The following is a 230,686-nucleotide window of genomic DNA, read 5'->3' on the forward strand; positions in this document are numbered from 1 at the left end:
CGTCGTCTCGATCGTCCTCGTCGCCCTCACCACCACCCTGCTCTGGCGCGTGTACCGCGGGCCCCGTGGGCACCACGCCGCCACTCCGCGTGGTTATGCACGACTCGTCCACGTGACGGCCGCCGTGGTCGGCGTCACCGTGATCGTCGGCGTCCTGACGACCGGCTCCGGCCCGCACGCCGGCGATGCGGCGACCCCCCGCAACGGCCTCGACCCGGCGATCATGGACCACGTCCACAGCTGGCCGGCCTACGCGACCCTCGCTCTCACCCTGGCGGTCCTCGTCCGGACCCTCCAGGCGGGCCTCCCCCGTCGGTTCCCCGTGGCCCTGCTGGGCGTCGAACTCGTCCAGATCGCCGTCGGCATCACCCAGGCGCGCACCGGACTGCCGCCCCTACTCGTGGGGAGCCACATGGTCCTGGCCGCGCTGCTGGTGGCCGCGACGACGGCCGTGGTGCTGTCGCTGCGCAACGACCAGGCTCCCGACGAGGTCGAGCCGATCGTCGAGGCGGCTGCCGTCCGCGTCTGACCGGGGCGACCGGGGGTCTAGCCCCGGCGCATCACGGTGTCGACGTCGTCCTGCTCGACGACGACGAAGCCCGTCCGCTCGTAGAGCGACACGGCTCGGCTTCCCGTGAGCACGTCGAGGGTGACCGACCCCGTGGTGACCGAGTCGATCGCCTGCGCGAGGAGGGTCGTCCCGATCCCATGACCCCGCGCCTCCTCGACCAGGTAGAAGTGACGGAGCCAGGTCGTGTCGCCGTCCGGGTGAAGGGCGATGCAGCCGAGGAGGCGCTGGTCGCCTTCGACGACTCGTGTCTCGTCGGCCACGTACTCGCGGACGAATCGAGCCCGGTGGCGGGCCGGGTTCCAGATGCCGAGCCTCGCGAACTCGGGTCGCAGCACCACGAGCTTGAGAGCGGTCAGCTGTTCGAGGTCGTCCGGGCGCGCCGGACGGACGGTCCAGTCGGACGGCCTCACGGGATCAGAACGGCAGCAGGGGGTCGACCCCGACGGCGACGAACAGGAGCGTGAGGTACGTGATGGAGCTGTGGAAGACGCGCATCGGACGGACCTCGGCGACGTGCTGGATGGCCCGGCTGTAGAGCCGGTGCGACTCCCAGACGAACCAGGCCCCGCTCGCGAGTGCCACGACGGTGTAGAGCACGCCCATGCCTGCGACGGGGACGAGGATCAGCGAGCAGACCACGGTGGCCCAGGCGTAGAGGATCACCTGCAGGCCGACGATCGACCGGCCGCGCACCACGGCGAGCATGGGGACGTCGGCCGCGGCGTAGTCGTCGCGGTACTTCATCGACAGCGGCCAGTAGTGCGGCGGCGTCCAGAGGAAGATGACCATGAAGAGGATGACGGCCGACCAGGACAGGTCGTTCGTGACGGCGGCCCAGCCGATGAGCACCGGCATGCACCCGGCGATGCCGCCCCACACGATGTTCTGCGGCGTGCGGCGCTTCAGCCAGAGCGTGTACACGACGACGTAGAAGAGGATCGCCCCGAGCGACAGCGCCGCCGAGAGCAGGTTGACCGTCAGGCCGAGCCAGACGATCGACGCGACGCCGACCACGTACGAGAAGATCAACGCCTCGCGGTCGCTGACCTCGCCGGTCACGAGCGGTCGGCCCTGCGTCCGCTTCATGATGCGGTCGATGTCGCGATCGATGTAGCAGTTGAAGGCCGAGGCCGAACCGGCGCTGAGCGCACCACCGATCAGCGTCGCGGCGACGAGCCACAGGTTGGGGATGCCGCCCTGGGCCAGGAACATCGTCGGCGCCGTGGTGACGAGCAGGAGCTCCATCACGCGGGGCTTCGTGAGGGCGACGTACGCCCGAGCCTTGCGACGGAAGCCCCGGGGTGACGTGTCGGGGCGGATGTCAACGGCTGCGGTCATGAGTCCTCTAACGAGACGAACGGTTTGCCCAAGGAGTCTAGGCGATGAACGTCGACGCTGACGGCGAACCCTCGGCCGATGCGGACGGGAGAAGGGGGTTCGTCCCTATACTTACAGGTGCTTGCCAGTCGTACGCCCTCTCGGTCCCGAATCACCGGACGAACCGTCCCGATCTCCGCCCCGGCGTGTGTGCGACCCAGCCGACGACGTCTCGGCAGGCGCACGTCAGCGCGGGAGCGAATCGACCCCGCGCAGTTCGCATCAAGAAGGGTCAACTTCCAGTGGCAGATCTGCAATGGGAATCCATTGACAACAAAGCAGTAGACACGGTCCGCGTCCTCGCGGCCGACGCGGTCGAGAAGGTCGGCAACGGTCACCCCGGCACCGCGATGAGCCTGGCGCCCGCCGCGTACCTGCTCTTCCAGAAGGTCATGCGTCGTGACCCGAGCGACAGCACCTGGATCGGTCGCGACCGGTTCATCCTGTCCGTCGGCCACAGCTCGCTGACGCAGTACATTCAGTTCTACCTGGGCGGCTACGGTCTCGAGCTCGACGACCTCGAGGCCCTGCGCACCTGGGGCTCGAAGACCCCCGGCCACCCCGAGTACGGCCACACGGACGGCATCGAGATCACCACCGGTCCGCTGGGCCAGGGCTTCGCCAGCTCGGTGGGCTTCGCCTACGCCGCCCGTTTCGAGCGCGGCCTGTTCGACCCCGACGCCGCCCCCGGCACGAGCCCCTTCGACCACTTCGTGTACGTCATCGCCGGTGACGGCGACATGCAAGAGGGCGTCACGAGCGAGGCCGCGTCGCTGGCCGGGCACCAGAAGCTCGGCAACCTCGTCGCCATCTACGACTCGAACCAGATCTCGATCGAGGACGACACCAACATCGCCTTCACCGAGGACGTCCACAAGCGCTTCGAGTCCTACGACTGGGACGTCCAGGTCGTCGACTGGAAGAAGACCGGCGAGTACGTCGAGGACGTCGCCGAGCTGCACGACGCCATCGAGAAGGCCAAGGCCGTCACCGACAAGCCCTCCCTGATCATCCTCAAGACGATCATCGGCTGGCCCTCGCCCAAGAAGCAGAACTCCGGCAAGATCCACGGTTCGGCCCTCGGCGCCGACGAGGTCGCCGGCCTCAAGTCGGTCCTCGGGTTCGACCCCGAGAAGTCTTTCGACGTCGACCCCGCCGTCCTCGAGCACACCCGCAAGGCCGTCGAGCGCGGTCAGGCCCAGCACGCCGAGTGGGACGAGAAGCTCGCCGCCTGGGCGTCGGCCAACCCCGACAAAAAGGTCATGCTCGACCGCATCCTCGCGAACGAGCTGCCCGAGGGCGTCGAAGAAGCGCTCCCCGTCTTCGAGGCCGGCAAGGACGTCTCCACCCGCGCCGCCTCCGGCAAGGTCATCAACGCCCTCGCCGGCGTGGTCCCCGAGCTCTGGGGCGGGTCGGCCGACCTGGCCGAGTCGAACCTGACGACGATCACGGGCTCGAAGTCGTTCGTCCCCACCGAGTGGTCGACCGACGAATGGAGCGGAGACCCCTACGGTCGCGTTCTGCACTTCGGCATCCGCGAGCACGCGATGGGCGCCATCCTCAACGGCATCACGCTGCACGGCAACACGCGCCCGTTCGGTGGCACGTTCCTGATCTTCAGCGACTACATGCGCCCGGCGGTCCGCCTCGCGGCACTGATGAAGTCCCCTGCGATCTACGTCTGGACCCACGACTCCGTGGCCCTGGGTGAGGACGGTCCGACGCACCAGCCGATCGAGCAGCTCGCGTCGCTCCGCGCGATCCCCGACCTCGACGTCGTGCGTCCCGCCGACGCCAACGAGACGGCCTGGGCCTGGGCGACGATCCTCGAGCGCCACCACGGCCCCGCCGGCATCGCGCTCAGCCGTCAGAACCTGCCCGTCTTCGAGCGCGGCACCGGTGACGCCGAGGGTGACACCTTCGCGTCGGCGAAGAACGTGGCGAAGGGCGCCTACGTCCTGGCCGAGGCACCGGGCGGAACGCCCGACGTGATCTTCGTCGCCACGGGTTCCGAGGTGCAGATCGCCGTCGAGGCCCGTGAGGTCCTGCGCGGCGAGGGCATCAACGCCCGCGTCGTCTCGGCACCGAGCATCGAGTGGTTCGACGAGCAGAGCGACGAGTACAAGGAGGCGGTCCTCCCGGCCGCCGTCAAGGCCCGCGTCTCGATCGAGGCCGGTGTGGCCATGCCGTGGCGCGGCATCGTCGGTGACGCCGGTCGCAGCGTGTCGATCGAGCACTTCGGTGCTTCGGCCGACTACAAGACGCTGTTCAAGCAGTTCGGCATGACGACCGAAGCCGCCGTCGCCGCCGCCAAGGACTCGATCGCCGCTCTCTGAGCGACGACGAAGGAAAGAGAAGAACACCATGACCGATTCCAACACCGCACAGCTGTCCGCCGCAGGCGTCAGCATCTGGCTCGACGACCTCTCGCGTGAGCGCATCAACGCGGGCGGCCTCCAGAAGCTGATCGCCGAGCGCAACGTCGTCGGCGTCACCACCAACCCCACGATCTTTGCGTCGGCTCTCGCCAAGGGCGAGGCCTACGACGACCAGGTCGCCCTGCTCGCGAAGACCGGTGTCAGCGTCACGGACGCCGTCTTCGAGATCACGACCGACGACGTCACCCGCGCCTGCGACATCTTCCGCGAGCTCTACGACACGACGGACGGCTTCGACGGCCGCGTGTCGATCGAGGTCGAGCCCGGTCTCGCGCACGACGCGCAGGGCACCATCGACCAGGCGGTCAAGCTCGCCGCCAAGGTCGGTCGCCCGAACGCCCTGATCAAGATCCCCGCGACCGTCGAGGGCCTCGAGGCCATCACCGCCGTCATCGCCCAGGGCATCAGCGTCAACGTGACCCTGATCTTCAGCCTCGAGCGCTACCGCGCCGTCATCAACGCGTACCTCACGGGTCTCGAGCAGGCCAAGGCCGCCGGCATCGACATCACCGAGATCCACTCCGTCGCCTCGTTCTTCGTGTCGCGCGTCGACACCGAGATCGACAAGCGTCTCGACGCGGTCGGGACCGACGAGGCCAAGGCCCTGAAGGGCAAGGCCGGCGTGGCCAACGCCCAGCTCGCCTACGAGGTCTACCAGCAGGCCTTCGACACCGAGCGGGCCAAGGGCCTCCTCGCCGCCGGTGCCAACAAGCAGCGTCCCCTCTGGGCTTCCACCGGTGTCAAGGACCCCGCCGTCCTCGACACCACGTACGTGGTCGAGCTCGTCGCCCAGGACGTCGTCAACACGATGCCCGAGAAGACGCTCGAGGCGACCTTCGACCACGGTGACGTCCGTGGCGACACGATCAGCGCCTCCTACGCCTCGGCCAACGAGACCATGGACGCGATCGCGGCGCAGGGCGTCTCGTACGACGACGTGACCGAGGCCCTCGAGAAAGAGGGCGTCGAGAAGTTCGTCGTCTCGTGGAACGAACTGCTCGACACGGTCACCGCTGCCCTCGAGGCCGCCAAGCCCGCCGGGGAGTCCAAGTGACCATCACCATCGCTGCCAGCGGCGACGCCGCACAGGCGGTCGAGACGGTCGTCCCGCAGCTCGTGAGCGACCTCGTCGCCTCGGGCATCACGGCTCAGAACCCCACCCTGTGGGGCCCTGACGCCGAGGACGAGTCCGCCAAGCGTCTCGGCTGGACCGAGGCCGTCGTGGTCTCGACTCCGCTGCTCGACGAGATCGACTCGCTCCGGGACGAGCTCGCCGCCAAGGGCGTCGACCACGTCGTGCTCGCGGGCATGGGTGGATCGTCGCTCGCGCCCGAGGTCATCACCCGCACCTACGGCGTCGAGCTCACCGTGCTCGACGCCACGGAGCCCGGTCAGGTCCTCACGGCCCTCGCCGACCGTCTCGAGCGCACCGTGCTCGTGGTCTCGTCGAAGTCGGGTTCCACCGTCGAGACCGCCAGCCAGCGCAAGACCTTCGAGAAGGCGTTCACCGACGCCGGCATCGACCCCGTCGAGCGCATCGTCGTGGTCACCGATCCCGGATCGCCCCTCGACGGGCAGGCCCGTGAGGCCGGTTACCGCGTCTTCAACGCCGACCCCAACATCGGCGGGCGCTACTCGGCCCTGTCGGCGTTCGGCCTCGTGCCGTCCGGCCTGGCCGGCGCCGACATCCGCGAGCTGCTCGCCGAGGCCGACGCCGTCACGGTCGAGCTGGCCCAGGACCGCGCCGACAACCCGGGTCTCGTGTTGGGTGCCGTCTTGGCAGGCACCTCGCCCCTGCGCGACAAGATCGCCATCGTCGCCGACGGCACCCACATCGTGGGGTTCCCGGACTGGGCCGAACAGCTCATCGCCGAGTCGACCGGCAAGCAGGGTCGCGGCCTGCTCCCCGTCGTCATCGGCACCTCCGCCCCCGAGATCACGGCGGGGCTGCACGACGTGCAGGTCGTCCGTCTCGTGGCGAACGCCGACGAGACCCGTGAGGTCGCGCCCGGCGAGGTCGAGATCTCGGGTTCGCTCGGTGGCCAGATCATGGTCTGGGAGTACGCCGTCGCCGTGGCCGGGCGTCTGCTCGACATCAACCCGTTCGACCAGCCCGACGTCGAGTCGGCCAAGGTCGCGACGCGGGCGTTGCTCGACGACCGTCCCGAGCCCACTCCCCCGGCCTTCACGGCCGAGGGTGTCGAGGTCCGCGAGGTCGGGGGAATCGAGCTGGGCGACTCTCTCGAGTCCGCCGTGGCCGCGCTCCTCTCGCACCTGAGCGATGACGGCTACGTCTCGATCCAGGCCTACGTCGACCGCGTGGCGAACCCGCAGCTCGAAGAGGTCCGCGACCTCCTCGCGATGCGCACGCAGCGTCCCGTCACCTTCGGATGGGGTCCGCGCTTCTTGCACTCGACGGGTCAATACCACAAGGGTGGGCCGGCCAACGGGGTGTTCCTGCAGATCACGCAGGTCCCCGCGACCGACCTCGAGATCCCGGACAGCCCGTTCACGTTCGGGCAGCTCGTGCAGGCCCAGGCCGCCGGTGACGCCAAGGTCCTGGCCGAGCACGGTCGTCCCGTGCTCACGCTGACGGTGACCGACGTGGCGGCCGCGCTGCCGGTCATCACCGCCGCACTCCGCTGAGCCGAAAGGGCCGGCGTCCCCAGGGGCGCCGGCCCTTTCGCCTTGCCACCGGTGTTCCCGGCCGTCTCCGCCCGTCCCGACCGGAACACCTTCGAACCACAGAACGGAACATCATGTCACCGGTGCCGATCACGCCGGAGTCCAACCCGCTCCGGTTGCCCTCCGACCGACGTCTCAACCGCATCGCGGGGCCCAGCGGTCTCATCATCTTCGGTGTGACGGGTGATCTCTCCCGCAAGAAGCTCATGCCCGCCGTGTACGACCTGGCCAACCGTGGCCTGCTGCCCCCCGGCTTCGCGCTCGTCGGCTTCGCCCGTCGTGAATTCGAGGGCCAGGACTTCGAACAGGTCGTGTACCAGGCCGTCAAGGAGCACGCTCGCACGCCTTTCGACGAAGACGTCTGGCGTCAACTCAAAGAAGGCTTCCGTTTCGTCCAGGGGGTCTTCGACGACGCCGACGCGTTCGCTCGGCTCAAGGACACCATCGAAGAGCTCGATCGTGAGCGCGGGACGATGGGCAACCACGCCTTCTACCTCTCGATCCCGCCCAAGGCGTTCCCCATGGTCACCGAGCAGTTGCGCAACTCGGGCCTCGCCGAGGAGAAGGACGGTGCGTGGAGACGCGTCGTCATCGAGAAGCCCTTCGGCAGCGACCTCACGACGGCCCGCGAGCTCAACGCCGTCGTCGAGACCGTCTTCGAGCCCGACAGCGTGTTCCGAATCGACCACTACCTCGGCAAAGAGACGGTGCAGAACCTCCTCACGCTGCGGTTCGCCAACCAGATGTACGAACCTCTCTGGAACTCCAACTACGTCGACCACGTGCAGATCACCATGGCCGAGGACATCGGCGTCGGCGGCCGCGCCGGTTACTACGACGGCATCGGCGCCGCTCGTGACGTCATCCAGAACCACCTCCTCCAGCTCCTCGCCCTGACGGCGATGGAAGAACCGGTCACCTTCGCCGCCCGTGACCTCCGGGCCGAGAAGGAGAAGATCCTCTCGGCCGTCCGCCTCCCCGCCGACCTCGCCGCGGGAACCGCGCGGGGTCAGTACGCCGGGGGGTGGCAGGGCGGAGAGAAGGTGCTCGGATTCCTGGACGAAGAAGGCATGAATCCCGAGAGCACGACCGAGACGTTCGCCGCCATCAAGCTCGAGATCGCGACCCGGCGGTGGGCGGGAGTCCCCTTCTACCTCCGGGCCGGAAAGCGTCTCGGCCGTCGCGTGACCGAGATCGCCGTCGTCTTCAAGCAGGTGCCCGAGAACATCTTCGGCACGCAGACGTCGCTGGGGCAGAACGCCCTCGTGATCCGGGTCCAGCCCGACGAGGGAGTGACCCTGCGCTTCGGGTCCAAGGTGCCCGGGATCGGCACGCAGGTCCGTGACGTCACGATGGACTTCGGATACGGGCACGCCTTCACCGAGGCGAGCCCGGAGGCCTACGAGCGTCTCATCCTCGACGTCCTCCTGGGCGACCCGCCCCTGTTCCCCCGGCACGAGGAGGTCGAGCTCTCCTGGAAGATCCTCGACCCGATCGAGGAGTTCTGGGCGACTCAGGGTCAGCCCGAACAGTACCGACCCGGCACGTGGGGACCCGCCTCTGCCGACGAACTCATGGCCCGTGACGGCCGTACCTGGAGGCGTCCGTGATCGTCGACCTGCCCGACAGCACCATCAGCCGCGTCCAGAAGACGCTGGTCAAGATCCGGGAAGAAGGAGGCGCGGTCGCGCTGGGCCGAGTCCTCACCCTGATCATCTCCACCCGTCTCGGTGACGAGGAGGAAGCCATCGAGGCCGCGAACGACGCCTCGCGAGAGCACCCCATGAGGGTCATCGTCGTCTCCACGTCGACCGACCTCGATCTCGACGAGGTCGACGGGCGACTGGACGCGCAGATCCGGGTCGGCGGCGACGCCGGTGCCAGCGAGGTCATCCTGCTCCGGGCCTACGGAGAGACCGCGAGCGACGAGGAGGGGCTCGTGACCGGGCTCCTGCTGCCCGACGCTCCCGTCGTCGCCTGGTGGCCGAAGACCGCTCCCGCCGTCGTCTCCGAGTCTCCCCTCGGGCGCATCGCGCAACGGCGGATCACGGATGCGGCGAGCCAGTCCAACCCACGCCAGTCGATCATCGACCTCGCCCGGAGCTACGCTCCCGGCGACACCGACTTCGCCTGGACCCGGCTCACCCTCTGGCGGGCGCAACTGGCTGCCGTGCTCGACCAACCGCCTTACGAATCGGTCACCGAGGTCGGTGTCTCCGGCGCACCCGATTCTCCGTCGACTTTGCTCTTGGCCGCCTGGTTGCGTCTGCAACTCCAGGTACCCGTCGACGGTGAGCTGACCACCCGGGCGACGGGATCGAGCGGCATCCACGGTGTCCAACTGGTCCGCGCCTCCGGGGCCATCGTCCTCGAACGCTCCCTGGACGACGTGGCGACGCTCACCCAACCGGGTCAACCCACGCACGACCTCGCGCTGCCACGCCGCTCGCTGCGCGACTGCCTGGCCGAGGAACTCCGTAGACTCGACCCCGACGACCTGTTCGGGAACGTCGTGAGACACGGGGTCGGCCAACTGAGCGAACCCGTCCAGAGCAACTAGAGCAGATAGAGAACCGTGACGAACGAACGCCGGGTGCTGGTCCACCCCGACAAAGAATCGCTGGGTGCCTCCGTGGCCGCCCGCTTCATCACCAAGATCATCGACGTGCTCGAAGAGCAGAACTACGCGTCGGTCGTCGTCAGCGGCGGCTCGGTGAGCACGCTCGTGCTGGCGGCCATCAACGCGTCGCCGGCCCGTGACAGCGTCGACTGGTCGAAGGTCTCGATCTGGTGGGCCGACGAGCGTTGGGTCCCCGCAGGGGACGCAGACCGAAACGACACCCAGGCCGGCATCGACCTGCTCGACCACATCGGGTTGCTGCCCGAGAACGTCCACCGTTTCGGTGCGGTCGGCGACTTCGACGACGTCGAGGCGGCAGCCGACGCTTACCGGAACGAGTTGCTGCAGCACGCACAGGCCGACGACGCGGCCCCCCGCTTCGACATCACGCTCCTCGGCGTCGGTCCCGACGGTCACGTCGCCTCGTTGTTCCCCGACAAGGCACAGATCCGTCAGCTCAAGCCGACCGTGCTCACGATCGACGACTCCCCCAAGCCTCCGCCCGTACGCCTCACGTTGAGCCTGCCGGTCATCAACAACTCCCAGCGCGTCTGGATGATCCTCGCCGGAGCCGAGAAGGCTTCGTCGTTGGGGCTCGCCCTGGCGGGTGCCGGCGCGGACCAGGTGCCGGTGGCTGGAGTCAAGGGACGCAAGCGGACGGTCTTCTTCGTCGACCAGGACGCGGCGGCTGAGGTCCCCGAGAACCTGATCGCCTCCATTTACTGAGTCCGGCCGCGGGCGCACCGACGCCGGCATGACGAAGGGCCCCGCAGCTCACGGCTGCGGGGCCCTTCGTCATGTCCGGTGTCGAGAAACCGGGAGGCGCGATCGGCTGGGTCAGGCCTTGCCGCGTCGGACTCGCAGCTGCTGCAGAGCCTCTTCGAGCAACTGCTCGGCTTCTTCTTCGGTCCGTCGCTCTTTGACGTACGCGAGGTGCGTCTTGTACGGCTCGAGCTTCGCGACCGTCGGCGGGTTCGCCTTGTCGCGCCCTGCCGGCAATCCACTCGAGGGTGAGTCGACGGTCTCGGGGATCTCTTCGTCGGGCACGTTGGCCGCGAAGTGACGCACGACCTCGTTGCCGAGGGCATCCCAGTACGAGATGGTGATCCGCTCGGCGTGGAAGCCGCGATCTTGCTCACCCATGGGACCTGCGCCGACGCGCGAGCCGCGGATTGCGCTACCGCCCGAGGCCATCAGCTGACCGCCGCGAACTTGGTGATGAGGCCAAGGACCACGATGCAGGTGATCCAGACGAGACCCAAGAAGACCGTGATGCGGTTGAGGTTGCGCTCGGCGACGCCGGACGCCCCGAGGTTGCTCGTGACACCACCGCCGAACATGTCGGACAGACCGCCACCACGGCCGCGGTGGAGCAGGATGAGGAGGGTCAACAGGAGGCTCGTGATGCCGAGCAACACCTGCAGGATGACCTGGAGAATTTCCACGTAGGACCTTTCGATGCGGTGAGACCGCTGAACAGTATAACCGCGAGAGGCCGTCGCCCCGGCAGGCCGAGTCGGAGGGGCGCCGACGAGCGACGCACCCGGCCCGTCAGACGCCGACGTGCGCCTGGAAACGGACGATGTTGGCGAACTCGGACACGTCGAGGCTCGCCCCACCGACGAGGGCTCCGTCGACGTTGGGCTCTCGCATGAACGATGCGATGTTCGTGGACTTGACCGAGCCGCCGTAGAGGACGCGGGTGGTGGCCGCGGCGTCCGGCCCGACGATCTCGACCAGGGCCCCCCGCAGGGCCGCGCAGACCTGCTCGGCCTGCTCGGCCGTGGCGGCCTGTCCGGAGCCGATGGCCCAGACGGGCTCGTAGGCGACGACGATCTCGGCAGAGGCCGGCACCTGGGCGAGCGCCGCACGGAGCTGGGCGACCGGCACCGCGCTGGGGCCGTGCTGCTCGAGATCGTCGGCCGTCTCACCGACGCAGACGACGGGGACGAGGCCCGAGCGGTGCGCGGCGGCGACCTTCGTCGCCACGACCTCGTCGTCCTCGGCATGGAGCGTCCGACGCTCAGAGTGCCCGACCAGGACGTAGCGCACGTCCAATTTGGCGAGGAACTGCCCCGAGATCTCGCCCGTGTAGGCGCCCGAGTCGTGAGCGGACAGGTCTTGGGCTCCGAGAGCCAACTCGAGCTTGTCGGCGTCGAGCAGGGTCTGCACGCTTCGGAGGTCGGTGAACGGCGGGAACACCGCGGTCTCGACCGCGTCGAAGTCGTGCTTGGCGTCCTTGAGGGACCATGCGAGCTTCTGGACGAACGCGATCGCCTGCAGGTGATCGAGGTTCATCTTCCAGTTGCCGGCGATGAGGGGCGTGCGTGTGGTCACCATCCGAGGACCTCCAGTCCGGGGAGTCGTTTGCCCTCGAGGAACTCGAGGCTGGCTCCACCACCGGTGGAGATGTGGCCGAACTGGTCGTCGGAGAACCCCAGGGCACGGACGGCCGCTGCCGAGTCGCCGCCGCCCACGACGCCGAGACCGGAGACGCGGGTCAACGCGTCCGCGACCTTCTGGGTGCCGTGTGCGAACGCAGGAAATTCGAAGACTCCCATCGGACCGTTCCAGAAGACCGTGGACGACGTCTGGACGGTCTCCGCGAAGCGCGCGGCCGTCTCGGGGCCGATGTCCAGGCCCAGGGCCTCGGAGCCCAGAGCAGAGGATTCGATTCCGTCCGAGGCGACCACCGTGTGCTCGGCGTCGGCGCTGAAGGACGAGGCGACCACCACGTCGACGGGGAGCACGAGGTTGACGCCGCGGCGCGCGGCCTCGTCGACGTACCCGCGGACCCGGTCGAGCTGGTCCTTCTCGAGCAGGCTCTTGCCGACGGGGAGTCCCTGGGCGGCTAGGAACGTGAAGAGCATCCCTCCACCGATGAGCAGGTTGTCGACCCGGGGAAGGAGGTGCTCGATGACGCCGAGCTTGTCGGAGACCTTCGAGCCGCCGAGGACGACGCTGTAGGGACGCGTGGGGTTCTCGGTCAGCTTGTCGAGGACCTCGAGTTCGCGCGAGATGAGCGTCCCGGCCGCACTCGGGAGGAGCGCGGGCAACTCGTACACACTCGCCTGCTTGCGGTGCACCACCCCGAAGCCGTCAGAGACGAACACGTCACCGAGCTCGGCCAGGCGTGCGGCGAACTCCTGACGCTCGGACTCGTCCTTCGACGTCTCGGCGGCGTTGAAGCGGAGGTTCTCGAGGACGACGATCTGGCCGTCGGTGAGGTCGGCCACCGCTGCGGCGGTCTCGTCACCCACGGTGTGTGCGGCGAAGCCGACGCTCTTCCCGAGGAGTTCGCTCAGGCGTTGGGCGACCGGTCGGAGGCTGTACTCGGGCTTCGCCTCGCCGTCAGGACGGCCGAGGTGCGAGATGACGACGACCCTGGCCCCCTGGTTGATCAGCAGGTCGAGGGTCTCGAGGGAGGCACGGATGCGGCCGTCGTCGGTGATCTCGCCGTCCTTCAGAGGGACGTTGAGGTCGCATCTGACGATGACGCGTCTGCCCGACAGGGGACCGAGGGAATCGAGGGTACGCAGGCTCATGGGTTCGTTTCGGGTTCGGAGGACGGTGCCCCGGCCCGCGAGGGCCGGGGCACCGAGGTCGGACTAGAGGCGGTCGGCCACGTACTTCGTCAGGTCGACGAGACGGTTCGAGTAGCCCCACTCGTTGTCGTACCACGAGGTGATCTTGACGAGGTTGCCGATGACCTTGGTCAGGCCCGAGTCGTAGATCGACGAGTGCGGGTCGGTCGTGATGTCGGTCGACACCAGAGGGTCTTCGGAGTAGGCCAGGATGCCCTTGAGCTCACCCTCGGCGGCGGCCTTGTAGGCGGCGTTGATCTGCTCGACCGTCACCGGCGTGCTGGTCTCGAGGGTCACGTCGGTGATCGAGCCCGTGGGCACGGGCACGCGCAGGGCGTAACCGTCGAGCTTGCCGGCGAGCTCGGGGATCACGAGGCCGATGGCCTTGGCGGCACCGGTCGACGTCGGGACGATGTTGAGCGCGGCGGCACGGGCACGGCGGGGGTCCTTGTGCGGACCGTCCTGCAGGTTCTGGTCGGCCGTGTACGCGTGGACCGTCGTCATGAGACCGCGCTCGACGCCGAAGTTGTCCAGGAACACCTTCATCAGGGGGGCCAGGCTGTTCGTCGTGCAGGACGCGTTCGAGATGATGTGGTGGTTGGCGGGGTCGTAGATGCCCTCGTTCACACCCAGCACGATGGTGGCGTCGTCACCCGTGGCCGGAGCCGAGATGAGGACCTTCTTCGCGCCGGCGGTGATGTGCTTGCGTGCGTCCTCGGCCTTCGTGAAGAAACCGGTCGACTCGACGACGATGTCGACGCCCAGCTCGCCCCAGGGCAGGTTGGCGGGGTCGCGCTCGGCGAGGACCTTGATCGGCTTGCCGTCGACGACGATCGAGTCGCCGTCCAGCTCGACGGTCGCGTCGAGACGTCCCGTGATCGAGTCGAACTTGAGGAGGTGCGCGAGGGCGGCGTTGTCGGTCAGGTCGTTGACGGCGACGATCTCGATGTCGGTTCCCTTGGCGAGCGCCGCGCGGAAGTAGTTACGGCCGATGCGACCGAAGCCGTTGATGCCGATCTTGACGGTCAATGAAACTCCTGATGATCAGGCGTCGTGGGGACGCGTGGAGGGTGTGGGCGACCAGGCCCGTGGCGACGCCCGAACTCTCGATGACCTCGGGTCGGACACCGCTTACGACAGTAGCAGCAGCCCTCCGGAATTCGTCCTCCGGTGACGTCGTGAAGACCCTCCGCCGCCCCTCAGTCGAGGTCGAGGTCGTGCGGCAGGTTGGCGTCCGTACCCGGCAACCCCAGGTCGCCGGCCTTCTTGTCGGCCATGGCGAGCAGGCGACGGATCCGACCCGCGACGGCGTCCTTGGTCATCGGGGGGTCGGCGTGGTGGCCGAGTTCGTCCAAGCTGGCGTCGCGATGGGCCAGTCGCAGCTCGCCCGCGTACTTGAGGTGCTCGGGGATGTCGTCGCCGAGCAGTTCCATCGCCCGGTCGACGCGGGCGCACGCGGCCACGGCGGCCTGGGCCGACCGTCGCAGGTTGGCGTCGTCGAAGTTGACGAGTCGGTTCGCCGTCGCGCGCACCTCGCGGCGCTGGCGCATCTCTTCCCAGTCGGTGACGCTCTTCTCGGCGCCCATCACCTTGAGCATGGTGCCGATGGCCTCGCCGTCGCGGATGATGACCCGGTGCACGCCGCGGACCTCTCGGGCCTTCGCCGCGACGCCCAGTCGGCCAGCGGCCCCGACGAGCGCCATGGCGGTCTCGTTGCCGGGGCACACGACCTCGAGCGAGGCGGACCGACCGGGATCGGTCAACGAGCCCTGCGCGAGGAACGCCCCTCGCCAGATGGCGGCGAGATCGTCGCGCGAGCCGGTCGTGAGCCGGTTCGGCAGGCCACGGACGGGTCGTCGGCGGGCGTCCATGAGCCCGGTCTGACGGGCCAGCGTCTCACCGGCCTCGTGGACCCGGACGAGGAACCCGGGGGTGCGGCGCGAGCCGGAAGGAGCCGTCATCGCGACGTCGCTCCTGGCTCCGTACAGCTCGGCCAGGTCCTTCCGGACCCGTCGGGCGATGAGCGCGGAATCGAGTTCCGCCTCGACGGCGATCCGACCGGAGATGAGGTGCAGTCCCCCGGCGAAACGGAGGACGGTGGCGAGCTCAGCGGCCCGGATCGTCGTCCTGCTCACCTCGACGCGGGCGAGTTCTTCTTTGACGTCGGCAGTCTGGGCCACTCCGGTTGTTCCTTTTCGTCAGGTCGAGGTGTCGTCGGTACACGGGCGTGCTGACGGACCCCGGTGGGTCATTCTCGGCCGAGGTCGCGGTGTTTCACGCTGACGGCCACGCCGGGGAGTCCACGCAGACGCGCCGCCAATTCACCCACGAGGGTGACCGATCGATGTTTGCCCCCGGTGCAGCCAATGGCGATCGTAGCGTGTCTCTTGTTCTCACGCTGATAGCCCGACAGGACGGGGACGAGCGAGGCGGCGAAGGCGTCGACGAACTCCCGGGCCCCGTCCTGCTGCATGACGTACGTCGTGACCGGCTCGTCGAGCCCGGACTGCTGCCGGAGCGAGGGCACCCAGAACGGGTTGGGGAGGAACCTCGCGTCGCCCACCATGTCGGCGTCGGTGGGCAGGCCGTACTTGAACCCGAAACTGAGGACGGTCACCTGGACCCCGGCGCGGTCGGACTCGGCGAACTTCTCGGAGATCGTCGTGGCCAGTTGGTGGATGTTGAGTTCTGACGTGTCGATGATCACGTCGCTGGTCTCGCGGAGCTCTTCCATGCGCGCACGTTCGGCGAGGATGCCGTCGAGCAACGTGCCGTCACCCTGCAACGGGTGCGGCCGCCGGACCTGCTCGAAACGTCGGACCAGCGCCGCGTCGGTCGCGTCGAGGAACAGCACCCGCACCTTGCTGGGCATGCTCGCCCGCAAGGTGCGCACGGCCTCTTGGGCCTCACTGAAGAGGCGTCCCCCGCGGACGTCGACCACGGCAGCGATCTTGGGGAGCGAGTCCCCCGCACGTTCGGCCAGGTCGAGCAGCGGTCGCAACATCTGCGCCGGCAGGTTGTCGACCACGTACCAGTCGAGGTCCTCGAGGGCGTTGCCGACGGTCGACCGTCCGGCGCCGGACATCCCCGTCACGATCAGGACCTCTTGCTGTTCGCTGACGTCGCTCATGTCGGTGGTGTCCTCCGGGTCGGCGTGCGGTGCATCGAGTCTAGGCGGGGCTCGTGGGGGGCACGACGTCGTCGGCCGCCACGTCGTCGGCCGCCACGTCCTCGGCTCCGCGAAGCCGCTCGACGACTGCGGCGGCGAGCGTCGGGCCGATGCCGCGGATGGCCGAGATGTCCGCTGCCTCGGCATCCTTCAACCGCTTGACCGAGCCGAAGTGCTTCAGGAGCACGGCCACCCGGGAGGGCCCCAACCCCGGGATCTCCGCGAGCTGCGTCGAGATGTCGCGCTTGCGACGCTGTCGCTGGTGTGTGATCGCGAACCGGTGCGCTTCGTCGCGGATGCGTTGGATGAGGAACAGCGCGTCGCTGTTGCGAGGGAGGATGACCGGGAAGTCGTCGTCGGGCAACCAGATCTCCTCGAGCCGTTTCGCGATCCCGCAGAGCGCGATGTCCGTGACGCCGGCGTCGTCGAGTGCTCGTCGGGCCGCCGCCACCTGGGGTTGTCCGCCGTCGACGATGAGGAGGTTGGGGCGGTAGGCGAACCGTTTGCGTTGCTCACCCACCTCCTCGACGGGAGCGAGTTCGTCGTCGAGGCGAGAGAGACGGCGGCTGAGCGTCTGGTAGATCGACTCGGTGTCGTCGGTCGACCGGGGGATGTTGAAACGCCGGTACTGGTCCTTCCGCGGCAGGCCGTCTTCGAAGACCACCATCGAGGCGACGATGTTCGTGCCCGAGAGGTGGGACACGTCGTAGCACTCCATGCGCAAGGGCGCGTCGCTCATGCCGAGGGCCTCCTGGATGTCGGCCAGGGCGGTCGACCGGGTGGCGAAGTCGGCGCTGCGACGGGTCTTGTAGAGCATGAGCGACTGCTGCGCGTTGAGGGTCGCCGTCTGCATCAGGTTGGCCTTCTCGCCGCGCTGTGCCGTGTGGATCTGGACCCGTCCCCGACCGCGGAGGGTGCTGAGCACGCTCTCGAGGGCATCGTTGTCGTCCGGCGTCTCGGTCACGACGATCTCGCGGGGAAGCTCGGCGCCGGCGGTGTAGATGCCCTGCAGGACCTGCTCGACGAGGTCGCCGGTCGAGATGTCGATCTCTTTGTCGACGACCCAGCCGCGGGAGCCACGGATGCGCCCGCCCCTCACCGTGAAGAGCTGGACGGCGGCCGCCAGCTCGTCCTCGGCGAGGGCGTAGAGGTCGAGATCGACGCTGTCGCGGAGGACGACCGCCGACTTGTCGAGCACGGCCTCGAGGGCCTGCACCTGGTCGCGGTACGTGGCCGCGTCCTCGAAGCGCTGCTCGACGGCGGCCGTCTTCATGGAGCGCTGCAGGTCGGCGATCACCCTCTTGTCGTAGCTGCCCATGAACTTGACGAACTCGTCGACGATCGCCCGGTGTTCGTCGATCGACACCTTGTGCGAACACGGCCCCCCACAACGACCGATCTGCCCCGGGAAGCAGGGCTTGCCCGTCTGCATGGCCTTCTTGTAGCTGCTGTCGGAACAGGTCCTGATCGGGAAGACCTTGATCATCAGGTCGATGGTGTCGTGGACGGCCCAGATCTTCGGGTACGGCCCGAAGTACTTGGCCCCCTTGATGCGCGGGTTGCGCGTGACCATCACCCGAGGTGCCTCGTCGGCCAATGTGACGGCCATGAACGGATAGGTCTTGTCGTCGCGGAACTTGACGTTGAAGGGCGGGTCGAACTCTTTGATCCACGTGTACTCGAGCTGTAGGGCCTCGATGTCGCTGCCCACCACGGTCCATTCGACGGATCGAGCGGTGAGGACCATTCGTCGGGTGCGTTCGTGGAGCGACGGAAGCGGTGCGAAGTAGTTGCTCAGCCGGGCCCGGAGGTTCTTGGCCTTGCCGACGTAGAGCACCCTCCCCCGCTCGTCACGCCAGCGGTAGACGCCGGGGTCGGTGGGGATCTCGCCCGCTTTCGGACGCCAGGAGACGGTGTTGCTCATCGTGCTTCGACGGCCTCCCGGCGTCGCGTCGACGTGGCCTTCTTCTTCTGCACCCGAGGCACGGTGTGACCCGACTCGAGGATCTCCTTCAGGAAGACGCCCGTGTGGCTCTCGGGCACGGTCGCGAGGTGCTCGGGGGTTCCGGTGGCGATGACGGTGCCGCCACCCGCGCCTCCTTCAGGGCCCATGTCGATCAGCCAGTCGGCGGACTTGATGACGTCGAGGTTGTGCTCGATCGTGATGACGGTGTTGCCCTTCTCGACCAGACCGTTCAGCACGAGGAGGAGCTTGCGGACGTCCTCGAAGTGCAGGCCGGTCGTCGGTTCGTCGAGCACGTAGACGCTGCGCCCGTTGGAGCGCTTCTGCAGCTCGGTCGCGAGCTTCACGCGCTGGGCTTCGCCCCCGCTCAGCGTGGTGGCGCTCTGGCCGAGTCGCACGTAGCCCAGGCCGACGTCGACCAGCGTCGACATGAACCGGGAGATCGCCGAGATGGGGGCGAAGAACTCGGCGGCCTCGCTGATCGGCATCTCGAGGACCTCGGAGATGTTCTTGCCCTTATACCGCACCGCCAGGGTGTCGCGGTTGTACCGCGCACCACCGCACACCTCGCAGGCGACGTAGACGTCGGGAAGGAAGTTCATCTCGATCTTGATCGTGCCGTCACCTGCGCAGTTCTCGCAGCGGCCGCCCTTGACGTTGAAGCTGAACCGGCCCGGCAGGTAGCCGCGGGCCTTCGCGTCGGTCGTCTCGGCGAAGAGGGTACGGATGCGATCGAAGACACCCGTGTAGGTCGCCGGGTTCGAGCGCGGGGTGCGACCGATCGGCGCCTGGTCGACGTGGACGACCTTGTCGAGGGCGTCGAGGCCCGTGACCCTCGTGTGCTTGCCGGGGATCTGACGGGCTCCGTTGAGCTGGTTGGCCAGGACCTTGTACAGGATGTCGTTGACGAGCGAGGATTTGCCCGAGCCGCTGACGCCCGTCACCGCGACGAAGGTGCCCAACGGGAAGTCGACGGTGACGTCGCGCAGGTTGTTGGCCTTGGCGCCCACGACCGAGATCATGCGCTTCTTGTCGACGGGGCGCCGGCTGGTCGGGGTCTCGATGGAGCGCCGCCCGGCGAGGTAGTCGCCGGTGTACGAGTCGGTGTTCGCGACGAGGTCCTCGTAACTGCCCGAGTGCACGACCGTGCCGCCGTTGACGCCGGCACCCGGGCCGATGTCGACGACCCAGTCGGCCGTCTTGATGGTGTCTTCATCGTGTTCGACGACGATCAACGTGTTGCCGAGGTTCTTGAGTTTGACCAGCGTGTCGATGAGTCGGCGGTTGTCACGCTGGTGGAGGCCGATGCTCGGCTCGTCGAGGACGTAGAGGACTCCGGTGAGACCCGACCCGATCTGGGTCGCGAGGCGGATGCGCTGGGCTTCTCCACCGGAGAGGGACCCGGCGGCGCGGGCCAGGGAGAGGTACGTGAGACCCACTTCGAGCAGGAACTCGAGTCGGACCCGGATCTCACGCAGCACCTGGGCCGCGATGCGCGCCTCACGGGTCGTGAGGGTGAGGCTGTTCATGAACCCGAACGCGTCGGCGAGGCTGAGTTCGGACACGCTCGCGATGTCGTGCCCGTCGACCAGGACGGCGAGGACCTCGGGCTTGAGCCGCTTGCCCTTGCAGACGACGCATGGGATCTCGCGGAGGTAGGACGCGTAGCGCTGGCGCTGCGTGTCGGTCTCGGCCTCGGCGTACTTGCGCTCGATGTAGGGCATGACGCCCTCGAAGCCCGTCGAGTAGGTCATCTCTCGGCCGAAGCGGTTGCGCCACTTCACGGTGACCTCGAAGTCGTTGCCCTGCAGGACGGCCTGTCGGACCTTCTCGGGCAGCTCGTGCCAGGGCGTCTTGAGGCTGAAGCCCAGATCGCCGGCCAGGCCCTCGAGGAGCTTCTGGAAGTAGTTGTAGAGCCCCTTGCCGGATTGGGTCCAGGGGAGGATGACGCCGTCGGCGAGGCTGAGCTCGGGGTCGCCGAGCAGCAGGTCGGAGTCCACCGACATCTTCGTGCCGAGACCGGAGCACTCGGGGCAGGCGCCGAAGGGGGCGTTGAACGAGAACGTGCGGGGTTCGATCTCGGTGAGCTGGACCGGGTGGTTGTTCGGGCACGAGAGCTTCTCGGAGAACGTCCGGTACTTGCCGGCCGCGCCCTCGTCGGTGTCGACGAAGTCGATCGTGACCAGGCCGTCCGTCAGGCGCAGGGCGGTCTCGAGCGAGTCGGTCAGACGGGTCAGCGCCTGGTCGGAGGCGACGAGGCGATCGACCACGACCGAGATGTCGTGCTTGATCTGCTTCTTCAGCTTGGGCGGCGAACTGAGCTGGATCTGCTCGCCGTCGACGATGGCCCGGGAGTACCCCGTGGACGCGAGCTCGGCGAACAGGTCGACGAACTCGCCCTTCTTCTGCGAGACCACGGGGCTCAGCACCTGGTACCGGACGCCCGACTCGAGGGTCATGAGCTGGTCGGCGATCTGCTGCACGCTCTGCTTGCTGATCTTCTCGCCGCAGACGGCGCAGTGCGGAACGCCGATGCGTGCCCAGAGGAGGCGCATGTAGTCGTAGATCTCGGTGATCGTGCCGACCGTGGACCGCGGGTTGCGGTTCGTGGACTTCTGGTCGATGGAGACGGCCGGGCTCAGGCCCTCGATGAAATCGACGTCGGGACGGTCGACCTGACCCAGGAACTGCCGCGCGTAGGCCGACAGGGACTCGACGTACCGACGTTGCCCCTCGGCGAAGATCGTGTCGAACGCCAGGGACGATTTGCCCGAGCCGGACAACCCGGTGAAGACGACCAACGAGTCACGTGGGATCTCGAGGTCGACGTTGTTCAGGTTGTGCACTCGGGCACCCCGGACGCTCAGCGTGGAGGAACCTTCTACAGGTGAGATGGACACTCTTACCATTCTGTCGATGTGGACGACACTCGTCGTCGTGGCGGGCGGGCCCGCGGGAGGTGCAGCCGGCGGCGCGGGGTCAGGGGGCCGGGGACGAGACGGTCGGTTGGACGCCCGTCAGGCCGGCGGACACCTGCCACAGACGCGATGCCACCGACTCGTCACGGCTGTGACGTTTCGCGGGCACGCGGGCCGGAGCGCCGGTCAACTGGAACCATCCGGCCGGACCCCAGTATTCCCCGCCGTGGACGTCTTCGCCCACGAGGGCGTGGACGAGAGGCTCTGCTCCGACCTCCTTGCCCTGGGAGAAGACGTGCATCATCGAGGTGAGGACGGCGGGAGGGCGGCGGGGCTCGACGACGGGCGGGCGCGGGTCGCTGAGCGAGTCCCACGAGAACCCGGGGTGGGCGACGACGCTGGAGACCGAGGATCCGGCGGCCCGGAGGCGACGGTCGAGGTCGAAGCCGAAGGTCATGACCGCGAGCTTGGAGCGTGCGTAGGCGACCGCGCCGGAGTAGCTCGAGACCATCATGGGATCGTCCAGGTCGAGTCGCACCCACCGATGGCTGATGCTTCCGAGGTGCACGACTCGAGCCCGCCCTGCCGACTCGAGGGCCGGCATGAGGTGCGAGACCAGGGCGAAGTGGCCGAGATGATTGGTGCCGAACTGGAGCTCGAACCCGTCGGTCGTCGTCTGACGCCGACGGGAGCCGACGACGCCGGCGTTGGCCAGGAGGCCGTCGACCGGTCCGCCGGCGGCGATGGCGGATGCACCCGTGCGGACCGACGCGAGGTCGGCCAGGTCGAGGGCGACCGTGTCGACGTCCGCCCCGGGCACGCGGCTGCGGAGGAGATCGGCGGCCCGCACGGCCCTCTCGGCGTCGCGGGCCGCGAGGACGACCTGGTGACCCGCCGCGACGAGCCGCTCGGCGGAGTAGTAGCCGAGCCCCGCGGTCGCACCCGTGACGACGACGCGTCGACGATCACCGGGCATGACCGGCCGCCTCCATCTGTCGCAGGTCTTTCTTCAGGTCGGCGACCTCGTCGCGGAGCCGACCGGCCAACTCGAACTTGAGCTCGGCCGAGGCCTGCAGCATCTGCTCGTTGAGGTCGGCGATGATCGCTTCGAGTCCGTTCGCGGCGCTGGCGGCCTTGCCCTCGCGGCGGAGGTTCGGCGTGGGGGCGCGCTTGCCACCCTGGCGATCCGCGAGGAGACGTGCGGTGTCGGCACCTTCCCGGGCCAGGACCTCGGTGATGTCGGCGATCTTCTTGCGGAGCGGTTGGGGGTCGATCCCTCGCTCGAGGTTGTAGGCGACCTGCTTCTCTCGACGACGATCGGTCTCTTCGAGAGCCTGCTTCATCGAGTCGGTCATCACGTCGGCGTACATGTGGACCTGACCCGAGACGTTTCGTGCCGCACGGCCGATTGTCTGGATGAGCGACGTGGACGAACGGAGGAAGCCCTCTTTGTCGGCGTCGAGGATCGCGACGAGCGACACCTCGGGGAGGTCGAGGCCCTCACGGAGCAGGTTGATGCCGACGAGCACGTCGTAGACACCCTGCCGCAGTTCGGTGAGCAGTTCGACCCGCCGGAGCGTGTCGACGTCGGAGTGCAGGTAGCGGACTCGCACTCCGGCCTCGGTGAGGAAGTCGGTGAGTTCTTCGGCCATCTTCTTGGTCAGGGTGGTGACCAGGACGCGTTCGTCGATCTCGACCCGTGTGCGGATCTCTTCGAGCAGGTCGTCGATCTGGCCCGCGGACGGCTTGACCACGATCTCGGGATCGATGAGGCCGGTGGGTCGGATGATCTGCTCGACCACGCTGTCGGTGATGCCCAACTCGTACTTGCCGGGCGTCGCCGAGAGGTAGACCTTCTGGCCGACCCGGTCGAGGAACTCCTCGAACTTGAGGGGTCTGTTGTCGAGGGCGCTGGGAAGCCGGAAGCCGTGGTCGACGAGGGTGCGCTTGCGCGAGGCGTCGCCTTCGTACATGGCGCCGATCTGGGGCACGGTGACGTGCGACTCGTCGATCACCACGAGCAGGTCGTCCGGGAAGTAGTCGAGCAGGCAGTGGGGTGCCTCGCCGGGCGACCGACCGTCGATGTGCGCGGAGTAGTTCTCGATGCCGTTGCAGAAGCCGATCTGTTCCATCATCTCGAGGTCGAAGGTCGTGCGCATGCGCAGGCGCTGGGACTCGAGGAGCTTTCCCTGCTTGTCGAGCTCGTCGAGGCGGGTGGCGAGTTCGTCCTTGATGGTGCCGATGGCGCGGTGCATGACGTCCGTGCCCGCGACGTAATGCGAACCGGGGAAGACCGAGACGGCGTCCATCGTCTTGACGACGTCGCCCGTGAGCGGGTGGAGGGCGTACAGCGCCTCCACCTCGTCGCCGAACATCTCGATGCGGATGGCCAGTTCTTCGTACATCGGGATGATCTCGATCGTGTCTCCCCTCACGCGGAAGTTGCCGCGGGAGAAGTCGATGTCGTTGCGCTGGTACTGCATCGAGACGAACCGTCGGATGAGCGTCTCACGATCGATCCGCATGCCGACCTGGAGGGCGATCATGGCCTCCATGTAGCCCTCGGGGGTACCGAGACCGTAGATGCAGGAGACCGTCGAGACGACGATGACGTCGCGTCGGCTCAGCAGCGAGTTCGTCGTCGAGTGCCGCAACCGCTCGACCTCGGCGTTCACCGAGCTGTCCTTCTCGATGAAGGTGTCGGTCTGCGGGACGTAGGCCTCGGGCTGGTAGTAGTCGTAGTACGAGACGAAGTACTCGACGGCGTTGTTCGGGAAGAGCGATCGGAACTCGTTCGCCAACTGGGCCGCGAGCGTCTTGTTGTGGGCGAGCACGAGCGTGGGCCGTTGCACCTGCTCGACGAGCCAGGCGGTGGTCGCCGACTTGCCCGTTCCGGTGGCGCCGAGCAGGACGACGTCGGTCTCGCCGGCGTTGATGCGCCCCGCCAGTTCGGCGATGGCGGCCGGCTGGTCGCCACTGGGTTCGAATTCGCTGATGACTTCGAACGGGCGCACACTGCGGGTCGGTTCCATGGATTCCAGCTTAGGAGGGACCACCGACACTCGTGTCGTGGGAGGCCGCCTGCTTCGCCGCTGACAGCGAACGCAGACGGTCGTAGAGGTCGTCCGCCTGTTCCAGCGTGCTCTCGAGCGAACCGGAGGAGTCGACGACGAGGTCCGCCACGGCGAGCCGCGTCCGGTCGTCCGCCTGCGCGTCCACGCGACGCCGCGCCTCCTCGTCGTCCATCCCGCGGAGCTCGACGAGTCGCCTCAGGCGGACCTCGCGCGGGGCGTGCACGACGACGACCACGTCGAAGCCGTCGGTCCCCCGCGACTCGACGAGCAACGGCACGTCGTAGACGACGACGCGACCCGCGTCGTCCGCGACGGCGTCGGACATGCGCCGGACCGAGAGCTCGTGCACGGCCGGGTGGGTGATCCCCTCGAGGTCGCGGCGTGCAGCGGCATCGGCGAAGACGATCGCCCCCAGGGCGGCTCGGTCGAGGGAACCGTCGGGCTGCAGGACGTCGGACCCGAAGCGCGCGACGACCGCCTCGAGTCCGGCGGATCCGGGCTCGACCACCTCGCGGGCGAGGGCGTCGGCGTCGATGTGCGCCGCGCCCCGTTCTGCGAGTCGACGGGCCACGACCGACTTGCCGGCAGCGATGCCACCGGTCAATCCACAGACGAACACGACGTCGAGACTACGCCGGAAACGCCGGAAGGCGGCTCCCCCGAGGGGGAACCGCCTTCTGGTCGAGACCGGAGGGACTCAGTTGTTGTTCGACAGCTTCTCGCGCAGAGCGGCGAGCGACTCGTCGTCGGCGAGGGTGCCGGCGCCCGAAGCGGACTCGGCCGAGAACGACGAACCCGTGGGAGCGTCGAACGTCGTCTCTTCGACGAGCGAGGCAGCGACCTGCTTCTTGTGGGCTTCCCAGCGCGCCTGGGCGGCAGCGTAGTCCTGCTCCCACTTCTCGCGCTGCGAGTCGAAGCCCTCGCGCCACTCGTTCGTCTCGGGGTCGAAGCCCTCGGGGTACTTGTAGTTGCCCTGGTCGTCGTACTCGGTGAGCATGCCGTAGAGCGCCGGGTCGAACTCGGTGCCCTCGGGGTCGACGCCCTCGTTGGCCTGCTTGAGGCTCAGCGAGATGCGACGGCGGTCGAGGTCGATGTCGATGACCTTGACGAACACCTCGTCGCCGACGGCGACGACCTGCTCGGCCAGCTCGACGTGCTTCGCCGACAGCTCGGAGATGTGCACGAGACCCTCGATGCCGTCGGCCACGCGGACGAACGCACCGAAGGGGACGAGCTTGGTGACCTTGCCCGGAGCGACCTGACCGATCGCGTGCGTGCGGGCGAACACCTGCCACGGGTCTTCCTGGGTGGCCTTGAGCGAGAGCGACACGCGCTCACGGTCGAGGTCGACCTCGAGGATCTCGACGGTGACCTCCTGGCCCACCTCGACGACCTCGCTGGCGTGCTCGATGTGCTTCCAGCTGAGCTCCGAGACGTGCACGAGGCCGTCCACGCCGCCCAGGTCGACGAACGCACCGAAGTTGACGATCGACGAGACGACGCCCTTGCGGACCTGGCCCTTGTGGAGGTTGTTGAGGAAGGTCGTGCGGCTCTCGGACTGCGTCTGCTCGAGCAGGGCGCGGCGCGACAGGACCACGTTGTTGCGGTTCTTGTCGAGCTCGAGGATCTTGGCCTCGATCTCCTGGCCCAGGTAGGGCGTGAGGTCGCGGACGCGGCGCAGCTCGATGAGCGATGCGGGGAGGAAGCCACGGAGGCCGATGTCGACGATGAGGCCACCCTTGACGACCTCGATGACCGTACCGGTGACGACGCCGTCGGCGTCCTTGATCTTCTCCACGTCGCCCCAGGCACGCTCGTACTGAGCGCGCTTCTTGGACAGGATCAGACGGCCTTCTTTGTCTTCCTTCTGGAGGACGAGGGCCTCGACCGTGTCGCCGACCTCGACGACCTCGGTGGGGTCGACGTCGTGCTTGATCGAGAGTTCGCGCGAGGGGATGACGCCCTCGGTCTTGTAGCCGACGTCGAGGAGGACCTCGTCGCGGTCGATCTTCACGACGGTGCCCTCGATGAGGTCGCCGTCGTTGAAGAACTTCAGGGTCTTCTCGACCGCGGCCAGGAAGTCATCAGCGGATCCGATGTCGTTGATGGCGACCTGCTTGGGTGCCTTGGTCGTTACGGTTGTCATGTAGTTAGTGCTCCAGTACGGGCATGAATCGGGCCGTGCTCGTCCCTCGAACGGTGTCCGGGAGGGTGTGTCGAACGCGGCGTGCGGAAATGTCGACGCAGATAGCGCTCGGTCATCTTAGCGCGGCGCCGCAGGTGTGGGCAACGGCGTGTCGTGGGTCGGGGTGACTCACGCGAGCAGTGCCCGCCGGAGCGTGTCGAGCCCGACCCCGCCCAGCTGAAGGGCGTCGCGGTGGAAGGCCTTGACGTCGAAGGTGGCGCCGTCTCGACGGGCGCGTTCGGCGCGGAGGTCTTCCCAGATGCGCTGACCGACCTTGTACGACGGCGCCTGCCCCGGCCAGCCGAGGTACCGGTCGACCTCGAAGCGCACGAACTCGGTGTCCATGTTGACGTTGTCCGACATGAAGGCGAAGGCGTTCGTCGCGTCCCACCGCCCGCCACCGCCGGGGAACGGCTTGCCGAGGTGGACCCCGATGTCGAGCACCACACGCGCGGCACGCATGCGCTGACCGTCGAGCATGCCCAGCCGGTCGCCCGGGTCGCCGAGCCAACCGAGCTCGTCCATCAGCCGTTCCGCGTACAGGGCCCAACCTTCGGCATGCCCCGAGGTGCCGGCCAGCTGGCGACGCCACGTGTTGAGCGTGGCCCGGTTGTGGACGGCCTGACCGAGTTGGAGGTGGTGACCGGGGACCCCCTCGTGGAAGACCGTCGTCGTCTCACGCCACGTCCCGAAACGGGTGACCCCCTCGGGCACGGACCACCACATGCGGCCGGGACGCGAGAAGTCGTCGCTGGGGCTCGTGTAGTAGATGCCACCGTCCTTGGTCGGTGCGATGCGGCACTCGAGCCGGCGGACCGGCTCGGGGATGTCGAACTGGTCCCGACCCAGCTCGGCGACCGCGCGGTCGCTGAGCTCCTGCATCCAGGCGCGGAGGGCGTCGGTGCCGTCGAGCTGGCGTGCGGGGTCGGCATCGAGCAGCTCGATGGCCCGGGAGACCGACGCCCCGGGTTCGATCCGCCGGGCGACCTCTTCTTGTTCGGCCGTCATCCGGGCGAGCTCGTCGATCCCCCACTCGTAGGTCTCGTCGAGGTCGACCGTCGCTCCGAGGAACCGTCGCGAGTGCAGGGCGTAGGCGTCGCGCCCGACGGCGTCGTCGGCGGTCGCCGCGGGGAGCAACTCGTCGAGCAGGAAGCGTCGGAGGTCGACGTAGGCCTCCGCCGCCGACGAGGCGCCCGAGGTGAGGTCCCGGCCGAGCGCCGTTCCGGGTTCGGCGCCGTCACCGAGCCGGGCGCCCCGCACGAACTCGGCGAAGAAGCCGTCGTCGGCACCGATGCGGGCACACTGCTCGGCCACCTTCTCGACCTGGCGCCGGGCGGGGGTGACTCCCCCGGCGATGCCCGCGCGCAACGTCTCGACGTACTGGTCGACGGCGGTCCGTACCCGGCCGAGGCGGGTCGCGACGTCGACCCAGTCGCCCTCGGAGGCGGTGGGCATGAGGTCGAACACGTCGCGGATGCCCTGGGCCGGTGACGCGATCACGCTGAGGTCGCGCAACTCGAGCCTCTGTTCGGCGTAGAGCAGCTCGAGCTCGAGCTCGCTCGTCAGGTCGTCCCGGGTGACCCGGTCGACGTCGTCGACGGGGGTGGTGGCCCGCAGCTCGGCCAGCGTGGCCCGGACGGCCTCGACGCGTCGGGCATGACCGTCGGGCGAGTAGTCGCCGTACTCGCCCGTCCGGCCCTCACGGCCGATCCAGGTCGCGGTCGTGGGGTCGAGCTCGCAGAGGGTGTCCACCCAGCGTTCGGCGACCCCGTCGACGGGGGTGGGCGTGCGAGGGGTCGGCGTCGTCGCGGCATCGGTCATGCCGACGAGCCTAGTGACGCAGGAGGCGCGGTGCAGGGGGCCCCGCACCGCGCCTCCTCGGCTCCCACGACGAACGGGACGCCCGCCGACTCTCGTCGGCGGGCGTCCCGTTCTGGTGTCGGTGCCTACTCTTTGTCGAGGTCGGTCGCCAGGAGCGCGACGAGTTCGTCGAGGGCGGCCTCGGCGTTGTCGCCCTCGGTCGCGACGACGACCTCTTCACCGTGGCCGATGCCCAGCGAGAGCACGCCGAGGATGCTGGCGGCGTTGACGCTCTTGCCGGCCGCGGAGGTCAGCGTGACCTTGGCGCCGGTCTTGCCGGCGGCCTGGCTGAACAACGAGGCGGGGCGGGCGTGCAGCCCGACGCTCGAGGCGATGGTGACGGAACGTTCTGGCATGTCTTCTCCTCTGGAGGGGGTGGGGATCAGTCGTCGTCGTCGGTCGACGCGAGCAACTCGTAGACCTCGGCGGTCGTGGTCGACCCGCGCAGGGCGGCGGCCTTGTCGGGGTCCATCAGGATGCTGGCGAGCTGGCTGAGGATGGCGATGTGGCCGTTGCCCTTGGCGGCGATGCCGACCGTGACCGAGACCTCGTTGCCGTCCCAGTCGACCGGGGTCGGGAACCGCAGCACGACGAGGGCGTCCTCTTTGACCGAGTCCTTGCCGGCGAGGGTGCCGTGCGGGATCGCCACACCCTCGCCGACGTAGGTGGACACCGAGTTCTCGCGCTCGAACATGGCATCGACGTACGACTCGTCGATCGCACCCGCGTCGATCAGGGCCCGACCCGTCTTGCGGATGGCCTCGTCACGCGAGGCGGCGACCTCGTCGAGTCGGATGGACGACTCCGCGAGGAGCGCCGAGAGCTCGGGTGCCTGCTGGTCGGTCATCGTCAGACCTCGACCGTCGAGCCGTCCTGGATCGCCTTGACGACCTTGGCGACGTTGGGGTCTCCCATGAACAGCTGGAACGGCACGACGGGCACGTTCGGCACGACGCCGCGGGCGCGCTCGGCCAGGTTGTTCTGGGTGACGACGACGTCGGCGTCCGACGGGATCGACGCGACGGGCGAGTGCTCGACGGTGACACCGCTCTTCTTCAGCTGCTTCTTGAGCGTGGACGCCAGCATGACGCTGCTGCCCATGCCCGCGTCGCACGCGACGATGAGTTTCTTGATGCTGGAACCGTCGAGGGTTGCCATGACCTTCTCCTTGTGTGGTGGTGGTGCTGACTGGTGGTGCGGGCGGGCTAGGCGGTGGGTGCCGCGGTGCCCTTGCTGGTGGCCTTGTTGGCCGCGGTGGCGGCCTGGGCGTCGGCGAGAGCCTGCTCCTGTGCGGCGGAGTCCTCGGCACGGGCCTCGCGGTTCTCCTTGCGACCGAAGCCCATGAGGAGGGACGAGACGACGAACGAGACGGCCGCCGAGAGCAGGATACCCAGGTAGATCGGGAGAAGGTCCCCGCGGGCGGCGACGAGCGTGTAGGCGATGATGCTGCCGGGCGAGGCAGGGCCGACGAGCCCGACGTTGAACAGGGCGAAGGTCGCGATGCCGGTCGCTCCACCGAGGACGGCGGCGACGAGCAGGATCGGCTTCATCAGCACGTACGGGAAGTAGATCTCGTGGATGCCACCGAAGAAGTGCACGATGATCGCGGCCGGGGCCGAGGGGCGGATGGCGCGCGGACCGAAGAAGAGGTACGCGAGGAGGATGCCGAGACCCGGGCCGGGGTTCGACTCGAGCATGAAGAGGATCGACTTGCCGGCCTCCTGCACCTGCGTGCCACCGAGGGGGGTGAGGATGCCCTGGTTGATGGCGTTGTTGAGGAACAGGACCTTGGCCGGCTCGATGATGATCGACGCCAGGGGCAGCAGGCCACGGTCGACGAGGAAGCCGACGGCGCCGCCGAAGACGTTCGTGATCGCGGTGGTGACCGGGGCCAGGCCGAAGAAGGCGAGCACGCCCATGGCGCCACCGATGATGCCGAGCGAGAAGTTGTTGACGAGCATCTCGAAGCCGGACTTGATGCGGCCGTCGACGAGCTTGTCGAACTGCTTGAGGACCCAGGCGGCGAGCGGGCCGACGATCATCGCGCCGAGGAACTGCGGCACGTCGGTCGCGACGATGACGCCCATGACGGCGACGGCGCCGATGACGGCACCGCGCTGACCGTGGACCATGCGACCACCCGTGTAGGCGATCAGGATCGGCAGCAGGTACTTGATGATGGGACCGACGAGGCCGGGCCACGGGGTGCCGTCGGACATCTCGCCGAAGCCGCCGAGCTGGGGCACCGGCGTCCAACCGGTCTGGATGAACAGGGCCGTGATGAGGCCCCAGGCGATGAAGGCGCCGATGTTCGGCATGATCATGCCGGCCAGGAAGCCACCGAAGCGCTGGACGCGCGCTCGGGCTCCCGTACCGGTGACGGTGGGGGTGAATTCGGACATGGTGACGACTTCTCCTTGTTTCTCTCAGCGACGAGAGGGGTGTGGGGTGATGGAGGTGGTGCGAGGTGCTGTGGTGCGTCGGGAGGGAACGAGGGGGGCCGGTCGGGGTCGCGTCATGCGATCACGACCCGGGGGCCGGCCTGTTCGACGTCGTCGGCCAGCTCGGCGTCCACGCCGGAGTCGGTGATGACGGTGTCGACGTCGGTGAGCGGTGCGACCTTGGCGAAGTCCTCGCGACCGAACTTGGTGTGGTCGGCGAGGACGACGGTGCGTCGTGACGCGGCGATGAGCGCGCGCTTGACCCGCGCCTCCGCCAGGTCGGGGGTGCTGATGCCGCGCTCCACCGAGACGCCGTTCGTCCCGATGAAGGCGACGTCGGCGAAGACGTCGGCGATCTGGGCCCGCGTCCAGTCCCCCACCGCGGAGTACGTGCGGGTGCGGATGAGGCCGCCGAGCAGGTGGAGGGTGACGTTCGGTCGGCTGATCAGGATGGTGGCGACGGCGAGCGAGTGGGTGACCACGGTCAGCTCGCGGTCGAGGGGCAGGAGTTCGGCCAGACGGATGGTCGAGGTGCCGGCGTCGACGATGATCGAGCCGCCGTCGGGCAACTCGTCGAGGGCGGCCCGGGCGATGCGCTCCTTCTCGGACGCGGCCGTTCCCTCCCGGTCGACCACGGGAGGCTCGATGCCGAGGCGCTCGACGGCGATGGCGCCTCCGTGGACGCGGCGGAGGACGCCCCGGCGCTCAAGGGCGGTCAGGTCGCGGCGCACGGTCTCGGGCGCGACCGAGAGCTCTCGTGCGAGACCGGCCACCTCGACTCGGCCCCGGGACAGGGCCGTGTCGAGGATCTGCTGGTGACGCTCCGGTGCGTACATGGGAGACCTCGTCGTCGGACTGCACGGCCGCCTCGGGGGCTGACCGGTGGTGCGGAAGTGCGGAAAGAGTTCAACTGTTGTTGATCTGCGCTTATATAAGTCCGTTTGTGTGGCCCGGTCAAGTCTGTACCGCGTGTCGTGTCCGTTTGTGCCCGAGTGGGGGGACGATTGGCTGCCCGATGGGCAACCGATGCCCGATGAACGGGCAGCACATGCCCGAGCAGGGCCGCTCGGGCCGGGTCGTAGGACCCCGGGGACAGGAGGCGCGCGCAGAAGGGCAGGACGGACCGTCTCGGCGACGTACGACGTACGACGTGCGACGTACGACGTACGACGTGCGACGTGCATCGTGCATCGTGCCGAGACGGACCTCGGTGATCGTGGCCGTTCGGCGCCGCGGTGCCCGGGGCTCAGTGGGCCGCTGCGTCCCAGCTCTCGCCGAGGCCGACGCTGACGTCGAGCGGCACGCGCAGGTCGGCCGCCCCGCTCATGCGCCGACGCACGATCTCGCGCACGTCGTCGACCTCGCCCGGTGCGACCTCGACGATGAGTTCGTCGTGCACCTGCAGCAGCAGGCGCGACCCCATCTCTCGCTCGTCGAGTTCGGATCGGACACCGAGCATCGCGATCTTCATGATGTCGGCAGCCGAGCCCTGGATCGGCGCGTTCAGGGCAGCCCGCTCGGCGTTCTCGCGCAGGACGCGGTTCGGGGACTTGAGGTCGGCGAAGGGGCGGCGCCGACCGTAGATGGTCTCGGTGTAGCCGTCTTCGCGCGCCTGCTCGACGACGTTGCGGAGGTACTCGCGTACGGCACCGAACCGGGCGAAGTAGTCGGTCATGAGCTGGCGTGCCTCGGCGGTCTCGATGCGCAGCTGCTTCGACAGGCCGAAGGCGCTGAGCCCGTAGGCGAGGCCGTAGGACATGGCCTTGACCTTCGTGCGCATGGCCGGGCTGACGTCGGCGGGTTCGACCCCGAAGATGCGGGCACCGACGAACCGGTGCAGGTCTTCGCCCTCGTTGAACGCCTGGATCAGCCCCTCGTCGCCCGAGAGGTGCGCCATGATGCGCATCTCGATCTGCGAGTAGTCGGCCGTGAGGAGCGTCTCGTAATCGGGCCCGTGCACGAACGCGGCGCGGATCTCGCGACCGACGGCGGCCTTGACCGGGATGTTCTGGAGGTTGGGGTCGACGGACGAGATGCGCCCGGTCGTCGTGCCCGTCTGGTCGTACGTCGTGTGGATGCGCGCGTCGTCGGCGATCGACTTCTCGAGGGTCTCGATGATCTGGCGCAGCTTCGTCGCGTCGCGGTGCTTCAGGAGGAGGTCGAGGAAGGGGTGCGGGTGCTTCTCCTGCAGATCGGCCAGGGAGGCGGCGTCGGTCGAGAAGCCCGTCTTGGTCGCTCGGGTCTTGGGCATCTCGAGTTGCTCGAACAGCACCTCTTGCAGCTGCTTGGGTGAGCCGAGGTTGACCTCGCGTCCGATCTCGGCGAACGCCGCCGTGGCCAGCTCGCCGGCCTGTTCACCCAGACGGAGCGAGAGCGCCTTGAGCGTGTCGCGGTCGGCGGCGACACCGGTGAGTTCCATGTCTCCGAGCACCGGCACCAGCGGCAGCTCGATTTCGGTGAGCACCCGACGGGAGCCCTCGTCGAGGGCGGCAAGCAACGACTCGGACAATCGGAGGACGTACCAGGCCTCGGAGGCCACGTTGACGTCGTCGTCCGCCGACACGAGCTGGTTGGGGTCGCCGACGGGCAGCGTTTCTCCGAGTTGCTCGTAGACGAGGTCGGACAGGGCGAACGACGTGCGGCCCGGGCGCAGCAGCCAGGCGGCGATCCGCGGGTCGCCGGCGATGCCCGTCAGCGTGAGGCCGGCCCGCGACAGCGCCTTGTAGGCGCGCTTCGCGTCGTGGACCACCTTGGGCGTGGCGTCGTCGAGCCAGGCCTCGAGGGCCACGTAGTCGCCGCGACCCGCGGCCCAGGGCACGTACGCCGACTCGTCGAGGGACGAGATGCCGAGCCCGACGATGCCGTCCGCGCCGTACTCGACCGTGAGGCCGACGGGCTTCTCGGGGTCGGACGCGTGCTTCTTCAGCCAGAAGGCAAGTTCTTCGTCGATGATGGTCCGGACGACCGGCAGGCCTTCGGGGGCCGCCGTCACCGCTGGCTCACTCGCGTTCGCGGCGGAGGGTTCGGTCGATCCCGACAGGGCCAGGACGCGTTCGAGCAGGGTGCGGAACTGCAGTTTGTCGAAGAGCTCTCGGACGGCGGCCTCGTCGATCGCCCGGCGCTCGAGGTCACCCGGCCCCACCGGGAGCTCCACGTCGGTGACCAGGCGGTTGAGCCGGCGGTTGCGGATCGCGTTCTCTTTCTGCTCGCGGAGCTTCTGCCCGACGACGCCCTTGATCTCGTCCGCACGAGCGATGATCTCGTCGAGACCCCCGTAGAGGTTGATCCACTTGACGGCGGTCTTCTCCCCCACCTTGTCGATGCCGATGAGGTTGTCGCTCGTCTCGCCGACGAGGGCGGCGACCTCGGGGTACTGGTGGGGTTCGATGCCGTATCGCTCGAAGACCTTGTCGCGGTCGTACCGGGTGAGTTCGCTCACGCCGCGGGCCGAGGGATAGAGGAGGGTGACGTCGTCGTTGACCATCTGGATGGCGTCGCGATCGCCGGAGACCACCAGGACCCGGTACCCGTCGTCACGACCGCGGCTCGCCAGGGTCGCGAGGATGTCGTCCGCCTCGAAGTCCTCTTTGGTGATCGTGGTGATGCCCATGGCGTGCAACGCCTCTTGGAGAAGCGGTATCTGGCCCACGAACTCGGGCGGGGTCTCGGACCGCGTGCCCTTGTACTCGGGGTACTCGCGGGTGCGGAAGGAGAAGCGAGAGATGTCGAAGGCCACGGCCAGGTGCGTCGGTTTCTCGGCCTTGAGCAGGCTGAGCAGCATCGAGATGAAGCCGTGGATGGCGTTGGTGTGCTGACCTTCGCGGTTCACGAAACTGTCGACCGGGAGGGCGTAGAAGGCCCGGAACGCCAGGGAATGGCCGTCGATGACCAGGAGGGTAGGCTTCGTGTCGTCCGTCACCACGTCAGCCTAGCGGGCACCCCCGACACCGTCGCCGGGCGCCCCGGTCCGATCCACCGGAGAACCATGAGCACTCCGTCCGCCGTCCCGAACGACGCCGAGAGGACCGTCTCGTCGGACGCGTCCCTGAGCGACGCCGCCGCCGAGTTGTTCCGCCGACGGGGTGTCGGTGCCCTGGCCGAGAAGATGGGCATCGTGATCGACGAGATGAGCGCCGAGCGTGCCGTGGGTCGGATGCCCGTCGACGGAAACACCCAGCCCGTCGGCATCCTGCACGGCGGCGCACACGTCGTCCTGGCCGAGACCCTCGGGTCGGTGGCGGCCAACGTGCACGCGGGAGCCGGACGCGTCGCGATGGGCATCGAATTGAACGCGAGCCACAGCCGGTCGGCGGCGACCGGATGGGTGACGGGCACCTGCACGGCCCTTCATCTCGGTTCCACCCTCACGACGCATCAGGTCGTCATGACCGACGATCGCGGTCGTCTGTTGTCGACGGTCCGCATCACGAACTTCCTCACGGACGCCCGCGACCGGTAGGCCGACGAGAAAAGGCCCACCCCGATCGTCGGGGTGGGCCCTTTCTCGTCGCGGACGACTACTTCTTGGCGCTCAACTGTTCGATGATCGCCTGGGCCACGTCGTGCATCGTCAGGCGGCGGTCCATGGACGCCTTCTGGATCCAGCGGAAGGCCTCGGGTTCGGTGAGCCCCATCTTCTCGTTGAGGAGCCCCTTCGCCCGGTCGACGAGCTTGCGGGTCTCGAAGCGCTCGACCAGGTCGGCGACCTCGGCCTCGAGGGTGATGATCTGTGCGTACCGCGAGAGGGCGATCTCGATCGCGGGCAGCAGGTCGTTGGGGGTGAAGGGTTTCACGACGTAGGCGAGGGCGCCTGCCTCGCTCGCCCGCTCGACAAGCTCTTTCTGGCTGAACGCGGTCAGGAGGACGACCGGCGCGATGTGCGCCTTCGAGAGCCGCTCGGCGGCGGAGATGCCGTCCAGTTGGGGCATCTTGACGTCCATGATGACGAGGTCGGGGCGCAACTCGGTGGCGAGGGCGACGGCGGTCTCGCCGTCCCCGGCCTCTCCCACCACCTCGAAACCGTTGTCGCGGAGGATCTCGACGATGTCGAGGCGGATGAGGGACTCATCTTCGGCCACGACGACGCGACGGGGTGCTGCTGGGGTTGCTTCCTGGTCACTCACGACGTGAAGCCTACGGTATTGTCGACCTGGTTGTTGTGCGCCGGATTGGCGGAATGGCAGACGCGGAGCACTCAAAATGCTCTGTCCGTGAGGGCGTGTGGGTTCGAGTCCCACATCCGGCACCAGCCCCGGCGCGAAGCCGACCGACGAGATGTGGCTCTCCTTGCCTCGTCCGGTCATCGGGCCGACACACCGACACGAGTTCTGCTCAGAGGGTGTGTTCGTGGGCATCCGTGCACTACGCTGATGGAACTGGTTGTTGTGTTACGCATTTGTATCTCGCGACGTGCCGAAGGCCTCCTCTCACCGAGAGGGGTTCCGACGGTGGCGTCGTTCTCAGAGGGAGCGGACAAAAAGGCACCGCGACGAGCGATCTCGAAATCGAGATCGACAACTCTGATTGAAGGAACAAGAAAAATGGCAACAGGCACCGTTAAGTGGTTCAACTCCGAAAAGGGCTTCGGCTTCATCACCCCCGACGACGGAACCACTGACGTCTTCGCGCACTTCTCCGCGATCGCCGGCGACGGCTACCGCAACCTGGAAGAGAACCAGAAGGTCGAGTTCGACACGGCTCAGGGCAACAAGGGCCTCCAGGCCGAGAACATCCGCGTCATCTGACTCGGTGGCGTCCTCGTGACGCCGTCAGTCGGCGGGCTCGCCCGCCACTGAAACGAAAGCCCCGATCCGCTCCGGCGGGTCGGGGCTTTCTCCGTTCCCGTCTCGGGTGGGAGGGTCGGCCATCTCACGGCAGGGGAAAGCCGAGGAGGCGCGCCACCGGCTCGTAATCCCGGCTCGCGGTCCGGTAGGCGCTCTCCCATTCGGCGATCCGTGCTCCGGCCTCCCTCGGGTCGGTGAACCGGTCGTCCTCGCCGCCACCGGCGACGAGGGCTTCCCGCGCCTCGCGGTATCGGCTGGTCAAGGTCGCCCAGAGGACCAGTTCGTCCCCGGTGGAGTCCTCGGGCGCCGCCCGGGCGACGTCCCACGGCACCTCGACGGCAGGCAGAGGTCCTTCCGGTGGACTCGGCGCCGCGGTCCCACGAGCTTGGTCACCCGGCCCCTCCTGGAAGATCGTCCGGGTGCCGATCGCCAGCACGGCCCCGACCGCAGCGCCGAGGACGAAGATCAGCGAGAGGGCCCAGAGGCCGTCGACCCGCCACACCGTCGCCGCCACTCCCCCGAGGAACGAGCCGCCCACGAGGGCACCGAGAGCTGCCCACCGGCCCACCCCCGCGCCTCCTCGGCTGGTCTCTCGGATCTCGGGGCCGAGGCTGCGACGAGTCTCGACCACACCGTGACCGCTCCAGGACGGCACCACGTACAAGCGGGCCTCGAACTCGAAGCACGAGGGATGACGGGCGTCCACGGACATGCCGTGAGCGTACGCCCCGCCGACACGACGAAGCCGGGACGATCCGAGGGGATCGACCCGGCTTCGCCAGGGGTGTCGCGGTGCGTCAGGGCTGCGAAGCGTAGGCCGGAGCGGCCTCCCCGTGGGCGTCACCCACGCGGTGCACCCGGAGATCGTTCGTCGAGCCCGCGATCCCGGGAGGGGACCCGGCGATCACGATGACCTTGTCGCCCGACTCGGCGAGGTCGTTGCCGAGCAGGATGTCGTCCACCTGCGCGAACATGGCGTCGGTGTGCGTGACGGTCTCGACCAGGTAGGACTGGACGCCCCAGCTGATCGCCATGCGGCGACGGATCGCCTCGTTGGGCGTGAAGGCCAGGATGGGGATCGAGTGACGCAGGCGCGACATGCGACGCACCGAGTCACCCGATTCGGTGAAGACGCAGAGGAACTTCGCCTGGACGAAGTCGGCGACGTCGGCCGCTGCCAGGGTGATGGCGCCGCCCTGCGTGCGCGGACGCGTGCCGAGCGGAGGGATGCGCTCGAGCCCGTGCTCTTCGGTGGAGGCCACGATGCGCGCCATGGTCTGCACCGTGATGACCGGGTACTCGCCGACGCTCGTCTCGCCCGAGAGCATGACCGCGTCGGTGCCGTCGAGGACGGCGTTGGCGACGTCCGAGGTCTCGGCGCGGGTCGGGATCGGGCTCGAGATCATGGACTCGAGCATCTGGGTGGCGACGATGACCGGCTTCGCCATGCGACGCGAGAGCTCGACCGCGTGCTTCTGCACGATGGGCACGGCCTCGAGGGGCAACTCGACGCCCAGGTCGCCACGGGCGACCATGATGCCGTCGAACGCGTCGATGATGGCCTCGAGGTTGTCGACGGCCTGGGGCTTCTCGATCTTCGCGTAGACGGGGACCTTGCGGCCCTCTTCGGCCATGATCTCGTGCACGCGCACGACGTCGTCCGCGTCGCGCACGAACGACAGGGCGATCAGGTCGGCGCCGAGTCGGAGACCCCAGCGGAGGTCGGCCTCGTCCTTGTCGGAGAGGGCGGGCACGTTGACCGCCACGCCGGGGAGGTTGATGCCCTTGTTGTTCGACACCGTGCCGGCGACGACGACCTCGGTCGTGACGACGGTGCCGTCGGTCTCGAGGACGCGGAGCTTGACGCGGCCGTCGTCGATCAGGAGCGGGTCTCCCGCCGTGACGTCGTCGGGGAGGCCCTTGAACGTCGTGCCGCAGATCTCCTTGGAACCCAGGATGTCGTCCGTGGTGATCTTGAACACGTCGCCGACCTCGAGGTCGTGCGGACCGTCGGCGAACTTGCCGAGGCGGATCTTGGGGCCCTGCAGGTCGACGAGGACCGCGACGGCGCGGCCCGAGTCGGCCGACGCCTGGCGGACGTTCGCGTAGACGCCTTCGTGGACGTCGTAGCTGCCGTGGCTGAGGTTCATGCGGGCGACGTCGACGCCGGCGTCGATGATCGCCCGGATGTCGTCGTAGCTCGACGTCGCCGGCCCGAGGGTGGCGACGATCTTTGCGCGTCTCATGTGTTCCGTTCGTGTGGGGGGAAAGGGGGTGGGACGACTACAGCCCGACTCCCACCCTATTCCCGTCGGATGGCCGGATCAGACCGAGATGGACCGATCGGTGGGCTTCACCGGGAAGGGCAGCACGGTCTGGCCCTCGAGGTAGGCGTCTACGGCGGAGGCCGTGGCGCGGCCCTCGGCGATCGCCCAGACGATGAGCGACTGCCCGCGCCCGGCGTCACCGGTCACGAAGACGCCTGGTTCGCCCGTCTCGTAGGTGGCACCGCGCTCGAGGGAGCCGCCACCGTCGAAGGTGAGCCGCAGCTGCTCCTCGATGGTGTCGCGCTCGGGTCCGGTGAAGCCGAGCGCGAGCAGGACGAGGTCGGCGGGGACCTCGCGCTCGGTGCCCGCCTTGGGGACCCGTCGACCGTCGACGTACTCGGTCTCGGCGACGCGGATGGCCCGCACCTCGCCGACCTCGTTCGTCAGGAACTCGACCGTCGACGCGAGGTAGACCCGCTCGCCGCCTTCTTCGTGGGCACTCGACACCTCGAACAGCGTGGGGAACATCGGCCACGGCTGTGCCTCGGGGCGTTCTTCCGGGGGCTGCTGGCCGATCGCGAGGTTGGTCACCGAGAGGGCACCCTGCCGGTGGGCGGTACCGATGCAGTCCGCACCGGTGTCGCCGCCGCCCAGCACGACGACGTGCTTGCCCTCGGCCGTGATCTGGTCGGCCACCGTGTCGCCCGCTCCGGCCCTGTTCTGCTGCACGAGGTAGTCCATGGCGAAGTGGATGCCGGACAGGTCGCGTCCCGGGATCGGCAGATCACGGGGAACCGTCGCGCCCGTCGCGACGACCACGGCGTCGTAGCGGGCCCGGAGGTCGTCCCACGAGATGTCCCGACCGATCTCGACCCGGGCGCGGAAACGCGTGCCCTCGGCCTGCATCTGGGCGATGCGCTGCTCGATCTGCTTCTTCTCCATCTTGAAGTCGGGGATGCCGTAACGCAGCAGGCCACCGATGCGGTCCTCGCGCTCGTAGACGGCGACCGTGTGGCCGGCACGCGTGAGCTGCTGGGCGGCGGCCAGCCCGGCGGGGCCGGAACCGACGACGGCGACCGTCTTGCCCGTCAGGCGCTCGGGCGGGTGCGGGGTGACCCATCCGGCGGCGAACGCCTGGTCGATGATCGAGACCTCGACCTGCTTGATCGTCACCGGGGGCTGGTTGATGCCCAGGACGCAGGAGGACTCGCACGGCGCGGGGCAGAGACGACCGGTGAACTCCGGGAAGTTGTTGGTCGCGTGCAGGCGCTCGACGGCCTGACGGCCCTCTCCACGCCACATGAGGTCGTTCCACTCGGGGATCAGGTTGCCGAGCGGGCAGCCCTGGTGGCAGAACGGGACGCCGCAGTCCATGCAACGGCCCGCCTGACGTCGGAGCTCGCCGCTCTCCTGCTGCTCGTAGACCTCTTTCCAGTCCATGAGCCGGACCGACACGGGTCGGCGCTTGGGCAGCTCGCGGGTCTGCGTCTTCAGGAAGCCTTTGGGGTCAGCCACCGGTCACCTCCAGGATTCTCTTCCATGCTTCGTCGCCATCGGGGTCGAGACCCTCGTCGACGGCCGTCTGCCGGGTGGCGAGGACGGCGGCGTAGTCGCGGGGCAGCACCTTCACGAACTCGGCCACCGTGGCGTCGAGGTCGTCGAGCATGTGCTCCGCCACGGGTGACCCGGTCTCGGCGAGGTGCCGGCGCAACAGGTCGGTCAGGATCTCGACGTCGGCGCTGCCGAGGGGGTGGAGTTCGAGTTCACCCGAAGCAAGCGCCTCGGCGTTGACCCGTTCGGGCTTGAGCCGGTGCACGTAGGCCGTCCCTCCGGACATGCCTGCTCCGAGGTTGCGGCCCGTGTCGCCGAGGATGACGGCGAGACCGCCCGTCATGTACTCGAGCGCGTGGTCGCCCACGCCCTCCGCGACCGCGCTGGCCCCCGAGTTGCGGACCAGGAAGCGCTCCCCCACGATGCCCCGCAGGAACATGCTGCCCTGGGTCGCGCCGTAGCCGATGACGTTGCCGGCGACGACGTTCTCCTCGGCGGCGAAGGCGCTGCCGCGGGGCGGACGCACCACGACGTTGCCGCCGGAGAGGCCCTTGCCCACGTAGTCGTTGCTGTCGCCCTCGAGGCGCAGGGTGATGCCGGCGGGCAGGAACGCACCGAGCGACTGACCGGCCGAACCACTGAGGTTGATCTCGATGCTGCCGTCGGGCAGGCCGTGCTCACCGTGTCGCAGGGTGACCTCGTGCCCGAGCATGGTGCCGACCGCCCGCTCGGTGTTGCGGATCGGGAGGGTGATCTCGACGTGCCCACCGTTCTCCAGCACGTCGGCACTGCGCTCGATCAGCTGCACGTCGAAGTGCTCGTCGAGACCGTGGTCCTGCGAGGTGCGGTTGCGTCGGGGCTCGTCGTCGGAGAACGTCGGACCGACCAGCACCGGGGCGAGGTCGAGACCCGAGGCCTTCCAGTGGTCGACGGCGCGGTCGACGTCGAGGACGTCCGTCCGGCCGATGGCCTCGTCGAGACTGCGGAAGCCCAGCGCGGCGAGGTACTCGCGCACCTCCTGCGCCAGGAACTCGAAGAAGTTGACGACGAACTCCGGCTTGCCGGAGAAGCGGGCACGGAGCTCGGGATTCTGGGTCGCCACACCGACCGGGCAGGTGTCGAGGTGGCAGACCCTCATCATGATGCAGCCCTCGACGATCAACGGCGCCGTGGCGAAGCCGAACTCCTCGCCCCCGAGCAGGGCGGCGATGAGGACGTCGCGGCCGGTCTTCATCTGACCGTCGACCTGGACGACGACACGCTCGCGCATCCCGTTCAGCATGAGGGTCTGCTGGGTCTCGGCGAGGCCGATCTCCCAGGGCGTGCCCGCGTGCTTGAGCGAGTTCAGTGGGCTCGCACCGGTGCCCCCGTCGTGGCCGGACACGAGCACGACGTCGGCCAGGGCCTTCGTGACCCCTGCCGCGACCGCGCCGATGCCGGACTGGCTCACGAGCTTGACGTGGACGCGGGCCTTGGGGTTGGCGCGCTTGACGTCGAAGATCAGCTGCTTGAGGTCCTCGATCGAGTAGATGTCGTGGTGCGGCGGCGGCGAGATGAGACCGACGCCGGCCGTCGCGTGACGCGTTCGTGCCACCCAGGGGTAGACCTTCGTCGGCGGGAGCTGACCGCCCTCGCCCGGCTTGGCGCCCTGGGCCATCTTGAGCTGGATGTCGGTGGCGTGCGTCAGGTACATGCTGGTAACCCCGAAGCGCCCGGAGGCCACCTGTTTCACGGCGCTGCGGCGCTCGGGGTCGAGGAGGCGGTCGACGTCCTCTCCGCCCTCGCCGGTGTTGGATTTGCCGCCGAGGCGGTTCATCGCGATGGCGAGGGTCTCGTGCGCCTCCTGCGAGATCGAGCCGTAGCTCATCGCCCCCGTCGAGAACCGCTTCACGATCGACTCGATGGGCTCGACCTCGTCGAGCGGGACGGCCGGGCGGACGCCGTGCTTGAGCCGGAACAGCCCGCGCAGCGTCATCAGCTGCTCGGCCTGGTCGTCGACGAGTTTGGTGTACTCGCGGAAGATGTCGTAGCGGCGGGTGCGCGTGGCGTGCTGCAGCCGGAACACGGTGTCGGGGTTGAAGAGGTGCCGGGGACCCTCGCGGCGCCACTGGTACTCGCCGCCGGTGGCCAGCCGCTCGTGCGCGATGACGGAGCCGTCGCTGGGGTAGGCGCTCGTGTGTCGCTGCTTGTTCTCGGCCGCGATGACGTCGATCCCCACGCCTCCGAGCATCGACGAGGTACCGGTGAAGTACGTGTCGACGAACTCCTGGCTGAGGCCCACGGCCTCGAACGCCTGCGCCGCGGCGTAGCTCGACACCGTCGAGATGCCCATCTTCGACATGATCTTGAGAACGCCCTTGCCGAGAGCCTTGATCAGGTTGTGCACGGCGTCCTCGGGGCTCAGCCCGGTGATCATCCCGGCCCTCACGAGGTTCTCGCAGGTCTCCATCGCGAGGTACGGGTTGACCGCGGAGGCGCCGTAGCCGATCAGCGTGGCCACGTGGTGCACCTCGCGCACGTCACCGGCCTCGACGATCAGGCCGACCTTCATGCGGTTCTCGGTGCGGATCAGGTGGTGGTGCACCGCAGCGATCATGAGCAGCGACGGCACCGGGGCGAAGTCGGCGTTCGAGTCGCGGTCGGAGAGGACGATGAACTCGGCACCGGCCTCGATCGCGTCGTCCACCTCGTTGCACATGGCGGCGATGCGCTTCTCGAGTGCCCGCGGGCCCTTGTCGGCGCGGTACAACCCGCGGATGGTCGACGTCTTGCGGGACCCGGGGCTCGGGTCGATGTGCTGGATCTTGGCGAGCTCGTCGTTGTCGATGACCGGGAAGTCCAGGATCACCTGGCGGGCGTGCTCGGGGGTCGCGGCGAGCAGGTTGCGCTCGGGACCGAGACCCAGCTTGAGCGACGTGACCACCGACTCGCGGATGGAGTCGAGTGGCGGGTTCGTCACCTGGGCGAACTGCTGCGTGAAGTAGTCGAACAGGAGGCGCGGGCGCTCGGACAGGACGGCGATCGGCGTGTCGCTTCCCATGGCGCCCAGGGGCTCAGCGCCGGTCTTCGCCATCGGCGTCAACAGGATGCGGACCTCTTCTTCGGTGTACCCGAAGGTGCGCTGACGGCGGGTGACCGACGCCGGGGTGTGCACGATGTGCTCGCGCTCGGGCAGCTCCGAGAGGTGGATGCGCCCCTCGGCGAGCCACTCGCCGTAGGGCGCGGCCGTGGCGAGGTCGCGTTTGATCTCGTCGTCCTCGATGATGCGGCCGGCCTCGGTGTCGACCAGGAACATCTTGCCGGGGCGGAGCCGTCCCTTGCGGACCACCTTGGCGGGGTCGACGTCGATGACGCCGATCTCGCTCGCGAGGACCACGAGGCCGTCGTCGGTGACGAGGTAGCGGCCCGGTCGCAGGCCGTTGCGGTCGAGGGTGGCGCCGACGTGCGTGCCGTCGGTGAACGTGATGGCCGCGGGGCCGTCCCACGCCTCCATGAGCATCGAGTGGTACTCGTAGAAGTCGCGCAGGGTGGGGTCGATGTCGACCTGGTTCTCCCACGCCTCGGGGACCATCATCATGACCGCGTGCGGCAGGGACCGGCCGGTCAGGCTGAGCAACTCGACGACCTCGTCGAACGACGCCGAGTCGCTCGCCCCGGGGCTGACGATGGGGAGGATGGGCTTCAGGTCGCCGATGAGCTCGTTCTCGAGCTGGGACTGCCGGGCGCGCATCCAGTTGCGGTTGCCCCGGACGGTGTTGATCTCGCCGTTGTGGGCGATCATGCGGAACGGCTGTGCCAGCGGCCACGACGGGAACGTGTTCGTGGAGTAGCGCGAGTGCACGATCGCGAGTTTCGAGGCGAAGCGCTCGTCGCTCAGGTCGGGGTAGAACGGCTCGAGCTGAAGTGTGGTGACCATGCCTTTGTAGACCATGGTCCGGCTGCCCAGAGAGGTGAAGTAGGCCGAGAGCTTGCGCTCGGCACGCTTGCGCAGCCGGAACGCCTGGCGGTCGAGCGCGACACCGGCGAGCGGGACGCCGTCGGCGTCGTGGTGCCTGCTGGCGACGAAGAGCTGCTCGAAGGCGGGCATCGCGTTGCGCGCCAACGTGCCGAGTTCTTCGGGGCGCACGGGGACCTCGCGCCAGCCGAGGACGTCGAGGTGCTCGAGGTCGGCGATGCGCTCGATGCCCGTCTTCAGCTCGGAGCGCTCCTGCTCGTCGAGGGGCAGGTAGGCGATGCCCACCGCGTACTGACCGGCCGGCGGCAGGTCGAAGTCGACCTCGTTGCGCAGGAACTCGTCGGGCACCTGGCAGAGGATGCCCGCACCGTCCCCGGTGCCGGCGTCGGAACCCACGGCACCTCGGTGCTCGAGGTTCCGGAGGGCCCGCAGGGCGGTGTCGACGATGTCGTGACCGGGGGTTCCACGGAGGGTCGCCACCATGGCGAGGCCACACGCGTCCTTCTCGTTGCGCGGGTCGTAGAGGCCGCTGGCCTCGGGGACCGTGCTGAACTGCTGGTGTGCTGGCGTGAGAGCCATGGAATCCGTCCTCACGAAGAGATCCGACAGGGGGCGGGACGACGTCGGCCCGAGGTGCCTGACGGGGCCGGCTTCTGTGGTCGGCCCCGACTCGGCGGGAGAGGTCGGCTCGTGGCGACCGTGGGCGTGCACGCCGGCGGGAGGGGCCGACTGCGCTCGATCTTACGAGGCGCGGGTGCGTGCACGGGACCGTGTCGCGGGCGGATCGTTCGCACCGGGATGAGGTGGAGAGGATCGGGCGCCACGACGGTGGGGCGCCGGGCCCGCGGTCGTCGTGGAGTGGACGACCTAGGGACGCGGTGAGCGATCGGTGTTGTCGTCCGATGCGCCGACGGTGACCAACTCGGGTTCGTCGTTCTCCGTGTACGTGCCGTCGGAGTCTACAGCAGCCGCCCGCTCGCTCGGCGCACGGCCGGGCACGTAGGGGCCGGGGACCGTGCCGGTGTGGCGGCGGGAGGCGAGGACGAAGAGGACGATCCCGAGGACGATGGCGAAGAAGCTCATCCAGACGTTGGTGCGGATGCCGAAGAAGAGCAGGCTGGGATCGGTGCGGATCGACTCGAACCAGGCCCGTCCGATGCCGTACCAGACCAGGTAGAAGGCCAACGACCGACCCCACTGCATGGGGGCCTTCTTCTCGAGGAGCACGAGGATCGCGACGCCGGCGAGCATCCAGACGATCTCGTAGAGGAAGGTGGGGTGGAAGAGCGTGCCCTCGGGCAGGCCGGTGGGGTAGGCGGCGTTCGTGGACTCGATCTCGAGGCCCCAGGGCAGGTCGGTCGGCATGCCGAAGAGCTCGTGGTTGAACCAGTTGCCGAGACGTCCGAAGGCCTGCGCGACGAGCAGACCGGGGGCGAGGGCGTCGGCGAAGACCGTGAACCGGAGACCGGTGAAGCGGCAACCGAGCCAGACGCCGACGGCACCCAACAGCAGGGCGCCGTAGATGGCGAGGCCGCCCTCCCACACGAAGAGGACGTGGATGTACTGGTCGGGCGAGGAGAAGTAGTCCGCCGGGTGGGTGATGACGTGGAACAGGCGTCCCCCCGCGATGCCGAACACCACGGCCCAGATGGCCACGTCGATGACGATGCCCTTCTCCGCCCCCTGCCGGTTCAGACGGTGGTTCGTGATGACCACCGCTGCGACGATGCCGACGAGGATGCAGATCGCGTAGGCGTGGATCCGCAGCGAGCCGGGCAACGACGCCCCGAAGGTCGAGTTCAACCAGGCGGTGACGTCGAAGTACTGCCAGGCGGCCGACGGGCTCGGGATGCTCAGGGGAACGAACACGGGCGTGGTGCCTTTCGGAGGGGGTGCGGAGCGTCGGTCACCCGACGGGTGACGACTCTAGCGCGAGGGCGTCGGACCCGAGGGGGTCAGGAGGCGGAGGGGGCCGCGCCGGACGACAGGTCGGCGGAGACCTCGGCGAGGCGTTCGACCCCGCCGTCGGCGAGGGCACGGACGAAGGCCGAACCGATGATGGCACCGTCGGCGTAGTCGAGCACCTCGCGGACCTGCTGGGCCGTCGAGATGCCGAGACCGACGCAGGCGTTCTCGACGCCCACCTCGCGGAGTCGGGCGACGAGGGTGCTCGCCGCCGCGTCGACGTCGGTTCGGGCTCCTGTGATGCCCATCGTCGAGACGGTGTAGACGAAGCCGCGACTACTGGCCACGGCCTGCCGGAGGCGCGAGTCGCTGGACGACGGAGCGGCCAGGAACACCCGGTCGAGGTCGGCGGCCTCGGCCGCGGACATCCACGCGTCGGCCTCGTCGGGGATGAGGTCGGGGGTGATGAGCCCGGCACCGCCCGCGGCCGCGAGGTCGTCGGCGAACCGCTGGACGCCGTACTGCTCGACCGGGTTCCAATAGGTCATCGGGATGACGGGAGCGTCGACCCGGGAGGTGATCTCACGGATTGCCGTGAAGACGTCGCGCACGCGGAACCCCTCGGCGAGGGACCGCTGTGTGGCTGCCTGGATGACCGGGCCGTCCATCACGGGGTCGGAGTACGGGATGCCGAGTTCGATGACGTCGATGCCGTTCTCGGCCATCGCCACCGCGGCCTCGATGCTGGTGTCGAGATCGGGGAACCCGACCGGCAGGTATCCGACGACGGCACCGCTCCCGGCGTCTCGCCGGGCCCGGATCGCGTCGCCGACCTTGCTCGTCCCGGCGGAGACTGCGGCGGTCACAGCTGCTGTGCCTTCTCGTCGAGGACGCCGAAGTACCGGCTCGCGGTCGAGACGTCCTTGTCGCCACGGCCGCTGAGCGAGACCAGGATCGTCCAGTCGGGGTGCTCCAGACCGAGCTTGATCGTGCCCGCCAGGGCGTGTGCCGACTCGATCGCGGGCATGATGCCCTCGGTCTGCGAGAGCAGTCGGAAGGCCTGCATCGCCTCGTCGTCGGTGATCGGCTGGTACTCGGCCCGGCCCGACTCGGACAACCAGGCGTGCTCCGGGCCGACGCTCGGGTAGTCGAGGCCCGCGGAGATGGAGTGGCTCTCGAGCGTCTGACCGTCTTCGTCCTGCATGAGGTACGACTTGGTGCCCTGGAGGTTGCCGATGCGGCCGAGGGTGATCGACGCCGCGTGACGGCCCGTCTCGACGCCGTCCCCGCCGGCCTCGAAGCCGAACAACCGCACCGAGGGGTCGTCGAGGAACGCGTGGAAGATGCCCATGGCGTTTGAGCCGCCGCCGACGCAGGCCGTCACGGCGTCGGGCAGTGCTCCGGTCAGGTCGAGGACCTGCTGGCGGGCCTCTTCGCCGATGATCTTGTGGAAGTCGCGCACCATGGCCGGGAACGGGTGCGGACCGGCGACCGTGCCCAGCACGTAGTGCGTGGTGTCGACGCTGGAGACCCAGTCGCGCATGGCGTCGTTGATGGCGTCCTTGAGGGTGCGGGAGCCCGTCGTGACCGAGACGACCTCGGCTCCGAGCAGGCGCATCCGCGCGACGTTGAGCGCCTGGCGCTCGGTGTCGACCTGCCCCATGTACACGACGCACTCCATGCCGAAGAGGGCGGCGGCGGTGGCCGTCGCGACGCCGTGCTGACCGGCTCCGGTCTCGGCGATCAGACGGGTCTTGCCGAGCTTCCGGGCCAGCAACGCCTGTCCGAGCACGTTGTTGATCTTGTGGGACCCCGTGTGGTTGAGGTCTTCACGCTTGAGGATGATGCGGGCACCACCGGCGTGCTGGGCGAACCGCGGCACCTCGGTGATGATCGACGGCCGGCCCGTGTAGGTGGCGTGGAGAGCCGTCAGCTCGGCGGCGAACTCGGGGTCGACGGCCGCGGCCTTGTAGGCCGCGTCGAGCTCGTCGAGGGCGGCCACCAGGGACTCGGGGACGAAGCGACCCCCGAACGAACCGAAATACGGACCTGTCTCGTCGCGCAGTGCCATGGTCAGACCTCCAGGAAGCGGGTGATGGCGTCGGCGGGGTCGCCGTGGGTCACGAGGGCTTCGCCCACGAGCACGACGTCGGCACCGGAGCGACGGTAGTGGGCGACGTCGTCGGGCGACGAGACCGCCGACTCGGCGACGCGGGTGACGCCCGTCGGGATCGAGTGCGACAGGCGACCGAAGAGGTCCCTGTCGAGTTCGAAGGTCGTGAGGTCGCGGGCGTTGACGCCGAGGACGGTGGCACCGGCGTCGAGGCCGCGCGACACCTCGTCGGCGGAGTGCGCCTCGATGAGGGCGGTCATGCCCAGTTGCCTCACGAGGTCGTGCAATTCGAGGAGGCGAGGCTGTTCGAGCCCGGCGACGATCAGCAGCACGAGATCGGCACCGGCCGCCCGGGCCTCGAACACCTGGTACGGGTCGGCGATGAAGTCCTTGCGGAGGACGGGCACGTCGACTGCGGTGCGGACGGCCTCGAGGTCGGCGAGGGAGCCCTTGAACTTCCGGCCCTCGGTGAGGACGCTGATCGCGCTCGCTCCCCCGGCCGCGTAGGAGCGGGCCAGAGACGCCGGGTCGGCGATGGTCGAGAGGTGGCCCCGTGACGGGCTGGCGCGCTTCACCTCGGCGATGACCTTGACACGGTCGCCGGGGGCGAGGGCGGTGCGGGCGTCGAGTGCGGGCTCACGAGAGAGCGCCGCTGCCTCGACGGCGGCGAACGGGAGGGACTCGCGGCGTGCTGCGGCGTCGGCCACGGCACCCGCGTAGAGGTCGTCGAGCACCTAGTTGTGGGCCTTCGGCACGTAGCGGTGACCACCGACGCCGTAACCGGCCTTCTTGAGCACGAGACCGACGATCAGTCCGACGACGACCAGGCCGGCCGACGCCCAGACGATCCACGGGACGTCGAGGAAGAAGGCCAGCGTGCCGATGGCGAAGCCGACCAGCATGATGACGACGGCGGTCCAGGCGGCGGGCGAGTTGCCGTGCCCGAGGTCGTCGGCCGTCTCGGTGTCGCGGCCCTTCGAGCCGGAGTCGACCTTCGCGGGGGCGTTCGCGAGGGGCGCGTCGCCACCGGACGGGGTGCTCGTCGTGTTCGTGCTCACAGTGCTCCTTGGATCAGGTCGGTACGAGGGCTGAGTCTACCGGGTACGACCCGGCTCGGTGGGGCCCGACCCGCCCCCGTCGAGGTGCGCCGGGTCGTCGGTGGGATCGTCGCCGCCCGACAGCGCGTCCCAGGCGGCCGCCGGATCGGCCGAGGGATCCGCGGCGACCAGTCGCGTGGCGGAGTACTTGCGGGTGGCCTGGGGCCAGGCGCCCGCGAGGAGCACGGTGGCGACTCCGAGGAGCGCGGCGAGGACGCCGGCCACGAGCCCGAGCCAGGGCCAGGCCGTGGGCTCGACCGAGGAGACGATGGCCCGGATCGAGTCGGTGCCGTCGACGCCCGTGGCGGTCGTCACGGCGCTCCCCGAGGCGCGCACGGGGTCGGCCAGGGCGGTCGACGTCGTGACGACCACGCTGACGCCCAGTGCCACCTGGAGAACCCCCAGGACGACGCGGAAGACGCGGCCGGCGATCGTGAGCGCCCCGAAGAGCGCCAGGCTGGCCAGCGACAGGGCGGACAACGGCGCACCGGCGACGTCGCCGGCGACGTCGAGCGGGAGGTCTCCGCCCTGGGGGGAGGCGACGACGACGTGGAACCAGTCCTGCGTCCAGGACAGCAGGGCGAGTCCCGCGAGCAGGATGCCCCCGAGGATCGTCGTGAGCTTCAGGCGACGAGCGGGCATCAGCGGAGCCGTGCCATGGCGTTCGCGACCGCGACGGCACGCAAGGGGGCCGCGGCCTTGTTGCGCGCCTCCTGGTTCTCGGCGACCGGGTCGCTGTCGGCGACGAGACCGGCACCCGCCTGCACGCGGGCCACGCCGTCCTGCAACAGGACGGTGCGGATCGCGATCGCGACGTCGGCCGAGCCGGCGAAGTCGAAGTAGCCGACCACTCCTCCGTAGACCCCCCGCTGGGCGGGCTCGAGTTCGTCGATGATCTCGAGGGCCCGGGGCTTGGGAGCACCCGACAACGTGCCGGCCGGGAAGGTGGCACGGAACGCGTCGATGGCGTCCTTGCCGGGAGCGAGGTCGCCCTCGACGCTCGAGACGAGGTGCATGATGTGGCTGAACCGTTCGACCTGCATGAACTCGGTGACCTCGACGGTTCCCGGCGTGCACACCTTGAGCAGGTCGTTGCGGGCGAGGTCGACGAGCATGAGGTGCTCGGCGCGTTCTTTCTCGTCCGAGGCGAGTTCGTCGGCGAAGCGCTGGTCCTCGTCGGGCGAGGCTCCACGCGGCTTCGATCCGGCGATGGGATGCGTGTAGGCCCGCCGCCCGTCGACCTTGACCAGCGCCTCGGGCGACGAGCCCACGATGGTGTACGGCCGACCCTGCACGTCGTCGAGGGTCACCAGGTACATGTACGGGCTCGGGTTGAGCGTCCGCAGCACCCGGTAGACGTCGAGCGGCTCGGCCGTGACCTCGTGGTCGAAGCGCTGGGAGACGACGACCTGGAAGACGTCGCCGTCATGGATGAACTGCTTCGACCGCCGGATCGCCTGCGCGTACTCGTCGTCGGTCGAACGCCGGGTCGGCGTGGCCTCGATCGTCAGGTCGACGTCGGACAAGAACGCCTCGCTCGGGGCCGCGAGTCGGGATTGGAGGTCGTCGAGTCGGGACTGCGCGTCGGCCCACAGGACGTCGGGCTCGTGGGTTCCGTCGTTCAACGCGGTGGCGACGAGCAGGACGGCACCCGTGCGGTGGTCGAGGGCCACGAGCTCGGACACGAAGCTGAGCGCCTGGGAGGGCACCGTGAACTCGGCCGGCGGCGCGTCGGGAAGGTGTTCGAGCTCGCGCACGGCCTCCCAGCCGATGAACCCGACGAGGCCGCCGGTGAGGGGCGGCATGCCGTCGATGCGCGGGGTCGCCCACCGATGGTGCAGGGCGGAGAGCACCTCGAGGGGACGGCCGACGGCATCGCCCAGCGCCCGGTCGCGGTCGATGCCGTAGTCGATCCAGCGGGCCTCGCCGTCGTCGGTCGTGAGCACGCCGAACGACGAGACGCCGACGAAGGACCACCGGGACCAGATCCCTCCCTGGGCCGCCGACTCGAGGAGGAAGCTGCCGGGCCTGCCGTCGGCGAGCTTGCGGTACACCCCCACGGGCGTCTCGCCGTCGGCGAACAGGTCGCGGACGACCGGGACGACCCGATGCCCGGCCAGCCGCTCGTCGAACTGGGCCCGGGTCGTCGAGGTGCGGATCGGGGCGTCAGCCACGGAGGCCTCCGGTGGGGTCGGTGTCGCCGGACGGCAGGGACGAGGAGGCGGTGGCCGGCTCGAGCGGGTCGACCTCGAAACAGGAGTGCGAGCCCGTGTGGCAGGCGGCGCCGATCTGTTCGACCGTGACGAGCAGCACGTCGTCGTCGCAGTCGAGGGCGGCGGCGCGGACGAACTGCGCGTGGCCCGATGTGTCGCCCTTCCGCCAGTACTCCTCTCGAGAGCGGGACCAGAAGGTGACGCGCCCCTCGGTGAGGGTGCGGCGGAGCGCCTCGGCGTCCATCCACCCCATCATGAGCACGTCTTTCGTACCCTCTTGTTGGATGATGGCGGGCAGCAGGCCCGACGCGTCGAACCGGGCACGGGCGACGACGGGCTCGACCGTCTCACGCGTCAGCTGGTCGGTCATGGTGTGCTCCTCGATGCGATGCGATGCGATGCGATGCGATGCGATGTCGGCTGGTCGGCTGCGGCCCGGTGCGGTGACGGTCCGCCTCAGCGGACGACGGCCCCCGACCGGGCCAGCTGGTCCTTGACCTGGCCGATGGTGAGTTCGCCGTTGTGGAAGACCGACGCCGCGAGCACGGCGTCGGCACCCGCCTCGATGGCCGGGGCGAAGTGCTCGAGCCGACCCGCCCCTCCGGACGCGACGACCGGCACCCGGCTGAGCTCGCGCATGGCGCGGACGAGTTCGAGGTCGAAGCCCTGTTTGGTGCCGTCGGCGTCGATCGAGTTGACGAGCAACTCGCCCGCCCCGCGTTCGATGGCCTCACGCGCCCAGGCGAGCGCGTCGAGGGTCGTCTCGGTGCGACCGCCGTGGGTCGTGACGACGAAGCCGGAGGGGGTGCCGCTCGAACGCTTGACGTCGAGCGAGAGGACGACCGCCTGGGCTCCGAACCGGTCGGCGATCTCGCCGATCAGGTCGGGCCGCGCGATGGCGGCGCTGTTCACGCCGATCTTGTCGGCCCCCGCCGCCTGCAGCCGGGCGACGTCGTCGGTGGTGCGCACGCCGCCCCCGACCGTCAGCGGGATGAAGACCTGCTCGGCCGTGGCCCGGACGACGTCGTAGGTGGTCGACCGTTCGTCGACCGTGGCGGTGACGTCGAGGAAGGTGATCTCGTCGGCACCCTGCTCGTAGTACGTGCGGGCCAGCTCGACCGGGTCGCCCGCGTCGCGCAGGTCGAGGAAGTTGACGCCCTTCACCACTCGACCGGCGGCCACGTCGAGGCACGGGATGACCCGGACGGCGAGGGAAGCGTCGGCGGCGACCGCGCCGGGGACGACCGCGTCGTCGGCGGTCACGGCTACAGCCTCGCGGCGTGGATCGGGCTGACCAGGATCGCCCGGGCGCCGAGGTCGTAGAGGGCGTCCATGACCTGGTTGGTGTCGGACCGTGGGACCATCACGCGGACGGCTGCCCAGTCGCGGTCGTGCAGCGGGGAGACGGTGGGCGACTCCATGCCGCCGGCGACGGCGGTCGCGGCGTCCAGCTTGTCGACCGGGACGTCGTAGTCCATGAGGACGTACTGCCGGGCCACGAGGACGCCCTGCAGGCGACGGTGGAGGACCGCCAGACCGTCCACCTCGGCGTCGGACGAGATGAGGACGGCCGTCGACTCGAGGATGACCGGCCCGAAGATCTCGAGCCCGGCCGCACGCAGGGTCGCACCGGTCGACACGACGTCGGCCACGGCGTCGGCGACGCCCAGCTGCACGGCGCTCTCGACCGCTCCGTCGAGCGGCACGAGGGTCGCGGTCACGCCGTGGCTCTCGAGGAACGAGCCGACGAGACCGGCGTAGCTCGTGGCGACCCGGGTGCCCTGCAGCTGACGGAGGTCGGCGAAACGGCCGGGAGGGCCCGCGAAACGGAAGGTCGAGCCGCCGAAGTCGAGGGGTGCGACCTCGTGTGCCGGCGAGTGCGAGTCGAGCAGCAGGTCGCGGCCCGTGATGCCCACGTCGAGGGCGCCCGACCCCACGTAGGTCGCGATGTCGCGCGGGCGGAGGTAGAAGAACTCGACGCCGTTGCGCGGGTCCTCGACGTGGAGGGTCTTGGGGTCTCGGCGACCGGTGTAGCCGGCCTCGGCGAGCATGGCGGAGGCGGTCTCGCTGAGCGATCCCTTGTTGGGCACTGCGACGCGGAGCATGGGGTTCTCTGTCTGCTGGGGTGCCGCGCGAGCGGCGTGACGAACGGGGGTGACGGAGGCCGACTCAGAGATGTCGGTAGACGTCGGCCGGGGTGATGCCCTTGGCGATCATCATGACCTGCAGGTGGTAGAGCAGCTGGGAGATCTCTTCGGCGGTCGCGACGTCGCCCTCGTACTCGGCGGCCATCCAGACCTCGGCGGCCTCTTCGACGATCTTCTTGCCGATCTGGTGCACTCCGGCGTCGAGTTCGGCCACGGTGCCCGACCCCTCGGGCCGGTCGCGGGCCTTGTCGCTGAGCTCGAGGTACAGGTCGTCGAAGGATTTCACGACGTCAAGGCTACCGTCGCGGCGGCCGCCCGGAGTGCAGCGATGTTGTCGACGGGCGACCCGCCGTAGACGGCGGACCCGGCGACCACCGTGTCGGCACCGTTCTCGACGGCCGTGACGATGGTCTCGGTCGTGATGCCGCCGTCGACCTCGAGCCACACGTCGAGCCCGGAGGCGCGCACGGCCTCACGGGCACGGGCCAGCTTGGCCATCGTCTCGGGCATGAAGGACTGCCCGCCGAAGCCCGGCTCGACGGTCATGACGAGGATCATGTCGTACGCGTCGAGTGTCTGGAGGTAGGGCTCGAGGTCGGTGCCCGGCTTCACGGCGACGGAGGCGCGGGAGCCGTTGCTGCGGATGGCCTGCGCCGTCGAGACGGGATCGGACGCCGCCTCGGCGGAGAAGGTCACGGAGAAGGCGCCCGTCTCGGCGTAGCGGGGTGCCCAGCGGTCGGCGTCGTCGATCATCAGGTGCAGGTCGAGCGGTACGGGGCTGACCTCGCCGAGACGCTGCACGACGGGGAGGCCGAGGGTGAGGTTGGGCACGAAGTGGCCGTCCATCACGTCGACGTGAACGAGGTCGGCGGTCGAGATGCGCTCGAGGTCGCGCTCGAGGTTCGCGAAGTCGGCCGAGAGGATGCTGGGGCTGATGCGGATCGACACGGGACGAGCCTACCGTCCGACACGTTTCTCGATCAGGGCGACGAACATGGCGTCGGTTCCGTGACGGTGCGGCCAGAGCTGGACGAACGGTGCCGACGCCAGGTCGACGGCGCGGCCGGCGATGCGCTCGACGCCGGCCGTCGCGTCGAGCAGGACGAGATCGTCGTCGCGGCCTCGGAGGCCGGCCTCGACGACTCCGCGCGTCTCGGCCGTGTGCGGGGAGCAGGTCACGTAGGCCAGGACTCCCCCGGGAGCCAGCGCGTCCAGGGCGCTGGCGAACAGGCGCGACTGGAGGGCCGTGAGCTGACCGACGTCGGCCGGCTGCTTGCGCCACCGGGCCTCGGGTCGTCGCCGCAGGGCCCCGAGACCGGTGCAGGGGGCGTCGAGCAGGATGCGGTCGAAACCTCCGGGCCGTTCCGCCCCGAAGCGGGTGGCGTCACCTTCGAGCACCTCGACGTCGCCCGGGACGGCCTCGAGCGCCTGTCGGACGAGCCCGGCCCGTGCCGGGACGAGCTCGTTGGCGACGAGGTGGGCACCCGCCCGAGCGGCCTCGGCACCGAGCAGGGCGGCCTTGCCGCCGGGCCCGGCGCACATGTCGAGCCACCGTTCTCCGGGTGTGGCGGGGCGGTGTCGACTGAGGAGGAGTGCGGCGAGCTGCGACCCTTCGTCCTGCACGCGGGCACGCCCCTCGCGGACGGCCGTCTGCTGGGCCGGATCGCCCCCACCACTCGTCGCCGCCAGTGGCGACAGGCGCCCGCTCGGGGCGCCGAGCTCGGACACCTCGGCGAGCCCCGGCAGGGCGACGAGGCTGACCTTCGGGGCGTCGTTGTCGGCCGACAGCAGATCGACGAGCTCGCTCTCCCGCCCCTCGGCGGCCAGCGAACGACGGAACGCCCGCACCACCCAGGCGGGGTGCGACCACTCCGCGGCCAGACGGTCGTCGTCCCCGGTCGCGCCGGCCAGGACCCGCTCGCGCCACTCGTCGGGCGTCGACCGCGAGATGGTGCGCAGGACGCCGTTGACGAATCCGGTCCCCGATCGACTGCCCACCTGACGCGCGAGCTCGACGCTCTCGTCGACGGCCGCGTGGACGGCCACGCGCGTCGAGAGGAGCTGGTGCGTGCCGAGGCGGAGGACGTCCAGCAGTGCCGGGTCGATCGCGTCGGTGCCCCGACGGGCGGCCAGCGCGATGACGCGGTCGTAGTAGCCCCGGAGGCGCAGGGTGCCGTAGGTCAGTTCGGTCGCGAGCCCCGCGTCCTGGGCTCCAAGACGGGCCCGGACGATGCGCTGCGGCAGCAGGAGGTTGGCGTAGGCGTCGTCCTGCTCGACGGCCCGGAGGACGTCGAGGGCGACCTGGCGGGCGGGTTGGACTCGGCTCATGAGGTGCTCTTCGGGTCGGTGTCGGTGGTGATGTCGGTGTCGGCCGGGACGGGCGGGGTGGGCGGGGTCACGCGACGGTCGACCCCGCGGGGCAGCCCCCGCCACCAGTCGGCCGCCGACATCTCTTTCTTGCCCGCCGGCTGCACCCGGACCAGCTCGACGGGCGAGGAGGCGGTGCCCAGCAGCACACGGCGGCCCCGGGACTCGAGGCGACCGGCCTCGAGAGGTGCCTCGTCGGTCGACGTCGTCCGCGCCTCCGTGATCTTGAGGCCCGAGCCGTCGAGGTCGACGCGGGCGCCGGGCTCCGGCGTGACGCCTCGGAAACGGGCGATCACCTCGGTCGCCGGTCGCGAGGCGTCGAGGACGCCGTCGGCGAGGGTCAGCTTGGGGGCGAGCGTGACCGCGCCGGTCTGGGGCGTCGCCGTGGCCGTGCCGTCGGCGAGGCGGTCGACGACGCCGACCAGCAGGTCGGCACCGGAACGCGCGAGCTCGGCGAGGAGCTGGCCTGCGGTCTCGGTGCCGTCGAGGAGGCGCTCGAGGGTGCCGTAGACGTCCCCCGCGTCGAGCTCGGGGACGAGCTGGAACACCGCGGCGCCCGACACGGCGTCGCCCGCCATGAGCGACCGCTGGACGGGGGCGGCGCCGCGCCAGGCGGGAAGGAGGGAGAAGTGCAGGTTGACCCAGCCGAGCCGGGGGGCGCCGAGGAGGGGCTCGCGGAGCAGGGCTCCGTAGGCCACGACGACGCCGAGGTCGGGATCGAGTCCCGTGAGCTCGGCCGTGACCTCCGGCGTGATGCGGCGGGCCTTGACGACGCGGAGACCGAGGCGGTCGGCCTCGACGGCGACGGGGGTGGGGGTCAGGACGCGTCTGCGTCCCTGCGGGGTGTCGTCGCGGGTCAGCACGGCGACGATCTCGTGAGGACCGTCGGCGAGGGCGGTGAGCGAGGGCACGGCAGCGGCGGGGCTGCCGGCGAAGACGAGGCGCATGGGGTTCCTGGCGGGTCAGTCGGCGAACGGCTCGACGTCGTCGAACCGCACTCTGAGTGTAGGGACGGCCCGCGCACGCTTCTGACCGAGCGCCTTGCGTCGGTCCGTGGCCGCCCGGATGACCTGGGAGCGGAGGGCCAGCGCCACGTCGTGACCGCGCGAGTAGTCGAAGCGGACGATGGCGCGGACGCCGGCGGACTCGACGTCCACCGGGCCGAGGGTCTCGGCACGGACCTCGTCGGGAAGGTCCTCGAGCGCACGCGCGACGGTGTCGACCGTGCCGGTCACGGTCGCCACTCGGACGGCCGGGGGGAAGCGCAGGACGCGACGGTCGGCGAGCTCTGAGGAGACGAAGCGGGCGAGCTCCCACGTCGCGAGGGCGGAGGCGATGGCGCCACCCACCCCGACCAGCACGACCGGGGCGCGACGTGCGGCCAGGGCCGTGGCGTTGGCCCACCAGCGGAGGCAGTCCTCCGCGACGCGGAGGCTCTCTCGGGCGAGCATGCGCTCACCGTCGAGCAGCAGCACGGCTCGGTAACCGCCGGGGGCGATCGGCTCGGCCCCGCGGGTCGCGACGACGATCGCCGGGTCGGCGTCGACGTGGGTCAGGGCCCTCGCGCCGTCCGAGACGATGACGCGCACCCCGGGGAACGCCTTGCCGAGTTCGTCGGCCGTCCGCGACGCGCCGGTGCCGACGGCCCGCATGCGCGTTCCCTCGCAGGTGCGGCAGTGCCACGAGACGGCCAGGGCGCCACACCAGGCGCAGGCCGGGGTCACCCCTCGCTCGCGTTGCTGGAGGGGGCCGTTGCAGCGCAGGCAGCGTGCCGTGTCGCCACAGTCGACGCAGGCCAGGCGTGGCGAGTAGCCGGGCGAGGCCACCTGGATCAGGACCGGTCCGTGCTCGACCGCGGCCCGCGCCTCGGCGTAGGCCGAGGAGGGGATGCGGGCCTGCGCGGCGAATCCGTCCGTGGCGGCCTGACGGACGGTCGGCACGACCCGGGGCTGGTAGCGCGGATCGGGACGCACCTCGGCCAGGAAGCCGATCTCGACCAGGCGCTGGACGTCGGTGCTGCGGGAGTGGCCGAGGAACACCAGGGCGCTGTCCTGTTGGGCCTGCCGGAGCAGCGCGGTGTCGCGCGCGTGCACGTACGGGGCGAGCGGCTCGCCGAAGGACGGGTCACCGTCGTCGAACACCACGACGACCCCGAGCCTGGCCGAGGGGGCGAGCAGGACGGACCGGTTGCCGACGACGACCACGGGTTCGTCGCCTCGGGCACGGAGGAGCGCTCGGTAACGGTCGGCGTTCGACTGGCGGGAGTCGAGCCGGACGACGCGGTCGGGCGGGAGGACGGCGGCGAGGGCCTGGAGGACGTGCTCTTCGTCGCGGTAGTCGGGGACGGCGACCACGGCGTTGTCGCCCGCGCCGACGGCGACCGCGGCGAGCTGGGCGGCCGTGAGGGCCCAATGACCCACCCATGCCCCGTCGGGCAGTTCGACCAGCAGCGGAACGGCGTCGACCGCCGCGCGACCGCGGGCCGCAACGAGCCCGGCGAGGTCGGTCGACCGATAGCCCACGACGACCGGGACGGGTTCGGGGTCGGCGTCGTGGTCGGGAGCCGAGGCTGCCACGGGAGCCACGGTCGGGGCGGTGGGGCCGGAGGCCGGTGAGGACGAGTTGTCGGCGGCGGCCAGGTGGGCCTTCTCGACCCGGACCTGACGCGGTGGGATCGCGAGCCGCACGACGTCGCTGGCCGATCCGCCGGCCCGGTCGGCCACGGCGCGCGCGAGGCGCCACACCTCGGGTGCCAGGACCGACACGGTCGACACGATGTCCTCGATCTCGGACAGGTCGCCGCCGTGCTCGGACGACGACGCGACCTCGACGACGAAGCCGTCGGCGATGCGCCCGGCGGAGCGGAGCGGAACCTTGACGCGGATGCCCGGGGCGATCTGGTCGCGCAGCCGCTCGGGCACGGCGTAGTCGAACAACCGGTCGAGTTGCGGCAGCGGCGATTCGACCATCACCCGGACGACGCGCGGCACGCTGTCGACGGGGACGTCGGCGACCGCCGGCACGGTCAGAGCCCGGCGGCGGCCCGGAGGGCGTCGACGCGGTCGAGCGCCTCCCAGGTGAAGTCGGGCAGGTCGCGACCGAAGTGGCCGTAGGTCGACGTCGCCGCGTAGATCGGCCTGAGCAGGTCGAGGTCGCGGATGATCGCCGCCGGGCGGAGGTCGAACACGCTCTCGATGGCCGCCGTGATGACGTCGTCGCCGACGTGCCCGGTGCCGAAGGTCTCGACGTAGAGGCCGACGGGTGCGGCCCGCCCGATCGCGTAGGCCACCTGGAGTTCGAGCCGGTCGGCGAGGCCCGCGGCGACGGCGTTCTTGGCCACCCACCGCATGGCGTACGCGGCGGACCGGTCGACCTTCGAGGGGTCCTTGCCCGAGAACGCGCCCCCACCGTGACGGCTCGCCCCGCCGTAGGTGTCGACGATGATCTTGCGGCCGGTGAGTCCGGCGTCGCCCTGCGGGCCGCCGATCTCGAACCTGCCGGTCGGGTTGATGATGAACCGGGTGTCCGTGGACGAGAGCCCTGCCTCGTCGAGGACGGGGCGGATGACGTGCTCGATGACGTCGGACTCGAGCTGGGCGCTCGAGACCGCAGGCGAGTGCTGGGTCGACAGGACGACGGTGTCGACGGTCGTGGGCACGACCCCGTCGTAGCCGACCGTCACCTGCGTCTTGCCGTCGGGCCGGAGGTAGTCGAGGGTGCCCGACTTGCGCACGGCCGCCAGTCGCTCGGCGAGCCGGTGGGCCAGCCACACGGGGAGCGGCATGAACTGGGGGGTCTCGTTGGTGGCGTAGCCGAACATGATGCCCTGGTCGCCGGCACCCTGGCGGTTGAGCAGGTCGTCGTCGCCGCCACGCGCCTCGAGGGCGGTGTCGACGCCCTGGGCGATGTCGGGCGACTGGGACCCGATCGACACCTCGACGCCGCAGGTACGGCCGTCGAAGCTCACGGCCGACGAGTCGTAGCCGATGCCCACGATGAGGTCGCGCACGATCGTGGGGATGTCGACGTAGCCCTTGGTGGTGACCTCGCCGGCCACGTGCACGAGTCCCGTGGTGACCATGGTCTCGACCGCGACCCGGCTGGCGGGGTCGACAGCCAGCAGCGCGTCGAGGATGCCGTCCGAGATCTGGTCGCAGATCTTGTCGGGGTGGCCCTCGGTGACCGACTCGGAGGTGAAGAGTCGAAGGGAGGTCGATGCCGTCGTGGCAGGGGCGGTCGTCGTGTCGGTCGGGGTCACGGTGTTCCTCTGGGTGTCGTTCTGGGTGGGGACGCGATGAGGCCCCGCGGGATGGACTCCCGGGGGCCTCGTCAGATGATAGGACCGACCACCGTCAGAGGGGCTGGTCGTGTCGCCCCGCTACTCGGAGGGGACGGCGAGCGGCTTCACCTCGAGCTTGTCCTCGTTGATCTCGTGCATCGCGACCGACAGGGGCTTGTCGTCGATGGAGCTGTCGACCAGGGGGCCGACGTTGTCGAACAGGCTGCCCTCGTGGAGGTCGGCGTAGTAGTCGTTGATCTGACGCGCGCGCTTGGAGGCGAAGATGACGAGTGCGTACTTCGACTCGACCTTCGACAGCAGCTCGTCGATGGGGGGATCGATGATGCCCTGGTTCTTGTCGGCCATTGGTTGCTCCTCGTGTCGATGGGGGACGGTGCCGGCTCCGCTCGGGACGAGCGTGGGCACCAAGATGGGGGCGCGGGTCACGCGCGGGTGCGGCCCGGTTCGGGCGCAGTCATCAATTCTACGACCTCTCGGGCCGCTTCGGCCACGTCGTGGTTCACGACACGCGCGTCGAACTCGTCCTGGGCGGCCAGTTCGACCTTCGCGGTCTCGAGTCGGCGTTGCTGTTCGGCGGCGTCCTCGGTACCCCGACCGATGAGTCGACGGACGAGTTCGTCCCAGGTCGGGGGCAGCAGGAACACGAGCACGGCCTCGGGCATCGCGGCCCGGACGAGTCGAGCCCCCTGCAGGTCGATCTCGAGCAGTACGCTGCGCCCCTCGTTCAACGCGGCGTCCAACGGAGGGCGGGGCGTGCCGTAGCGGTACGAGTTGTGCACCGTGGCGTACTCGAGCAGTTCGCGGTCGCGGATCATGCGGTCGAACTCCGCGTCGTCCACGAAGTAGTAGTGGACCCCGTCGACCTCGCCGGGTCGCGGGGCACGGGTCGTCGCCGACACGCTGAGGTGCACGTCGGGGTAGTTCTCGCGGATGTAGGTCGAGACCGTGCCCTTGCCCACGGCCGTGGGGCCCGCCAGGACGACCAGCCGGGACCGGAGGCGCCCCTTCGACTCGCGGACGGCCAGCCAGTCGCCGAGGATGCGGCGTTGCCTGACCCCGAGGCCACCGACCCGCTTCGACTCGGCGATGCCGAGCTCGGTCATGATGCGGGCGACGCGGGTCGGACCGATGCCCGGGATGCTGGTGAGGAGTTCGCGGACCCTGAGCGACCCCTCGGGGCTCGTGGGTTCTCCGGCCCAGGCGGACTCGGCGACGTCGAGGGCGCTGCGGGTCCGGGAGGCGACGGCGTTCTTGACGGCGGCGCGACCGCGACGCGCGGCCACGGCGGCTCGGGCCGCCGCGGCGCGGTCGACGGGAGGCGGGGTCAGACGAGGCACGAACGCACCTCGTCGGCATCACGACGGACCGCGTCGGCGAACCCTTCCGGACCCGCCGAGAGCAGGGCTCGGGAGGCGGAGACCAGCACGGCACCGGCCGCGGGGCCGAAGAGCCGCGGCAGGTCGGCATAGGTCGCGCCCTGGTGGCCGAACCCCGGGGCGAGCACCGGCGTCGTCGTCAGTCGGGCGGCGTCGATGCCGTAGTCGTCGAGGTCGACGGTCGCGCCGAGCACGAGGCCGACGCTGCCGAACGGAGCGTCGCCCGCCGTCTGGTTGTCATGGAGCACGTCGTCGACGATACCGCTCGCGACGGTGCCCTCCGCGCCGTGGTCGTCCGTCCGGACGGCCGTCTGGGTGGCGAGGGCCTCGACGTTGGACGTCGCGGCCAGCACGAAGACGCCGGCGCCGACGGCCCGTGCCCGGGTGACCAGTCCGGTCATGGAGTCGAAGCCGAGATAGGGCGAGACCGTCAGCGCGTCGACCCGCAGCGGTGACGACGCGTCGAACCAGGCCTCACCGTAGGCGTCCATCGTCGAGCCGATGTCGCCCCGCTTCGCGTCGCCGATCTGCACCAGGCCCCGCTCGCGACCGGCCTCGAGGACGTCTTCGAGGGCTGCGAACCCCGCGGAGCCCCACCGTTCGAAGAACGCGACCTGCGGTTTCACGATCGTCGCCGAGCCGACCAGGCCGTCGAGGACGCGCAGGCCGAACTCACGGACACCCGAGGCGTCGGACGGCAGGCCCCACTGGTCGAGGAGGTAGGGATGGGGATCGATGCCGACGCAGAGCGGACCGGTCGCGGCGAAGGCCGCCGCGAGCCGGTCGCCGAACGACGAGCTCACCGTCGGGCCGCCCGGGCGAGGCCGTAGTCCTGCAGGCTCGTCACCTCGAGGTCGCTCTGGACGGCCTCGATCGAGGCGACGGCCGCACCGAGCTGGGCGATGGTCGTGAAGAGCGCCTTGTCGGCTGCGACCGTCGCCGCACGGATCTCGTAGCCGTCGGCCCGGGCGCTCGAGCCGCTCGGGGTGTTGATCACGATGTCGACCTCGTCGGCGTTGATCAGGTCGACGACCGAGTGGCCCCCGGCGCTGAACTTGTCGACGGTGTCGGCGTGGATGCCGTTGCGGACGAGGACGGTGGCCGTCCCCTCGGTCGCCAGGATGCGGAAGCCGAGCTGCTGGAGGCGCAGCACCGGCAACACGATGGCCCGCTTGTCGCGATCGGCGACGCTGACGAAGACGGTGCCCGAGGTGGGGAGGCCGCCGTACGCCGCCGTCTGGCTCTTCGCGAACGCCCGGGGGAAGTCGCGGTCGATGCCCATGACCTCGCCCGTGGAGCGCATCTCGGGGCTGAGGACGCTGTCGACGACCTGGCCCTCCTTCGTGCGGAACCGCTTGAAGGGGAGCACGGCTTCCTTCACCGAGATCGGCGAGTCGAGGGGGACGTCCGAGCCGTCCTGCTCGGGCAGCAGGCCGGTCTCCACGAGGTCGCGCACGCTGTGGCCGACCATGATGAGCGAGGCCGCCTTGGCCAACGGGATGCCGAGGGCCTTCGAGACGAAGGGCACCGTGCGGCTCGCCCGGGGGTTGGCCTCGATGACGTAGAGCACGCCGGCCGCGATCGCGAACTGCACGTTGAGCAGGCCGGACACGCCGATGCCCTTCGCGATGGCGAGGGTCGCGTCGCGGACGCGGTCGATCTCGCCCTTCCCGAGCGTGACGGGCGGAAGGGTGCAGCTCGAGTCGCCGGAGTGGATGCCGGCCTCCTCGATGTGCTCCATGATGCCGCCGACGTAGAGCTCGGTGCCGTCGTAGAGCGCGTCGACGTCGATCTCGACGGCGTCGTCCAGGAACCGGTCGACCAGGAGGGGTGCCTCCGGTCCGATGATGGCCTGGTCGGCGACCCGTTCGAAGTAGTCGGCGAGCGAGGGGCTGTCGTAGACGATCTCCATGCCGCGGCCACCGAGCACGTACGACGGACGCACCAGCACCGGGTAGCCGATCTCTTCGGCGACGGCGACGGCGCTGTCGTAGTCGGTCGCCGTGCCGTTGCGGGGCGCGAGCAGGCCGGCGGCGTCGAGGATGCCCTGGAAGAGGCCTCGCTCTTCTGCCGAGTCGATCGCGTCGGGCGTCGTGCCGAGGATGGGCACGCCCGCGGCCTCGAGGCCCTTCGACAGGCCGAGGGCCGTCTGGCCGCCGAGCTGCACGACGACGCCGACGAGCTCGCCGCTGGCGCTCTCGGCGTGGACCACCTCGAGGACGTCCTCGAGGGTGAGCGGCTCGAAGTACAACCGGTCGCTCGTGTCGTAGTCGGTCGAGACCGTCTCGGGGTTGCAGTTGATCATGATCGTCTCGAACCCGGCGTCGCTCAGGGCGAAGCTCGCGTGGACGCACGAGTAGTCGAACTCGACGCCCTGCCCGATGCGGTTCGGCCCGGAGCCGAGGATGATCACCTTGCGACGATCGCTGGCCACCACCTCGGTCTCGGCGTCGTAGCTCGAGTAGTGGTACGGCGTCAGCGCGGGGAACTCCCCCGCGCAGGTGTCGACGGTCTTGAAGACGGGACGCACGTCGAGGGCGTGCCGGTGATCGCGGACCTGCTGCTCGGAGAGACCGCGCAACTGGCCGATCTGGTCGTCGCTGAAGCCGTGGTCCTTCGCGAGCACGAGCACGTCCGCGTCGAGTTCGGCCGCCGCGGCGACCTGCTCGGCGACCTCGTTGATCAACACGACCTGGTCGATGAACCAGGGGTCGATCTTCGTGGCGTCGAAGACCTGCTCGGCGGTGGCGCCGGCCCGCAGGGCCTGCTGGACGGTGACGATGCGGCCGTCCGTGGGCGTCGACGACAACGCGAGCAGCGCCTCCTCGTCTCCGGGCTCGCCCTGCCAGTGGAAGCTCGAGCCACGCTTCTCGAGCGACCGGAGCGACTTCTGCAGCGCCTGCGTGAAGTTGCGGCCGAGGGCCATGGCCTCGCCCACGCTCTTCATCGTCGTGGTCAGCGTCGTGTCGGCCGCCGGGAACTTCTCGAAGGCGAACCTCGGCACCTTGACGACCACGTAGTCGAGCGTCGGCTCGAAGGAGGCGGGGGTCACCTTCGTGATGTCGTTCGGGATCTCGTCGAGACGGTACCCGAGGGCGAGCTTCGCCGCGATCTTGGCGATCGGGAATCCGGTCGCCTTCGACGCCAGGGCGCTCGAGCGCGACACGCGGGGGTTCATCTCGATGACGATGACGCGGCCGTCCGCGGGGTCCACCGCGAACTGGATGTTGCAGCCGCCCGTGTCGACGCCCACGCGACGGATGATGTCGATGCTGATGTCGCGCAGGTTCTGGTACTCGCGGTCGGTGAGGGTGAGCGCCGGGGCGACGGTGATCGAGTCGCCGGTGTGGACGCCGACGGGGTCGACGTTCTCGATCGAGCAGACCACGACCGTGTTGTCGGCCGTGTCCCGCATCATCTCGAGCTCGTACTCCTTCCAGCCGAGGATGCTCTCCTCGAGGAGCACCTCGGTGGTCGGGCTCTGGTGCAGGCCGTCCGTGACCATGCGGACGAGCTCGTCACGGGTGTAGGCGAAGCCCGACCCGAGCCCGCCCATGGTGAACGAGGGCCGGATGACCAGCGGGTACCCGAGGTCTTCGGCGTACTCGACGGCCTGGTCGACCGTCGTGGCGATGTACGACTTGGCGACGTCGGCACCGGACTCCAGCACGAGCTTCTTGAAGAGCTGGCGGTCCTCGCCCTTCTGGATGGCCTCGACCTTGGCGCCGATCAACTCGACGCCGTGCTTGGCGAGGATGCCTTCTTCGTCGAGGGCGATGGCGGCGTTCAGGGCCGTCTGCCCGCCGAGGGTGGGCAGGATCGCGTCGGGGCGCTCCTTCACGATGATCGCCTCGAGCACCTCGGACGTGATGGGCTCGATGTACGTCGCGTCGGCGAAGTCGGGGTCGGTCATGATCGTGGCCGGGTTCGGGTTGACGAGGATGACCCGCACCCCTTCTTCACGCAGCACGCGGCACGCCTGGGTGCCCGAGTAGTCGAACTCGGCCGCCTGGCCGATGACGATCGGCCCGGAGCCGATCACGAGGACGGAGTTGATGTCGTCACGCTTGGGCATCAGTTGCTGCTTTCGATGTCGGAGCCGAAGTCGACGGCCTGGCCGTTCGTGCGGGCGACGACCGCCTCGCGGAAGCGGTCGAAGAGGTGGTTGCTGTCGTGGGGGCCCGCGGCGGCCTCGGGGTGGTACTGCACCGAGAACGCGGGGATGTCGAGGGCACGGAGGCCCTCGACGACCTGGTCGTTCAGGCTGTAGTGGCTGACCTCCACCCGGCCGAAGCCGGCCGGGGAGTCGAGGACGCCGTCGATGGGTGCGTCGACCGCGAAGCCGTGGTTCTGGCTGGTGATCTCGACCTTGTTCGTCGTCTTGTCGAGCACGGGTTGGTTGATGCCGCGGTGGCCGAAGGGCAGCTTGTACGTGCCGAATCCCAGGGCCCGGCCGAACAGCTGGTTGCCGAAGCAGATGCCGAAGTAGGGCAGCCCGTCCCGCAGGGCACCCTGCAGCAGTTCGACCTGGGAGTCGCTCGCCGCCGGGTCGCCCGGGCCGTTCGAGTAGAAGAGGGCGTCGGGGGCGAGGGCACGGAGCTCGTCCAGGGTCGTGGACTGCGGCAGCACGTGCACCTCGAAGCCGCGCTGCGCCAGGTAGCGGAGCGTCGAGGTCTTCACGCCCAGGTCGAGCACCGCGACGGAGCCGATGCGGTCGCCCTCGGCGTGCAGGACGTACGGCTCGACCGTCGACACCTGGCTCGAGAGGTTGAGGCCGCGCATGTCCGCCCCGGCGGTGACGAGGGACAGCTGCTCGTCGGGGTCGAGCTCCGCGTCGGGACCGCTGAAGACCCCGCCCTTCATCGAGCCGACCTCGCGCAGACGGCGCGTGACGGCGCGGGTGTCGATGCCGCGGATGCCGACGATGCCGTCGGCGACGAGCTGGTCGTCGAGGCTGCCCTGCGCCCGGTGGTTCGAGACCACCCGGCTCGCGTCCCGCACGACGTACCCGGCGACCCAGATGCGGCGTGACTCGGGGTCGGTGTCGTTCACGCCCGTGTTGCCGATGTGCGGTGCCGTCATGACGACGATCTGCCCGGCGTACGACGGGTCGGTGAGGGTCTCCTGGTAGCCGGTCATGCCGGTCGCGAAGACGACCTCGCCGAGGGTGCGTCCGACGGCGCCGTAGGCACGGCCCGTGTAGCGGGTGCCGTCGGCGAGGACCAGCACGGCCCTCTCGGTGGTGGAGGCGTCAGTCAATGGTCTTCTCCTTGGTGGTGCCGGCCCCGGGGGCCGTGGGGACGAGGGGGCGGATCGCGGCGACGACGGGTGCCGGGTCGTCGGTGATGCGCAGGTAGGTGTCGAGGTCGACGTCGCCGAGGCGCCAGCCGACGAGGACGAGGCCGTCCCGCTCGACGACGCGGTCGATGGTCCAGGTCGCACGGTCGACACCCCGCAACGAGGAGGCACGGATCAGCACGGCCGGTTCGCCCGCTATCTCGAGGCGCACGCCCTCGGCGTGGACGGACACGATCGCCCGACCGCGGAACCCGAGGCCGTGGACGACGACGCGGTCGAGCGGGTCACCGCCCCGTGACGTGGCGACGTAGAGGGCGTCGACGGCGAGGACGGGGGCCGAGAGGTCGTCGGGCGCCCGGTCGGGCGCGGGGATGTCGGACTGACGCCGCCCCCTGGCGCGCCAGGAGCGGGCCATCAGACCGATCAGCAGTCCGACGCCGACGAGGATGAGCGCGGCGATGATCCACTGGCTCATCGGGCGGGCGTCCCCTCGGAGGCGGCGAGGGCGGCGGCGCTGTCGACGAGTCGAGCCGCGTGGGCGACGACCTCGCTCTCGACGACGTTCCCGTCGACCACCGTCGCGTAGCCCTGGTGGAAGGTCGCCCGCACCTGTCCGGGCAGGACGCGACCGAGGTAGGGCGAGTTGCGGCTCTTGCCCGCGAGGTGCTCGGTCGAGAACGTGCGGGTCACCCCACGATCGTAGAGCGTGAGCTCGGCGGGCTCGCCCACGGCGAGGGGACGACCGTGGCCCGCGACCTGCCCGATCTCGGCCGGGGCGATCGACATGACGCGGGCGACGTCGGCCCAGCCGACGAGCCCGGTGTCGACCATCGTGTGGTGGACGACCGACAGGGCCGACTCGAGGCCGACCATGCCGTTCGCGGCGGCGTCCCACTCGCAGCACTTGGCCTCGGACGTGTGCGGGGCGTGGTCGGTGGCCACGATGTCGATCGTGCCGTCGGCCAGGGCGGCACGCAACGCCTCGACGTCTTCCGAGCGACGCAGCGGCGGATTGACCTTGAACCGTGAGTCGTAACCCGACACGAGGTCCTCCGTCAGCAGGAGGTGGTGCGGCGTCACCTCGGCCGTGACCTCGATGCCGCGTGACTTGGCCCAGCGGATGACCTCGACGCTGCCCGCCGTCGACACGTGGCAGACGTGCAGTCGGGCGCCGACGTGGTCGGCGAGCAGGACGTCGCGGGCGATGATCGCCTCTTCGGCGACCGCGGGCCAGCCACCCAGGCCCAGTTCGGCCGACAGCGCGCCCTCGTTCATCTGGGCGCCCTCCGTGAGCCTCGGCTCCTGGGCGTGCTGGGCGAGGACTCCCCCGAACCCCTTGATGTACTCGAGGGCCCGACGCATCAGCAACGGGTCGGCGACGCAGGAACCGTCGTCGGAGAAGACCCGGACGGCGGCCCGCGAGCGGGCCATGGCACCGATCTCGGAGAGGTGGGTCCCCTTCAGCCCCTGGCTCACGGCACCGATCGGGCGGACGGTCACGAAGCCGGCCCGCTCCCCCAGCGCCTGCACCTGTTCGACGACCCCCGCGGTGTCGGCCACGGGTGACGAGTTCGCCATGGCGTTGACCGCGGTGTACCCGCCGGCGGCCGCTGCGCGCGATCCGGTCAGGACGGTCTCGCTGCCCTCGCCCCCCGGCTCGCGCAGGTGGGTGTGGAGGTCGACGAGGCCGGGGAGCAGGAGCAGGCCGTCGGCGTCGGTGACCGTCGCACCGGCGGCGGTCAGGCCGGTGCCGAGTTCGGCGACGACGCCGTCACGGACGACGACGTCGGTGCGGGTGCCGTCGACGGTCTCGGCGCCCCGGATGAGGTGGGTGGTGGTCACGATGCGTCCTCCCGGTCGCCGGCGAGGGTGAGGTAGAGCACGGCCATGCGGACGGCCACGCCGTTCGTGACCTGCTCACGGACGGTGGACCGCGGCGAGTCGGCGGCCTCGTCGCTGATCTCGAGGCCGCGGTTCATCGGGCCGGGGTGCATGACGAGCGTGGACTCGGGCAGAGCCCGGAACCGCATCGCACCCAGCCCCCAGGACCGGGCGTACTCGCGGGGATTGGGGAAGAACGCGTCGTTCATGCGCTCCTGTTGGATGCGCAGCATCATGACGACGTCCGGTCGCACCTCGGCCAGGGCCTCGTCGAGGTCGTAGCGGACGGAGACGCCGAAGCGGCTGACGTCCACCGGGATCAGCGTGGGAGGCGCGACCACCGTGACGTGCGCCCCGAGCGTCCGCAACAACCACGCGTTGGAACGGGCCACCCGCGAGTGCAGGATGTCACCGACGATCATCACCTCGACGCCGTCGAGGTCGCGCCCCCGGCTCGCCGCGCCGTGGACGCGCCGGCGGATCGTGAACGCGTCGAGCAGGGCCTGCGTGGGGTGTTCGTGGGTGCCGTCGCCGGCGTTGACGATGCCGGCGTCCACCCAGCCGCTGTCGGCCAGCACACGAGGTGCGCCGCTCGACGGGTGGCGGATCACGATGCCGTCGGCCCCCATGGCGGCGAGGGTCTGGGCCGTGTCCTTCAGGGACTCGCCCTTGGAGACGCTCGACCCCTTGGCGGCGAAGTTGATGACGTCCGCACTGAGCCGCTTGGCCGCGGCCTCGAACGAGATGCGCGTGCGGGTGCTGTCCTCGTAGAACAGGTTGACGACCGTGATGCCGCGGAGCGTCGGCAGCTTGCGCACCTCGCGGGTGGCGACGTCCGCCATGTCCTCCGCGACGTCGAGGACGTGGATCGACTCGTCGCGCGAGAGGTCGGCGGTGCTGAGCAGGTGCCTCATCGGTTCGCCCCCGGGGTGGTGACGGGCGCGGAGGCGGCCCCCGCGCCTCCTGCGGTCGTGGCGTCGTCGATGGCGACGAGTTCGTCGTCGTCGACGCCGTGCAGCCGCACGAAGATGCGCTCGACGGTCGAGGTCGGCAGGTTCTTGCCCACGAAGTCGGCACGGATGGGCAGTTCTCGGTGGCCTCGATCGACGAGGACCGCGAGGCGGACGGCCCGGGGTCGGCCGATCGAGCTCAGGGCGTCCAACGCGGCACGGATGGTACGGCCCGAGTAGAGGACGTCGTCGACGAGGACGACGGTCTTCCCGTCGATGCCGCCGGAGGGCACCGAGGTGGGTCGGGGCGACCGGGTGGGCTGGCGCCGGAGGTCGTCCCGGTACATCGTCACGTCGACCGACCCCACGGGAACGGTGCTGCCCGAGATGGACGAGAGGATCGCGGCGAGCCGGTCGGCGAGCACGACCCCCCGCGTCGGGATGCCCAGGACGACCAGGTCGTCGGGACCTTTGTTCGACTCGAGGATCTCGTGCGAGATGCGCGTGAGGGCACGCGCGATGTCAGCCTGACTCAGCACGGTACGGGTGCTCAATCGGACCTCCTTCCCCGCCTCTCGGGACGGAATTTAAAGGATGTCGGTATGGGTCGCTCAACCCTAGCGGTTCGTCGGACGCCCGACGAGCCGGCCGGCGACGACGGCGGCCGGTCGGCGGTCAGTCCGCGGTCGCGATCCGACCGAGCAGTCCGTTGACGAACGAGGCGGAGTCGTCGGTGCTGAGGGTCTGGGCGAGTTCGACGGCCTCGCTGATCGCCACGGCGTCGGGGATCTCGTCGTTGTGACGCAGCTCCCAGATGCCGATCCGGATGATGCCGCGGTCGAGGGTGGGCATGCGCGCGAGGGTCCAGCCCTGGGAGTACGTCTCGATCAGTTCGTCGATCTCGTCGCGGTGGTCGATGACGCCCTGCACGATGTCGCGCGCATAGCCCCAGCTCGAACCCCGCTCGGGCTGGTCGAGGGCCCGCTGGGTCTCGGCGACGAGCGCGTCGGGCATGCTGATCTGTCGGATGTCGGCGACGTACAGGACGTCGAGGGCGCGCTTGCGCGCCTTGGTGCGTGCGCTCACCGACTAGTCGTTGACGCGGCCGAGGTAGCCGCCGTCGCGGGTGTCGACCTTGACCTTGGTGCCGGTCTCGAGGAACAGCGGCACCTGGATCTCGTAGCCGGTCTCGACGGTGGCGGGCTTCGTCCCGCCGGTCGAGCGGTCGCCCTGGAGGCCGGGCTCGGTGTACGTGACCTCGAGGATGACCGAGGCGGGCAACTCGATGTACAGCGGGTCGCCGTCGTGCAGGGCCATCTGCACGTTCTGGTTCTCGAGCATGAAGTTCTTCGCGTCGCCGACGATCGTGGCGGGCACGTTGATCTGGTCGTAGTCGCTCGTGTCCATGAACACGTAGCCGTCGGCCTCGGCGTAGAGGTACGTGTACTCGCGACGGTCCACGTTGGCGAAATCGATCTTGGTGCCGGCGTTGAACGTCTTGTCGACGACCTTGCCCGACATCACGTTCTTCATCTTGGTACGGACGAACGCGCCACCCTTGCCCGGCTTGACGTGCTGGAACTCGATGACGTTCCAGAGTTGACCGTCGAGGTTGAGGACGGCACCGTTCTTGATGTCGTTGGTAGTCGCCATGCGCGGATGATCCGTTCGGGGTGGTGGGAGGTCGGCCGGAATCGGCCATCGTCGAGTGTAGCGGACGCCCCGAAGGGCCGAAGGGCTACGAACCGATCTCTTGGTACGCCGCGAAGAGCAGGCTCTGGTCGGGCCCCTGCAGCACGGTGGGCCGACCGATCTCGTCCAGGACGATGAAGCGCAACAGGCCCGCGCGCGCCTTCTTGTCCCGTTGCATGGTGGCGAGCAGGGTGTTCCAGCGCCCGAGCGGATACGACACGGGAAGGGTCAGCGACTCGAGGATGCGGCGATGACGGTCGACCGCCTCGTCGGACAGTCGGCCGGTCAGGCGGGCGAGCTCTGCGGCGAACACCATGCCCACCGACACCGCGGCCCCGTGGCGCCACTGGTAACGCTCGGCGTGCTCGACGGCGTGGCCGAGGGTGTGGCCGTAGTTCAGGATCTCGCGCAGGCCCTGCTCGGTGAGGTCTTCGCCCACGACGCGGGCCTTCAACCCGATCGCCAGTTCGACCACCCGCCGGAACTCCGGCGTGGTTGGGTCGGTCGCCCGGTCGACGTCCGCCTCGACGATGTCGAGGATCTCGGGTTCGGCGATGAACCCGACCTTCACGACCTCGGCGAAGCCGGCGAGGATCTCGTTCTTCGAGAGCGTGTCGAGGTGGTCGAGGTCGGCCAGCACCGCCACCGGCGGGTGGAAGACACCGACGAGGTTCTTGCCCTCGGCCGTGTTCACTCCGGTCTTGCCGCCGACGCTCGCGTCGACGAGCCCCAGCACGCTGGTCGGCATCTGGACCAGCGGGACGCCTCGGAGCCAGGTGCCTGCGACGAAGCCGGCCAGGTCGGTGATCGCCCCGCCGCCGAGACCGATGACGGCGTCGGTGCGGGTGAAGTCGGCCTGGCCCAGCACCTGCCAGCAGAAGGCGGCGACCTCGACGCGCTTGGCGTCCTCGGCGTCGGGCACCTCGGCGATGAGGGCCTCGTAGCCGGCCGCCACGAGCGCGTCGCGGACCTCTATGGCCTTGCGGCCCAAGGTGGGGGCGTGCACGATCAGCACCTTCTTGGTCTGCGGGTGCAGGACCGCAGGCAGGTGGCCGGTGAGGCCCCGACCGATCAGGACGTCGTACGGGGCGTCTCCCCCGACGTGGATGGTGGTGGTGTCGGTCGCGTCGGTCATGCGGTGCCTCTCTCGGAGTCGAGCCAGGTCTCGATGTCGTCGACGACGGTCGAGACGGGTCGGTGGGACGTGTCGAACACGGCGGACGCCAGTGCCCGGTAGACCGGATCGCGCTCGGCGGCGATGGCTCGCCAGGCCTCGATCCCGCCCCTCTGCAGCAGCGGCCGGGTGCTCCCGGCCAGCCTCGACTCGACGGCCTCCGCCGTCACGGTCAGCAGGACGACGGGCAACCCGGACAAGGAGGCGCGCGTGCGTTCGTCGAGGACGGCTCCCCCGCCCAGCGACACCACCCCGTCGCCGGTCAGGGCTTCGACCACGGCCTCGTGTTCGAGTGCCCGGAAGTGGGCCTCGCCGTGACGGTCGAACAGGTCGGCGATGGGCCCGTGCCGCCGGACGACGAGACGGTCGCTGTCGACGAACGGGACGCCGAGACGACGGGAGAGCTTCTTGCCGATGCTCGTCTTGCCCGCCCCCATGGGCCCGATCAGGACGACCGGCCGCGCGACCGTCACTCGGTGGCGGACGCCGGCTGAGTCCGCAGGTTCTCGGGGATGGCGTCGAGGTAGCCCCGCAGGTTGCGCGCCGTCTCGCCCAGCGAGTCGCCGCCGAACTTCTCCAGGATCGAGTTCGCGAGGACGAGGGCGACCATCGATTCGGCGACGACGCCGGCGGCCGGGACCGCGCAGACGTCCGATCGCTGGTGGTGCGCCTTGCTCTCTTCGCCGCTCGTGACGTCGACGGTGGCCAGCGCCCGGGGCACGGTCGCGATGGGCTTCATGCCGGCACGCACGCGGAGGACCGTGCCGGTGCTCATGCCCCCCTCGGTGCCGCCGGCTCGGTCGGTGTCACGCGAGATGACCCCTCCCGTGCGGTGGAGCTCGTCGTGGGCGACGGAACCGCGCCTCCGGGTGGTCTCGAAGCCGTCGCCGACCTCGACTCCCTTGATCGCCTGGATGCCCATCAACGCGGCGGCCAGCTGCGAGTCGAGACGACGGTCCCACTGGACGTGCGAACCGAGCCCGGGCGGCACCCCGTAGGCGAGCACCTCGACGACGCCGCCCAGGGTGTCGCCGTCTTTCTTGGCGGCCTCGACCTCGTCGACCATGAGGGCGCTGGTCGCCTGGTCGAAGCAGCGCAACGGGTCGTCGTCGAGACGGTCCACGTCCGTCGGGACGGGCGCCGGGCTGCCGTCGGGCACGCGCACGGGCCCGATCGACAGGGTGTGGCTGACGAGCTCGATGCCGAGCTCGGCGAGGAACGACCGGGCGACGGCTCCGAGCGCGACGCGCGCTGCCGTCTCGCGTGCGCTCGCCCGCTCGAGGATGGGACGGGCCTCGTCGAAGTCGTACTTCTGCATGCCGACGAGGTCGGCGTGGCCGGGACGGGGTCGGGTGAGGGGCGCGCTCCGCCCCCGGGAGGCCTCACTCACCTCGACGGGCTCGGGGTTCATCACCTCGACCCACTTCGGCCATTCGGTGTTGCCGATCCGCAGGGCCACGGGGCTGCCCATCGTCAGACCGTGACGGACGCCGCCCGAGATGTTGAGTTCGTCCTGCTCGAACTTCATGCGGGAACCGCGGCCGTAGCCAAGTTTGCGTCGGGCGAGGTCGGCACGGATCGCGTCGAGCGACACCGGCACGCCGGCCGGCAGCCCTTCGAGGACGGCGACGAGCTCGGGCCCGTGAGATTCTCCAGCGGTCAACCAACGAAGCATGGTGTCGATCTTCCCACAGAGAGAGGGGCCGACCGACCGTGTGACGGCCGATCGGCCCCTCGGGACCGGTGGGTCTGCCCAGGGGTCGACCTTGGGTCGGTCACTGGTACTCGGGGTGCTCCCGCATCCAGGCCTGCCACTGCTTGACCGCGGCCTGGTGCTCCGCGAACGTGGTCGAGAACGCCGTCTCGCCCGAGTCGAGATCGACCGTGACGAAGTAGAGCCAGGTCCCGTCGGCCGGCTTGAGGGCGGCGTTCAGGGCGAGATCACCGGGGTTCGAGATCGGCCCGACCGGCAGACCCTCGTGGACGTAGGTGTTGTAGGCGTTGTTCGCGTCACCGCGCTCTTCGTCGGTCGTCGTGACCCGGTGGGTGTTGCCGGTGCCGTAGGCCACCGTCGCGTCGGACTGGAGGAGCATGCCCTGGTCGAGACGGTTCTGGAAGACCCGCGCGACCTTCGGGTAGTCGTCGGCCAGACCGGCCTCTTTCTGGACGAGCGACGCGAAGACGATGGTCTTCTGGTAGTCGGCGGGCTGTGCGCCGGCGGACTGCAGGTGCTGGGTCATGGTCGTCACCATGTCCTGCAGGTAGTCGTGGGCGGTCTTGCCCGGGTCGAGTTCGTAGGTCGCCGGGAAGAGCCATCCCTCGAGGCTCGTGGCCTCGGCGGGCAGCCCGAACGTCGTGTAGTCCGCAGCGGCGGCCTGGACGTCGGCGATGGGGATCGACGTCGCGGTGGCCAGGAGTTCGTAGACGTCCGCCGCCACGGTCCCCTCGGGGATGACGACCTTGTTGGTGATGCGGTTGGCGCTGTCCTGCAGTGCATCGAGGGCCGACTGGGCGCTCATCTGCTGCTGCAGGGTGTAGGTGCCCGGTTGGAAGGTCATCGACGGGTTGGACAGGAGGAGCGAGTAGGCCGACTCGTAGCTCTGCGTGACGCCCGCGTCCGCGAGGTTCTGCGCGATGTCGGAGCCGACCTGACCCGAGACGATGGCGAACTCGACGGGCGTGCCGTTGCCGCTGCCGGCGTAGTCGGCCGGTTCGTCGTTACCCGTGAACTTGGCGATCAGGGGCTGCACCTGCCCCCAGGCGGCGGCGACGCCGGCGGTTCCGCCGGCCAGGACGAGCACGAGGATGGACGCGAGGACGATCGGGCCCTTCTTGGAACGCCGTTCGCGCGGTTCGCGCGTCGTGCGTCCGCGGGGGCGGTCCCCCCCACCGTCGGAGGGGGGAACGACGGCGGGTTCGGCCTGTCGCTCGCGCTCACGCTGTTCGCGGCGGGACATGGCGGGGGCGTCGACGTGGGTGCTGCGGCGGAGGGGTGCACCGTCGGCGTCGCCCGGTCGACCATCACCCGGATCACCCCGTCGTCGTCCGGAGGTGTCGGCAGGGCGGTCGTTCTGGGGTTGGGACGCGAAGATGTCGTCCCAGTCGGGTTCGTCGGCCACGAATCACTGTCTCTCGTCGGTGGCGGGTGCGGCACCGTCGCCGCTCGCCTCTCGGGTCACGTCGACCATCCGCCCGGGCGGTCGACCGCTCGAGCGCTCGAGGTCGAGCGCGTGCTGGACGATGATAACAGCGGCCACTTGGTCGATGACGGACCGCTGGCTCTTGCCCTTCCGGCCCGAGGCCCGGAGGGCGCCCTGGGCGCTCACGGTCGACAGGCGCTCGTCGACGAGGCGCACGGGCACGGCCACGGCCTGGGCGACGGCCGCGGCGAAGTCCCGGGCGTCCTGGGTGGAGGCCGTGTCGCGACCCGAGAGGGCGATGGGCAGCCCGACGATCACCTCGAGCGCGTCGAGTCCGACGACCAGGTCGCGGACGGCACCGATGTCGGCCACGCCGTCGGTCGAACGCGCCAGCGTCTCGACCGGGGTGGCGAGCAGACCGTCGGGATCGGTGCGGGCGACACCGACCCGGGCCTTGCCCACGTCGATGCCGATCCGGACTCCGCGCCGCACGAGCGTCCTCAGGACCCGAGCTCGGCGACGATGCCGGCCAGCGCGGTGGGGATGGCCGAGACGTCGGATCCGCCGCCCTGGGCGAGGTCGTCCTTGCCGCCGCCCCCGCCACCGAGAGCTGCGGCGGCGCCCTTGGCGAGACGGCCGGCCTTGACGCCGGCCTGGCGCGCGCCGTCCGTGGTGGCCACGATCACGGCGGGCTTGCCCGCGACGTCGGCTGCCAGGGCGACGACGGAGGCGCTGGACGCGCCCAGGCGTTCGCGGACCGACAGGGCGAGCGACCGCAGGTCGTCGGTCGAAGCGAGCGACCCGACCGATTCGGCGACGACCGTGAGGTCGCCGATCCGACTCGCCGTCTCGGCCAGCGCCGGGACGCGGGTGGCGAGGCGGGCGGACTCGAACTCGGCGATCTTCTTCTCTGCCGTCCGGAGGCTCGTGACCAGGTCGCCGATGCGGTCGGCCAGCTGATCACGGGGAGTCTTGAGCGACGAGGTCAGTTGGGACACGAGAGCCCGCTCGGCGGCGAAGTCACGGAATGCGTCCATGCCGACGAGGGACTCGACGCGGCGGTTGGTCGACCCCACCGAGCTCTCGCTGACGAGGTTGATGAGGCCGACCTGCGAGCTGGTCGAGACATGGGTGCCCGCGCAGAGCTCGCGCGACCAGGGACCACCGATGTCGACCATGCGGACCGTCTCGCCGTACTTCTCACCGAACAGCGCCATGGCGCCCAGCGCGCGGGCGTCGTCGAGGGGCATCTCGCGGGTGACGACCTGCAGGTCGTCGCGGATGGCGTTGTTCGCGATCTCCTCGATCTCGGAGCGTGTCTGCGGGCTCAGCGCCTGGTTCCAGTTGAAGTCGAGCCGCATGTATCCGGCCTTGTTGTACGACCCCGCCTGGTGCGCCTCCGGGCCGAGCACCTCCCGGAGGGCGGCGTGGATCAGGTGCGTCGCCGAATGCGCCTGCGTCGCGCCGCGGCGGTAGGCCGGGTCGACCACGCTGGTCGCCGTGTCGCCGACCCCCACCTCGCCGGACGTCACCTGGACCCGGTGGCTGATCAGCCCCTTGACGGGCTTCTGCACGTCGAGGACCTCGAGGTCGAAGCCCACGCCGACGATGCGGCCCGAGTCGGCTTCCTGACCGCCGGACTCGGCGTACAGGGAGGTCTCGGCGAGGATCACCTCGGCGATGTCACCCGCCACGGCCCGGTCGACGTCGGCCCCGTCGACGATCAGGCCCAGCACGCGCGTCTGGGTGTCGAGCTCGTCGTAGCCGGTGAAGACCGTCTCGCCCTGGGCCCGGAACGCGCTGTAGACGCTCAGGTCGGCCAGGGCCACCTTCCGGGACTTGGCATCGGCCTTCGCCCGGGCACGCTGCTCGGACATTAGTCGGTCGAATGCCTCGCGATCGACCGTCAGACCGCTCTCTTCCGCGATCTCGAGCGTCAGGTCGATGGGGAACCCGAAGGTGTCGTGCAGGAGGAACGCCGTGTCGCCCTGCAGCTGCGGGGTCGTGCCCGCCGAGGCACGCTGCTTCGTGTCGTCGACGGCGATGTCGAGGATGTTCGTCCCGGCGGCCAGGGTGCGGAGGAAGGTCTCCTCCTCGGCGTAGGCCAGGCGCGAGATGCGCTCGAAGTCGGTCTCGACCTCGGGGTAGGCGGCCTTCATCGCGTCGCGGGACTCGGGGAAGAGCGAGGGGAACGTGGGGCCGTCGACGCCGAGCAAGCGCATCGACCGGACCGTGCGGCGCAGGAGGCGGCGGAGGATGTAGCCCCGGCCCTCGTTGGACGGGCGGACCCCGTCGGACATCAACATGAGCGAGCTGCGGACGTGGTCGGCGATGACCCGCATCCGCACGTCGTCGTCGTGGACGGCTCCGTAGCGCCGTCCCGACAGCTCGGCGGCCTTGTCGAGGACGGGGCGCACCTGGTCGATCTCGTACATGTTGTCGACGCCCTGCTTGAGGAACGCCACGCGCTCGAGACCCATGCCGGTGTCGATGTTCTTGTTCGGCAGCTCGCGGACGATGTCGAAGTCGACCTTCGAGCGCACGTTCTCGATCTGGTACTGCATGAACACGAGGTTCCAGATCTCGACGTAACGGTCGTCGTCCGTCGCCGGGCCGCCGTCGGCACCGTAGGCGGGACCACGGTCGAAGAAGATCTCCGAGCACGGACCTGCGGGCCCCGGCTGGCCGGTGTGCCAGTAGTTGGAGTCCTTGCCGAGTCGCTGGATGCGCTCGTCGGGCAGACCGGCGACCTTCTTCCAGAGGGCGATGGCCTCGTCGTCCTCCTCGTACACCGTCACCCAGAGGTCGTCGGGCGAGAACGCGAGTCCTCCGTCGGCCTCGCTCGAGGTCAGGAGCTCCCAGGCGTAACCGATCGCCTCTTCCTTGAAGTAGTCGCCGAACGAGAAGTTGCCGTTCATCTGGAAGAACGTGCCGTGCCGCGGCGTCTTGCCGACCTCTTCGATGTCGTTGGTGCGGATGCACTTCTGGACGCTGGTGGCACGCGGGTACGGCGTCGGGACGAGCCCCGTGAGGTACGGGATGAACGGGACCATGCCCGCGACGGTGAAGAGCAGGCTGGGATCGTCGCTGACCAGGGACGCGGACGGGACGACGGTGTGGCCCCGATCGCCGAAGTAGTCGAGCCAACGGCGGCGGATTTCGGCGGTCTGCATGGTTCTCCCGAGGGTGGGTTGGTCGTGTGTCAGGACGAGGAGGCGCGGCGGCGCACTCAGGACTCGTCGCGGTCGGAACGCAGTTCGGCTTCGCGGGCCTTGTAACCGTCGACCACGGCGGCACGGAACGACTTCACGTTGCCGTCGAGGTCGCCGAAGAACTGCTGACCCCGAGATGTCTTGTTGAACTGGTGGGCGACGGCGAAGCCGCCGACGACACCGACGGCGAGCAGGAACAGGCTCTTCACGGGGACTCCTCTTGGGGCTGGTGCCGCGACGTGCGAGCGCGACGACTCGACAGCTTACCCGGCCCCGGGAACGCGAAAGGAGCGGGCCACGACCGTGGCCCGCTCCTGACAGGGTGACGAGTTCTAGCGCGCGGCGTAGTACTCGACGACGAGCTGGACCTCGCAGGTCACCGGGACCTCGACGCGCTTCGGGCGACGCACGAGGCGGGCCTGCAGCTTGTCGATCTCGACCTCGAGGTAACCGGGCACCTTGGGCAGCAGGTCGACGTGACCGCCGGCCGCGGCGACCTGGAAGGGCTCGGTCTTCTCGCTGCGCTCCTTGACGTGGATCATCTGACCCGGCTTGACGCGGAACGAGGGGCGGTCGACGAGCTTGCCGTCCACCAGGATGTGGCGGTGGACGACCATCTGACGGGCCTGGGCCGTCGTGCGGGCGAAGCCGGCACGGAGGACGAGGGCGTCGAGACGGGTCTCGAGGAGCTCGACCAGGTTCTCACCAGTCAGGCCCGAAGCCTTGCGGGCCTCGTTGAAGACGATCTTGAGCTGGGCCTCGCGGATGCCGTACTGGGCGCGCAGGCGCTGCTTCTCACGCAGACGGACGGCGTAGTCGCTGTCGGTCTTGCGCTTGGTGCGGCCGTGCTCGCCGGGAGCGTAGGGGCGCTTCTCGAGGTAACGAGCAGCCTTCGGGGTCAGGGCGATGCCGAGGGCACGCGAGAGACGGGTCTTGCTGCGGGTACGTGACTTGGTGGACACTTGTTCCTTTTTCTTGTCGGTGGTTCGTCAGGGACCGCCCCAGCGCGCGAGCGCCGGGCGGCGTAACAAGAGGGGTGAGTGCCGCGGTGGCGACCGGCTACAGGTCGTCGCACCTTGATCGGGTCATCGTCAGCAGCCGCGCGTCGACGCCCGAGAACAGGCAACCCCCCGAGCATACAGGAGCCCGGGCGCCGACGCGAGCAGCCGGTCGGTCGTGCCGTCAGTGCCCCCGGGTGATCCGGCGCAGCTTCTCGAGACGGGCCGCCACGTCGCGTTCGTTGCCGTTGGCGGTGGGATCGTAGTACTCGTGGCCGACGAGTTCGTCGGGGAGGTACTGCTGCTCGACCACCCCGAACTCGGAGTCGTGGGCGTAGCGATAGCCCTTCCCGTGCCCGAGGCGTCGTGCCCCGGGGTAATGGGCGTCGCGCAGGTGCTTGGGCACGCGGCCCGCCTTGCCGGCCCGGACGTCCGCGATCGCGGCGTCGAGGGCGGAGTAGGACCGGTTCGACTTGGGTGCGGTCGCCAGGTAGACGACGGCCTCGGCCATCGGGATGCGTCCCTCGGGCATGCCGATCATCTGCACGGCGGTCGCGGCCGAGACCGCGACGGTGAGTGCGTTCGGATCGGCCATGCCGATGTCCTCACCGGCCGACACGATGATCCGACGGCAGATGAAGCGGGGGTCCTCACCCGCCTCGATCATGCGGGCGAGGTAATGGAGCGACGCATCGACGTCGGACCCCCGGATGGACTTGATGAAGGCGCTGATGACGTCGTAGTGCTCGTCGCCGTTGCGGTCGTACCGCAGCAACGCCCGGTCGACCGACTGGGCGACGATCTCGGACGTGATCGTCGGACGGTCGTCGTCGGGATCGTTCTCGTCGTACTCGGCGTCGGGGTCGAAGTCGGCGTCGGACGCGTCGTCGGCCGAGGCCGTCGGCACCGCGTCGGCCTCGAGCTTCGTGGCCCACGCCGACTGGGCGGACGCCTCGAGGGCCGTGAGCGCACGTCGGGCGTCACCGGAGGCCAGTCGGACGATGGTGGCCAGGGCTTCGTCGTCGAGGCGCACGGATCCGTCGAGACCGCGGGGGTCGCCGACCGCTCGCTGGACCAACTGGGCCAGGTCGTCGTCGCTCAGCTGTTCGAGCGTCAGCAGGAGCGAACGGGACAGCAGAGGCGTGATGACCGAGAAGGACGGGTTCTCGGTGGTGGCGGCGATGAGGATGACCCAGCCGTTCTCGACGCCGGGCAGCAGGGCGTCCTGCTGCGCCTTGGTGAAGCGATGGATCTCGTCGAGGAAGAGCACGGTCGTCGTGCCGTAGAGGTCACGGTTCGACAGGGCCTTCTCCATCACCTGTCGGACGTCCTTGACTCCCGCGGTCACGGCTGATAGCTCGATGAACTGTCGGCCGGAGCTGCGGGCGATGGCCTGGGCGAGGGTGGTCTTCCCCGTACCCGGCGGACCCCAGAGGATGACGGAGACGGCCCCCTGGTCGGCACCCGTGTCGGACGCCAGGGTGACCAGAGGCGAGCCGGGCCGCAAGAGGTGCCGTTGACCGGCGACCTCGTCGAGGGTGGTGGGACGCATGCGGACCGCGAGAGGGGTCGAGCTCTGCGGGAGCGGGCTCATGGTGACCCATGCTAGACCGGCCCTCCGATACAGTGCAGGCTGGACATCACCGAGCTGGAGGACCCGTGGCACCGAGCAAGAACCCGGACCGTGAGAGCCGGGACCGGCTCCGCAGGTACACCGCTCGTCAACAGGTGCACGCGACGCAGGTCGCCCGGCGCCGTCGGGACAACGTCCTCGCCGTGACCGCCGTCGTGGTCGTGGTCGGACTCGCGGCCGTGTCCCAGGTGTTCTGGTCGACCAGCGGTCCCGGTGCCCCCGCGGCGGCTCCGTCTGACGCGCCCAGCGCCTCCTCGACGCCCGCCGCCGGCGAGAACGTCGGGGACGTGCCCAGCGAGGCGATCGCCGACGGCCGCTCCTGGACGGGCGGCCTCACGCTCAACGACGGCGTCGAGCTCGGGATCGAACTGGACGGGGCGAAGGCCCCGCAGGCGTCGAGCGTCGTCATCGACCTCATCCAGAAGGGTTTCTACGAGGGGACGACCTGCCACCGCATGAGCGACGCCGCGACGGCGAAGTTCATCCAGTGCGGGTCCGCCAACGGCGACGGGACGGGCGACGCCGGGTTCACCTTCGGCCCACTGGAGAACGTCCCGTCGGACGGCGTGTACCCGACGGGGACGATCGCCATGGCTCGGAGCACCGACCCGTACTCGCAGTCGACGCAGTTCTTCATCACCTACGGCGACACCACCCTCGACGGCTCGACCGGTGGTTACACCGTGGTCGGACGCGTCACGAGCGGACTCGACCAGCTCGAGGCGCAGATCACGGACGCGGGCCTGACTCCCGGTACGAGCGAGACCGACGGCGCTCCCGTGGTGCCGACGACGATCACGGGCGCGACCATCGAGTAGTCCGCCGCGGTCCGCTGTGCAATAGGCTGAGCACCCATCGTGGTGGCCTGTCCTGGTCCCGCGACGAGCACGTTCAGCAAGGGATAAAAGTGGCTACTGACGATCAGGCACCCTGGGGCCGCGTCGCCGACGACGGCACGGTCTACGTCCGCGAGGGCGACGGCGAACGCGCCGTGGGGCAGTACCCCGACGCGACGCCCGCCGAGGCTCTCGCGTACTACGAACGCAAGTTCATCGAACTCGCCGGGCAGGTGACGTTGCTCGAGCAGCGCATCAAGCGCGGCGCATCGGCGGGCGACGTCGTCAAGACGGTCACCCACCTGCGCGAGCAGCTCGTCGAACCGAGCGCGGTCGGGGATCTCGAGGCCCTGCGCCTTCGGGTGTCGGCACTCGACTCCACGGTCGACGAGCTGACGCAACAGCAGAGCGCCGAGGCACAGAAGGCTCTCACCGAAGCGGTCGCCTACCGCACCGCTCTCGTCACGGAGGCCGAGGCCCTGGCGGCCCAGGACCCCGCCCGCGTCCAGTGGAAGCAGGTCACGGCCACCCTCGACGACATCTTCGCCCGGTGGCAGAAGCATCAACAGGACGGTCCTCGCATCCCGAAGGGCGAGGGCAACGACCTCTGGAAACGATTCCGTGCTGCGCGCACCACCATCGACCAGCACCGCAAGGCCTTCTACGCCGAACTCGACGCGACCCACCGTGACGCTCGTCAGCGCAAGCAAGCCCTCGTCGAAGCGGCCGAGGCCCTGGCGCCGAAGGGTGTCGACGGCATCTCGGCCTACCGGGGGCTGCTCGACGACTGGAAGCGCGCCGGCCGTGCCGGGAAGAAGTACGACGACGCCCTCTGGGCGAAGTTCAAGCGTGCAGGCGACGTCCTCTACGCAGCCAAGTCCGAGGTCGTCGCGCAGGACACCGCCGAGTACGAGGGCAACCTCGAACAGAAACTCGAGCTGCTCACCGAGGCCGAGAAGATCCTGACGGTCACGGACCGGGTCCCGGCGCGCGAGGCCCTCACCTCGATCCAGCTGCGATGGGACGAGATCGGTCGCGTTCCTCGCGAGCAGGTCCGGGTGGTCGAGGATCGCCTCCGCAAGGTCGAGTCCTACGTGCGTCAGCTCGACGAGCAGTTCTGGGAGAAGAACAACCCCGAACGCCAGGCACGATCCCAGGGGCTCGCGAGCCAACTGCACGACGCCATCAGCAAGCTCGAGGACGAAGTCGCGACGGCCGAGGCCAGCGGCGACGCTCGTCGTGTCAGAGAGGCTCGTGAAGCTCTGGACGCCCGGAAGGTCTGGCTCGACGCCCTGGGCTGACCGTCAGGGGCCGACCGCCCACCGACGTCGCGAACCGTCCGATTCTCCACAGGGAGGGCCGGGCGGTTCGTCGTCGTCGGCAGGGTCGGCCAGGCTGGGCGCATGCCTGCTCGTCTCCCCCTGGTCCTGACCGACGACGACCTGCCCGAGCCTGAACTGCGTGCGGCTGCACTGGACGGGCAGGTCTACGCAGTCGGTGGCTCGTGGCGCAGCGTGGCCGAGATCGACGACGCCGGGGGCCGGGCGATCGCGATCGGGATCGCCCTCGGCGCCGGAGTCGTCGCGGCCGAACGGAGTGCCGCCTGGGTCTGGGGTGCCCGAGGCCCGGCACCACTCCCCCACTCCGGGCTGGTGGTGTCGCCGGCGCGGGTGAAACATCGTGGTCGGGGTTCGATCGTCCGACAGGTCGTCATCGACGAGGGCGAGATCGTCACCGTCCATGGTGTGGCCGTCACCACACCGGCCCGGACCGTCGTCGACCTCGCTCGCTGTGAGGGCTGGGCGTCTGAGGACGAGACGGCCGCCCGGGACGTCGCCTCCCAGCAGGCCGTGACCTACGCCGACGCGATCGCCGTCCTCGATCGACGTGGACGGCTCCCCTATCGAACGCGAACCCTGGAGCGACTCGGTCGAGTCTGTCCAGTCGTCACCGACGCGGCCCGCGCCGACGACGAGGTGCGACGAGACGCAGGCCCACCCGGTCCGTCGGAGGAGGCAGCGTCTCAGCCGGCGCTGACCCGGTAGACGTCGTACACGGCGTCGATGCGTCGGACCGCGTTCAGGACGCGATCGAGGTGGGTGGTGTCACCCATCTCGAACACGAAGCGGCTGAGGGCCAGGCGTTCGTCAGAGGTCGAGACGCTCGCCGACAGGATGTTGACGTGGTGCTCGCTCAGGACCCGGGTGACGTCCGACAGCAATCCGCTGCGATCGAGGGCCTCGATCTGGATCTGCACCATGAACACGCTCTTGGACGACGGAGCCCACTCGACCTCGATCATCCGCTCGGGCTCTTTCAACAGACCCTGGACGTTGTGGCAGTTCGCCTGGTGGACGCTGACGCCCTGGCCGCGGGTCACGAATCCGACGATCTGGTCGCCCGGCACGGGCGTGCAGCACTTGGCGAGTTTCACCAGGATGTCCGGGGCCCCTCGGACCAGCACGCCCGAGTCGCTGTTGCGCAACGGCCGTGCTCGACCTTGGCTGGGGAACTCGAACTCGCCTTCGTCGACCTCGGTCTGCGTGTGGACCGCGGCGAGGATCTTCTCGATGACGGACTGGGTCGAGATGTGGCCCTCGCCGACGGCCGCGTAGAGACTCGACACGTCGTCGTACCGCATCGTGGCGGCGACTTCGGCGATGCTGTCCTGTGTCATCAGCTTTTGGAGCGGCAGGTTCTGCTTCCGCATGGCACGGGCGATGGCGTCCTTGCCCTGCTCCATGGCCTCGTCGCGGCGTTCTTTCGTGAACCACTGCCTGATCTTGTTCCGGGCGCGGGGGCTCTTGACGAAGGCGAGCCAGTCCTGGCTCGGCCCCGAGTCGGGATTCTTCGAGGTGAAGACCTCGACGACGTCGCCACTCGACAGGACGCTCTCGAGGGGCACGAGGCGACCGTTGACCTTGGCGCCCATCGTGCGGTGTCCGACCTCGGTGTGCACGGCGTAGGCGAAGTCGACCGGGGTCGCTCCCGACGGCAGGCCGATGACCTTGCCCTGGGGCGTGAAGACGTAGACCTCCTTCGCGCCGATCTCGAAACGGAGGCTGTCCAGGAACTCACTGGGGTCCGCCGTCTCGGCCTGCCAGTCCGAGATGTGGGCGAGCCAGGCCATGTCCGTCTCGGTCTTCGCTCCGCCCTGGTCGTCGCGCCCGCCGTTCATGCGCTGCTTGTACTTCCAGTGGGCGGCCACGCCGAACTCGGCCCGCTGGTGCATCTCGTGCGTGCGGATCTGGATCTCGACGGGTCGCCCCTTGGGACCGATGACGGTCGTGTGCAGCGACTGGTAGAGGTTGAACTTCGGCGTGGCGATGTAGTCCTTGAAGCGGCCGGGGATCGGGTTCCAGCGGGCGTGGATCGATCCCAACACGGCGTAGCAGTCGCGGAGCGAGTTGACGAGGATGCGGATGCCGACGAGGTCGTAGATCTCGTCGAACTCCCGACCCCGGACGATCATCTTCTGGTAAATCGAGTAGTACTGCTTGGGTCGACCCATGACGTCGCCGCGGATCTTCGTCGACTTCAGATCGGACTTGACGGCGTTGATGACGTTCTGCACGAACTGCTCGCGTTGCGGCGTGCGCTGTTTGACCAGGTTGTCGATCTCGACGTAGAGCTTGGGGTGGAGCACCGCGAACGAGAGATCCTCGAGCTCCCATTTGATGGTCTGGATGCCGAGCCGGTGCGCCAGGGGGGCGTAGATCTCGAGGGTCTCGGTGGCCTTGCGGGTCGCTGACGCCGACTCGACGAAACCCCAGGTCCGGGCGTTGTGCAGCCGGTCGGCGAGCTTGATGACGAGGACCCGGATGTCTTTCGACATGGCCACGACCATCTTCCGGACGGTCTCGGCCTGAGCGCTGTCGCCGTACTTCAGCTTGTCGAGTTTGGTGACCCCGTCGACGAGCATCGCGATCTCGTCCCCGAAGTCGCGCTGGAGCATCGCCAGCGTGTAGTCGGTGTCCTCGACGGTGTCGTGCAGCAGTGCAGCCGCGACGGTCTTGGCGCCGATGCCCAGGTCGGCGAGGATCTGCGCCACCGCGACGGGATGGGTGATGTACGGTTCGCCGCTCTTGCGCAGTTGCCCCGTGTGCGCCTTCTCGGCCACCGAGTAGGCCCGCTCGATGATGACGATGTCGGCCTTGGGATGGTGCATGCGCACGGTCTTGATCAAGCGGTCGACGGCGCCCGCCGGTTGGCTGCGCGAGAAGAGTCGAGGCAGGAGCGTCCGCAACGAGGCCGTGTTCTGACCGCCGGGCGTCTCGGGCGGTGCGGAGTTGTTCCGTGTGGTGATCTCGGTCACGGCTGCACCTCGTTCTCTCGGGTCGGAGCGCCACCGCCGGCCGTCGTGGTCGGACGTGGACTCCGTGGGGTCAAGGGTACCCGTCGGCCGTCAGTCGACCGACGCCCCGGGGTGGCCGCCGTCTGCCACGACCGTGCCCCCCGCGTCCCGCCAGGCGAGCATCCCACCGACGACGTTGCGGGCGTCCACGCCGACGCCTCGGAGGGCGTCCGTTGCGCGAGCCGACCGCATGCCGGAGTGGCAGACGACGAGGACGGGGCGGTCGGTGGGGACCTCCCCGACCCGTTTGTTCAGCTCGGACAGTGGGATGGACGTCGCGCCGGGCGCATGACCTTCATCCCATTCGTGCGGTTCTCGGACGTCGAGCACGTAGGTGCCGTCGGACAGGGCGTCGATGGCGGCGTCGGCCCCGATCTCGGGTCGACGGTGGTCGCCGATCATGCGCCCACCGTCTCGTCGACGGTGAGGGGCTCGGTCTTCTGTGCCTCGAGCTTGCGGGCATCGCGTTTCGCGATGTCCGGCTCACGGAGGCGGAGCGTGGCGTAGAGCGGTGAGGCGATGAAGATCGTCGAGTAGGTACCGACCAGGATGCCGATGAAGAGCGCCAGGGAGATGTCGCGGAGGGTGCCCGCCCCCAGGACGAATGCCCCGATGAAGAGGATCGCCGCGACGGGGAGGAGCGCCACGACGGACGTGTTGATCGACCGGACCAACGTCTGGTTGACGGCCAGGTTCACGGACTGTCCGAACGTGCGTCGTGAGCCCTCGCCGTCGTCGGCGGTGTTCTCGCGGATCTTGTCGAACACCACCACGGTGTCGTAGAGCGAGTAGCCGAGGATCGTCAGGAAGCCGATGACCGCCGCCGGGGTGACCTCGAAGCCGACGATGCCGTAGATGCCCGCGGTCAGCACGAGGTCGTGCAGCAGGGCTGCCATGGCGGCCAACGACATCTTCCAGGTTCGGAAGTACAGCGTCATGCCGATCGCGGCGAGGATCAGGAAGATCACGAGACCCTTGATGGCCTGGCTCGTGATGTCGGCACCCCATGAGGCACCGATGAAGGACGAGGTCACTCGATCATCGGGGACGTCGTACGCGGTGGCCAACGCCGCCGCCACGTCGTTCGTCTGAGCGGCTTCCAGCTGCGAGGTCTGCACGCGGATCGTGTCGGTGCCGACCTGGGTGACCCGCGGGTTCGAACCGGGTACGACCTCGTCGACGGTCGTCGTGGCGACGTCCTGGTCGAGTTCGGCCGGCTGGGCGACCTGGAACTCCGACCCGCCCGTGAACTCGATGCCGAAGTGGAAGCCGCCGCGGAGGAACGGGACGGTGACCGAGATGAGGATGACCAGGGCGGCGATCCAGTACCAGCGGCGGCGGTGACCCACGATGTCGTACGACCGGGCACCCGTGTAAAGGTCGTTGCCGAATTTCGAGAAACTGGCCATCAGGAGTCCTTCTTCCCTTCACCGGCGGTCGACGAGTCGACGCGCTCGGTGTTCTTCTCGGCGGCTTTGCGCTCGGCGATGGTCTGACGCTTGACGGCCTCGCGACCGCCCGCTTGCTTGCGGCCGACGACGGCCGGGGTTCGGAACTGCGCCCGCCCCCGGTAGACGGCGCCGAGGGCGCGTGGGTTGAGCCCGCTGAACGAGTGGCCTTCGCCGAAGAACCGCGTCCGGGCGATGAGCTGGAGCATGGGGTGGGTGAACAGCGAGACCACGATCAGGTCGATCACCGTGGTGATGCCCAAGGTGAGCGCGAAGCCCTTGACGTTGCCGACCGCGAGGATGAAGAGCGTGATGGCCGCCAGGAAGTTCACCGTGTCGGACGCGATGATCGTGCGGATGGCGCGCTTCCAGCCCGATTCGACGGCGCTCTCGAGGATGCGACCGTCGCGTAGTTCGTCCCGGATGCGTTCGAAGTAGACGATGAATGAGTCGGCCGTGATGCCGATGGCCACGATCAGACCGGTCACCCCCGCCAGCGAGAGGCGGTAGCCCTCTCGCCAGGACAGGATGGCGATCACGAGGTAGGTGAGCACGGCGGCGATGACCAGCGACAGGACGGTCACGAAGGCGAGGGCCCGGTACTGGATCAGCGAGTAGATGACCACCAGGATCAGGCCGATGAGGCCGGCGATCAGACCGCTGATCAGCTGGGTCTGTCCTAGGGTCGCGGTGATCGTCTCGTTGCTCTGGACCGAGAAGCTGAGCGGGAGGGCACCGAACTTCAGCTGGTCGGCGAGGGTCTTCGAGGAGTCCTGCGTGAACTGGCCCGTGATCTGGGCCCGGCCGTCGGTGATGGCGGCGTTCGCGGACGGCGCCGTGATGACCTGGTTGTCGAGGGTCACGGCGAACTGGTTCTGCGGCGCCTGCAACGAGACGAGGCGCGAGGTGACCTGGGAGAACCGGTCGGTGCCCTGGCCGTTGAACTCGAGGTTCACGGCCCAGGTGTTCGTCGAGTTGCCCTGCGAGTCGGCGGCGAGGCCGTTCGTGGCGTCGCTGATGTCGGAACCCTGCACCTCGACCGGGCCGAGGATGTACTTGGCCGTGCCGTCGGTGGAGCAGGTGACCAGTGGCTCGTCGTCACGGGCCGTGGCCAGGTCGTTCTCGGCCGCGCAGTCGTAGTTCTGGTAGAGGTCGGCGAGCTGGGGGGTGATCCAGGCCAGGTCGGACGCGTTCGTCGGGGACGCGGTCGGCGTGCTCTCGAGCTCGGGGTTGGGGGTGTAGGGCGTGGCGCTCGGGCTGGCCGTGGCGCCGTCGCCTTCTCCGCCGACCGCGGCGTTCGAGACCGCCTCGGTGTAGAGCACGGGGCGGAAGGTCAGCTTGGCCGACGCCTCGATGCGTTCGAGGGTCGCGTTGTCGGGTCGTCCCGGGATGGACACGACGATGTTCTGCGTGCCCTGCTTGGTGATCTCGGATTCCGAGACGCCGGCCGAGTCGATGCGCTGCCGGATGATCGTGACCGCCTGGTCCAGCTGCTCCGACGACACCGTCTCGCCACTCTGGAGCTGGGCCGCCAGGGTGATCTGCGTACCGCCCTGCAGGTCGAGGGCCAGTTCGGGCACCCAACTCGCTCCGTTCCACCACCCGTCACGACCGGAATCGTTCAGGAACGTGGCCGTGCCGTTCAGGGCCGTGAGGCCGGCGATGATGACCAACAACCAGGTCAGGGATCGTATTGCTTTCTTCACCGGCGTCGAGCGTGCCACGGAGGAACTCTGCTTTCTCATGGGAGCGCGCGCTCACGTGGAGCGCGCGCCGTGGATCGGACCCGGCCGCGCCAGGCGGCCGAGGCGGTCGTCGGGTCAGGCCTTGGTGTCGGAGTCCTTGGCGACCGTCGAGTCGACCGGGGCGGACGTGGCGCGTTCACCGAACTCGGGAGCGTCGTCGATGACGCGGTCGTGCTCGGTGGAGCCGTCGGCCAGCGAGTCGGCGTCGTCGGTGACGGGCTCGTCGATGACCGGTTCGACGACGCGACCCAGGGTCTGACGGTGGACCTTGAGGACGGTGCCGGGCGAGACCTCGACCTCGGCGACGTTGTTCTCGTCGTCGATGGAGACGACGGTGCCGTAGACGCCGAACGAGAGCATGACCTCGACGCCGGGGACGAGCTTGTTCTGCAGTTCTGCCTGCTGACGGTCGCGCTTTTTCTTGTTGCGGAACATGAAGACGACGAGGACCACCAGGAGGAGGACCATGATGAGGGTTGCGGGATCCATGCGGAACTCCCTTTCGCTGTTGGGGGTGTGGGCCGAGCGGGACTCGCTTCAGCGAGCGAAGGCCTCGGACCTGCAGGAATTATAGGTCATCGCCGAAGAGCGCCCCTGAGGCGTGCGCCAGACCGAAGTGCCGCCAGGCCTCGGGAGTGGCGATGCGTCCCCGCGGCGTGCGGGTGAGCAGGCCTACCCGGACGAGGAACGGCTCGACGACCGACTCGATCGTGTCGGCCTCTTCTCCCACCGAGACCGCAAGGGTGTTGAGGCCGACGGGTCCGCCGCCGAACCGGGTCAGCACCGTGCGGACGACCTCACGGTCGAGCCGGTCGAGCCCCAGCGAATCGACGTCGTAGAGATCGAGCGCTTCGCGCACGGTCGTCAGGTCGGCATCCCGCCCGTGGACGAGCGCGTAGTCGCGGACGCGTCGGAGCAGGCGGTTCGCGATGCGAGGCGTGCCCCGGCACCGTCCGGCGATCTCGGCCAGGGCGGCACCGTCGATGACGATGCCGAGGAGGGACGCCGCCCGGCGGAGGACCTCGGTCAGCTCGGCCTCGTCGTAGAACTCGAGGTGCGCCGTGAAGCCGAACCGGTCGCGCAGGGGGTTGGGCAGCAGTCCGCTGCGGGTGGTCGCACCGACGAGCGTGAAGGGCGACAACTCGAGGGGGATGCTCGTCGCTCCTGCCCCCTTGCCCACCATGATGTCGATCCGGTAGTCCTCCATCGCGAGGTACAGCATCTCTTCGGCCGGCCGCGCCATGCGATGGATCTCGTCGATGAAGAGCACCTCCCCCGGCACGAGCGCAGAGAGGACCGCGGCCAGGTCGCCCGCGTGCTGGATCGCGGGACCCGACGACATCCGCAACGGCCGAGCCCCTTCGTGGGCCACGATCATGGCCAGGGTCGTCTTGCCGAGCCCGGGCGGTCCGGCGAGCAGGATGTGGTCGGGGGTGCGGCCCTGCATCGTCGCGGCCTTGAGCAGCAGCTCGAGCTGGCCCCGCACCTTGGACTGCCCGACGAACTCGCCGAGCGAGGTGGGCCGCAGCGCCCCTTCGAAGGCCAGCTCGGCCTCGGACTCGAGCGTGGGACGGGTCAGGTCGTCGTCGCTCACGCTCGGGCCCCGGCGGACTTCTGCGGACCGAGGTGACCGAGTGCGGCACGCAGCAACTGTGGCACGGCCACCGCGACGGCGTCGCCACGGTCCGCCACGACGGCGTCGATGGCGGCCTGCGCCTCACGGTCGGACCACCCGAGCCCGACCAACGCGACGAGCACGTCGGCAGCCGTCGTCGACGCCGCCGTGACGGTCGGCGCGGTCGGTGCCACGTCGAGCTTGCCGGTCAGCGAGAGGACGATGAGCTTGGCCGTCTTCGGCCCGATGCCCGAGACGCGTCGGAACGCGGCGTCGTCGTCGTCGGCGACGGCGGTGGCGACCTGATGGGGCGTGAGCGTCGACAAGACGCCCTGGGCCGACTTCGGACCGACGCCGGTGACGCTGCGGAGCAGGTCGAAGACCTCGAGTTCTTCGCGGTCGGCGAAGCCGAAGAGCGAGAGGTCGTCTTCTCGGACGATCAACGCCGTGTGGACGAGCGCCTGCTCGCCGACGCGGACCGTCAGTGCGAGCTGTGGGGTGACCGAGACACGGAGGCCCACCCCGCCGACCTCGACCACGACCGATGTGCCGGACGCGGACAGGACGGTACCGCGGACACTCGAGATCATGCCCCCAGCCTAGGAGTGCGCACCGACTTCTCGGCGTCGCGCCACGCTCGCTGGGCCGGCGTGAGGGAACCCGAGGAGGCGCGGGCAGCGACGGGCGCACCCCGCCAGGCATGGCAGATGGCCAGCGCCAGGGCGTCGGCGGCGTCCGCCGGCCGGGGCGCCTCGGCGAGCCCGAGCAACCGGGCGACCATCGTGCCGACCTGCTTCTTGTCGGCCGACCCGTACCCGGTCACGGCAGCCTTCACCTCGGACGGCGTGTGCAGCGTGACGGGGATCTCGCGTTCGGCTGCGGCACGCAGGGCGAGGCCGCTGACCTGTGCCACCCCCATGACGCTGCGGACGTTCTGTTGGGCGAAGACCCGCTCGATCGCCATGGCATCCGGCCGGTGCTCGTCGATGAGCGCCTCGAGACCGCGACCCAGGTTGAGGAGACGCAACTCGAGGGCGAGGTCGGGGGCGGTGCGGATGACCTGCACGTCGACCAAGGTCGCACGCCGCTGGGCGTCGACCTCGACCACCCCGACCCCGCATCGGGTGAGCCCGGGGTCGATGCCGAGCACCCGGAGCGTCACCGCGGCGGCCTATTCTTCGTCGTCGAGCGCGGCCTGCACGTCGGCGGGGACGTCGTGGTTCGCGTAGACGTTCTGCACGTCGTCGTCGTCGTCGAGGGCGTCGATGAGTCGGAAGACCTTGCGTGCCGTCTCGAGATCGACCTCGATCTTGAGCCCGGGCACGAACTCGATGTCGGCCGAGTCGTAGTCGATGCCGGCGTCCTGGAGCGCCGAGCGGGCCGGGACCAGGTCGGAGGCCTCGGTGACGATCTCGAAGCCCTCACCACGATCGGTGACCTCTTCGGCTCCGGCGTCGAGGACCGCGGCGAGGACGTCGTCTTCAGTGAGGTCGTCCGTCTTCATGACGGCGATGACGCCCTTGCGGCTGAAGTTGTAGGCCACGCTGCCGGGGTCGGCCATGGTGCCGCCGTTGCGCGACATCACCGTACGGACGTTGGCGGCCGCACGGTTCTTGTTGTCGGTGAGGCACTCGATCAACAACGCGACGCCGTTGGGGCCGTACCCCTCGTACATGATCGTCTGGTAGTCGACGCTCTCGCCGCTGAGACCGGCACCGCGCTTGACGGCCCGGTCGATGTTGTCGTTCGGGACCGAGGTCTTCTTGGCCTTCTGGACGGCGTCGACCAGCGTGGGGTTGCCGGACATGTCGGCCCCGCCCTGCTTGGCCGCGACCTCGATGTTCTTGATGAGCTTGGCGAACGACTTGGCACGTCGACTGTCGATGACGGCCTTCTTGTGCTTGGTCGTTGCCCACTTGGAATGCCCGGACACGGTGCTCCTTCAGACTGCTGACGTGGATCGCGACGAGTCTACCGCGACGCCCGCGCGCGGGCCTTGTCGAGGAACCGCGAGTGGAACCGCAGGTCGTCGGTGACCTCCGGGTGGAACGAGGTGCCCATCAGAGGACCTTGCTCGACGGCGACGACCCGGCCGTCCTCGAGGACGCCGATCGCCGTCGCGGCCGGCCCGACCGCGTCGACCACCGGGGCGCGGATGAAGACCGCGTGCACGGGTGGACCGTGGAGCACGGGGACGTGGACATCGGTCTCGAACGAGTCGGTCTGGGAGCCGAAAGCGTTGCGCCGGACCGAGACGTCGAGGCCCCCGATGCTCTGCTGGCCGGGGATGCCGTCGACGATGCGGTCCGCGAGCATGATGAGGCCGGCGCAGGTGCCGTAGACGGGCAACCCCGACCCGATCGCCCGTCGAAGCGGCCCGTCCAGGTCGAACGTCCGGGACAGCTTGTCCATGACGCTGGACTCGCCACCCGGGATCACCAGACCGTCGATCTCGTCGAGCTCGGTGGCTCGGCGTACGGGGACGGCCTCGGCCCCCAACGAGGTCAGGACGGCCAGGTGTTCACGGAAATCGCCTTGCAGGGCCAGGACGCCGACCCGGGGCGTTCGTTCGGGCATCACCGACGATCGACCCCCGAGGTCACCAGCCGCGCTCGGCGAGGCGGTGCGGTGCGGGGAGGTCGGGCACGTTGATGCCGACCATCGCCTCGCCGAGACCGCGCGACGCGTCGGCCACGACCTGGGGGTCGTCGAAGAAAGTGGTGGCCTTGACGATCGCCTTGGCACGGTCGGCCGGGTTGCCCGACTTGAAGATGCCCGAACCGACGAAGACGCCGTCGGCACCGAGCTGCATCATGAGCGCCGCGTCGGCGGGTGTCGCGACGCCGCCCGCGGTGAAGAGGACGACGGGGAGCTTGCCGGTCTCGGCGATCTCTTTCACGAGCTCGAAGGGAGCCTGCAGCTCTTTCGCGGCGACGTAGAGCTCGTCGGACTTGAGCCCACGGAGCTGGGCGATCTCTTTCGAGATCGTGCGGATGTGCTTGGTGGCCTCGGACACGTCACCGGTGCCGGCCTCGCCCTTGGAGCGGATCATGGCCGCGCCCTCGGTGATGCGACGCAGCGCCTCGCCCAGGTTGGTGGCCCCGCAGACGAAGGGGACGGTGAAGTTCCACTTGTCGATGTGGTTGACGTAGTCGGCCGGGCTCAGCACCTCGGACTCGTCGATGTAGTCCACGCCGAGGGTCTGGAGGATCTGGGCCTCGACGAAGTGGCCGATGCGGGCCTTCGCCATGACGGGGATCGAGACCGCCGCCACGATCTCGTCGATCATGTCGGGGTCGCTCATGCGGGCGACACCGCCCTGGGACCGGATGTCGGCGGGAACGCGCTCGAGGGCCATGACGGCCACGGCCCCGGCGTCTTCGGCGATCTTCGCCTGCTCGACGTTGACGACGTCCATGATGACGCCGCCCTTGAGCATCTCGGCGAGACCGCGCTTGACGCGGCTCGAACCGGTGGTGGAGGACTGGTGGGAGGCAGGGGTCGTGTCGCTCATGATGGCCCCTATCTTAGGCCCGATCAGACCGCCGACGCCGCCGTCGGCGTCGTGCCGTCGCCGTCCCGCGGCCAGGCCTCGGAGACCACGACGCGGACGTCGCCGAGCAGCTGCGTGACGGCCTTCGTCTGAGCGATGATCGGGAAGAAGTTCGAGTCGCCGCCGTAGCGCGGCACCACGTGTTGGTGCAGGTGGGCCGCGATGCCGGCTCCGCCGACCTGCCCCTGGTTCATGCCGATGTTGAAGCCCTGCGCGTGGGACACCTGTGTGAGGACCCGCATGGCGGTCTGGGTCAGGGACGCGATCTCGGCCACCTCGTCGGAGGTGGCGAGGTCGTACGTGGAGACGTGCCGGTACGGGCAGACCAGCAGGTGCCCAGGGTTGTAGGGGTAGAGGTTGAGCAACACGTAGGCGTGTTCGCCCCGAGCCACGATGAGCGCCTCGTCGTCCGACCTCGAGGGGGCGCTGCAGAACGGACAGGAGTCGTCGTGCGCGCCCTGGCCCGCCTCGACGTAGACGGCGCGGTGCGGCGTCCACAGTCGCTGGAACGCGTCGGGGACCGCGGCGAAGTCGGCGGAGGACTCGGCCGCGGACCCGTCGGCGACCACGCTCAGACCTGGGCCTTGGTCTCGATGGCGGCGACGATCTTGCCGATCGCCTCGTCGAGCGGCACGCCGTTCTCCTGTGAGCCGTCCCGGTAGCGGAAGCTGACGGCCCCGGCCGCGCGGTCGTCCTCGCCGGCGATCAACTGGAACGGCACCTTGGCCTTGGTGTGCGTGCGGATCTTCTTCGGCATGCGGTCGTCGCTGTGGTCGACCTGCGCCCGGACGCCGACCTCGCGCAGACGTGCCACGACGCCGTCGAGGTAGTCGCCGTACTCGTCGGCGACGGGGATCGCCACGACCTGGACGGGCGCCAGCCAGACCGGGAAGGCCCCGGCGTAGTGCTCGGTGAGCACGCCGAAGAAGCGCTCGATCGAACCGAACAACGCCCGGTGGATCATGACCGGACGCTGACGCGACCCGTCGGCAGCCGTGTACTCGAGGTCGAAGCGCTCGGGCAGGTTGAAGTCGAGCTGCACCGTCGACATCTGCCAGGTGCGTCCGATCGCGTCACGTGCCTGGACCGAGATCTTCGGCCCGTAGAACGCCGCGCCGGCCGGGTCGGGTACGAGTTTGAGGCCGGTCTCTTCTGCGACCTGCCTCAGCGTCGCCGTCGCCTCGTCCCAGGTGGCGTCGTCGCCCACGTACTTCTCGGGGTCCTTGGTGGACAGCTCGAGGTAGAAGTCGTCGAGGCCGTAGTCGCGCAGCAGGCTGAGGACGAAGTCGAGCGTGCCCTTGAGCTCGGCCGCCATGTCGTCACGGGTGGTGAAGATGTGCGCGTCGTCCTGGGTCATGCCGCGCACGCGGGTGAGCCCGTGGATGACGCCGGACTTCTCGTTGCGGTACACGGTGCCGAACTCGAACAGGCGCTGTGGCAGGTCACGGTAGGACTTGGCCGACGAACGGTACGCCAGGATGTGCATCGGGCAGTTCATCGGCTTGAGGTAGTAGTCCGCACCCTGACGGGTGATCTCGCCCTCGTCGTTGCGTGCCTCGTCGAGGTGCATCGCCGGGAACATGCCGTCCTTGTACCACCCCAGGTGGCCCGAGGTCTCGAACAGGGCCGCCTTGGTGATGTGCGGCGTGTAGACGAACTCGTACCCGGCCTTCTCGTGGCGCTCGCGCGAGTAGTCCTCCATCTGGCGACGGATGATGCCGCCCTTCGGGTGGAAGATCGCGAGACCCGAACCGATCTCGTCGGGGAACGAGAAGAGGTCGAGCTCGGCGCCGAGCTTGCGGTGGTCGCGCTTGGCGGCCTCCTCGAGTCGGGCCTGGTAGGCGCGCAGGTCGTCCTTAGTGGGCCACGCCGTGCCGTAGATGCGCTGCAGCTGGGGGTTCTTCTCGGACCCGCGCCAGTAGGCGGCCGCCACGCGCATCAGCTTCGTGGCGTTGCCGAGGAGGCGCGTGCTGGGCACGTGGGGACCGCGGCAGAGGTCGAACCAGACGACCTCGCCGGTCTTCGGGTCGAGGTTGTCGTAGACCGTGAGCTCGGCCCCGCCCACCTCGACCGACTCGCCGTCGGCGCCGAGGTCGTCGGCCGACCCGCCCTTGAGCCCGATGAGCTCGAGCTTGAACGGTTCGTGGGCGAGCAGCTCGCGGGCCTCGTCGTCGGTCACGACGCGACGACGGAAGCGCTGACCCTGACGGATGATGCGCTCCATGCCCTTCTCGATGGCCTTGAGGTCGTCGGGGGTGAAGGGCTCCGCGACGTCGAAGTCGTAGTAGAAGCCGTCGGTGACGGGCGGTCCGATGCCGAGCCTGGCCTCGGGGTTGATCTGCTGCACCGCCTGGGCCATCACGTGCGCAGCCGAGTGTCGGAGGATGGCCAGGCCGTCGGGCGAGTCGATCGTGACCGGCTCGGCCACGTCGCCCGCGTGCACTTCGGTCGCGAGGTCGCGGAGCTCGCCGGACACGCGGACGGCCACGACCGACTTGTCGGTGAACAGCTCGGAGCCGGTCGTCGTCGCGGTGGCCTCGACGGCCGAGAGGCCGTGGGCGGCTGAGGAGGCGGTCGGGTCGATGTCGGTCTGGTCGGACACGGCGGTGGTTCCTATCGTCGAGGGGCGGGGACCACTTTAGTCGCCGACCGACCGCCGACCGGTCGACCGGGGCCTCGACGGGCGACGAGGCCCGGGTCGGCTCAGACGGCGCGCAGTTCGGTGGAACAGGCCTCCGCCGCGACCCACGCGAGCATGCCGCACTTCACCCTCATGACGAACTTCGAGACCCCGTGGAACACGACCGCGTCGCCGAGGACCTCGTCGTCGGGCTCCCCGGCGCCCCGGGACCGCATCATCTCGCGGAACTCCCCGACGAGTGCGTCGAGCCCGGTCAGCGTGCGACCCGGAGCCAGCTGCGCCAGCACCGAGGCGGAGGCCATCGAGATGCTGCAGCCGGCGCCCTGCCAGCGGAGGTCGGCGATGCGGTCGGTCCCGGGCTCGAGGGCGACGCGGACGGTGATCTCGTCACCGCAGGTCGGGTTGCGTTCGTGGTGCTGCGCGTCGGCCCCGGGCAGCTCGCCGTCGCCGTGCCGCGCCCTGGCGTGGTCGAGGATGACCTGCTGGTACAGGCCGTCGAGGGCGGCGCTCACCGCGCCTCCTCGGCCTTCTCGTCGACGGGCTCCGGGCCGACGACGCCGAAGTAGCCGCGGACCTCGGCGACCCCGGCGACCAGCCGGTCGACCTCGTCGCTCGACGAGTACAGGTAGGTGCTGGCCCGCGTCGTGGCCGTCGCCCCGAGACGCCGGTGCAGTGGCTGGGCGCAGTGGTGGCCGACCCGCACGGCGATGCCGCGCGCGTCGAGGAACTGGCCGACGTCGTGGGCGTGCACCCCGTCGACGACGAAGCTGGCGAGTCCCGATCGCGGCACGCCGGCGGGCGGGCCCACGACCGTCACGCCGTCGACGGCCTCGAGGCCGCGGACGAGCAGGTCGGCGAGGGCCTCCTCGTGGGCGCGCACCCGGTCCATGCCGAGGGCGTCGAGGTAGCGCACGGCCTCGGCCAGGGCGACGGCCTGGGACACGGGCTGCGTGCCGGCCTCGAAGCGCTGCGGAGCGGGGAGGTACTCGGAGCCCTCCATCGTCACCGTCGTGATCATCGAGCCGCCGGTCCGGAACGGCGGCAGGGCGTTCAGCAGCTCGGCCCGCCCGTAGAGCACGCCGATGCCCGTGGGCCCCAGCATCTTGTGGCCCGAGAAGGCGGCGAAGTCGACGTCGAGGTCGTGGAGGTCGACGGGGCGGTGCGGGACCGACTGGCAGGCGTCGAGGACGACGAGGGCGCCGACGTCGTGCGCCAGCGCCACCAGCTCGGCGACGGGCGCGACGAGGCCGGTGACGTTCGAGACGTGGGCGAAGGCGAGGAGGCGCGTGCGGGGTCCGACCACGGCGGCCGCGTCGGCGGTGGTCCAGGTGCCGTCGTCGCGGACCGGCACGTATCGCAGGCTGGCACCGGTCGTCGCGGCGAGTTCTTGCCACGGGACGAGGTTCGCGTGGTGTTCGGCCTCGGTGACGACGATCTCGTCGCCGGGCGCGAGGGCGAAGCGTCGCGCGGCCTCACCACCCCGCCCGTGCGTCGCGTTCGCGACGCCGTACGCGACGAGGTTGAGGGCGTCGGTGGCGTTGGAGGTCCAGACGATCTCGTCGACGTCGGCACCGACGAAGCGGGCGACCGTCTCGCGCGCCTCTTCGTAGGCCTCGGTCGACAGGGCGGCGAGCGTGTGGGCGCCCCGGTGCACGGCCGAGTTCGTCGTCTCGAGGAAGCGCCGCTCGGCGTCGAGCACGGACGCGGGCCGTTGGGCGGTCGCCCCCGAGTCGAGGTAGGCGAGCGGCTCGCCGTTGACGTCCTGCCCGAGGAGCGGGAAGTCGGCGCGCAGACGGCGGGCGTCGTCGTCGGACAGCCCCGGACGGTGGGTGGATGGTGCGGAGGAGGTGGTGGTCACGGTGTCCCTTCCCGTCGATCGTACCGAGGCACCCCGGGGGGCCCGGCTCCGGCCGACACGGGACGCAACGGTCGACGGCCGCCCGGTGTTCCCGAGCGCACGGCTGTGACGTCCCGTGTCGTGCCCGTCGCACTCGTCCGGGGTCGGGGGCCAGAGTGGTGGCGACGAACGGAGCACCCCATGACGACCACCCCCGGCCGCATCGAGACCACCCACGCGGGAAGCCTGCCGCGCACGCCCGAGCTGATCGCCGCGAACGACGCACGCGCCCTCGGCGAGGACGGCTTCACCCTCGAGCGCACCCCCGAGTTCGACGCCCTGCTGACCGACGCCGTCGTCGATCTCGTCCGGCGCCAGAACGATCTCGGCATCACCATCGTCGGCGACGGCGAGTACGGCAAGGCCATGACGAGCGCGGTCGACTACGGCGCCTGGTGGTCGTACTCGTTCCAGCGGGTCGGCGGGCTGTCGCTGACCGGGTCGGACATCTTCAGCCAGCCGGCCGTGCGGTCCTCGCCCGGCGACGTGCGACTGACGTCGTTCCCCGACCGCCGGGACTGGCGGTCCTTCCACGACGCCTACACCGACCCGACCTCGGGCATCGGCACGGGCTCGGGTGCCACGCCGTTCCCGAGCACGACGGGACCCCTGGCCTACGTCGGACACGCCGCCATCGCCTCGGACATCGCCAACCTGAAGGCCGGGCTCGAGGCGAGCGGTTCGACCTCGGGCTTCCTCACGTCGTTGTCCCCGGGCAGCGGTGCCCGCATCGCCAACGACTTCTACGCCACCGAGGAGGAGCACATCTGGGCCTGGGCCGAGGTGCTGCGCGAGGAGTACACGGCGATCGTCGAGGCCGGCCTGACCGTCCAGATCGACGACCCCTCGATCGCCGAGAACTGGGACCAGATCAACCCGGAGCCGAGCGTCGAGGACTACCGGGCGTTCACCCGCATCCGCGTCGACGCGCTCAACCACGCCCTCCGCGGCCTGCCGCCGGAGCAGGTGCGCTTCCACCTCTGTTGGGGCTCGTGGCACGGTCCCCACACGACCGACGTCGAGTTCCGTCACATCGTCGACCTCGTGCTCGAGATCGAGGCCGGCTCGTACTCGTTCGAGGCGGCCAACGTCCGTCACGAGCACGAGTGGAAGCTCTGGCGCGACGTCGAGCTGCCGACCGGCAAGACGATCGTGCCGGGCGTCGTCAGCCACGCCACGAACGTCGTCGAGCACCCCGAACTCGTGGCCGACCGCATCGAACGGTTCGCCTCGCTGGTCGGCCCCGAGAACGTCGTCGCCTCGACCGACTGCGGCCTGGGCGGTCGCATCCACCCGCAGATCGCGGTGGCCAAGCTGGCCGCGCTCGGCGAGGGCGCGCGCATCGCCTCGCACCGCCTGTTCGGCTGAGCGTCCGCGGCGGAGTCGACCCGCGCCTCCTGGTCCCCGATCGAGGAGGCGCGGGTCGATCGTCGCGCGAGCGTCCCGTCAGTCGTCGAGCGGCTTGAGCACCCGTTGCAGGAACTGCTGCGTGCGGGCCTCGCGGGGGCGGGACAGCACGTCGGCGGGACGGCCCCGCTCGACGACGACGCCGGCGTCCATGAAGAGCAGCTCGTCGGCCACGCGTCGGGCGAACTCGAGCTCGTGGGTGACGACGATCATCGTCCAGCCCTCGTCGGCGAGTTCCTTCACGACGGTGAGCACGTCCCCGACCAGTTCGGGGTCGAGGGCCGAGGTCGGCTCGTCGAAGAGCAGGAGTTCGGGCCGCAGGGCGAGCGCGCGCACGATGCCCACGCGCTGCTGCTGGCCGCCCGAGAGCTCGGCCGGGTAGGCGTCGGCCTTCTCGGCGAGGCCGACGCGCGCGAGGCGTGCCTCGGCCTCGGCCCGCGCCTCCTTCGGATCGCGTCCCTGGACGCGCACCGGTCCCTCGACGACGTTCTGCAGCACCGTGAGGTGCGGGAACAGGTTGAAGTGCTGGAACACCATCGACGAGCGGTCGCGGAGGGCGAGCAGGTCGCGCTTGCCGACCGTGGTGCCGAAGTCGATCGAGCGGCCGTCGGAGAGCGTGACGACTCCCCCGTCGGGCACCTCGAGGCTGTTGAGCGACCGCAGCACGGTCGTCTTGCCCGAGCCCGAGGGCCCGATGATGGCGACGACGCGTCCGCGGCGCACCTCGAGGTCGATGCCGCGCAGCACCTCGTTCGTGCCGAACGCCTTGTGCAGCCCCCGGACGGTCAGCACGGGGGCGCCGGTCTCGTCGGCCGGCCGGGGCGGGGTGACGTCAGCGGGCAACGTGGCGGTCCAATCTCTTCTCGAGGGCGTCCTGCCCGAACGACAGGATCAGGCAGATCACCCAGTAGACCAGGGCGGCCTCGAGGTAGATCAGCAGGAACTGGTTCGAGACGGTGGCGATCTGCTCGGCCTGACGGAACAACTCGACGACGAGGATGACGCTCGCCAACGAGGTGTCCTTGACCAGGCTGATGAAGGTGTTCGACAGCGGGGGCACCGAGACGCGCGCCGCCTGCGGCAGGATGATCCGCCGGAGGGCGAGCCCCCGCGACATGCCGATCGTGTGGGCGGCCTCCCACTGGCCCTTGGGCACCGAGAGGATGGCCGCGCGGATGACCTCGGCCGCGTACCCGCCGACGTTCAAGGAGAACGCGATGATGGCGCTGGGCCACGGATCGAGCTTGACGCCGATCGACGGGAGGCCGTAGAAGACGACGAAGAGCTGCACGAGCAGCGGCGTGCCCCGGATGATCGAAATGTAGACCCGGGCGATGCCCGCGAGCGCCGCCTTGCCCGACAGGCGCATCAGCGCGATGACGACGGCGATGACCAGCCCGATCGCCATCGATGCGAAGGCGAGCGGGATCGACGCGACGAGCGCCCCCGACACGATCGGCCAGAGCGACCGCCAGAAGAGGTCGAGGGAGGACTGCACGCCTACTCGCTGACGTCCTGGCCGAAGTACTTCTCGCTGATGGTCGCCAGCGTGCCGTCGGTCTTCAGCTCGGCGAGGGCGTCGTCGATGGCCGACACGAGGTCGTCGCTGCCCTTCGTGGTGACCAGGGCCGAGCGCGAGACGTCGTCCGTGGTCGCCGCGATCTTGATGCCGGCGGCCTGGTCGGGGTTGGTCTTGACGTAGTCGAGGAAGGTCAGTTCGTCGTTGACGGTCGCGTCGATGCGACCCTGCTCGAGGAGCGCGACCGACTGGGCCCAGCCGTCGACGACCTGCACGTCCGCGCCCGCGTCCTTGGCGGTCGTGTAGAAGTTGCTCGACTGCGACTGGGCCGTCGTCTTGCCCTCGAGGTCGGAGAGCGAGGTGATGTCGGTGTTGTCGGCGGCCGTGATCACGACACCGCGGCTGACCGTGTAGGGCGTCGAGAAGTCGTACGTGGCCTCACGCTCGTCGGTGATCGAGATCTGGTTGGCCACGAGGTCGAAGCGGCCGGCGGTGAGTCCGGCGAGCAGGGCGTCGAACTGCGTCTCCTCGAAGGCCGGGGTGACGCCGAGCTTCTCGGCGACGGCCGTGGCGACGTCGACGTCGTAGCCGGTCAGCGCGCCGGCCCCGCCCTCGTGGTAGGTGAAGGGCTGGTAGGTGCCCTCGGTGCCGATGACGAGCTCGCCGGCCGCCTGGATGTCGGACAGGCTCTTCGCCGCGCTCGTGTCGGCGGTCGCGCTGCCGGTGGACTGGACGACCCCGTCGGTGGAGGCGGGCGCGCAGGCGGCCAGGGCGACGGCGGCGGCGGCGACGACGCCGACGGAGGCGAGGCGACGGACGGTGCGGACGGCGGTGATCTTCACGAGGGTTCCTTTGCTGCGGCTCGGGGGTCGGACGAGCCTCCCGACACTAACGCCGCGAGGGCGGGCGTGATTCCCGATGACTCCGCATGACCTTGCGGCCACGGAGGCCGGGCGTCGTCGCACACCCGTCGGCGTCGCCACGCGCCCGTCAGCGTCGCGCGATCGCCTCCGCCACCGAGGGGGCGCCGTCGAGCCGCACGTGAAGGTGGGCCACGTCGTCGGCCGAGACGGCGACGGTGCTCAGCGAGAGCGAGTGGAAGAGGTGCCCGTCGACCAGGTCGGCCCGCACGAGCGCGTCGTCGTCGTCGGTCGGCAGTGCGCTGCTCTCGCGCAGCAGGTCGAGCCACGGCGTCCAGCTGCCCTCGCCTCCTTCCGCCGTCGGCAGCGGACCGGTCGGAGGCGCGACGTCACGGAACCGAGGCAGCCAGCGGTCGACGCGCGGCACGGACCGGTCGTCGGGGGCGGCGTGCGTGAGCAGATGCACCCCGGGGGCGAGGCGGGCCGTCTCGGTGGCGGTGCCGTCCCAGACGGAGTGCACCGCGCCTCCTGCGTCCGCGGTGAGCAGGTTGAAGGTGCGGGTCGTCTGCGGCCCCTCGGGCAGGACGCCGTCGGCGGCCGCCCGGAGGGGCAGGGCACCGCGGGTGGTCCATCCGCCGGGCGGCGACGCGGGCGCCTCGTGACGGTTGAGCACGACGCTCGCCCGGCTCGGGCCCCGGGCGGTCGCCAACCAGGCCCCGCCCGCCTCGCGGTCGTGCACCCCGGTCACCCGCTCACCGAGGTCGGGCCACCAGGCGCCCGGCTCGTCCCAGGGGCGGTCGGGCGACTCGTCCCGGAGCCCGAGGAAGACGACGGGCCAGGGCGTGCCCGGCTGGACGGCGACGACGACGGTGCACATGGGGTCCTCAGGGTGGGGGCTCGTCGGGACGGGTGCCGACGCTCGACCGCGGGATGCGGCATCGTGGTGGGCAACGCTACCGACCCGGCACCGGGTCGGCCGACCGACGCATCGATCGACGAGGCCCACCGTGACGCACGACCACCCCCGCTCCTCCCCCGCCGACGCCCCGCGTCGCCTGTCCGTCGTCGTCGGCGTCTCGGGCGGCATCGCGGCGTACAAGGCCGTCGGGGTCGTCCGCGGCCTCGTGCTGCGGGGGCACGACGTCCACGTCGTACCGACCGAGGCCGCCCTGCGCTTCGTCGGGGCGCCCACCTGGGAGGCCACGAGCCGCAACCCGGTTCACACGTCCGTCTTCGACGACGTCGCGGAGGTGCGGCACGTGGCCCTGGGGCAGCGCGCCGACCTGATCGTCGTGGCCCCCGCGACCGCCCACACCCTGGCGAAGATCGCCCACGGCCTGTCCGACGACCTGCTCGGCACGACGATCCTCGCGAGCACCGCGCCGCTCGTCGTCGCGCCCGCCATGCACACCGAGATGTGGCGGAACCCGGCGACGGTCGCGAACGTCGATCTGCTGAGGTCGCGCGGGGTGACCGTCGTCGGGCCGGACGACGGGCCGCTGACCGGGGGCGACGTGGGGCCCGGCCGGCTGAGCGAACCCGACGAGATCGTCGCCGCGGCACTCGCCCTCGTGACCGGCCCGGGCTCCCCCGACGCCCCGCGAGCCGTCGCCCCGGGTGCTCGGGACCAGGAGGCGCGGGTCGGCGACCTGGACGGCCTCCGGTTGGTCGTCTCGGCCGGCGGCACCCGTGAGCCCCTGGACCCCGTGCGGTTCGTCGGCAACCGGTCGAGCGGTACGCAGGGGGCGGCGCTCGCCCTCGGGGCGGCCCGCCGCGGTGCCCACGTCACCGTCGTCGCGGCCGCACTCGACGGAGCCGTGCGGCAGACGCTCGAGACGGAGGGGACGATCGACGTCGTCGAGGTCGGCACCGCCCTCGAGCTCGACGCCGCGATGGGCGAGCACGCCCCGGCGGCGGACGTCGTGATCATGGCGGCCGCGGTGGCGGACTACCGGCCGTCGTCGGTGGCCGACGGGAAGATCCGGAAGGACGACTCGGGCGACGAGCTGACCGTCCGTCTCGTCCGGACCCCGGACGTCCTGGCCGGGCTCGTCGCCCGTCGGGCCGTGGGGCAGGTGGTCGTCGGCTTCGCGGCCGAGACGGCCGCCGACCGGGACGAACTGCTCTCGCTCGGGCGCGCCAAGCAGCGGCGGAAGGGAGCGGACCTGCTCGTCCTCAACACGGTGGGCTGGACGACCGGCTTCGGCAGCGACGACACGGCCGTCGTCGTGATCGACGCCGACGGTGACGTGGTGTCCGAGGCCGAGGGGTCGAAGACCGCCGTGGCCGAGACGGTGCTCGACGCCGTGGTGTCCCGTCGGGTCGCGGGTCGGGGGTCGGGTGGCGGCACTCCTCCCGTGCTCCCCGGCGCGTCGACGGGAGCGGGCGCATGAGCCCCCGCGAGCAGGCCGATCCCCGCCTCGGCACGACCGTCGGCGGTCGCTATCGCCTCGACGCGATCGTCGGGCGCGGAGGCATGGGGGCCGTCTACCGGGCGAGCGACCTCGAGCTCGGCCGGGTCGTCGCCGTCAAGCTCTTCTCCTCGGACGGGCACGACGTCCACGACCTCAGCCGCCAGGTCAGCGAGGTGCGCCTCCTCGCCTCCCTCAACCACCCGGGGCTCGTCACGCTCTACGACGCCCGGGTCGAGGGCGACGGCCACGACGACGACGCCTACCTCGTGATGGAGTACGTCGACGGCCCCACCCTGCAGACCGTGCTCGCCGACGGTCCGTTGTCGCACGCCGAGGCCGCGGCGTTGCTCGGCGACGTCGCGGACGGCCTGGCGGCGGTGCACCGCGCCGGCGTCGTCCACCGGGACGTCAAGCCCGCGAACATCCTTCTCGCCGCGCCGCACCACGAAGGCGACCCCCGACGGGCCAAGCTCGCCGACTTCGGCATCGCCTACCTGATCGACTCGACGCGGGTGACGGCCACGGGAACCCTGATGGGCACCGCCGCCTTCGTCAGCCCGGAGCAGGCCGAGGGGCGTCCGCCGGCCCCCGCGTCCGACGTCTATTCGCTCGGGTTGGTGCTGGTCGAGGCGCTGACCGGGCGGCGCGTCTTCACGGGGTCGGTCGTCGAGTCGGTCATGGCCCGTCTCACCCGCGACCCCGAGATCCCGGCCTCGATCGGCTCGGGGTGGGCGGAACTGTTGACGCGCATGACCGCGCGAGCACCCGACGACCGTCCGGCCGCCGCCGAGGTCGCCCGAGCGGCCCGCACGCTGGCCGTCGAGGGCGCCGGGTCGACCGATGCCGTCACGCGCGTCATGGCCGCTCTCGACGTGCCGACGGCTGCCCTGCCCGGCGGCGACGCCCCCACTCGCGTCCTGCCCCGGGACGATGCCCGCACGCAGGTGCTCGGGGCGGGGGCGGCCTCCCGCGCCGACGCCACGGACCTGGTCGCCGACGTCACGGCGGACGACGGGACCCGGAAGCGTCGGCGTTGGCCCCTCGTGCTGGCGGCGATCGTCGTCGCCGGGCTGCTGGCGGCGGGCCTCGGTTGGGCCGCCACCCGCGACGGTGGGACGGTCGACCCGACGGAGAGCACGAGTCCGAGCGTCGAGACGGATCCGTCGACGACGCCGTCCGAGTCGTCGGACGTCGACTCGCCGTCGCCGTCCGACGACTCCACCGACGAGTCACCGGCGGACCCGGCTCCCTCTGACGAGGTGAGCCCCACCCAGGAGGCGCCGGTCGAGCCGACGACGCAGCCGACCGTCGACCCCGTGACGCCCCCGACGGTCGACGTCCCTGGCGTCGACGTCCCCGGAGGGAACAGCGGGCCCGGCAACAGCGGCAACGGCGGCCCGGGCACCAATGGGAACGGGAACGGCCGGGGCAACGGAGTCGGTCTCGGTACGGGGACCGACACCCCCTAGAGGGATGCCGCGGGACGTCACGACTCGTCGCTCACATCGTGAGGTGGGCGGCCGGTCGGGCCTCTCGGCAGGAGAGGCGGGCCTCTGCTGAGAAAAGGAGCCCGGACATGACGAAAGCCCCGGCCGAGGCCGGGGCTTTCTGTGTGTGAGCGATACTGGGATCGAACCAGCGACCTCTTCCGTGTCAGGGAAGCGCGCTACCGCTGCGCCAATCGCTCATGTCTCAACGATCCGAGAGTCTCCCCTCGAACCGCACTATTCAATTGCAACATCGAGTCTAGACCTAGGTCTAGATCGAATGGAGGTGGAGACGGGATTTGAACCCGCGTGAACGGCTTTGCAGGCCGGTGCCTCGCCTCTCGGCCACTCCACCATACGAGTAGCCTCCCAGAGGGAGGCCACCAGTCGGTGGACCACCCTCTGGTGAGCATTACACTCGAGCGGATGACGAGATTCGAACTCGCGACCCTCACCTTGGCAAGGTGATGCGCTACCGCTGCGCCACATCCGCATTTCGCTTTGCATTTCTGCGTGCAAAAGAACAATACCCACACCCCGGGGCAGAAACCAAATCGAGGGAAGTTCGTGTCTTGATCGATCACGGGGCAGCTCACGACGGTGACCTCGACGACCGGCCGAATGGCGTTCGAGCACCGCGATGCACTAGCATCGTCGAGTCCCACACGGGCGATTGGCGCAGTTGGTAGCGCGCTTCCTTCACACGGAAGAGGTCATCGGTTCGAGCCCGGTATCGCCCACGATCACCATCGAAAGGCCCTGCTCCTGCAGGGCCTTTCGTCGTTCCTGGCCCGCGATCCCCGGCCCGGTGCCGCCGTCGGAGCATCGACGCCGCCCACTGCCGAGACGTGGCATCCTCGCCCCATGACCGACTCCCCCACCTCCCGCGCCGCCGCGACCCGCCCCACGCCCGTCCCCGACGCCGACTGGTGGCGGCAGGCCGTGGTGTACCAGGTGTATCCGCGCAGCTTCGCCGACGCGAACGACGACGGCATCGGTGACCTGGCCGGCGTGACCTCGCGCGTGCCGTACCTGCAGCGGCTCGGGGTCGACGCCGTCTGGCTGAGCCCCTTCTATCCGTCACCGCTCGCCGACGGCGGGTACGACGTCGCCGACTACCGCGACGTCGACCCCCGCCTCGGCACCCTCGACGACTTCGACGAGATGGTCGCCGCCCTCCACTCGGCCGGGCTGAGGGTCGTGGTCGACATCGTCCCGAACCACACCTCGAGCGACCACGAGTGGTTCCGTGAGGCGGTGGCGTCCGAGCCCGGCAGCGCCGCCCGTGGCCGGTACGTGTTCCGGGACGGCCTCGGCGAGGGAGGAGACACTCCCCCGTCGACCTGGGTCTCGAACTTCGGCGGTGGCGCCTGGACCCGCCTGCAGCGCCCCGACGGCACGCCCGAACAGTGGTACCTGCACCTGTTCGCCCCCGAGCAACCCGACCTCGACTGGAGCAACCCCGAGGTCCGCACCGACTTCGAACGCACGCTGCGGTTCTGGTCGGACCGTGGCGTCGACGGATTCCGGGTCGACGTCGCCCACGGGCTCGCGAAGGACCTCACCGAGCCCCTCCGCGACGCGGCCGAACGTCAGGTCCTGCCGGTCGACGGCAGCGATCCGCTCTACGACCGTGACGAGGTGCACACGATCTTCGAGGGGTGGCGCCGGGTCCTCGACGAGTACGACCCGCCCCGGAGCGCCGTGGCCGAGGCCTGGGTGCAGCCCGAGCGGGTGCCGCTCTACGCCCGCCCCACCGAGCTCGGCCAGGCCTTCAGCTTCGCCCTGACGCGCGCCGACTTCGACGCCGACCAGTACCGGACCATCATCGCGTCGACCCTCGAGCAGGCGGCCGTCAGCGGGGCGACGAGCACGTGGGTGCTCTCGAACCACGACGTCGTCCGTCACGCCACGCGCTACGGCCTGCCGAAGGGGCAGGACCTCGACGCCTTCGTGCTGAGCGACGGTCGCCGACCCACTCTCGACCCCGATGCGGGCCTCCGTCGGGCCCGTGCGGCGACGCTTCTCATGCTCGCCCTCCCGGGTTCGGCCTACGTCTACCAAGGAGAAGAACTGGGCCTCTTCGAGGTGGCCGACCTGCGTCCCGACGACCTGCAGGACCCGGTCTGGGTCCGCACGGGCCACCGGCGCAAGGGCCGTGACGGCAGCCGGGTGCCGCTGCCCTGGGACACGAGCGAGCCCGCCCTGGGCTTCGGGGACCACGCCCCGCACCTGCCGCAACCCGAGTGGTTCGAGGACCTCGCCGTCTCGGTGCAGGACGACGAGGACGAGTCCACGTTGTCGATCTACCGGCGCGCCCTCGCCCTCCGCCGCGAGCTGCAGCGGGGTGAGGCGTTCCTCTGGGCCGACGGCACCTCGGAGGACGTCGTGCACTTCTCCCGCCACGAGGGGTGGCACTCGCTGACGAACTTCGGCGGCGGCCCGGTCGACCTGCCCACCGGGGCACGCGTCCTGGCCTCCAGCGAGCCGTTGCACGGCACGCTCGCCGGCGTCACCGAGGTGCCGGGCGAGACCACGGTCTGGTTCTCGCTGACCTGAGACCCGGGCCCGACCTGACCGGGTGACCACCCGCAGGAGGCGCGGTGCGACGCGGTCGCGCACCGCGCCTCCTGCGTTCTGCCGCGGTCGGGACGCAGAACGGCCCCGGTCCGAGGACCGGGGCCGTTCGTCGTGCGACGTGGGTCAGGCGCGCGAGTTCTCGAGGACGTAGCCCTCTTCACCGTGCAGGGCGAGGTCGATGCCGGCCACCTCGTCCTCGTTCTTCACGCGGAAGCCGATGGTCTTCTCGATGACGAAGCCGATGACGAAGGCCAGGACGAACGAGTAGAGCATGACGGCCAGGGCCGAGAGGGCCTGGATGCCGAGCTGCGTGAAGGTGCCCGAGAAGATGAGGCCGGTGTCGTTCGCGAAGATGCCGAGGTACAGCGTCCCGATGAGGCCACCGACGAGGTGGATGCCCACGACGTCGAGGGAGTCGTCGAACCCGAGCTTGAACTTGAGGTCGATGGCGAGGGCGCAGACGGCACCCGCGACGACGCCGAGGACGACGGCCCACCCCGGGGTGAGGGCGGCGCAGGCCGGGGTGATGGCGACGAGGCCGGCGACGGCACCCGAGGCGGCGCCGACCGAGGTGGCCTTGCCGTCCTTGAGCTTCTCGACGACCAGCCAGCCGAGCACGGCGGCGGCCGGTGCGGCGATGGTGTTCAGGAACGCCAGGGCGGCCACGCCGTCGGCCGCGAGCTCGGAGCCGGCGTTGAAGCCGAACCAGCCGAACCAGAGCAGCCCGGCACCCAGCAGGACGAAGGGCGGGTTGTGCGGCTTGTCGGCACCCTTGGCGAAGCCGACGCGCTTGCCGAGGACGAGTGCCAGGGCGAGGGCCGCGGCACCGGCGTTGATGTGGACGGCCGTGCCGCCGGCGAAGTCGATGACGCCCATGGCGGCGATCCAGCCACCGACGGTGTTGCCGTCGGCGTCCTTCGTGAAGTTGAAGACCCAGCTGGCGACCGGGAAGTAGACGACCGTGGCCCAGACGCCGGCGAAGATCATCCACGCCCCGAACTTGGCCCGGTCGGCGATGGCGCCCGAGATCAGGGCCACCGTGATGATCGCGAAGGTGGCCTGGAAGGCGGCGAAGGCGATCGTCGGGTAGGCGCCGGTCGGGTCCAGGCTGTCCTCGAAGGCGGCGCCGAGGCCGAGGTTCGCGACGTCGAGGCCGATCAGGCCCTGGATGCCCACGAAGCTCTCGCTCCCACCGGGGATCGAGGTCGGGTTGCCGAAGGCGATCGCATAGCCGAAGAGCACCCACAGGACGCCGATGAGGCCCATCGCGCCGAAGCTGAGCATCATCATGCTGATGACGCTCTTGGCCTTGACGAGGCCGCCGTAGAAGAAGGCCAGGCCGGGGGTCATGAGCAGCACGAGTGCCGCGCAGATCAACATGAAGGCGGTGTTGCCTTGGTCCATGGGTGGGTCACCTCTCGAGTTTCGGAGCCGGGGAGGCACCGACGTCGAGGTCGACCGTGTGGGTTCACGGGCTGTGGTGACGAACGCTCTCGTCCGGTGCGGCCCCCAGTGTCGCGGGGAGAGGTTTCGGGCCGTGTGCGGGATTGTTTCCCCGATGTAACACGATTCGGGCGCAGGTAAACAACGTGTTACCGGATGCCCGGTGCGGTGGGGATCTCGTCAGAGCGACGTCAGGGCCACCAGGCGTGACACGGCGCGCAGGTACTTCTTGCGGTAGCCGCCGGCGAGCATCTCGTCCGAGAAGACCTGGTCGAGGGGCGTGCCCGAGGCGACCACCCGGATCTGCGCGTCGTACAGGCGGTCCACGAAGGCCACGAGGCGCAGGGCGTCCACCTGGCTCGTGAGGACGTGGACGTCACGCAGCCCCACCGCGTCGAGGTCGTCGACGAGCTTCACGTACTTGCTGGGGTGGACCGTCGCGAGGTGGGCGACCACGCCGTCGAAGTCGTCGAGCGACACGGTCCCGCCGAGGGCGGCCGCCGCCGCGTCGACGTCCTCGACCACGTGCGCCCGGGCCTCGACCTCGCGACGTCGGTAGTCGTCCCCGTCGATGCGCAGGGTGAGGAACTTGTCGCTCAGCCCCTGGATCTCGCGGAGGAAGTCGGCGGCGGCGAACCGGCCCTCACCGAGGGCGTTGGGCGGCGTGTTCGAAGTGGCGGCGATGCGCGTGCCGTCGTCGGCCAGGTCCCCGAGCAGTCGGGTCATCATCATCGTGTCCCCGGGGTCGTCCAGTTCGAACTCGTCGATGCAGACCAGAGCGGCGCCCTTCAGCTGCGACGCGGCCCCGGCGTAGCCGACGGCGCCGACCAACGCGGTGTACTCGATGAAGGTGCCGAAGTACCGCCGGCCGGGCGTGCGGTTCCAGAGGGCGGCGAGCAGGTGGGTCTTGCCCACGCCGAAGCCGCCGTCGAGGTACAGGCCGGGACGCACGGCCGGGGCAGCCGGCTTCTTGCGGAACAGGCCCCTCCGCGGCGCGTCGGGACCCGCGCCTCCGAACGCCGTCACGGCGGCCACCGCCTCGGCCTGGGAGGCGAAGGCCGGGTCGGGACGGTAGTTCTCGAGCGAGGCCTCCGCGAACTGACGAGGAGGCACGAGTTGCGTCACGATCTCGGCCCCCGTGATCGTCGGGGTGCGGTCGCTCAGCGAGACGAGGGTGCTGACGGATTCGGGGGGCATGGGCGCGGCCTCGCGGTGGGGTGGGCGGGGATCTGTGTCAGAGTCGTACGGTTCCCGGGCGACGGTCACGCGGCATGCGTAACCTCGACGGGGCCGACCAGAGGCGATCCTACGCCGCCGGGCACCACGCGTCGCCCGGCGTCGGCTCCACCCCGACCCCCGCACAAGGAGACACCATGGCCGTCGAGCACGACACGTCCGCCCGCTTCGGCGAGTACGCCCATCCCGAGCGTCTCGTCGGCACCGAGTGGCTGCAGCAGCACCTCGGCACCCCCGGGCTCGTCGTCGTCGAGTCCGACGAGGACGTCCTCCTGTACGAGACCGGCCACATCGCCGGCGCCGTCAAGATCGACTGGCACCTCGACCTCAACGACCCGGTGCAGCGCGACTACGTCGACGGCGAGGGCTTCGCCGCGCTGATGAGCCGCAGCGGCATCACGCGCGACAGCACGGTCGTCATCTACGGCGACAAGAACAACTGGTGGGCCGCGTACGCGCTGTGGGTCTTCTCGCTCTTCGGGCACGAGGACGTCCGTCTGCTCGACGGCGGCCGCGCGAAGTGGGAGGCCGAGGGACGCGACTACACGACCGAGGCGCCCGAGGTCGAGGCCACCGACTACCCCGTCGTCGAGCGGGACGACAGCGTGATCCGCGCCTACAAGGACGACGTGCTGGCGCACCTCGGCAAGCCCCTGATCGACGTGCGTTCGCCCGAGGAGTTCTCCGGCCAGCGCACCACGGCCCCGGCCTACCCCGACGAGGGCGCTCTGCGGGCCGGTCACATCCCGAGCGCCCAGAACGTGCCGTGGGGCAAGGCCGCGGCCGACGACGGCACCTTCCGGCCTCTCGCCGAACTCGACGCCATCTACCGCGACGGGGCGGGCCTCTCCGACGGCGACGAGGTCGTCGCCTACTGCCGCATCGGTGAACGGTCGAGCCACACCTGGTTCGTCCTGACGCACCTGATGGGCTTCGAGGACGTGCGCAACTACGACGGCTCCTGGACCGAGTGGGGCAGCGCCGTGCGGGTCCCCATCGTGCAGGGCACCGAGCCGGGCGAGGTGCCGGCCCGGTGACCGACGCGGCCCTGCCCGAGGCGCTCGTCGAGATCCGCGAGGAGTTCCTCGCCCTCGACGTGCGGAACCGTCTTCAGTTGTTGCTCGAGTTCTCGAACGAGCTGCCCGAGCTGCCCGCCCGGTACGCCGACCATCCCGACCTGCTCGAACGGGTGGTCGAGTGCCAGTCCCCCGTGTTCCTGTTCGTCGAGGTCACCGACGGTCGGGTGCACCTGCACGCGACGGCACCACGCGAGGCGCCGACGACCCGGGGCTTCGCCTCGATCCTCGCCCAGGGGCTCGACGGGTTGACCGTCGAGCAGGTGCTCGACGACGTCCCCGACGACTACCCGCAGACGATCGGCCTGACCGAGGCCGTGAGCCCGTTGCGCATCCGCGGCATGACCGCGCTGCTCGGCCGCGCCAAGCGTCAGATCCGCGAACGGACCGCCGTCGCGTGACGCTCCGGGTGCTGCACGCCCTCGGACGTCCCGGTGACGTCGGGCTCGAGCTCGAGATCGACGAGGACTCGACCCCCGCCCGGATCCGCGAGCTGTACGCCCCGCCGAGCGAGACGTGGCTGCGACTCAACCTGATCGCGGCGGTCAGCGGTGACGCCGCGGGGTCCGACGGCACCTCCGAGACGCTGAGCAACGCCACCGACCGCACGATCCTGGCCGCCATCCGCTCGCTCGCCGACGGTGTCCTCGTCGGTGCGGCGAGCGTGCGCGCCGAGGGCTACCGGGTGCCGAAGTCCTCTCGACTCGTCGTCGTCACGGCGTCGGGCGATCTCTCGGGCCACCGGATGGACCCGGCCGAAGCCGAGCGGGTCGTCGTGGTCTGCCCCGAATCCGCGCGGGCACGGGTCCGCGAGACCCTCGGTGAGGCGATCTGGGCGGCCGCCCGCGTGCTGACGGCGACCGACGGCGGCGGCCGGTTGGAGCCCGCCGCGATCCTCCGGTGCCTGCGCGAGCAGCGCCTCCGTTCGCTCGTCTGCGAGGGCGGCCCCTCGCTCGCCGGGCAGTTCCTCCGGGACGGCCTCGTCGACGAGCTGTGCCTGTCGACCTCGCCGGTCGTGATCGGCAGCGGCCTGCCCGTCTTCGGTCGCGAACGTTTCGACCCGGCGTCGCTCGTCCTCGGCCAATTGCTGGTCGACGAGCAGAGCACGCTCTACGCGCGGTGGTCGGTGGACGGTGGACCCGCGAGTCGCTGACGGTCGAGCCATCGACTGATCGCCCCCTCGAACCGCTCGGGGTCGAGGTTCCAGAGCTTGGTGTGCCGGGCGACGTCGAACACCTCGAAGGTCACGATGTCGGGCCGCGCCTCGGCCAGCGCGTGTGACGCGGTGGACGGCACGAAGCCGTCGTCGTCGCTGTGCAGCACCAGCACCGGGAGGTCGAGCTCGCCCGCACGTGAGACGAGGTCGAGCCGGTCGAAGTCGATGGGCTCGGCGCTGCCGGCCAGCCGGCAGAGCAGGGGCGACCCCAGGAGGCGCAGCACCAGACCCTGGACGACCCCCGGCACCCGCATGGCCGCGCCCTGGTAGGCGAGCGTCGTCCGCCAGTCGACGACGGGCGACTCGAGCACGAGACCCGAGACGGCGCCGCGCAGGGTGGATCGGGTGGCGGCCTGCAACACCAGCGCCCCACCCATGGACCATCCCATCAGCACGACGGACGTCGCCCCGTGGTCGAGGGCGAACCGGATCGCCGCCTCGACGTCGCGCCACTCGGAGTCGCCCAGCCCGTAACGGCCGTCGAGCGAACGGGGCGCCTCGACGTCGTTGCGGTACGACACGAGGAGCGAGGTGAAGCCCTCTCGCCGGAAGACCGGTGCCGCGCGGATCGTCTCGGCGCGCGTCACCCCGCGACCGTGCACCCCGATCATCCACGGGCCGTCCAGCCCGCCCTCGGCGGGGACCAGCCAGGCGGGCGCCGGACCGACCTCGGTCTCGACCACGACCTCGTCGGCCGTGAGGCCCGCGTCGTGCGGCGTCGGGTACAGCCAGCCGCCGATGCGACCCCGGTGGGCGCGCCGCAGGCCGGATGCCTCGACTCCTTCGACGCCCCCGGCGCCGTCCCCGTGTTCGACCCGACGTTCGACGTACCGGCCGTCGTCGTGCACCACCTCACCGATGCGGGCGTGCCCTCGGCCCCGGTCGTACCAGAAGCCGTAGCGACCGGGGAGGCGCGTGTCGGGCGTCGAACGCAGGGTGATCGTCCCGGCGACGGCGTCGTGGGCCTCGATGCGCACGTCGTCGCGTCGCCTCCGGGCAGGGGCGACGATCTTCCGGGCGATGGCGACGATCCCCGAGACGAGGGCTGCGGACGACACCACCACGGTGCCCCCGACCGCGATCGAGACGACGGCGATCGGGCCGACGCCCCGTCGACCGGTGGATGCGGGGCGGTTCACGGGCGGCTCCTCGGACGGCGTGAGATGGAGCGGGGAGACCTGTGGATCTGCTGAGCCGGGCGCGGCGTGCCGCGGGGGTCGCCCTCGGGATCGACCCTAGTCTTCCAAGGTGTCCGAGATCCCCCCGACGTCGACCCGCCCGCCCGCGTTCGCCGCGGCCGTCGAGTCCGTCCACCGTGCCGCCGCGCGGGACGCCCTCACCGTGACCGAGATCCCCGCTCCGAACGGCCTCGCGCCCCACGCCCTGGCCCTCGCCGGGGACGTCATCGGCGCGTCCGGTCGCCCGGACCCCGACCTCGGCACCGGACGCTTCGTGCTGCTCTACGACGACGACGAACCCGAAGCGTGGGGCGGACCCTTCCGGGTCGTCAGCTTCGCGCAGGCGCCCCTCGAGACCGAGATCGCCCTCGATCCGTTCGTGGCCGACGTCGCGTGGTCCTGGCTCGTCGACAGCCTCGACGCCCGCGGTGCCGTCTACGACCGGGCATCGGGCACCGCCACCAAGATCCTCTCGACCGGATACGGTGAGCTGGCCAGCCACGGTGACGGGGCCCAGCTCGAACTCCGGGCGTCCTGGAGCCCCGCCACCACCGACCTGGCCCCGCACATCGAGGCCTGGAGCGAGTTGATCTGCACGCTCGCCGGCCTGCCCCCGACCGTCGAGGGCGTCACCCTCCTCGCCTCGAGGCGGGTCGGACGAGACTGAACCACCGGAACAGAACAGCGCCCCCGGAGAGAACAGCGGAGACATGACCACAGCGACACCAGACGAGGCCGCACCAGACGCGGCGGCGGCCGACGCGGCAGCACCCCACGGCTCCGAGCCGCGCGACGCCCGTCCCCGGGTCTCCGTCCGACCCGTCGTCGAGACCGCCGACTCGCAGCACGGCGAGGTGACCGTCATCGACGACCGCGAGGGGTACCTGGCCGCCGTCGAGGCGATCCGCGCCGGGACCGGGCCGGTCTCGATCGACGCCGAGCGCGCCTCCGGCTATCGCTACTCGCAGCGGGCCTACCTCATCCAGGTGTTCCGACGCGGCTCGGGGGTGTTCCTCCTCGACCCACCCGCCATCGGCTCGTTCGCCGAACTGCAAGCCGTCATCGGCGACGAGGAGTGGGTGCTCCACGCCGCCAGCCAGGACCTCGCGTGCCTGCGCGAGGTCGGCCTCGATCCGAGCCGGATCTTCGACACCGAACTGGGTGCGCGCCTCGCCGGGCTCCCCAAGGTCGGGCTCGGAGCCGTCGTCGAACAGCTCCTGGGCGTCCACCTCGCGAAAGAACACAGTGCCGCCGACTGGTCGACGCGACCGTTGCCGCAGAGCTGGCTCGTCTACGCGGCTCTCGACGTCGAGCTGCTCGTCGACCTCCGGGACGCCATGGAGGCGGTCCTCGCGGACGCGGGCAAGCTCGAGATCGCGCGCCAGGAGTTCGACGCGACCCTGAGGCGGGAGGCAAAGCCCGCGAAGGTCGACCCGTGGCGTCGACTGACCGGGCTGCACAGCCTGCGCGGGTCCCGGTCCCTCGCCGTGGCTCGTGAACTCTGGCAGGCGCGGGACGACTACGCGCGCGAGATCGACACGGCCCCGGGCCGTCTCGTCCCGGACTCCTCGCTCCTGGCCGCCACGAAGGCGATGCCCACCGACAAACGGTCCCTCGCCGGCATCAAGGAGTTCGTCGGCCGGGCCAGTCGCAGTGAGCTGGACCGCTGGTTCGCGGCGATCGAACGCGGCCGTGAGACGACGGACCTGCCCTCGCACCGGGGGCCGGCGAGCGACACCCTCCCCCCGCCCCGATCGTGGGCGGACAAGAACCCGCTGGCCGACGCGCGCTACAAGGCCGTCCGCCCCAAGGTGACCGAGATCGCCGACGGGCTCGACCTGCCGGTCGAGAACCTGCTCACACCCGAGACCCTGCGCCGGCTGGCCTGGGACCCGCCCATCCCCTTCGACGCACCGACCATCGCGGCCGCACTCGTCGAGCTCGGTGCGCGGACCTGGCAGGTCGAGGCCGTGGCCGAGGCGGTCGCCGAGGCCTTTGTCGACGCCCACCAAGAGCCCGAGGCGACGGGCGACGGCGCTTCGTAGGATTGCTCGAACGATTCTCGGGCCCCCGGCGTCGTCCCTAAGATCAGGACCAGATCCTGACACTGGAGGCACTGTGGCCGAGAGCAACGATGTCGTGTTCGTCGACGGGGTACGCACCCCGTTCGGTCGGGCCGGCGACAAAGGCATGTACTGGCAGACCCGCGCCGACGACCTGGTCGTCAAGGCGATGAAGGGTCTGCTCGAACGCAACCCGTCCCTACCGCCCGAACGCATCGACGACGTCGCCATCGCGGCGACCACTCAACAGGGCGATCAAGGCCTCACCCTCGGACGCACGACCGCGCTCCTCGCGGGTCTCCCCCAGTCCGTGCCCGGGTACGCCATCGACCGGATGTGCGCCGGCGCCATGACGAGCGTGACGAGCGTCGCCGGCGGCATCGCCTTCGGCGCGTACGACGTCGCCCTCGCCGGCGGGGTCGAGCACATGGGGCGTCACCCCATGGGGTTCAACGCCGACCCCAATCCGCGCTTCGCCGCCGAGAAGCTCGTCAGCGGCGAGGCCCTGAACATGGGCAACACCGCGGAGCGCATCCACGACCGGTTCCCCCAGCTCACGAAGGAGCGCTCCGACCGGTACGCCCTGCGGTCGCAACAGAAACTCGCAGCGGCCTACGACGCCGGCCAGATCCAACCCGACCTCGTCCCGGTGGCCATCAAGACGGACCAGGGCTGGGGGCTCGCCACCCGTGACGAGGCGCCTCGACCCGAGACCACGATGGAGGGTCTCGCCGGGCTGCGCACTCCCTTCCGGCCGCACGGCCGCGTCACGGCAGGCAACTCGTCGGGTCTCAACGACGGGGCGACGGTCAGCCTGATGGCGTCGGGTGCCGCGGCGAAGGAACTCGGGCTCACCCCCAAGATGCGCCTCGTCAGCTTCGCCTTCGCCGGCGTCGAGCCCGAGATCATGGGCATCGGTCCCGTGCCGTCCACCGAGAAGGCCCTCCGCAAGGCGGGGCTGTCGATCGACGACATCGGCCTCTTCGAGCTGAACGAGGCGTTCGCGGTGCAGGTCCTCTCCCTGCTCGACCACTTCGGCATCGACGACGACGACCCGCGCGTGAACCCCTGGGGCGGGGCCATCGCCGTGGGTCACCCCCTCGCGTCCTCGGGCGTGAGACTGATGATCCAGCTCGCCCGCCAGTTCGAGCAGCACCCCGAGGTGCGGTACGGCCTCACGGCCATGTGCATCGGCCTCGGTCAGGGCGGCAGCGTCATCTGGGAGAACCCCCACTACTCGAAGAAGGCGGCACGCGCATGAGCACGGCGACCGAACAACTGACCGAGCTGTCGGCCGACGAGGTCGTCACGCACTCTTACGTCCGCGACGTGCCGTTGCCCTCCGGCGGCGTCCTGGCCCTCATCACCCTCGACAACGGCCGCGACCACACCCGGCCGAGCACGCTGGGGCCCGCGACGCTGCACGAGTTCGGCGCGACCCTCGACGCCGTCCGCAGCCGCGCCTCCTCGGGTGAGATCGCGGCGATCGCCGTCACCGGCAAGCCGTACTTCCTGGCGGCGGGTGCCGACCTCAGCAAGGTGAGTGCCATCCCCAGCCGCGAGGTCGCCCGCGAGCTCGCCCGGCTCGGCCACGCCGTGCTCGGCAAGCTGCACGACGCCCCGGTGCCCACGTTCGTCTTCGTCAACGGGCTCGCCCTGGGCGGTGGCGTCGAGATCGGGCTGCACGCCGACTACCGCACGGTCGACTCGTCGGCCGCCGCCATCGCCCTGCCGGAGGTCTTCCTCGGCATCATCCCCGGGTGGGGTGGCGCCTGGTTGTTGCCGAACCTGATCGGCATCGAGAACGCCCTCAAGGTCGTCATCGAGAACCCCCTGAAGAACAACCGCACGGTGAAGCCCGCCCAGGCGCTCGAACTCGGCATCGTCGACGCGATGTTCGGCCCCGCGTCCTTCCTCGAGGACAGCATCCGGTGGGCCGACGGGGTGCTGACCGGCCGCGTCACCGTCAAGCGGCCGAACGTCCCGGGCAGGCTCGAGCGTGCCGTCAAGTGGGACGTCGCGATCTCGGTGGCGCGCAAGTCGCTCGAGTCGAAGATCGGCACCGTCGCGAAGTCGCCCTACGCCGCTCTCGACCTGCTGAAGGCCGCGAAGAACACCGACCGGACGACCGGCTTCGCGGCCGAGGACGAAGCGCTGGCCGACCTCGTGGCAGGTGACCAGTTCCACGCCAGCATGTACGCCTTCGACCTCGTCCAGAAGCGGGCCAAGAAGCCCGCCGGCGCACCCTCCCCCGACCTCGCCCGGAAGATCGGCAAGGTGGGCATCGTCGGCGCCGGACTCATGGCGAGCCAGTTCGCGCTGCTCTTCGTGCGCCGTCTGCGCGTCCCGGTCGTCATCACCGACCTCGACCAGGCTCGGGTCGACGCGGCACTCGCCCGCATCAGAGGCGAGATCGACGAGTTGCAGGGCGGGGGTCGGATCTCGCGGGACGAGTCCAACCGCCTCAAGGCCCTCATCACGGGCACGACCGATCTCGCCGACTTCGCCGACGCCGACTGGGTCATCGAGGCCGTGTTCGAAGAGCTGTCGCTCAAACAGGAGGTGTTCGCGAACGTCGAGGCCGTCGTCTCGGACACGACGGTGCTGGCGACCAACACGTCGTCGCTCAGCGTGGAGCAGATCGGGGCGCGCCTCGCTCATCCCGAGCGACTGGTCGGATTCCACTTCTTCAACCCGGTCGCGGTGATGCCCCTCGTCGAGGTCGTCAAGACCCCGGCGACCGACGACGAGACGCTGAGCACGGCGATGGTGACGGCGAAGGCCCTGCGGAAGAACGCCGTCATCACGGCCGACACCCCGGGGTTCGTGGTCAACCGCATCTTGGCCAAGCTGCTGGGCGAGGCCATGCACGCCGTCGAGACGGGGACGCCGTTCGAGGTCGTCGATCGGGCGACGGCGCCGTTCGGCCTCCCGATGACGCCGTTCGAGTTGCTCGAGCTGGTGGGACTGACCGTCGGGGCGCACGTCCTCGACACCCACCATGCCGCCTTCCCCGACCGGTTCTTCGCCAGTGACGGACTGCACCGCCTGGCCGAGCACGGCACGATCTTCGAACGCGACTCGAAGGGCCGTCGCAAGGGATTCGACAAGAAGGCCGTCGCCCTCGCCGCCGGACCGGGAACGGCCCTGACCGACGACGAGTTGCGCATCCGCATCGAGGACGGTCTCGCCGACGAGGTCGGGCGCATGCTCGACGACCACGTCGTGGCCGCGGCCGAGGACATCGACCTCTGCTTGATCCTCGGCGCCGGGTACCCGTTCCAGATGGGCGGGGTCACGCCGTACCTCGACCGGGTCGGGGCCTCACGTCGGGTGCGGGGACGCGACTTCCACGAACCCGCGATCCGCGGCGTCGAGTAGACCACCCACGCCGAACGCCCCGTCTCGAGAGGGACGGGGCGTTCGACGTCTGTCGTGCGGCGTGACACCGCACCGGGGCTCAGTCGTGCCGGGCATCCTCGTGCCGGGATGCGGCAGCGGTCTCGTCCAGTGGCCTCGCCACCGGGATTCGGCTGCCGAGCACCTGCGCGACGACGTCGCGAGCGATGTGCTGCGGCGTGAGGCCGGCCTCGTCGAGGATCTCGGCCCGGGACCCGTGTTCGAGGAACTCGTCGGGCAGTCCCAACTCGGTCACGGCCGTGTCGACGCCTGCGCCACGGAGGTCCTGTCGCACACGGGTGCCGATCCCGCCCACCCGCACGCCGTCCTCGATCGTGATGACGAGCCGGTGGGCCGCGGCCAGCTCGATGATGCTGGCCGGGACGGGGACGACCCATCGAGGGTCGACGACCGTGGCACCGATGCCCTGGGCCTCCAGTCGCTCGGCGACCTCGAGTCCGATGCCGGCCATCGGGCCGACGCAGACGATGAGGACGTCGTCACGGCCGGTGCGTCGCAGCACCTCGACACCGTCCTCGAGTCGTTCGACGGCGTCGTGCTCGACGCCGACGGCGCCTTTCGAGAACCGGATGACGGTGGGCGCGTCGTCGACCGCCACGGCCTCCCGGAGCTCTTCGCGGAGTCGCGTCGCATCACGAGGGGCGGCCAGACGGATGTGCGGCACGATCTGCAGGAGGGCGAGGTCCCACATGCCGTGGTGGCTCGGGCCGTCCGGTCCGGTCACACCGGCGCGGTCCAGCACGAAGGTGACCCCGGCCCGGTGGAGGGCGACGTCCATCAGCACCTGGTCGAAGGCGCGGTTCACGAACGTGGCGTACAGCGCGACGACGGGGTGCAGTCCACCGAACGCGAGACCCGCGGCACTCGTGACCGCGTGCTGTTCGGCGATGCCGACGTCGAAGACCCGCTTCGGGAACCGTTCGGCGAGCTTGTGCAGGCCCACCGGACGCAGCATCGCCGCCGTGATGCCGACGACCTTCTCGTCGTGCTCGGCGATGTCGACGATCTCGTCGGCGAAGACCGACGTCCACGACGGCGAGGTGGCCGCCTCGAGGGGTTCGCCCGTCTCGGGGTCGATCTGCCCGACCGCGTGGAACTGGTCGGCGACGTCGGCGCGCGCCGGATCGAATCCCCGGCCCTTCTCGGTGATGGCGTGCACGATCACGGGCGCCCCGTAGTTCTTCGCCTGGAGCAGCGCCTCCTCCATGGCGACCTGGTCGTGACCGTCGACCGGCCCGATGTACTTGATGTCCAGGTTCGAGTAGAGGGCCTCGTTGTTCGTGAACCGGCTCAGGAAGCCGTGCAGACCACCCCGGACGCCGCGGTAGACCGCACGACCCGGATGTCCGAGTCGGTCGAAGACGGCCCTGCTGCCGACGTGGAGCTCGCGGTAGGCCTGGCGCGTGCGGACCGTGTTGAGGAAACGGGCCATTCCTCCGATGGTCGGGGCGTAGGACCGGCCGTTGTCGTTGACCACGATGGTGAGGCGACGGTCGTTGTCGTCGCTGATGTTGTTCAGGGCCTCCCACGTCATGCCCCCGGTCAACGCGCCGTCGCCCACGACGGCGACCACGTGCCGATCGTCCCGGCCCGTCAGTTGGAAGGCCCGGGAGATGCCGTCGGCCCACGAGAGCGAACTCGAGGCGTGTGAGCTCTCGACGATGTCGTGCTCGGACTCGGACCGCTGCGGGTATCCGGCGAGACCGCCCCGGAGCCGGAGCCCCGAGAAGTCCTGGCGACCGGTGAGGAGCTTGTGGACGTACGACTGGTGGCCGGTGTCGAAGACGAAGGCGTCGTGCGGCGAGTGGAACACCCGGTGCATGGCCAACGTCAACTCGACGACGCCGAGGTTCGGCCCGAGGTGGCCCCCGGTCTTCGACACTTCGGTCACGAGGAACCGGCGGATGTCGGCGGCCAGTTCGACCATCTGTTCGTTCGTCAGGCGGTCGAGGTCACGAGGCCCCGTGATCGTCTGCAGCAGGCTCATGCTGGCCTTCCCTCTCGGCCCTCTCGGGCATCCCGCCAGTCTAGGCACGCGACCGGCGAGAACGCCGTGCGACCCCCGGACGACGCGGGCGATCGTCCGGGGGTCTGGTCACTGCGGGGTCCGTCGCTCAGACCAGGCTGCGCAGGACGTACTGCAGGATGCCACCGTTGCGGTAGTAGTCGGCCTCGCCGGGGGTGTCGATGCGTACGACGGCGTCGAACTCGACCGGCTGCTTGCCCGCGGGCGAATGGGTGGTGGGGGTCGCCGTGACGTGGACCGTCTTCGGCGTCGTGCCCTCGTTGAGCTGCTCGATGCCGACGATGTCGATCTGCTCCGTGCCGTCGAGACCGAGCGACTCCCAGCTCTCGCCCTGCGGGAACTGCAGGGGAACCACTCCCATGCCGATCAGGTTCGACCGGTGGATGCGTTCGAAGCTCTCGGTGATGACCGCCTTGACCCCGAGCAGGCTCGTGCCCTTCGCGGCCCAGTCCCGGGACGAGCCCGAGCCGTACTCCTTGCCGCCCAGGATGACCAAGGGCGTGCCCTGCTCCTGGTAGCGGGCACTGGCGTCGTAGATGAACGACTGCGGCCCCTCGGCCTGGGTGAAGTCGCGGGTGTAGCCACCCTCGACCCCGTCCAGCAACTGGTTCTTGAGACGGATGTTCGCGAACGTGCCCCGGATCATGACCTCGTGGTTGCCGCGACGGGACCCGTACGAGTTGAAGTCCTTGCGGTCCACGCCGTGCTCGTCGAGGTAGTGGCCGGCCGGGCTGTCGACCTTGATCGACCCGGCGGGGCTGATGTGGTCGGTCGTGACCGAGTCGCCGAGCTTGGCCAGCACGCGGGCGCCCTGGATGTCGGTCACCGGCGTGGTCTCGATCGTCATGCCCTCGAAGTAAGGAGGTTTGCGCACGTAGGTCGACTCGGAGTCCCACTCGAAGGTGGCGCCCGTCGGGGTCGGCAGGGAGCGCCAGCGCTCGTCGCCGTCGAACACCCCGGCGTACTCGTGGGTGAACATCCCCGTGTCGATGGACGAGTCGATCGTCTGCTGCACCTCGGTCGCGTCGGGCCAGATGTCGCGGAGGTAGACGTCGGAGCCGTCGTCGGCGGTGCCCAGGGCGTCGTTCTCGAAGTCGAAGTTCATCGACCCGGCGAGGGCGTACGCGATGACCAGCGGCGGGCTGGCGAGGTAGTTCATCTTGACGTCGGGGTTGATGCGACCCTCGAAGTTGCGGTTGCCCGACAGGACGGCCGTGACGGCGAGGTCGTTGTCCTGCACCGCCGTCGAGATCTCGTCGAGCAGCGGGCCCGAGTTGCCGATGCAGGTCGTGCAGCCGTAGCCGACGGTGTAGAAACCGAGGTCCTCGAGATAGGTGGTCAGGCCGGCCTTCTCGTAGTAGTCCGTGACGACCTTCGACCCGGGCGCGAGGGTCGTCTTGACCCACGGCTTGGCCTTGAGCCCCTTCTTGCTGGCGTTGCGGGCGAGCAGGCCCGCGGCGAGCATGACGGAGGGGTTCGACGTGTTCGTGCACGACGTGATGGCCGCGATGGCCACGGCGCCGTGGTCGAGCGTGAAGGTCGAGCCGTCGCCGAGTGCCACGGAGGTGGGCTTGGAGACCTTGGCCGGTGCATGCGACGTGTGCGAGATCGAGTGCGGCTGGGCGTCGTCGTCGTCCTCGGCCGTGAAGCCGATCGGGTCGGAGGCCGGGAACGTGCCCTCGACCGCGGCGTCGACGTGCGAGTGGTCCGTCGTGGCGTAGTTCTCGAGGTCGACCTCGAACTGCGACTTGGCCTCGGTGAGTTCGATGCGGTCCTGCGGGCGCTTCGGCCCGGCGATGGACGGGACGACCGTCCCGAGGTCGAGCTCGAGGTACTCGCTGAACACGGGTTCGGTCGAGGGGTCGTGCCACAGGCCCTGCAGCTTGGAGTACTGCTCGACGAGGTCGATCTGCTCCTCGGAGCGCCCGGTCAGACGCAGGTAGTCGAGGGTCACGTCGTCGATCGGGAAGATCGCCGCCGTCGAACCGAACTCGGGGCTCATGTTGCCGATGGTCGCCCGGTTGGCCAGGGGCACCTCGGCGACGCCTTCGCCGTAGAACTCGACGAACTTGCCGACGACGCCGTGCCGGCGCAGCTGCTGCGTGATGGTGAGCACCACGTCGGTCGCCGTCACGCCGGTCGGGATCGAGCCGGAGAGCTTGAAGCCGACGACCTTGGGGATCAACATCGACACGGGCTGACCGAGCATCGCGGCCTCGGCCTCGATGCCCCCGACGCCCCAGCCGAGCACGCCCAGGCCGTTGACCATCGTCGTGTGCGAGTCGGTGCCGACGAGGGTGTCGGGGTACGCCTGCAGCACTCCACCGACCTCGCGGCTGTAGGTGACCCGCGCCAGGTACTCGATGTTGACCTGGTGGACGATGCCGGTGCCCGGCGGGACGACCTTGAAGTCGTCGAAGGCCGTCTGCCCCCAACGGAGGAACTGGTACCGCTCGCCGTTGCGCTCGTACTCGATCTCGACGTTGCGTTCGAGCGCGTTCTCAGAGCCGAAGAGGTCCGCGATGACGGAGTGGTCGATGACGAGCTCGGCCGGTGCCAGCGGGTTGATCTTGGTCGGGTCTCCGCCGAGCTCGGCGACGGCCTCTCGCATGGTGGCGAGGTCGACGATGCAGGGCACCCCCGTGAAGTCCTGCATGACCACGCGCGCCGGCGTGAACTGGATCTCGGTGTCGGGCTCGGCGGTGGGCTGCCATGAGCCGAGGGCCCGGATCTGGTCACCCGTGACGTTCGCACCGTCCTCGGTGCGGAGCAGGTTCTCGAGCAGGACCTTGAGGCTGAACGGAAGCTTCGAAGAACCCTCGACCGCGTCGATGCGGTAGACCTCGTAGTCGGTGGACCCGACCGTGAGGGTGTTCTTCGAGCCGAAACTGTTGATTGCAGACACGTGCCGTCTCCCTTGCTGACTACGCCCTCATCTTGGCCGGTGCGCGCGACGCCCACCAGCGAGGTCAGCCTAAGTCCGCGGGGTGTCCCCGGGGCCGATCCCAGCGATTTGTCTCGATGTCGAGACAAAACATAGCACCAGGAGGCGCGGGTCAGGCCGAGGGGCCCCGCGCGTCGTCCGCCGCCTCGCGTCCGCGGTAGACCGTCCGCACGAGGAGCCAGGTCACCCAGAGCAACCCCGCGTAGAGGGGCACGCCCATGACGAGCTTGAGCGTCCCGAGGAGAGCGACGTCTCCGGCCAGCCACAGCGGCACCTGGACGGCGAGGCGGGCGGCGAACAGTCCGGCCCACAACCAGGTGGCCAGGAAGAGGACGCGTCGTTTCGCCCGGTCCCCCCGCCAGCCCGTGCCGTCGTTCGTGAGGAGTCCGACCACGATGCCGATGAGCGGCCAGCGCACGGCGATGCTGACGAGCATCGCGGCGAGCGACGCGGCGTTGATCACCAGGCCGGGCACGAAGTTGTTCTCGGCACGGCCGGAGAGCAATGCGATCCCCGCGGAGAGGGCGATGCCGAAGACACCCGCGAGGGCCTGGGCGACCGGACCGCGCTGGACCGCGCGTGCGATGACGAACGCCACGGCCAGGACCAGCGGGATGAGGACCGACGGGACGACGTCCTGCGTGATCGTGTAGACGACCACGAAGCCGAGCCCGGGGACGATGGACTCGACGAGCCCCCGCACCCCGCCGATGGCGGTGAGCAGCGCCGACGCCGTCGGGACCTCGCCGGGGGCGACCTGGCCGATGCCGGCCCGTCGGGCGGCGGCTTGCAACTGGGCCGCGAGCGACACCCGGGGGTCGTCGAGCGGCGACGGATCAGCCGGATCGGGCCGGTCGTCGGACGCGGACACGTCGGGTCAGACGACCGAGGGCGTGGTGCCCGGGGCGTCGGTCGGGCCGGCCTTCGGCATCGACAGCGGGATCAGCTCGCGCGGAGGCATCGGGGTCGTCCCGCGGACCACGACGATGCTGCGGAAGAGTTCTTCGATCTTCTCGGCAGCGTCGCCTTCGTGAGCCGCGTCGCCCGCGATCACGCCGCGGAGGAACCAGCGGGGCCCGTCGACGCCGATGAAGCGTGCTCGCCGGGTCGTGCCGGGGTCACCGCCCATCACCGGGATCTCGGCGCGGACCTCGGGACCGAAGGGCCCCTCGACCTCGGCCGTCGTGCCGCCCTGCTTCTCGATCTGCTCGCTGATCTGACCTCGGATCTCGTTCCAGAGTCCCGTCGTGCGGGGCGCCGCGAACGGCTGCACCTGAAGCGTCGACTTGGCGAAGTCGAGGCCGACGGCGACGACCCTCTTGCTTCCCTCTTCGACTTCGAGTCGGAGGTGGAGCCCTTCGCGGGGCAGGATCTTGACGCCACCGAGATCGACGTACGGGCGGACGGGGTTGGCCTCGGTCTCGTCCAGCGGGCCCACCTCGGAGCGGTCCGCGGGTGCCGACTTGGAGTCGTCGAACACCTCGACCTCGGCGTCGTCGAGCGACTCGATGTCGATCTCGACGTCGGCGACGTCGGCCGACTCGACGTCGATCTCGACTGCGGCCAGTTCTTGCTCGCGGCGTTTGGACTTCCTCACGCGGTGCCTCCTGGGTTGTGTGCGTATCCGGTGGATCCGTGACCGTCGACCCCTCGGACGCTCTCGGGGAGCGTCGCGACGGGAACGAAGGTCGCGCGGACGACCGGCATGATGACGAGCTGGGCGATCTTGTCACCGACGGCGACGTGGTGCTCCGCCTCGAGGTCGGTGTTGAGCAGCGAGACCTTGATCTCTCCGCGGTACCCCGCGTCCACGGTGCCCGGGGCGTTCACGACGGTGATGCCGTGCTTGGCGGCGAGGCCGCTGCGGGGCATGACGAACGCGGCGAAACCCTCGGGAAGGGCGATGGAGACGCCCGTGCCGACCAGGGCGCGGTGGCCGGGCCTCAGCACGAGGTCCTCGGTCGAGACCAGGTCGGCGCCGGCGTCGCCCGGGTGGGAATACACGGGCACCGACATCGCCTCGGCGGCGATGAGGACGTCGAGGGTCTGGATCACGTGTCGAGGGTAGTGCAGAAGTCTGGTCGAATGGACGTCATGAACCCCTACCGTGAGCGCCTGCTCCCGCCGCTCTCCGTCTTCGTGGCCTGCGCGCTCCTCGTCCCCGCCACCCTCCTGGTCTTCCTGCCGATCAACTCGACGGTCGGCGTGGTGATGGCCGTCGTGTTCTACGCGGCGGCCGTCGTCCTGCTCGTCCTGACCTCGCCCGTGCTGACGATCGACGACGAGGGCTTCACCGCGGGGCGGGCCCGTCTGTTCGCCCACGAGATCGGTGACGCCGAGGGGTTCACCGGCGCCGACGCGACACGAGAAAGAGGGCCCCGGCTCGACGCGCGAGCCTGGACCCTCTTCCGGGGGTGGGTGCGACCGGTGGTCAAGATCTCGTTGACGGACCTCGACGACCCGGCGCCCTACTGGTTGGTGTCGACCCGTCGACCCGACGAGGTCGTGCGACGGTTGGAGGCGATCAGGCGGCGCACTCCCGGCAGATAGCGCCCAGCTTGGTCTCGTGGTCGAGCTGCGAACGGTGCTTGACAAGGAAGCACTCGACACAGGTGAACTCGTCGACCTGCGGGGGGAGGACGACGACGTCGAGGTCGAGGTCCGAGAGGTCCTGCCCGGCGAGCTCGAACGAGCCCGGGTTGTCGGCGTCGTCGTCGACGACGCCGGTCATCTTGTCGGGGACCCTCTCTTTGAGCCCCTCGATCGACTCCGAGCCGTCGTCGTCGTTCTTGCGAGGTGCGTCGTAGTCGGTGGCCATGCCCATCCAGTTCTTCGGTGATTCGTGTGCCCGATTCGGCGGGTGCAGTTTGCATCACTCGTTGTCGAATAGCAAACCAGTTCCCACGGCCTTTCAGCCGCCTCGGAAGAACTGACGGCACGCCCGTCGTATTCCCGTGAGAACGGCCGCCGACGTGCGACTCTTGGCACCGGATCACGACGGTGAAAGGCGTGGAAAATGCAGGATCTCAGGGTCATAGGCGTCCAGAGCGGAGCTCTGCTCGTCGCCACCGACGCCGGTGGCGAGTACCGCCTTCCCGTCACCCACACCCTCCACTCCCAGCTGAGGGCGGCCAGCCCCGGTGACGCCCCGGTCGAACGGAAGGCACCGCCCCGTGAGATCCAGGCCCTGGTCCGGGCGGGCAAGACCCCTCAGCAGGTGTCCGACCTGACCGGCGCCGACCTCGACTACGTGCACCGGTTCGAAGGGCCGGTCCTCGCCGAGCGCGCCTTCGTGCTCGAGAGCGCCAGGGCCGTCCCGGTGTCCGTCGACGACGACGCGGCGTCCGGTGTGCAGGCGACCACCTTCGGAGTCGTCATCGACGAGCGACTGGACGGTGCCGAGACCTCCCAGCGCGACTGGAGCGCCTACAAGGACGCCGAGCACGGCTGGGTGGTCCACCTGGCCTTCGTCACGCACGAGGTCGAGCGCGACGCGACGTGGCGCTTCGACCCGAAGAAGTCGGTCCTCGCCCCCCTCGGCGGCGACGCCCATCGCCTCTCGCAGCACGGCGAGGACGTCGGTCCACTCGTCCCTCGTCTCCGGGCCGTCTCCCGTGAGCCGCGCCACGACGACACCTCGGGCCGTTTCGACAGCGGCGCCTTCCTGGTCGAGCAGGCCGACGCGGTCGAACTGCCGGCCGAGACCGCGACCGACCGGTTGCGTCCCGGCGTCCGCAGCACCGCCTCCTTCGCCGCCGCCAACCGGGCACCCGACGACGAGAGCGGGCACGACCAGACCGCGGACCTCCTCGAGGCGCTGCGACGCCGACGCGGAGAACGCGAGGCCGCCCGGTTCTCCGACGACGACGGGCGCCCGGACCACCAGGCCACCGGGGCGATCCGCGTGATCGACGTCCCCCTGGACGACTTCGACCTGCCCGAAGGGGCCACCAAACCCACACCCGTGCTGCCCGACCGGTCGACCCGAGGTGACGCCCCGGCGGGTGACGCACCGGTCCAGCCCACGGGCATCCGGGGCAGCCGGGGACGCGCTGGCCGACGCGAGATGCCCAGCGCGGCCCAGTCGACGAAGAAGGCGCGGGGGCGCACCTCGATGCCGAGCTGGGACGAGATCGTCTTCGGAGCGCGCACGGACGACGACCCCGCCTGACCCTCCTGGCCCGCCCCGGCGGCAACAATCACCGCCGGTAGGCGCCGAACGTCCTCAGGGGCACGAGCGTCTCGTCGTCGGACCAGGATCCGTGGTGACCGACCATGGTTCCCGGAGCACCACCGCGATCTCGTCCGTCGTAGTAGGCGACGCCCCGCCGGGCGGCGATGATCACGTCGCCGATGCGGGGCAGGACCGCCGGGTCCACGGTCCCGAACCAACCGGCGTCGACGGCCTCCGACCGGGTCAACACCCAGGCTCGGTCGCCTTCGGCTGCTCGCCACGCGTCGAGCACCGCACCCCGGCGGCCGTCGTCGGCGTCGGGCTCGAGGTGCAGTTGCAGGCACCGGGGCTCCCCCGCCACGTGCCTCACCCCGTCGACCAGGGCGGGCATGCCCCCGAAGACGATGCGCCTCCGTTCGGCCACGTCGACGATGCCGTGGTCGGCCGTGACGATCACCCCGACGTCGGGCGCGACCGAGGCCTCCAGCCTCCGGACCTCGCCGTCGACGCCTTCGAGGGCGTCGATCCATTCGTCCGATTCCCAGCCGGCACGGTGAGCGATCATGTCGAGCTCGGGGACGTAGAGGTACACCAAGGAGGCGCGGGTCGAGTCGACGAGCGTCGCCGCGGTCTCGAAGCGGTCGGCCACGCTCTCCGCCACGTCGTAGGTGGCGCCCCGGAGGATGGCCTCGGTCAGGCCTGACGAGCGGTAGCGCTTGGGGCCGACGGCGTGGGACTCCACGTCGGTGGCCGTCTCGAACAACGTGGGACGCCGCTGCCACTCGTCGGGCCGCATGCGATCGTCCCACCCCGAGAGCTGCTTCACCACCCGATCGTTCTCGGGGTCGAGAGCCGAGTAGCCGACGAGGCCGTGCTCGCCGGGGAGCGCCCCGGTCGTCAGCGTCGTGAGCGCCGCGGCGGTGGTCGTGGGCCACCCGGACCACAGGCTGCCCTTCACTCCCGACAACGTCCGGGCGTGGCCCCGACGGGCACCGAGGGCCGCCTGGCCGAGACCGTCCACCAGGACGACCACCGCGGCCCGCGCGGCGGGCAGGCGGAGCGCGTTCGGTTCGCCCCGCAGGGACGCGAGAGTCGAGGGCACCACGTCGGCCAGGCTCACGGCCCCGCGGGGGCGCGCCGGTACGATGGAGGACACCGGCCCCAGTCTGGCACAGCGACGATCGGGTGCCCCGTCCACCCCGATCCGTGAGAAGTGCATGACCACCACCGAGAACACGAGCAGCTCCGACCACGGCGAACGCATCGAGGACATCGACGTCTCGCTCGAGATGCAGGGGTCGTTCCTCGAGTACGCGTACTCGGTCATCTACTCCCGAGCGCTGCCCGACGCCCGGGACGGCCTCAAGCCCGTCCAGCGTCGCATCCTCTACCAGATGTCCGAGATGGGCCTCCGGCCCGACAGGGGCCACGTCAAGAGCGCGCGCGTCGTCGGTGAGGTCATGGGCAAGCTCCACCCGCACGGCGACACCGCGATCTACGATGCCATGGTCCGTCAGGCGCAACCGTTCACCATGCGGGTGCCGCTCATCGACGGGCACGGCAACTTCGGCTCGCTCGACGACGGGCCCGCCGCACCGCGGTACACCGAGGCTCGTCTCGCCGAGGCGTCGTTGGCCATGACCCAGGGACTCGGCGAGGACGTCGTCGACTTCGTCCCCAACTACGACAACCAGTTGATGCAGCCCGAGGTGCTTCCGGCGGCCTTCCCGAACCTGCTCGTGAACGGTGCGAGCGGCATCGCGGTGGGCATGGCGACCAACATGGCGCCCCACAACCTCGTCGAGGTCGTCGGCGCCGCCCGGCACCTGATCGACCACCCCGACGCCAGCCTGGACGACCTGATGGCGTTCGTGCCGGGCCCCGACCTGCCGACCGGCGGCACGATCGCCGGGCTGGCCGGGGTCCGCGACGCCTACGCCACGGGTCGGGGCAGCTTCAAGACCCGGGCGCGGGTCGGCGTCGAGAGCATCACCGCACGGAAGAACGGCCTCGTGGTCACCGAGCTGCCGTACCTCGTGGGGCCCGAGAAGGTGATCGAGAAGATCAAGGACGGGGTGCAGGCGAAGAAGCTCACCGGCATCACGGACGTCACCGACCTGACCGACCACAAGCACGGTCTCCGTCTCGTGATCGGCATCAAGACGGGTTTCAGCCCCGAGGCGGTCCTCGAGCAGCTCTATCGCTACACCCCGCTCGAAGACGGCTTCAGCATCAACAACGTCGCCCTGGTCGAGGGGCAGCCGCGGACCCTCGGCCTGAAGGAGATGCTCGAGGTCTACGTCGCGCACCGCCTCTCGGTCGTCACGCGTCGCAGCCGCTACCGGCTGGCCAAGAAAGAGGACCGCCTCCATCTCGTCGAGGGCCTCCTCGTCGCCATCGTCGACATCGACGAGGTCATCCAGGTGATCCGGACGAGCGACGACACGCCTGCCGCCCGGGCACGCCTGCGCGAGGTCTTCGACCTCAGCGAGATCCAGGCCGAGTACATCCTCGACCTGCAGCTGCGCCGTCTCACCAAGTTCAGCCGCATCGAACTCGAAGCCGAACGCGACGAGCTGCTCGCGGCCATCGCCGACCTCAAGGACCTGCTGGCCGATCCTGCCCGCCTCAGGGCCCTCGTGTCCAGCGAGCTCGGCGAGATCGCCGAGCAGTTCGGCACGCCGCGTCGGACCCTGCTCACGGAGGCCAAGGCGAGCGTCGCGACGACCGGTCGCGGTAGCAGGTCGGCCCCGGTGCTCGAGATCGCCGACACCCCGACCCGGGTGTTCCTCTCGACGACGGGCCGCGTCCTGCGGGTGGACCACCTCGACCCCGACTCCGCTGCCCCCACTCCCCCGACCCGACGCACGAAGCACGATGCCGTCCTCTCGTCGATCGACACGACGACGCGGACCGAGATCGGCGCCGTGACGAACCTCGGCCGCCTCGTCCGGTTCACCCCCGTCGACCTCCCGTCCGTGCCGCCCACGTCCGTCCAGCTGGGTGCGGGGGTGCCCATCCGGGACTACATCGGCGTGGTCGACAAGAAGGAGCGCGTGCTCGGGCTCGTCTCGCTGACCGCCGACCGGAGCATCGCGCTCGGCACGGCCCGTGGGGTCGTCAAACGGGTCGCGACCGGCCAGTACCCCGCCCGACCCGACTTCCCGGTCATCACGCTGAAGAAGGGCGACCAGGTCGTCGGCGTCGCCCAAGGGGTCGACGAGGACGAACTCGTCTTCGTCACGTCCGCCACGCAGTTGCTCCGGTTCACCGCCTCCGCCGTCCGGCCGCAGGGGCCCGCGGGTGGCGGGGTGGCCGGCATCAACCTTCCGGACGACGCGACCGTGATCTTCTTCGGTGCCGTGCCCGCGGGTCGCGAGGCCGTCGTCGCGACGGTCTCGTCGAGCAACTCGACGATCGCCGGCACCGACCCCGGACGTGCCAAGCTCAGCGCGTTCGACGAGTATCCGGGCAAGGGGCGTGCCACGGGCGGCGTCCGGTCCCACTCGTTGCTGAAGGGCGAGGACGCCCTGTCGCTGGCCTGGGTCGGCCCGGCTCCCGCTCAGGCGGTCGGGCCGGACGGTTCGGTCCGCACTCTGCCCGCCGAGCTCTCACGCCGTGACGGATCGGGCACGCCCCTGGACGCGCCCGTGGGCTCGGTCGGCGCCTCGGTGGCACACATCGCCGATTCGGCCACCGGCCTCGAGGCGGGTGCCGAACCGGACGAGTGACCCCTCGACGGAGCGACCGAGACGGCGTCCTCGACGTCGAGACAGGGAATCCTCGTTCTCGGTGACGGCCTGCTCAGGACTCAGACGTCGATGCGGTCCCGGCTGAGACCGGCGCCGTCGATGATGAACTCCTTGCGAGGAGCCACGTCGTTGCCCATCAGCAGTTCGAAGACGCGGGCGGCGTTCTCGGCGTCGTCGACCTTGACCCGCCGCAGCATGCGGTTCTGGCGTTCCATCGTCGTGGTGCGGAGCTGTTCGGCGTCCATCTCGCCGAGTCCCTTGTACCGCTGGATGGGGTCCTGGAACTTCTTGTTCGTGCGTTTGAGCCCTGCGAGGACACCGTGCAGCTCTTTCTCGGAGTACGTGTAGATCGTCTCGTTCGGCTTGCTGCCGGGGTGCATCACGACCACGCGGTGCAGAGGGGGGACGGCTGCGAAGACGCGACCGGCCTCGATCATCGGTCTCATGTACCGGAAGAACAGCGTGAGCAGCAGCGTCCGGATGTGGGCACCGTCCACGTCGGCGTCGCTCATGATGATGACCTTGCCGTAGCGGGCCGCCTCGAGATCGAAGGACCGTCCTGACCCGGCTCCCAGCACCTGGATGATGGAGGCGCACTCGAGGTTCGAGAGCATGTCGCTGACCGAGGCCTTCTGCACGTTGAGGATCTTGCCGCGGATGGGCAGGAGTGCCTGGAACTCGCTGTTCCGGGCGACCTTGGCCGTGCCCAGCGCGGAGTCCCCTTCGACGATGAACAGCTCGCTGTTCGCCACGTCGTTCGACCGGCAGTCGACCAGTTTGGCCGGCAGGGTCGAGTTCTCCAGGGCGTTCTTGCGACGCTGGGTCTCTTTGTGCGCCCGTGCGGCGATGCGGGTCTTCATCTCGGCGACGACCTTGTCGAGCACGAGGGCGGTCTGCGCCTTGTCTTCTCGCCGGGTCGACGTGAACAACGCGCCCAGCTCGTTCGCCACGACGTTCGCGACGATCGCGCGGACGGCCGGCGTGCCCAGGATCTCTTTCGTCTGGCCCTCGAATTGTGGCTCGGGCAGGCGCACCGTGAGGACCGCCGTCAGACCGGCCAGGACGTCGTCCTTCTCGATCTTGTCGTTGCCCACCTTGAGGCGACGGGCGTTGGCCTCGACCTGCTGCCGCACGAACTTGAGCAGCCCGGCCTCGAAGCCGGTCTGGTGCGATCCGCCCTTCGGCGTCGCGATGATGTTGACGTAGCTGCGGAAGACCGTCTCGTACCCTCCGCCCCAGCGCAGGGCGATGTCGACGTCGCACTGGCGTTCGAGTTCGGTGGCGATCATGGCACCACCGTCCGTCAGCACGGGCACCGTCTCGGTGTAGGTGCCCGACCCGGCCAGACGCCACGTGTCGGTCACGGCGGTGTCGGGGGCGAGGAACTCGACGTATTCGCTGATGCCCCCGTCGAAGCGGAAGGTGCTCTCGAGCGGGAAGCCGCCGTCCGTGAGGGAACCCACGCGTTCGTCGCGCAGGGTCAACGTCAGCCCTGGGATGAGGAAGGCCGTCTGCCGGGCCCTGGCCGACAGCTCATCCGTCTGGAACGAGGCCCCTCGGGTGAAGATCTGGCGATCGGCCCAGTAACGCACCCGGGTGCCGGTGACGCCACGCTTGGTCTTGCCCACTTCTCGGAGCACGCTGCCGGACACGAAGGGGGTGAACGGTGAATCGGGGGTGGGTTCGTCGACGTCCTCGAAGGTGCCGGGTTCACCGCGTCGGAACGACATGGCGTACGTCTTGCCGCCCCGGTCGACCTCGACGTCGAGCCTCTCGGACAGTGCGTTGACGACGGAGGCACCGACGCCGTGGAGGCCGCCGGACGACGTGTAGGACCCCCCGCCGAACTTCCCGCCGGCGTGGAGCTTCGTGAACACGACCTCGACACCGCTCAGACCCGTCTTGGGTTCGATGTCGACGGGCACCCCGCGTCCGCTGTCGCGGACCTCGACGCTGTCGTCGGAGTGCAGCACGACGTCGATGGTGTCGCCGTGCCCGCCCAGCGCCTCGTCGACCGAGTTGTCGATGATCTCCCACAGACAGTGCATCAGGCCCCGGGAGTCGGTCGACCCGATGTACATGCCGGGGCGTTTGCGCACGGCCTCAAGGCCTTCGAGCACCGAGAGGTGCCGAGCCGAGTAGTCGGAGGCGGGTGCGGACGAGGTGGGGGGCATTGTTCTCCTGAAGGGCCCGCCGCCATCTCTCGACGACGGGAATGCGGGGAGGCGGTGACCGCGTTACAGCCTACCGAGGGCCGCCGACACGGCAGTCCCGACACTCGACCGGCCCCTCGCCGCTACGCGATGAGCGAAATCCGGTGCCGATGGCACGCGATACCGACGTCGGCGTGTTTTGATGAGTGTCTCACCCACCGCACCACCGTCAGGAGGAGCATCACATGACTCAGATGGCCACCGACCAGACCGCCGTCGACGAGCTCGGCTCCCGTTACCAGTTGAGCGCCGCGGACCGCTGCGACAGCTGCGGGGCCCAGGCCTACATCCGCGCGACCATGGCCACCGGCGAACTGCTCTTCTGCGCCCACCACGGCGCGAAGTTCAAGGACAAGCTGCAGCCCACCGCCATCGAGTGGCTCGACGAGAGTTCGAAGCTCCTCGCCCACTGAGACGCCGCGCCACCCGGACCACAGCCCGGGTTGGCGGTACGACGAAGGCCCCGCATCCGATCGATGCGGGGCCTTCGTCGTCTCTGCGGACCGACGTCGTCACATGGCCTTGAAAGAACGCTCGAGGTTGTCGGCGATCACCTTCTGCGACGCGGCGGCGTACTCGTCCAGCTTCGCGTGCCCGGAGCCTGACGAGTAGGAGATCATCCGGCGGCTCAGGGCGACGCGGAGCACCCGGTCGGTGAGGACGGGGTTGAGCGGCAGGACCGGGCCCTTCAGCTGCGTGCCGAAAGAGACCCCGCGTCGGACGCCCTCGCGACCGTCTCCGTTGCCGCCTCCGTGGACGACGGTCCCGAAGGGCTCCGCCTCCGCCCCGAGTTCGAGATGAGCGGCATGATCCTCGAAACCGAAGAGGGTGACCTCGTCGCCCTGGTAGTCGGTGCTCACCTGCAGGTAGTTCGTCCGTCGCGGAGCCCCGCGGCGGACCACGGCGTCGAAGAAGCCGACACCCTCGACCGTCGCCCCGTCGACGTCCTCGACGCCGCGGCTGAGGAGCTCGAGACCGCCCCCCACCGCCACGACCGGCACACCGGACGCCGCGAACGACTCGAGCGCCGGCGCGAGGCGGCGAGCGTCGGCGGCGACGGCTCGCACGCCGGACAGGGGGCCGTGCCCCACGACGACCACGTCGGCCACGGTCGGCACGTCGTCGCCCACGCGGTACTCGAGCACGCGGCTGTCGACCCCGGCTCGGTGCGCGCGCACCGAGAGCGACGTCACGTTGCCTCGATCGCCGCTCACGCCGAGCTCTTCCGGGTAGAGGTGGACGATTCGGAGGACGTCGTCGCTCACGCGGTCTTCTCCAGGTCGGGGTGGCCGAGGATGCGACGGGCCAGCATCATCTGCTCGTAGTTCGTCACGAAGTGCTTGGTCTTGTCGCTCGGGGACGGAAGCGCTCGCATCAGACGGATGGCCTTCGAGATGTCTTCTTCGATCACGTGGACCGGGATGCCCTCGTGTTCGAGCCTCAAGGCCAACTGCCAGGCCTTAGCGCCGGCGAGGACGTCGACGTGGTCGAGGTGCGAGAAGTCGATGTCGTAGATCCACGAGATGTCGGGCGTGCCCTCGTCGATGGCCAACATGACCTGCTCGACGCCCTGCGGGAGTGCGTCGAGGTTCATCTGGAGGCTCGCCGCGTTCTTGAACATGATGAACTCGGCTTCATCGGCGCCGAGGGACATGCGCTCACCACGGCCGTAGGCCGGCTTCATGCTCTCGAACGCCCGCCGGACGGCGGCCGGGTCGACCGGGTGCCCCAGGACGACCGAGGCCGTCTGGAGCGCCGCTGCCGCGTCGACCGCGTAGTGGAGACCACGGGCCGGCAGCCGGACATCGATCGGAGTGCCCGAGACCGTGATGGTGGCACCCGTGCCCGTGAGCGCGGTCACCTCGGTCTCCGCGGTCAACGAGGAGTCGGCCTCACGGCTGAAGTCGTGAGCGTTCTGCAGGCCGTTGGGCGACGCGGAGACGACCTCGGACGAGGCGCCGAACCGGGTCACCGTCTGGCGACCGACCGGCTGGTAGGGGCCGAGGTGCTGGTCGTCGCGATTCGTGACGACCGCGACCGTCGCCTCGGCGGCGGTGTCGGTCATCATCGTGCCGACCCGCTCGGTCTCGAAGAACCGGTACAACTGGTCGACCTGCACGTTGAGCATGAGCACCGTGGAGGGGTGCAGGGACTTCGTCAACTCGACCGCGAAGGCCTCGTCGACCTCGATCACCCCGATGTCGTCACGGACGCGACCGAAGGGCGTCACCTCACGGAGGAAGGCCGACGCGATGCCCTGCGGGAGGTTGGCACCCGTGGGGTTCGTGAACACCTTCAACCCGTGGGCACGAAGCGTCTCGGTGAGCATCATCGTGGTCGTCGACTTGCCGTTCGACCCGAGCACGAACACGACGCCGCGATCGAACTGGGACGACACATGGGTGAGGAAGTCGGGCGCGAGCTTCAGGACCGTCTGCCCCGGGTACGCCGACCCGCCACCCCGCAACCGGGCGACCGCCCGGACGAGACGGCCGGCCAGCACGGGGACCAGGTAACGCACGGGCCTACTCGAGGTAGTCGCGGAGCGACTGCGAACGCGACGGGTGGCGGAGTTTCGCCATCGTCTTGGACTCGATCTGGCGGATGCGCTCGCGCGTCACGCCGAACGTGTCACCGATCTGGTCGAGGGTCTTCGGCATGCCGTCACCGAGCCCGAAGCGCATGCGGATGACACCGGCCTCGCGCTCGGACAGGCTGTCGAGCAGCGATTCGAGCTGTTTCTGCAGCATCGTGAACCCGACGGCGTCGGCCGGCACGACGGCCTCGGTGTCCTCGATGAGGTCACCGAACTCGCTGTCGCCGTCCTCACCCAGGGGCGTGTGGAGCGAGATGGGCTCGCGGCCGTACTTCTGGACCTCGACGACCTTCTCGGGCGTCATGTCGAGTTCACGCGAGAGCTCCTCGGGCGTGGGCTCGCGTCCCAGGTCTTGCAGCATCTGACGCTGGACACGGGCGAGCTTGTTGATGACCTCGACCATGTGCACCGGGATGCGGATGGTGCGAGCCTGGTCCGCCATGGCCCGCGTGATGGCCTGACGGATCCACCAGGTGGCGTAGGTGGAGAACTTGAAGCCCTTGGTGTAGTCGAACTTCTCGACGGCGCGGATCAGGCCGAGGTTTCCCTCCTGGATCAGGTCGAGGAACTGCATGCCACGGCCCGTGTAACGCTTGGCGAGGCTGACCACGAGTCGGAGGTTGGCACCGAGCAGGTGGCTCTTGGCCCGCTGACCGTCGCGCGACACCCAGCGCAGCTCACGCTCGAGCTCGCGGCTCAGGCCGGTGCTGTTCGCGAGCTTGTCGTCGGCGAAGAGACCCGCCTCGATGCGCATGGCGAGCTCGACCTCTTCGGCCGCGTTCAGCAGGGCGACCTTGCCGATCTGCTTCAGGTAGTCCTTGACGGGGTCGGCCGTGGCACCCGTGATCGTCGTCGAGTAGACGGGCATCTCGTCGTCGTCGTCCTGAGAGATGACGAGCGCGCCGGTGGGGAGGATCTCGGGGACGGGCTTGGCGCCCTCGCCGTCCGCGTCGTCGGCGGCAGCCGGGTCGACCGCGGCCTCGGCGTCGACCTCGTCGTCGGCGGGTTCGGCTGCGGCGGCCTTCTTGGCTGCGGCGGTCTTGGCCGGAGCCTTCGTCGCCGCCTTCTTGGCGGGAACCCTCTTGGCCGGCACCTTCTTGGCGGGAGGAGCCGTGGTCTCGGCCTCGACGGCCGTGTCGTCGGTCACGGCCTCGTCGGGGGCCGTGGTCGCCTTGCTTCGTGTAGCCATGCGAACACCTTTCAGTTCTCGGTACGTTCCGGACCGGACGCGATCGTCGCGTTCACGTGCGCCGGTGAGGACGTCGACCGGCACTGGGCGTCGGCCGAATTCGGGCAGTACTAGGACCCATGTCAAGTCCTCGATCAAATGCGCGTCGACGACGTCGACGCGGTAACTCGATCGATGGACATGAACGGGTCCGTATCCCATTATTGCACGTCCGACCGGTGCCGAGCGACAAGGGCGACCTCAGGCGGTCGGTCCCCTCCGGGCCCGGGTGCGTGCGGCATGCCATCTCTTGTTGAGGGCAACCCAGAGAGGCGCCACCTCTATTCCTTCCTCCAGCCGCAGGCCCCGGCGGGTGCGCCGACGCTCGACGAGCAGAGCCACCACGCCACCGCCGATCACCACGTACTGCACGAGCAGCGCGATGCGGAACGACTCGAACGCGAAGAGGTCGCTCGGCTGGCCCGAGGCGATGCGGGCGGCATCGAGTCGATCGAGCACGACGCCGATGAGGAACATCATGACGAAGCTCGCCAGGAAGCCACCGACGTTGACCACCCCGTTGGCCACGCCGAGGCTGCGAAGCGGGTTGAAGGTCCGCGCGAAGTCGAAGCCGATCAGGGAACCGGGCCCGCCCACTCCGAGCACGACCACGAGCACGTAGGCGAGCCAGTGCGGGGGTGTCCCCGGCCACGCGAGCAGCGTCGTCCAGACCACGGCCAGCACCGTGACGATGCCGAGGACCAGGTTGGAGCGTCGCATCGGGTACCGGGCGACCAGCACCCCGAGGACCGGTCCCGCCACGACACCCGACAGCACGAGGAGGGAGAGCATGCCCGAGGCCTCGGCGGTCGAGAAGCCCAGACCGCCCACCAACAGGGGAACGCCCCACAGCAGGCTGAAGACCGTGCCCGACGACTGCGTCACGAAGTGCGACCAGAACCCCAGCCGGGTCCCGGGACGCCGGACGCTCTGTCCGAGCTGTCGCCCCGCGTCGGCCCAACTGACGACCGTCTCGGAGCGGACGCGACCGGTCGGCGACTCCTTGACGACCAGGAGCACCACCACGGCGGCCACGACCGACAACGACGCCGCGCTGAGGAAGGCCGGGCCCCACCCCGCCCCGTGCAGGACGATCGACAGCGGCACGGCCGACAGCACCTGACCCAGTTGTCCGACGTTGCCGGTCCACTGCGACACCTGGGGCAGGATCGGACCACGGAACCACGAGGGCAGCAGACGGATCACCGAGATGAAGGTCATCGCGTCGCCGGCGCCGACGAGCACGCGGCCCACGACGGCCACGCCGATCGTCGGGGGCGAGAGCGCCACGACCAGCTGGCCCGCCGCCAGCAGGACGGCCCCTGCGACGATGAGCCTCTTGGGCCCCACCCGGTCGAGCAGGACGCCGACCGGGATCTGCAGCCCGGCGTAGACGACGAGTTGGACGACGGCCAGGGTCGACAGGGTGGAGGCGGAGACGCCGAAGAGCTGCTGGGCCTCGACGCCCGACACGCCGAGCGACGACCGCTGCAGGACGGCGACGACGTACGCGAAGACGGCGGCGCCCCAGACGAGCCAGGCGCGTGCGGAGTTCACCCCGTGACCCTAGCCGACCGGGCGCCGGCCGCCGGCCCGCGCCTCCTGCGTCCGCGGATCGGAACGGACCGGGGAGGTGCGGTGCCGGTCAGGCGCGGTCGTCGCCCTCGCCGTCGACCCGCCGGGTGGCGAGGAACTTCTCGAGTTCGGCCGCCAGCGCGTCGGCCGTGGGCACCTGGCCGTCCTGGTCGGTCAACGGCGACGGCAGCGGGTTTCCCTGCATGTAGGTGTCGTGACGTTCCTCGAGCGTGGCGACCAGGCGGGAGAGCTCGTGGTTGCCGGCGACCTGCTCGTCGACCTTGACCATGAAGTCACGACCCTCTTCGCGGAGGCGGTCGGTCGGGAAGATCAGACCCGTCGCGGCACTGATGCTCGACAGTGCCGCCACGGCGGCGTCGGGGAACTCGGTGTCGGCCAGGTAGTGCGGGACGAGCAGGACGAAGCCCGCCGTGGGGTGACCCGTCTCGCCGAGCCGGTGTTCGACGAGGTGCAGAGCGTTGGCGGGGGCCTGGGTCACGGGCTTCCAGACGGACATCGCCTCGACGAGGTCGGACCGGTTGCCGCTGACCGTCACGCCGATGGGACGGGTGTGGGGCACGGGCATCGGGATCGAGTGCACCCAGGTCGTGGTCGAGACGCGGTAGCGCTCGACGAGCTGCACGACGGCCGCGGTGAAGCGCTGCCACTGGAAGTCGGGTTCGAAGCCCGCCAGGAGGAGGAACCGCTGACCGAGGTCGTCGTGGACGAGGTAGAGGGAGAGGGTCGACGGCTCGATCTCGGAGATGTGGTCCTGGTCGAACGTGAAGGTCGGGCGACGGGCCCGGTAGTCGAGGAGCTCATCGGCGTCGAACGTCGCCACGAGGGTGTGGTCGAGGGTGTCGAGGACGTACTCCGCGAGCTGGCTCACCGCCGAGCCCGCGTCGGCGAACCCGGTGAGTCCGGCGACGAGCGGGAGACCCTCGGGCACGCCGTCGGCGTCGGGGGTGAAGTCGTAGAGAGCTGCGGGGTCGTGCATGGTCTCCATGCTAGGCACCGGTCGTCGCCAGGAGGGCCCGCGACCACGTGCCGAGAGCGAACACCACGGTGGATACGATGGATGGATGACCGTCGCCACCCTCTCCGTCCTGTCGTCCGATCCGATCACCGCCGAGGCCGACGTCCTCGTCGTCGGAGTGGTGAAGGGGGCCGACGGTCCCGAGCCGACCCTCGAGGTCCCGGGGCTCGCCGAGTCCTTCGCCGCCCTCGGTGTCACGGGCGCCCGGGACGAACTCGTCAAGGTCCCCGCTTCCGGCGTCACCGCCACCATCGTGGCGCTGGTCGGCTTGGGCGACACCGTCACGACCGAGAGCCTCCGCTACGCCGCCGGCTCGGCCGTCCGTCAGCTCACGGCCGTCGACCGGGTCGTCCTGGCCCTGCCCGTGGGCGACGCCGCCGACGCACTGGCCGTCCTCGAGGGCGCCGCGATCGCCTCGTACGAGTTCGACGCGTTCCGGCACTCCTCGGCGTCCGACACCCGTCGACACGCTCGCGACATCGCCCTCGCGACGGCCACGGAGGTCCAGGAGTCCGTCCTCGACCGTGCCGCCGTGGTGGCCGAGGCGGTGCACACCGTCCGTGACCTCGCCACGACTCCCCCGCAGCAGATGTACCCCCAGGCACTCGCCGACTTCGCCGTCGCGCACGCGTCGGACGACGCCCTCTCGGTGACCGTGCTCGACGAGGAGGGCCTCCGTGACGGCGGGTACGGCGGCATCCTCGGCGTCGGTCAGGGCTCGAGCCGCGGTCCCCGACTCGTCAAGGTCGAGTACTCCCCCGCCGGAGCCGCCAAGCACCTCGCCCTGATCGGCAAGGGCATCACGTACGACACGGGCGGGTTGTCCCTCAAGCCCGCCGGGAGCATGCTCGGCATGAAGGACGACATGACGGGGGCCGCCACGGTCCTCGCCGTGACGGTGGCCGTGGCCAAGCTGCGCCTCCCCGTGCGGCTGACCGCCTGGCTCTGCATCGCCGAGAACATGCCGAGCGGCACCGCGATCCGACCCGACGACGTCCTCACCATCAAGGGCGGCACGACCGTCGAGGTGACGAACACCGACGCCGAGGGCCGCCTGGTCATGGCGGACGGGTTGGTCGCGGCGAGCGACGAGCAGCCCGACGCCATCGTCGACGTGGCCACCCTCACGGGTGCCCAGGTCGTCGCCCTGGGCATGCGCTACGTCGGCGTCATGGGCAACGACGACCTCGCGTCCGAGATCGTGTCGCTCGCCGACACGGCCGGCGAGACCTTTTGGCGCATGCCGCTGGCCTCGGAACTCCGCGCGCGCCTGAACTCCGACGTAGCCGACCTCGTGAACGCGACCCCGGGCAACACGGCTGCAGGCATGCTGCTCGCCGGCGTCTTCCTCAACGAGTTCGTCGGCTCGCGGGAAGGCACGACGACGCCGATCCCCTGGGCCCACCTCGACATCGCCGGTCCGTCCAACAACAAGGGCGGCGGCTACGGCTACACGGCCAAGGGCTCGACGGGCGTGACCGCCCGTACCCTGATCGAGCTGGCCGACAAGTTTTCTACTGCGTAGTAGGGTCGAGGGGGCGGGAGAAACCCGCTGAGATCGGTCCCCCGAGAGCATCCTCCGACGCGCGTCACGACGACGCCGCCGAACGGTGCGGTCGGTTCGGGGACGGGCGTCGTCGCCACCGCGACGGCCCCGCCTCGGCGTCGGGGCACCGCGGACGCACGAGGGAGTTGCTGGGTGTCGGAACAGAATTTTGACCTGGTGGTGCTCGGTGGCGGGAGCGGCGGATACGCCGCAGCGCTGCGAGCGAGCGAGTTGGGCCTGAGCGTCGCACTCGTCGAGAAGGACAAGGTCGGGGGCACCTGCCTCCACCGAGGTTGCATCCCCACCAAGGCGCTGTTGCACTCGGCCGAGGTGGCCGACGTGTCGCGCGAATCCGCCAAGTACGGCGTCAACACCGACTTCCACGGCATCGACATCGCCGCCGTGACCTCGTACCGCGAGGGCATCGTCGCCAGCAAGTACAAGGGTCTCCAGGGGCTCGTCAAGGCCCGCGGCATCACGACCGTCGAGGGCGAGGGCAAGCTCACGTCACCCTCGACCGTCCAGGTCGGCGAGACCACGCTCAAGGCCAAGAACGTCGTGCTCGCGACGGGTTCGTACTCGCGTAGCCTCCCCGGTCTCGAGATCGGCGGCAAGGTCATCACCAGCGAGCACGCCCTCGCGCTCGACCACGTGCCGAACAAGGTCGTCATCCTCGGCGGCGGCGTCATCGGCGTCGAGTTCGCCAGCGTCTGGAAGAGCTTCGGCGTCGACGTGACCATCGTCGAGGCCCTGCCGCACCTCGTCCCCAACGAGGAGGAGTCGATCTCGAAGCAGTTCGAGCGCGCGTTCCGCAAGCGCGGCATCGCCTTCTCGCTGGGCGTCCGGTTCAAGGGCGTCGAGCAGAACGAGGACGGCGTCGTCGTCACCCTCGAGGACGGCAAGACGTTCGACGCCGACCTCATGCTCGTCGCCGTCGGCCGTGGCCCCTCGACCGCCGGTCTCGGCTACGAAGAGGTCGGCATCACGATGGACCGCGGTTTCGTCCTGACGAACGAACGTCTCGCGACGAACGTCCCCGGCGTCTACGCCCTGGGCGACATCGTGCCCGGCCTGCAGCTCGCACACCGCAGCTTCCAGCACGGCATTTTCGTCGCGGAAGAGATCGCCGGCCTCAAGCCGCAGGTGATCTCCGACGTGAACATCCCCAAGGTCACCTACTCCGACCCCGAGGTCGCATCGGTCGGCCTGACCGAGGTCAAGGCCGCCGACCAGTACGGCGCCGACAAGGTCACCAGCTACGACTACAACCTCGCGGGCAACGGCAAGAGCCACATCATCGGGACCAGTGGCTCGGTCAAGGTGGTCCGCGTCGTCGACGGTCCCGTCGTGGGCGTGCACATGATCGGCGCCCGTGTCGGCGAACTGATCGGTGAGGCACAGCTCGCCGTCAACTGGGAGGCCTACCCGGAGGACGTCGCTCCCCTGATCCACGCGCACCCCACGCAGAACGAAGCCCTCGGCGAAGCCATGCTGGCCCTCGCGGGCAAGCCGCTGCACGCGATGTAGATCCCTGGCACCATCGCTCCTGCTCAGCAGGGGCCCGCACCACCACCACAGCAACCACAGACACACATGTCGTCAAAGGAGCCCCACAGATGAGCGAATCCGTCAACCTCCCGGCACTCGGAGAGAGTGTCACCGAGGGTACGGTCACCCGCTGGTTGAAGAACGTCGGTGACCGCGTCGAGGTCGACGAGCCGCTGCTCGAGGTCTCGACCGACAAGGTCGACACCGAGATCCCTTCGCCTGTCGCCGGCGTGATCGAGGAGATCCTCGTCGCCGAGGACGAGACCGTCGAGGTGGGCACGGCCCTCGTCCGCATCGGAGACGGCAGCGCCTCCGAGTCGCCGGCGGACGAACCGGAAGCCGCCGCAGAGCCGGAACAGGCACCCTCGGCACCCGCCGAGCCGGAGGCCGAGGAGCCCGAGCTCCCGTCGTCCGCTGCCCCTGCCCCGGGTGAGGACTCCGCCGCCAGCGCGCCCGAGCCCGCCCCCGCGGTGGACCCCGCGCCCGCCGCCCAGCAGGACGGCGCACAGCAGGACGCCGCCGGCCAGCAGCCTTCCGCCGCACAGCCCCAGGCCGCCCGGCCCAGCAGCGAGCAGCCGGCCCCGTCGGCACCGACTCCGTCACCCGCCACGGGATCGTCCGAGACGTCGGCACCCGCCACGCCGGCCCCGAGCAGCGGTGCGCCGGTCGGTTACGTCACCCCGATCGTCCGCAAGCTGGCGAACGAGAAGGGTGTCGACATCTCGACCCTGACCGGCAGTGGTGTCGGCGGTCGCATCCGCAAGGAGGACGTCCTCGCCGCCGCCGAAGCCGCCGCGACCTCGACGACCTCGGCGCCGGCCTCCTCTGGTCCCGCCCCGATCGAGGTGTCGCCGTTGCGCGGCACGACCGTTCCGATGTCGCGCCTCCGCAAGGTCGTCGCCGAGCGTGCGGTCCAGTCGATGCAGGCCATGGCCCAACTCACCAGCGTGGTCGAGGTCGACGTCACCAAGGTCGCGGCCTTCCGCGACGCCAACAAGGGTGCCTTCCTCGAGAAGACCGGCAACAAGCTGTCCTTCCTGCCGTTCTTCACCCTGGCGGCCGCCGAGGCGCTCAAGGCGCACCCGAAGCTGAACGCCACCGTCGACGGTGACTCGATCGTCTACCCCGACCACGAGCACGTGGCCATGGCGGTCGACACGGAGCGCGGCCTGCTGACGCCGGTCATCAAGAACGCCTCGGACCTCGACCTCGCGGGCATCGCCGGCCAGATCGCCGACCTCGCGCAGCGCACGCGTGACAACAAGCTGAAGCCCGACGAGCTGGCCGGTGGTACCTTCACCGTCACCAACACGGGATCGCGCGGCGCCCTGTTCGACACCCCCGTGGTCTTCCTTCCGCAGGTGGCCATCCTCGGCACCGGCATCGTCGTCAAGCGCCCCGTGGTCATCAAGGCCGACGGTTCGGAGTCCATCGCCATCCGGTCCATGGTCTACCTGGCCCTGTCGTACGACCACCGCATCGTCGACGGCGCCGACGCGGCGCGCTTCCTGGTCGCCGTCAAGGAGCGCCTCGAGGGCGGGGACTTCACGTCCAAGCTCGGCATCTGATGCCCCTCGCGTGAGGCCCGACCGGCCTCACCGATCGACGATCACGTCGCGAAGCCGCCAACCGGCCTCGGTCCTCATCACGAGGACCGAGGCCGGTTCGCCGTGCGGGCCCGTCGCCTCGAGCAACGCCGTCCCCCCGGTTCGTGACGCTTGTCCCGTGAGCTCGAGAGGGACCATCGCCGCATCGGCGAGGGAGGGGTCGTCGAGCACGTCGGCGTCCCGGAGGGCGATCGGCGAACCGGGTTGATCGACGGCGTCGAGACAACTCGGCGTGACGTCGCGCAGGCACGTCAGCCGTGCCTGCAGGAGCACCTCGGCGGCTGCACCGGCATCGTCACCCCCCACCAGGGCTTCGACCTGACCGGGCGTCACCGCCCCGCCCGTCCGAGCGGGTGCAGGCGTGCGGGTGTCCGCGGAGTCGCCGGACGGGCTCACCGGCGCCGACGACTCGGACCCGGGCGCGACCGGACCCACACCGTCGGCCGGTCCGTCATGACGTGGACCGTCATCCCGTACCGAGGCGGCCGCTCCGAGGACGAGAGCCACCCCGGCGACGACGACGCCTGCGGCCGCGAGCAGTCGGTATCGCCGACGGACGACTCGCAGGGCGTCGACCAGCCGCCGTGGGCGGAGGTCTGCCACGCCCGCGATCACCCGGTCGATCGCCTCCGACTCGGGCAAGAGGGCGAGCCAGCCCGGCATGACGGGTGCGTCCTCGGCGACCGACTCGACGCGATCGCCCCGGGGGACCTCGTCGCCCTCGACCACGGCGTCGACACTCGAGAGCGGGACCGCTTCGCCGAGGTCGAAGACCGATTCGACCAAGGACTCGAAGCTCGTCGAATCCAGGACCGGCGCCGAGGATCGCGAGGCCGGTCGCACCGCCCGCTCGACCAGGGCCCGGGCGAACTCGGCCGCCACGGGCAGCGACGTGCGCTCGGCGTCCGGCCCCGCATCCGGCCCCGCGTCCACAGGACGGACGCCGACCAGGACGGGTGCCCCGCGGGCGTCGATCTCGACGTCGTCGACGTCCAGCGCACGGACGGCAGTGCCCCGACGGGCCAAGTGCTGGACTGCACCGAGCACGGGGACGACGAGGGTGATGACCTCCCCGGTCTCGGGTCGACCGCGGGCGGCCAGCCACGAGGCGAGTGGGTCGCCGCCGACGTCCGCGAAGACGAGCACGACCTCGCCGGACGGGTCCGTCACCACGTCGACGAGGGTGGCGACGTGGGCGTGGTCCGCCTGGGAGAAGGCGACCGCCTCGGCGACGGGAGAGCGCCCGGTCGGACGCGACCCGCGCCTCCTGAGCACGACGCGTGAGCCGTCGGGTGCCTCGGCGAGGATGCGCTCCACCCCGCCGTCGAGGCGCCGGGAGAGCACGCGGTAGGGGCCGATCGACTCGTTCGTCATGAGGCGATGGTGTCGTCCGGTGGTCGTCGGCGCCCTCCCGCCGGCGAGCCCTGTCGACCGGCGACGGACCGGAGTCCCTGGGGAGGATTCGTCGGGACCGCCGACCCCGTATCCTGGTGCACATGGCTCGACGCACGTCTCCCGAGAACACGTCCCCGAAACCGCCGAAGGAACCCGGCCGTTTCAAGCAGATGTGGCAGGTCTTCCAGATGACCCGCCGCGTCGACAAGACGGCGCTGCCGATGATGCTGCTGGCGTTCTTCGTGCCCGTGCTGCTCGGCGTGGCCGCGGCGCTGCTGCTCACGGGTGGCAACGTGCTCGCGCTGGTGCTCTACATCGTCGTCGGCGTCATGCTCGGGTTCCTGCTGCTGCTGATCGTCTTGGGTCGTAAGGCCGAGCGCGCGGCCTACTCGCAGATCGAGGGGCAGCCGGGTGCCGTCGGTGCCGTCATGAAGAGCGGCCTGCGTCGTGCGTGGCGCGCCGCCGAGATGCCCGTCGCCGTCCAGGGGCGCAGTCAGGCCGCGGTGTACCGCGCGGTCGGCCGGCCGGGCGTGGTGCTCATCGCCGAGGGCGGCGCCGGCCAGACCCGCCGACTCGTCGACGAAGAGCGTCGCAAGGTCACGCGCATCCTGCCGAACGTGCCGGTCCACGTGCTGAACGTCGGCCCCGATGCGGACTCCGTGCCCCTCCACAAGCTCGCCGGACGCATGAACAAGCTCAAGTCGTCCATCAACCGCAACGAGGTGCTGGCCGTCAGCAACCGCCTCCAGTCCCTCGGCCAGAACGGCCTGCCCATCCCCAAGGGTGTCGACCCCTTCAAGGTGCGGTCGGGCCGTCCGCGCTGACCCGGCGACCCCCGCCTCGACGTGACGTGACGACGGCGCCCCTCCGACCAGGAGGGGCGCCGTCGTGCGTGCGGGACGGGTGCCTCAGACGCGGACGAGCAGCGTCCCGGCGACGCGATCGTGCAGCCCGCGCTGGTCGAGGTCCCAGACGACGGCCGGGATGACGAGCACGAGCAGCACCGACCGCAGGACCGGTCGGCCGACGCCGATGCGACCGCCCGCCATCGGCACGAGGCGCATGCCCAGGGCGAGGTGCCCGAGGGTGCCGCCGAAGAGCACCAGGAACAGGATCTGCATCAGCAGGAAGACCCCGGTGATGGCCAGGCCCTCACCGCCGAAGAAGAGTGCGGCGACGGCGTAGGCGATCGCCCAGTCGACGGCGAGCCCCGCCACGCGCCGTCCGAGTCGGGCCACGGAGCGGGGCCCCTTCTCGGGCAGCCCGAGACGCTCGCCCGGCCAGCGTTGCGCCCCGTCGTCGGGGCCGCCCACGGAGGCGGGACGGGAAGGAGGCGCGGTGCGATCGGGCATGCATCGAGCCTACCGAGGGGCCGAGCCGTAACATGCCCGAAACATCAGGGACACCGCAGCGAAACGGCCCCTCCGTAGCCTCGACGGAGGCTGCGTCCCGCATCCGATCCGTTCCAAGCCCATTGGAGAGACATCTAGATGTTCACTGATTCTTCCGAGGTGCTGAAGTTCATCAAGGACACCGACGTCAAGTTCCTTGACATCCGCTTCACCGATCTTCCCGGTGTCCAACAGCACTTCAACATCCCCGCCTCCACGGTCGACGAGGAGTTCTTCTCCGTCGGACAGCTCTTCGACGGGTCCTCCATCCGGGGCTTCGCCTCGATCCACGAGTCGGACATGCAGCTCATCCCCGACGTCACGACCGGGTACGTCGACCCGTTCCGCGCCGAGCGCACGCTCGTCCTCGTGTTCGACATCTTCAACCCGCGCAACGGCGAGCTGTACAGCCGCGACCCGCGCCAGGTCGCCAAGAAGGCCGAGAAGTACCTCGCGTCGACCGGCATCGCCGACACCGCCTTCTTCGCCCCCGAGGCGGAGTTCTACATCTTCGACGACGTCCGCTACGAGGTGAAGCAGAACGCCAGCTTCTACAGCGTCGACTCCGAAGAGGGCGCCTGGAACACCGGCCGCGTCGAAGAGGGCGGGAACCTCGCCAACAAGACGGCGTACAAGGGCGGCTACTTCCCCGTCAGCCCCGTCGACAAGACGGCCGACCTGCGCGACGACATCAGCCTCAAGCTGATCGACTCCGGTCTCGAGCTCGAGCGTGCGCACCACGAGGTGGGCACCGGCGGCCAGCAGGAGATCAACTACAAGTTCGACACGATGGTCCACGCCGCGGACGACATCCTCAAGTTCAAGTACATCGTCAAGAACACCGCCGAGCAGTGGGGCAAGGTCGCGACCTTCATGCCGAAGCCCCTCTTCGGCGACAACGGCTCGGGCATGCACACCCACCAGTCGCTCTGGAACGACGGCAAGCCGCTGTTCTACGACGAGAACGGCTACGGCGGCCTGTCCGACCTCGCCCGCTGGTACATCGGTGGCCTGCTCAAGCACGCTCCCGCCGTCCTCGCCTTCACGAACCCCTCGATCAACTCGTACCACCGTCTGATCCCGGGCTTCGAGGCTCCCGTGAACCTGGTGTACTCGGCCGGCAACCGTTCGGCGGCCATCCGCATCCCGATCACCGGCACGAACCCGAAAGCCAAGCGCATCGAGTTCCGCGTCCCCGACGCCGCCTCGAACCCGTACCTGGCGTTCGCCGCGCAACTGATGGCCGGCCTCGACGGCATCCAGAACCGCATCGAGCCGCACGAGCCGGTCGACAAGGACCTCTACGAGCTGCCGCCCGAGGAGGCGAAGAACATCCCGCAGGTGCCCGCGTCGCTCGAGGGTGCGCTCGACGCGCTCGAGGCCGACCACGAGTTCCTGACCAAGGGCAACGTGTTCACCGAAGACCTCATCGAGACCTGGATCGCCTACAAGCGCGAGAAGGAGATCCTGCCCATGGCGCAGCGTCCTCACCCCTTCGAGTTCGAGCTGTACTTCGGCGTCTGACGCCGTCGCACCACGAGAGGCCCGCATCCCCCAGGGGGTGCGGGCCTCTCGCGTCGCTGCCGCAGCGGTCCTCGGGGCGACGACCCGCGCCTCCTCGGGGTCACCCCGGACCAGGAGGCGCGGGGGCGCACGCAGGACGGGCCGCCTCCCGAGGGAGGCGGCCCGTCAGCCCGTGCCCGACGATCCGGTCAGGCGGGTACGGCGGTCGGCGTCAGCACGCGACGCTGGGCCGGCGTGCGACGGCCGCCCAGCGGACGGACCTCCCAGCCGGCGGCCGACCAGACCTCGGCGTCGAGCACGTTGCGCGCGTCGATCACCACGGGGTTGGCGGCGAGCTCGGCGAGCCCGGCCGCGTCCGCCCCGACGAACTCGGGCCACTCGGTGAGGAGCAGCACCGCATCGGCGTCCGTCACGGCCTCGGCGGCCGAGTCGGCGAACGACAGCGTCGGGAAGCTCCGCTGGGCCGTCTGCGTGGCCTCGGGGTCGACGACGAGCACCTGGGCGCCCCGGAGGTGCAGGGCCGCCGCGACGTTGAGGGCCGGCGAGTCGCGCACGTCGTCGGTGTGCGGCTTGAAGGCCGCCCCGAGCACCGCGATGCGCCGGTTGAGGACCGAGCCGCCGCAGGCGTCGATCGCCTGGTCGATGACCCGCTGGCGCTGGGCCATGTTGATCTCGTCGACCTGTTGCATGAGCCCGACGACGCGGTGGGCGGACAGTTCGTTGGCCCGGAACATCAGGGCACGGATGTCCTTCGGCAGGCACCCGCCGCCGAAGCCGAGCCCCGCGTTCAGGAACTTGCGTCCGATGCGGTCGTCGAAGCCCAGCGCGTCGGCGAGGGTCGAGACGTTGGCACCGGCCGCCTCGCACAACTCGCTGATGGCGTTGATGAACGAGATCTTCGTCGCGAGGAACGCGTTGGCGCTGACCTTGACCAGCTCGGCGGTCGGCAGGTCGCACGAGATGACGGGCGTGCCCGTCGCGATCGGCAGGGCGTAGACCTGACGCATCAGGGCCTCGGTGCGGACGTCGGTACCGCCGAAGACGATGCGGTCGGGACGCAGAGTGTCCTCGACGGCATGGCCCTCGCGGAGGAACTCGGGGTTCCAGACGAGGTCGGCCGAGACACCGGCGGGGACGACGCCCGCCACGATCTCGCGCAGGTGTGCCGCCGTACCGACCGGGACGGTCGACTTGCCGACGATGAGGCCGTCGTGGCTGAGGGCGGCGGCGACGTTGCGGGTCGCCTCCTCGACGTACGAGAGGTTCGCGGCGTGACTCCCCCGGCGCTGCGGCGTGCCGACGCAGATGAAGTGCACGTCCGACAGGGCCACGGCCTCGGCGAGGTCGGTGGTGAAGGAGAGTCGACCGGAACCCACGTGCTCGAGGATGAGTTCGGGCAGCCCGGGCTCGAAGAACGGCACGCGCCCCTCGGCCAGGGCGGCGACCTTGGCGGGGTCGGTGTCGACCCCGATGACGTCGAAGCCCATCTCGGCCATGGCCGCCGCGTGCGTGGCGCCGAGGTAGCCGGTGCCGATGACGCTGATGCGGGGCTTCACCGAGGTGGCGTCGGCCCCCGTCGCGGCGACGGCGGACTCGGGGGTGGTGGCGTCTTTCTTCATGATGCGCTCCTGGGGATGGGGAAGAGGCGGGAGAAGGGGAAGGTGGTGGGTGCCGTCACGGCGACGGCTGCAGGTCGTAACCGACGTCGCGTCGGGTGATCCCCGCGGTGAAGGCGGCGAGGCTGTCGGACCGGGACGTGAGGCGCCAGTCGTTGGTCGACCGCACCCCGTCCACGACCGTGGTGGCGACGAGGTCGAAGTACGAGAAGCCGATGATGTCCGCGTTCGCCGGATCGGCCAGCGCGGCGAACAGCGAGTTGAACCACTGCGCCTTCTCGCTCGTGGCCATCGGGTCCGACGAGCCACCCGTCTCGCTGGCGCCGATCTCGGCGAGCAGGATGTTCTTGCCCGGTGCGATCGCCCGGACTTGCTTCAGGGTGGCCCCGAAGGTGCTGTCGAAGGTCGGCTGGGACTTGTCGTCGTACGGCGGGCGGTAGTAGCCCGACATGCCCACGATGTCGACGTACTCGGGGCCCGGGTAGAGGGTCGCCAGGAAGGCCTCCGTGGTGTGGTTGCTCCCGCCCGTCTTGCCCGTGGCCAGACGGTCGACTCGCGTGGGCGCCCAGATCCAGGCGACCAGGTCGTTCGCACCCTGCCGCTCGAACAGGTCGTGGACGTGCTGCCAGGCCTTCACGTAGTCCCCGGGTCCGTTGCCGTTGACGGCGCCCTTGCTGTTGCCGTAGTCGGTGCTCCAGGGGTACCAGGTGCCGTTCATCTCGTGGTCGAACCGCAGGGCCAGCGGCATGCCGTTGGCCACGATGTCGTCGGCGTAGGTGGTCAGGTACGAGTCGAAGCTGCCGTCGATGATCTTCGTCAGGCTGTAGTCGGGCTGTTCGGGCTCGTTGTTGCCGGCCTTGATCGGCTGCGACTCCCACGTCAGGACGGGCAGCTTGCCCCGCGACCAGGAAGAGCGGACGGCGTCGGCACGGAACTCCTGGTCGAAGCCCTGGAAGTAGCCGACCATGTTGGCCTCGGAACCGACCGCCGCCTCCTGCGCGTCGTAGGTCGCCCAGTTGAACGGTGCCTGGTCCGTGAAGAGCCCGAAGTACCGCGAGTCGGGGTCGATGATCGAGGCGAGGGACGGCGTCTCGACCGTGACGGGGCCCGTGGCACCGCCTCCGGTCGATCCGTTCGACCCCGTGCCACCCGACCCGGAGCCGGTCGACGCGCCGGTCCCCCGCCCGCCGGCGGTGCCTGCGGCGCCCGACCCGGTACCGGCGCCCCCCGAGTCCGCGGCGGACTGTGCCTGGGCCAGTGCCGACTCGGCGGAGGCGAGCTTCGCCTGCGCCGCGGTCAGCTGTCCCTCGGACGTCCAGGCCTGCTGCTGCACGTCGGCCAGGGCGGCCTTGCTCTCGGCGAGCTGCTTCTTCGCGGAGACCAGCTGGTCGAGCAAAGCGGACCGGTCCGCCTTGAGCGACGAGACGTTGATGGACGGGTCGACGCCCGTGACCTCGGTGACGGCACTGCGGACGATGTTGTCGGACGGCGAGACCCAGATGAGCCACGAGATCATCGCGAGCAACACCACCACGGCGGTGGCGCCGAGCGCCGTGCGCCGGGCGTTGCCGATCGAGGTGGCCCACCAGGCGCCGGAATGCATGTGGACGGGGGTGACGAAGTCCTGCGTCGAGTCAGACAATGAAGAAGACCTCCAGGGCGATGATGGCGGCGCCGATCAGGTACGGGAATCCGGCTTTGGGGTTGAGGCGACGACGAGGAGGCGCGGTGGCGGTGGCCACGGCGGCCACCGGTGCCGGCGCGGTCGCGCCGTCGGCCTCGGCGGCCAGGGCCGCCTTGCGGCTCCGGACGAGGACCGCCCCCTGTTCGTCCGTCTCGTCGGCCGCCGAGCCGAAGTCGAAGAGCGTGTCGACCCCGGGGTCGACGCCGTCGCGGAACTGCCGTTCGAGGGCGTCGATGGGGGCCTCCTCGGCCACCTCGTCGAGCGCACCCTGCATCTCGTCGTTCGCCGCGCCTCCTGCGTAGGCCCCGGCCCGGGTGCCCCAACCGCTGGCGTGACCCATGCGGAAGAACCCGATGACCCGGATGGGCATGAGGAAGAACGTCGACACGATGATGAACACCGGGAGGCGGAAGAAGTCCGAGGGCTTCTCGGCCAGGTGTCGCATCTGACGGATCGACATGCTGAGCACCGACGAGACCACCATGAGGACGACGATGCTGATGAGGCCGGTCTGCACGCCGTACTCCTCGAGGATGCCGCGGTACAGGTTCACGCCCTGGCCGGTGATCCCCCGGTAGATCCAGCCGCCGATGACGCCCATGAGCATGAAGGGCAGCACGATGTCCATGGCGAAGAAGAACGCGAGGAGCGGGGCGTGCCCGACCATCCACGGCATCATGCGGAGGGTGTTGTACTGGCTTCCGCGAGCCCAGCGCAGCTGCTGCTTGTAGAGCTTCTTGACCTGGAGCGGGGCGTCCGTGTAGACGAGGCTGGTGTGCTGGTAGACGGTGCGGTAGCCCTCCTTGAGCGTGAGGTTCGTGAGGGTGCGGTCGTCACTGACCTCGAGGAACACGCCCATGAACTTCTCCGTCATGAACTTGTCCATGACCCGGACGAGGATCTCGCGTCGGAAGGCGATGGTGCGGCCCGGCAGGCAGCCGATCTGCCCCAGCACGCTCTGCGCCGGCATCGAGTAGAGGGCGCGGGAGTTCTCGAGCCAGTCGGCCCACCGCGTGATCCAGCTGCGCTCGGGCTCGAGGATGCGCTGGCGGGTGGTGACTCCCCCGACGTTCTCCTGGGCGAACGGGCGGAGCAGCTCGGAGAGGGTGCCCGGCGTCCAGACCGTGTCGGAGTCGACCAGGACGGTGATGTCTCCCCGGCTGAGCTCGGTGCCGATCATGACGGCGTTGCGCTTGCCCGGGATCGGCGTGTGCACCCACCGGACGAGCGGCCCGAACTCCTCGCAGACGGCGGCGAGCTCGGGGTTGGGCTTGCCGTTGATGACGACGATGATCTCGCCGGGACCCTGTTCGACCATGCGGCCGATGACGTCCCGGAAGAGGTCGAGCGGTTCGTCCACGACGGGGACGACGACGCTGGTCGTGCCGCGGAACTCGCCCGTGAAGGGGCGGTAGCGGCGGGAGAGCAGGACCTTGATGATCCAGAGCACCCAGATGAGGGCGCTGTAGGCGGCGAACAGGTAGATCTCGGGGTATCCGCCCGCCATGGATCGGATCTGCAGGATGAAGGTCAACACGATGGCCACCTGAGGTGTGAGAAGGGATCGGCTTCCGCAACGCTGGGGAATTGGTCTATCGGGTTGAGGGAATTCTCAGTCACTCACGGGCGGCTCACAACCACCCCCCGACCGCGGGTGGCACGACGAGCCGGTCGGGGTACGTCGGGTCGGGCAAGGTGCTGTCGACAGAAGTGCTGACACGTCGGTGAGGGCTCGACGTCCGAACGGAACCGTTCGATCGGTTCGCAGGTGGGACGGGGAGTCACGATCAGATGCCGGATGAAAGTCCTGGTCACGAGCCCGGAATCAGCGCCCGGCATGGGCGTTGCCCAATGGGCAGCGATGGGCCTCGACGCCGCCGTCGACGACCACCCCCCACCCGTGGGTCATCTGCCCGAAATGCGATGGACACGTACACAGGGGTACATCACTGCCAAACGGGGTACAGCGAAATGGCCCGACGTCGACCCGAGCGGATCGACCGCCTCCGGCGCAACCCGGGCGTGTCGCACGTCCCGGCCGGGTCAGCCGATCGGCTCGGGTGCCTCGTCGATGCCGTAGAACTCGCGCTCGAAGACGGCGCGTGACCGACGGGTGGCCGCGAGGTAGTCCTCTTCGAGGGTCGTGGCGGAGCCCGGCGGGTACTCCATCAGGCGCGCCACGCCTTCGAGCTGACGACGGTCCCGTGGCAGGACGTCCTGCGTCCGGGAGGTCCAGAGGGTGACCGCCGAGCGCGCCCGGGAGGCCATGATCCAGGCGTCGTGCAGCCGCCGGGCGTCCTCGTCGGCCACCAGGCCGGCGTCCACCGCCGCGGCGAGGGCGTCGAGCGTCGACGGGGTCCGGAGGCCGGGCACGTCCACCCCGTGCTGCAACTGGAGCAGTTGGACGAACCACTCGACGTCGCTCAGCGAGCCCCGACCGAGCTTGAGGTGACGCGAGGGCTCGGCGCCCTTGGGCAGACGCTCGGACTCGACCCTGGCCTTGATGCGCTTGACCTCGCGGACCTGCTGCTCGGTCAGATCGGCGGGGTACCGCACCGCGTCGGCGACGGCCATGAAGTCGTCGAGGAGCGTCTCGTCACCGGCCACCGGCCGGGCGCGCAACAACGACTGGGCCTCCCAGGTGAGCGACCAGCGAGCGTAGTAGGCCCGGTACGAGGACAGCGATCGGACCACCGGCCCGTTCTTCCCCTCGGGGCGCAGGCCCGTGTCGAGGTCGAGCGGCACGAGGGCGTCGGACGTGAGTCGGCTCATCTCGGCGGCCACCGTGAGGGCACGCCGATGGGCCGTCTCGTCGCCCTCGGGAGCGCGGTAGACGTAGAGCACGTCGGCGTCGGAACCGAACCCGAGTTCTTCTCCCCCGTACCGGCCCATGGCGATCACGGCGAACTCGAGGTCGCCGGCGTCCCGGCGGGCGAGGGCCAACGCCCCGGTCACCGAGGCCGTCGTCACCGCGGTCAGGCCCCGGGCCAGGGTGTCGATGTCGAGGATGCCCAGGATGCCGCCCACGGCGAGCCGCAGGATCTCGCGGCGCCGCGCCTGCCGCAGGACCGTCGCCGCCGCGTCGGGCGACCGGTGCCGCGCCAGGGTGGCGGCCGTCTCGTCGAGGAGGCTCGAGAGGGATCGGGCCTTGAGCTCCGCGTCGTTCTCGAGCCACGCCGCGGCCTCGGGGATGCGCTCCAGCAGGTCGGCGGCGAAGGTCGACGACGACAGGACGGTCGTCAGTCGGTGGGCGGCTCCCGACGAGTCCCGCAGCATGCGGAGGAACCAGTACGACTCGCCGAGGCCGTCGCTCAGGCGCCGGAACGCGAGCAGACCGAGGTCGGGGTCGGTGCCGTCGGCGAACCACTGCAGCATGGCCGGCAGCAGGTGGCGCTGGATGCTCGCCCGGCGGGAGACGCCGGCCGTCAGGGCGGCGATGTGACCGAGCGCGCCCTTCGGGTCGGCGAATCCGATGGCCGCGAGCCGCGCCGACGCCTGGTCGGAGCTGAGCGCCAGGTCTTCTTCGGGTCGCGCCGCGACGGCCGACAGGAGCGGGCGGTAGAACAGCCGCACGTGCAGCGTGCGGACCCGACGCTTCACCCCTTGCCACAGGTCGACGAGTTGGGCGGCACCCGGCGCGAGACCGGTGCCGCGGGCGAGGACCCGGAGGGCGTTCTCGTCCGTCGGCATGAGGTGCGTGCGCCGCAGTCGCGTCAGCTGGATGCGGTGCTCCAGCAGGCGGAGCACGCGGTAGTCGCGGTCGAACTCCGCGGCCTCGGCTCGTCCGACGTAGCCCCGCGCGGCCAGGGCGCCCAACGCGTCGAGCGTCGAGCGCTGGTGCACGCGGTCGTCGGCCTGCCCGTGGACGAGCTGCAGCAGCTGGATGGTGAACTCGATGTCGCGCAGTCCGCCGGGACCGAGTTTGAGCTGCTGGTCGACCTCGCCCGCCGGGATCAGGGCCGTGACCCGTTCGCGCATGGCCTGGACCGACTCGACGAAGTTCTCGCGTGAGGCGGCCGACCAGACGAACGGCGCGACGGCCGCGACGTAGCGCTCGCCGAGGTCGACGTCGCCCGCGAGGGGCCGCGCCTTCAACAGGGCCTGGAACTCCCACCCCTTGGCCCAGCGCTCGTAGTACGCGACGTGCGACTCGAGCGTGCGGACGAGGGCGCCGTCCTTGCCCTCCGGCCGCAGGTTCGCGTCGACCTCCCAGAGGTCGGGTTCGACGGCGAGGTCCGAGATCGCCCGAGCCGCGTGCATCGCCAGACGGCTGCCGATCTCGACGGCCCGACCGTTCTCGAGCCCGTCGACGCCCTCGGCGACGTAGACCACGTCGACGTCGCTGAGGTAGTTCAGCTCGCGGGCCCCGGCCTTGCCCATGCCGATGACGGCGAGCCGGGTGCGCTCGACGTCGGCGGCGGGGAACGGGACCTCGCGTCGGGCCACGTCGACGGCGGCGTCGAGGGCGGCGCCCGCGAGGTCGGCGAGGGCGGCGGCCACGCGGGGCAGGACCTCGACGGGGTCGTCGGCCTCGAGGTCGAACGACGCCAGCTGCAGCAGGTGGCGCCGGTACCGGACCCGGAGCGCGACGCGCGCCTCGTCGCCGGTCAGCCCGGTCGCCGCCCGACGGACGTCGTCACGGTACGTCGCGGCCGACGGTGGTTCGTCCAGCGGTTCGAGCAGGACGCCCGCCTCGGCCGGGCGACGCGCGACGAACTCGGCGAGGCCCTCGGAGGCACCGAGGACCCTCAGGAGGCGCGGGCCGGCCTCGCCGTCGAGCAACTCGACCACGCCGGCACGATCCCGCTCGACCGATCGCTCGAGGTGCGCCAGGGCCGCGTCCGGGTCGGCCACCGTGGCGAACCACGGGACGAGGTCGCGCACCTGGGGCACCTCGGCGACGAGGCGGTCGAGCCGGTCACGCCCGGCACCGAGGTCGGAGAACCCGAGCCGCGCCAGCTCGGAGAGACCGGTCGCGGATCGGGGCATGAGGGCGGGGTGGCCGGTCGACTAGAGGATCTCGAGGTTCGAGCGCAGCTCGAACGGCGTGACCTGTGCCCGGTACTCTTTCCACTCTTGTCGCTTGTTGAGGAGCACGTAGTTGAAGACCTGCTCGCCCAGCGTCTCGGCGACGAGTTCGCTGTTCTCCATGATCGACAGGGCGTGGTCGAGGCTGGCGGGCAGCTGACGGTAACCCAGGGCACGACGCTCGGCGTCGCTCAGGCCCCAGACGTTGTCCTCGGCCTCGGCGGGCAGCTCATAGCCCTCTTCGATGCCCTTGAGCCCCGCCGCCAGCATCAGCGAGAAGGCCAGGTACGGGTTCGCCGCGGAGTCGATGGCACGGTACTCGACCCGGCTCGAGTTGCCCTTGTTCGGCTTGTAGAGCGGGACGCGCACGAGCGCCGAGCGGTTGTTGTGGCCCCAGGTCACGAAGCTCGGCGCCTCGTCGCCGCCCCAGAGGCGCTTGTAGCTGTTGACGAACTGGTTCGTCACGGCCGTGATCTCGGGGGCGTGCTTGAGCAGGCCCGCGATGAACTGACGACCGATGGTCGACAGCTGGTACTCGGCGCCGGCCTCGTAGAAGGCGTTGGAGTCGCCCTCGAAGAGCGACATGTGCGTGTGCATGCCCGAACCGGGGTGCTGGCTGAACGGCTTCGGCATGAACGAGGCGAAGACGCCTTGCTCGATGGCGACCTCTTTGATGACCGTCCGGAAGGTCATGATGTTGTCGGCCGTCGTCAGCGCGTCGGCGTAGCGCAGGTCGATCTCGTTCTGACCGGGCCCCGCCTCGTGGTGGCTGAACTCGACCGAGATGCCGAGGTCTTCGAGCATGCGGACGGAGCGGCGACGGAAGTCGTGGGCGGTCCCGCCGGGGACGTTGTCGAAGTAGCCGGCCGAGTCGACCGGCTGGGGGCCGTCGGCGCCGAGCTGCGCGCTCTTGAGGAGGTAGAACTCGACCTCGGGGTGCGTGTAGAAGGTGAAGCCGCGCTCGCCCGCGCGGGCCAGGGTGCGCTTCAGGACGTTGCGCGGATCCGCCACGGCGGGCTGGCCGTCGGGCGTCGTGATGTCGCAGAACATGCGGGCGGTCGGATCGATCTCGCCCCGCCAGGGCAGGATCTGGAAGGTCGTCGGGTCGGGCTGCGCGAGGACGTCGGCCTCGTACGAGCGCGTCAGGCCCTCGATGGCCGAACCGTCGAAGCCGATGCCCTCGGCGAACGCCCCCTCGACCTCGGCCGGGGCGATGGCGACGGACTTGAGCGTGCCGATCACGTCGGTGAACCAGAGGCGGATGAACTTGATGCCGCGCTCTTCGATCGTGCGGAGGACGAAGTCCCTCTGTTTGTCCATGCCACGGCCTTTCTGCTCCGCCACTACGGTAGTGGACATGCCCCGACTCCGCTTGGCGCTCGCGCAGACCAACCCCGTCGTCGGCGACCTCGCCGGCAACTCCGCCCAGATCGTCGAGGCGGCCCGTCGGGCCCACGCCGCCGGCGCCGACCTCCTCGCCGCGGGCGAGATGAGCGTCACGGGGTACCCGATCGAGGACCTGGCCAGCCGGCCGAGCTTCCTCCAGGCCAGTCGGCACGCCGTCGAGGTGCTGGCCGAGACCCTCGAGGCCGAGGGCCTGGGCGACCTCCCCGTGGTGGTCGGCCACGCCGACGGGCCCTTCGAGCCGCGCCTCCTGGGCACGAGCAACGCCCCGACCGCGATCGCGAAGAACTGCGCCAGCGTCCTGCAGGGCGGTCGCGTCGTGACGACCACCGCCAAGTACCACCTGCCCAACTACTCGGTCTTCGACGAGTACCGCGTGTTCATCCCCGGCGACGAGTTGCTCGTCGTCCGCGTGGCGGGCGTCGACGTCGCCCTCGTGATCTGCGAGGACCTCTGGCGCGACGGCGGCCCCGTCGAGCGCGTCCTGCACGCCGACGCGGGCCTGCTCGTCGTGATCAACGCGAGCCCGTTCGTCCGCGACAAGGACGAGGTGCGCCTCCCCCTCGTCACCCGCCGGGCCGTCGAGAACGACACCCTGGTGGCCTACGTCAACATCGTCGGCGGTCAGGACGACCTCGTCTTCGACGGCGACAGCGTGGTCGTCGACGGCAGCGGCACGATCCTGGCCCGGGCCCCGCAGTTCGACGAGCACCTGCTCGTCGTCGACCTCGACCCCGAGCCGGCCACGGACACCGAGCTGCCCGAGGGCATCCGCCGCGTCGAGCTCGACCCGGCGTCCGACGCGACCGTCGTCGGTTCCGGTGGCTCCGGGCCGGACGCGGGGCGCGCCTCCTCGTCCCCGGTCGAGCGCGACGTCGCCGACCTGCCCGACGACCGCCAGCAGCTCTGGAACGCCCTGGTGCTCGGCACCCGCGACTACGTGCGGAAGAACGGGTTCCGCAGCGTCATCCTCGGACTCTCGGGCGGCATCGACTCGGCCGTGTGCGCGGCGATCGCCGCCGACGCCATCGGGGCCGACGCCGTGTACGGCGTCTCGATGCCCAGCCAGTGGTCGAGCGAGCACAGCCGCAGCGACGCCGACGACGTCGCCGAGCGGATCGGCGTGCGGTACTCGACCGAACCGATCGCCGGCCTCGTCGCACCGTTCGAGGACCAGCTGCACCTCACGGGCCTCGCCGCCGAGAACGTCCAGGCCCGCGCCCGGGCGCTCGTGCTGATGGGGTTGTCGAACCTGCACGGCCACCTCGTGCTGACCACGGGCAACAAGACCGAGCTCGCCGTCGGCTACTCGACGATCTACGGCGATTCGGTCGGCGGGTTCGCCCCGATCAAGGACGTCCCCAAGACGATGGTCTGGGAGCTCGCCCGGTGGCGCAACGCCCACGCCGAGTCGATCGGCGAGACCGCGCCCATCCCCGAGAACTCGATCACGAAGCCGCCGTCGGCCGAGCTGCGGCCGGACCAGAAGGACGAGGACTCGTTGCCGCCCTACGAGGTGCTCGACGGCATCCTCGAGGGGTACATCACGAACGCCCTCGGGGCGGCCGACGTCGTGGCGCTCGGCTACGACGCGGACACGGTGGCCGAGATCACGAAGCTGGTCGACCGCTCCGAGTGGAAGCGCCGCCAGGGGGCGATCGGCCCGAAGATCTCGGGCATGGCCTTCGGCCGGGACCGCCGTCTGCCGATCACCTACCGGCCGACGACGGTCTGACGCCCGATCGGCCCGTCGGCGACCGGTCGTCCCGACGGCGACGCGCCGACCGGACGACCGGACCGGTCAGTCGTTCGCGGCCTCTTCGGCGTCGAGGGCGGCGTTGCGGGCCTTGATCGTCTCGATCGCCCGGGCCGCCTCGTCGCGGGTGGCGTAGGGCCCGGCGCGGTCGACGGCCGGAGAGACCTTGCCCTCCTCGACCTCGTGCGTCTTCGTGTTGAACCAGAACTCGGCCATGGTGTCGTCCTCTCGGTGCGGCTGTCGAGAACGCGAGCCCGTCGCGCTCCCCCTAAGCTTGATCGTATGCCCCGGGACTCCCACGGATTCTTGACCCCGGGCCGGATCTCAGCGCAGCGTCCGGTCCCCCCGTCGATCGCCCGACCCGAGTACGTCGGCAAGGCCGCTCCGGCCGAGTACACCGACGGCGACGTCTACGACGCCGAGACCGTCGAGCTGATCCGCGAGAGCGGCCGCATCGCCTCGCAGGCCATCGACGCCGTCGAGGCCGCCCTCCGCCCCGGCGTGACGACCGAAGAACTCGACCGCATCGCCCACGAGTTCGTCGTCGCCCACGACGCCTACCCGTCGACCCTGGGGTACCGCGGGTACCCCAAGTCGGTCTGCACCTCGGTGAACGAGGTCATCTGCCACGGCATCCCCGACGACACCGTCCTGGTCGACGGCGACCTGATCAACGTCGACATCACGGCGTTCAAGAACGGCGTCCACGGCGACCTGAACCGCACCTTCGTCGTCGGCGAGGCCGCCCCCGAGACCGTCGACCTGGTCGACCGCACCCGTGAGGCGCTGAGGCGCGGCATCAAGGCCGTCGCTCCGGGCCGTCAGGTGAACGTGATCGGTCGGGCGATCGAGTCGTACGCCAAGCGCTTCGGCCTGGGCGTCGTGCGCGACTACACCGGCCACGGCGTCGGACGCGCCTTCCACTCCGGCCTAATCATCCCCCACTACGACGCGCCGCAGTACGACGACGTCATCGAGGTCGGGATGGTGTTCACCATCGAGCCCATGTTGACCCTCGGTGGCATCGAGGCCGACGTCTGGGACGACGACTGGACCGTCACCACCCGCGACAAGAGCCTCACGGCCCAGTTCGAGCACACCCTGGTCGTCACCGAACGCGGTGCCGACATCCTCACGCTCTCCTGAGAAAGGACCACCCATGGCACGCACCGCAGTGGGAATCGACATCGGCGGCACAGGCATCAAGGGGGCGATCGTCGACCTCGACAGCGGCGAGCTCCTCTCGGACCGCATCAAGAAGAGCACTCCCGAGGGCGGTGAACCCGACGCCATCGTCGCGGTCGTCCGGCAGATCGTCGACGAACTCGGCCTCGACGACGCCTCGGTGCCGGTCGGCGTCTGTTTCCCGGCCGCCATCATGGACGGCAAGACCCTCTCGGCCGCCAACGTGTCGAAGAAGTGGATCGGCTTCGAGGCCGAGAAGCTCTTCGAGACCACGCTCGGCCGCGACATCCACTTCGTCAACGACGCCGACGCCGCGGGCTACGCCGAGACCCGTTTCGGGGCCGCGAAGGACGTGAAGGGCCTCGTCGTCATGACGACGCTCGGCACGGGCATCGGCACCGCCCTGATCAACGACGGCGTGCTCATCGTCAACGCCGAGCTCGGGCACCTCGAGATCGGTGGCAAGGACTACGAGACCAAGGCCTCGTTCGCGGCGAAGGAGCGCGACGACCTCAGCTGGAAGCACTGGGCGAAGCGCCTGCAGAAGTACTACTCGCACCTCGAGGCCCTGCTCTACCCGCGCCTGATCATCGTCGGCGGCGGCGTCTCGAAGCACCACGACGAGTTCTTGCCGCTGCTCGACCTGCGGGCCGAGATCGTGCCGGCGAAACTCCGCAACAACGCCGGCATCATGGGTGCCGCCGCCCTGGCCGCCGACTCGAACCCGGCGTTCTGAGGCGAGGCGCGAACGACGCGAGACGACCCCGGCCCAGGAGGCGCGCCTCCTGGGCCGGGGTCGTGTCGCGTGAGGCGAATGGGCCGACTGCTACGCCGGGTTCTGTCCCGGTGCCGAGGCACCATGGACGGCCATCTCTCTCGGAACTACGTTGCCGCAGCTCTCTAGCGGTCTACCCGGGGACTCGGCGAGCAGCCTCGTCGTCCCCTCTTTGACCTTGCTCCGGGCGAGGTTTACATAGCCGGCCGGTCACCCGAGCCGCTGGTGGTCTCTTACACCGCCGTTTCACCCTTACCCCGTGCCGCACCCGGAGGTGCGACGCGTGGCGGTCTGCTCTCTGTTGCACTTTCTCGCGGGTTGCCCCGGGTGGGTGTTACCCACCGCCCTGCTCTGTGGAGCCCGGACGTTCCTCGGCGACGGGCTCTCGCCCGCCGACGCGACCGTCTTGTCGACCCATTCGCGACCCCGAGCCTAGCGGTGCGACGCCCCTCCGCGTGCCACGGCTCGTGCGGGGGCCCCGCCCCTGGTCAGAGGCCTGATTCGTAGGTGCGGACGAGGACCGCGTTGCTGTCGGGGCAGAGCACGACGTCGTCCTCGGCGGCGGCACGCACGGCCGCGAGGTCGCTGCCCGTCAGGGCCACGCCGCTCGCGCTCGACACGCCACCACGCAACAACGAGGCGCCCACGCCGTAGCGGTCCCGCTGACGCTCGTAGAGGGCCAGCAGGTCGGCGGGCACCGTGGCGGCGATGGTCTCGCGGTTGGCGACGACCTCGGCCCGGTCGGCCTCGAGCTCGGCGAGCTTCGCGTCGCGCCCGGTCTCGGCGTCGACGCGGCGGGTGTCGAGCTGGTCGAGCTCGCCCCGCGTCACCGCCGCGACGGCACCCAGGCTCTCGACGCGTTCCATCACCTCGAGCTGGAGGTCCTCCAGGTCGGAGCGACGCTTGGCGAGGGCGGCGAGCTCACCCTCGAGGGCGGCCACGTCCTTCGAGGACGACGACGACGCGATGCGCTGTTCGTCACGGACGACGCGCGCCTCGACGACGGCGACGTCGGACTCGATGCGCTTGAGCTCGCTCTGCGCGTCCTCCCAGGCGCCCTGCTCGGTCGCGAGGCGGCTGCGGAGGCGAGAGCCGTCGCCTTCGAGCGACGCGAGGACGGCGATCTCGGGGAGGTTCGCCCCCTTGTGCGCGATCTGGCGGAGTGCGGTGTCGAGTTGCTGCAGGTCGAGCAGCAGGGCCTGGTGCTCGTAGCTGGCTTTCATCAGGGGCATGGGGACTCTTCTCGGGGTCGGGGGGAGGCAGGGACGGGGCGACGAGGAGGCGCGGGCCGCGAGGTCTCGCGGCTCGCGACCCGGCGACGTCGCGACGGGCGGCTCGCCGTGCTCACTGCACGACGGCGAAGTCCCACGGGTCGGTGCGCAGGTCGCTGAGGGTGACCTCGACGTCGTGCAGCTCGCGGCGGAGCTGCGCGGCCGCCGTGTCGAGCCAGAGCCACTCGGCCGCCCAGTGCGACACGTCGACCAGGGCGGGGCCGCGGCCGAGCCTCATGAGTTCGCGCGCGTCGGAGGCGGGGTGGTGGCGCAGGTCGCTGGTGACGTACACGTCGGCGGCGAGCACCGCCGGGTCGGCCAGCAGCGAGTCGCCGGCACCGGCGCAGAGGGCGACCGTCTCGACGACGCGGTCGGCGTCGCCTGCCACACGGATGCCGGACGCGGTCGGGGGCAGCACGTCGCCGAGCTGGCGGGCGAGGGCCACGAGCGTCATGGCGTGCGGCAGGCGCCCGACGATGCCGAGTCCCGTGTCGTCGGTGGCGCCCGGGGCGATCGGGCGCTGATCGACGAGGCCGAGCTGGTGGGCGAGCACGCGGGACGTGCCGGTCTCGACGACGTCGGCGTTGGTGTGGGCGGCGACGAGGCCGCACCCGGCACGGACGAGCCGTGCGACGACGGCACCCTTGGTGGTGTCCTCCGACACCGTCGAGACGCCGTGGAACAGCAGCGGATGGTGGACCAGCAACAGGTCGGCCCCCATGCCGACGGCTTCGTCGACGGTGTCGAGCACGGCGTCGACGGCCAGGTGCACGTGGGTCACGGGCCGGTCGGGGTCACCGACGACGAGACCGGGAGAATCCCACGACGACGCGCCCGCGAGAGGCCAGAGACGTTCGATGACGGAGTTGACCGAGGCGAGGGTGGACACCTCGACAGCCTAGTCGCGAGCCGTCGAGCGGAACCCCGTGATCATGACCGCGACGATGAACGCGACGACCGAGGCGCCGAGCAGGGCGACGACCACCGAGACGGACGTCGACAGGCCGGTGAGGCCCACGGCCCGGACGACGAAACCCTGCCAGGCGAACGAACCGAGGTCGCTCAGGAGCAGACCGAAGCCGACGACGGTGCCGACCACGACGCCGGCGACGACGCCGACCGGCCCGCGGCGGGCGACGCGGGTGGCGTCGTCGGGGCGGGTCGAGACCGAGGCGAGCGCGGTCAGGCCGACGAGGCCGGTCGCGACGGGGACGGCGACGGTGGCGAGGACGGCCGAGGCCACGGCCAGGGCGGGGACGAAGGCCAGCACGACGGCCGCGACGACGATCAGCGCGGCCGTGGCGGCGACCACGAGCGCGAGGGGACGACGCAGCAGGGGCGGGACGGGGGCGGAGGCGACCGTCTGCTCGTCGGAGGCCGACCGGGTCGGCGCGACCAGCGCCTCCTGGTCGGCTGCCGCCCGGGCGTCCGGGGCGCCGGCGGAGTCGTCGGCGTCGAGCCCGAGGGGACGGGGGCCGGTCGACGGGACGACGACGGGAGCCGAGGTCGGGGTGGCGTCGGCCGGGCGCGCGTCGCGGTCGACGGCCGGCGCGTGGCCCGCCTCGACGACGGGCCTGGCCTGACGGATCGTCCCGGGCGTCACGACGGGCAGGACCCCGGTGAACCGGAGGCGCGTGGCCTCGAGGGCGCGCGCCGCCTCGTCCGTGCCGACGCGGGTGATCTCGTCCTCCCAGGAGGCGAACCGCGCGGCCTCGACCGCGCGCAGGGCCAGCTGGGCCTGGACGACGGCCATCAGGTCGATGGTCGCGGTGTCCTCGAGGCGCTTCTCGACCAGGCGGGCGAGCACCTCGTCGTCGAGCGTCATGCGCTCCGGGGGCTGGGGCAGGTCGTCGGGCACCGACACGGCGAGCACCGGCAGGGTGATCGCCGAGGTGTCGACCGAGTGGCGGGCCACGCTCGCCGGGCGGGCCTCGAAGGCGTCCGTGGGCACGACGTCGTCGAGGACGACGTCGGCGCGGTGCGAGGGGATCGAGACGGGACGGGGCACCACGGGAGTGGCGGCATCGACGGGGCGGGCCTCGGTGTGGCGCGTCTCGGCCTGACGCGTCTCGGCCTGACGGCCCTCGGTCGTCTCGTCGAGACGGTCGACGGTGGCCTGGACGGCCTCGGAGGTCTCGGGGGCGAGGGTCTGGTTCACGGGGTGGTGCTCCTGCTGGTCCGGGCGAGCGGAGGGCTCGGGGACGGTGTCGTCGAGGGGTGCGACGAACGTCACACGGCGCCGGTGGAACGTGACGTCGTCGTCGAGGGGTGCGATGCCCCCGACGCTCGCGGTCTGCACGTTGTCGGCCATGCTCGGATGGTAGGTGACGAACGGCCCCGCGACGGGCGGACTCGCCGGTCCGACCGGCACATTCGTCGTCCGGGGTGCCCCGGCCGACCCCGGGGCGTCCTCGGGGCCCCGAGCGTCAGGAGGCGCGGGTCAGGTGGGCGAGCACCTCGCGGGACACTCCTCGCGAGCCCAGGCCGAGGTGGCCCGACCGGGGGTGCACGGCGAGCGTCGCGTCCGGCAGGCCGGCGACGGTCCGCGCCACCAGGTCGAGGGGGTAGAAACCGTCGGCGCCACCGGCCACGACGAGCGTCGGGGCCGTGACCTCGCCCAGGCGGTCGCCCACGTCGAACGAGTCCTCGGCGTCCAGCGTCACGACCAGGTCGTCGTGTCGGTCGCCGACGACGAAGTGGTGTGCCACCCGTCCGAGGCGCCGCAGGGCGTTCGAGGACGGGACGCCGGTGGTCGTCTGACCGAGCATCGCGGCCGAGGCACCTCTCGCGTCACCGGCCCGGAGGCGCTCGGCCGTGCGCCGCTGGGCCTCGCGCCCGGCCTCCCCCAGCCGGTGGGCGGAGGACACGAGGACCAGTCGACGGACGAGCTCGGGGTGGTCGACGGCCAGTCGGAGCGCGATGCTGCCGCCCGTCGAGGTGCCGACCACGTCGATCGGGCCGTCCGCGATCTCGGCCGCGGCCCGGGCCACGTCGTCGGCGAGGTCCTCCATCGTCGTGCCCTCGGGCAACCCGCGGCGACGACCGAGCGTCCACAGGTCGAGCCGCCGGACGAGCGGCGCCGTCTCGAGCCGCAGCAGGGTCCGGTCCCAGGTCGAGGGGTGGTGGCGACCCGGGCCGACCCCGGGCAGCAGGATCGTCGGGACGCCGCTCCCCCGGCGCACGAAGGGCAGGCCGGCCACGGTGCCCCTGGTCGTCGCGCTCCGGGGGCTCACGGCCGGCCCAGCCGCCGGAACCGCGCGGGGGCGTCGCCGCCCTCGACGAGGTCGACGAGGATCGACCCCACGAGAGGCGTGAACTTGAAGCCGTGCCCGGAGAACCCCGCCCCCACCACGACGGGGCCGACCCGGTCGAGCACGAAGTCCTCGTCGTCGGTGGTCGTGTACGTGCAGCTGATCGGGTCGGCGGTCTCGGCGTCGACGCCGGGCAACCACTCGCGGGCGTACCGCCGCAGCTGCTCGAGCTGCCCGGGGTCGGGTTCGAACGACCGGCGGTCGGGGTGCACGACGGGTCCGGCTCCGTGCCAGCCCACCTTGACGCCCTCGCCCGGCGTGAGCATGCCGTAGACGACGCCCGGCCACCACGACTCGCCGGGTCGGTCGGGGTCGGGACGGTGGTTGACGCTCGGCCACACGGCCTCGGCGTCGGTCACGGCGAAGTGCGCCGGTTGCTCCTGGGTCACCGTGAGGCGAGGGAGGCGGACGAGGCCCCCGACGACGTCCTCGGTCCAGGCGCCCGCCGTCACCACGACCCGCCGGGCGACGATCTCGTCGTCGGCCGTGACGACCCGGACGCGCTCCGGCCCCTCGACGTGCAGGCCCGTGACCGGCGTCGACCAGCGCAGTCGCGCGCCGTGGGCCTCGGCCGCCCGGGCGAGGACCGTCAGGGCCTCGGCGGCCCGGATGCGTCCGCTGCCCGGCACGTGCAGCACCTCGGTCTCGAAGCGGATGCCCCTCCACCGCTCCCCCGCCTCGGCGGCGTCGAGCAGTTCGCTGGGGACGCCCGCGTCGACGTGCAGGGCCCGCATCCGACGGAGCATCGCCGGGCGACCGTGGTTGACCACCCCGACGAGGTCGAGCAGCGGGGTGCCGGTCTCGTCGGCCAGCGCGTCCCACCGCCGCCGCGCCTCCTGCACGAGGGCGACGTAGTCGGCGTCGTCGTACGCGACGTTGAGGTTCCGGGTCGCGCCGTGGGAGGCACCCCGGTGGTGCCCCTGTTCGAAGCGCTCGACGAGCACGACCTCGTGTCCGCGCGTCGCGGCCTGCCAGGCCGTCGCGAGGCCCATGGCGCCGCCGCCGACCACGACCAGGTCGACGTCGACGCGGGACGGACTCGGCTGACCGGACGACATCCCCCGAGCATAGGAGGCGCGGTGCGGCCGCGCCCCCGGCTCACGCCCCGTGGCACGCCCGTCCCCTGGCCCGCCGACGGGGGCTGCTGCCGTCGGGCCGCGTGCCGGTAGCATCCCTCGACGGCCGCCACGGGACGCGGCTCGCGCAGCAGCAGGGGGAACTCGTGGACCGACCAGACGACCGGACGACGACCGAGGGGGCCTCGGACGCGACCCCCGTGTCCGTCGTGGCCGAGGGACTCGTGCAGCGGTTCGGACCGCTCGAGATGCGCGTCCTGCCGAGCGACTACCCCGCCGGCGCCGTCGGGGTCCCGGGAGCCGGCCACCCCGAGATGCTGCGCGTCCGGCTCGGCGCCACCGAGTTCGTCGACCTGGGGCACGACGGATCGCACTGGTTCGCGGTGCCCCTGCGCATCGACGCCTCGGGGCCCACGCCCCTCGAGCAGCGGCGTCGGGACCCCCTCGGCGTCGGGGTGGCCGAGGAGACGTCCCTGGTGCTCGACGCGGCCTCGGCCATGGTGCGACGGTGGGCCGCCCTGGTCCCGCCCGGGTCCCGTCTGGGCACGGCCTGGCCCGCGCCGCAGGCGTTCGCGCCCGGTGCCGTCGCGGGTGCCCCGGCGCCGAGGCGACGGCGGGGCGTGCTCCTCGGCGTGCTGGGTGCGGTGGGCGTCATCGCCTTCGGCGGGATCTGCTTCGCCCTCTACCAGGCGAACGGGGGCGAGGGAGGCGTGATCGAGACCGGTTCCGAGCTCGTGAGCGAGCTCACCACCGGGGACTGCTTCGACATGACGGAGGGGATCGACGACGAATACCAGACGTTCGTCGACGTGACCGCCTGCGGCGAGGTGCACCACTTCGAGGTGTTCGCCGAACCGGTCCTGGACGACGAGGCGTTCCCCGGCGACGACGAGGTCGGGCAGCTCGGCGACGACGCGTGCTTCGAGGTCTTCGACGACTACGTCGGCTCCACCTGGGAGGACTCGGCCCTCGACTACGGCTGGTTCACGCCGACCGAGGACACCTGGGCCACCGGCGACCGCGAGGTCACCTGCTACCTCGCGACCGCGCCCGAGGGCGAGTCGGCCAGCCTGGCGGGCAGCGGGCGCTGACCTGCGGGGCGGGGTCGAACCGGCGACACGAACGGGGGCGGCCCCGTCCGCCGTCGACCTGCGATGATCGGCGGATGACCTGGCGCAAGCTCCTCAAGGCGTTCCCCACCGTGATCCTGGTGGTCGACATCCTCATCAGGATCGTGTCGGTGGCGGTCGTGCCGCGCAACCGGCGACCGAGTTCGGCCATGGCGTGGCTGCTGGCGATCTTCGTCGCCCCCATCCCGGGCAGCGTCCTCTACGGTCTCCTCGGCAGCACCAAGCTGCCGAAGGACCGGCGGGACAAACAGCGCGAGATCAACTCGCTCATCCTCGAGAACACGCAGGGTCTCGACAACCGCGTGCCGACCGACACCCAGCCGCCGTGGTTCGGGACGGTGGTCCAGCTGAACCGCACGCTCGGTGCCATGCCCCTCATCCCCGGCAACACGACGCGGCTGCTGCCGGACTACGCCGGATCGATCGCGGCCATGACCGAGGCCGTCGACGCGGCCGAACGATACGTGCACGTCGAGTTCTACATCTTCACGCGCGACGAATCGACCTTCCTCTTCTTCGACGCGCTCAAGCGTGCCCACGACCGTGGCGTCAAGGTGCGGGTGCTCTACGACCACTGGGCCACGATCCGCAACCCCCAGGGCCGGGTGACGCGCACCTGGCTCCGCGACTCCGGCATCCGTTTCGAGGAGATGCTGCCGTTCCACCCCACGAAGGGCATGTGGCGCCGACCCGACCTGCGCAACCACCGCAAGATCGTCGTCGTCGACGGCGACGTGGCGTTCACCGGCTCGCAGAACATGACCGACCCCAGCTACAACAAGCGCGGCAACATCCGACGCGGCCTGCAGTGGAAGGACCTCATGGTGCGGCTCGACGGTCCCGCCGCCATCGGCCTCAACGCACTCTTCATCACCGACTGGTACAGCGAGACGGACGAGTTGCCCACGGACGCCGGGGCCGAGCCCCCCGTCGAACGACGCGGGGGCGACGACGCCTACGAGTGCCAGGTCGTGCCGAGCGGACCCGGGTTCGACGGGGAGAACAACCTCCGGTTGTTCAACGCCCTGGTCTACGGCGCGCAGGAACGCCTCATCATCGCGAGCCCCTACTTCGTGCCCGACGAGTCGATGCTCTACGCCATCACCACCGCGGCGGAGCGCGGGGTCGACGTGCAACTCTTCGCCTGCGAGGTCGCCGACCAGTTCCTCGTCTACCACGCGCAGCGCTCGTACTACGAGACGCTGCTGCGGGCCGGGGTGCGGATCTTCCTCTACGAGAAGCCGATCGTCCTGCACTCGAAGCACTTCACGGTGGACGACGACGTCGCGGTGATCGGCTCGAGCAACATGGACATGCGGTCGTTCAGCCTCAACTTCGAGGTGTCGCTCATGGTGCGCGGAGCGGGCTTCGTCGACCAGGTCCGCGAGGTCGAGGCGGACTACCGCGCGAAGTCGCACGAGATCACCCTGGCGAGCTGGCTCACGAGGCCCGCTCCCCTGCAGGTGCTCGACAACGTCGCGCGCCTCACGGCGGCGGTGCAGTAGGTCCGCCGTCTCCGGGCGGCCCGGCAAGGGGTGGTCGGCCGGTGGACGGTCGACGCCCTGAGGGGCAGAGTGTCGGCATGGACCAGAAGGAACACCTCAGCCGGTACCTGACCCGTTCGCGCGACGACCTGGTGCGCAAGCTCGACGGACTGTCGGAGTACGACGTCCGTCGCCCGCTGGTGCCGAGCGGCACCAACCTGCTCGGGCTGGTCAAGCACGTCGCCACCGTGCAGCTCGGCTACCTCGGCGACGTCTTCGGGCGACCGAGCGGCATCGAGACGCCGTGGTTGACCGACGAGAGCGAACCCGAGGCCGACCTGTGGGCGACTCCGGACGAGAGCCGCGGCTTCGTCGTCGACCTCCTGCAGCGGTCGAACGCCCACGCCGACGAGACCGTCCGGGCGTTGCCGCTCGACGCGCCCGGTGACGTCCCCTGGTGGGGACCCGACCGCCGTGCCGTCACGCTGCACCAGATCCTCGTGCACCTGACCGTCGAGACCGCCCGGCACGCCGGCCACGCCGACGTCGTCCGCGAGTTGATCGACGGCGGCCTCGGCAACGGCCCCGCCGACCCGAACGTGCCGGACCGCGATGCCGACGGATGGCGACGACACCACGACCGCGTCGAGGCCGCCGCCCGCGCCGCAGGCCACTGACCGCCCCGCGCCACCGTCCGCCCCGCGCCACCGTCCACCGCCGGCCCGCGCGCCCCGACCCGTGACGTCGGCAATTCCTGCCTCCCGTCGCGAGACCGGTCTGACCGCCCCGCGGGCGGCACGTGCCGCCGCAGGGACCAGGAGTTGCCGACGCGCGGGTCAGGCGAACAGCTTGCCGACCTCGGTCGCGAGCTGCTGCGCACCCAGCACGACGAAGAGCACGGCGCAGATCCCCATGAGCGAGTTGCTCACCCACCGGCTGCGCCACTCGGCCGGCGTGCGTGACGAGTTCAGCAGCCAGAGCAGGGTGATCGCCAGGAACGGCATGAAGAGCGCCCCGAGCACGCCGTAGAGCACGATCAAGCCGATCGGCCGGTCCAGGAAGAGGATCGCCATCGGAGGAACCGTGAGCCAGACGACGAAGACCCGGTAGTAGAGGCCGCCGATGCGGCGTCGGGGGTCGTCCGCGTCGAAACCGCGAAGGGTGCCCACGAAGTCGGCGAACATGAGCGACACGCCGTTCCACACGCCGAGGATCGACGAGAACGAGGTCGCGAAGAACCCGATCAGGAAGAACCAGGTCATGAAGGTGCCGTAGCGCTCGCCGAGGACGGCCGCGAGCTGGACCAGCCCCCCTTCTCCGTCGGCCAACGCGATGCCGCCGGAGTACAGGAGCTCGGCCCCGACCACGAGCATCGCGAGGACGAAGACGCCGCTCACGACGTAGGCGACGCCGTTGTCGAGTCGCATGACCTTCATCCAGCCCGGACTGTGCCAGCCCTTCTCGCGCAACCAGTAGCCGTAGGCGGCGAGCGTGATGGTGCCGCCGACCCCGCCGGTGACGCTGAGCGCGACGACCAGCCCGTTCTCGGGGATGGTCGGCACGAGACCGGCCGCGAGTTCGCCGAGGTTCGGCAAGGTGACGATCGCCGAGCCGACCACCGTGACGAACATGAGGCCGACGAAGAAGGCGATGACCTTCTCGAAGAACGAGTACTTGCCGAACCACACCATGACGCCGCCGAGCACGCCGGCGCCGATCGCGAACACCTTGAGGTCGACCCCCGGGAAGAGCGCCTGCAACGGCAGCGCGGTCGAGCTCATCGCGGCGGCCCCGTAGACGAAGCCCCAGACGACGACGTAGACGCCGAAGTACACGCTCGTCCAGCGCCCGAGCGATCGCCACCCCTCGAAGATCGACCGCCCCGTGGCCAGCGACCAGCGCCCGGCGCCCTCGACGAGGGCGATCTTGACGACGACGCCCACGACCACGGTCCAGGCGAGGGCGTAGCCGAAGCGGGAGCCCGCGACGAGGGTGGCGACGAGGTCTCCCGCCCCGATGCCGGTGGCCGCGACCACCAGCCCGGGGCCGATGACGCGCCATCTCTTCGTCGAGACGGGGGTCGTGAGGTCGGGTGTCCGGAGGGCGTCGTCGTCGGCAGCCATGTCGGCCAGTCAACCGGCTCCGACGAGAGGCGACCACCGTCGCGCGACGGATGTCGTCGAATCGTGACGTCTCGGCAAGCTCGCAGGAGGCGCCCCTCGCGAGGTCCGGGTCGGGAGCGTAGCGTCACCGGGGTGATGCCTCCCTCCGCGAGAACCGTCGGCGAACTCAGGCGCTCAGGGCACGTCCCCAAGCACCTCCGCACCGAGATCCGAGACAACCTGCTCGACGCCCTGCGCGAGGGACGTGATCCCTGGCCGGGGCTCCACGGCTTCCGGTCCACGGTCATCCCGCAGCTGGAACGGGCCTTGATCGCGGGCCACGACATCGTCCTGCTGGGAGAGCGAGGTCAGGGCAAGACCCGCCTGCTCAGGACGCTCGCCGGTCTGCTCGACGAGTGGTCCCCCGTGATCGAGGGGTCCGAGCTGGGCGAGCACCCGTTCGAGCCGATCACGAGCGAGAGCCGCCGTCGCGCCGCCGAGCTCGGCGACGACCTGCCCGTCGCCTGGCGGGGACGCGACGAGCGCTACGTCGAGAAGCTGGCGACACCCGACACGAGCGTCGCCGACCTGATCGGCGACGTCGATCCGATGCGGGTGGCCGAGGGACGCAGCCTCGGCGATCCCGAGACGATCCACTTCGGGCTCATCCCCCGGGGCCACCGCGGCATCGTCGCGGTCAACGAGTTGCCCGACCTCGCCGAGCGCATCCAGGTGGCGATGCTCAACGTGATGGAGGAGCGCGACATCCAGATCCGCGGTTACGTCCTTCGCCTACCGCTCGACGTGCTCGTCGTGGCCAGCGCCAACCCCGAGGACTACACCAACCGAGGGAGGATCATCACCCCCCTCAAGGACCGCTTCGGTGCCGAGATCCGGACGCACTACCCGACCGAGCTCGCCGACGAGGTCGCGGTCGTCCGCCAGGAGGCCGACCTCGTCGCCGAGGTGCCGGACCACCTCGTCGAGATCCTGGCGCGCTTCACCCGCGCGCTCCGCGAGTCCCCCTCGGTGGACCAGCGCAGCGGCGTCAGCGCCCGCTTCGCGATCGCCGGAGCCGAGACCATCGCGGCCGCCGCCCTGCACCGCGCGACCAGGCAGGGCGAGGACGAGGCCGTGGCACGACCGATCGACCTCGAGACGGCCGTCGACGTGCTCGGCGGCAAGATCGAGTTCGAGTCCGGAGAAGAGGACCGTGCCGAGGAGGTCCTCGAGCACCTGCTGCGGACGGCGACCGCCGAGACCGTCCGCGCCCACTTCCGGGGGCTCGACTTCGACGGGCTCGTCGACGCCCTCGAGTCGGGCGTCATGGTGACGACCGGTGAGCAGGTCACCGCCCGGGACTTCCTGGCCGGCTTGCCCGCGCTCGGCGAGGACGACCTCTACGACCGCGTCGCCGAACGGCTCGGCGCGACGACCGACGGCGGGCGCGCCGGGGCGATCGAGCTGGCGCTCGAGGGCCTGTTCCTGGCCCGCCGCGTGAGCAAGGAGAGCGGCGACGGTGAAGCGGCCTACGGGTTCTGAGGTGCGACGTGGCTAGGGCGAACCGGCGGTTGAACCGGGCCGCGCGCTACCAGAGGTACGCCGACGGGCCCGACCCGCTCGCGCCTCCTGCCGATCTCTCCGAAGCACTCGACGCCGTCGGACGGGACGTCATGGCGGGCACGAGCGCCGAGGCGGCGCTCCGTGAGTTCCTCCGGCGCGGTGGTCGCGACCGGACCGGTCTCGACGACCTGGCCCGGCAGGTCGCCGAACGTCGGCGGGCCCTGACCCGGGACCACCACCTCGACGGCACGCTGCACGAGGTCCGCGAGCTGCTCGACCGGGCCCTCATGGCCGAACGCGCCCAGCTCGCCCGCGACGTCGACCTCGACGACGGCGACCGCGCGCTCGCCGAGCTCCAGCTCGACAGCCTTCCGCCGTCCCCCGCCGGCGCCGTCGCCGAGCTGTCGGAGTACCGGTGGCAGAGCCGGGAGGCCCAGGACGCCTACGACGAGATCAAGGACCTGCTCGGTCGCGAGATGCTCGACCAGCGCTTCGCGGGGATGAAGACCGCCCTCGAGAACGCCTCGGACGCCGACCGCGAGGCCGTGGCCGAGATGCTGCGTGACCTCAACGCTTTGCTCGACGCGCACGCCCGAGGCGAGGACACTCCTGGGCAGTTCGACGACTTCATGGCGAAGCACGGCGACTCGTTCCCCGAGCAACCGGGCGACGTCGACGCGTTGATCGACGCCCTGGCCGCTCGTGCGGCCGCCGCCCAACGCCTCCGCAACTCGATGACGGCCGAGCAACGGGCCGAGCTGGACGCCCTGGCCCAGCAGGCCTTCGGCTCCCCCGACCTGATGCAGTCCCTCGAACGGCTCGACGGCACCCTGCGTGCGCTGAGACCGGGGCAGGACTGGAGCGGCTCCGAGGGCATGGACGGCGAACAGGGCCTCGGGCTCGGCGACGGCACGGGGGTCTTCCAGGACCTCGCCGACCTCGATGCGCTCGCGGAACAGCTCGCCCAGCAGTCGCACGGATCGTCGCTCGACGACGTCGACCTCGACGCCCTGCGCCGCCAACTGGGCGAGCAGGCCGCCGTCGACGCCGCGGCCCTGCGGCGGCTCGAGAAGGCCCTCCGCGACTCGGGTGCCCTCCTCCGTCGGGCCGACGGCACGCTGGCCCTGACGCCCCGGGCCATGAGGCAGCTCGGCAAGAACCTGCTGCGCGACGTCGCGGCGAAGATGTCGGGACGAGCGGGGAGGCGCGAGTTGCGGTCCGCGGGAGGCCTCGGCGACCGCTCCGGCGCGAGTCGTGAATGGGCCTTCGGCGACACCGAGCCGTGGGACGTCACCCGGACGATCACGAACGCGGTCACGCGGACCGCCGCCGGGGGCGGCCGGACCGACGGCGGGGTGCGGATCGAGATCGGCGACGTCGAGGTGCACGAGACCGACGCCCGGACGCAGGCCTGCGTCGCCCTGCTCGTCGACACGTCGTTCTCGATGGCGATGGAGGACCGCTGGGTGCCGATGAAGCGCACGGCCCTCGCCCTGCACACCCTGATCACGTCGCGCTTCCGCGGCGACGACCTGCAGCTGATCGGGTTCGGCCGACACGCCGAGGTCATGCCGATCGAGCAGCTCGTCGCCCTCGACGCGAAGTGGGACAAGGGTACGAACCTCCACCACGCCCTTCTGCTGGCGAACCGGCACTTCCGCAAGCACCCGACCGCGCAACCCGTCCTGTTGATCGTCACCGACGGCGAGCCGACCTCCCACCTCGAGCCCGGCGGTGAGGTCTTCTTCGACTACCCGCCGCACCCCGTGACGATCCTGCGGGCCGTGGAGCAACTGGACGTGGCCCGCCGCCTCGGCGCGCACACGACGTTCTTCCGGCTCGGCGACGACCCGGGGCTCGCCCGCTTCGTCGATGGTATGGCGCGGCGGGTCGACGGCACGGTGACCGCCCCCGACCTGGACGACCTCGGAGCGGCCGTCGTCGGGTCGTACGTCAGAACACGGGCCACGGAACCGCCGGCATAGGGCCGTACGGCTCGGGGAAGACGGAGGACGCGAGCAGGCGGGCGCAGCGGTCGTCGAGCGCCTCGAGTTCGTCCGACGTCACGAGCGGCGCGAGGGCCGTCCCCAGGCCACCGGACAGACCGGCCCGGACGCGCTCGACCCCGGCGAGTTCGTCGGTGGTGAGCGGATCGCCGATCCAGCCCCAGAGCACGGTGCGCAGTTTGTGCTCGGCGTGGAAGGTGAGTCCGTGGTCCACGCCGTGCCGTCGTCCGTCGGGCAGGGCGAGCACGTGGGCACCCTTGCGGTCGGCGTTGTTGACCACGACGTCGAAAACGGCCATGCGGCGGAGGGCATCGGTGTCCTCGTGGATCAGGGCGACCGGCCCGTCGTCGCCCTCACCCTCGAGCACGAGGCGCCACCCGTCGTCGGGCAGGTCGTCGACCGGGACGAGGTCGACGGCGTCCTGCTCCGGGTCGACGTCCTGCCAGAGCTGGACCATGCCCTCGCCGAGCGGGCCGTCGCGCAGCCAGGTGCGCGGGACGACGTCCCAACCCAGGGCCTCGGAGACGAGGTAGGCCGCGACCTCACGATCGGCGAGGCGACCGTCGGGGAAGTCCCAGAGCGGCCGTTCGCCGGCGACGGGCTTGTAGATGACCGACACGTCGCCGAGGCGGGCCAGGAACGACGCGTTCGACGCCGTGCGGATGCGACCGGTGAGCTCGAGGTCGACGTCGTCCGGCGGAACGGTGGCGGACGCCCCGGAGGGAGCGTCCTCGGCCGACGCCGAGGACATCAGAGGTCGCCGGACAGGACGCAGACGTGGCCCTCGGGGTCGATCGGCTGCCCGCAGAAGGGGCAGAGCGGTCGACCGGCCCCGACGATCTCGAGGGTCCGAGCCGCGAACGCCCTCGCCGTGCCGACGGGGATGCGGACGACCAGGACCTCGTCCGGCTCGAGCTCGGCCTCGTCGACGTCGGCGTCGTCCGCCACCTCGACCAGCGGGAACGCCTCGATGACGACCTGGGCGGTGGACGGGTCCCAGCCGAGGCTGAGCGCCCCGGCCCGGAACTCGGGCTCGACGGGCTGGTCGAGGGGCTCGTTGTCGACGAGCTCGACCGGGATGCCGGTGGGCACGCTGACCGGGTTGCCGTCGGCGGCCATCACCTGGTCGAGGATCTCGTCGATCTTCTCGGCGAGTGCGGCCGACTGCATCTTCTCGAGGCCGACGCTCGTGACCCGCGACCCGTCACGGGCCTGGAGGTAGAACGCGCGGGAGCCGGGACGGCCGATGGTCCCGACGACGACCCGATCCGGCCAGTCGAAGGTGTGGACGATGGAGGGCATGCCGCGAGTCTACGAGCGCCCCGCCGCCGACGCTCAGGTCGCGGGAGGCTCGTCGCCGGCGGCGCCGCCGCCCGCCGGACCCGCGCCTCCCCCGACGGCGGCGTCGGCGGCGGGAGCCGCCTGCCGCAGCCACGAGAGGTCGCCCGAGTCCGTGTTCGTCGCGACGACGTCGGGCCGGTTCGGCCCGTAGCGCACGATCGACACCGAGGCCGGACCCACGGTGATGCGCTGGAACAGGTCGAGGTGCATGCCGTAGGCGTCGGCGAGGATCGACTTGATGATGTCACCGTGACTGACGGCGACCCACACGGCGCCCGGACCGTGTTCGGCCTCGAACGCGGCGTCGTGCCGGCGGACCGCGGCGACCGCCCGGGACTGCATGGTCTGCAGCGACTCGCCGCCGGGGAAGACCGCGGCGGACGGCTGGTTCTGCACGACGGACCAGAGGGCCTCGCCGGCCAGGTCCTTGAGCGGCCGACCCTGCCAGTCGCCGTAGTCGCATTCGGTGATGCCCCGCTCGACGGGCGTCGCCGGCGTCCCGGTCTGACGGTCGAGGATCGCCCGGGACGTCTGACGGCAGCGTTCGAGAGGACTCGACACGACGCCGACGAGCGGCACGACGGCGAGCCGGTCGGCGGTCCGCCGCGCCTGCTCGCGTCCGACGTCGTCGAGCCGGACGCCGGCCGTCCGTCCGGCGAGCACGCCGCTCGCGTTGGCGGTGGTGCGTCCGTGTCGGACGAGGACGAGGGTGGCCATGCGTCGAGCCTAGACACCGGGACCCGCCGTCGACGCCGGACGCCGGCCGGCCGGCGCCGGGGAGGGGCCGACGAGGAGGCGCGGTGCCCGGACGACCGGAACCGCGCCTCCTGCGGGCTGCCGCCCCGGCGGTCGGCGTGACTACGCCGAGGCGGCGGAGAGCGCCTCGACGAGCGGGGTCGTCGGGCGGCCGATCAGACCTGAGAGGTCGCCGCTCGTGTCGGCGAGCAGCCCGTCGCGGATGTTCCCGTCGAGGGCGACGACGAAGCCGACCGTGCCCTCGTCCAGGCCGAGGCCGCGCAGGCGCTCGGCGTGCTGCTCGGGCGTGAGCGACTCGTAGCGGACCGGACGGCCCGTGACGACGGTGAGCGCCTCGGCGAACTCGTCGAAGGACCAGGCCTGGTCGCCGGACAGCTCGAAGGTGCGACCGGCGGTCGACTCGTCGAGGGCCGTGGCGGCGGCGGCCTCGGCGTAGTCGCGTCGGCTGGCGCTGGCGACGCGGCCGTCGCCCACGCTCGCCGAGACGACGCCCGACTCGCGGGCGGTGGCGATCTCGCCGACGTAGTTCTCGGTGTACCAGCCGTTGCGCAGCAGCGTCGTGGGCACCCCGGAGGCGGCGAGGTGCTCCTCGGTCGCCTTGTGCTCGGGCGCGAGGACCAGGGGCGAGGTCGAGGCCGCGAGGACGCTCGTGTACACGATGCGCGCGGCACCGGCGGCCGCGGCGGCGTCGACGACAGTGCCGTGCTGTGCCACGCGCTGACCGACCGCGTCGCTCGAGATGAGGACGACGACGTCGCCGGCCTCGATGACGGCCGCGACGGTGTCGGGCTGCGTGTAGTCGAGCTCGGCGGTGCGGACGCCGCGCTCGGCGAGGTCGGCCAGCTTCGAGACGTCGCGCGACGTGGCGACGACGCTGTCGGGGGCGGCGCCGCGGGCGAGGAGGGACTCGACGACGAGGCGGCCGAGCTGACCGGAGGCGGCGGTGACGATCGTGGACATGGTGTTCCTTTCGGTTGCGTGTCGGGGTGAACGACCACGATCCACCGGAACTTCCCATGTGCGGGTACGCACCTTTTCGTAAGCTACTGACGTGGACGTCGGAATCGTGGAAGCTGCCCGCCCTGCTCCGTCCGGTCGTTTCCCGGCCGAATGCCCGAGCCGGGTGGTGTTGACCCACGTGACCAGCCGGTGGGGCGTGCTCATCCTGCTCGCGCTCGAACGCGGTCCTCTCCGGTGGGGTGCGTTGCGACGAGAGATCGAGGGCATCAGCGAGAAGATGCTGGCCTCGACCCTGAAGACCCTCGAGGCCGACGGCATCGTCCACCGGGCCGCCCAGCCGACGATCCCTCCGCGGGTCGACTACTCGTTGACCGGACGCGGCAGCGAGCTCGCCGAGCGTCTCGTGCCCCTGATGGACTGGATCACGGACAACGCCGACGAGATCGTCGGGGGCAGGTGAGCGATCGGTCGACCGATCAGACCGACGCCCCCGCTGCCAGGTACGTGGACGCGAGGTAGGCCGTCGCACCCACGATGAAGACGACGAAGATCGGCATCGCGACCAGCAGGAACGTCCTCTCGCGGGGCGGGACGTAGGCACTCGACTTCCGCAGGGTCGACGCGAGCATCCCGACCCCGAGGCCGGGGAAGAGCAACAGCGCGAAGGTCGGCAAGGAGTGTTCGACGCCGTGTCGCCGGTACGGGGTGGTCGTCCAGACCGGGACCTGGGTCCAGACGAAGACGACCAGGCCGAGCGAGAGGACGATGCCGACGACGAGGGCCACGCGCATCCACCGGACGAGCACCCGACCCCGAGCGACGTCGTCGTCCGTGAGCGGCACCGTGCGGGGCGTGCCGTCGGGCCGGGTCGTCTTCAGGTCGATGGTCACGTGGTCATGCTAGCGAGTCGGGACGGACCGGTCTGCTCCTCCGCCTCGACTCGCCTGCACGGGCGTCCGCCCATCCGCAGCTGGTTGAGTTCGACCTGACGACCGACTCGACGAAGGGGCAGGCAGCACATGGGCATCTCGGAGAAGGACTACGACGTCGCCGTCATCGGCGCCGGTCCGGCGGGCACCGCGGCGGCCCTGCGCGCAGCCGAACTCGGGGCCCGCGTCGTCGTCCTCGAGGCGGGGCGCGAGGGAGGCACCTGCGTGAACACCGGATGCGTGCCCACCAGGGTGCTGGCCAAGACGGCCCGGCTGATCCGCGAGACCCGGCACGCGGACGTCTACGGCGTCGACGTCGCTCCCCCGACGATCGACTGGGCGACGACCGTCGCCCGCGTCCGGGAGCGCGTCGACGCGGTGCGGTCGATCAAGCGGGAGGCCGAGCGGTTCGAGGCCGCGGGCGTCGAGCTGGTCCACGAGGGCAGGGCCCGGTTCGTCGACGACTCGACCCTCGCCCTCGACAGCGGGCGGACGATCTCGGCGGCGTCGATCCTGATCTGCGTCGGCGGTCACTCGCGCCGACTGCCGATCCCGGGCGGCGAGCTGGCGACGGTGCCCGAGCACGTCCTCGACCTGCCGTCCCTCCCCCACCGGGTGGCCGTGATCGGCGCGGGCAACACGGGCGCACAACTCGTGACGGTGTTCGACGCGTTCGGCAGCGACGTGACGCTCCTCGACGTCGCCCCGCGGGTGCTGACGACGTCGGACGCGTCGATCTCGGAGGCGGTCTCCGTCGCGTTAACCGAGCAGGGCATCGACGTGCGCACGGGGATCGACGGCGTCGAGAGCCTCGCCCGAGCCGACGACGGCTCGATCACCCTGACCTGGCGGCAGGACGACGCGAGCGTCCGGGCCGACTTCGACGTGGTCGTCATGGCCACGGGGTGGCCGGCGGACGTCGCGGACCTCGGCCTGGAGAACGCCGGGATCGAGGTGGAGCGCTCGTCCGTCCCCGTCGACCGGTACTTCCGGACCGTCGTCCCGCACGTCTTCGCCGTGGGCGACGCCAACGGCCGCGACATGCTGGTCCAGGCCGCCCAGTTCGAGGGGGAGGCCGCCGCCGAGAACGCCGTCCTCGGAGCCAACCGCCGCACGCCGCACCACCTCCTGCCCGCCGGTGGGTTCACCGACCCGGACTACGCCGGCGTCGGCCTCACCGAGGACGAGGCCCGCGAGGCGGACGAGTCGTGCGTGGTCGTCACGATCCCGTACTCGACCGTGGACCGGGCCGTGATCGACGACCGCGAGACGGGGTTCCTCAAGCTGATCGCCGACCGCCGTCGCGAGCTCGTGCTCGGTGCCCATGCCGTCGGTGAGAACGCCGTCGAGGTGGTCCAGGCCGTCACCACCGCCATGGCCGGCGGCGTCGACGTCGCCACCCTGGCGGAGGTGCGCTTCGCCTACCCCACCTACAGCGCGGTGATCGGGATGGCGGCCCGGGCCGTGCTGGCGGATCGCACCGCGCGCTAGGGGCCCACGGGCGCCGTGGCACGATGGACGCTCCGCCCCGACCGAAAGCCACGATGCGCCTCCTCCTGATCCGCCACGGCGAGACCTCCGACAACGTCGCCCGCACCATCGGCTCGCGCCCCCCGGGCCCGCCGCTGTCTCCGCTCGGTCGCGAACAGGCCGCCGACCTCGCTGGGGCCCTGGCAGGCGAATCGATCGTCGCCGTGCACTCGTCGCGCCTGCGCCGGGCCGGTGAGACCGCCGTGATCGTCGCCGACGGTCTCGGCCTCCCCCACCACGAGGTCGAGGGTGCCCACGAGATCGACGCCGGCGACCTGGAGGGTCTGCCCTACGCCGAGGCCCTGCCCCGGTACGCCGGCACCATGCAGCGGTGGTGGACCGACCCGGAGGCGCGCATCCCCGGTGGCGAGAGCGGCACCGAGTTCACGGCCAGGTTCCGCGGGGCGGTCGATCGGGTCGTGGCGTCGACACCGGCCGACTCGACCGCGGTGCTCGTCTCGCACGAAGCCGCCATCTGCGTCTGGGCGGCCGACACCGCCCGCAACCTCGACGCCGCGTTCAGTCGCACCCACGGACTCCGCAACACGGGGTGGGTCGTCCTCGAGGGCTCGACCGAGGCCGGCTGGGTCGCCCTCTCGTGGGACGGCGAACCCCTGGCGCACTGAAGCGCGCCTCCGTCGACGGCGCCGCAGCGCCTCCTAGGGGCCGCCGAGCCAGTGGTCGATCCGATGGTGGTCCGGCCGGAAGCCGTTCTGGACGCCCCACAACACCGCCTGCGTCCGACTGGTCGCGCCGATCCGCCGGTAGACCGACCGGATGTACGACTTGACCGTGTTCGGACTGAGGTAGGTCAGTGCCGCGACCTCGGCGTTGCTCTTCCCCTGGGTGATGAGGGCCAGGATCTCGGACTCGCGGTCGGTGATGCCCTCGCGGCGGCCGGGCCAGTCGAGGCCCGGTGCACTCGGCGCCCGCCCCCGCACCTCGCTGACGACGCGCTCGCCCCGGTGGACCGCCTCGAGCGCCTCGACCAGCTCGCGGGCACCGAGGGTCTTCGACAGGTACCCGTGCACGCCCTGCGCCAGAGCCGACTCGACGAGCTCGGGGTGGAAGTTCCAGGTGTAGACGACGACCTTGCCGGCCGCCGGGTTGGCGACCAGCTCGGCGAGCTCGTGATGGTCGGACTCCGGCTGGGCGAACGAGTCGTAGAGGACGACGTCGACCCGGTCGGACAGGGACGTCGTGGCGTCGATCTCGGCGACGACGACCCGGTCGCGGTAGCGGTCGAACATGTGGGCGAGACCGGCGAGCACGACGTCGTAGTCGTCGACGAGTGCGACAGTGATCGACCGGGTCGGAGCGAGGGGCATGAGGACACCATCCCACCCCGAGGGGTGTGCCGCCACACCTCCAGGGGTGGTCTGCTGGGTCCTGCGACACCACGGCACCGACGGTGCCGGTCGCCCATCTCTCCCGGAAGGAGAACACCATGATCGGTCTCATCATCAGCTTGCTCGTCGTCGGCCTCATCGCAGGGTTCATCGCCCGCGCGGTCGTCCCGGGTCGCCAGAGCCTCTCGATCGCCATGACGATCCTGCTGGGCATCATCGGTTCGTTCGTCGGAGGGTTCCTCGGCTTCCTGCTGTTCCAGCACGACCCCACGGACGGGTTCTTCCAGCCCGCCGGCATCATCGGCTCGATCATCGGCGCGATCGTCGTGCTGGTCGTCTGGGTCGCCGTCTCGGGTCGCCGCGGCGCCGCTCGCCGCTGATCCCGTTCCCGGTCGGGGCGGCCTCGGACGGCCGCCCCGCGGGCATCGTCCTGCCGTCGGCGTCCGCGGCCCGCAGGACGGAACGACGACCTCGTGCTCAGGCGGACTCCTCCGCACTTCTCCCGTGCGGTGCCCCGACGGGCTTGGACTCACTCGAGCCACGCTGGCGGAGGAAGATCGAGAACACGATCATCGCTCCGACCGCCAGGAACTCCGACTGCCAGTTCTGCAGGGTCCTGTTCCAGAAATCCGGGGACGTGACGTACTGGAGCCAGGTCTCGGGTGGCGCGCCGTGTTCCGCGTTCTCCTCGTTCGCGACCACGGCCCCGCCGAAGGACTGTGCGAGCCAGGACGACATGAAGAGGGCGCCCATCACCAATGGGAGCGAGTTCGAGTAGACGGTGGATGCCCAACCGCCCCGGCGCACCCAGGCGGGCGACCCCGGCCGCGCGTGGTCTCCGACCAGTTGTGTCTCGTCGCTGCCGACGCCCTCGTCCCCCGGTCTCTTCGACTCGGGCGACCCGCGTTGCACCAGCCAGATCGTCGCGGCGATGAACAAGGAGAACTGCAAGAACTCGGACTGCCAGTTCTCGGCCACGTCCACCAGGAAACTCGACGACGACACGAAGTCCCAGTAGGCGTCGGGCGGAAGACCGTGCACCGCGAGTTCCTCGTTGGCGGCGGCGAGCCCGGCGAACGACTGGCCCACGAGAGCGGCGACGAAGATCACGAGGAAGGCGAGGCTGAGCCCCTGGTCTCGGACGAACCGGCGCATCCTGGTCACCGAGCCGTCAACGGGACGACGATCATCACGACGAGTCCCGCGACGATCAGGCTCATCCACACCCAGAACACGGCGCGCATCCCCCGCGTCGATCCGGCGTCGTCGTCCTGCTGATCGCTCATCTGGTCACCCTCCTCGACGGGAATCGCCACGAGGCAGTCCTACGTCACCGGCTGCGCGGCGACAAGGGGCTTGCTTTCTCCTCCGGGTGCTGCAGTCGGACCGTCGCCAGCCACGCGCCGACGTCGACGCCCGCAGGCGCGACCCGACACGGCGTCCGTGTCCCGCCGGGCCGTGCGACCGAGGAGAACCGCGGTCGCCCGACCACCGTTCGTGAGGTGGGCCCTACCGGGCTCGAACCGGTGACATCCACGGTGTAAACGTGGCGCTCTACCAACTGAGCTAAAGGCCCTCGCACCGGGACGAGCCGGGCGAGCGACTACAGGTTAGCGGGTGGACGAACGGACCCGCGCCTCCTCCGGTCGTGATCGCGGTCGTCAGGCCGAGACGGGGACGAGGAGGTCGAGCGCGGCGCGGTAGTCGGCGAGCGAGCGCTCCTGGCCGGGCTCGGTGCCGAAGTGTTCGCGGATCACCCCGTCGACGTCGATCAGGAAGGTGGTGCGGGTCGCGAAACCCTTGTTCTCGAGGAAGACGCCGTACTCCTTCGAGACCTCGCCGTGCGGCCAGAAGTCCGCCAGCAGGGTGAAGTCGTAGCCCTTCTCCTCGGCGAAGGCGCGCAGCGTGGCCTTGGAGTCGACGGAGACGACGAGCAACTCGACGCGGTGGTCCTGGAACATCGCGAGGTTGTCGCGGAGGGTGCAGAGCTCTTTCGTGCAGGTGCTGCTGAACGCCAGGGGGAAGAACACCAGCGCGACGGGCTTGACGCCCCGGAAGTCGCTCAACCGGACTCGCTCGCCGAACTGGTTCGGCAGGTCGAAGTCGGGAGCCTGGATGGCGTTCTCCAAAGCCATGGGTGCGTTCCTTTCGCGTCGACCCGGGCGGTCGGCGACTGACACGATCGCCGATCCTACGCCTCACTCGTCGGTTTCCACACGGTGGCGTGGCCGGACGTTCCCAGCGCGTGCCGAGCCTGTCCCGGTCCGGGCAACTAGAGTGGGCTGGTCAGGCGGAGTGCGTCTCGGAACCCGGGCACGACGGGCCTGACATCTGTTTGTCCACTCCACGCGGTGGCCCTCCAAGAGACGGCTGCTCCACACAGATGATTGAGGTCAAGGGTGACGGTTAACGATCAGGACCCGTACACGGTCGACAAGGCCGATCGCGATCCCGAAGAGACCGCCGAGTGGCGTGAGTCGCTCGACGCTCTCGTGAAGGTGCAGGGTCACGAACGTGCCCGCGAGATCATGAAGAGCCTGCTCACCCGGTCGAGCGAGCTGCACCTGGGCGTGCCGATGGTGCCGAAGACGGACTACGTCAACACCATCGCCCCCGAGGACGAGCCCGAGTTCCCCGGCGACGAAGACCTCGAGCGCCGCTACCGCAAGTGGGTCCGCTGGAACGCCGCCATCACGGTGCACCGCGCCCAGCGCCCCGGCGTCTCCGTGGGTGGCCACATCTCGACGTACGCCTCGTCGGCCGCCCTGTACGAGGTCGGCAACAACCACTTCTTCCGCGGTCAGGACCACTCCGGTGGCGGCGACCAGGTGTTCTTCCAGGGCCACGCCTCCCCCGGCATGTACGCCCGCGCCTACCTCGAGGGCCGGCTCGGCACGGACCAGCTCGACGGCTTCCGCCAAGAGAAGTCGCACGCCTCGGGTGGACTCAGCTCGTATCCGCACCCGCGCCTCATGCCCGACTTCTGGCAGTTCCCGACCGTGTCGATGGGCCTCGGTCCGATCAACGCGATCTACCAGGCGCAGGTCGCCAAGTACCTCACCAACCGTGGCATCAAGGACGCCAGCGACCAGCAGGTCTGGGCGTTCCTCGGCGACGGCGAGATGGACGAGGTCGAGAGCCGCGGTCAGCTGCAGGTGGCGGCCAACGAGGGCCTCGACAACCTGAACTTCATCATCAACTGCAACCTGCAGCGCCTCGACGGTCCGGTCCGCGGCAACGGCAAGATCATCCAAGAACTCGAGTCGTTCTTCCGCGGCGCCGGCTGGAACGTCATCAAGGTCGTCTGGGGTCGCGAGTGGGACACCCTGCTCGCGAACGACTCGAGCGGCGCACTGCTCAACCTCATGAACACCACGCCCGACGGCGACTTCCAGACCTACAAGGCCGAGAGCGGCGGCTACGTCCGCGACAACTTCTTCGGTCGCGACCCGCGCGCCCTCGAACTCGTCGCGGACTACTCGGACGACGACATCTGGAACCTCAAGCGCGGTGGCCACGACTACCGCAAGGTCTACGCCGCCTTCAAGGCCGCGACCGAGCACAAGGGCCAGCCCACGGTCATCCTCGCCAAGACGGTCAAGGGCTACGGCCTGGGGCCGTCCTTCGAGGGGCGCAACGCGACCCACCAGATGAAGAAGCTCACGCTCGACAACCTCAAGCAGTTCCGCGACGAGCTCCGCATCCCGATCAGCGACGCCCAGCTCGACGAGAACCCGTACCTGCCGCCGTACTACCACCCCGGTCAGGACGACGACGCGATCCAGTACATGCAGGAGCGTCGTCGTGCCCTGGGCGGCTACGTGCCCGAGCGCCGGACCAAGTACACCCAGATCGCGGTCCCCGAGGCGAAGACCTACGACGTCGTCAAGAAGGGGTCGGGCAAGCAGGAGGTCGCCACGACGATGGCCTTCGCGCGCCTCCTGAAGGACCTGCTGCGCTCGCCCGACTTCGGCCACCGCATCGTGCCGATCATCCCCGACGAGGCCCGCACCTTCGGCATGGACGCGTACTTCCCGACGTCCAAGATCTACAACCCGAACGGCCAGCACTACACGTCGGTCGACCGCGAACTGCTGCTCGCCTACAAAGAGAGCCCGCAGGGACAGATCATCCACGTCGGCATCAACGAGGCCGGCGCGTTCGCGGCCTTCACCGCCGTCGGCACCTCGTACTCGACGCAGGGCGAACCGCTCATCCCGGTCTACGTCTTCTACTCGATGTTCGGGTTCCAGCGCACCGGTGACGCCATGTGGGCCGCCGGCGACCAGATGGCGCGCGGCTTCATCATCGGTGCCACCGCGGGTCGCACGACGCTGACCGGCGAGGGCCTCCAGCACGCCGACGGCCACTCCCCGCTGCTGGCGTCGACGAACCCCGCGGTCGTCTCGTACGACCCGGCGTTCGGCTACGAGCTCGGGCACATCGTCAAGTCGGGCATGGACCGCATGTACGGCACCGACGAGCACGGCAACGCGTCGCACTCCGACCCGAACGTCATGTACTACATCACCGTCTACAACGAGCCGATGGCCCAGCCCGTCGAGCCCGAGGGCCTCGACGTCGACGGTGTGGTGCGCGGCATCTACAAGCTCAGGGACGCCGAGAACCTGGGCCCCCGCGCCCAGCTCCTGGCGTCCGGCGTCGGTGTGCCGTGGGCTCTCGAGGCACAGCAGCTGCTCGCCGACGACTGGAACGTCGCGGCCGACGTCTGGAGCGTCACGAGCTGGAACGAACTGCGCCGCGACGGCTTGGCCGCCGAGGAGCACAACTTCCTGCACCCGAACGAGGAGCCGAAGACGCCCTACGTCACCGAGAAGCTGAAGGACTCCGAGGGCCCCGTCATCGCCACGAGCGACTTCATGGCCGCCGTGCCCGATCAGATCCGCGAGTACGTGCCCGGCGACTACCTGACCCTCGGGGCCGACGGCTTCGGTTTCAGCGACACCCGGGCCGCCGCCCGCCGGTTCTTCAAGATCGACGGACCGTCGGTCGTCGTCCGCACCCTGCAGGCCCTGGCCCGTCGCGGCGAGGTCGACCCCGGTGTCGTCCAGCAGGCGATCGATCGTTACCAGCTGCACGACGTCACGGCCGGCACCAGCGGCACCGCCGGCGGGGAGGCCTGACGACCCCGTGAGCGCCGAGCGGGTGCCCGCATCGCCCCTGCAGCCGTCCGCGGCCACGAAAGAGCGCACGCTCGCGTGGCTGCGGACGGTCTCGGGTGAGTTGTCCACCGCGACCATCAAGCGCCTCGAAGAGACGCTGCCCTGGTACGGGGACATGCCTCCCGGGCGCCGCTCGGCGGTCGGGCTCGTCGCCCAGGCCGGCATCACCTCGTTCATCAGCTGGTTCGCCGACCCGCGATCCACCCCGTGGATCGCGGCCGACGTCTTCGGTTCGGCCCCGCGCGAACTACTCCGCTCGGTCAGCCTCACGCAGACCCTGCAGCTCATCCGCATCACCGTCGAGGTCGTCGAAGAACGCGTCAAGGACGGCGACGACTCGCTGCGCGAAGCGATCCTCCTCTACTCCCGCGAGATCGCGTTCGCCTCGGCGGACGTCTACGCCCGGGCCGCCGAGGCCCGCGGCCTCTGGGACGCCCGACTCGAGGCCCTGGTCGTCGACTCGATCCTGAGCGGCGAGTACGACGACGAGTTGCCCAGCCGCATCGCTGCGCTCGGATGGCATGGGCACGGTGAGGTCGCCGTCCTGGTCGGCACGGCTCCGCGGATGCTCGACGTCGACATGCTGCGACGCACGGCCCGGCACCGGGAGGCCGACGTGCTCATCGGCGTGCAGGGCAGCCGACTGGTGCTCGTCATCGGGCGGGCCGATCCGCTCGACGAGGGCAGCGCCTCCTCGACCCACCCCAGCTTCACCGAGATCGCGCGTGCCCTCGAACCCGGCTTCGGTGACGGGCACCTCGTGCTCGGCCACGAGGTGCCGAGCCTCGTCGACGCCTCGAAGAGCGCCAAGGCCGCCCTCGCCGGTTTCGCGGTCGCACGGGCCTGGCGCAACGCGCCCCGCCCCGTCCTCGCCGACGACCTCCTGCCCGAGCGCGCCCTCGCCGGGGACCCGGTCGCACGGTCGACCCTCGTCAACCGCATCTACAAGCCCCTCAAGACGCACTCGACCGAGTTGCTGACGACCTTGTGGTGCTACCTCGACAACGGGCGCTCGCTCGAGGCCACGGCACGCGAACTCTTCGTGCACCCGAACACCGTGCGGTATCGCCTGAAGCGCGTCACGGACGTGATCGGCTGGGATGCCACCGGCGCCCGTGAGGCGCTGATCCTCCAGTCGGCGCTCGTGCTCGGATCGATCGCCGACCCCGAGGGGTCAGGGGTCCGACGCAAGTGACCGTCGGGCTGCCCGCGAGGACGTCTGTGCGCTTCGACAACGTTCTCGCTCATCTTTGGTCGAGTTGCTACACCGCCAACCCCCGACTCGTTGGCATGATGGACCAGTGATCGTTGTCGTAGCGCCCGGTCAGGGCTCCCAAACTCCCGGTTTCCTCGACCCCTGGCTGGCAGACCCCGACCAGCGTGAGCTGCTGACGTCGCTCTCCGACGCGGCCGGCCTCGATCTCGTCGCCCACGGCACCACGTCCGACGCCGACACGATCCGCGACACCGCCGTGGCCCAGCCCCTCATCGTCGCGGCCGGCATCCTGACCGCCCGTGCCCTCTTCGGCCGCGTCGAGCGCTCCGCCGTCGCCGGCGTCGCGGGCCACTCGGTCGGCGAGTTCACCGCCGCGGCCGTCAGCGGCGTGCTGAGCGACGTCGACGCCGTCACGCTCGTCGCCGAGCGGGGCCGGGCCATGGCCGACGCCGCCGCACTCGTCGAGACCGGCATGAGCGCCGTGCTCGGCGGTGACGAAGCCGAACTGCTCGCCCGTCTCGACGCGCTCGGGCTCTTCCCCGCCAACTACAACGGTGGCGGCCAGATCGTCGTCGCCGGCGAGACCGCCGCCCTCGCCGAACTGGCGGCCGACCCGCCGGCCAAGAGCCGCGTCGTGCCCCTCCAGGTCGCCGGCGCCTTCCACACGCGGTACATGCAGCCCGCCGTCGAGCGCCTCCGCTCCGCCGCCGCCTCGGTCACGGCCGCCGACCCCTCGACGACGCTCTGGACCAACTACGACGGCAGCACCGTCGACTCGGGCGCGCGCTTCGTCGAGCTGCTCGTCGGCCAGGTGTCGTCTCCCGTCCGATGGGATGCGACCATGCGGTCGTTCTCCGACGCCGGTGTGACGGGCATCGTCGAACTCGCCCCGGCCGGAGCCCTGACCGGCCTGGCCAAGCGTGCGCTGAGGGGTGTCCCCTCGGTCGCCGTCAAGACACCCGACGACCTGCAGGCCGCCGTCGACCTCATCGAGGGAGCAGCATGACCACCCCCCAGCTCAACCAGACCACCGGTGCGCAGTTCACCCGGATCTACGCACTCGGCGCCGCCCGCGGTGAGAACGTGGTCCCGAACGCCGACATCATCGAACCGATCAACTCCAGCGACGAGTGGATCCAGCAGCGCACCGGCGTGATCACCCGCCGCCGGGCGGGCAAGGACGTCAAGGTCGTCGACCTCGCCGAGACCGCCGCCAACGAGGCCATCGCCAAGTCGGGCATCCGCCCCGACCAGATCGGCGCCGTCCTCGTGTCGACCATCGGTGCCGGCGTCGTGACCCCGTCGGTCGCCTCGCTGCTCGCCGAGCGCGTCGGTGCGAACCCGGCCGCCGCCTACGACATCTCGGCCGCCTGCGCCGGGTTCACCTACGGCATCGCGCAGGCCGACTCGTTCGTCAAGTCGGGCCTCGCCGAGTACGTCCTCGTCGTGGGTGCCGAGAAGCTCAGCGACGTCATCGACCCGACCGACCGCACGATCTCGTTCCTGCTCGCCGACGGAGCGGGTGCGGCCGTCGTCGGTCCGTCCGACACCGCGGGCATCGGCCCGACGGTCTGGGGCTCGGACGGCTCGAAGTGGGACGCCATCGGCATGACCAACACCATGACCGAGTACCGCGAGGGTGCCGGCGAGATCCCCTGGCCGACCCTTCGCCAAGAAGGTCAGACGGTCTTCCGCTGGGCCGTCTGGGAGATGGCCAAGGTCGCCAAGGAGGCCCTCGAACGCGCCGGCGTGACCGCCGACCAGCTGTCGGCCTTCGTGCCCCACCAGGCCAACATGCGCATCATCGACGAGTTCGCGAAGCAGCTCGGCCTGCCCGAGTCCGTCGTGATCGGTCGCGACATCGCGACCACCGGCAACACCTCGGCCGCCAGCATCCCGCTCGCGACCCACCGACTGCTCGACGAACACCCCGAACTCAGCGGCGGTCTCGCGCTGCAGATCGGTTTCGGTGCCGGACTCGTGTTCGGCGCCCAGGTGGTCGTGCTGCCCTAGCGCGCCGCTGCCCGCCCGACCGCGGCGCGCTGTATAGGCTTTACCCCGGTCACAACGACACCCCCTCAAGGAGACAACACCATGGCACTGTCCACCGAAGAAGTCCTCGCCGGCCTCGCCGAGCTCGTCAACGACGAGACCGGGATCGCCACCGACACCGTCGAGATGGACAAGTCGTTCACCGACGACCTCGACATCGACTCGATCTCCATGATGACCATCGTCGTCAACGCCGAAGAGAAGTTCGACGTCAAGATCCCCGACGAAGAGGTCAAGAACCTCAAGACCGTCGGCGACGCCGTCACGTACATCCACAAGGCGCAGAACTAAGACGTCGGCTGCCCGGTCGCCGTCACGGCGACCGGGCCCCGCCGCTGTGCCCTCGACGCCGTCGACCCCACGCCACCAGCCTCGGCTGCAGCCCGGGTCACGGCGTCGTCGTACATCGGCACAGCCCACCGACCGGCCCTCCCAGAAGGAACGTCAATGACCAAGAAGATCGTCGTCACCGGCCTCGGCGCCACGAGCCCGCTCGGTGGCACCGCCACCGAGAGCTGGCAGAACCTGCTCGCCGGCCAGTCGGGCATCACCACGCTCGAACAGGACTGGGTCGCCAAGTACGAGCTGCCCGTCACCTTCGCCGGCCAGGCACGCACTCCCTCGGCCGACGTGCTCGACCGCCGCGAGATCAAGCGCCTCGACCCGTCGAGCCAGTTCGCGCTCACCGCGGCCCGCGAGGCCTGGGCCGACGCCGGCTCGCCCGAGGTCGTCCCCGAACGCTTCATCGTCGACTGGGCCACCGGGATCGGCGGTGTCTGGACGCTGCTCGACGGGTGGGACACCCTGCGCGAGAAGGGCCCGCGACGCGTCCTGCCGATGACCGTCCCCATGCTCATGCCCAACGGCCCCGCCGCCGCCATCTCGATGAGCCTGGGCGCGCGCGCCGGAGCCCGCACGGTCGTGTCGGCCTGCGCCTCCAGCACCGAGTCGATCGCCATGGCCTACGAGCACCTGCAGTCCGGCCTCGCCGACATCGCCGTCGCCGGCGGTTCCGAGGCGGCCATCCACCCGATGCCCCTGGCCTCCTTCGCGGCCATGCAGGCCCTCTCGAAGCGCAACGACGACCCCGCCACCGCCTCGCGTCCCTACGACGTCACGCGCGACGGCTTCGTCCTCGCCGAAGGAGGCGCGGCGCTCGTCCTCGAGACCGAGGAGCACGCCCTGGCCCGCGGGGCCCGCATCTACGCCGAGCTCATCGGTGGTGCGGTCACCAGCGACTCGTACCACATCACCGCTCCCGACCCCGAGGGCACCGGCGCCGCCCGGGCCGTCATCGCGACGCTCGAGAACGCGGGGGTCGACCGCGACCAGGTCGTCCACGTCAACGCCCACGCCACGAGCACCCCGGTCGGCGACATCGCCGAGTACCACGCCATCAAGCGCGTCTTCGGCGACCACACCTCGAAGCTGATCGTCTCGGCGACCAAGGCGGCCACGGGTCACCTGCTCGGCGGTGCGGGCGGCATCGAGGCGCTGTTCACGGTCAAGGCGCTGCACGAGCGCGTGGCACCGCAGACGATCAACGTCACGCAGATGGACGACGAGATCGACATGGACGTCGTCGTCGGAGAACCGCGCCCCCTGCCCGAGGGCGAGATCGTGGCGATCAGCAACTCGTTCGGCTTCGGCGGCCACAACGCCGTCGTCGGGTTCCGCTCGGTCTGACCGAGGCGACCGACGCAGGAGGGGGGGGGGGGGGGGGGGGGGCCCCCCCCCCCCCCCCCGCCCCGCCCCCCCCCCGCCGCCCGCCCCCCCCCCCCCCCCGCGCGGGGGGGGGGGCGGGGCCCCCCCCCGCGGGGGGGGGGGCCGGCGGGGGGGGCCGGGGGCGCCCCCCGGGGGGGGGGGGGGGGGGGCCCCCCCCCCCCCCGCGCCTCCTGCGTCGTCACCCGGTGCGCCCGGGACGCCCCTCCCCGGGCAGGGGCGGGTCAGCTGACCTTGTGCAGCCAGACGACGGGGTTGCCTTCGCCGCTGTAGCGGAACGGTTCGAGTTCGTCGTCCCAGGCCTGGCCGAGGGCGAGACGCAGCTCGCGGTGCAGCTCGAGGGTGTTCGACCCGGCGATCTCCATCGCGTAGCGGATGCGATCCTCGGGGATGACCGTGTTGCCGGCGGTGTCGGTCTGGGCGAAGAACACGCCCAGGTCGGGAGAGTGCATCCAGCGACCCCCGTCGTGGGTCTCGCCGGGGTCTTCGGTCACCTCGTAGCGGAGGTGCTCCCAGCCCCGCAGAGCAGAGGCGATGCGCGCGCCGGAACCCTCGTCGCCCTGCCACGAGAACTCGGTGCGCTGGGCGCCGGGCAGCACGGGTTGGTCGACCCAGGCGAAGTTCACGCCGTGCCCGAGGGCACGACCGACGGCCCACTCGACGTGTGGGCACAGTGCACGAGGGGACGAGTGCACGTAGAGCACTCCCCGAGCGGTTGCAGCAGCCACGATTCCTCCATCTGGTTCAGGTGCGACTTCCCCATCGACCTGTCAGACGTGATTCGTGTGCGTTCTTCGATTGTGCGGGCCGGGACCCGGTGATGCGCGGGACGGTGCCCGTTCTGTGAATTATGACCGACCCGCCTGAGAAATCACAACTGTGTAACACCTGCGAATGGTGCGGCGTCTCGCACGGCCTGTCGGCTCACTTGGCCTGCGAGTAGTCGTCCACGACCGCGACCGTGACCGGGAAGGCCACCGGGGCGTCGCCGAAGAGCAGCCGGCCGGCCTCGACGGCGCTGTCGGCGACCATCGCGGCGACCTCGTCGGCGGCGGCCGCGGGGGCGTGCACCACCACCTCGTCGTGCAGGAAGAACACGAAGTGGGGTGCCGGGACGCCGGTCCCCCAGCGCGCGTGCAGACGACGGCGCAGGGCGCCCATCCAGCAGAGGGCCCACTCCGCGGCGGTGCCCTGGACGACGAAGTTGCGCGTGAACCGACCCCACGAGCGTGCGTCGCGATCGGCCGGCCGCACGCCCATCTCGGGAGGCAGCGCGCCCGCCCCGGCGCCCCCGGAGGCGTCCGGGTCGTCGGACGGCCGCGGTGAACTGCGGCCGAGCAGGGTGTCGACGACTCCCCCGGCCTCGCCCGTGCGCGCCGCCGCCTCGACGAGCGCCATGGCGTCGGGGAACCGCCGCGCCAGGCGGGGCACGAGTCGGCCGCTCTCGCCCTGGGTCGCGCCGTACATGGCGCCGAGCATCGCGACCTTGGCCTCGGCCCGCGTCGCGACGGCGCCGCTGGCGACGATGCCCTCGTAGAGGTCGCCCGACCCGGCCCGGGCCATCGAGCGGTCGCCGGACAGGCCGGTCAGGATGCGTGGCTCGAGTTGCGAGGCGTCGGCGACCACGAGCTTCCAGCCCGGGTCGGCCACGACGGCCCCGCGGACCGCCCGGGGAAGCTGCAGCGCGCCTCCTCCGCTCGTGGCCCACCGGCCTGTCACGACGCCGCCCGGCACGTAGTCGGGACGGAAGCGCCCGCCGTGCACCCAGGCGTCGAGCCAGGCCCAGCCGTTGGCGACGAGCAGGCGCTGCATCTTCTTGTAGCGGAGCAGCGGCTCGATGGCGGGGTGCTCGTGCCGTTGCAGTTCCCACTGCCGCGTCGACTGCACGAGCACGCCCGCCCGGTTCAGGGCCCTGATCAGTTCGGCGGGCGAGTCGGGGTTGAGATCGGGCGTGTCGAGCGCCTGCCGCACCTCGTCGAGGGCGTCGCGCATGCGGGCCGGTCGCTCTCCCGGGGCGGGCCTCGGCCCGAGGGCGGCGGTCAGCAGTTCGTCGTGCACCCGGGGCGACCACGGGATGCCCCGGTGGCGCATCTCGGCCGCGATCAACGCACCGGTGCACTCTGCGGCGACGAGCAGCTCGAGTCGACCCCGGGCGGGCGATGCCTCGACCGCCTCGCGCTGGGCGAGGAACTCGGCCGCCGGGTCGGGCAGCGACTCGGGGAGGACCTCGAAGAGGCCGTCGGACTCCCCCGGCGACGCCTGGGCGACGTCCCACGGCCCGGGAGCCGCGCCTCCGAGGGGGAAGGCGGGCGCCGCCGTCGACCGTCGCAGGATCGCGTGCACGAGCCGGAGGTCGACGCAGCGCGCCAGCGTGAGCCCCGCGTCGAGGAGGCGCGGGTACCACCGCGGGGTGTCGTCCCAGACCCAGCGGGGCGAGGCCTCGCGCTCGAGGCCGGCCACGCGCGCCGGCAGGTCGGCCGCGGGGATGGTCTCCACGCCGACCGCCTCGAGCCGCCCCGACGCGTCGCGCTCGTACCGCGTCAGCGCGACGTCGCCGTCGGGCAGTCGACGCAGCAGGAAGAACACCGCCTGATCATCCCACCCGGCGCCGACACCGACGGGCCGTTCTCAGTGCAGCGGCTGCCCGGCGGCGTCGAGGACGTTCTTCTCGCCCGCCTCGATCGGCGACGCGAACCGGTTCTGGGCCGGCGGGATCGGGCAGTTGAAGGCGTACGAGAAGGCGCAGGGCGGCAGGACGGCCCGGTTGAAGTCGAGCGTGATGGTGCCGTCGCCGTTCGGCACCGGGAAGAGGAACCGCCCGACCGAGTACGTGCTGTCGCCGTTGGTCGCGTCGCCGAAGACGAGCTGCAACCGGTCGCCGTCACCCGACGGGAACGCCGCGAGCTCGTGGTCGACCCCGTCGCGGGTGAAGCGGATGAGTCCGGGCAACGGCTTGGGCCGACTGAGCTCGAGGTCCGCCTGGTGACGGATGTCGACCTGGGTGTCGGGCGCGGTCGGCACGAAGTCGGCCGTGACGACCCAGTCCGGGTCGAACGGGAAGGCGTCGATCGACCCGAAGCCCGTCACGGCGTCCGACGCGGAGTCCCAGACGCGCAGGGCGTACCCGGTGTGGTCGTCGTTCGCGACCACCGTGCCGGTCGTGGTCTCCGAGAACCGGAGGCTGCTCGGGACCATCGCGTCGTCACCCGCCACGACGACGGTGCCGTCGACCAGGTCGCCGTCCACGTGGATGCCGTCCGCGGCGGCGGCCGTCAGCGCCAGTCCCGACACGCCCTGCGGGGTCGGCGCCCAGCGGCCCGGCACGCCCCAGACGGTCTGCTCGTGGTCGACCCACTGCGTGCCGGTCAGGGCGAGCGGACCCTGCGGCGACACCGCGCGGGTGCGGCGCAGGACGTGGAAGCTGTCGAGCTCGGCCTGCGCGGCCGCGTGCTCGGACGGGCGGGTGGTGTCCGCGGTGCTGTCGGTCATCGGTCCTCCTGGGGTCTGACGAGGGGCAACGCCGGGGAGGCGCGGTTCATGCCCCGACGGACGGGACGTGGTCGGGACCGGCACCGCGCCTCCTCGTCCGACGTCTCAGTCCTGCAGGTCGTCGCCGCCCACGGCGAGGCGCCGGAGCTGCTCGTCGAACGGGACGACCGCGGCGAACGGGTCGTCGAGCGCGCCCTCGTGCCGCGCCACGAGCTCGGCGAACTCCCCCGCGGCGCGCGTGACCCGCTCGGGCAGCGTCGTCGAGGTGCCGTCGCCCTCGCCCCAGTCCTCGGACGCCGCGAACACGGAGGTGGGCACGACGACGGCCTGGAGGTAGGCGAACAGGGGTCGCACCGCGTACTCGAGGGCCAACGAGTGGCGGGCCGTGCCGCCGGTCGCCCCGATCAGCACGGGCGTGCCCGTCAGCGCCTTGTGGTCCATCACGTCGACGAACGACTTGAACAGGCCGCTGTACGAGGACGAGAAGACGGGCGTGACCGCGATCACGCCGTCGGCGCTCGCCACCTTCTCGAGCGCCTCGGCGAGGGCGGGAGGCGCGAAGCCGGTCAGCATCGCGTCCGTCACCTCGTGCGCGAGGTCGCGCAGCTCGACGACCTCGACCTCGACGAACGAGCCACGGCCGACGAGGTCACGCGTGGTGGCCTCGACCAGCCGGTCGGCCAACAGACGGGTGGAGGACGGCTGGCCCAGCCCCGCGGACAGGGCGACGATCTTCTTGGTGCTCATGGCGCGCCTCCTGCGTGTCTCAGCGGGCGGACGACGCGGTGAGCGCGTCGTGCGCGGTGGGTGTGGCCGTGGACCGCGACGCCCGGGTCGCGGCCTCGACGAGCGAGGCGTGCGTGGGGGCGTCGGGCACGTCGGCCGGACGGTTCGCGGCGAACTCGCGACGGAGGACCGGCACGACCTCGCTGCCGAGGATGTCGAGCTGCTCGAGGACCGTCTTCAGGGGCAGGCCGGCGTGGTCCATGAGGAAGAGCTGGCGCTGGTAGTCGCCGACGTAGTCGCGGAAGCCGAGGGTGCGGTCGATGACCTCCTGGGGGCTGCCGACGGTGAGCGGGGTCTGGCTCGTGAAGTCCTCCATCGAGGGGCCGTGGCCGTAGACCGGGGCGTTGTCGAAGTAGGGACGGAAGGTGCGCTTGGCGTCCTGCGAGTTCTTCGCCAGGAAGACCTGACCGCCGAGACCGACGATCGCCTGGTCGGCACGCCCGTGCCCGTGGTGCTCGAAGCGGCTGCGGTAGAGCTCGACCATCTGCTTCGTGTGCGAGGCGGGCCAGAAGATGTGGTTGGCGAAGAAGCCGTCGCCGTAGTAGGCGGCCTGCTCGGCGATCTCGGGGCTGCGGATCGACCCGTGCCAGACGAAGGGCGCGACGCCGTCGAGGGGACGCGGGGTCGCCGTGAAGCCCTGGAGCGGGGTGCGGAAGTTGCCCTTCCAGTCGACGACGTCCTCGCTCCAGAGGCGGTGCAGCAGGGCGTAGTTCTCGATCGCCAGGTTGATGCCCTGGCGGATGTCCTTGCCGAACCAGGGGTAGACCGGGCCCGTGTTGCCGCGACCGAGCGTGAGGTCGACCCGGCCACCGGCGAGGTGCTGGAGCATCGCGAAGTCCTCGGCGATCTTGACCGGGTCGTTCGTGGTGATGAGCGTCGTGGCCGTGCTGAGCACGATGCGCTCGGTCTGCGCGGCGATGTAGGCGAGGAGGGTCGTCGGGCTCGAGTTCACGAAGGGCGGGTTGTGGTGCTCGCCTGCGGCGTAGACGTCGAGGCCGACCTCCTCGGCCTTCTTCGCGATGGTGACCATCGCCTGGAGGCGCTCGCCCTCGGTCGGGGTGGCACCGGTCGTGGGGTCGGTCGTGATGTCGCCGACGCTGAAGATTCCGAACTGCATTGCTCCACCTTAGAACATCTGCATGCGTTTGCATGCACTTCGGTGAACCGCGGGGTGGGGCGTGGCATTCCCGGGGCGTGCGACGGCCGTCGGGAACGTGCAGCGGACGACCTGGCCTCGACCTCGACCCCCGTGCGCGACGTGGGACGTGTCGGCAACTCCGGACTCGCGCTCCACCCCGAACGCCCGGGCCCGGAAACACGGGGCCCGCGCCGACCGACGCAGCAGGGGGCAGGAGTTGCCGACCACGCGGCGGCAACTCAGGACCGGTGTCGCAGCTCCGAGACCCGGGCCCGGAGTCACGGGACGGACGCCGGCCGGTACGACGGGAGTCAGGAGTTGCCGACCACGCGATGGGGTCGAGGCGGGACGGACTGGGGTCGGGCCGGACGGTGGCGCGCGGGCGGTTGCGGCGGCGGGTCAGGCGAGGGGGGCGAGGCGCAGCCAGCGCTCCGCGACCTGGGCCTGCGAGACGGGCCCGTCGCCGTCGCGGTCGATCTGGGGCGAGTCGAACTCGACCCACCAGGTGCGGGCCGAGCCGCCGATGGCCGACACCCCCTGCCAGGCGCTGCCCCCGGCCCGGACCACGATGCCCGTCGGGCCGTACGGGAACGGCGTCGAAGGGTCCTCGTCCGAGTCGAGGACGTACACCTGGGCCCCCACGCCCATGCGCGCCGGGCCGGACCGCCCGGCGTCGTCGGAGGAGGCGCCGCCCCAGGCGTCGGGGTCGGGCTCCGGCTGTCGGGGCCGCTTGGTGAACATGGACGACATCGTGCCACGCACGACGGACGCCGGGCGACGACGCGGCCGCGCTCACAGCAGGCCCGGAGGCCGCGAACCCACCGGAACCGGGGCAGGCGCCACCGGACAACACGAGTAGGGCGGACGGGACTTGAACCCGTGACCGATCGATTATGAGTCGACTGCTCTAACCGGCTGAGCTACCGCCCCTCGCGTCGGCCCACCGGTGCGAGCCGTGGCCGGCCGGGGCGGTGCCGCGGTCGACCGTCAGTGCGCGCGGTCGGACGCCGCGTCGGTGGAGGGGACCACCGGCTGACCACGATACAGGCTCTCGAACACGCTGAGCGTTCGCTCGATGTCGTGCCCCTCGATCATCTTCAGGCTGGCCCGGCGCATCGCGAGGTACTCGTCGTCGGGGGCGGTCAACACCGTCGTGAGCTTGTCGGCGAGGTCGCGGCTGTCGCCCGGGCGGAAGAGGTATCCGTTCTGGCCCTCGTCGACCAGGTGCGGCAGGGCCATGGCGTCGGCCACGACGATGGGCAGCCCCGACGCCATCGCCTCGAGGCTGGCGATGCTCTGGAGTTCGGCGATCGACGGCATGGCGAAGACCGTCGACTCGGTCAGCGTGCGCCGCAACTCGTCGTCGGACAGGTACCCGGCGAAGGTGACGACGTCGGCGAGGCCGAGGTCGCGGCTGGTCGTCTGGAGCTGCTTGAAGAGGTCTCCGCCGCCCACGATCGTGAGCGTCGCGCCGAGGGCCGGGTCGAGCAGGGTCATCGCCTTGAGCAGCACGTCGATCTGCTTCTCGGCCGTGACCCGGCCGACGAACACGATGCGGTTCTCGGACGGACGGGTGTCGAGGGCGGTGTAGTGCCCGGCCTCGATGCCGCAGGAGACGGCGAGCACTCCGGTGACCGCGACCGACTTCTCGAGGAACGTGGCCGCCTTCTGCGTGGGGGTCGTGATCGCCGCGGCCTTGTGGAACGTCTTGCTCGCGTCGTTCCACGCCATCTGGGTCGCCTTGGCGCGCAGCCCCTTGGGCAGACCGGTGTGCTCGAGCAGGTTCTCGGGCATGAAGTGGTTCGTGGCGACGATCCGCACGCCCCGGCGTTCGGCGACCTGCGCGACGCCCCGGCCCATCACGATGTGCGACTGGATGTGGACGACGTCGGGGTGGATCTCGTCGAAGATCGTCTCGGCGTGCTCCTGCACGCGCCACGGGGTGGCGAAGCGCAGCCAGTCGTGCAACGGCCACCGCGTCGAGTACAGCCGGTGGACGGTCAACGTCACGCCGCCGTGCTGCTCGAGGAAGGTGCCGTGGTGCCGGCTGGCCGCGGGCACCATGAGGTGCACGTCGTGGCCGCGCCGGGCGAGCCCCACGGCGAGCCGCTCCGTGAAGTTGGCGGCGCCGTTGACGTCGGGCGGGAAGGTGTCGCCCGCGATCAGGACGGTCAGGCGGTCGGACGACCCCGAGGAGGCGCGGGTCGCGACGTCAGCCGACGTCGCGTCGTCGGGTCGGCCGGGTTCCGAGGGCGTCGGGGCAGGTGTCACGGGTCGTGGCGTCCTTCTCGTGCTCGGTGGGGTGTGCGGCGCATCGTGCCCGGACGATCGTCGACCGGCGGGCGAGACGACCCCACGCTAGCTCAGGCTCGGGTCTGGGGATGGTATTTGGCGAGTTGGAACACGCCGTAGACCGCGACGGCGGCCGCGACGACGAAGAAGACGCCGGCGATCGCGGGGGCGTTCTGCGCCTCGCCCAGGACGACGATGCCGATGCCGACCGCGATGAGCGGATCGACGACCGTGAGACCGGCGATGACGAGGTCGGGTGGGCCGGACGAGTAGGCGTTCTGCACGAAGTACCCGCCGAGCAGTCCGGCCGCGAGCAGGAACACGATGCACACGATCGTCAACCAGTCGAAGTTGCCGGCGAAGACCCGGTTGAGGACGACCTTGGCGAGGGTCGCGACGAAGCCGTAGAGCACGCCCGCCGCGATGATGTAGAACAGCGCGCTGCGACGGCGGCGCAACAGGGCGAAGGCGACACCCAGCACGGAGCCGACGACGGCGAGGATCACGAGGACCGTGACGAGCTGCCGCGTGGTGATCTCGGGCTCGATGGCGGTGAAGGCCGCCACCGTGACGAAGAGTCCCACGCCGCCGACGCAGAAGAGGATGGCGCGCTTGGCGCGCCGGTCGAGTCGTCGACCCGTCGAACGGGAGTTGAGGACCGCCGTGATGACGAGGGCGACCGCCCCGAGCGGCTGCACCACGAGCAGCGGTGCGATGCGCAGACTGGTCAGTTGGAAGAGGATCGCGAGGCCGAGCATCAGCGTGCCCAGCACCCACGAGGGGCGGCCCACGAGGGCGAGCACCTGGCGGACGTTCATGCCGCTCTTCGCCGCACCGATCCGTCGCTCGACCTTGGCGACGCCCTGGTGCTGGAGCTGGGCGCCGATCGAGAGGAACACCGCGCCGATCAGCGCGATCGGGATGCCGAGCGCCTGGTAGGGGGTCAGGGATACCTGCTGGGTGAGCTCCCCGATGTCCGTCGTCACGGCGTCCACGGTAGTGCCGTGGCGCTGGATAGTCTGGACGAATGGCCGTTCGACCCATTTCCATCACGGGTGACCCCGTGCTCCACTCCCCCGCCTCCGAGGTGACCGTCGTCGACGACGACCTGCGCACCCTCGTCGCCGACATGTTCGAGACGATGGACGCCGCCCCGGGCGTCGGTCTGGCGGGCCCGCAGGTGGGCGTCGGCAAGCGCCTGTTCGTCTACTCGTGGACCGACGACGACGGCGAGCTGTGGCGCGGCGTGGCCATCAACCCGACGCTCTGGCAGAGTCCGCTCTCGATCGAGCCGCTCGACGACGACTCCGAGTCCGAGGGCTGCCTCTCGGTGCCCGGCGAGAGGTTCCCGTTGCGGCGTGCCGACGGCGTCGTGCTGCGGGCCACCGACCTCGACGGCGACGCGGTCGAGATCGAGGCCTGGGGCTGGCTCGCCCGCGTCTTCCAGCACGAGTACGACCACCTCGACGGCATCCTGTACGCGGACCGGCTCGAGCATCCCTTCCACAAGGCGGCCGCGAAGGCGGTCCGCAAGAAGGGCTGGGGACAACCGGGCAGCACCTGGCTGCCGGGCGTCGACCACCTCGAGGACTGACGGCCGGCCCCGGCCGACCCCGCGACCGAGGAGGCGCGTCCTGCGAACCGCAGGACGCGCCTCCTTCTCGTTCGGGCACGGAACGGAACGGAACGGAACGGCGAGAAAGGCCCAGGACGGACCGGGAAAGAGAAAAGGCCCAGAGGGTGGAGCCTCTGGGCCTTCGCTCCCCGAGTTGGACTCGAACCAACAACCTGCCGGTTAACAGCCGGCTGCTCTGCCAATTGAGCTATCGAGGAATGGCAACCGCCCCGGACTTTCGTCCGTGACAGCGGAGACAACACTAGCAAAGATCTGAGCCCCCGAGGGACCACGCTGACGACGCGGCGCGTCGCACGGTTCCGACCGCCGCGTCAGTACCCGTCGTGCGGGTCGACCACGCCGACGAACTCCCCGTCGCCGAGGAAGGCCCGCACGTTGAGCCGGATGCGCTCGGCCAGCAGCGGGGCCGTCATCTCGGGGGTGTCCGCCTGGTGCGGCGTGACGACGACACGCGGCTCGCCGAAGAGCGGGTGCCCGTCGGGGAGCGGCTCGGGCGTGGTGACGTCGACCCCCGCGCCCCAGAGTCGCTCCGCCCTGACCGCCTCGACGAGGGCGTCCGTGTCGACCAGGCTGCCCCGCGCGACGTTGACGAGCACGGCCGTCACCGGCAGCAGGGCGAGCCGACGCGCGTCGAGGAGGCCTGCCGTGCCGGGCGTCGCGGCGGCGGCGAGGACGAGGACGTCGGCCTCGGGCAACACCTCGTCGAGTCGCTCGACGGGGACGGTCCGGTCGGCCCCGGGCACGGGTTCGCTCGACCGGCGCACGATCGTCACCCGGACGTCGAACGGGGCCAGGAGGCGCATCAGCTCGATCGCGATGCCCCCCGCCCCGACGATGACGACGTGCCGTCCGTAGAGCGACCGGCCCTGTTGTTCGGTGGCCCAGGAGGTGGCGCGCACGCGCTGGGGAACGACCCTCAGCAGCGACAGCACGAGCATGAGGGCGTGCTCGGCGACGGGTTCGGCGAACGCCCCCTTGGCGCTCGTCCAGAGCGGCAGCGCGCGGTCGGCACGGGCCGTGATGACCTCGGAGAAGGCGTCGACCCCGGCGTAGGGCAGCTGGACCCACTCGATGCCCGGGTTCTCGTCCAGCGCGCGGGCCAGGCCGTCGGGGTCGCGGTACGAGAGCCAGACCAGGCCACGGGTCTCCGGGCCCAGGGGGACGACGTCCGCTCCCCCGGCCCGCACGGCGTCGACGAAGACCGGGGTGGGGCGAGGGGCCACCGAGACGGCGCCTGGGGTCGGGCGTCGCCCCGGGGCGAGGACGGGGCCCGCGGTGACGACCGCGCGGTGGCCGCGCGCGCCTCCCGGGCTCGTCGCCCTTGCGACGTCCGAGGTGGTCGGGCCCGTGGCCGGCTCGGCGATCACGAGGGCCGGTCTCCGCGGAGGCCGGCGTCGGGGTCGAGCGGTCGCCCGGCCTCGCGCTCCTCCGGGCGGATGATGTCGATCGGGGTCGTCTGCGAGAGCACCTTGACGTAGGGGTCGATGCCGGTCCGCAGGACCTCGTCGATGTCGCCCAGTCCGACCAGACGGCCACCGCGCATGACGGCGACGCGGTCGGTGATCGCTCGCGCCTCGGCCACCGAGGAGGTGACGACGAGCGCCGAGAACTGACGCCCCTCGTGCAGGTTCCCGATGACGTCGAGGACGGCCTGGCGGACGAGCACGTCCACCCCCCGGGCGGGCTCGTCGGCGATCAGCAACGGGGGCTCGAGGACGAGGCTGCGGGCCAGGGCGACGCGTTGTCGCTGACCGGAACTGAGCTCCCAGGTCTGCTTGAGCATGGTGCCGAGCGGCAGGTGCACGCCGTCGACGAGCGTCGCGACGATGCGCCCGGCCTCGGTGCGGTCGAACTTGCGGTCGCGCTGGTAGATCGGCTCGGCGATGGCCTCGCCGACGGTCAGGTCGGGACTCAGCCGCTCGCCGTCGTCCTGCGCCAGGTAGCCGACCATGGCCGAGAGCCGGTCCCGGCGCCGGCCCGAGAGCTTGCCGACGTCCTGGCCGAAGACCCGTGCGGTCCCACCGACCAGACGCGGGCGCCCCTCGTCGACGCGGCCCGTGCCGGTCAGTCCGGCGAGGGCCATCGCGAGCGTCGACTTGCCCGAACCGCTCTCGCCGAGCACGGCGACGATCTCGCCCGGCTCGACCCGCAGGGTGACTCCGTCGACGGCACGCACGGCCGGATGGCCCGCCCGGGCGGGGTAGAGCAGCGACAGGTCGTCGGTGACGACCGGCTGGTCGAGGTCGAGCTCGCGACCCGGCACCGTCAGGCCGCCCCGACGGTGTCGGTTCCGCGCTCCGGGTCGCCCGCCGCCCGGCGGTCGAGTTCGGCCAACCGCTCGCGGCGGGACGCCTGCTCGATCGGATCGGGCACCGGCAGCGACGCCAGCAGGCGCTGCGTGTAGGGATGCTCGGGCGCGCCGAGGACCTGGTCGTTCGGTCCGCTCTCGATCAGGTCGCCGTGGAACAGCACGCCGATCCGGTCGGCCAGCATGTTGACGACCGCGAGGTCGTGGCTGATGAACAGGGCGGCGAAGCCCAGCTGCGACTGCAACTCGGTGAACAGCTCGAGCACCCGGGCCTGCACGGAGACGTCCAACGCGCTGGTGGGCTCGTCCGCGATCAACAGCGTCGGATCGAGGGCGAGCGACCGGGCGAGGCTCGCCCGCTGACGCTGCCCGCCGCTGAGCTCGTGGGGGTACCGGTCGGCGAACGACTTGGGCAGCTGGACCGCCTCGAGGAGTTCGTCGACGCGCGGACGGGCGGCCCGGGCGTCCTTCGCACGACCGTGCACGATGAGCGGCTCGGCCACGCACTCGGCGATCGTCAGCAACGGGTTGAAGCTCGACGCGGGGTCCTGGAAGACGAAGCCGATGTCGGCGCGCTTCGGCTTGAAGTCACGCTCGTGCACCCCGTTCATCTCGATGCCCAGCACCTCGAGCGACCCCCCGGTGACCTTCGTCAGCCCGGCGATGGCCCGTCCGATCGTCGTCTTGCCCGAACCGCTCTCGCCGACGAGGCCGAGGACCTCGCCGCGGGCGATGGTGAAGTCGACGCCCTTGACGGCCCGGAAGCCGCCGCGGCCGAGGCGCCCGGGGTACTCGATCTCGAGACCCCGGGCACGCACGACGACCTCGCTGTCCGCGGGCTGCTCCTGCTGCGTGTGGCCGCGGGCCTCGAGCTTCGGCACCGAGCCGAGCAGGCGCTTCGTGTAGTCGTCCTGCGGGTTCGCGAACAGCTCGACGGCCGGGGCCTGCTCGACGACCTTGCCGAGGTACATGACGGCGACGCGGTCGGCGAGGTCGGCGACGACGCCCATGTTGTGCGTGATGAGCACGATGGCCGTGCCGAACTCGTCCCGACAGCGGCGCAACAGGTCGAGGATCTCGGCCTGCACGGTCACGTCGAGGGCCGTGGTCGGCTCGTCCGCGACGATCACCGACGGGTCGAGCACGAGCGCCATCGCGATGACCACGCGCTGCTTCTGCCCGCCCGAGAACTGGTGCGGGTAGTAGTCGACGCGGGTCTCGGGGTCGGGGATGCCCACGCGACGCAGGATGTCGATCGCCTTGACCCGCGCCTCCTTGCGTCCGACCTTGCCGTGGGCCCGCAGGCCCTCGGCTATCTGCCAGCCCACCGTGTAGACGGGGTTGAGCGCGGTGGACGGCTCCTGGAAGACCATGGCGACGTCGGTGCCGCGGAGCTCGCGGACCTTCTTCGGGCCGACCTCGAGGACGTTCTGCCCCGAGAGCAGCACGGCGCCGGTGGCGACCGCGGTCTCGGGCAACAGGCCGAGGATCGTCTTCGCCGTGACGGTCTTGCCGCTCCCCGACTCGCCGACGATCGCCAGCACCTCGCCGGCGCGGACGTCGAGCGTCACGCCCTGGACGGCCGCGACGTCGCCTCCGTCGGTCGCGAAGGTCACCTCGAGGTCGGTGATGCCGACGGCGACGGGGCGCTCGTCGCGCGGCGTCGCGGGTCGGCCGGTCGTGGTCGTGTCGGCGGTCATGCGGTCACCTCGTCGTGGGTCGTGGTCGGGGCCTGCTCGGTGCGCCGGGTGCCCTTGGTCTTGCGCTTCGCGCGACGGCGGGTCCGGAGGCGCGGGTCGGCCAGGTCGTTCAGGCTCTCGCCCATCAGCGTGATGCCGAGCACCATCAGCACGATCGCCGCACCGGGGAAGACGCCGGTCCACCAGATGCCGCTGGCGGTGTCGGAGAGCGCGCGGTTCAGGTCGTAACCCCACTCGGCCGCCGCGGTCGGGCCGATGCCGAAGCCCAGGAAGCCGAGGGCCGCCAGGGTCAGGATCGCCTCGGAGGCGTTGAGCGTGAGGATCAGGGGCAGGCTCCGCGTGGCGTTGCGGAGGACGTGCTTGAACATGATGCGGCCCGTGCTGCTGCCGTTGACCTTGGCCGACTCGACGAACGCCTCGGCCTTGAGCCTCGTGGCCTCGGCGCGGACGACGCGAAAGTACTGCGGGACGTACACCACCGTGATCGAGATGCCCGCCGAGACGATGCCGCCCCAGAGGCTCGACTGGCCCCCGCTGATGACGATCGAGACGACGATGGCGAGCAGCAGCGACGGGAACGCGTAGACCGCGTCGGCGACGACCACGAGCACGCGGTCGAGCCACCCGCCGAGGTAGCCCGAGATCAAGCCGAGCGTCACGCCGATCGTGATCGACAGCACCACGGCCACGATGACGACGGCCACGGCGGTCCGGGTGCCCCACATGACGCGGCTGAACACGTCGTAGCCGCCGACAGTCGTCCCCCACAGGTGCTCGGCCGACGGTGGCGCCTGGCGCGGGAAGGCCTCGGTGGCACCGCGCAGCTGGCCGAAGCCGTAGGGCGCGATGAGGGGGGCGAAGATCGCCAGCAGCACGAACACGGCGACGATGACGACGCCGGTCAGCAGCATGCCGCGCTGCAGCCCCACCGAACGGCGGATCTGGGCGACGACGGGGAGGCGCTTGTAGAGGGGTTCGCGGCGGTCGGCCGCGACGGTCGATTCGGTCATGGTCAGTACCTCACGCGGGGGTCGATCAGGGCGGCGATCACGTCGACCACGAAGTTGGTCACGGCGACGATGACGGCGAGCACGGCGACGATGCCCTGCACGGCGATGAAGTCGCGGGCCGACAGGTACTGCTGCAGCTGGAAGCCCAGCCCCCGCCAGCCGAAGGTGGTCTCGGTCAGCACCGAGCCGCCGAGCAGCATCGCGATCTGCAGCCCCATGACGGTGATGATCGGGATCAGGGCGGGCTTGAGCGCGTGGGCCCGGACGAGCCGGAACTCGCTGACGCCCCGCGACCGCGCCGCGTCGACGTACTCGGAACCGAGCGTGCCGATGACGTTGGTGCGCACCAGGCGCAGGAAGATGCCGGCGGTCAGCACGCCGAGCGCGAGGGCGGGCAGCACGGCGTGCGAGAGGACGTCGACGATGATCGTCGAGTTGCCGGTCCGCAGGGCGTCGACGATGTAGATGCCCGTCGGGTTGTCGATGCGCCCCAGGGCGATGGCGACCCGCGTGCTGGCACGACCGCCGAGCGGGAGCCAGCCGAGCCAGACCGAGAAGGTGAGCTTGAGCAGCAGGCCCGCGAAGAAGACCGGGGTCGCGTAGGCGAGGATCGCCAGCACGCGCAGGATCGCGTCGGGCCAGCGGTCGCGCACGTACGCGGCGAGCATGCCGAGCGGGATGCCCAGCACGAGCGCGACGATCAGCGCGTAGAAGACCAGCTCGATCGTGGCACTGCCGTACTGCAGCAGGATGCCGCTGATCTCGCGGTTGTCGGTCGCGGTGGTGCCGAAGTCGCCTCGGACGATCTGGCCGAGGTACTCGAGGTACTGCACGATCACGGGGCGGTCGTAGCCGGCGGCGGCGAGACGCTCCTGCAGCTGGGCTTCGGTGAGACGCCCGCCGACGGAGGCGGTGATCGGGTTGCCGACCACGCGCATCAGGAAGAACACGAGCGTGACGAGGATGAACACGGTGGGCACGATCAGGATCGCGCGGATCACGATGTAGCGTCCGAGGCCGCCGCCGCCGGAACTCCGGGACTTCCCGGGACTGGAGGTGGGCGGTGCCGTGAGGGAACCGTCGGTGATCAGGGTCACGTCGTTGGGCCTTTCGATGGTGTGGTGCCGGTCGCAGACCGGAGGGGGCGCCCCGCGGTGTCGCGGGTCGCCCCCTCGGCGTACGGCCGTGGTGCGGAGTCCCCCGACCCCGGAGGCCGACCGGCGGACCGGCGGGACTCAGGGGACGGGGAGGCGCGTCAGCGGCTCAGCGCACCGTAACGGAACTTGAACGACGCGTCGAGCGTGTCGTCCACGCCCTTCACGTCGGACTGCGAGACGACGACCTGCGTGCCCTGCAGCAGCGGCAGGGTCGGCAGGTCGGCCGCGACGGCGTCCTGGATGTCCCCGATGGTCGCCTCACGAGCCGAGGCGTCCTGCTCGCCGATCTCCTTCGTCAGCAGACCCTGGACCGTCGGGCTGTCGTAGTGGTTGCCGACGAAGTTGTCCGCGCTGAAGAACGGCGTCAGGTAGTTGTCGGCGTCCGAGAAGTCGGGGAACCAACCCAGCTGGTAGACGGGGTAGGCGTCCTCACGGCGCTCGGTGCTGTAGGTGTCCCACAGGGTCGACTGGAGGTTCACGGTGAACAGGCCGCTCGCCTCGAGCTGCGACTTGATCAGCGCGTACTCCTCGTCGCTCGACGCACCGTAGTGGTCGGGGCTGTACTGCAGGTCGATCGACACCGGGGTGCTGACGCCGGCGGCCGACAGGGCCGCGGCGGCCTTGTCGACGTCCGGGCCGCCCTGGCCGTCGCCGTAGAGGCCCTCGAGGGGCGTCGTCGCACCGGTCAGGCCGTCGGGGACGACCGAGTAGAGCGGCGTGTAGGTGTCGTTGTAGACGTCCTTGGCCAGGGCCGCACGGTCGACCGTGTCGGCCACGGACTGACGCACGGCCAGGGCCTTGGCCGGGTCGGCGTCGGGCTGCGTGGCACCGTAGGGCATGGTGTTGAAGTTGAACACCAGGTAGCGGATCTCGCCGCCGGGGCCGTTGTGCACGGTGAGCGCGTCGTCCTTGGCCAGGTCGGCCAGGTCGGTCGGGCTCAGGCTGCGGTTCGCGACGTCGACGTCACCGTTCTGGACGGCGAGCTTGAGGTCGGTCTCTTCGGTGTAGTAGGTCGCCGTGACCGAGTCGGTCTTCGGGGCACCGAGCACGCCGTCGTAGGCGTCGTTCGCCTCGTAGGCGATCGTCTCGTTCTGCGAGTAGTCGGTGATCGTGTACTGACCCGAGAAGGCGTTGCCGGTGACGATGTCGTCGGCGTCGGTGAGCCCGGTCGCCGAGAAGACGTCCTCGTCGACGATCGGACCGGCGGGGCTCGAGAGCACCTGGGGCCAGGTCTGGTCGGCCGACTTGAGCGTGAAGACGACGGTCGTGTCGTCGGGCGCGTCGGTGCTGGCCAGGTTGCCGAGCAACGACGACGGGCCGTTGGGGTCGGCGATGGCCAGCTGGCGGTCGAAGCTGAACTTGACGTCGCTCGAGGTGAGCGCGTTGCCGTTCGCGAAGGTCAGTCCGTCCTTGAGCTTGACCGTGTACTCGGTCGGGCTGGTGAAGTCGGCGGACTCGGCCAGGTCGGGCTCGACGTCGGGGCTGCCGTACGGGGCGTTCGTCAGGAAGCCGAACACCTGGTTCTGGACGGCGAACGAGCCGTTGTCGTACGAACCGGCCGGGTCGAGCGACGTGATGACGTCGGTCGTGCCGATGCTGAGACCGTCGAGGGCGTCGGTCGCGTCACCACCGGAGGCGCAGCCCGAGAGGACGAGTGCGGTGGCAGCGGCGCCACCGACGACGGCGAGGGCGCGTCGGGCGAGCGTGGAGTCGGATGTCATATCCGGTTACCTCTTTCTCTGTGTGCAAGGGGCCCCGGGCCGTGCTGTGGACGCGGCCGTTTCAGGGAACGTCCATTGGTAACACACACGTGAGCGCGAGACGGGCTCATCGCGCAACTGTTTACAGGCCCGCAACGAACCCTTGCCAACTGGTCGTCTCGAGGCCGGCGGCGCATCCTCATGATGTATGCGCGTTCAGGCCGGGGCACCGCGTGACGGCCGCCGACCTCACTCTTGGCGGATGGACCGGCGCTCGGCCTCGACGGCGGCGATCCGCACCTGGATCTCGCGCCAGCGATCGGGTTCGGTCTTCATGTCGGTGCGGAACGACTGCCCGAGCAGTTCGGACTTCTCGCGGATCAGGTCGCGCTCGACGATCGAGACGACGATGCCGCGACAGTAGGTCGTGATCTCGCGTCCCTCGCGCTCGGGGATGGGGGCGACGGCCAGCTCTTTCGCCAGGGCGTCGAACGGCGACGGCGTCTGGCCGAGGACGACGTCGAGCCAGTCGGCCGAGTCGAACCGGTCGAGGCTCGCGCCGATCGCGTCGCGGACGACGGCCAGCGCGCCGTTCTCGATGCGTGCCCGTGCCGCCCGCTGCATGAGTTCGAAGCCGACCGTCGCCGGGTGCTGGAGCATCGCCATGAGCGCGTCGCGCTCGGTGCGGGTGGTCAGGTCGCCCGGGAGCGTCAGCAGGCTCGGGCCGGCGGGCTCGTCGGGCACCGGCGGCAGGCTCGTGATCGACTGCCGGCCGTCGGTGGCGTTCTTGGGCTGCGACCGCTCGAGCGCGTTCTGGGCCGAGGAGGCGCGACCCGCGTCGTCGACGGACCGCGCGACGTCGGCCGGGTCGAGCCCCAGCCACCCGGCCAGCGACCGCACGTAGCCCTGGGTCATCGAACGGTCCCGGATGCCCGCCACCACCGGCGAGGCCGCCCGGAGCGCCGACACGCGACCCTCGACCGTCTCGAGGTCGTGCCCGTCGATGAGCCGGCGGATCATGAACTCGAACATCGGACGCTTGGTCGAGATGAGGCGGCGCACGGCGTCGTCGCCGCGGTTCAGCCTGAGGTCGCACGGGTCGAGCCCGTCGGGGGCCACGGCGACGAAGGTCTGCGCGGCGAACCGCTGCTCTTCAGCGAACGCGCGTGACGCCGCCTTCTGGCCCGCCTCGTCGGGGTCGAAGGTGAAGACGACCTCGCCGCCGGTCGAGGTGTCGGCCCCGCTGACGTCGCCGAGCATGGGTCGCAGCACCTTGATGTGGTCCACGCCGAACGACGTGCCGCAGGTCGCGACGGCCGTCGTGACCCCGGCCAGGTGGCACGCCATCACGTCGGTGTAGCCCTCGACGATGACGACCTGCTTGCCCTTCGAGATGTCCCGACGGGCCAGGTCGAGCCCGTAGAGCACCTGGGACTTGTGGTAGATCGGCGTCTCGGGGGTGTTGAGGTACTTCGGGCCCTTGTCGTCCTCGAGCAACCGACGCGCGCCGAACCCGATGGTCGACCCCGTGACGTCGCGGATCGGCCACACCAGCCGCCCGCGGAAGCGGTCGTAGGGGCTGCGGTCGCCCTGGCTCAGCAACCCCGCGGTGACGAGCTCGTCGTCGCGGTAACCGAGCCCCTTGAGGTGCGACCGCAGGGCGTCGAACGACTTGGGGGCGAAGCCCACGCCGAACCGCTCGGCCGCGGCCGGGTCGAACCCCCGCTCGCCGAGGAACCGGCGGGCGGGCTCGGCGTCGGCGGCCGTGAGGTGGTCCACGAAGAACTCGCGCGCGGCCTCGTTCGCCGAGATCAGACGCGCCCTGTTGCCGTGGTCGCTGGCCTGCCCGCCGTCCTCGTAGTGCAGTTCGAAACCGATGCGCGCCGCCATGCGTTCGACCGCTTCTTGGAAGGTCGTGTGGTCGGTCTTCATGACGAAGCTGAAGACGTCGCCGTCCTCACCGCAGCCGAAGCAGTGGTACCGCCCCACCTGGGGCCGCACGTGGAAGCTCGGACTGCGCTCGTCGTGGAACGGGCAGAGCCCCTTGAGCGACCCCACGCCCGCCCCCTTGAGCGTGACGTGGTCGCCGACGATGTCGGCGATGTTGGTGCGCGACCGGACCTCGTCGATGTCGTTGCGTTTGATCAGGCCGGGCACGTGTCGATTGTAGGTCGAGCCACCGACCACGCCGACCCGGGAGGTCGGCCGCGGGAGGACGAGGAGGCGCGGTGCGGCCGGTCGGGACCCGCGCCTCCTCGGCGACCCGCCGTCAGCGGCCGGCGGTGAGCCGGTCGTGCCACGCCATGGCGCTCTGGTCGGTCAGCGAGGCGACCTGGTCGACGACGACCCGGCGCCTCGCGGCGTCGTCGTCCGCCGAGGCCCAGTCGGCGGCGAAGCCACGGTCGAGTTCTGACGGGCCCGCCTGCCACAGGGAGTCGGCGAGGCTCGTCAGGACCTCGCGCTGACGCAGGTAGATGGGCTGCCGGTTGTCCCGCGTCATGACGAAGGCCGCGACGATGCCCTTGAGCACGGCGATCTCGCCGATCACGTCCGGGGCGACGACCACCGACGCGCCGAAGCGCATCAGGGCGTCACCGGGATAGGACTCACGGGTCGCCTGGGTGGCCGAACCGGCGAAGCGCCCGATCAGCTGGCTCGTGAGGTTCTTGAGACGGGCCTGCGCGAACCGGCTGCCGTCGTACGACTCGAGCCAGAACGGCAGCGCCTGCAACCGGTCGAAGGCCTCGGTCAACTCGTCGCGGCTGAGCTCCCCGCCGACCCACTCGTGCATGGCCGTCACGAGCGAGTCGTGGTCGACCCGCGCCCCGAGGGCGGCGACGTCGACGTAGCCGTTGACCACGGCGTCCTCGAAGTCGTGCACCGAGTAGGCGATGTCGTCACTGAGGTCCATGACCTGGGCCTCGACGCACCGCCGTCGACGCGGGGCACCCCGACGCAACCACTCGAACGCGGCCGTGTCGTCGTCGTAGAAACCGAACTTCATGCGACCGCCCGGGTCGGGGATGCCCTGGGCCGCGGGCCACGGGTACTTGCAGCTGGCGTCGAGGCTGGCACGGGTGAGGTTCAGCCCGAAGCTGCGTCCCGTCGCGTCGATGACCTTCGGCTCGATGCGGGTCAGCAGTCGCAGGGTCTGCGCGTTGCCCTCGAAGCCGCCGATGTCGGTCGACCAGTCGTTCAGCGCCCGCTCGCCGTTGTGCCCGAACGGCGGGTGGCCGAGGTCGTGCGCGAGGCAGGCCGTGTCGACGACGTCGGGGTCGAGGCCGAGGCTCGTGGCGAGCTCGCGACCGACCTGTGCCACCTCGAGCGAGTGCGTCAGCCGGTTGCGGGCGAAGTCGAGGCCGGCCGTGGGGCTCAGCACCTGCGTCTTGGCCGCCAGGCGCCGGAGCGCGCTCGAGTGCAGCAACCGGGCCCGGTCGCGGGCGAAGTCGCTGCGCCGGTTGGAGTGCTGCTCGGGCGCCCAGCGCTCGGAGTCGGCGGGGTCGTACCCGGGGGTGGCGCTCGGCAGGGCTTCGGTGGACACCGGGGCCTCTCGGTCGGGACGGGAAGGGATCTCGGGAGGGGGTGCCTAGCCGCCGCTGTGGTGCAGCTCGGCCGCGGCGAGCTCGGCCTTGAAGGCCTCGTCGAGCTCGCGGCTCTCGAGCCAGCGGTCGGGCAGGGCGGGCCGCTTCGGGCTGCCCGCACGGCCACGCGGCCCCTCGGCCGCCTCGCCGGGGTACCGCTCGTGGGGGTCCATCGTGGCGAGCAGGTCGTCGATCTGCTGCAACGAGTCGGCCAGGGCGAGAGCCGCCCGGACCTCACCGCCCACGGGGTAGCCCTTGAAGTACCACGCGACGTGCTTGCGCATGTCACGGCAGGCGCGGCCCTCGTCGCCCGACCAGAACTCGACCATGAGTTCGGCGTGGCGCCGGAAGGCCCGTCCCACCTCGCCGAGCGTCGGCTCGGCCTTCAGGTCCTCGCCGCGGAAGGCCGCGGCGAGGTCGCCGAACAGCCACGGCCGACCGAGGCAGCCGCGACCCACGACGACGCCGTCACACCCGGTCTCGTCGACCATGCGCAGGGCGTCGGCCGCCGACCAGATGTCGCCGTTGCCGAGGACCGGCACGTCGGTCACGGTCTGCTTCAGGGTGGCGATGGCGGACCAGTCGGCGGTGCCCGAGTAGAAATCGGCAGCCGTGCGGGCGTGCAGCGCGATGCTCGCGACGCCGGCCCCCTGGGCGGCTCGACCGGCCTCGAGATAGGTGAGGTGGTCGTCGTCGATGCCCTTGCGCATCTTGACGGTCAGCGGGATGTCGCCGGCGGCCTTGACGGCACCCTCGACGATCTCGCGGAAGAGGCCGATCTTCCAGGGGAGGGCCGAGCCGCCGCCCTTGCGCGTGACCTTGGGCACCGGGCAGCCGAAGTTGAGGTCGATGTGGTCGGCACGGTCCTCGGCGACGAGCATGGTGACCGCCTCGGCCACCGTGTTCGGCTCGACGCCGTAGAGCTGGATGCTGCGCGGCGTCTCGGACTCGTGGTGCTGGATGAGGCGCATCGACTCGGGCGTGCGCTCGACCAGCGCCCGACTCGTGATCATCTCGCTCACGTAGAGGCCGGCGCCGTACTCGCGACAGAGGCGGCGGTACGCCGTGTTGGTGATTCCGGCCATGGGGGCGAGCACGACGGGCGAGGCCACGTCGATCGGTCCGATCGAGAGGCCGCGCGAGGGCAGGGTGGTGGTGGACATCGTTACGATTCTCCCATGAGCGACGGCGGGCTGACGAGTGGTGTGGACGACGCGGACGTCGGGGGCGACCAGGGTCGACTCGACGGCACGGACCGGGTGCGGGAAGACGCCGCTGCGCGCGGTCTCGCGGTCGAGATCGTCGCGCGCCCCGCGGCCGACTCGCTCGAGGCCGCTGCCGCTCTGCTCGGGCTGCAACCGTCCGACATCGTGAAGAGCCTGGTGGTCAAGCGACACGACGGCTCGTTCTTGTTCGCGCTCCTGCCGGGCGACCGACAGATCTCGTGGGCAAAGCTCCGAGCCGTCGTGGGCGTCAACAAGCTGTCGATGCCGAGCGCCGACGTCGCCCTCGAGGTCACCGGATACGAGCGGGGCACCATCACCCCCCTGGGCAGCTCGACCGCGTGGCCCGTGGTCGCGGACTCCCGAATCGTGGGGAGGCGCGTCGCCCTGGGTGCCGGAGCCCACGGCTTCAGCGCCTTCGTCGAGGCCGACGACCTCGTCGCCGCGTACGACGCGACCGTGGCCGACGTCAGCGACTGACGCCGCGCCTCCCGGGCTCGGCGGCCGGGGACCCGACCGCGGACGTGCCCTCGGCGACCGGGGGGACGACCAGACAGGAGTCCCCCTCACAGGCGACGGCGTCCGGTGCACCGAGCATGGTCAACGGCGCGGACGGCGTCGCGAGCCCGGCCCCCGACCCGGCCCCGGCCTCGCGGGAATCGCTCATCGGGCCACCTCGGAGGCGACCTGCTCGAGGGCCTGGACGAACGTCTCGGGAGCCTGGGCGCCCGAGATGCCGTACTTGCCGTCGAGGACGAAGAACGGGACGCCGGTGATGCCGAAGGCCTGCGCCTGGGCCTGGTCGGACCGCACGTCGTCGAGGTGACGCCCGGTCTCGAGAGCTTCGCGCGCCTCCTGCTCGTCGAGGCCGACCTCGGCGGCCAACGTGACGAGATCGTCGACGCGGCCCACGTGGCGGCCCTCCTCGAAGTAGGCGTGGAGGAGGCGTTCCTTCATCTCGGCCTGACGCCCGTTCGCCTTGGCGAAGTGGAGCAGCTCGTGCGCCTTGACCGTGTTGGTGTGCTGCAGGTGCTCGAAGTCGTAGGCGAGGCCGACCTCGGACGCGATGCCGGCGACGGTGTCGAGCATGCCGCGGACCTGGTCGGCGGGCATGCCCTTGTGCTTCGAGAGGAAGTCGACCTCGTCGCCCTCGAAGTCGACCGGGGTGTCGGGCGAGAGCTCGAACGAGTGGTACTCGACCTCGACGGGGCCGTCGAAACGTCGCACGGCCTCCTCGAACTTGCGCTTGCCGATGAAGCACCACGGGCAGGCGATGTCGGACCAGATGTCGACCTTGACGGTCGCGGACGGGGTGGCTGGGTCTGCGGTCACGGCAGGCCCAACCCTCGGCCGTGCCCCGCCATTCCCCGCGCCGTCCCTCTACCCCCCTCCGGCGCCTCCCTTGTCGGCAACTCCTGCCTCGTGCGCTGCCCGGGTACGGCGAGCCGCCAGTTCCTGCGGCCGCGGGGGCCGAGCACCCGGGGCGTGCAGGAGTTGCCGACACGTGACCCGGGCGTGGGGCCACCCGCCGTGGCCACCAGGGCGTCGATCGCGGCCGAGGTGCGAGCCCACAGGTCACGCACCATGATCGTCCCCGCGCGGAACGGGACGAGCCCGTCCAGAGCGATGTCGGCGTCCTTGAGGCGGTCCTGGTCGAACCGCCTCTCGTGGTGCTCGCGACCGTCGGTCTCGAGACCGACGATGCCGTCGACGAGCATGTCGAGGACCTTGCCCGTGGTGCCGACGGGCACCTGCCGCACGACGTGGTGCCCGGCCAACCGGAGCCGCGTCCCGGCCGCCGACTCGAGGATGCTCTGTGCTCCCCCGTCGCTCCAGGCCACCAGGCCCGCGGCATCGGCACGCTTCCGGGCGAGGACCTCGGCGGCGTCCTCGTCGTCGGTGACGAGGCCGATGCTGCGGGCCCAGTCGACCAGGATCACCGCGTCCTCGAGCGATGCCGCCTCGACGACCGCGCGGGCGAGGGCGTCACGTGGGTCCACCATCCAGGTCGAGCCTCGGGCTCCCAGAGCGACGGGGTCCCAGACCACCCGGACGCCCCGTCGACGTCGGAGGCGGGAGGCGGTCTCGGGTACCGAGACCGTGATCCGCGGGCGTCGCCACGACCAGGCACCGAGTTGGTGCAGGGCGGCTGCCCCGGTGAGCCGGCCACCCACTACGACGGCGACGAACCTCGGGTCGTCGGGCGGCCACGTCGAGTACCAGCCACGTCGGGGACGACGGACCGTGCGGGCGCGCACGGCGACGGTCAGGTGGCGGTCCGTGGCACCCAGCGCGACCAGGTCACGCTTGTGCAGCAGGCCACCGGCATCGGAGACGAGTTCGGCGATCGTGGTCATGCCGACAGCGTGCCGAGCGGTGCCCCTCTCCCGGGGCGTCCGAGGGCGGCTTGGGGACGGCGGCGGCACATCGCTCCCCTGGGGCCGAGACCTCGTCGCGGGGACTGTGACTCGGGCGACGGCAACTCCTGCCCCGTGCCTCGTGGGCCCGCGACACGCCGTGTGGGCGGCGCGGGTCGCGGCAGGAGGCAGGAGTTGCCGACGACAGACGGGCCCCCGTCGTGCAACGCGTGCACGACCGGGGCCCGTCGCGGAGGGGCGGGCGCGAGGCGCCCCGGCGGCTACGCGCCGAGCAGCTGCTCGGCCAGGTAGGCGCGCAGCCCGGCCAGGGGGATGCGCTGCTGGGCCATGGTGTCGCGCTCGCGCACGGTCACGGCGTCGTCCTCGAGCGAGTCGAAGTCGACGGTGACGCAGAACGGCGTGCCGATCTCGTCCTGGCGGCGGTAGCGCCGGCCGATGGCGCCCGCGTCGTCGAAGTCGATGTTCCAGTACTTGCGGAGGTCGGCGGCGAGCCCGCGGGCCATCGGCGACAGCTGCTCGTTGCGGCTGAGGGGCAGCACGGCCACCTTGATCGGTGCCAGGCGACGGTCGAGCTTCAGCACGGTGCGCTTGTCGACGCCGCCCTTGGCGTTCGGCGCCTCGTCCTCGGTGTAGGCGTCGACGAGGAACGCCATGAGCGAGCGGGTGAGACCGGCCGCGGGCTCGATGACGTAGGGGGTCCAGCGCTCGTTCTTGGCCTGGTCGAAGTAGGTCAGGTCTTTGCCCGAAGCGGCGGCATGGGTCTTGAGGTCGTAGTCGGTGCGGTTCGCGATGCCCTCGAGCTCGCCGAACTCGCCGCCGGCGAACCGGAAGCGGTACTCGATGTCGACGGTGCGCTTGGAGTAGTGCGAGAGCTTCTCGGCCGCGTGCTCGTAGAGGCGCAGGTTCTCGGGGTCGATGCCGAGGTCGACGTACCACTGGAACCGCTGGTCGATCCAGTACTGGTGCCACTCTTCGTCGCTGCCGGGCTCGACGAAGAACTCCATCTCCATCTGCTCGAACTCGCGCGTGCGGAAGATGAAGTTGCCGGGCGTGATCTCGTTGCGGAAGCTCTTGCCGATCTGGCCGATGCCGAACGGCGGCTTGATGCGCGACGACTGCAGGATGTTGTCGAAGTTGGTGAAGATGCCCTGCGCGGTCTCGGGTCGCAGGTACGCCATGCCCTGCTCGTTGTCGACCGGGCCGAGGAAGGTCTTGAGCAGACCGGAGAAGTTCTGCGGTTCGGTCCACGAGCCGGGCTGGCCCGTGTCGGGGTCGCGGACGTCGGCCAGGCCGTTCTCGGGCGGGTGGCCGTGCTTGGCCTCGTACGCCTCGAGCAGGTGGTCGGCGCGGTAGCGCTTGTGGGTGTGCAGCGACTCGACCAGCGGGTCGCTGAAGACCTCGACGTGCCCGGAGGCCTCCCACACCTGGCGCGGCAGGATGACCGCCGAGTCGAGGCCGACGACGTCGTCGCGGCCCTGCACCATGGTCTGCCACCACTGACGCTTGATGTTCTCCTTCAGGGCGACGCCGAGGGGCCCGTAGTCCCAAGCCGAGCGCGAACCGCCGTAGATCTCTCCCGACTGGAAGACGAAGCCGCGGCGCTTGGCCAGGGCGATGACGGAATCGAGACGGTTGGGTGCTGCCACGTGTGATGCTCCGATGAGTTGAGGCCCGAGCTGGGTGCCCGGTCGGTCGAGGTACCCGGCAACTCTACCGGCGGTGCGTCACCGGCCGAGCGCGACGGCGACGGCCTCGACGTCGCCCTCGTCGTTCCAGAGGTGGAAGGCCACGCGGACGCGACCGGCGCGCCCCGAGACCACGAGACCGGCGTCGCCGAGGAGGCGCTGGTCGCGTCCGTCGGGATCGGCCCAGGTCACGATCGCGCGGCCCTGCGCCTCGATCCCGAGCCGCGAGCAGAGCGCGTCGCCCGTCCCGGCGGCGTGCGCCCAGGTCTCGTCGGGGTCGAGCGCAGCGAACGTCGTGAGCGCGGGCAGCGCCCCGGCCCAGGCCTGCCAGGCGGGCGACACGTCGAAGGCCCGCGCGTCCGTGGCGAGGCTCATGTCGGGGCCGTAGCACGAGGCCCACACGTCGTCGCCCGCGTACCAGCCGGCCTGGGCCGGGACCATGGCCTCCTGCAGCCGCTCCCCCACGGTGAGGAACGCCACCCCTCGCGGGCAGCACAACCACTTGTAGGCATGCGTGACGCTGGCGTCGTACCGCGAGGCGTCGACGGGCCGCACGCCGGCCGCCTGCGTGAGGTCGCACAGCGTCAACGCCCCGTGTCGGGACGCCGCGGCGACGATGGCGGCGTCGTCGGCGACCTCGCCGGTGGCGGACTGGACGGCCGACCAGGCCACGAGGTGCGTGCCGGGCCCGACGGAGCCGGCCAACTCGGCCAGCGGGACGCTCCGCACCCGGACGCCCCGCGCCTCCTGCACCACGAAGGGGTAGACGATCGAGCTGAAGTCGCCCGTGGGCACCAGCACCTCGGCGCCGTCCGGGACCGAGGCCGCGATAACGGCGACCATCGCCGACGTCTGCGACGCGATGGCCACGCGGTCGACGCCGACCCGGGCCAGCCGCGCGAAGGCCGCGCGCGCCTCCTCGACGACGGCGCCGTAGGCGGCCGGGCCGGCCCGACCGGACGACCACCGGTCGAGGTCGGCGCGCGACGCCTCGATCGTGGACCGCATCGGCAGGCCCATGGTGCAGGCGGCCAGATAACCCGGTGCGGGGGCGAAGAGGTCGGGTCGGGACGCGGTCATGTCCTCAGGCTCCCCCCGTCGAGACCGGAAGACAACCACCAGTGTCTGAGGACGATCATCACCGCGGCTTATGATTCGTCCGTGCCCGACGATCTCGACCTCGCGTCCCTGCGCGTCGTCCGCGCCGTGGCCGACACCGGCAGCATCACGGCGGCGGCCGCCCTGCTCGGCTACAGTCAGCCCGCCGTCAGCCAGCAGCTGCGTCGAGCCGAACGCCAGGTCGGGCAACCGCTCGTGCTCCGCGCCGGGCGCGGCGTCGCCCTCACCGAGGCCGGGCACAGGCTCGCCGAGCACGCCGTCCACGTGCAGGCGGCCCTCGACGCCGCGCGGCAGGACCTCGACGACCTGGGCGGCGTCGCCACGGGCCACGTCACCCTGGCCGGGTTCCCCAGCGCGTCGTCGACGATCGTCCCCGACGTGCTCTCGCGCCTGCGCGACCGGCACCCGGGCCTCACGGTCGACTACGTCGAGGCGGAACCCCCGGAGGCGCTGGCACGACTGCGCGACGGCTCGGCGGACGTCGCGGTCACCTTCCGTCACGGGGGCGACCCCGGGGGCGAACGCGACCTCGACGGGTTGCTGCACCGCGCCTCCTTCGTCGACCGCACGGTGCTCGCCGTGCCGTCGGCCCACCCGTTCACGCGAGGCGACGACTTCGGCGGCCTCGCGCACGAGAGGTGGATCGGCGGATGCCCCCGCTGCCGGGGCCACCTGCTCGCGACCTGCGCCGCGTCCGGGTTCGAGCCCGAGATCGTGCTCGAGACCGACAACGCCCTGGCCGTGCTCGGCCTCGTCGCGGCGGGCCTGGGCGTCGCCCTGCTCCCGGGGCTCTCGCTCGTGTCCGCCGCCGTGCCTCGCGGGGTGCGGGTGGTGGAGCTCGACGACGGCCTCGCCCGCGTCGTGCACGTGGTCCACGGGCGTGGCGGCGACCGCGTGCCGAGCGTGCGGGCGGTCCTCGACGCCTTCGAGCAGGTGGACGGCGACGCGCTGGGCCTCGTGCCGGTGCCACGGGGCGAGCCGTCCACGGGGCCGGGTTAGGCTGGCCCGACGAACCAGGAGAGGTGCAGGTCGTGCGCACAAGACTGACCGTCGGCATCGCCGTCTCGGTGCTGGCCCTCGTCGGGCTGACCGGCTGCTTCCCGAGCCTCGACGACCTCACCCCGGCCGGTGCGGGCGGATCGGCGTCGACCCCCGGCCCGGGAGCCACCGGCGCGCCGCAGCCCCAGGTCACCGGGGCTCCCGGCACCGGCGGCGGCACGGGGTCGCAGCCCGACGCCCTCGCCCCCGGGGGCACGCTGCTCGGCCAGGTCAACTACAAGGACCTCACCATCTACGTCTACGGCGTCGGCGAGCTGACGACCTCGGCGCCCTCGATCTACGCCCGCCCCGACGGCACCGACCCCTACCCCGCGGGCACCGACGTCGAGGTCACGGCCTACGTGCTGACGAACAACTCGCAGCGTCGGCTCGACCTGACCGACCTGAGCGCCGACTACTCGTCGTACGGCAACGACCTCGCCACACAGGACGTCTTCGCCGGGCAGGATCTGTTGACCCAGCTGGGCTACGAGACCTCGCTCGAGTCGAAGTTCCCGGCGGACAGCGCGAACTGGTACCTGCTGCCGGGCGAGTCGACCGTCTTCGCCAACGCCTGGTTCCACCGGGCGAGCGACGGACCGCTGACCCTGCAGTTCCTGTGGCCGGCCGAGCGGATCTTCCTGGGCGCGAACATCCAGTTCTGACGGGCGTCCGGTCAGGCCGGGCCGGGGGCGTCCACCGCTCCCCCGAAACGACGGGTGCGCGAGGCGTAGGTCTCGACGGCCTGCCAGAGGTCGGTCCGGGTGAAGTCCGGCCACAGCCGGTCGAGGAACACCATCTCGGCGTAGGCGGACTGCCAGAGCATGAAGTTGCTCGTGCGCTGCTCGCCCGAGCTGCGCACGAAGAGGTCGACGTCGGGCAGTTCGGGAGCGTACAGCCGCTTCTGGATCAGCTTCTCGCCGACGGCCGAGGGCTTGAGCCGACCGGCGGCGACGTCGTCGGCGATCGAGCGCACCGCGTCGGCGATCTCGGTCCGCCCGCCGTAGTTGACGCACATCGTCAACGTCAGGACGTCGTTGCCCTTGGTCAGCTCTTCGGCGAACTGCAGTTCCCTGATCACCGACCCCCACAGCCGCGGCTTCCGCCCGGCCCAGCGGACCCGCACGCCCCAAGCGTTCAGCTGGTCGCGACGTCGGTGCAGCACGTCACGGTTGAAGCCCATCAGGAAGCGCACCTCGTCGGGCGAGCGCTTCCAGTTCTCGGTCGAGAACGCGTACACGCTGAGGTGCTTCACGCCGATCTGGATCGCCCCGGCGACCACGTCGAGCAGCGACATCTCGCCGGCCTTGTGGCCCTCGACGCGGGTGAGCCCGCGCCCGTTCGCCCAGCGGCCGTTGCCGTCCATCACGATCGCGACGTGCTCGGGCACGGCGCCCCGCGGCATCTCGGGCGGGTGGACGCCGGTCCAGTCGAGGGGGCGGAAGTCGGCGGCGTCGCGGTGGGTCTTCTTCACGGTCTCTCTCTTCCGGGCACCCGGTCGACGTGCTGCAGCGATCGCAGTCCCCGTTCGAGGTGCCACTGCGTGTAGGCGGCGACGACGCCGCTCGCCTGGTTGCGGGTCGCGTCGGGTGCGTCCTCGGCGTGGTCCCAGTCCCCCGTGAGCAGCGCGCCCAACAGGGCCAGCGCCTCCTGCGTCAAGCGCGGAGCGCCGGGAGGCGCGTGCGAGTCGGCCACCACGCCACCGAGCTGGACGACGAAGGCCGAGTGCGGCCCGGGGGCACCGGTCACGGCGCAGTCGCCGAAGCTCGGCGACCAGCCCGCGATGCTGAGCGCACGCAAGAGGTACGAGTCGAGCGTGAGCTGGGGCGCGTGCTCGTGCCGCGCGAGCGAGCGGAGGGCCCCGACGAGCAGGAGGTACTGCTGCAGACCCGCCTCGGCCTCGGTCAGCTTGTCGGCCGTCTCGACCATCACGCTGCCGGCCGTGTAGCTCTCGTAGTCGGCCGCGATCACGGCACCGTACGAGCCGAGCGACTCGGCCTGCTGCACGATGTCGAGCGAGCGGCCCTCGTAGAGCTGCAGGTCGGCGACCATCATCGGCTCGAGGCGCGCCCCGAACTTCGACGCCGTGCGTCGGACGCCCTTGGCCACGGCCCGGATCTTGCCGTGGTTGCGGCTGAGCATCGTGAGGATGCGGTCGGCCTCACCCAGCTTGTGGGTGCGCAGCACGACGCATTCATCACGGTAGACGGGCACCGACCAAGCATCGCACGCGTGGTACAAACGTCAGGTGCACGCCACAGCCTTCGCCGTACCCCTGTGGGTGGACCTCCTCGCCGTCGGCATCGGCAGCCTGCAGGGGGCGATGTTCGCGTCGGAGTACAAGGACCGCCGTCTCGACCTGCTCGGCATCGCCATCATCGGGATCGCCACCGGGCTCGGCGGCGGCGTGCTGCGCGACGTGCTCCTCGGCGAGGTGCCGCGCGCCATGTCGAGCAACTGGTACCTGCTCGTCGCCGTCGCCGCGGCGATCGTCGGCATGGCGCTCCAGCGCGTGTTCACCCGCCTGGCCGGGGTCATCACCGTGCTCGACGCGCTGACCATCGGCCTGCTCGGCGCGATCGGGTCGACCAAGGCCCTCTCGCTCGGACTGCCCGAGATCCCGGCCGTGTTCGTCGGGGTCATCGCGGCCGTCGGCGGCTCGGTGCTCCGCGACCTGCTGATGAACCTCACCATCGCGATGATGCACGTGGGATCGCTCTACGCCGTGGCGGCGGCCGGCGGCACCGTCGTGCTGGTCGTGGCCGTGACGCTCGGCGCACCCGTGGCCGTCTCCGCGATCGCGGGCACGTCGATCACCCTGGTCATCCGCATGCTGGCGGTACGGTTCGGCTGGACCCTGCCCGAGCAGCGCGCCCTCAGCCGGCTGCCCCGCTGGCGTCGTCCGCGCTGAGTCCGGCTGCCCGGTCTCGACGCCCGGTCCCGGGGCCCGGCCGCTCGCCCCTCGTCGGACCCGTCGGCCCTCGTCGGACCCGGGCCGCACCCCGTCGGGCCCGGGCCGCACCCGTCGGGAACTCCTGCCCTCTGTGCCAGCACACCCGGACACGCCGCACATCGGCCCCCGCGGGCGACACCAGGCAGGACTTGCCCGCACCCTGCGACAACTCCTGCCCCCTGCGCCAGCACACCCGGACACGCCGCACACCCGCACCCCCGCACGACACCGGGCAAGAGTTGCCCGCACCCGTCGGCAACTCCTGCCCCCTGCGCCAGCACACCCGGACACGCCGCACAGCCGCACCCGCGGGCGACACCAGGCAGGAGTTGCCCGCACCCGTCGGCAACTCCTGCCCCCTGCGCCAGCACACCCCGACACGCCGCACACCCGCACCCCCGCACGACACCGGGCAGGAGTTGCCCGCACCCATCGGGAACTCCTGCCCCCTGCGCCAGCGCACCCCGACACGCCGCACATCGGCGCCTGCGCGCTACACGAGGCAGGCGTTGCCGACACCCGCAGGCGCGACACCGCCGGCACGACGACGCCCCCGGCACCGCGAGGGCACTGGGGGCGGGTCGGGTCGGGACGGGACGGGGCGGCCGCTCAGACCGACGCGAGCTCGCGCACGTCGGTCGTCGTGCGGATGGCGCGGTTCACCGCCGAGACGATGGCCTTGAGCGACGCCGTCGAGATGTCGGCGTCGATGCCGACTCCCCAGAGCCGGGTGCCGTCGACGTCGAGCTCGACGTAGGCCGCGGCCTGGGCGTCGCCCGAGGCGCTGAGGGTGTGCTCGACGTAGTCGTACAGCTTGACCTGGACGCCCTGCTCGGCGAGGACGGCGATGAACGCCGCGATGGGCCCCGTGCCCCGGGCCGACGTCGACTCGACCGTCTCGCCGACCCGCAGGTCGACGTCGAGCACGGTCTCGCCCGACATGTCGCTCGCGGTGCTCGTCCGGGTCAACTCGAAGCGACCCCACTTGTCGTCGGCCGCGTCGGCGGGGAGGTACTCGTCCTGGAAGATCGACCAGATGTGGGCGCTCGTCATCTCGCCCCCCTCCTGGTCGGTACGCGACTGCACGACGCCGCTGAACTCGATCTGCAGCTTGCGTGGCAGGTCGATGGCATGGTCGGCCTTCAACAGGTAGGCCACGCCGCCCTTGCCCGACTGCGAGTTGACGCGGATGACCGCCTCGTAGCTGCGTCCCAGGTCTTTGGGGTCGACCGGCAGGTACGGCACCGCCCACTCGAGCGCGTCGACGTCGACCCCGCGCGACGCCGCGGTGGCGGCCATGGCCTCGAAGCCCTTCTTGATGGCGTCCTGGTGCGAACCGGAGAACGCCGTGTAGACGAGGTCGCCGGCCCACGGGCTGCGCTCGTGCACGGGCAGCTGGTTGCAGTGCTCGGCGGTGCGCTTGACCATGTCGAGGTCGCTGAAGTCGATCTGCGGGTCGATGCCCTGGGTGAACAGGTTGATGCCCAGCGCGACGAGGTCGACGTTGCCCGTGCGCTCGCCGTTGCCGAAGAGGCAGCCCTCGATGCGGTCGGCGCCGGCCAGGTAGCCCAGCTCGGCGGCCGCGATGCCGGTGCCCCGGTCGTTGTGCGGGTGCAGCGACAGGATGACGCTGTCGCGACGGGCCAGGTGACGGTGCATCCACTCGATCGAGTCGGCGTAGACGTTGGGGGTCGCCATCTCGACGGTCGCCGGCAGGTTGACGATCACCGGTCGCGAGGGCGTCGCGTCGAAGGCCTCGATCACCTGGTTGCAGATGTCGAGCGCGAAGTCGAGCTCGGTGCCGGTGTAGCTCTCGGGCGAGTACTCGTAGAACACGGCCGTCTCGGGGATGGTCTTCTCGGCCTCGAGGCACAGGCGGACGCCCTCGAGGGCGATGTCGACGATGCCCTGCCGGTCGGTGCGGAACACGACGTCCCGTTGCAGCACGCTCGTCGAGTTGTACAGGTGGACGATGGCCTGCTTGGCGCCGGCGATCGACTCGTAGGTGCGGGCGATCAGGTGCTCGCGCGCCTGGGTCAGCACCTGGATCGTGACGTCGTCGGGGATGGCCCCCTCGTCGATGAGGCTGCGGACGAAGTCGAAGTCGGTCTGCGAGGCGCTCGGGAAGCCGACCTCGATCTCTTTGTAGCCCATGCCGACCAGCAGGTCGAACATGATGCGCTTGCGCTCCGGGCTCATCGGGTCGATCAGCGCCTGGTTGCCGTCGCGCAGGTCGACGGCGCACCAGCGGGGTGCCTCGGTGATGCGCTTCGACGGCCAGGTGCGGTCGGGCAGGTCGACGGCGATCTGCTCGTGGAAGGGCCGGTACTTGTGGATCGGCATGGCCGACGGCTGCTGTGCGTTCTTCATGTCCTGTGGTCTCTCTCGCCCTCGAGGGGCTGCTCTTCGCGGGGGTGTCGGCCGACGACGAACTCCGCGACGAGGGGGGCCTGGGTCAGGACTCGCCGCGGCAGCTAAGGAGGAGCAGGCCGGTGAACACGTGACGAGGCTAGCACCGACCGAGGAGGCGCGGGTCGTCGCGGGCCGGCACCGCGCCTCCTCGGCTCCCCCGCCCGATCAGACC

At 70.4% G+C, this 230,686-nt stretch carries 201 protein-coding genes, 8 tRNA genes, 1 other RNA gene and 1 pseudogene (2 of these 211 running past the window's edge); 57 read left to right on the plus strand and 154 right to left on the minus strand.

The genetic code is table 11. From position 1 onward, the window contains the following. Nucleotides 1–529: the 3' portion of a COX15/CtaA family protein gene (locus tag ACVJ1F_RS00845; protein WP_456884172.1), read on the plus strand. 440 nt of this gene lie to the left of the window's left edge; only the last 529 of its 969 coding nucleotides appear in the window; its start codon lies beyond the left edge, outside the window; it ends in the stop codon at nucleotides 527–529. Nucleotides 530–546: 17 nt separating this feature from the next. On the opposite strand, the gene ACVJ1F_RS00850 is transcribed toward ACVJ1F_RS00845, so the two are convergent. Both ACVJ1F_RS00850 and ACVJ1F_RS00855 read right to left on the minus strand, forming a co-directional pair. Then, nucleotides 547–981: a GNAT family N-acetyltransferase gene (locus ACVJ1F_RS00850; RefSeq protein ID WP_456884173.1), complete on the minus strand. Its 435-nt coding sequence runs from the start codon at nucleotides 979–981 to the stop codon at nucleotides 547–549. A 4-nt stretch (nucleotides 982–985) separates the two neighbouring features. Further along, nucleotides 986–1,909, minus strand: coding sequence for a heme o synthase (locus ACVJ1F_RS00855; RefSeq protein ID WP_123570072.1), 924 nt, complete (start codon nucleotides 1,907–1,909; stop codon nucleotides 986–988). 281 nt (nucleotides 1,910–2,190) lie between these two features. Here ACVJ1F_RS00855 and tkt point away from each other — a divergent pair, with 281 nt between their 5' ends. From tkt to pgl, 6 genes are all read left to right on the plus strand, one after another. Beyond that, a complete protein-coding gene (gene tkt, locus ACVJ1F_RS00860) occupies nucleotides 2,191–4,284 on the plus strand; it encodes a transketolase (RefSeq protein ID WP_043595005.1) in 2,094 nt (697 codons plus the stop codon). 28 nt (nucleotides 4,285–4,312) lie between these two features. Beyond that, nucleotides 4,313–5,440 (plus strand): transaldolase, encoded by a 1,128-nt coding sequence (gene tal, locus ACVJ1F_RS00865; RefSeq protein ID WP_056045222.1) that lies wholly within the window; start codon nucleotides 4,313–4,315, stop codon nucleotides 5,438–5,440. Continuing rightward, the gene (locus ACVJ1F_RS00870; protein ID WP_056045225.1) at nucleotides 5,437–7,032 is read left to right on the plus strand and encodes a glucose-6-phosphate isomerase; all 1,596 of its coding nucleotides are present in this window, start codon (nucleotides 5,437–5,439) and stop codon (nucleotides 7,030–7,032) included. The genes tal and ACVJ1F_RS00870 overlap by 4 nt, the downstream gene beginning before the upstream one ends. Nucleotides 7,033–7,145: 113 nt before the next feature. Next, a complete protein-coding gene (gene zwf / locus ACVJ1F_RS00875) occupies nucleotides 7,146–8,681 on the plus strand; it encodes a glucose-6-phosphate dehydrogenase (RefSeq protein ID WP_123570074.1) in 1,536 nt (511 codons plus the stop codon). Next, nucleotides 8,678–9,631: a glucose-6-phosphate dehydrogenase assembly protein OpcA gene (locus tag ACVJ1F_RS00880; RefSeq protein WP_456884176.1), complete on the plus strand. Its 954-nt coding sequence runs from the start codon at nucleotides 8,678–8,680 to the stop codon at nucleotides 9,629–9,631. The genes zwf and ACVJ1F_RS00880 overlap by 4 nt, the downstream gene beginning before the upstream one ends. A gap of 15 nt (nucleotides 9,632–9,646) precedes the next feature. After that, complete coding sequence (pgl, locus tag ACVJ1F_RS00885; RefSeq protein ID WP_456884178.1) at nucleotides 9,647–10,417, plus strand: 6-phosphogluconolactonase; 771 nt, start codon at nucleotides 9,647–9,649, stop codon at nucleotides 10,415–10,417. 111 nt (nucleotides 10,418–10,528) lie between these two features. On the opposite strand, the gene ACVJ1F_RS00890 is transcribed toward pgl, so the two are convergent. The 20 genes from ACVJ1F_RS00890 to polA all read right to left on the minus strand — a co-directional run bounded on the left by ACVJ1F_RS00890 (nucleotide 10,529) and on the right by polA (nucleotide 34,804). Further along, entirely contained in the window at nucleotides 10,529–10,885 is a 357-nt protein-coding gene (locus tag ACVJ1F_RS00890; protein ID WP_043595011.1) for an RNA polymerase-binding protein RbpA, read from the minus strand. Then, a complete protein-coding gene (gene secG / locus ACVJ1F_RS00895; protein WP_043595012.1) occupies nucleotides 10,885–11,136 on the minus strand; it encodes a preprotein translocase subunit SecG in 252 nt (83 codons plus the stop codon). Before secG ends, ACVJ1F_RS00890 begins: the two co-directional genes overlap by 1 nt. A 106-nt stretch (nucleotides 11,137–11,242) precedes the next feature. Beyond that, nucleotides 11,243–12,031 (minus strand): triose-phosphate isomerase, encoded by a 789-nt coding sequence (gene tpiA, locus ACVJ1F_RS00900; RefSeq protein ID WP_456884180.1) that lies wholly within the window; start codon nucleotides 12,029–12,031, stop codon nucleotides 11,243–11,245. Beyond that, the gene (locus tag ACVJ1F_RS00905; protein ID WP_456884181.1) at nucleotides 12,025–13,236 is read right to left on the minus strand and encodes a phosphoglycerate kinase; all 1,212 of its coding nucleotides are present in this window, start codon (nucleotides 13,234–13,236) and stop codon (nucleotides 12,025–12,027) included. The genes tpiA and ACVJ1F_RS00905 overlap by 7 nt, the downstream gene beginning before the upstream one ends. A 63-nt stretch (nucleotides 13,237–13,299) precedes the next feature. Next, nucleotides 13,300–14,304 carry a type I glyceraldehyde-3-phosphate dehydrogenase gene (gene gap / locus ACVJ1F_RS00910; RefSeq protein WP_043595015.1) on the minus strand — a complete coding sequence of 335 codons (1,005 nt, stop codon included), beginning with the start codon at nucleotides 14,302–14,304 and terminating at the stop codon, nucleotides 13,300–13,302. A 170-nt stretch (nucleotides 14,305–14,474) separates the two neighbouring features. Next, the gene (gene whiA, locus ACVJ1F_RS00915) at nucleotides 14,475–15,455 is read right to left on the minus strand and encodes a DNA-binding protein WhiA (RefSeq protein ID WP_159826586.1); all 981 of its coding nucleotides are present in this window, start codon (nucleotides 15,453–15,455) and stop codon (nucleotides 14,475–14,477) included. Nucleotides 15,456–15,523: 68 nt separating this feature from the next. Then, the gene (gene rapZ, locus ACVJ1F_RS00920; protein WP_456884183.1) at nucleotides 15,524–16,405 is read right to left on the minus strand and encodes an RNase adapter RapZ; all 882 of its coding nucleotides are present in this window, start codon (nucleotides 16,403–16,405) and stop codon (nucleotides 15,524–15,526) included. Between the two features lie 40 nt (nucleotides 16,406–16,445). After that, nucleotides 16,446–18,368, minus strand: a complete 1,923-nt coding sequence (gene uvrC / locus ACVJ1F_RS00925) for an excinuclease ABC subunit UvrC (protein ID WP_456884184.1) — start codon at nucleotides 18,366–18,368, stop codon at nucleotides 16,446–16,448. Further along, nucleotides 18,365–21,316: an excinuclease ABC subunit UvrA gene (gene uvrA, locus ACVJ1F_RS00930; RefSeq protein WP_277960238.1), complete on the minus strand. Its 2,952-nt coding sequence runs from the start codon at nucleotides 21,314–21,316 to the stop codon at nucleotides 18,365–18,367. The genes uvrC and uvrA overlap by 4 nt, the downstream gene beginning before the upstream one ends. 70 nt (nucleotides 21,317–21,386) lie before the next feature. Then, nucleotides 21,387–22,301, minus strand: a complete 915-nt coding sequence (locus ACVJ1F_RS00935) for an SDR family NAD(P)-dependent oxidoreductase (RefSeq protein WP_173150858.1) — start codon at nucleotides 22,299–22,301, stop codon at nucleotides 21,387–21,389. Further along, a complete protein-coding gene (gene uvrB / locus ACVJ1F_RS00940) occupies nucleotides 22,291–24,357 on the minus strand; it encodes an excinuclease ABC subunit UvrB (protein ID WP_043592809.1) in 2,067 nt (688 codons plus the stop codon). Before uvrB ends, ACVJ1F_RS00935 begins: the two co-directional genes overlap by 11 nt. A 10-nt stretch (nucleotides 24,358–24,367) precedes the next feature. After that, nucleotides 24,368–25,018, minus strand: coding sequence for a dephospho-CoA kinase (coaE, locus tag ACVJ1F_RS00945; RefSeq protein WP_056045251.1), 651 nt, complete (start codon nucleotides 25,016–25,018; stop codon nucleotides 24,368–24,370). A 78-nt stretch (nucleotides 25,019–25,096) separates the two neighbouring features. Next, complete coding sequence (gene rpsA, locus ACVJ1F_RS00950; RefSeq protein ID WP_043592805.1) at nucleotides 25,097–26,545, minus strand: 30S ribosomal protein S1; 1,449 nt, start codon at nucleotides 26,543–26,545, stop codon at nucleotides 25,097–25,099. A 168-nt stretch (nucleotides 26,546–26,713) separates the two neighbouring features. Beyond that, the gene (locus ACVJ1F_RS00955; RefSeq protein WP_456884185.1) at nucleotides 26,714–28,405 is read right to left on the minus strand and encodes a DUF885 domain-containing protein; all 1,692 of its coding nucleotides are present in this window, start codon (nucleotides 28,403–28,405) and stop codon (nucleotides 26,714–26,716) included. Between the two features lie 125 nt (nucleotides 28,406–28,530). After that, nucleotides 28,531–28,800, minus strand: a complete 270-nt coding sequence (locus ACVJ1F_RS00960) for an HPr family phosphocarrier protein (protein ID WP_043592801.1) — start codon at nucleotides 28,798–28,800, stop codon at nucleotides 28,531–28,533. Nucleotides 28,801–28,826: 26 nt separating this feature from the next. Continuing rightward, the gene (locus ACVJ1F_RS00965; RefSeq protein WP_056045258.1) at nucleotides 28,827–29,291 is read right to left on the minus strand and encodes a PTS sugar transporter subunit IIA; all 465 of its coding nucleotides are present in this window, start codon (nucleotides 29,289–29,291) and stop codon (nucleotides 28,827–28,829) included. A gap of 2 nt (nucleotides 29,292–29,293) precedes the next feature. Beyond that, nucleotides 29,294–29,602: a PTS lactose transporter subunit IIB gene (locus tag ACVJ1F_RS00970; RefSeq protein ID WP_054146078.1), complete on the minus strand. Its 309-nt coding sequence runs from the start codon at nucleotides 29,600–29,602 to the stop codon at nucleotides 29,294–29,296. A 47-nt stretch (nucleotides 29,603–29,649) separates the two neighbouring features. Continuing rightward, nucleotides 29,650–30,846 (minus strand): PTS mannitol transporter subunit IICB, encoded by a 1,197-nt coding sequence (locus ACVJ1F_RS00975; RefSeq protein WP_056045261.1) that lies wholly within the window; start codon nucleotides 30,844–30,846, stop codon nucleotides 29,650–29,652. A gap of 113 nt (nucleotides 30,847–30,959) precedes the next feature. Then, nucleotides 30,960–31,721: a DeoR/GlpR family DNA-binding transcription regulator gene (locus ACVJ1F_RS00980; RefSeq protein WP_056045263.1), complete on the minus strand. Its 762-nt coding sequence runs from the start codon at nucleotides 31,719–31,721 to the stop codon at nucleotides 30,960–30,962. A gap of 410 nt (nucleotides 31,722–32,131) precedes the next feature. After that, nucleotides 32,132–34,804 carry a DNA polymerase I gene (gene polA, locus ACVJ1F_RS00985; protein WP_456884188.1) on the minus strand — a complete coding sequence of 891 codons (2,673 nt, stop codon included), beginning with the start codon at nucleotides 34,802–34,804 and terminating at the stop codon, nucleotides 32,132–32,134. A 186-nt stretch (nucleotides 34,805–34,990) separates the two neighbouring features. Between polA and ACVJ1F_RS00990 the strand changes: the two genes are divergently transcribed. Next, nucleotides 34,991–35,344 (plus strand): PaaI family thioesterase, encoded by a 354-nt coding sequence (locus ACVJ1F_RS00990; RefSeq protein ID WP_249408402.1) that lies wholly within the window; start codon nucleotides 34,991–34,993, stop codon nucleotides 35,342–35,344. A gap of 58 nt (nucleotides 35,345–35,402) precedes the next feature. Here ACVJ1F_RS00990 and ACVJ1F_RS00995 read toward each other — a convergent pair whose 3' ends face one another. Then, on the minus strand, nucleotides 35,403–36,008 hold the full coding sequence (locus tag ACVJ1F_RS00995) for an ANTAR domain-containing response regulator (RefSeq protein ID WP_043592796.1): 606 nt from the start codon (nucleotides 36,006–36,008) through the stop codon (nucleotides 35,403–35,405). 39 nt (nucleotides 36,009–36,047) lie between these two features. Between ACVJ1F_RS00995 and ACVJ1F_RS01000 the strand changes: the two genes are divergently transcribed. Further along, nucleotides 36,048–36,133: transfer RNA gene (locus ACVJ1F_RS01000), tRNA-Leu, on the plus strand. A gap of 292 nt (nucleotides 36,134–36,425) precedes the next feature. Then, nucleotides 36,426–36,629, plus strand: coding sequence for a cold-shock protein (locus ACVJ1F_RS01005; RefSeq protein ID WP_043592793.1), 204 nt, complete (start codon nucleotides 36,426–36,428; stop codon nucleotides 36,627–36,629). 124 nt (nucleotides 36,630–36,753) lie between these two features. Here ACVJ1F_RS01005 and ACVJ1F_RS01010 read toward each other — a convergent pair whose 3' ends face one another. The 40 genes and pseudogenes from ACVJ1F_RS01010 to ACVJ1F_RS01205 form a co-directional block, all read right to left on the minus strand. Beyond that, nucleotides 36,754–37,380 (minus strand): hypothetical protein, encoded by a 627-nt coding sequence (locus ACVJ1F_RS01010; protein WP_456884191.1) that lies wholly within the window; start codon nucleotides 37,378–37,380, stop codon nucleotides 36,754–36,756. Nucleotides 37,381–37,465: 85 nt separating this feature from the next. Further along, nucleotides 37,466–38,914: a pyruvate kinase gene (gene pyk, locus ACVJ1F_RS01015; protein ID WP_056045267.1), complete on the minus strand. Its 1,449-nt coding sequence runs from the start codon at nucleotides 38,912–38,914 to the stop codon at nucleotides 37,466–37,468. Nucleotides 38,915–38,992: 78 nt separating this feature from the next. Beyond that, a complete protein-coding gene (locus ACVJ1F_RS01020; protein ID WP_456884193.1) occupies nucleotides 38,993–40,450 on the minus strand; it encodes a glutamate synthase subunit beta in 1,458 nt (485 codons plus the stop codon). Next, nucleotides 40,443–45,020 (minus strand): glutamate synthase large subunit, encoded by a 4,578-nt coding sequence (gene gltB / locus ACVJ1F_RS01025; protein ID WP_456884194.1) that lies wholly within the window; start codon nucleotides 45,018–45,020, stop codon nucleotides 40,443–40,445. The genes ACVJ1F_RS01020 and gltB overlap by 8 nt, the downstream gene beginning before the upstream one ends. 288 nt (nucleotides 45,021–45,308) lie before the next feature. Continuing rightward, a complete protein-coding gene (lgt, locus tag ACVJ1F_RS01030) occupies nucleotides 45,309–46,310 on the minus strand; it encodes a prolipoprotein diacylglyceryl transferase (RefSeq protein WP_233568323.1) in 1,002 nt (333 codons plus the stop codon). An 86-nt stretch (nucleotides 46,311–46,396) separates the two neighbouring features. Next, nucleotides 46,397–47,212, minus strand: a complete 816-nt coding sequence (trpA, locus tag ACVJ1F_RS01035; protein ID WP_456884195.1) for a tryptophan synthase subunit alpha — start codon at nucleotides 47,210–47,212, stop codon at nucleotides 46,397–46,399. Next, nucleotides 47,209–48,417, minus strand: a complete 1,209-nt coding sequence (gene trpB, locus ACVJ1F_RS01040) for a tryptophan synthase subunit beta (RefSeq protein WP_056045283.1) — start codon at nucleotides 48,415–48,417, stop codon at nucleotides 47,209–47,211. Before trpB ends, trpA begins: the two co-directional genes overlap by 4 nt. Before the next feature lie 2 nt (nucleotides 48,418–48,419). Beyond that, entirely contained in the window at nucleotides 48,420–49,193 is a 774-nt protein-coding gene (gene trpC / locus ACVJ1F_RS01045) for an indole-3-glycerol phosphate synthase TrpC (protein WP_123570085.1), read from the minus strand. Continuing rightward, nucleotides 49,194–49,409 (minus strand): annotated as a pseudogene (locus ACVJ1F_RS01050) (DUF6704 family protein); the annotation flags it as partial. 144 nt (nucleotides 49,410–49,553) lie between these two features. Further along, nucleotides 49,554–50,198, minus strand: coding sequence for a Trp biosynthesis-associated membrane protein (locus ACVJ1F_RS01055; protein WP_267658060.1), 645 nt, complete (start codon nucleotides 50,196–50,198; stop codon nucleotides 49,554–49,556). Then, nucleotides 50,198–51,730: an anthranilate synthase component I gene (locus ACVJ1F_RS01060; protein WP_456884198.1), complete on the minus strand. Its 1,533-nt coding sequence runs from the start codon at nucleotides 51,728–51,730 to the stop codon at nucleotides 50,198–50,200. Before ACVJ1F_RS01060 ends, ACVJ1F_RS01055 begins: the two co-directional genes overlap by 1 nt. Beyond that, the gene (gene hisI / locus ACVJ1F_RS01065) at nucleotides 51,723–52,139 is read right to left on the minus strand and encodes a phosphoribosyl-AMP cyclohydrolase (RefSeq protein ID WP_123570087.1); all 417 of its coding nucleotides are present in this window, start codon (nucleotides 52,137–52,139) and stop codon (nucleotides 51,723–51,725) included. Before hisI ends, ACVJ1F_RS01060 begins: the two co-directional genes overlap by 8 nt. An 86-nt stretch (nucleotides 52,140–52,225) precedes the next feature. Beyond that, complete coding sequence (gene hisF / locus ACVJ1F_RS01070; RefSeq protein ID WP_456884200.1) at nucleotides 52,226–53,032, minus strand: imidazole glycerol phosphate synthase subunit HisF; 807 nt, start codon at nucleotides 53,030–53,032, stop codon at nucleotides 52,226–52,228. A 2-nt stretch (nucleotides 53,033–53,034) separates the two neighbouring features. Further along, nucleotides 53,035–53,874 (minus strand): ATP phosphoribosyltransferase, encoded by an 840-nt coding sequence (gene hisG, locus ACVJ1F_RS01075; RefSeq protein ID WP_123570089.1) that lies wholly within the window; start codon nucleotides 53,872–53,874, stop codon nucleotides 53,035–53,037. 64 nt (nucleotides 53,875–53,938) lie between these two features. Continuing rightward, nucleotides 53,939–54,202 (minus strand): phosphoribosyl-ATP diphosphatase, encoded by a 264-nt coding sequence (locus ACVJ1F_RS01080; protein WP_043592769.1) that lies wholly within the window; start codon nucleotides 54,200–54,202, stop codon nucleotides 53,939–53,941. Then, a complete protein-coding gene (gene rpe, locus ACVJ1F_RS01085; protein ID WP_056045300.1) occupies nucleotides 54,199–54,864 on the minus strand; it encodes a ribulose-phosphate 3-epimerase in 666 nt (221 codons plus the stop codon). Before rpe ends, ACVJ1F_RS01080 begins: the two co-directional genes overlap by 4 nt. A 9-nt stretch (nucleotides 54,865–54,873) precedes the next feature. Further along, nucleotides 54,874–56,244, minus strand: coding sequence for an RsmB/NOP family class I SAM-dependent RNA methyltransferase (locus ACVJ1F_RS01090; RefSeq protein ID WP_456884203.1), 1,371 nt, complete (start codon nucleotides 56,242–56,244; stop codon nucleotides 54,874–54,876). Then, entirely contained in the window at nucleotides 56,241–57,230 is a 990-nt protein-coding gene (fmt, locus tag ACVJ1F_RS01095; protein ID WP_456884205.1) for a methionyl-tRNA formyltransferase, read from the minus strand. The genes ACVJ1F_RS01090 and fmt overlap by 4 nt, the downstream gene beginning before the upstream one ends. A 15-nt stretch (nucleotides 57,231–57,245) precedes the next feature. After that, nucleotides 57,246–59,306: a primosomal protein N' family DNA-binding protein gene (locus tag ACVJ1F_RS01100; RefSeq protein WP_456884206.1), complete on the minus strand. Its 2,061-nt coding sequence runs from the start codon at nucleotides 59,304–59,306 to the stop codon at nucleotides 57,246–57,248. Between the two features lie 2 nt (nucleotides 59,307–59,308). Continuing rightward, complete coding sequence (gene metK, locus ACVJ1F_RS01105; protein WP_456884208.1) at nucleotides 59,309–60,541, minus strand: methionine adenosyltransferase; 1,233 nt, start codon at nucleotides 60,539–60,541, stop codon at nucleotides 59,309–59,311. A gap of 120 nt (nucleotides 60,542–60,661) precedes the next feature. Next, nucleotides 60,662–60,928 carry a DNA-directed RNA polymerase subunit omega gene (gene rpoZ, locus ACVJ1F_RS01110; protein ID WP_056045308.1) on the minus strand — a complete coding sequence of 89 codons (267 nt, stop codon included), beginning with the start codon at nucleotides 60,926–60,928 and terminating at the stop codon, nucleotides 60,662–60,664. 77 nt (nucleotides 60,929–61,005) lie between these two features. Next, nucleotides 61,006–61,920: a guanylate kinase gene (gene gmk / locus ACVJ1F_RS01115; RefSeq protein ID WP_056045311.1), complete on the minus strand. Its 915-nt coding sequence runs from the start codon at nucleotides 61,918–61,920 to the stop codon at nucleotides 61,006–61,008. Further along, complete coding sequence (gene pyrF, locus ACVJ1F_RS01120; protein WP_056045314.1) at nucleotides 61,908–62,762, minus strand: orotidine-5'-phosphate decarboxylase; 855 nt, start codon at nucleotides 62,760–62,762, stop codon at nucleotides 61,908–61,910. The genes gmk and pyrF overlap by 13 nt, the downstream gene beginning before the upstream one ends. Continuing rightward, nucleotides 62,759–66,034 (minus strand): carbamoyl-phosphate synthase large subunit, encoded by a 3,276-nt coding sequence (gene carB, locus ACVJ1F_RS01125; RefSeq protein WP_192123627.1) that lies wholly within the window; start codon nucleotides 66,032–66,034, stop codon nucleotides 62,759–62,761. The genes pyrF and carB overlap by 4 nt, the downstream gene beginning before the upstream one ends. Beyond that, nucleotides 66,034–67,218, minus strand: coding sequence for a glutamine-hydrolyzing carbamoyl-phosphate synthase small subunit (gene carA / locus ACVJ1F_RS01130; protein ID WP_123570094.1), 1,185 nt, complete (start codon nucleotides 67,216–67,218; stop codon nucleotides 66,034–66,036). The genes carB and carA overlap by 1 nt, the downstream gene beginning before the upstream one ends. Continuing rightward, a complete protein-coding gene (locus tag ACVJ1F_RS01135) occupies nucleotides 67,211–67,732 on the minus strand; it encodes a PH-like domain-containing protein (RefSeq protein WP_056045324.1) in 522 nt (173 codons plus the stop codon). The genes carA and ACVJ1F_RS01135 overlap by 8 nt, the downstream gene beginning before the upstream one ends. Then, on the minus strand, nucleotides 67,729–69,099 hold the full coding sequence (locus ACVJ1F_RS01140) for a dihydroorotase (protein ID WP_123570096.1): 1,371 nt from the start codon (nucleotides 69,097–69,099) through the stop codon (nucleotides 67,729–67,731). Before ACVJ1F_RS01140 ends, ACVJ1F_RS01135 begins: the two co-directional genes overlap by 4 nt. Next, entirely contained in the window at nucleotides 69,096–70,052 is a 957-nt protein-coding gene (locus tag ACVJ1F_RS01145; protein WP_456884210.1) for an aspartate carbamoyltransferase catalytic subunit, read from the minus strand. Before ACVJ1F_RS01145 ends, ACVJ1F_RS01140 begins: the two co-directional genes overlap by 4 nt. Next, nucleotides 70,049–70,642, minus strand: a complete 594-nt coding sequence (gene pyrR, locus ACVJ1F_RS01150; RefSeq protein ID WP_456884212.1) for a bifunctional pyr operon transcriptional regulator/uracil phosphoribosyltransferase PyrR — start codon at nucleotides 70,640–70,642, stop codon at nucleotides 70,049–70,051. Before pyrR ends, ACVJ1F_RS01145 begins: the two co-directional genes overlap by 4 nt. Before the next feature lie 121 nt (nucleotides 70,643–70,763). Beyond that, nucleotides 70,764–71,174 (minus strand): transcription antitermination factor NusB, encoded by a 411-nt coding sequence (gene nusB, locus ACVJ1F_RS01155; protein ID WP_456884213.1) that lies wholly within the window; start codon nucleotides 71,172–71,174, stop codon nucleotides 70,764–70,766. Between the two features lie 3 nt (nucleotides 71,175–71,177). Continuing rightward, the gene (gene efp, locus ACVJ1F_RS01160) at nucleotides 71,178–71,741 is read right to left on the minus strand and encodes an elongation factor P (protein ID WP_043592746.1); all 564 of its coding nucleotides are present in this window, start codon (nucleotides 71,739–71,741) and stop codon (nucleotides 71,178–71,180) included. Nucleotides 71,742–71,826: 85 nt separating this feature from the next. Beyond that, on the minus strand, nucleotides 71,827–72,915 hold the full coding sequence (gene aroB / locus ACVJ1F_RS01165; protein WP_456884215.1) for a 3-dehydroquinate synthase: 1,089 nt from the start codon (nucleotides 72,913–72,915) through the stop codon (nucleotides 71,827–71,829). After that, nucleotides 72,912–73,391: a shikimate kinase gene (locus tag ACVJ1F_RS01170; protein WP_056047447.1), complete on the minus strand. Its 480-nt coding sequence runs from the start codon at nucleotides 73,389–73,391 to the stop codon at nucleotides 72,912–72,914. The genes aroB and ACVJ1F_RS01170 overlap by 4 nt, the downstream gene beginning before the upstream one ends. A 32-nt stretch (nucleotides 73,392–73,423) precedes the next feature. Continuing rightward, the gene (gene aroC, locus ACVJ1F_RS01175) at nucleotides 73,424–74,629 is read right to left on the minus strand and encodes a chorismate synthase (RefSeq protein ID WP_456884217.1); all 1,206 of its coding nucleotides are present in this window, start codon (nucleotides 74,627–74,629) and stop codon (nucleotides 73,424–73,426) included. Between the two features lie 100 nt (nucleotides 74,630–74,729). After that, the gene (mltG, locus tag ACVJ1F_RS01180; RefSeq protein WP_456884219.1) at nucleotides 74,730–76,073 is read right to left on the minus strand and encodes an endolytic transglycosylase MltG; all 1,344 of its coding nucleotides are present in this window, start codon (nucleotides 76,071–76,073) and stop codon (nucleotides 74,730–74,732) included. Nucleotides 76,074–76,076: 3 nt separating this feature from the next. Beyond that, entirely contained in the window at nucleotides 76,077–76,586 is a 510-nt protein-coding gene (gene ruvX, locus ACVJ1F_RS01185) for a Holliday junction resolvase RuvX (protein ID WP_456884220.1), read from the minus strand. Nucleotides 76,587–76,594: 8 nt separating this feature from the next. Then, a complete protein-coding gene (gene alaS, locus ACVJ1F_RS01190) occupies nucleotides 76,595–79,267 on the minus strand; it encodes an alanine--tRNA ligase (RefSeq protein WP_456884222.1) in 2,673 nt (890 codons plus the stop codon). Nucleotides 79,268–79,323: 56 nt separating this feature from the next. Next, a complete protein-coding gene (locus tag ACVJ1F_RS01195; RefSeq protein ID WP_056045353.1) occupies nucleotides 79,324–79,515 on the minus strand; it encodes a hypothetical protein in 192 nt (63 codons plus the stop codon). Nucleotides 79,516–79,638: 123 nt separating this feature from the next. Then, on the minus strand, nucleotides 79,639–80,268 hold the full coding sequence (rpsD, locus tag ACVJ1F_RS01200) for a 30S ribosomal protein S4 (protein WP_043592736.1): 630 nt from the start codon (nucleotides 80,266–80,268) through the stop codon (nucleotides 79,639–79,641). Between the two features lie 220 nt (nucleotides 80,269–80,488). After that, complete coding sequence (locus tag ACVJ1F_RS01205) at nucleotides 80,489–81,898, minus strand: replication-associated recombination protein A (RefSeq protein ID WP_123570102.1); 1,410 nt, start codon at nucleotides 81,896–81,898, stop codon at nucleotides 80,489–80,491. A 65-nt stretch (nucleotides 81,899–81,963) separates the two neighbouring features. On the opposite strand from ACVJ1F_RS01205, the gene ACVJ1F_RS01210 reads away from it, so the two are divergent. From ACVJ1F_RS01210 to ACVJ1F_RS01220, 3 genes are all read left to right on the plus strand, one after another. Beyond that, on the plus strand, nucleotides 81,964–82,755 hold the full coding sequence (locus tag ACVJ1F_RS01210; RefSeq protein WP_456884225.1) for a peptidylprolyl isomerase: 792 nt from the start codon (nucleotides 81,964–81,966) through the stop codon (nucleotides 82,753–82,755). 89 nt (nucleotides 82,756–82,844) lie between these two features. Next, the gene (locus ACVJ1F_RS01215; RefSeq protein ID WP_456884227.1) at nucleotides 82,845–84,074 is read left to right on the plus strand and encodes a DUF349 domain-containing protein; all 1,230 of its coding nucleotides are present in this window, start codon (nucleotides 82,845–82,847) and stop codon (nucleotides 84,072–84,074) included. A 102-nt stretch (nucleotides 84,075–84,176) separates the two neighbouring features. After that, a complete protein-coding gene (locus ACVJ1F_RS01220) occupies nucleotides 84,177–84,818 on the plus strand; it encodes a type IV toxin-antitoxin system AbiEi family antitoxin (RefSeq protein ID WP_456884229.1) in 642 nt (213 codons plus the stop codon). Here the strand turns inward: ACVJ1F_RS01220 and ACVJ1F_RS01225 are convergent. The 15 genes from ACVJ1F_RS01225 to ACVJ1F_RS01295 form a co-directional block, all read right to left on the minus strand. Further along, the gene (locus ACVJ1F_RS01225) at nucleotides 84,797–86,941 is read right to left on the minus strand and encodes a RelA/SpoT family protein (RefSeq protein WP_235452715.1); all 2,145 of its coding nucleotides are present in this window, start codon (nucleotides 86,939–86,941) and stop codon (nucleotides 84,797–84,799) included. The two genes, ACVJ1F_RS01220 and ACVJ1F_RS01225, sit on opposite strands and share 22 nt — an antisense overlap. 237 nt (nucleotides 86,942–87,178) lie before the next feature. Next, nucleotides 87,179–87,529, minus strand: a complete 351-nt coding sequence (locus tag ACVJ1F_RS01230; protein WP_456884230.1) for a rhodanese-like domain-containing protein — start codon at nucleotides 87,527–87,529, stop codon at nucleotides 87,179–87,181. Further along, a complete protein-coding gene (gene secF / locus ACVJ1F_RS01235) occupies nucleotides 87,526–88,536 on the minus strand; it encodes a protein translocase subunit SecF (RefSeq protein ID WP_123570107.1) in 1,011 nt (336 codons plus the stop codon). The genes ACVJ1F_RS01230 and secF overlap by 4 nt, the downstream gene beginning before the upstream one ends. Beyond that, the gene (gene secD, locus ACVJ1F_RS01240; RefSeq protein ID WP_056045374.1) at nucleotides 88,536–90,299 is read right to left on the minus strand and encodes a protein translocase subunit SecD; all 1,764 of its coding nucleotides are present in this window, start codon (nucleotides 90,297–90,299) and stop codon (nucleotides 88,536–88,538) included. The genes secF and secD overlap by 1 nt, the downstream gene beginning before the upstream one ends. 96 nt (nucleotides 90,300–90,395) lie before the next feature. After that, nucleotides 90,396–90,809 (minus strand): preprotein translocase subunit YajC, encoded by a 414-nt coding sequence (locus ACVJ1F_RS01245; RefSeq protein ID WP_456884232.1) that lies wholly within the window; start codon nucleotides 90,807–90,809, stop codon nucleotides 90,396–90,398. A 79-nt stretch (nucleotides 90,810–90,888) separates the two neighbouring features. Further along, nucleotides 90,889–91,914: a Holliday junction branch migration DNA helicase RuvB gene (gene ruvB, locus ACVJ1F_RS01250; protein ID WP_056045381.1), complete on the minus strand. Its 1,026-nt coding sequence runs from the start codon at nucleotides 91,912–91,914 to the stop codon at nucleotides 90,889–90,891. Continuing rightward, on the minus strand, nucleotides 91,911–92,525 hold the full coding sequence (gene ruvA, locus ACVJ1F_RS01255; protein WP_200412153.1) for a Holliday junction branch migration protein RuvA: 615 nt from the start codon (nucleotides 92,523–92,525) through the stop codon (nucleotides 91,911–91,913). Before ruvA ends, ruvB begins: the two co-directional genes overlap by 4 nt. Further along, nucleotides 92,522–93,097 (minus strand): crossover junction endodeoxyribonuclease RuvC, encoded by a 576-nt coding sequence (gene ruvC, locus ACVJ1F_RS01260; RefSeq protein ID WP_456884234.1) that lies wholly within the window; start codon nucleotides 93,095–93,097, stop codon nucleotides 92,522–92,524. Before ruvC ends, ruvA begins: the two co-directional genes overlap by 4 nt. 9 nt (nucleotides 93,098–93,106) lie before the next feature. Then, nucleotides 93,107–93,868, minus strand: a complete 762-nt coding sequence (locus ACVJ1F_RS01265; protein ID WP_056045387.1) for a YebC/PmpR family DNA-binding transcriptional regulator — start codon at nucleotides 93,866–93,868, stop codon at nucleotides 93,107–93,109. A gap of 38 nt (nucleotides 93,869–93,906) precedes the next feature. Next, on the minus strand, nucleotides 93,907–94,512 hold the full coding sequence (pdxT, locus tag ACVJ1F_RS01270; protein WP_456884236.1) for a pyridoxal 5'-phosphate synthase glutaminase subunit PdxT: 606 nt from the start codon (nucleotides 94,510–94,512) through the stop codon (nucleotides 93,907–93,909). 22 nt (nucleotides 94,513–94,534) lie between these two features. After that, nucleotides 94,535–95,449 (minus strand): pyridoxal 5'-phosphate synthase lyase subunit PdxS, encoded by a 915-nt coding sequence (gene pdxS / locus ACVJ1F_RS01275; protein WP_159826534.1) that lies wholly within the window; start codon nucleotides 95,447–95,449, stop codon nucleotides 94,535–94,537. Between the two features lie 23 nt (nucleotides 95,450–95,472). Then, on the minus strand, nucleotides 95,473–96,063 hold the full coding sequence (locus ACVJ1F_RS01280; protein WP_456884533.1) for an HIT family protein: 591 nt from the start codon (nucleotides 96,061–96,063) through the stop codon (nucleotides 95,473–95,475). Then, nucleotides 96,060–97,997, minus strand: a complete 1,938-nt coding sequence (gene thrS, locus ACVJ1F_RS01285; RefSeq protein ID WP_456884534.1) for a threonine--tRNA ligase — start codon at nucleotides 97,995–97,997, stop codon at nucleotides 96,060–96,062. Before thrS ends, ACVJ1F_RS01280 begins: the two co-directional genes overlap by 4 nt. 194 nt (nucleotides 97,998–98,191) lie before the next feature. Then, complete coding sequence (gene sufU, locus ACVJ1F_RS01290; protein WP_456884238.1) at nucleotides 98,192–98,641, minus strand: Fe-S cluster assembly sulfur transfer protein SufU; 450 nt, start codon at nucleotides 98,639–98,641, stop codon at nucleotides 98,192–98,194. Further along, nucleotides 98,638–99,945 (minus strand): aminotransferase class V-fold PLP-dependent enzyme, encoded by a 1,308-nt coding sequence (locus ACVJ1F_RS01295; protein ID WP_456884535.1) that lies wholly within the window; start codon nucleotides 99,943–99,945, stop codon nucleotides 98,638–98,640. The genes sufU and ACVJ1F_RS01295 overlap by 4 nt, the downstream gene beginning before the upstream one ends. A 222-nt stretch (nucleotides 99,946–100,167) precedes the next feature. On the opposite strand from ACVJ1F_RS01295, the gene ACVJ1F_RS01300 reads away from it, so the two are divergent. Next, entirely contained in the window at nucleotides 100,168–101,394 is a 1,227-nt protein-coding gene (locus ACVJ1F_RS01300) for a cobalamin-independent methionine synthase II family protein (protein ID WP_456884240.1), read from the plus strand. Between the two features lie 78 nt (nucleotides 101,395–101,472). On the opposite strand, the gene ACVJ1F_RS01305 is transcribed toward ACVJ1F_RS01300, so the two are convergent. From ACVJ1F_RS01305 to ACVJ1F_RS01320, 4 genes are all read right to left on the minus strand, one after another. Continuing rightward, nucleotides 101,473–102,276 carry an amino acid ABC transporter ATP-binding protein gene (locus ACVJ1F_RS01305; protein ID WP_456884242.1) on the minus strand — a complete coding sequence of 268 codons (804 nt, stop codon included), beginning with the start codon at nucleotides 102,274–102,276 and terminating at the stop codon, nucleotides 101,473–101,475. Then, nucleotides 102,266–102,931, minus strand: coding sequence for an amino acid ABC transporter permease (locus tag ACVJ1F_RS01310; RefSeq protein WP_056045410.1), 666 nt, complete (start codon nucleotides 102,929–102,931; stop codon nucleotides 102,266–102,268). Before ACVJ1F_RS01310 ends, ACVJ1F_RS01305 begins: the two co-directional genes overlap by 11 nt. A 2-nt stretch (nucleotides 102,932–102,933) precedes the next feature. Continuing rightward, nucleotides 102,934–103,788: an amino acid ABC transporter substrate-binding protein gene (locus ACVJ1F_RS01315; RefSeq protein ID WP_402752194.1), complete on the minus strand. Its 855-nt coding sequence runs from the start codon at nucleotides 103,786–103,788 to the stop codon at nucleotides 102,934–102,936. Nucleotides 103,789–103,942: 154 nt separating this feature from the next. Further along, nucleotides 103,943–104,689, minus strand: coding sequence for an NRDE family protein (locus tag ACVJ1F_RS01320; RefSeq protein ID WP_456884244.1), 747 nt, complete (start codon nucleotides 104,687–104,689; stop codon nucleotides 103,943–103,945). Nucleotides 104,690–104,867: 178 nt separating this feature from the next. Here ACVJ1F_RS01320 and coaBC point away from each other — a divergent pair, with 178 nt between their 5' ends. Next, complete coding sequence (gene coaBC / locus ACVJ1F_RS01325) at nucleotides 104,868–106,205, plus strand: bifunctional phosphopantothenoylcysteine decarboxylase/phosphopantothenate--cysteine ligase CoaBC (protein WP_456884537.1); 1,338 nt, start codon at nucleotides 104,868–104,870, stop codon at nucleotides 106,203–106,205. Next, the gene (locus ACVJ1F_RS01330) at nucleotides 106,202–107,695 is read left to right on the plus strand and encodes a protein kinase domain-containing protein (protein WP_456884246.1); all 1,494 of its coding nucleotides are present in this window, start codon (nucleotides 106,202–106,204) and stop codon (nucleotides 107,693–107,695) included. The genes coaBC and ACVJ1F_RS01330 overlap by 4 nt, the downstream gene beginning before the upstream one ends. 146 nt (nucleotides 107,696–107,841) lie before the next feature. On the opposite strand, the gene ACVJ1F_RS01335 is transcribed toward ACVJ1F_RS01330, so the two are convergent. The 3 genes from ACVJ1F_RS01335 to ACVJ1F_RS01345 form a co-directional block, all read right to left on the minus strand. Beyond that, nucleotides 107,842–107,913: transfer RNA gene (locus tag ACVJ1F_RS01335), tRNA-Val, on the minus strand. 81 nt (nucleotides 107,914–107,994) lie between these two features. Next, a tRNA-Cys gene (locus ACVJ1F_RS01340) sits at nucleotides 107,995–108,068 on the minus strand. A gap of 66 nt (nucleotides 108,069–108,134) precedes the next feature. Beyond that, nucleotides 108,135–108,206: transfer RNA gene (locus tag ACVJ1F_RS01345), tRNA-Gly, on the minus strand. A 174-nt stretch (nucleotides 108,207–108,380) separates the two neighbouring features. On the opposite strand from ACVJ1F_RS01345, the gene ACVJ1F_RS01350 reads away from it, so the two are divergent. After that, nucleotides 108,381–108,453: transfer RNA gene (locus tag ACVJ1F_RS01350), tRNA-Val, on the plus strand. A gap of 124 nt (nucleotides 108,454–108,577) precedes the next feature. Beyond that, nucleotides 108,578–110,272, plus strand: coding sequence for a glycoside hydrolase family 13 protein (locus tag ACVJ1F_RS01355; RefSeq protein WP_456884248.1), 1,695 nt, complete (start codon nucleotides 108,578–108,580; stop codon nucleotides 110,270–110,272). A 144-nt stretch (nucleotides 110,273–110,416) separates the two neighbouring features. On the opposite strand, the gene ACVJ1F_RS01360 is transcribed toward ACVJ1F_RS01355, so the two are convergent. Together ACVJ1F_RS01360 and zapE are read right to left on the minus strand one after the other, a co-directional pair. Continuing rightward, nucleotides 110,417–111,697, minus strand: a complete 1,281-nt coding sequence (locus tag ACVJ1F_RS01360) for an ammonium transporter (RefSeq protein WP_123570119.1) — start codon at nucleotides 111,695–111,697, stop codon at nucleotides 110,417–110,419. A 219-nt stretch (nucleotides 111,698–111,916) separates the two neighbouring features. Further along, entirely contained in the window at nucleotides 111,917–112,933 is a 1,017-nt protein-coding gene (zapE, locus tag ACVJ1F_RS01365; protein ID WP_456884250.1) for a cell division protein ZapE, read from the minus strand. A gap of 176 nt (nucleotides 112,934–113,109) precedes the next feature. On the opposite strand from zapE, the gene ACVJ1F_RS01370 reads away from it, so the two are divergent. The 3 genes from ACVJ1F_RS01370 to ACVJ1F_RS01380 are packed head-to-tail and all read left to right on the plus strand — an operon-like array spanning nucleotide 113,110 to nucleotide 115,201. Then, the gene (locus ACVJ1F_RS01370) at nucleotides 113,110–114,009 is read left to right on the plus strand and encodes a sulfurtransferase (RefSeq protein ID WP_123570777.1); all 900 of its coding nucleotides are present in this window, start codon (nucleotides 113,110–113,112) and stop codon (nucleotides 114,007–114,009) included. Beyond that, nucleotides 114,006–114,449, plus strand: a complete 444-nt coding sequence (locus ACVJ1F_RS01375) for a SufE family protein (RefSeq protein ID WP_123570121.1) — start codon at nucleotides 114,006–114,008, stop codon at nucleotides 114,447–114,449. Before ACVJ1F_RS01370 ends, ACVJ1F_RS01375 begins: the two co-directional genes overlap by 4 nt. After that, a complete protein-coding gene (locus ACVJ1F_RS01380) occupies nucleotides 114,446–115,201 on the plus strand; it encodes a dihydrofolate reductase family protein (protein ID WP_456884252.1) in 756 nt (251 codons plus the stop codon). The genes ACVJ1F_RS01375 and ACVJ1F_RS01380 overlap by 4 nt, the downstream gene beginning before the upstream one ends. Here ACVJ1F_RS01380 and ACVJ1F_RS01385 read toward each other — a convergent pair. Further along, nucleotides 115,159–116,403 carry an alpha/beta hydrolase family protein gene (locus tag ACVJ1F_RS01385; protein ID WP_456884254.1) on the minus strand — a complete coding sequence of 415 codons (1,245 nt, stop codon included), beginning with the start codon at nucleotides 116,401–116,403 and terminating at the stop codon, nucleotides 115,159–115,161. The two genes, ACVJ1F_RS01380 and ACVJ1F_RS01385, sit on opposite strands and share 43 nt — an antisense overlap. Nucleotides 116,404–116,512: 109 nt before the next feature. Between ACVJ1F_RS01385 and ACVJ1F_RS01390 the strand changes: the two genes are divergently transcribed. From ACVJ1F_RS01390 to ACVJ1F_RS01405, 4 genes are all read left to right on the plus strand, one after another. Next, nucleotides 116,513–117,109 carry a DUF3000 domain-containing protein gene (locus ACVJ1F_RS01390; protein WP_456884255.1) on the plus strand — a complete coding sequence of 199 codons (597 nt, stop codon included), beginning with the start codon at nucleotides 116,513–116,515 and terminating at the stop codon, nucleotides 117,107–117,109. 43 nt (nucleotides 117,110–117,152) lie between these two features. Beyond that, on the plus strand, nucleotides 117,153–118,487 hold the full coding sequence (locus tag ACVJ1F_RS01395) for an HRDC domain-containing protein (protein ID WP_456884256.1): 1,335 nt from the start codon (nucleotides 117,153–117,155) through the stop codon (nucleotides 118,485–118,487). A 73-nt stretch (nucleotides 118,488–118,560) separates the two neighbouring features. Further along, on the plus strand, nucleotides 118,561–119,766 hold the full coding sequence (locus tag ACVJ1F_RS01400; protein ID WP_456884258.1) for a thiolase family protein: 1,206 nt from the start codon (nucleotides 118,561–118,563) through the stop codon (nucleotides 119,764–119,766). Further along, entirely contained in the window at nucleotides 119,763–121,886 is a 2,124-nt protein-coding gene (locus ACVJ1F_RS01405) for a 3-hydroxyacyl-CoA dehydrogenase NAD-binding domain-containing protein (RefSeq protein ID WP_456884260.1), read from the plus strand. The genes ACVJ1F_RS01400 and ACVJ1F_RS01405 overlap by 4 nt, the downstream gene beginning before the upstream one ends. A gap of 79 nt (nucleotides 121,887–121,965) precedes the next feature. On the opposite strand, the gene dxs is transcribed toward ACVJ1F_RS01405, so the two are convergent. From dxs to dut, 5 genes are all read right to left on the minus strand, one after another. Further along, nucleotides 121,966–123,912: a 1-deoxy-D-xylulose-5-phosphate synthase gene (gene dxs / locus ACVJ1F_RS01410; protein WP_056045446.1), complete on the minus strand. Its 1,947-nt coding sequence runs from the start codon at nucleotides 123,910–123,912 to the stop codon at nucleotides 121,966–121,968. Between the two features lie 127 nt (nucleotides 123,913–124,039). After that, nucleotides 124,040–126,856 carry an aconitate hydratase AcnA gene (gene acnA, locus ACVJ1F_RS01415; RefSeq protein WP_456884263.1) on the minus strand — a complete coding sequence of 939 codons (2,817 nt, stop codon included), beginning with the start codon at nucleotides 126,854–126,856 and terminating at the stop codon, nucleotides 124,040–124,042. Nucleotides 126,857–127,007: 151 nt separating this feature from the next. Continuing rightward, entirely contained in the window at nucleotides 127,008–127,766 is a 759-nt protein-coding gene (locus tag ACVJ1F_RS01420; RefSeq protein ID WP_456884265.1) for a DUF3159 domain-containing protein, read from the minus strand. A 6-nt stretch (nucleotides 127,767–127,772) separates the two neighbouring features. Then, nucleotides 127,773–128,411 carry a DUF3710 domain-containing protein gene (locus tag ACVJ1F_RS01425; RefSeq protein ID WP_123570779.1) on the minus strand — a complete coding sequence of 213 codons (639 nt, stop codon included), beginning with the start codon at nucleotides 128,409–128,411 and terminating at the stop codon, nucleotides 127,773–127,775. Between the two features lie 77 nt (nucleotides 128,412–128,488). Continuing rightward, the gene (dut, locus tag ACVJ1F_RS01430) at nucleotides 128,489–128,950 is read right to left on the minus strand and encodes a dUTP diphosphatase (protein ID WP_173150895.1); all 462 of its coding nucleotides are present in this window, start codon (nucleotides 128,948–128,950) and stop codon (nucleotides 128,489–128,491) included. A 39-nt stretch (nucleotides 128,951–128,989) separates the two neighbouring features. Here dut and ACVJ1F_RS01435 point away from each other — a divergent pair, with 39 nt between their 5' ends. After that, the gene (locus ACVJ1F_RS01435) at nucleotides 128,990–129,445 is read left to right on the plus strand and encodes a DUF3093 domain-containing protein (RefSeq protein WP_200412667.1); all 456 of its coding nucleotides are present in this window, start codon (nucleotides 128,990–128,992) and stop codon (nucleotides 129,443–129,445) included. Here ACVJ1F_RS01435 and ACVJ1F_RS01440 read toward each other — a convergent pair. Continuing rightward, complete coding sequence (locus ACVJ1F_RS01440; protein ID WP_043592858.1) at nucleotides 129,420–129,713, minus strand: DUF4193 domain-containing protein; 294 nt, start codon at nucleotides 129,711–129,713, stop codon at nucleotides 129,420–129,422. The two genes, ACVJ1F_RS01435 and ACVJ1F_RS01440, sit on opposite strands and share 26 nt — an antisense overlap. 198 nt (nucleotides 129,714–129,911) lie before the next feature. Here ACVJ1F_RS01440 and sepH point away from each other — a divergent pair, with 198 nt between their 5' ends. After that, complete coding sequence (sepH, locus tag ACVJ1F_RS01445) at nucleotides 129,912–131,066, plus strand: septation protein SepH (protein WP_456884268.1); 1,155 nt, start codon at nucleotides 129,912–129,914, stop codon at nucleotides 131,064–131,066. A gap of 28 nt (nucleotides 131,067–131,094) precedes the next feature. On the opposite strand, the gene ACVJ1F_RS01450 is transcribed toward sepH, so the two are convergent. Beyond that, entirely contained in the window at nucleotides 131,095–132,225 is a 1,131-nt protein-coding gene (locus tag ACVJ1F_RS01450; protein ID WP_456884270.1) for an alkaline phosphatase family protein, read from the minus strand. Between the two features lie 61 nt (nucleotides 132,226–132,286). Between ACVJ1F_RS01450 and ACVJ1F_RS01455 the strand changes: the two genes are divergently transcribed. Then, the gene (locus tag ACVJ1F_RS01455; protein WP_456884271.1) at nucleotides 132,287–134,800 is read left to right on the plus strand and encodes a DNA gyrase/topoisomerase IV subunit A; all 2,514 of its coding nucleotides are present in this window, start codon (nucleotides 132,287–132,289) and stop codon (nucleotides 134,798–134,800) included. An 80-nt stretch (nucleotides 134,801–134,880) separates the two neighbouring features. Here ACVJ1F_RS01455 and ACVJ1F_RS01460 read toward each other — a convergent pair whose 3' ends face one another. Further along, nucleotides 134,881–136,995 carry a DNA gyrase/topoisomerase IV subunit B gene (locus ACVJ1F_RS01460; RefSeq protein WP_456884273.1) on the minus strand — a complete coding sequence of 705 codons (2,115 nt, stop codon included), beginning with the start codon at nucleotides 136,993–136,995 and terminating at the stop codon, nucleotides 134,881–134,883. Between the two features lie 224 nt (nucleotides 136,996–137,219). Here ACVJ1F_RS01460 and ACVJ1F_RS01465 point away from each other — a divergent pair, with 224 nt between their 5' ends. Then, nucleotides 137,220–137,447 (plus strand): DUF7455 domain-containing protein, encoded by a 228-nt coding sequence (locus tag ACVJ1F_RS01465; protein WP_277960265.1) that lies wholly within the window; start codon nucleotides 137,220–137,222, stop codon nucleotides 137,445–137,447. A 99-nt stretch (nucleotides 137,448–137,546) separates the two neighbouring features. Here the strand turns inward: ACVJ1F_RS01465 and ACVJ1F_RS01470 are convergent, their stop codons facing one another. The 5 genes from ACVJ1F_RS01470 to ACVJ1F_RS01490 all read right to left on the minus strand — a co-directional run bounded on the left by ACVJ1F_RS01470 (nucleotide 137,547) and on the right by ACVJ1F_RS01490 (nucleotide 143,430). Continuing rightward, the gene (locus ACVJ1F_RS01470; RefSeq protein ID WP_456884275.1) at nucleotides 137,547–138,299 is read right to left on the minus strand and encodes a type 1 glutamine amidotransferase; all 753 of its coding nucleotides are present in this window, start codon (nucleotides 138,297–138,299) and stop codon (nucleotides 137,547–137,549) included. Beyond that, complete coding sequence (locus tag ACVJ1F_RS01475; protein WP_285063517.1) at nucleotides 138,296–139,555, minus strand: MurT ligase domain-containing protein; 1,260 nt, start codon at nucleotides 139,553–139,555, stop codon at nucleotides 138,296–138,298. The genes ACVJ1F_RS01470 and ACVJ1F_RS01475 overlap by 4 nt, the downstream gene beginning before the upstream one ends. 4 nt (nucleotides 139,556–139,559) lie before the next feature. Then, on the minus strand, nucleotides 139,560–140,819 hold the full coding sequence (locus ACVJ1F_RS01480; RefSeq protein ID WP_456884276.1) for an RNA polymerase sigma factor: 1,260 nt from the start codon (nucleotides 140,817–140,819) through the stop codon (nucleotides 139,560–139,562). A gap of 240 nt (nucleotides 140,820–141,059) precedes the next feature. Then, nucleotides 141,060–142,415 (minus strand): MFS transporter, encoded by a 1,356-nt coding sequence (locus tag ACVJ1F_RS01485; protein ID WP_402751670.1) that lies wholly within the window; start codon nucleotides 142,413–142,415, stop codon nucleotides 141,060–141,062. Nucleotides 142,416–142,503: 88 nt separating this feature from the next. Further along, on the minus strand, nucleotides 142,504–143,430 hold the full coding sequence (locus tag ACVJ1F_RS01490; RefSeq protein WP_056047489.1) for a proteasome assembly chaperone family protein: 927 nt from the start codon (nucleotides 143,428–143,430) through the stop codon (nucleotides 142,504–142,506). 85 nt (nucleotides 143,431–143,515) lie between these two features. Here ACVJ1F_RS01490 and ACVJ1F_RS01495 point away from each other — a divergent pair, with 85 nt between their 5' ends. From ACVJ1F_RS01495 to sucB, 3 genes are all read left to right on the plus strand, one after another. Next, nucleotides 143,516–144,994, plus strand: coding sequence for a leucyl aminopeptidase (locus ACVJ1F_RS01495; protein WP_456884278.1), 1,479 nt, complete (start codon nucleotides 143,516–143,518; stop codon nucleotides 144,992–144,994). Between the two features lie 174 nt (nucleotides 144,995–145,168). After that, the gene (lpdA, locus tag ACVJ1F_RS01500; protein ID WP_456884280.1) at nucleotides 145,169–146,542 is read left to right on the plus strand and encodes a dihydrolipoyl dehydrogenase; all 1,374 of its coding nucleotides are present in this window, start codon (nucleotides 145,169–145,171) and stop codon (nucleotides 146,540–146,542) included. Nucleotides 146,543–146,631: 89 nt separating this feature from the next. Next, nucleotides 146,632–148,131 (plus strand): 2-oxoglutarate dehydrogenase, E2 component, dihydrolipoamide succinyltransferase, encoded by a 1,500-nt coding sequence (sucB, locus tag ACVJ1F_RS01505; RefSeq protein ID WP_456884281.1) that lies wholly within the window; start codon nucleotides 146,632–146,634, stop codon nucleotides 148,129–148,131. Between the two features lie 27 nt (nucleotides 148,132–148,158). Here sucB and ACVJ1F_RS01510 read toward each other — a convergent pair whose 3' ends face one another. Beyond that, nucleotides 148,159–149,544 carry a hypothetical protein gene (locus ACVJ1F_RS01510; RefSeq protein ID WP_456884283.1) on the minus strand — a complete coding sequence of 462 codons (1,386 nt, stop codon included), beginning with the start codon at nucleotides 149,542–149,544 and terminating at the stop codon, nucleotides 148,159–148,161. A 122-nt stretch (nucleotides 149,545–149,666) separates the two neighbouring features. Here ACVJ1F_RS01510 and ACVJ1F_RS01515 point away from each other — a divergent pair, with 122 nt between their 5' ends. Then, nucleotides 149,667–150,389: a DUF4191 domain-containing protein gene (locus ACVJ1F_RS01515; RefSeq protein ID WP_056045492.1), complete on the plus strand. Its 723-nt coding sequence runs from the start codon at nucleotides 149,667–149,669 to the stop codon at nucleotides 150,387–150,389. Nucleotides 150,390–150,473: 84 nt separating this feature from the next. Here the strand turns inward: ACVJ1F_RS01515 and ACVJ1F_RS01520 are convergent, their stop codons facing one another. After that, on the minus strand, nucleotides 150,474–150,917 hold the full coding sequence (locus ACVJ1F_RS01520) for an RDD family protein (RefSeq protein ID WP_123570140.1): 444 nt from the start codon (nucleotides 150,915–150,917) through the stop codon (nucleotides 150,474–150,476). A gap of 138 nt (nucleotides 150,918–151,055) precedes the next feature. Between ACVJ1F_RS01520 and glnA the strand changes: the two genes are divergently transcribed. Next, nucleotides 151,056–152,480: a type I glutamate--ammonia ligase gene (gene glnA, locus ACVJ1F_RS01525; RefSeq protein ID WP_043592663.1), complete on the plus strand. Its 1,425-nt coding sequence runs from the start codon at nucleotides 151,056–151,058 to the stop codon at nucleotides 152,478–152,480. 188 nt (nucleotides 152,481–152,668) lie between these two features. Here the strand turns inward: glnA and ACVJ1F_RS01530 are convergent, their stop codons facing one another. The 5 genes from ACVJ1F_RS01530 to ACVJ1F_RS01550 form a co-directional block, all read right to left on the minus strand. Next, nucleotides 152,669–154,099, minus strand: coding sequence for a UDP-glucose dehydrogenase family protein (locus tag ACVJ1F_RS01530; protein WP_173150906.1), 1,431 nt, complete (start codon nucleotides 154,097–154,099; stop codon nucleotides 152,669–152,671). A 55-nt stretch (nucleotides 154,100–154,154) separates the two neighbouring features. Beyond that, complete coding sequence (locus ACVJ1F_RS01535; RefSeq protein ID WP_456884284.1) at nucleotides 154,155–155,738, minus strand: glycoside hydrolase family 26 protein; 1,584 nt, start codon at nucleotides 155,736–155,738, stop codon at nucleotides 154,155–154,157. Beyond that, nucleotides 155,731–157,287, minus strand: coding sequence for a glycosyltransferase family 2 protein (locus ACVJ1F_RS01540; protein ID WP_456884539.1), 1,557 nt, complete (start codon nucleotides 157,285–157,287; stop codon nucleotides 155,731–155,733). Before ACVJ1F_RS01540 ends, ACVJ1F_RS01535 begins: the two co-directional genes overlap by 8 nt. Nucleotides 157,288–157,823: 536 nt before the next feature. After that, a complete protein-coding gene (locus ACVJ1F_RS01545; protein ID WP_456884286.1) occupies nucleotides 157,824–160,769 on the minus strand; it encodes a bifunctional [glutamine synthetase] adenylyltransferase/[glutamine synthetase]-adenylyl-L-tyrosine phosphorylase in 2,946 nt (981 codons plus the stop codon). Nucleotides 160,770–160,790: 21 nt separating this feature from the next. Beyond that, complete coding sequence (locus ACVJ1F_RS01550; RefSeq protein ID WP_043592660.1) at nucleotides 160,791–162,128, minus strand: glutamine synthetase family protein; 1,338 nt, start codon at nucleotides 162,126–162,128, stop codon at nucleotides 160,791–160,793. A 37-nt stretch (nucleotides 162,129–162,165) separates the two neighbouring features. On the opposite strand from ACVJ1F_RS01550, the gene ACVJ1F_RS01555 reads away from it, so the two are divergent. Further along, the gene (locus ACVJ1F_RS01555) at nucleotides 162,166–163,947 is read left to right on the plus strand and encodes an NAD+ synthase (protein ID WP_285063529.1); all 1,782 of its coding nucleotides are present in this window, start codon (nucleotides 162,166–162,168) and stop codon (nucleotides 163,945–163,947) included. 66 nt (nucleotides 163,948–164,013) lie between these two features. Here ACVJ1F_RS01555 and ACVJ1F_RS01560 read toward each other — a convergent pair whose 3' ends face one another. Beyond that, on the minus strand, nucleotides 164,014–164,184 hold the full coding sequence (locus ACVJ1F_RS01560; RefSeq protein ID WP_123570143.1) for an SPOR domain-containing protein: 171 nt from the start codon (nucleotides 164,182–164,184) through the stop codon (nucleotides 164,014–164,016). Between the two features lie 66 nt (nucleotides 164,185–164,250). Here ACVJ1F_RS01560 and map point away from each other — a divergent pair, with 66 nt between their 5' ends. Both map and ppgK read left to right on the plus strand, forming a co-directional pair. Next, nucleotides 164,251–165,114, plus strand: coding sequence for a type I methionyl aminopeptidase (gene map, locus ACVJ1F_RS01565; RefSeq protein ID WP_056045510.1), 864 nt, complete (start codon nucleotides 164,251–164,253; stop codon nucleotides 165,112–165,114). Nucleotides 165,115–165,127: 13 nt separating this feature from the next. Next, on the plus strand, nucleotides 165,128–165,889 hold the full coding sequence (gene ppgK, locus ACVJ1F_RS01570) for a polyphosphate--glucose phosphotransferase (RefSeq protein ID WP_056045514.1): 762 nt from the start codon (nucleotides 165,128–165,130) through the stop codon (nucleotides 165,887–165,889). A gap of 75 nt (nucleotides 165,890–165,964) precedes the next feature. Here ppgK and rnpB read toward each other — a convergent pair. The 6 genes from rnpB to ACVJ1F_RS01600 all read right to left on the minus strand — a co-directional run bounded on the left by rnpB (nucleotide 165,965) and on the right by ACVJ1F_RS01600 (nucleotide 171,568). After that, nucleotides 165,965–166,345, minus strand: an RNA gene (gene rnpB, locus ACVJ1F_RS01575) — RNase P RNA component class A. Nucleotides 166,346–166,416: 71 nt separating this feature from the next. Then, on the minus strand, nucleotides 166,417–167,160 hold the full coding sequence (locus ACVJ1F_RS01580) for a zinc ribbon domain-containing protein (protein ID WP_233568328.1): 744 nt from the start codon (nucleotides 167,158–167,160) through the stop codon (nucleotides 166,417–166,419). 112 nt (nucleotides 167,161–167,272) lie between these two features. Beyond that, nucleotides 167,273–168,088: a Nif3-like dinuclear metal center hexameric protein gene (locus tag ACVJ1F_RS01585; protein WP_456884288.1), complete on the minus strand. Its 816-nt coding sequence runs from the start codon at nucleotides 168,086–168,088 to the stop codon at nucleotides 167,273–167,275. A gap of 9 nt (nucleotides 168,089–168,097) precedes the next feature. Next, a complete protein-coding gene (locus tag ACVJ1F_RS01590) occupies nucleotides 168,098–169,510 on the minus strand; it encodes a hypothetical protein (protein ID WP_456884289.1) in 1,413 nt (470 codons plus the stop codon). A 115-nt stretch (nucleotides 169,511–169,625) separates the two neighbouring features. Then, on the minus strand, nucleotides 169,626–170,399 hold the full coding sequence (locus ACVJ1F_RS01595; RefSeq protein WP_277959067.1) for an alpha/beta fold hydrolase: 774 nt from the start codon (nucleotides 170,397–170,399) through the stop codon (nucleotides 169,626–169,628). A gap of 29 nt (nucleotides 170,400–170,428) precedes the next feature. After that, nucleotides 170,429–171,568, minus strand: coding sequence for an FAD-dependent oxidoreductase (locus ACVJ1F_RS01600; protein WP_456884291.1), 1,140 nt, complete (start codon nucleotides 171,566–171,568; stop codon nucleotides 170,429–170,431). Nucleotides 171,569–171,732: 164 nt separating this feature from the next. On the opposite strand from ACVJ1F_RS01600, the gene ACVJ1F_RS01605 reads away from it, so the two are divergent. The 3 genes from ACVJ1F_RS01605 (at nucleotide 171,733) to ACVJ1F_RS01615 (ending at nucleotide 174,877) form a co-directional block, all read left to right on the plus strand. Then, nucleotides 171,733–172,677, plus strand: a complete 945-nt coding sequence (locus ACVJ1F_RS01605) for a septum formation family protein (protein WP_456884293.1) — start codon at nucleotides 171,733–171,735, stop codon at nucleotides 172,675–172,677. Between the two features lie 74 nt (nucleotides 172,678–172,751). Next, a complete protein-coding gene (cls, locus tag ACVJ1F_RS01610) occupies nucleotides 172,752–174,221 on the plus strand; it encodes a cardiolipin synthase (RefSeq protein ID WP_056045533.1) in 1,470 nt (489 codons plus the stop codon). A 77-nt stretch (nucleotides 174,222–174,298) separates the two neighbouring features. Continuing rightward, on the plus strand, nucleotides 174,299–174,877 hold the full coding sequence (locus ACVJ1F_RS01615) for a DinB family protein (protein ID WP_173150915.1): 579 nt from the start codon (nucleotides 174,299–174,301) through the stop codon (nucleotides 174,875–174,877). Between the two features lie 159 nt (nucleotides 174,878–175,036). On the opposite strand, the gene ACVJ1F_RS01620 is transcribed toward ACVJ1F_RS01615, so the two are convergent. Further along, nucleotides 175,037–176,323: an Nramp family divalent metal transporter gene (locus ACVJ1F_RS01620; RefSeq protein ID WP_456884295.1), complete on the minus strand. Its 1,287-nt coding sequence runs from the start codon at nucleotides 176,321–176,323 to the stop codon at nucleotides 175,037–175,039. Nucleotides 176,324–176,458: 135 nt separating this feature from the next. Here ACVJ1F_RS01620 and ACVJ1F_RS01625 point away from each other — a divergent pair, with 135 nt between their 5' ends. Together ACVJ1F_RS01625 and ACVJ1F_RS01630 are read left to right on the plus strand one after the other, a co-directional pair. After that, complete coding sequence (locus tag ACVJ1F_RS01625; RefSeq protein WP_456884297.1) at nucleotides 176,459–177,844, plus strand: magnesium chelatase; 1,386 nt, start codon at nucleotides 176,459–176,461, stop codon at nucleotides 177,842–177,844. A gap of 8 nt (nucleotides 177,845–177,852) precedes the next feature. Continuing rightward, on the plus strand, nucleotides 177,853–179,850 hold the full coding sequence (locus ACVJ1F_RS01630) for a hypothetical protein (RefSeq protein WP_456884299.1): 1,998 nt from the start codon (nucleotides 177,853–177,855) through the stop codon (nucleotides 179,848–179,850). Here ACVJ1F_RS01630 and ACVJ1F_RS01635 read toward each other — a convergent pair. From ACVJ1F_RS01635 to ACVJ1F_RS01650, 4 genes are all read right to left on the minus strand, one after another. Further along, on the minus strand, nucleotides 179,819–180,622 hold the full coding sequence (locus tag ACVJ1F_RS01635) for an SCO1664 family protein (protein WP_456884301.1): 804 nt from the start codon (nucleotides 180,620–180,622) through the stop codon (nucleotides 179,819–179,821). The genes ACVJ1F_RS01630 and ACVJ1F_RS01635 overlap by 32 nt on opposite strands. Further along, nucleotides 180,622–181,173 carry a DUF3090 domain-containing protein gene (locus tag ACVJ1F_RS01640; protein WP_056045550.1) on the minus strand — a complete coding sequence of 184 codons (552 nt, stop codon included), beginning with the start codon at nucleotides 181,171–181,173 and terminating at the stop codon, nucleotides 180,622–180,624. Before ACVJ1F_RS01640 ends, ACVJ1F_RS01635 begins: the two co-directional genes overlap by 1 nt. Nucleotides 181,174–181,206: 33 nt before the next feature. Continuing rightward, on the minus strand, nucleotides 181,207–181,929 hold the full coding sequence (locus ACVJ1F_RS01645; RefSeq protein WP_456884303.1) for a histidine phosphatase family protein: 723 nt from the start codon (nucleotides 181,927–181,929) through the stop codon (nucleotides 181,207–181,209). 141 nt (nucleotides 181,930–182,070) lie between these two features. Further along, nucleotides 182,071–182,928 (minus strand): SDR family oxidoreductase, encoded by an 858-nt coding sequence (locus ACVJ1F_RS01650; RefSeq protein WP_456884304.1) that lies wholly within the window; start codon nucleotides 182,926–182,928, stop codon nucleotides 182,071–182,073. Nucleotides 182,929–183,019: 91 nt separating this feature from the next. Here ACVJ1F_RS01650 and ACVJ1F_RS01655 point away from each other — a divergent pair, with 91 nt between their 5' ends. After that, on the plus strand, nucleotides 183,020–183,388 hold the full coding sequence (locus ACVJ1F_RS01655; RefSeq protein WP_456884306.1) for a winged helix-turn-helix transcriptional regulator: 369 nt from the start codon (nucleotides 183,020–183,022) through the stop codon (nucleotides 183,386–183,388). Between the two features lie 16 nt (nucleotides 183,389–183,404). On the opposite strand, the gene ACVJ1F_RS01660 is transcribed toward ACVJ1F_RS01655, so the two are convergent. Continuing rightward, the gene (locus ACVJ1F_RS01660; protein WP_456884307.1) at nucleotides 183,405–183,818 is read right to left on the minus strand and encodes a hypothetical protein; all 414 of its coding nucleotides are present in this window, start codon (nucleotides 183,816–183,818) and stop codon (nucleotides 183,405–183,407) included. A 129-nt stretch (nucleotides 183,819–183,947) separates the two neighbouring features. Here ACVJ1F_RS01660 and ACVJ1F_RS01665 point away from each other — a divergent pair, with 129 nt between their 5' ends. Both ACVJ1F_RS01665 and ACVJ1F_RS01670 read left to right on the plus strand, forming a co-directional pair. Continuing rightward, complete coding sequence (locus ACVJ1F_RS01665; protein ID WP_456884309.1) at nucleotides 183,948–185,348, plus strand: dihydrolipoyl dehydrogenase family protein; 1,401 nt, start codon at nucleotides 183,948–183,950, stop codon at nucleotides 185,346–185,348. 53 nt (nucleotides 185,349–185,401) lie between these two features. Then, nucleotides 185,402–186,013, plus strand: coding sequence for a histidine phosphatase family protein (locus tag ACVJ1F_RS01670; protein WP_456884310.1), 612 nt, complete (start codon nucleotides 185,402–185,404; stop codon nucleotides 186,011–186,013). A 33-nt stretch (nucleotides 186,014–186,046) separates the two neighbouring features. Here ACVJ1F_RS01670 and ACVJ1F_RS01675 read toward each other — a convergent pair whose 3' ends face one another. Beyond that, complete coding sequence (locus ACVJ1F_RS01675; RefSeq protein WP_043592622.1) at nucleotides 186,047–186,715, minus strand: response regulator transcription factor; 669 nt, start codon at nucleotides 186,713–186,715, stop codon at nucleotides 186,047–186,049. Nucleotides 186,716–186,834: 119 nt separating this feature from the next. Between ACVJ1F_RS01675 and ACVJ1F_RS01680 the strand changes: the two genes are divergently transcribed. Then, on the plus strand, nucleotides 186,835–187,116 hold the full coding sequence (locus ACVJ1F_RS01680; RefSeq protein ID WP_123570784.1) for a GlsB/YeaQ/YmgE family stress response membrane protein: 282 nt from the start codon (nucleotides 186,835–186,837) through the stop codon (nucleotides 187,114–187,116). Nucleotides 187,117–187,213: 97 nt separating this feature from the next. Here the strand turns inward: ACVJ1F_RS01680 and ACVJ1F_RS01685 are convergent, their stop codons facing one another. The 4 genes from ACVJ1F_RS01685 to ACVJ1F_RS01700 form a co-directional block, all read right to left on the minus strand. Next, a complete protein-coding gene (locus ACVJ1F_RS01685; protein ID WP_456884541.1) occupies nucleotides 187,214–187,891 on the minus strand; it encodes a DUF6766 family protein in 678 nt (225 codons plus the stop codon). Nucleotides 187,892–187,896: 5 nt separating this feature from the next. Continuing rightward, nucleotides 187,897–188,022 (minus strand): hypothetical protein, encoded by a 126-nt coding sequence (locus ACVJ1F_RS01690; RefSeq protein WP_456884312.1) that lies wholly within the window; start codon nucleotides 188,020–188,022, stop codon nucleotides 187,897–187,899. Nucleotides 188,023–188,239: 217 nt separating this feature from the next. Then, nucleotides 188,240–188,312: transfer RNA gene (locus tag ACVJ1F_RS01695), tRNA-Val, on the minus strand. Between the two features lie 85 nt (nucleotides 188,313–188,397). Continuing rightward, complete coding sequence (locus ACVJ1F_RS01700) at nucleotides 188,398–188,871, minus strand: peroxiredoxin (protein WP_056045573.1); 474 nt, start codon at nucleotides 188,869–188,871, stop codon at nucleotides 188,398–188,400. Nucleotides 188,872–189,135: 264 nt separating this feature from the next. Here ACVJ1F_RS01700 and aceE point away from each other — a divergent pair, with 264 nt between their 5' ends. From aceE to ACVJ1F_RS01730, 6 genes are all read left to right on the plus strand, one after another. Next, entirely contained in the window at nucleotides 189,136–191,880 is a 2,745-nt protein-coding gene (gene aceE, locus ACVJ1F_RS01705) for a pyruvate dehydrogenase (acetyl-transferring), homodimeric type (protein WP_456884314.1), read from the plus strand. A 22-nt stretch (nucleotides 191,881–191,902) separates the two neighbouring features. Continuing rightward, a complete protein-coding gene (locus ACVJ1F_RS01710; RefSeq protein WP_056047511.1) occupies nucleotides 191,903–193,114 on the plus strand; it encodes a PucR family transcriptional regulator in 1,212 nt (403 codons plus the stop codon). Nucleotides 193,115–193,220: 106 nt separating this feature from the next. Continuing rightward, nucleotides 193,221–194,141 carry an ACP S-malonyltransferase gene (locus ACVJ1F_RS01715; protein ID WP_456884316.1) on the plus strand — a complete coding sequence of 307 codons (921 nt, stop codon included), beginning with the start codon at nucleotides 193,221–193,223 and terminating at the stop codon, nucleotides 194,139–194,141. Next, the gene (locus tag ACVJ1F_RS01720; protein WP_123570163.1) at nucleotides 194,138–195,148 is read left to right on the plus strand and encodes a beta-ketoacyl-ACP synthase III; all 1,011 of its coding nucleotides are present in this window, start codon (nucleotides 194,138–194,140) and stop codon (nucleotides 195,146–195,148) included. The genes ACVJ1F_RS01715 and ACVJ1F_RS01720 overlap by 4 nt, the downstream gene beginning before the upstream one ends. A gap of 81 nt (nucleotides 195,149–195,229) precedes the next feature. After that, nucleotides 195,230–195,478 (plus strand): acyl carrier protein, encoded by a 249-nt coding sequence (locus ACVJ1F_RS01725; RefSeq protein ID WP_043592609.1) that lies wholly within the window; start codon nucleotides 195,230–195,232, stop codon nucleotides 195,476–195,478. A 156-nt stretch (nucleotides 195,479–195,634) separates the two neighbouring features. Beyond that, nucleotides 195,635–196,873, plus strand: coding sequence for a beta-ketoacyl-[acyl-carrier-protein] synthase family protein (locus ACVJ1F_RS01730; protein WP_055972470.1), 1,239 nt, complete (start codon nucleotides 195,635–195,637; stop codon nucleotides 196,871–196,873). A gap of 260 nt (nucleotides 196,874–197,133) precedes the next feature. On the opposite strand, the gene ACVJ1F_RS01735 is transcribed toward ACVJ1F_RS01730, so the two are convergent. The 9 genes from ACVJ1F_RS01735 to ACVJ1F_RS01775 all read right to left on the minus strand — a co-directional run bounded on the left by ACVJ1F_RS01735 (nucleotide 197,134) and on the right by ACVJ1F_RS01775 (nucleotide 205,600). Then, the gene (locus tag ACVJ1F_RS01735; RefSeq protein WP_056045587.1) at nucleotides 197,134–197,637 is read right to left on the minus strand and encodes a DUF3145 domain-containing protein; all 504 of its coding nucleotides are present in this window, start codon (nucleotides 197,635–197,637) and stop codon (nucleotides 197,134–197,136) included. Between the two features lie 196 nt (nucleotides 197,638–197,833). Next, the gene (locus tag ACVJ1F_RS01740) at nucleotides 197,834–199,495 is read right to left on the minus strand and encodes a bifunctional 3'-5' exonuclease/DNA polymerase (protein ID WP_456884319.1); all 1,662 of its coding nucleotides are present in this window, start codon (nucleotides 199,493–199,495) and stop codon (nucleotides 197,834–197,836) included. Between the two features lie 42 nt (nucleotides 199,496–199,537). Then, nucleotides 199,538–200,398: a DUF1684 domain-containing protein gene (locus tag ACVJ1F_RS01745; protein ID WP_456884321.1), complete on the minus strand. Its 861-nt coding sequence runs from the start codon at nucleotides 200,396–200,398 to the stop codon at nucleotides 199,538–199,540. A gap of 105 nt (nucleotides 200,399–200,503) precedes the next feature. Further along, nucleotides 200,504–201,145, minus strand: coding sequence for an FMN reductase (locus tag ACVJ1F_RS01750; protein WP_456884323.1), 642 nt, complete (start codon nucleotides 201,143–201,145; stop codon nucleotides 200,504–200,506). 19 nt (nucleotides 201,146–201,164) lie between these two features. Continuing rightward, nucleotides 201,165–202,301 (minus strand): LLM class flavin-dependent oxidoreductase, encoded by a 1,137-nt coding sequence (locus tag ACVJ1F_RS01755; RefSeq protein WP_456884325.1) that lies wholly within the window; start codon nucleotides 202,299–202,301, stop codon nucleotides 201,165–201,167. A 420-nt stretch (nucleotides 202,302–202,721) separates the two neighbouring features. Continuing rightward, the gene (locus ACVJ1F_RS01760) at nucleotides 202,722–203,063 is read right to left on the minus strand and encodes a hypothetical protein (RefSeq protein ID WP_148053615.1); all 342 of its coding nucleotides are present in this window, start codon (nucleotides 203,061–203,063) and stop codon (nucleotides 202,722–202,724) included. Between the two features lie 115 nt (nucleotides 203,064–203,178). After that, nucleotides 203,179–203,252, minus strand: a tRNA-Ile gene (locus ACVJ1F_RS01765). 57 nt (nucleotides 203,253–203,309) lie between these two features. Next, nucleotides 203,310–204,593, minus strand: coding sequence for a glycosyltransferase (locus ACVJ1F_RS01770; RefSeq protein WP_456884326.1), 1,284 nt, complete (start codon nucleotides 204,591–204,593; stop codon nucleotides 203,310–203,312). 92 nt (nucleotides 204,594–204,685) lie between these two features. Next, the gene (locus ACVJ1F_RS01775) at nucleotides 204,686–205,600 is read right to left on the minus strand and encodes a DMT family transporter (RefSeq protein ID WP_456884328.1); all 915 of its coding nucleotides are present in this window, start codon (nucleotides 205,598–205,600) and stop codon (nucleotides 204,686–204,688) included. Between the two features lie 41 nt (nucleotides 205,601–205,641). Between ACVJ1F_RS01775 and def the strand changes: the two genes are divergently transcribed. Next, nucleotides 205,642–206,208, plus strand: coding sequence for a peptide deformylase (def, locus tag ACVJ1F_RS01780; RefSeq protein WP_056045610.1), 567 nt, complete (start codon nucleotides 205,642–205,644; stop codon nucleotides 206,206–206,208). A 166-nt stretch (nucleotides 206,209–206,374) separates the two neighbouring features. Here the strand turns inward: def and ACVJ1F_RS01785 are convergent. From ACVJ1F_RS01785 to dusB, 10 genes are all read right to left on the minus strand, one after another. Further along, nucleotides 206,375–206,447: transfer RNA gene (locus ACVJ1F_RS01785), tRNA-Asn, on the minus strand. 114 nt (nucleotides 206,448–206,561) lie between these two features. Further along, nucleotides 206,562–207,473 carry an NAD(P)-dependent oxidoreductase gene (locus tag ACVJ1F_RS01790; protein WP_456884329.1) on the minus strand — a complete coding sequence of 304 codons (912 nt, stop codon included), beginning with the start codon at nucleotides 207,471–207,473 and terminating at the stop codon, nucleotides 206,562–206,564. A gap of 140 nt (nucleotides 207,474–207,613) precedes the next feature. After that, nucleotides 207,614–208,513 (minus strand): ATP-binding cassette domain-containing protein, encoded by a 900-nt coding sequence (locus ACVJ1F_RS01795; RefSeq protein WP_157485310.1) that lies wholly within the window; start codon nucleotides 208,511–208,513, stop codon nucleotides 207,614–207,616. A 2-nt stretch (nucleotides 208,514–208,515) separates the two neighbouring features. Continuing rightward, a complete protein-coding gene (locus tag ACVJ1F_RS01800; protein ID WP_082460242.1) occupies nucleotides 208,516–210,258 on the minus strand; it encodes a dipeptide ABC transporter ATP-binding protein in 1,743 nt (580 codons plus the stop codon). After that, the gene (locus ACVJ1F_RS01805; RefSeq protein ID WP_123570170.1) at nucleotides 210,255–211,268 is read right to left on the minus strand and encodes an ABC transporter permease; all 1,014 of its coding nucleotides are present in this window, start codon (nucleotides 211,266–211,268) and stop codon (nucleotides 210,255–210,257) included. The genes ACVJ1F_RS01800 and ACVJ1F_RS01805 overlap by 4 nt, the downstream gene beginning before the upstream one ends. Before the next feature lie 2 nt (nucleotides 211,269–211,270). Then, complete coding sequence (locus ACVJ1F_RS01810; protein ID WP_055972446.1) at nucleotides 211,271–212,365, minus strand: ABC transporter permease; 1,095 nt, start codon at nucleotides 212,363–212,365, stop codon at nucleotides 211,271–211,273. A gap of 158 nt (nucleotides 212,366–212,523) precedes the next feature. Then, nucleotides 212,524–214,146 (minus strand): ABC transporter substrate-binding protein, encoded by a 1,623-nt coding sequence (locus ACVJ1F_RS01815; protein ID WP_456884330.1) that lies wholly within the window; start codon nucleotides 214,144–214,146, stop codon nucleotides 212,524–212,526. A gap of 228 nt (nucleotides 214,147–214,374) precedes the next feature. Further along, nucleotides 214,375–216,282 carry a DNA primase gene (gene dnaG / locus ACVJ1F_RS01820; protein ID WP_123570788.1) on the minus strand — a complete coding sequence of 636 codons (1,908 nt, stop codon included), beginning with the start codon at nucleotides 216,280–216,282 and terminating at the stop codon, nucleotides 214,375–214,377. Nucleotides 216,283–216,394: 112 nt separating this feature from the next. Next, nucleotides 216,395–217,666 carry a deoxyguanosinetriphosphate triphosphohydrolase gene (locus ACVJ1F_RS01825; protein WP_456884331.1) on the minus strand — a complete coding sequence of 424 codons (1,272 nt, stop codon included), beginning with the start codon at nucleotides 217,664–217,666 and terminating at the stop codon, nucleotides 216,395–216,397. A gap of 45 nt (nucleotides 217,667–217,711) precedes the next feature. Then, the gene (gene dusB / locus ACVJ1F_RS01830; protein WP_123570172.1) at nucleotides 217,712–218,869 is read right to left on the minus strand and encodes a tRNA dihydrouridine synthase DusB; all 1,158 of its coding nucleotides are present in this window, start codon (nucleotides 218,867–218,869) and stop codon (nucleotides 217,712–217,714) included. A 15-nt stretch (nucleotides 218,870–218,884) separates the two neighbouring features. On the opposite strand from dusB, the gene ACVJ1F_RS01835 reads away from it, so the two are divergent. Continuing rightward, nucleotides 218,885–219,409 carry an aminoacyl-tRNA deacylase gene (locus ACVJ1F_RS01835; protein WP_456884332.1) on the plus strand — a complete coding sequence of 175 codons (525 nt, stop codon included), beginning with the start codon at nucleotides 218,885–218,887 and terminating at the stop codon, nucleotides 219,407–219,409. Here the strand turns inward: ACVJ1F_RS01835 and ACVJ1F_RS01840 are convergent. The 5 genes from ACVJ1F_RS01840 to ACVJ1F_RS01860 form a co-directional block, all read right to left on the minus strand. Further along, nucleotides 219,399–219,596, minus strand: a complete 198-nt coding sequence (locus ACVJ1F_RS01840; protein WP_123570174.1) for a hypothetical protein — start codon at nucleotides 219,594–219,596, stop codon at nucleotides 219,399–219,401. The two genes, ACVJ1F_RS01835 and ACVJ1F_RS01840, sit on opposite strands and share 11 nt — an antisense overlap. Continuing rightward, nucleotides 219,593–220,261: a DsbA family oxidoreductase gene (locus ACVJ1F_RS01845; protein WP_159826441.1), complete on the minus strand. Its 669-nt coding sequence runs from the start codon at nucleotides 220,259–220,261 to the stop codon at nucleotides 219,593–219,595. The genes ACVJ1F_RS01840 and ACVJ1F_RS01845 overlap by 4 nt, the downstream gene beginning before the upstream one ends. Next, complete coding sequence (locus ACVJ1F_RS01850; RefSeq protein WP_456884333.1) at nucleotides 220,258–221,286, minus strand: hypothetical protein; 1,029 nt, start codon at nucleotides 221,284–221,286, stop codon at nucleotides 220,258–220,260. The genes ACVJ1F_RS01845 and ACVJ1F_RS01850 overlap by 4 nt, the downstream gene beginning before the upstream one ends. Before the next feature lie 281 nt (nucleotides 221,287–221,567). Next, nucleotides 221,568–222,953, minus strand: coding sequence for a glycine--tRNA ligase (locus ACVJ1F_RS01855; RefSeq protein WP_056045637.1), 1,386 nt, complete (start codon nucleotides 222,951–222,953; stop codon nucleotides 221,568–221,570). Nucleotides 222,954–223,031: 78 nt separating this feature from the next. Then, nucleotides 223,032–224,072: an aminotransferase class V-fold PLP-dependent enzyme gene (locus ACVJ1F_RS01860; protein ID WP_456884335.1), complete on the minus strand. Its 1,041-nt coding sequence runs from the start codon at nucleotides 224,070–224,072 to the stop codon at nucleotides 223,032–223,034. A gap of 81 nt (nucleotides 224,073–224,153) precedes the next feature. Between ACVJ1F_RS01860 and ACVJ1F_RS01865 the strand changes: the two genes are divergently transcribed. Continuing rightward, the gene (locus ACVJ1F_RS01865) at nucleotides 224,154–225,110 is read left to right on the plus strand and encodes a LysR family transcriptional regulator (RefSeq protein ID WP_456884336.1); all 957 of its coding nucleotides are present in this window, start codon (nucleotides 224,154–224,156) and stop codon (nucleotides 225,108–225,110) included. A 32-nt stretch (nucleotides 225,111–225,142) separates the two neighbouring features. Further along, entirely contained in the window at nucleotides 225,143–225,814 is a 672-nt protein-coding gene (locus ACVJ1F_RS01870) for a hypothetical protein (protein WP_148053616.1), read from the plus strand. A gap of 11 nt (nucleotides 225,815–225,825) precedes the next feature. On the opposite strand, the gene ACVJ1F_RS01875 is transcribed toward ACVJ1F_RS01870, so the two are convergent. Next, nucleotides 225,826–226,623, minus strand: coding sequence for an isoprenyl transferase (locus ACVJ1F_RS01875; protein WP_056045644.1), 798 nt, complete (start codon nucleotides 226,621–226,623; stop codon nucleotides 225,826–225,828). After that, the gene (gene recO, locus ACVJ1F_RS01880; protein ID WP_123570177.1) at nucleotides 226,620–227,363 is read right to left on the minus strand and encodes a DNA repair protein RecO; all 744 of its coding nucleotides are present in this window, start codon (nucleotides 227,361–227,363) and stop codon (nucleotides 226,620–226,622) included. The genes ACVJ1F_RS01875 and recO overlap by 4 nt, the downstream gene beginning before the upstream one ends. Nucleotides 227,364–227,397: 34 nt before the next feature. Here recO and ACVJ1F_RS01885 point away from each other — a divergent pair, with 34 nt between their 5' ends. After that, nucleotides 227,398–228,060 (plus strand): trimeric intracellular cation channel family protein, encoded by a 663-nt coding sequence (locus ACVJ1F_RS01885; RefSeq protein ID WP_056045653.1) that lies wholly within the window; start codon nucleotides 227,398–227,400, stop codon nucleotides 228,058–228,060. A 651-nt stretch (nucleotides 228,061–228,711) separates the two neighbouring features. Here ACVJ1F_RS01885 and leuA read toward each other — a convergent pair. Both leuA and ACVJ1F_RS01895 read right to left on the minus strand, forming a co-directional pair. Next, the gene (leuA, locus tag ACVJ1F_RS01890; RefSeq protein WP_056045657.1) at nucleotides 228,712–230,472 is read right to left on the minus strand and encodes a 2-isopropylmalate synthase; all 1,761 of its coding nucleotides are present in this window, start codon (nucleotides 230,470–230,472) and stop codon (nucleotides 228,712–228,714) included. 207 nt (nucleotides 230,473–230,679) lie between these two features. Further along, nucleotides 230,680–230,686: the 3' end of a bifunctional lysylphosphatidylglycerol flippase/synthetase MprF gene (locus ACVJ1F_RS01895; protein ID WP_456884339.1), read on the minus strand. Its footprint extends 2,663 nt past the window's final position; 7 of the gene's 2,670 nt are visible here — the last part of the coding sequence; its start codon lies off the right edge, out of view; it ends in the stop codon at nucleotides 230,680–230,682.

It is taken from the genome of Frigoribacterium sp. 2355, from assembly GCF_054060695.1.

Coding starts and splice junctions, on each gene's coding strand:
- ACVJ1F_RS00855 (WP_123570072.1), bottom strand. CDS start 1,909: ATGACCGCAGCCGTTGACATCCGCCCCGACACGTCACCCCGGGGCTTC.
- tal (WP_056045222.1), top strand. CDS start 4,313: ATGACCGATTCCAACACCGCACAGCTGTCCGCCGCAGGCGTCAGCATC.
- zwf (WP_123570074.1), top strand. CDS start 7,146: ATGTCACCGGTGCCGATCACGCCGGAGTCCAACCCGCTCCGGTTGCCC.
- ACVJ1F_RS00890 (WP_043595011.1), bottom strand. CDS start 10,885: ATGGCCTCGGGCGGTAGCGCAATCCGCGGCTCGCGCGTCGGCGCAGGT.
- tpiA (WP_456884180.1), bottom strand. CDS start 12,031: ATGGTGACCACACGCACGCCCCTCATCGCCGGCAACTGGAAGATGAAC.
- ACVJ1F_RS00905 (WP_456884181.1), bottom strand. CDS start 13,236: ATGAGCCTGCGTACCCTCGATTCCCTCGGTCCCCTGTCGGGCAGACGC.
- rapZ (WP_456884183.1), bottom strand. CDS start 16,405: ATGAGCGACGTCAGCGAACAGCAAGAGGTCCTGATCGTGACGGGGATG.
- uvrC (WP_456884184.1), bottom strand. CDS start 18,368: ATGAGCAACACCGTCTCCTGGCGTCCGAAAGCGGGCGAGATCCCCACC.
- uvrA (WP_277960238.1), bottom strand. CDS start 21,316: ATGGTAAGAGTGTCCATCTCACCTGTAGAAGGTTCCTCCACGCTGAGC.
- ACVJ1F_RS00935 (WP_173150858.1), bottom strand. CDS start 22,301: ATGCCCGGTGATCGTCGACGCGTCGTCGTCACGGGTGCGACCGCGGGG.
- uvrB (WP_043592809.1), bottom strand. CDS start 24,357: ATGGAACCGACCCGCAGTGTGCGCCCGTTCGAAGTCATCAGCGAATTC.
- rpsA (WP_043592805.1), bottom strand. CDS start 26,545: ATGACAACCGTAACGACCAAGGCACCCAAGCAGGTCGCCATCAACGAC.
- ACVJ1F_RS00955 (WP_456884185.1), bottom strand. CDS start 28,405: ATGACCGATGCCGCGACGACGCCGACCCCTCGCACGCCCACCCCCGTC.
- ACVJ1F_RS00960 (WP_043592801.1), bottom strand. CDS start 28,800: ATGCCAGAACGTTCCGTCACCATCGCCTCGAGCGTCGGGCTGCACGCC.
- ACVJ1F_RS00965 (WP_056045258.1), bottom strand. CDS start 29,291: ATGACCGACCAGCAGGCACCCGAGCTCTCGGCGCTCCTCGCGGAGTCG.
- ACVJ1F_RS00970 (WP_054146078.1), bottom strand. CDS start 29,602: ATGGCAACCCTCGACGGTTCCAGCATCAAGAAACTCATCGTCGCGTGC.
- ACVJ1F_RS00975 (WP_056045261.1), bottom strand. CDS start 30,846: ATGTCCGAATTCACCCCCACCGTCACCGGTACGGGAGCCCGAGCGCGC.
- ACVJ1F_RS00980 (WP_056045263.1), bottom strand. CDS start 31,721: ATGTACGCACCGGAGCGTCACCAGCAGATCCTCGACACGGCCCTGTCC.
- ACVJ1F_RS00990 (WP_249408402.1), top strand. CDS start 34,991: ATGGGCATCGTGATCGACGAGATGAGCGCCGAGCGTGCCGTGGGTCGG.
- ACVJ1F_RS01005 (WP_043592793.1), top strand. CDS start 36,426: ATGGCAACAGGCACCGTTAAGTGGTTCAACTCCGAAAAGGGCTTCGGC.
- ACVJ1F_RS01010 (WP_456884191.1), bottom strand. CDS start 37,380: ATGTCCGTGGACGCCCGTCATCCCTCGTGCTTCGAGTTCGAGGCCCGC.
- pyk (WP_056045267.1), bottom strand. CDS start 38,914: ATGAGACGCGCAAAGATCGTCGCCACCCTCGGGCCGGCGACGTCGAGC.
- gltB (WP_456884194.1), bottom strand. CDS start 45,020: ATGGCTCTCACGCCAGCACACCAGCAGTTCAGCACGGTCCCCGAGGCC.
- trpB (WP_056045283.1), bottom strand. CDS start 48,417: ATGGCACTGCGCGACGAGACAGGTCCGTATTTCGGTTCGTTCGGGGGT.
- ACVJ1F_RS01055 (WP_267658060.1), bottom strand. CDS start 50,198: ATGCCCGCTCGTCGCCTGAAGCTCACGACGATCCTCGGGGGCATCCTG.
- hisI (WP_123570087.1), bottom strand. CDS start 52,139: ATGACCGACCAGCTGACGCGTGAGACGGTCGAGCCCGTCGTCGCCCGT.
- hisG (WP_123570089.1), bottom strand. CDS start 53,874: ATGCTCCGCGTCGCAGTGCCCAACAAGGGATCGCTCAGCGAGACCGCC.
- ACVJ1F_RS01090 (WP_456884203.1), bottom strand. CDS start 56,244: ATGAGCCGAGTCCAACCCGCCCGCCAGGTCGCCCTCGACGTCCTCCGG.
- fmt (WP_456884205.1), bottom strand. CDS start 57,230: ATGCGCCTCGTCTTCGCCGGCAGCCCCGCCGCTGCCGTGCCCTCGCTC.
- rpoZ (WP_056045308.1), bottom strand. CDS start 60,928: ATGGCCGACAAGAACCAGGGCATCATCGATCCCCCCATCGACGAGCTG.
- carB (WP_192123627.1), bottom strand. CDS start 66,034: ATGCCCAAGCGTGACGACATCAACTCCGTCCTCGTGATCGGCTCCGGG.
- ACVJ1F_RS01135 (WP_056045324.1), bottom strand. CDS start 67,732: ATGAGCCAGTGGATCATCGCCGCGCTCATCCTCGTCGGCGTCGGACTG.
- ACVJ1F_RS01145 (WP_456884210.1), bottom strand. CDS start 70,052: ATGAGGCACCTGCTCAGCACCGCCGACCTCTCGCGCGACGAGTCGATC.
- efp (WP_043592746.1), bottom strand. CDS start 71,741: ATGGCGACTACCAACGACATCAAGAACGGTGCCGTCCTCAACCTCGAC.
- aroB (WP_456884215.1), bottom strand. CDS start 72,915: ATGACCGACGCGACCGACACCACCACCATCCACGTCGGGGGAGACGCC.
- ACVJ1F_RS01170 (WP_056047447.1), bottom strand. CDS start 73,391: ATGGGGGCGGGCAAGACGAGCATCGGCAAGAAGCTCTCCCGTCGTCTC.
- aroC (WP_456884217.1), bottom strand. CDS start 74,629: ATGCTTCGTTGGTTGACCGCTGGAGAATCTCACGGGCCCGAGCTCGTC.
- alaS (WP_456884222.1), bottom strand. CDS start 79,267: ATGCAGACCGCCGAAATCCGCCGCCGTTGGCTCGACTACTTCGGCGAT.
- ACVJ1F_RS01205 (WP_123570102.1), bottom strand. CDS start 81,898: ATGAGCCCGCTCCCGCAGAGCTCGACCCCTCTCGCGGTCCGCATGCGT.
- ACVJ1F_RS01220 (WP_456884229.1), top strand. CDS start 84,177: ATGCCTGCTCGTCTCCCCCTGGTCCTGACCGACGACGACCTGCCCGAG.
- ACVJ1F_RS01225 (WP_235452715.1), bottom strand. CDS start 86,941: ATGCACCATCCCAAGGCCGACATCGTCATCATCGAGCGGGCCTACTCG.
- ACVJ1F_RS01230 (WP_456884230.1), bottom strand. CDS start 87,529: ATGATCGGCGACCACCGTCGACCCGAGATCGGGGCCGACGCCGCCATC.
- secF (WP_123570107.1), bottom strand. CDS start 88,536: ATGGCCAGTTTCTCGAAATTCGGCAACGACCTTTACACGGGTGCCCGG.
- ACVJ1F_RS01245 (WP_456884232.1), bottom strand. CDS start 90,809: ATGGATCCCGCAACCCTCATCATGGTCCTCCTCCTGGTGGTCCTCGTC.
- ruvA (WP_200412153.1), bottom strand. CDS start 92,525: ATGATCTCGAGTGTCCGCGGTACCGTCCTGTCCGCGTCCGGCACATCG.
- pdxT (WP_456884236.1), bottom strand. CDS start 94,512: ATGCCCGAACGAACGCCCCGGGTCGGCGTCCTGGCCCTGCAAGGCGAT.
- pdxS (WP_159826534.1), bottom strand. CDS start 95,449: ATGAGCGACACGACCCCTGCCTCCCACCAGTCCTCCACCACCGGTTCG.
- ACVJ1F_RS01300 (WP_456884240.1), top strand. CDS start 100,168: ATGACGACCACCCCCGGCCGCATCGAGACCACCCACGCGGGAAGCCTG.
- ACVJ1F_RS01320 (WP_456884244.1), bottom strand. CDS start 104,689: ATGTGCACCGTCGTCGTCGCCGTCCAGCCGGGCACGCCCTGGCCCGTC.
- ACVJ1F_RS01330 (WP_456884246.1), top strand. CDS start 106,202: ATGAGCCCCCGCGAGCAGGCCGATCCCCGCCTCGGCACGACCGTCGGC.
- ACVJ1F_RS01355 (WP_456884248.1), top strand. CDS start 108,578: ATGACCGACTCCCCCACCTCCCGCGCCGCCGCGACCCGCCCCACGCCC.
- ACVJ1F_RS01360 (WP_123570119.1), bottom strand. CDS start 111,697: ATGGACCAAGGCAACACCGCCTTCATGTTGATCTGCGCGGCACTCGTG.
- zapE (WP_456884250.1), bottom strand. CDS start 112,933: ATGCCCCCCGAATCCGTCAGCACCCTCGTCTCGCTGAGCGACCGCACC.
- ACVJ1F_RS01370 (WP_123570777.1), top strand. CDS start 113,110: ATGGCCGTCGAGCACGACACGTCCGCCCGCTTCGGCGAGTACGCCCAT.
- ACVJ1F_RS01395 (WP_456884256.1), top strand. CDS start 117,153: ATGACCACAGCGACACCAGACGAGGCCGCACCAGACGCGGCGGCGGCC.
- ACVJ1F_RS01405 (WP_456884260.1), top strand. CDS start 119,763: ATGAGCACGGCGACCGAACAACTGACCGAGCTGTCGGCCGACGAGGTC.
- dxs (WP_056045446.1), bottom strand. CDS start 123,912: ATGAGCCTGCTGCAGACGATCACGGGGCCTCGTGACCTCGACCGCCTG.
- ACVJ1F_RS01435 (WP_200412667.1), top strand. CDS start 128,990: ATGAACCCCTACCGTGAGCGCCTGCTCCCGCCGCTCTCCGTCTTCGTG.
- ACVJ1F_RS01440 (WP_043592858.1), bottom strand. CDS start 129,713: ATGGCCACCGACTACGACGCACCTCGCAAGAACGACGACGACGGCTCG.
- sepH (WP_456884268.1), top strand. CDS start 129,912: ATGCAGGATCTCAGGGTCATAGGCGTCCAGAGCGGAGCTCTGCTCGTC.
- ACVJ1F_RS01455 (WP_456884271.1), top strand. CDS start 132,287: ATGACCACCACCGAGAACACGAGCAGCTCCGACCACGGCGAACGCATC.
- ACVJ1F_RS01460 (WP_456884273.1), bottom strand. CDS start 136,995: ATGCCCCCCACCTCGTCCGCACCCGCCTCCGACTACTCGGCTCGGCAC.
- ACVJ1F_RS01465 (WP_277960265.1), top strand. CDS start 137,220: ATGACTCAGATGGCCACCGACCAGACCGCCGTCGACGAGCTCGGCTCC.
- ACVJ1F_RS01480 (WP_456884276.1), bottom strand. CDS start 140,819: ATGGCTACACGAAGCAAGGCGACCACGGCCCCCGACGAGGCCGTGACC.
- ACVJ1F_RS01490 (WP_056047489.1), bottom strand. CDS start 143,430: ATGCACGACCCCGCAGCTCTCTACGACTTCACCCCCGACGCCGACGGC.
- ACVJ1F_RS01495 (WP_456884278.1), top strand. CDS start 143,516: ATGACCGTCGCCACCCTCTCCGTCCTGTCGTCCGATCCGATCACCGCC.
- sucB (WP_456884281.1), top strand. CDS start 146,632: ATGAGCGAATCCGTCAACCTCCCGGCACTCGGAGAGAGTGTCACCGAG.
- ACVJ1F_RS01510 (WP_456884283.1), bottom strand. CDS start 149,544: ATGACGAACGAGTCGATCGGCCCCTACCGCGTGCTCTCCCGGCGCCTC.
- ACVJ1F_RS01515 (WP_056045492.1), top strand. CDS start 149,667: ATGGCTCGACGCACGTCTCCCGAGAACACGTCCCCGAAACCGCCGAAG.
- ACVJ1F_RS01520 (WP_123570140.1), bottom strand. CDS start 150,917: ATGCCCGATCGCACCGCGCCTCCTTCCCGTCCCGCCTCCGTGGGCGGC.
- glnA (WP_043592663.1), top strand. CDS start 151,056: ATGTTCACTGATTCTTCCGAGGTGCTGAAGTTCATCAAGGACACCGAC.
- ACVJ1F_RS01530 (WP_173150906.1), bottom strand. CDS start 154,099: ATGAAGAAAGACGCCACCACCCCCGAGTCCGCCGTCGCCGCGACGGGG.
- ACVJ1F_RS01540 (WP_456884539.1), bottom strand. CDS start 157,287: ATGGCGGGCGGATACCCCGAGATCTACCTGTTCGCCGCCTACAGCGCC.
- ACVJ1F_RS01545 (WP_456884286.1), bottom strand. CDS start 160,769: ATGCCCCGATCCGCGACCGGTCTCTCCGAGCTGGCGCGGCTCGGGTTC.
- ACVJ1F_RS01550 (WP_043592660.1), bottom strand. CDS start 162,128: ATGGACAAACAGAGGGACTTCGTCCTCCGCACGATCGAAGAGCGCGGC.
- ACVJ1F_RS01555 (WP_285063529.1), top strand. CDS start 162,166: ATGCCCCGACTCCGCTTGGCGCTCGCGCAGACCAACCCCGTCGTCGGC.
- ACVJ1F_RS01560 (WP_123570143.1), bottom strand. CDS start 164,184: ATGGCCGAGTTCTGGTTCAACACGAAGACGCACGAGGTCGAGGAGGGC.
- map (WP_056045510.1), top strand. CDS start 164,251: ATGCCCCGGGACTCCCACGGATTCTTGACCCCGGGCCGGATCTCAGCG.
- ppgK (WP_056045514.1), top strand. CDS start 165,128: ATGGCACGCACCGCAGTGGGAATCGACATCGGCGGCACAGGCATCAAG.
- ACVJ1F_RS01580 (WP_233568328.1), bottom strand. CDS start 167,160: ATGCCCCTGATGAAAGCCAGCTACGAGCACCAGGCCCTGCTGCTCGAC.
- ACVJ1F_RS01590 (WP_456884289.1), bottom strand. CDS start 169,510: ATGGCCGACAACGTGCAGACCGCGAGCGTCGGGGGCATCGCACCCCTC.
- ACVJ1F_RS01600 (WP_456884291.1), bottom strand. CDS start 171,568: ATGTCGTCCGGTCAGCCGAGTCCGTCCCGCGTCGACGTCGACCTGGTC.
- cls (WP_056045533.1), top strand. CDS start 172,752: ATGACCTGGCGCAAGCTCCTCAAGGCGTTCCCCACCGTGATCCTGGTG.
- ACVJ1F_RS01615 (WP_173150915.1), top strand. CDS start 174,299: ATGGACCAGAAGGAACACCTCAGCCGGTACCTGACCCGTTCGCGCGAC.
- ACVJ1F_RS01620 (WP_456884295.1), bottom strand. CDS start 176,323: ATGGCTGCCGACGACGACGCCCTCCGGACACCCGACCTCACGACCCCC.
- ACVJ1F_RS01625 (WP_456884297.1), top strand. CDS start 176,459: ATGCCTCCCTCCGCGAGAACCGTCGGCGAACTCAGGCGCTCAGGGCAC.
- ACVJ1F_RS01635 (WP_456884301.1), bottom strand. CDS start 180,622: ATGTCCTCGGCGTCGGCCGAGGACGCTCCCTCCGGGGCGTCCGCCACC.
- ACVJ1F_RS01640 (WP_056045550.1), bottom strand. CDS start 181,173: ATGCCCTCCATCGTCCACACCTTCGACTGGCCGGATCGGGTCGTCGTC.
- ACVJ1F_RS01645 (WP_456884303.1), bottom strand. CDS start 181,929: ATGGCCACCCTCGTCCTCGTCCGACACGGACGCACCACCGCCAACGCG.
- ACVJ1F_RS01650 (WP_456884304.1), bottom strand. CDS start 182,928: ATGTCCACGATCGTCACCGCCGCCTCCGGTCAGCTCGGCCGCCTCGTC.
- ACVJ1F_RS01665 (WP_456884309.1), top strand. CDS start 183,948: ATGGGCATCTCGGAGAAGGACTACGACGTCGCCGTCATCGGCGCCGGT.
- ACVJ1F_RS01670 (WP_456884310.1), top strand. CDS start 185,402: ATGCGCCTCCTCCTGATCCGCCACGGCGAGACCTCCGACAACGTCGCC.
- ACVJ1F_RS01675 (WP_043592622.1), bottom strand. CDS start 186,715: ATGCCCCTCGCTCCGACCCGGTCGATCACTGTCGCACTCGTCGACGAC.
- ACVJ1F_RS01680 (WP_123570784.1), top strand. CDS start 186,835: ATGATCGGTCTCATCATCAGCTTGCTCGTCGTCGGCCTCATCGCAGGG.
- ACVJ1F_RS01685 (WP_456884541.1), bottom strand. CDS start 187,891: ATGCGCCGGTTCGTCCGAGACCAGGGGCTCAGCCTCGCCTTCCTCGTG.
- ACVJ1F_RS01690 (WP_456884312.1), bottom strand. CDS start 188,022: ATGAGCGATCAGCAGGACGACGACGCCGGATCGACGCGGGGGATGCGC.
- ACVJ1F_RS01700 (WP_056045573.1), bottom strand. CDS start 188,871: ATGGCTTTGGAGAACGCCATCCAGGCTCCCGACTTCGACCTGCCGAAC.
- ACVJ1F_RS01720 (WP_123570163.1), top strand. CDS start 194,138: ATGACCACCCCCCAGCTCAACCAGACCACCGGTGCGCAGTTCACCCGG.
- ACVJ1F_RS01725 (WP_043592609.1), top strand. CDS start 195,230: ATGGCACTGTCCACCGAAGAAGTCCTCGCCGGCCTCGCCGAGCTCGTC.
- ACVJ1F_RS01730 (WP_055972470.1), top strand. CDS start 195,635: ATGACCAAGAAGATCGTCGTCACCGGCCTCGGCGCCACGAGCCCGCTC.
- ACVJ1F_RS01745 (WP_456884321.1), bottom strand. CDS start 200,398: ATGACCGACAGCACCGCGGACACCACCCGCCCGTCCGAGCACGCGGCC.
- ACVJ1F_RS01750 (WP_456884323.1), bottom strand. CDS start 201,145: ATGAGCACCAAGAAGATCGTCGCCCTGTCCGCGGGGCTGGGCCAGCCG.
- ACVJ1F_RS01755 (WP_456884325.1), bottom strand. CDS start 202,301: ATGCAGTTCGGAATCTTCAGCGTCGGCGACATCACGACCGACCCCACG.
- ACVJ1F_RS01760 (WP_148053615.1), bottom strand. CDS start 203,063: ATGTTCACCAAGCGGCCCCGACAGCCGGAGCCCGACCCCGACGCCTGG.
- def (WP_056045610.1), top strand. CDS start 205,642: ATGGCCGTTCGACCCATTTCCATCACGGGTGACCCCGTGCTCCACTCC.
- ACVJ1F_RS01800 (WP_082460242.1), bottom strand. CDS start 210,258: ATGACCGCCGACACGACCACGACCGGCCGACCCGCGACGCCGCGCGAC.
- ACVJ1F_RS01805 (WP_123570170.1), bottom strand. CDS start 211,268: ATGACCGAATCGACCGTCGCGGCCGACCGCCGCGAACCCCTCTACAAG.
- ACVJ1F_RS01815 (WP_456884330.1), bottom strand. CDS start 214,146: ATGACATCCGACTCCACGCTCGCCCGACGCGCCCTCGCCGTCGTCGGT.
- dusB (WP_123570172.1), bottom strand. CDS start 218,869: ATGTCCACCACCACCCTGCCCTCGCGCGGCCTCTCGATCGGACCGATC.
- ACVJ1F_RS01835 (WP_456884332.1), top strand. CDS start 218,885: ATGAGCGACGGCGGGCTGACGAGTGGTGTGGACGACGCGGACGTCGGG.
- ACVJ1F_RS01840 (WP_123570174.1), bottom strand. CDS start 219,596: ATGAGCGATTCCCGCGAGGCCGGGGCCGGGTCGGGGGCCGGGCTCGCG.
- ACVJ1F_RS01850 (WP_456884333.1), bottom strand. CDS start 221,286: ATGACCACGATCGCCGAACTCGTCTCCGATGCCGGTGGCCTGCTGCAC.
- ACVJ1F_RS01860 (WP_456884335.1), bottom strand. CDS start 224,072: ATGACCGCGTCCCGACCCGACCTCTTCGCCCCCGCACCGGGTTATCTG.
- leuA (WP_056045657.1), bottom strand. CDS start 230,472: ATGAAGAACGCACAGCAGCCGTCGGCCATGCCGATCCACAAGTACCGG.